Origin of the sequence: Pseudomonas sp. R3-56 (assembly GCF_051132075.1) — a bacterium.
Taxonomy (GTDB): domain Bacteria; phylum Pseudomonadota; class Gammaproteobacteria; order Pseudomonadales; family Pseudomonadaceae; genus Aquipseudomonas.
This window is the reverse complement of the sequence record NZ_CP071657.1, coordinates 1,413,089-1,643,774: the sequence shown is the minus strand read 5'-3', so window position 1 is coordinate 1,643,774 and position 230,686 is coordinate 1,413,089. Positions and strand designations below refer to the sequence as shown.

Sequence of the window (230,686 nt, the reverse complement as noted above, 5' to 3'; positions counted from 1 at the left end):
CACCAAAAGCGTGGCCGATCCCGAAGCGCTCGCAAGCCCCTGCATAGACCTGCCGGCCCTGATTCACGAGGCTCGCGTTGATTTTGATGCGGCGCGCTTGCAACTGAACCTCTCGGTCCCGCAAATTGCCATGCGCCGCAAGGTCAGCGGTTACGTCGATCCGCAACGGTGGGAGCACGGCATCAACGCTGCGTTCGTCAATTACCAGGTCTCGGCGCAGCAAGGCAATAACCGTTATTCGGGACGTAGCGACAGTCAGGATCTGCTGCTGAACGGCGGCGTCAATCTTGGCCCCTGGCGCTTGCGCAGTAATCAAAGTGCCCGCCAGGACAGCGATGGTGGACGCACCTGGACGCGGGCCTACACTTACGCCCAGCGTGACCTGCCCGGCCTGCACGCCAACCTGACCGTGGGCGAAGCCTACAGCGGCGGCGATGTGTTCAAGAGCGTTGCCCTGAAGGGGGTCATGCTCAAATCGGACTCGGGAATGTTGCCCGACGTCATGCAGAATTATTCGCCGATCATCCGCGGCGTGGCGTTCAGCCGGGCACGCCTGGAAATACGCCAGAGCGGCTACCCGATCTATTCCACCTACGTCAGCGCCGGCCCCTTCGAAATCGACGATTTGAACACCGGCGGAGGCAGCGGTGAGTTGGAAATCCTGCTCACCGAGGCCGACGGCCAGGTCAGGCGCTTCACCCATTCCTACGCATCGCTGGGCAACCTGCTCCGCGAGAACACCTGGAAGTACAGTGCTGCCATAGGCCGCTACAACGTCGCCGGAAAGGTTGAAGATCCGATGCTCTGGCAAGGCACTCTTGCCAGCGGGATTGGCTGGGGCATGACCTTTTATGGCGGCCTGCAGACGAGCGAACACTACCGGGCGGCCAACCTCGGCGCGGCGAAGGACTTGGGCACAATGGGCGCTATGGCATTGGACGTCACCCATTCCAGCGCCGCGATCGACCTCCAGGAGGTAAATTCCGTACAGGGCCTGAGCTACGCGATCAAGTACGGCAAGACCTTCGATTCACGTACCAGCCTGCGCTTTGCCGGTTACCGTTACTCCACCGAAGGGTATCGGGACTTTGATGAAGCCGTGCGTCAGCGCAGCCAGAACACCACCTTCAAGGGCAGCCGACGCAGTCGCCTGGAGGCATCGATCCACCAAGGCATCGGCCAGCAGAGTGCCTTGACCTTCACGCTCTCCCAGGAGGATTTCTGGCGCACCGATCAACAGCAGCGCCAGTTCCAGCTCAACTTCTATACCCGCCATCGAGGCGTGAACTACAACCTCTATGCGGGTCAGTCATTGCGTAGCCGCCAGCAGACCAGTGACCGTCAGATGGGCTTGAGTGTCTCGTTCCCGCTGGACATCGGTCACACCAGTTCCATCAGGCTGGAGACGCAAAAAACCGGCACGAGCTGGAGCCAGCGTGCCAGCGTCACCGGCAGCCTGGACCAGAATCGCCTCGGCTACCGCGCTGGTGTTGTCAACGAAAACGACCGGCAGCAGGCAGCCGAGCTGTCGATGAGCTATCAGATGCCCGTCGGCAATTTCGGCGCGGGCCTGAACTACGGTAATGCCTACCGCAACCTGTCGGTCAACGGCGCCGGTGCCATCGTGCTGCACGGCGCAGGTGTCGAATTCGGTCCCTACCTGGGAGAAACCGCGGCGTTGATCGAGGTGCCGGGCATCAAGGATGTCGGTATTGCCAACGCGCCAGGGGTGCGCACCAATGCGCGAGGCTTCGCGCTGATCCCCTACCTTCGGCCCTACCGGATCAACCAGATCGAGCTGGATACCGCGGAGCTGGGGCCGGAAATCGAACTGGAGAACGGCACCACCCAAGTGGTGCCGCGACGGGGAGCGCTGGTCAAGCGTACCTTCGCCGCCCGCGCCGTCCTGCGAGTCGTGGTCAACGCCACGTTCCAGGGTCGTCCGTTGCCGTTTGGTGCCCGGTTCGAATCCGCCGAGGGCGAAGTCGTCGGTGTGGTCGGCCAAGGCGGCCAGGCGCTGCTGAGTACTCATGAGCAACCACAAGTCCTGAACGTTGCCTGGGGTGAGAAACCCGCACAGCAATGCCGCCTGGCCATCGACCCGCAGAGCCTGCCGTTGTCCGAGGGCTACCGCTTGCAAACGGCGATTTGCCGATGAACCGGTTTTTTCCAGGCGATACCGTCGTTTCGACGCGACGCCGCCTCCCAGCAGGATATCGATGATGAAATTATCAGCGCGACACCTCGCCAGCCTGATCGGCGTATTCGCTGGCTGCCAGTTGGCCCTGCCCGTCCTGGCCAATACCTGCCGGTGGGATTCAGCGCCGGGCCCCGTCAGCTACCAAGTCAACCTGGGTACCGTCTATGTGCCTCGGGATGCGAGTATTAACAGCATCATCGGCGTTGCCGACCAATTTGTTACCAGCAACCGCCCGGGCCCGACCATCATCTGTACTAACGACGGCAGCGTGACGCTGGACTTCAACGCCATCAACATAGCGCCGTTCGATCATCATCGGGGCACCTTTGGCAATGGCGGCGTCGACGATAGGATTTTCGCCACCAACATACCGGGAATCGGTGCGCGCGTTACTTTGGAAGCCGGATTCGACGGACAGTCCGGCAACTCCTTCGTCCCCATCGGCGGCAGCCCCGTGGTGCCCTTCGACGCACAACTCAGCCGGCGCATGGTGACGCCGTTCACTCTCTCCAGGCTGCGCAGTTTGGTCACGCTGGTCAAGACCGGCCCTATCGCCCCCGGTCCGCACATGGTGAACCGGCATATGTTCGACGGTTATTTCTCCAACATCGGCAAAGGCTTTGGCTACAACCTGAACGCAACGGTCATTCAGTCCCAATGTGCAGTGGGCGCCAACCCGGTGAGTGTCGACCCGGTACCGCTGGGTACCTGGCAGGTCGGCGACTTCAATTCTCCCGACTATGCCACCACGCCGGTGCCGTTCACGATCACCCTGACCCGCTGCGAGGCCGACCCGACCAACGCCAACCAGGCCAACGCCTACATCCGCCTCGACGGCGCCAACGGGTCCTTGCCCGAGGGCGACGGCCGTAACGGTGTATTCAGTCTGGGTAATGGCTCGGGCGCCCGGGGTGTCGGCATCCAGATATTGCGAGGCGATGGGATCACCCCCGTGCCATTGGGCACGGACGTGTTCTTCGGTTCCATTGAAAACGCCCGCGACAAGACGCTCGGCTTCACCGCGAGGTTCTACAAGACCGGCAGCGTAGTGAGCCCAGGCAGCGCCAATGGCGCGCTGAGCTTTACCCTCTCCTTCCAGTAGAGGCTTCGGTCAATCCCTCAGCATCGGTCGCAAGGTATCGAAAACCAGCCATTTCCCACCGTCATCGAAGCTGACCCGGGTTTCCACGATAAACGGATTACCGATTGGCAGGGACAGCATGAAATCCCGGGGCAGTTTCACTTTCACCCCATTGTTGACCTCTGCTGCTACAACTCGATGTTTGTCCAGGACAGTCAGACTTTTGCCCACGCCCGACACCTTGACGGTCACCAGGCAGGCCTCGCTGATAAACAGCCATTTTTTTTGATGCACAGGCAACCCGCCGTCCGGAATTGCGGCCTTGGATACCGGAGTGGTGAAGGGAAGTTCCAACTGGGGGGGCGGGAATTGGTTGAACGCTTCGACCTGTACCGTCAGTGTCTCCGAGTCCTTGACGGTGCCGTCCGCGAGTTTCACACCGTAGTACATCGGCACATCCTTGTTGAACATCGCCGCGATATTTGCCGCAGGAATTTTTACTGCCTTCTGGCCCCACGGCACTGGAACGGAAACCGCCCCCGTCGTGCCAGGTTCGCCAAACTGCATGGAGACGACATCATCGTGGTAATAGACGGCATCCTCGGGAATCTGTGCAGTCGCTCCGTTCAATGCCTTCCGTGGCTCCAGTTGGGCACATTGTGATGGACTGCCTTCGGCTTCGGCGATCCATGGGTAAGGAACATAATGCGGCGCCCGCAAGACCGCCACCAGGAACGAGACCGGATCGGACTCAGGCGATTCGTTGCCGGCCCGATCGAAGACCCGATAGGAGATCGAACGCGGCCCGTCGCCCATGTCGCGAATGAGCGCTTCGTCGAACTCCAGCTGAAACTGCGTCTCTTCGTAGTCATCTTCGGTAAGCGTCCTGGATACTTCCCGTTGCTGGCCGTTACCCTCGTTCTTCCAGGCCGCGACGATACGGTCACCGGGGGCCGGTTCGGGGTAAGTGGGAACGTTCACGGCCACGATTCCGTGGTTGTCGATGAGGTATTGTTCAGAGAGCCCATCTTCGACAATGATCGGGTCGATTATTGGTGGGTTGATGAACGCAAGCTCCGGCGCAGACGTATCGAGCGTCATCGTCAACGGAGCGGACTCATCGGATTCACCATTTAAAGCAATAGTCACCTTGTAATGCAGCTGATGGCGCCCGTCGTTGCCCCGCAACTGCGTGCCCGGGAGCATTACCCACCGGTCAGACACCTCGATAGGCGCACCGCTCCAATGGCGAGAATTTACCGGGTCGCCGTCAAGGAACAGTTCAACCGACTCCTCTCCCAGCCTTGGATCAGAATTCTCCCATAGTTCAAAGCAGACCTTCAGGTCGGCGTGTGTGCTGGCTTCCGGTAGCAGATTGATTTGGCCGCCGGGAATGTCTTCAAGCAGCTCCTCCACTCGAGGCGCCAGTAATTGCATGGGGCTATTGGACGCGTTTGCTGACTCGCTCATGACAAGACTCCCTGAAGAAGCGCAAGGACAATGGCCGTTGCCGTTATCCTCGCTTCGTGTAAAGAAAGTTGAATGCACCGCGTAGCGTCAGCCCGCTGAAATCACCAGCTATAGCGCACGCCTACGTTCGCTCCCCACGGCTGCTCGATCTTGTTGCCGTTGCTGTAATCGAAATCCGCGTGGACCGAGACTTTATCGGTCAGCGTCATGGCCACACCCGCGCCCATTTCGCCACGGGAACCGGAAAGATCATTGTTGAACCTGTTGTCGTTGACCTTCACTTCGTTGTTATTGGCGAATTCGTGTACGTAGGCCGCACGCAGATACGGCTGCAATACCTTGCCTTCGCCCAGCTCGAAGTTACGCCCGACCGTCGCCCCAACCTTGCCCAACAATGACTTCGTACGCCCACCTTCAGCGGCCAGGCCGTTATCCAGGTCGTAGTTTTTCCCCTGGATAACGACTCCCGACAAGTGGGTGAAGGGCTCGACAAAATAATCGTCATCCAACCTGATGTGGCGACCGAACTCCACGGACGCGCCGACGCCATGGCTGTCATAGCTGCCCTTGGTTTTTTTGCCATCGCTGAGCTGGACACTGGATTCGTTCTGGAATCGGTTGAACTTGAGCACACCGTCGAAGTAGTAGCCGCTCTCGTCATCCAGCCAGGTGGTGTAGCCACCGAGGTAGTAACTGTCGACCTCGCCTGTGGTTCCACGACTCAGGTCCAGATCGGACTTGCTGTAACCACCCAGCAACCCGACCAGCCACTGACCGTCACCCATTGGCAACGGCGCATCGGCACCGAATGACAAGCCCTGTTGGGTTTGCTTGTAAGCCACACCGGAACTGGCGCTGACGTCAAACTTGTTGCCGTAGGCGCGCATCCAGCCCCCGGCCTTTCCCTGGTCCCTGCGGACTTCGCCCATGCGGCTGCGCAAGGTGCTGAGTTCGCCGTACCAGACGGTCGGCGCGGCATTGAACAGCGCCATCACCGTTCGCGTACCCGGACTGATGACTTTCGACGTGGTGTCCAGGTACCAGTCGGTGTCGCCGCGCTTGATCAGGTTGTAGGAATAGGCGCCCAGGTTCACCTCCCCACCCAACAGGGAAAACCGGGCATCACCGCCACCGATATGGACGACTGGCGTGGAAGCCGCGGCCCCCGGTTCCGAGCCACTGCTGTCGAGCGACACCAGATGACTGCCCGTGGCCGTCCCGGTCACATTCAACGTGTCGACCTGGCCCGTGGCGAAGTTGGTGTGCATGAAAAAAGTACCGTTGCCCGACAGCTCGCCCACCGTCAACTTGTAGAATTCGCCCGGATTGCCGAACTGGATGCCTCCCCCGCTCATTAAAAGCTTGTCGACCTCGCCGTCACCAACCATTACCCAGCGAGCTTCGTTGTCGACGGCCAGGCTTTGTACGTTTTCAAGGCGGCCGGTGAGTGTTGCGCCATGGTCAAGGGCAACATCGGCGCTACTCCCGGTTTCGACGACGATGTCGCCGATCAGGTCGCTGTCGTCGGCCTTGAAATCGAGGCGGGAATCGTTGACCACTTCCACCAGCGTCCCGTTGCCGCCCACCAGGGTGGAGCGGTTGTTGACCTCGATGTTCACGCGTTCGGCGTTGGCCCGGGCCAGACCGTCAACGATGATCGCCGAGCCGCTCACGCCTTCGACGCGGGAGTTGTTCAGGATCAGCGCGTTGCCGCCGGACAGGTCGAGGGAGGCGAAGAGGCTCACCCCGTTGAGTCCGCCGATGATCGTACTGTCGGTGGCGGATACCTTGCCGCCAAAGCTTTCCACCCCGATGCCATCCGCATCGCTTCCAATGACGGTGGAACCCGCCTGAAGCGTCAACTGGCTTTGGGCACTGAGGCTTGCCCCCACCGTGCCGCCGATGATCTCGCTGTCACTGACCAGGGCCGTGGACCCACCGTTGACGGTTTGTGCCAGACGCAGCCCGGTGCGGCTGCTGACGACCCTGCTCTTGTTGGTAATGGTCGCATCACTGGCGGACAGATCCACGCCATTGGTCGTGCCTTGAGCGGCAACCTGGGTTCCATCAAGGGCAATCGTCGAACCTATGGCGGCACGGATCTGGCGAGTCGTGGCGCCGTTGGCGTTCAGGGTACTTGCATTCTCTACCAGGTAATCGTCAACCGCGGTGTTGGCATTGATGGTCTTCGTGGCGCCATTGTCGACCAATGTCTGGGCCAATCCGCTCGGGCTGATCAACAAGAACGGTGCGAGCGTCGCAAGTTTGCGTAAACGCGTAAGCGGCGTTACGAAAGATGGATGGCTGACGGGCATGGGTAACTCCTGATGAACAAGCGTCTCTGGTAACCGTCATGCCTGGGTGCCTGACGATCAAAGGCGGCAATCCTAGGCACTCCCCCCGTAAAGATATGTAGGATTTATCTCTATGCTCGTAAGACTTGTCTCATAGTCACTCGGGTTGCTGAACCGCGGCGAGTCCGTGCCAGCCTGCGCGCATGGGCGACAAGCGCCCATGCTTCGGCTCGTTATCGAGACTCAGGGTGTTGTGATTGGACAAGGAGCGCTTGGCCCATAAAATGCGGTCATTCTGGTCAAGGATTGCGAGCCAATTTCTTCCGTCCCGTCGTGGAAAAAATACTCGATCTTCACGCGTCCCAGGCGATCCGCATTTTCGTGATAAAGAGGCAAGATATGGTCATCGTAGGGTTCCACCATGATCGTGAAGCCCGTGGCGGGCCACTCAGTGCCAAGTGTGTAGTCCTTATTGAATATCGCCTCTTCAATGGGATCTTCATCCGACCCGAGAACCGATCCCCTCATGGGAGTGAACCTGAACTTGATCGTATTGCCGTCCTTCAACAACCCGGAGAGGTCGGGTATGTCGACTTTTAGTGCGCCATCGGGCTCAAGGGTACGGCAGCCCAGATAATCGTCCGGACCAGGATTGGAGGGGAAGTTAGCGGCCGGCAGGTCAATGGCAATGGCATTGACCAAGACTGGTGTTGTTGCGGACTTCAGATCATTTTTCCCGTCAGTCACGCTCAGTTGGTAATGCACAGGCACCGTCGGGCCATTGCCGCCGCCCTTGATGTAATTCCAGGGGATGATGACAGTTTGCTCCTGGCCAGGTACATGATCCGGATTTGTAGCATCGAAAGTTATCCGGGCCTCAGGGACAGCCGTGCCGTTCCAGAAAAAATCGATGATGTGGCCGTTGACCGCCTTGGCGTACCAGGTGAAGGCAAATGTTGCGTCCTCGTTCTTGTCTGCCCTCGCCAATTCATTGGTTCGGGAGTCGTCGTGATTCCTCACTTCACCAGCCACCAGGCTTGGATGCACCGGGTCAGGCCAATCCAGGGGCGGCCAGGGGATCCAAGGGATAGGGACCTCAAAGTCAACCTGGATCTCTTTGCTTTGAGGTCCAAATGGCCGGCCTTTGCGAATGACTTGATAACTGATCTCGGTTGGCTTGTTTCCGGTGGTACCTTCTCCATATTCCTGGAGCATGAGGAGTGCAGGGCTCACCGGGATCTCGATTTTTTCCGGCGGGTTGTTGCCGACCGGAAATTTACCGAGGTCAGTATTTCCCCAGCTCAATTGAATCTCGTCATCACGCTTGTGATTGTCATATCGGGGAATCCAGACACTCACCCCCGCCAGGGCGTGTTCGGCTACCAGCGGGCCTGGATCAGCCTGAGGGATTTCCGGCGCCAGCAGATCATCTGGCAGCGGCCCGAAGGTGAGAGTCATTTTCTCGTAGTCGGAGATGGCGCTGAAGTTGGTCGCCTCGTCTTGCAGGACGTACATAAACACGCACTCTGCATCTCCGAAATCTCGAACGTCGTTACCATTGATCTGCACGCTGGCGTCGCCGCTGCCTGGATCTGGAACAGGTCCGAAAAAAATCGGCGTAAGCCCTGTCGGATCTTCAGGAATAGCGGCCGCATCAACGAGGAAAATGTAAATCTTGTCGGTGGCTTGCCAATCCGGATAACCAGGAATCGTCGCGGTCAGGTTGCTGCCGGCCGGCAGGTTGCTGTCATCAAGGTTTGTAGTTACAAACTTCAATGCTTTCGGCAGCTCCCGGTTGTAAGGCGGTACCTGATCGCAAATAACCGGGGTGATTGGCGACTCGGTTTCGTTGTTCTCCCAGTTGTAATGGACATAGCAAATACGGCAATCAGCACTTTGCGGAAGGCGATCGTTACCAATCACCATCTCGTAGGGAAAGGGGCCCGAAAGATCTTCAAATACCTGCTCCGCCACAACATCGAACCGGCCGCTGCCAATAGCGAACTTGACTTCGATCCTATCCGACTTCCCCGGAAGCGGCGGGTTAGCCCACTTGGGGATCTTGACTATCAACCCGTTCTGCAGAACGGGTCCCTTAAGCAGGCCTTTCGCCTCATCGGCATAATTGCCGGAATCAATGATTATTTTCTCGAGGTCCACCCTCGACCGATGTTCGCTACGCATCCTGAGGTAAGCGCTGTGCGCCTCTTGTCGCTTCATTCGGGTATCTGCGTTGGCCATGCTATCGCTCCCATTCACTATGATGACGCCAATGGCCACTCAGCGCGTGGTGACAGTCGATAACATCGGACGCGACAAACCGCGCCCATCGTCCTGCGTGGCGGCTAAGGCCTTGGATGAATTAGGCGCGATTATCTTTGGCGGCGATACTGTCAGAGTTGACAGGTACCCTGACCTGTTCGGTTTCGCCCTCATGTCACCCAAGCAAAGGTCGGCCGGCTTCACCCCACCCACTTAGGGCGCCGCCCCCAGACGCCCTCCGCCTGCCCACCAGGGCCCGACCAGTTCCTCGGTAGCCTGCATGGCGACACCCTCGGCCTCGCTGGCCTTCACCGCACGAAATATCGCCCATGCCCGCCGATACTGGTCTTCGTTGAGCTGGACGGCGGCGTTGCCCCAGACCACGTCCGATGCCGCTTCCAGCGCTGGGCCAGGTAGCGCTCGGGGAGGAGCAAGCAGATAGTCGCGCAGCACCTGCGGCCAGTTGGACGTGTCGACCGGCGTGCTGGAAGCCTCGGTCAAGGTTTCGCCGAGCTCATCCCACTGTGTCTGGAAGTCGGCCCAACGCGCCGACATTTCCCTAAGGTAAGGGAACCAGTAAAGGTCACCGTACTGCGGGTTTTCCCATGTCGAGAATGCCCCCTGGGTTTCGAGCAGGCGCTGGACGAAGCGCTCTTGAGTAGCGTCATTGGCGATACGCACGCCATCCCATCTTTGCACAACACTCAGGTATTGCTGCCAGGCACCGAAGAGATCATGAATGAACGAGGCGAAGGGTGGCTGTTGGGGCTGAGCCATTGCGCGGCACCAGCTCAGGAAGATCGCGAGGTGCGTTTCCAGCTCGTCCAGGATCGGCGGCGTCGCCTCATCCAGGATGGACAGGGGCAGATGCTGCAAACGCTGGCAAATGCGCTTTCGAAACGCATCAAAACGTTCATCGAAATCGGGAACAAGCCCTGCCAGCTGCGCCGTCTCTGCGTCCAGCTGGAAAAAGCACCCGGCAATGGCCAGGGCGCGATCCCTCCCGCTATCGAGATCGGGACCGAAATCGTATCCCTCACTCTGCTTCACCGCATCGCTGAGCCAATCCAGGAATCGTCCATCGGCAGGATTCTGGCGCAGGGCTTCAAACCGGCGCTGCACCGTTTCATTACCCATCCAGATGTCCCGGCTATAGGCGAAGCTTTGCCCGGTGCTGCGCAGACGCTCGATCTGTTCTGTCGACAGAGGATTGTCATCCAAGGCCACAACCATCCTCTCGCCCTCCCCAAGCGGGCGCGCCAGCGTCGGCAACAGGGCTTCGACGCTGGTAATGCGATTGCCCGACAGGTCCACGGCGAGCAGCCCCAAGGGATCGCGTCGCAGCAGCGCGATGACCGCCAGGGGAACGCTCTCGATCCGTGCCAAGGAAAGATCCAGGTCGGTCAGCTGGGATAATCCTGTCAGGTCCGGCAGTTCGCTGATGATATTTGCGCCCAGGTTCAGGCGCCGCAGATTGGCCAACTGGGCCACAAAAGCAGCACTTTGAGCGTCCAGGCGCAATCGGCAATTCGTCAGGTCGAGCAACTGCAATCGAATCAAGCGCCCGATGGCCTGGAGTTGCGCTGGCGCGAACCCGTCATTATCCGACCACACCAACTCCTCCAGCCTGGGTAACCGGCCCAGCGCCTCAATGGCAGAGACGCCGCCGGGCCCCTCGGCATCCATCGAGGTATCGATTCCTGACAAATCCATATGTTGGAGTTCAGAGCCCGCCCCCGCCGCGAGCAGTGGGGTAAACGTCTGGTCATCAAATACGATCGGGTTGCGGCCCAGGTGCAACAGTCGCAACCGCGGCATCTGCGCAATTGCCGGCGGGCAACGGGTCAGACGATTTTCACTGAGCCAGAGTGCCGCTACGCGAGGGAACAGACGCAGAAAGCGCGAAGGGTCTGGCGTCAGGCCCATATCACGCAATATCAGCAGCTCGACATGGCTGAAATCAGCGTCGATGCTCGGCAGCACCCCGACCGTATCGCCCTCCACCGCCAAGGAAAAGACTTCCCGCACCTCACCTTCTTCAACCAAGGTGGAAGTCCTTTCACGCCGCCAACATTTACGCAACTCCTTGCCAAAATGCTGACGTGTTTCCAATCGAACAGCCGGGTTGTCGTGTTCAATTTCATGATGCTTGCCCGCTGCCGTCTCCCAATTGCGCAGGCTCAAGTCGAGCCGGCTCCATTCAATCTCCTTGTCACTTACGAACGATTCGATGGCCCTGCCGGTACTGATGCTACGCGCCTGCAATTCAGCCTTTACGGCGGCGCTGATGTCTTGGTCGGGGTACAAACTCCAGAGGCGTTCGTCCAGCGTGCGGCGCGCCGATACCAGCGCCGAACGGTCGATCATCGGATAGCCGCCCAGTAACCGCAGCTTCGGCGGTGTCAGCGCGAGCATGCCCAGGTGCAGGCGCAACGACGCACGGGAGTTCAATGCGCGCTCGAACAGGCGAGCACGCAGGTCACCTTGCCTTTTATTAGCCAGCTCCATGGGGTTGGGTTGGTTATCGAACAATATGCGCGACAGGGCGATTTCAAGGTTGGTCAGCGCGGTGAGTGCCTTGCCCGTCTCGTCAAATAACTGGTAATGCGCTCCGGTGCGGCGAATAGTCTTGAGCGGTCCCCGCTTGCCCACCCTCAGTGGACCACCGATAAATCCCTTGTCAAGAATGAGCTGGACTTGTACCTCTCCGCCAATCTTATCCAGTTCGGGGCCGAGCAAGGCCATGACCAGCCGGTCGCGGTCATTACTCGCTTCGGAGGCCAGCATGAACTCCAGCGCACGACAGATTCGCAGCTCCCGCAGGGCCTCGACCGTTCGCCTGGCGAGGCTGTTCGACACCCGGCCGGCCAGCAGCCCTTGCAGTTCCTCGCCGGTTACGCTTGCCAACAGCGAATCGAGCATGGGGCCTGGCAGACTCGGGAACAGGCGATGCATCAGTGCTGCGCCGGGACGGGTTTCAAGCTCGGTAAACGCGTCAAGATCGGCGAAGGCGTCAATCAGCAGATAGCTGTGGGTCTTCAGCCTGTCGGCCAGTCGGTCGGCGAGGCGTTGATGGACGAGCGTGGGCTCCTGTGCTGAAGCTCCCTCGCCCAAAAGTGCACGCACCTCGGTTGATCCAAGCTGTGCGAGCAACCGCTGCTGCCAACGCCCGGTTCTGAAATCCGCCACGTCGAGAAGCAGCTCGGCGCCGGTTCCTGGCGAGGCGAAGGAGGTGCCTGCTTCGCCGGTATAACGAAACGCCCGCTGGGCTGGCCAGCCGGGCAGTTCCGTGAGCATTTGCACCATCCCCCGCGGCACACTTGGCAAAGCCTCGCCGGCGCGTAAACGGACCTCGGCCTCCAGCAACTGCTCGCGTGCTTCGAAGCGCCGGGCCATGTAAAGCAACTGCCCCGGCAATGGCGTGTCGTTCAGCGCCGCATAACGCAGTTGCTCATCAGTGATGCCTGTCGACCACTGGGCGCGTTGCAGGCTTATATCGCGCAATAATCGAAACCCGGGAACGACTTCGCGCAGCAGGCGAAAGCCCGTCATGCACAAGGGGCTCTGATAAGCCCAGCGCCACCCTCTGGCTCGGCTCCACTCAAGCGCCGGCTCCATTCCACGATAATTCGCCGGCAACTTGAGGCGCAGCGAACGCTCATCGCCAACGACCTCATAGAAGTGTTCACCGACCTTGACCCAGGCTCTGCCGGCGGCACGCCAGATGCCAAATTCGTCAGGCGCCAAGCCGGCCGGGGGTGAGCGTTTGGCGATGAAGCCCGCGGTGAGACCGTGCCACAGCCGTAGACTGTCATTGACCAAGGGGACGGGAAACATCTCGCTCACCAGGGTGTTGGCCGCGACATCGCCCGCGGCCTCCATGCCGGCGTCCAGCGCGGCATCGAACAGATGCCCAATCGCCTGGCGCAGGTGGCCCTCGCTCAATTGCTGGATGCCCTCATAAACATCCTGGACGAGTTGCCCGATGCCGAGGACCGCCGCCGCGGATTCCACCACCTCGGCGCCAGCCACACAGATAAGGACCAAGGCAATGACTTCAATCTCAAGGTTCAGCCACCAGTGGGCGTTCTTTGGCAATGCGTTGCGCTCGATAAGAGCCACCGGTCTCGCGACCTCCGATGCACGTGTCATCACGCTGCTGCGCCAATTCTGATAAAGGCCGTGATAATAACCGTCAGGCACTCCGCCCGCGTTGAAGTCCCATTGCTCATCTTTCGCCCTATGCTGCACAGCCTTGTCGAACCAGCCCCGGTCGCGCAATGGCATAAGGCTGCGCAGGAATGCGGCATCGTCCGTGCGGGTCAGGCGGGCGAACAGGTCCTTGGAGAAATCGAGCGAACTGGAATATTGCTTGAGCGGTGCGACAGGGTCGCCGGGAATATGTACCACCAACGGTATCGTCTCTACTGCGGTGCCAGGGTGCCGGGCCCAAAACACCCGTACGCCACGCAAAACCGCCGGGCGATTCGCGCCCTCCGTATGCTTTAACTCAAGACCGCTGATGTACACCGTCGTCAAGGCTTCCACAGGACGGGCGGCATCGAGTTGGATACGGACGTAAGCCAGGATGCGCTCGCCTTCGGTGTCCAGCAGGCCTTGCATTCGGGCCCGTTGCGCATCGTGCTGAAGCAGTGCCTGATAATAGTCGAGGTATTTTATTGCAAGACGCGGCACATCAACCGTTTTGCTCGGCCATGCAGGCATCTGACCCTGCAACTCCGTTTGATAAGCACCGCCGATGTCGAGCTCGCGGCACAGTCTCGCGAATTCACCAGGTTTTGTACGCGAGGCCCAGCCACTATCGGGACGAAGCTCAAAGTGGCTCCCCCTGGCAAATGCTGTCGCCTGGGTATCGGCTCGGGTGAAGTTGTACAGCGCCCAATCAAACAGCGAGTGTCTTTCGCGCTCATTGGGCTTGACCAGAAACGATGACTCCAAGTCAATCGACGCGCCAAACAACCGATCCATCGCCGGTTGCAGGCGCGGTAACGCAAAATCGCGTATCGAGGGAACAGTCTTTATTGCATCGTTCAACCGATACCCGGCCGTGGCCAGGCTGAGGGCAGCCTCGCGCATTTTGGCCTGTTCGGCAGGACGTGCCTCAAGCAGCCAGGCGGGAAGCCGGCTGCGGATAAAAGAGCGGTGGGCCAAGGTTGGCATCTGAAACCTCCATGATTGTGGAGGCCTCAGTTTGTGCAGGCGCCCGGCGGCCTTGGCGGTACATATATATAGGGCGGCTCACTCAGGCGGATGGAGTGCGTTGCCCTCCTCGGCGGTCAGCTCGCTGATCAGCCGTTGCTGGTTCGCCTCGTGCCCGCTAACCATCTCCTGCAGGTGGGCAGCGCGCTGCTCAGGGTTGTCAGCCGGATACACATCATCAATGTCCAATACCCGTTGCCGATACTCGGTTTCGAGGCGAGCGAAACGAGCGGCGTAACGTTCGCGCAGGTACTGGGTCCAGAATGGCTGGAGCTGGCCGTAGTTGAGCAGGCCTCCCAAGCGCTCCTCCTCCAGAACAATCTGTACCACCCTGGACAGCTCGCCGTGCCTGATCCGGGCAGCGCCGGCAAATGCCATGCTTCCAGGCGCGACAAGAAGGCCGAGGGGCTCGCGCGTGCCGATCAGGTAAGCCATGCGTACCTCGGCAACATCACGTCCCCCTGCCTGCCGGTTGGCAATGACCTCGACCGCATCGGCCCGATACTTGGCCCGTAGCCGCTGGTAGAACCAGGCCCCTCGTTGCTCTTCCGGCATGCCGGCCGGCAGCGCCTGATGAACCATGGCCTCGGTTTCGATCCGGGCGAATTCGACACGCAAGCCATCCACACAGGTTTCCCCCTGCGCGCGCATCCGCGCGCCCTCCTCGGCCATATCATTCAATCGGCGCCGCAACACCGCGTCGTTGCCAGCTTGTTCAAGGACCGTCCAGACCGAGCCGATCAGTTCAGGTCGGCGGGCAGCGTGGAAAAAATCGTTGGTTTGCCGCAGTTGATTGATCATGGTCATGAGGTTCGAAGCGCCTGCCCGCCCGATGTCTTGCCATAGTTGCCGGCGACGTGCCGCTTCGAGTTCATCGAGTCCTTCGAGCCATGGGTCGACACTGGGCGTAGGGACCGGTCCCGGTTGAGCGAAATGATCAAGCTGCAAGTCATCCAGTTCGAAGGTAAAGCGAGGGATACCCGGCTGCACCGCGGCCATCGAGTCGAGCAATCGCTGGGAAAGCTCGGGATCGAGCGGGTTGCCTGCCAGCACTACTTCGGTGGATGCCTGGTGATTGCCTTCGTTGCTGAATACATCTTCCGGAATGTGGGTGAGGAGATTTTCGGACAGGTCGAGTTCTTCCAGGCTCGATAGCAAGTGTGCGTCTATCCAGCGGGGAAACTGTTCAATATGCATACGGCTGAGATAGAGGCCCGCGTTGGCACCGAAGCGATTGGCCAGGGCCGTTGTGTTGTCGATCGCTCCCAGGCGGTTACCGCCCAGGTTGAGGTGCATGAGGTGGGCGACCGAGGCGAACAGCTCGATGGCCGGCTGGTCGATCTCGATGCCCAGGTTCGTCAATTCCAGCCACATGAGTTCGGGGAGCGAGCTAATGGTTTCGGGTAGCCTGGCTATCGGGCTCGTCGGGCTGCTGATGATCAGGCTGCGCACGGCCTGGAAACGTTTGATGAGCTGCCCGAGCTCATGGTGACCAAGACCAGGCCGCCGTATCTCCAGGTCGTGCACCGCCTGGTAGGCCTGCGCTGGAAGATTGTCCGGCGGCAGTTCCGTCAGCAACTCCAGTGCCAATGTCGCGCCCTGGCCGCTGCTGCGGTAGCGTTGATGGGCCTCGAACATCCGCGCACCGAGCCGTTCTCGCGCCACGCGAACGGTATCGGGCACGGGCGTGGTGGAGCTGCTCGCCTGCGCCCACTCGGTGAAGACCTGACGAATTCGTAGCGACTCCTCCTGCCATGTCTGCACCTGCCGGCGCAACTCGCCAGGTAACGGCCTGTCGTCAACGAAAAACCGGTAGCGACGGTTCTCCCCGTTGGCGAAGAGGACCCTGGCCCGGACCTGTTGCGGCAGGGGGTTGCCCTCCAGTCTCACCTCGATGTGACGGGCGGCACTGCTCGGGTTGGCCAGCAATCCCGCAGGTATGGCGTCGATCCGGTTATTGACCAGGGACAACTGCTCGGTCGCGCTGAAATCGACGATCGGGAAAACCTGAAGCCTGCAGCCATCCAGAATGATCGAGCGCAGCCCGAAGTCGCTCAGGTCGAGAATCGCATTGTCCGGCGGCGTCAGTCCCCTCGCGCCGGTCAGGTCAAGGATCTGCAACGTGGTAATCCGTCGAATCGCATTCAGATGACGGGCGGCGTCGTGCATGTTGAGCAGGCTCAGATGCAACAATTGCGGGACGTGCTGGGGAGGTGGGACAAAAAAACCCATGAGGTCGGAGCAGTCGATTTCCAGGCGGGAAAGGTTATTGAACCTGCTCAGAGGTTCCCGGTTAAGCCAGCGTACCCCCGGCCCCAAGCGCAAGCCGTGGACGCTCGAATAAAAACAGGGCGGCAGGTCGACAAGCGACTCGACAGGCACGTTGCCGAGTTGCAAAACCGCCGGGGGCAGATTCAGCTCAGTTGCCCAGGCATCAGCCTGCCAGTGCGCCATCAGCGCTGCGTGCAGGTCCCGGTGCTCCTCAATGCGCGCGGGAGAGGTGACAGACAGCATCCTTTGCCTTCGTTCGAGTGCTTCGTTCATGCGCGCACGCTGGAACCCCATTGTCGATAAGGTCTGGGCAATTGCCTCGGCGCTGCGGCCTTGTGCGCGCAGAGTGGCCAGTGCGGCCAGTGCTGCATCGGAACCGGAATCGCCAGGAACATGGAGCGCCCGCATGTGCTCCAGCAATCTAGCCTCCGGGAGCGGCTCTTCGAACCGGGACAAGGCTTGCCGCCAGTTCGGCACCCGGGTCGGCTGGATCGGATGCAGCGTAGCAAACGGAAAGTGCCGCATGGCCGCTTCGAAAGCCGATCGCTCGTATGCCGGGTCGTATATTCCAAACGAATCCGCCAGGCCCATCTGTGGCAGCAGCGGGTACGCCGGTGTTTGCGCGAGCACATCATTGAACAATCCGGTGCCAGTCAGCCTGGAATGCTCACGGTAGAAGTCCTGCAAGTGCTGGCGGGTGTCCCTGGGTGCGATGCTGTCGTAATGGGCCCGTCCGGCTTGATAGCGTTGCGTCATTTCCAGTGAAATCGCCTGCAGGATCCGGTTGTCCGGGCGACTGGCAAAATGGCTCGGTTCATAACCGGAGCCCAACGCGCTACGGACCCAGTTGCCCAGCAACAGCCCGTCGTCAGTGGCGACGAGCTGACCCGGTGGGATGGAGATCAGGATGGCGCTGTCGACATCCAGATAGATACCGCCATAGGCATTCAGCAATGGATAGCGCAGCACGTGCGAGGCGGCGGGATAATAAGGAAGCGCGGCACCGGTGATATGACGGTATTGCTCGCCCAGAGGGGTGCCGCTCAGGTTCTGGAAAAATAGTTCGTCGTTCAGGTTCCTGATTACCAGGCCAGGCATCAGCTCGCCCGCCTCGGTGACCAGTTGCTGCAGTGCAGCGGGCTCCAGATCCACATGCAAGATACTTTGGAAGCCCGGAGCCTGGCGGGCGTTGAAGGCCATATTGACCAGGGCATCGCGCCCGAGCGGGTCCCGCCCTAACCAGAGATAGTGGACAACGGCCGGAACCGGTTCGAGCTGCATCGGCATCGCCGGCAGTGCAGGCAACTCGACGGTCCGCAGGTTGCCTGGGGGCGCCAGCAGCGCCGGCCGGTTGCGGAATTCGATGAGCGTACCGCGTTGCCATTCGCCTGCGGCGTTGCGCCAGAGCATGGCGCCGAGCTGACCGCCGCGCCTTTCTCGCCATCCGCCTTCCGCGGCGTCATAAATGACCTGAACCGCGATGCGCACTTGAAAATCGGGGGCCGCACCTTCCACCCCATCCATGGGCAAGGTGACTTGACGCGGGATTGGAGGCTGCGCTGCGCCCGCCGGAAGCATCCCGCCAGCCAGCCCGCCCTGAGCCAGGCGCCATTGCTGCTCGGCCTTGGCATATTCCACCAGCGGACCGCTGTGCTCGCCACGGCTGATGCGCAGTTGCGCATTGGCGCTGCGGTGCACCTGATACAGGTTGCCCTGCATGGAAATGTATTCGGCGTCGCCCAGGCGATACAGGTGGTCCTGCAAAACCGCGCCGCTGATATCCACATCCCGCGCATGCAGGTCGATCTGCTGGGCGATACTCAGCTTGCGATTGCCCCAGCTGAAATCCGCACGAAAATTCACCGCTACCGTGTCGACGGGTCCACGGGTAATCGCCGGCAACCTGCGCAGGCTGTGTGGGGCCAGGAGCCCGCGCGTTCTCCAGATATGCCGGGTATGTCCGTATGCCAGGGCAAAAGTGTCTTCCATCAGCCAGTGAAGTTGGCGCAAACGCCAGAGCGTTTCGTTCAACACTCTGACGCCCTTCCACCCAGCCCTGCCGACCAGCGCAAACAGGCCCCACGGCATGGGATTAAGGGCTTCAAGCGTTCCGATCAGCAGCACTTTGCTGAAGGCGGCGCTCGCCACGCCAGTCTTGGCCAGCCGCAAGGCGACTTTCGACACCACCAGGCTGGTAGTGCGGGCGACCACCCGCCCCAACGTTACCGATGCCGTGTAACCGCTCCTGAACGCGCCATTAAACGGCAGCAGGAACGTGATGACTTCCAACGCCGCGAACAGCACCGTGGCGGTGCCGACCTGGTTGTGCTTGATGTCCAGATAAAGCGAGTAGAAAGGCACGATGAAGCTCAGCGGCACGTCAAGCTCCCGGTGCCATCGTTGGTACTGGATTTCCAGAGGCGTGCGCCGCCGGTAGTAGGGGCGCAACTGGCGGACCACCTGGCCAAAATGATGCTCCTGCATCAACTTGCAGAGTCCCTCGACAGCCTGCCGCTCCGGTATTACCTGTTGGTGGCGGCGAGGCCGATAAGGATTGTCGAACAGATACGTCAGCTTGCCGCCTTGTTCCCTGGAAAGGCCCTCGCGACCTTCGATATAGGCCGTCGCATCCAGCGCGGGGAGTCCGCTGAAGTCGTAGACCTCCAATACCTTGCCGGGGTAATAAACCGTGGAGCCGTAATATCGGTGGACTCGAGCGTCCGCACCGATTTCCAGGACAACCTTGCGAACCGTGCCGGAGGGGCAGAACAGTTCGTAGGCATAGCCGTCTCCCAGCGCAAGCACGCCGAAATGGCCCAGCCTGTTTGGCTTGCCTTCGGAATCCTTGAAGCTTACCGACACCAATCGATCGGCAGCCATCAGCTCCCGGCGCTGATGCGCGGGAAGATCAAGGATGGCGTCGATCATCTTCTCGCGCTGAGCGGCGTCGCTGGCCTGTTCAAAACGGTCATAGGCCTTCTCGAATCGAGCGGACAATGCCGGACCACCGAGCTCCCTGCTCTGAAAGCCGAGTTCCTCGTCGTTCAGGCCATAGCCCTCCACATTGGTCATGTAGCGCTCGACATCGGACATATAAGGTCCATCCCACTCCTTGGAGATCCAGCTGCCGATCCACTTGCTCAACGTAATCAGGATACTGTCGAACCGGCGTTTCTCCTCCAGGCTCGTCAACCGCTGCTTGTCCTGATCGACGCCGGGCGCATCGATTTTGATCTGCGCCCGCGCCATTTCTTTCCGGTCCGGCGGCGGCTCAAGCAACGCGTTGAGGTTTTTCTCCCGCCGCTCGCTATCAGCATGGGTAAATTTAATGGCCTTTTGCGCATCGTCATCGGCGACTTCGTCGAGGCCACCGGCACTCAGATGGCCTCGGCACATCGCGAAATAGATCGAGGCATCGTTGCGCAGCGCCGCACAGGCGGCTTGCTGAGCTTGCGTCAAGGTTTCCGTCAGGACATTCGCCCACAAGGCTTCAAGATCAGTGAAACGCTTGCGCCAGGCGAGCCCGGGAACCGTTGCCTGGGCCAGTGCCACGGCGTGACGGAAATCCACGGCCGTCTGTGTATGGCCATACAACAGGGTAGGAGGCAGCCCTCGGACAAGAAACGCCGGAGCATAGCGGCGCAGCAACATGACCGCCGCCAGGCTGCCAGCCCACTCTGAATGCCGGGTGAAATGATTGCGCAGATGCCCCCACAGCGCGTCCAGCACCTGCTGCCAGGTACGGTCCCCCAGGGCTGGGTCGTAGAGATTGAAGCCGCACAGATAACCGGCGCGGTGTGTCTCGGGTGGGTACAGGTAATCGGTGAGGGCCGAGAGCGCAAGCGCCTGGCACCGCTCGGGGTCGGTATTGGCCGGCCATCCCGCCGGCTTGAGCAGCGCCTGTTGCAAGCGCTCGAAGGCCGGCGAATCGATAAGCGCGTCCAGCAGCGGATTGATCTCTTCGGCCAGCTTGTGGGGCGAAGCGCGGCTGTAGTCAAAAGCCCGGGGCGCCTCCAGCACGGTGCAAAGCGCCTCGACATCCGGCATGGCGGTGCCGCCGCCGATGTGCCGGTGCACCACAGTGCGGCGCCAATTCTGCGTGACGAGTTGGGCGTCGATCCAGTCGGCGCAGGAGAAGCAACTGTCAGCCGGCGCGCCAGAGGGCAACAGCGTATTGGCAATCGCCAGCGTTTCGTGAGGCGTTGCTGGCCTGGCCGCGTCAAGCAACCCGGCCTGGAAATGGAAGACTTTGTGGCGCCCGCCCTGGTCAGGCCAAGCCAGTTCGGCCGGAGTCGCCTGCGCAGCCCAGAGCCGGCGGGCCAGGCATCTGGCCAGGCTTGGCGCTGTGGCGGCGCTCGTGGGGAAATGATCAGGCAAGGCCTCGAAAAGGCGGGCGGTTATTTTTGCGATCTCAGCCGTACCGAAATAAGCGGCGAGCCTGGCGGCATGAACATTGTCAGTGATGGGTTCAGCCTGGTGGTCGGCGACCTGTCCTGGGAAAACCTGCATCAGCGATACGGGCTCAGGTTGACCTTGCAGTGGCAATGCTACATCTGGGTGGACTTGCAGATGGCAGGCCTGAAGCAGCGGTTCAAGATCAAGCGTTTCGGCGGCACGCAACGTCCGTAACGCCAATGCCTCGGTTGACCAGGTGGTTTCGCTGGTCAATAACCGGTCGATACGTTGGCCCAACTCATCCAGGGAGCCGGTCTCAGGGACGTGTCGATAGGCCTGCTCCAGGTCACTGCGCAACCGCTGGAAATTGCTTTGCGCCAGGTGCTCGAATACATCGTCGCTCAGTTGGCGATAACGACACAGCTTCGTCGCGCCAGGATCATGGAACCCCACCTGCGCCCGCTCCCGGGCCTGGATGTAACCCAGCCAGGGCCGGAAGAGACCAGGGTCATTGAAGCGCCGCTCCAGCTCGACCCGCAGCGCCTTCAGATGGGCAAACGGCTCGATGCCCAGATGAGGGGCAACCAGCATGACGGAGCTTTCCCTTCGCGTGCCGATTACCAGCACGCCATGCAGTTGCTGGCGGCTGCCATCAGGCATCTCGATGTACAAGGCCGTTACATGGATTCGCCCCTCGGCCTCGACTGTCAGGTCCTCTCCATGGAGGACCGTGGCGCCGCGAATCTGCGACACCTCGCGCAAGGTCTGGAAATCTCCAGTCCCCACCACGGCATCGGCGCAGGCCAGGCGCGCCTGTAGCACAAAGCGTTGGCGGTAGGCTTCGGCCAGCGTCGCGAAATCAGCCTCAAGTACTTGCCCGTCGCCGAAGGCCTGGATGCGAGCGGCAAATGCGTTGAGCTGCGACCCTTTGACGGTCAACCGAAACGCCAGCTGTCCAGGCCGCTTGTCGGTGAGCTCGTAGGCGTCGTCGGTATTGAAGACCCGGGCCTTGGCGAAACTGGCGTAGATGATTGACGCCAGAGTGTGCGGCTGCGCGTCAGCGGCAATGTGCTCCGTCACTGCCACTTGCTCGAAGTCTTCCAGGCTGTCGAGCCTGGCGAGCGGCGTAAAGGCCTGAGATATTTCCTCCTGGAGCAGGGCCAGCAACCCCGTCGCGGAGGTCAGTTGCTGGATTGGCGAAGGCCGTTTGCCCAATGTCCGGACCCAGGCCTGTTGCTGATTACGCAACGAAAGGTCATCGGCGAGGTTGGCCAGCAGAACCCAGGCGTGTTCGCTCAACGGTCGTCGGCTGTGTGCTTTCAACTGCTCGATCAGCGCCTGCCTGAATTCGGCGCGTGCCGGGGGATGGGGTGTTTCGACAGGGTATGCCAGTTCAGGTGCCAAGCCTTCCCAGGCCGCGAGACTCAATTGGCCAAGGACTTTGCGCACGGTAAAAGGATCGACGCCGTCCACCGCGACAGCTTGCAGCCGGGCAACCTCCTGTCGCACCGCGGCCTGGGTGCCGAGAACGGTAATGAAGTGGCGGTCGGCCCAGCGCTCCGGGGCCACGTTGAAGGGAGCGAGCAATTCCACCAGTCGAGCCAGGAGGATCAGCGCTTGCTCTGCCATGGGCGGAAACTCGGCACGGGTAACGTTCGGCAAATGTCGCGCATAAAGATCGGCAACGATCTGGTCAAGGTGGACCTTGGATTGGGTGGTCGTCATGGGTATTCCAATTCGTGAATTCGAACCGATACCCTAAGCAGCGCCCGATCAGGCGAGGTGGTACTTATTTATAGGTTGATTGCAATCTTGTATCGGCAAAACACCGGGTAGACCTGGTTTTGGGGCCGCTTCGCGACCCAGCGGGAGCAAGCTCCCTCCCCACAGGTCCGCCGTTTCCCTCAAGTAAAGAGCATCAGGGGTAGGCCTTGGTTTCCCGGGCTGTCACCCATGGCCGCGGAAAGGTCCTACAGGAATCCGGGAAGGATCCTATATGCATTGGGAAACAACTTGTCTTAACTGCGTGCGGTTCTTGAACGACAGCGACCCGCTTTCCGTAAGACTCAACCGCGTCCCCAGACAAGCACAGGAGCACCGCAATGTCCCTTTCCGGTAAAACCTTGTTCATCACTGGCGCCAGCCGTGGCATCGGCCGCGAGATCGCCCTGCGCGCCGCCCTTGATGGCGCCAATGTCGTCATCGCCTCCAAGAGTGCCGAGGCCCATCCAAAACTCCCCGGAACCATTTTCAGTGTGGCCGAGGAAGTCGAAGCCGCCGGCGGCAGGGCCTTGCCCCTGCAACTGGACGTGCGCGACGAGACGGCGGTAGGCGCGGCCATGGACAGGGCCGCCGAACACTTCGGCGGTATCGATGCCCTGGTCAACAACGCGGGAGCGATTCGGCTCATGGGCGTCGAACATCTTGTGCCCAAACGCTTCGACCTGATGTATCAGATCAACACGCGTGCAGTGATGGTCTGCAGCCAGGCGGCCCTGCCCTACCTCAAGCGCAGCGGCGGCGGCCACATCCTCAACCTCTCGCCACCGCTGAGCCTGTCGTCCCGCTGGTTCGCCCAGCACGCACCCTACACCGTCACCAAGTACGGCATGAGCATGCTCACCCTCGGCATGAGCGATGAGTTCGAGAAATACGGCATCAGCGTCAACTCGCTATGGCCGAAGACCATCATCGCCACCGCCGCCATCGAGTTCGAACTCGGCGGACGCCAGGCCTTCAAGCGCGCCCGAACCCCCGCGATCATGGCCGATGCCGCCCATGCCATTCTCTCCAGCAGCAATCGCCACGTCACCGGCCGCCTGCTGATTGATGAAGAGCTGCTGGCGGAACAAGGCCAGACCGAGTTCGGACAGTACCGCTACGACCCGCAAGGCGGCCCGCTGACACCCGACCTGTTTGTCGATTGATCTCGGCGCCGTCCTGTAATCAGCTCAATGCCCAGGCCACCAGAACCGCCATCTCCAGCAGTTCCAGCAAGGCCCCCGCCGTGTCTCCGGTGCACCCGCCCAAGCGGCGCAGCATTATCCGGCGCAAGCCGATAAAGCCCAGCGCCGCGACCAGCAACGCCACCAGGCCGGCCCAGCCCGCCACCAGCCCGGAGGCCAGCGCAACGGCGCACAGCACCTGCCAACCGACGCGGCGTGGCAGGTGGTCGGCGAGCGCCTGGCCCAAGCCACCGGCACGTACATAGGGCGTGGTGAGGAACAGCGCCAGCAACGCGCCACGCCCGAGTACCGGCACGATGAGCAGCGCCAAGGTCTGCTGCTGTTCGATCAGCGCCAGCAACGCGCTGAACTTGAGCAACAGCACCAGCACCAGGGTGATCACCGCGATCGGTCCGCTGCGCGGATCCTTCATGATCAGCAGCGTGCGTTCGCGATCACCGAAACCACCGAGCCAGGCGTCCGCGCTGTCCGCCAGGCCATCGAGGTGCAGGCCGCCGCTGAGCAACACCCAGGCCGTCAGCAGCAGCGCCGCATGCAGCAGCAACGGTGCGCCTGACAGCAAGGTATCAAGCCCGCAAAGCAACCCGCCGAACAGCAACCCCACCAGCGGATAGAACAGCAGCGAACGACCCAATTGCGCAGGTTCGGGCATGCCCGGCAAGCGCACCGGCAGGCTGCTGAGAAATTGCAGGGCGATCCAGAAAGGCAACATCTTCAGACCGCCTCTTCGAGGACGGGACCGGACGCCAGCGAGAGGGAAAACAGCGCGCCGTGGGCGACTTCGACATTGAGCAATTGCTCGCGCGGCAGACCGCGGGCGCGAGCCAGCAGCAGCCGCATCACGCCGCCATGGCTGACCAGCAGGATGCGCTGCCCGGCGTAGGCTTGATGCAAGCGTTCGAGCGCCGCCAGCACTCGCGCCGAGAATTCGAGCACCGGCTCGCCTTCCGGCGGCTTGAAGCCGTAGGGATCGGCCCAGAACCGCCCCAGCGCCTCGGCGTCAGTCTCCATCAATGCCGCCGCGCTGCGGCCTTCCCAGGCGCCGAAATGCAATTCCTGCAGGTCCTTGTCCAAGTGCACCGGCACGCCGAGTCGCGCACCCAGCTGTTCGGCGAAACGTGCGCAGCGCTGCAAGGGCGAACTCACCAGCCGATCCCACGGCCCGCCCGCTGCGACTGCCGCGTGCATCTGTTCCCAGCCTCGTGGCGTCAGGGCGTCGTCGAGACTGCCGCGCAGCCCGCCGCCCAGTTCGGTCTCGCCATGGCGCAACAGGTCCAGACGCAAGGTCATGCCGGGCGATCCGCCACGGCCGCTTCGGCGAAGGTCGCCATCTGCCCGTGGAGGTCACAGGCCAGGCGCAACAACGGCACCGCCAGCGCCGCCCCGCTGCCCTCGCCCAGGCGCAAGCCCAGGTCCAGCAGCGGTTCGGCAGCGAGGGTTTCCAGCACGTGGCGGTGTCCCGGTTCGGCGCCACGGTGGGCGAACAACAACCAGGGCCGGCACGCCGGATTGAGCCGCACCGCCACCAGGGCCGCGACGCTGCAGATAAAGCCATCCACCAGCACGGCGATGCCCTGCTGCGCACAGGCCAGATAGGCGCCGACCAACGCGGCGATTTCAAACCCGCCAAGGTTGCACAGCGTTTGCAGCGGGTCGCCGTTCGACCCACCGTGCACGGCCAGGGCGCGCTCGATGACCTGGACCTTGCGGCTGATACCCGCCGCATCCAGCCCGGTGCCCGGCCCGACCAGATGCGCCACCGGACAATCGAGCAAGGCACAGGCCAGCGCGCTGGCCGCCGTGGTATTGCCGATGCCCATCTCGCCACCGATGAACAGTTGCGTGCCGCTGGCAGCGGCGCGCATGGCACTGTCGCGTCCGGCTTGCAGGGCCTGTTCGCCCTGGGCCAGGGTCATGGCCGGGCCCAGGAGGAAATTGGCGGTGCCCGGGCCGACCCGCAAATGCCGCACGCCGGGCAAGTCCAGCGAAGGCGTCACGGTGCCCAGGTCGACGACCTCCAGGCAAGCGCCCAACCGCCGCGCGAGCACGCTGATAGCCGCGCCGCCGCTGACAAAGTTGAGCAGCATCTGCCCGGTCACTTCCTGGGGATAGGCCGAGACGCCTTCGGCCACCACACCGTGATCGCCGGCAAAAATCGCGATCCACAATTGTTCAAGGCTCGGCTTGACCTGCCCTTGCAGGCCCGCCAGCTGCACCGCCACCGACTCCAGGCGCCCGAGGGAGCCGGCCGGTTTGGTCAGTTGTTGTTGCCGCGCCATCGCTTGCTCCAGCACTTGGCTATCAACAGGCTTGCACGGGTCCAGCCACCAGCGGTGATTCATAACGCAGTACCTTTGAGAGTCAGGGGCAGGCCGGCGACGGTCAGCACGACGCGCTGGCAACGTTCGGCCAGGGCTTGATGCAGCCAACCGGCTTCATCGACGTAACGGCGAGTCAGCTCGCCCAGCGGCACGACACCCAGGCCGGTCTCGTTGCTGACAAAAATGATTTCACCGGGCAGCGCGCCGATGCAGTCCAGCAGGGCTTCGCGCTCGGCAGCCAGTCGGTCGGCATCGTCGAGCATCAACAGGTTAGTCAGCCAGAGGGTCAGGCAATCCACCAGCAGGCAGCGCTCGCTCGCGGCGGTTTCGCGCAATACCTGCGCCAGCGCCAGTGGCTCCTCCACCAGCGCCCAATCGGCCGGGCGCCGGGCGCGATGCTGGGCGACACGCTGGTTCATCTCGCCGTCCAGGGGTTGGCTGGTGGCGATGTAGGTCACCGCCAAGCCGGTGCCTGCCGCGAGTTTTTCAGCCAGGCGACTCTTGCCGGAGCGGGCGCCGCCGAGGATCAGTTGCAGCATGGGTCATTACCTTCTATCTGCCGGTGTGGCGACTGGCGCCATCGCGAGCAAGCTCGCTCCCACATTGGTCTTGCGGTGCACAGAATCTTTGTAGGAGTGAGCCTGCTCCCAAATAGATCTTGTGGTGCCCATAACCCCTGTGGGAGCGAGCTTGCTCGCGATGAGGTCAGCCCGGCCACCTCAAATCCCAAAGAGTTCACGCAACACCCCGGTATCCAGATGCCGCTCCACCAGGTCCGCCAACCGCTCGATATCGCGCTCGCGCAACCCGTGGTAATCCACCGCCTGCACGTCCTGCACGCCCGCCCAGCGCAGCAACGCGCTGCTCGCCGCTGGCGTTTCAAATAGCCCATGCAGATAGGTGCCGAAAATCTGTCCGTCGAGGCTTCGGGCGCCGTCGCAACGGCCGCCGCCCAACGTCACCGCAGGGTTTTCCAGGGCCGGGCCGGTGGTCACACCCGCATGAATCTCGTAGCCGCTGACCTCGGCATCCTCCAGGGCCAACCGCCCGCGTACGTTGCGCAACTGCTTCTCGCGCGCAAGCGTCGTCTCGAAGTCCAGCAGGCCCAGCCCGGCACTCGAACCGGCCGCGCCTTCCAGCCCGAGCGGATCATGGACCTGGCGGCCAAGCATCTGCAAACCACCGCAGATGCCCAGCAGCTTGCCGCCGTAGCGCAGGTGCCGATTGATTGCTGTCTTCCAGCCGTTGGCGCGCAGGTAGGCCAGGTCGCTTCGCACGCTTTTCGAACCGGGCAGGATGATCAGGTCGGCCGGCGGGATGGTCTGGCCGGGGCCGATGAATTGCAGGTCGACCTGCGGGTGCAGGCGCAGCGGATCGAAATCGGTATGGTTGCTGATGCGCGGCAGCACCGGCACCACCACCTTGAGTACCTGTTCGGCCTTGTCGGCCTGACGCTGATCGAGACCGTCCTCGGCTTCCAGGTGCAGGTCCATTACATAGGGCAATACGCCGATAACCGGTTTGCCGGTGCGCGCTTCGAGCCAATCCAGGCCAGGTTGCAGCAACGCCAGGTCGCCACGAAAACGGTTGATGATGAAACCTTTTACCCGGGCCTGTTCGCTGGGCGAAAGCAACTCAAGGGTGCCAACCAGGTGGGCGAATACGCCGCCGCGATTGATGTCGGCGATCAGCAGCACCGGGCAATCGACGGCCTCGGCAAAACCCATGTTGGCGATGTCGCCGGCACGCAGGTTGATCTCCGCCGGCGACCCCGCGCCCTCGACCATGACCACCGGATACGCCGCACGCAAGCGCTCATGGGAAGCCAGCACCGCTTGCATCGCGATGGCCTTGTAATCGTGATACGCCACGGCGTTCATGCTGGTCACGGCGCGGCCATGGATGATGACCTGGGCACCGGTGTCGCTGTTGGGCTTGAGCAGCACCGGGTTCATGTCGGTATGCGGTTCGAGGCCACAAGCCTGGGCCTGGACCGCCTGGGCCCGGCCGATTTCGCCGCCATCGGCGGTCACCGCGCTATTGAGCGCCATGTTCTGCGGTTTGAACGGCACCACGCTCACGCCCTGGCGCCTGACCCAGCGGCACAGCGCCGTGACCAGCGTGCTTTTGCCGGCATCGGAGGTGGTGCCCTGCACCATCAAGGTGGTCATTGAATGTCCTTGGCGTAGGCCTCGAAAGCCTGTTCGAGGCGCAGGAATTCTGCGTCATTGGCCGGCAGCCCGAAGCGCAGACTGCTGGTGTTGGTGAACAGCCGCAGGAGAATGCCGCGATGGGCCATGAATTCATAAAGGGCCCGGGCGTGCTCGGTAACCAGCCACTGGAACAACCCGCAACCGCCATCAGGCTTGAAACCGTAATGCTCGAGCAGCAGCGCCAGGCGCTCGCTGGTTTCTTCGCAACGCTGGCGCTGGCGAGTATGTGCCTCGGTATCCAACAGGCACGCCTGGCCCAATATCCGCGTCGGCCCGCTGACGGCCCACGGCCCGACCTGTTCGGCGAGCAGCTTGAGCAAGCGTCGCTCGGCCAGGACGAACCCGAGGCGAACTCCGGCCAGGCCGAAAAACTTGCCGAACGAGCGCAGCACGATCAATCCGACCTGATGGGCGTAGGCGGCAAGGCTCAGGTGCGGCGTGATATCCATGAACGCTTCGTCCACCACCAGCCAGCCACCCCGCTGGGCCAGCCGCGCATGCCAATCCAGCAGGCGTTCGGGGTCCAGGCTCAGGCCCGTGGGATTGTTCGGGTTGACCACCACTAGCACGTCGAGGCTGTCGAGGAAGAAATCCACTTCCGCTTCCAGCACTTCGCGCACGATGTAGCCGCTGCGGCGCCAGGCTTCGGCGTGCTCGGCGTAACAGGGCGACAAGACCCCGACCTTGCCCGCTCGGCGCAGGCGCGGCAGCAGTTGGATGGCCATTTGCGAACCGGCCACCGGCAGCACATGCGTCGCTTCGTAATAGTCGCAAGCGGCCTGTTCCAGACCATCGTCGGTCTCGGGCAGGCGCGCCCAGGCGCGCATTGGAATCGCCGGGATCTCGAACGGCCAGGGCGCGAGGCCACTGGACAGGTCGAGCCAGTCGGCCTCGGCAATCCCGTATTGCCGGGCGGCGTTGCGCAGTCGTCCACCATGCTCAAGCATAAAACTCGGCTCCGAGGCAGAGAATCAGCAGCCATAACCATACGCCGCGCTGGACTAATTGCCAGCCTCGGTCAATCGAATCGGCACTCGCCGGCACGCCCTCGCCCAATGGCGGGCGTTGATGCAGTTCGCCGTGATACACCGCCGCGCCCCCCAGCTCCACACCCAGCGCGCCGGCACCGGCGGCCATCACCGGCCCGGCATTCGGGCTGTCCCAGGTCGGCCCCTGGCTGCGCCAGCATTTGAGTGCCAGGCGGGTCTTGCCGAGCGCAGCGTAGGTCAACGCCACCAGGCGCGCGGGAATGTAGTTGAGCAGGTCGTCGATTTTCGCCGCCGCCCAGCCGAAACGCTCGAAGCGCTCGTTGCGATAGCCCCACATGGCGTCGAGGGTATTGCTCAATCGATACAACACCACGCCGGGCGCGCCGGCTACGGCGAACCAGAACAGCGCGGCGAACACCGCGTCGCTGCCGTTTTCCAGGACCGACTCGGTGGCGGCGCGGGCAACGGCGGTTTCGTCCAGCTCGGCGGTTTCGCGGCTGACCAGGTAACCGACGCGTCGGCGCGCCTCGTCCAGCTCACCGCTGCGCAGCGCCCGGGCCACCGGCTCGACATGCTCGCCGAGACTGCGCAGGCCGAGGGCGCAGTACAGCGCCAGAATCTCCACCAGCCAGCCAATCATCGGTGCCCAGGACAGGGCCGTGGCGAGCAAGGTCAGCGGCACCACGGCGATCACCCACGCCGTCACTCCATGGCTGCGCCAGCCACGCCCGCCGGAGTTGAAACGCTGTTCGATGCGATCGGCAAAGCCGCCGAACGCCACCAGCGGATGCCAACGCCGGGGCTCACCCAGCAGCGCATCCAGCGCCACCGCGGCGGCACTGAGCAACGCTACGCTCATGGGCGCACTCCCCAGTGGTTTTCATACAGCAGTTCAGTGAGCGGACGCGGTTGCGCCCAGCCTTCCAGGGCCAGCATCGGCGCCGGGTAGAAGCCTTCGACCGGCCCCAGGCACAGGACCGCCAACGGCTTGGCCCCGGCGGGCAGGCCCAGCAGGTCAGCCAGGGCCTGGGGCTCGAACAGCGACACCCAGCCCATCCCCAGCCCTTCGACGCGGGCCGCCAGCCACAGGTTCTGGATGGCGCAGGACAGCGAGGCCAGGTCCATTTCCGGCAGAGTCCGGCGACCGAATATGTGCCGCTCGCGGTCGTCCATCAATGCCGCCACCAGTAGCTCGGCGCAGTCATTGATACCTTCGACCTTGAGCTGCATGAATTCATCGCTGCGCTCGCCCAGGGCTTCGGCGGTGCGGATGCGTTCCTCTTCCACCAGTCGCTGGATCTGCCCACGCAAGGCGCGGTCACTGATTCGGATGAAGCGCCACGGTTGCATCAGCCCGACGCTGGGCGCCTGGTGCGCGGCTTCCAGCAGACGGCGCAGCAACGCCGGCTCGACGGCGCCACCGCTGAAATGGCGCATGTCGCGGCGTTCGGCGATGGCGCGGTAGACGGCTTCGCGTTCGGCCTGGGTAAAGGCGTTGTCAGTCATGGCCTCATCGCGAGCAAGCTCGCTCCCACATTTGAATCGCGGTCCCCTGTGGGAGCGAGCCTGCTCGCGAAGACGGCCGCAGGGTCGGGCGCAAACAACGCAGCAATCGCCCCGGGATTGGACGGAAAGTAAAAATGCACATAGGAAGCCGTCATCCGCCCCAGGCGGAAAACCGCCTCAGCCCCTCGCCCACCGTTCGGGCTGTGCCCACGGGCGATCGGCTCAAGTTGAGTGCTGGTCAAGGAGTGATGATAGGTATGCCCGCGCAGGGTGCCTTCCGGCAGCTCGACTGATTGCAACGCCAAGGCCGCAAGGCGCTTTTGCATCTGCGCTTCACCGCTCAACAGGCCGAGCAGCTCGGCGCGAGTGCCCTCGACGTCGGTCAATGAATCGAGCAGGTAGAGCATGCCACCGCATTCGGCGAGCAGCGGTTTGCCGGCTGCGTGGTGGGCACGGATCGCCGTCAGCATCGGCACGTTCCGCGCCAGTGCAACGTGGTGCAGCTCCGGGTAACCGCCAGGCAGATACAGGCTGTCCGCCTCAGGCAGTTCGGTGTCATGAATAGGGGAAAAGAAGGCCAGTTGCGCGCCCATGGCCCGCAGCAGGTCGAGGCTGGCGCCATAGGTGAAGGCAAACGCTTCGTCACGGGCGACGGCGATGCGCACACCGTCGAGCCACGGCTCGACGGTTGTCAGTTCGGGCGCGGCGAACTCGACCTGGGGCGGCAGCGCCACTTCACAACTGCCGGCCAATGCTTCGGCCGCTGCGTCGAGGCGAACGTCCAGGTCATTCAGTTCGCTGGCCTGGACCAGCCCCAGGTGGCGGCTCGGCAACTCGATGCCGGTTTCCCGCGAAAGCGCGCCGTACCAGCGCAGGCCTTCGGTCAGGCTGCCTTCGAGCAATTGCGCGTGGCGCAGGGTGCCGACCCGGTTGGCCAGTACGCCAGCGAACGGCAAGTCCGGCTGATAACGGGCCAGGCCCAGGGCCAGGGCGCCGAACGTCTGGGCCATGGCGGTGCCGTCGATCACGGCCAGCACCGGCACGCCGAAGTGGCGCGCCAGGTCGGCGCTGGACGGGGTGCCGTCGAACAGCCCCATCACGCCTTCGATCAGGATCAGGTCCGCTTCGGCGGCGGCTTCCCACAACAGTCGGCGACTTTCCTGCTCGCCGACCATCCACATGTCCAGTTGATAGACCGGTGCGCCACTGGCGCGCTCAAGGATCATCGGATCAAGGAAATCAGGTCCGCATTTGAACACACGCACCTTGCGCCCCTGGTTGCGATGCAAGCGTGCCAGCGCCGCAGTGACGGTGGTCTTGCCCTGGCCGGAAGCCGGCGCGGCAATCAACACCGCCGGACAGTGGCGGCTGGTCATCGAGGTTTCGCTCACAGTTCGACGCCTTTCTGCGCCTTGATGCCGGCCTGGAAGGCATGCTTGATCATGCCCATTTCGGTCACGGTGTCGGCCAGCTCGATCATTTCCGGCTTGGCACCCCGGCCAGTGACCACCACATGTTGCATGGGCGGGCGGGCCTGCAAGTCGCTCAGAACCTGATCGAGATCGAGATAACCGTGCTTGAGAGCGATGTTCAGCTCATCAAGCACCACCAGGCCAATCGACGGATCGCCCAGCAGTTGCCGCGATACCGCCCAGGCGGCTTCGGCGGCGGCAATGTCGCGCTGACGATCCTGGGTTTCCCAGGTGAAGCCTTCGCCCATGACGTGAAAGCGCACCTGCTCCGGGAAGCGTCGGAAAAAGAGTTCCTCGCCGGTGCTGTTGCGCCCTTTGATGAACTGCACCACGCCGCACTGCATGCCGTGGCCCATGGCACGGGCGAGCATGCCGAACGCCGAACTGCTCTTGCCCTTGCCGTTGCCGGTCAGCACCAGCAGCAGGCCACATTCGTTCGGTGAATTGGCGATGCGCTCGTCAATCACGGCTTTCTTGCGCAGCATGCGCGCCAGGTGGCGTTCGTCGCGATCGGGCGTATCGGTCATGAGGGGAGCTCTCCGTTGGGACTGGATAACGGCGGGCGGGCAGAAAAAAGGACGGCAGCGAGCCTGGCATCGCCCACCGTGATGCCGTTGGATGAATCAGGCCGGTCTCCGGGCTCATGAGCGGCGTAATGCCTGGCTGCGCGCCTTCCCATGTCTTGCGACACAGTGGCCTAGGCACAGCGTTGACTCATTTACCGTTGCGGGGGCAGCGCCGGGTTCGCGTTCGCTCACCGGCTTCCCTGTTTCACTCTGTCGGCCGCGACCGCGCCACAGAGCACCTGAAACAAGCCGCGAAGGTTAGAGGGTTGGGGATGGAGCGTCAATTAAAGCCGCCACCTGTATCCGCTCGTTGACTGGCCCTGATCAATAAACTGACAGCGATCTTGTGCGAAGTTGCGGCAAGTGATATCAAATAGACACTACGACCCGATATCACAAGAACAAGAGGGCAAACGCATGCAAGGCATGATCATCAGCAATCCGAAGCTGGAGTTTCTGCGCCCGGTGCTGGAACGCTGGTTCGACTGTATCGATCGCTACAACGCCGTGCGCGGCGATAACGACACCCCCTACTGGCATGATGAAAAAGCCAACCTCGGGTTGCTGTCTGCCGCTGCCTGGATGGCTGAGATGGTCACGCTGCAGAACGCAGCGACTCGCAAGCAGAACGAAGAAGGCGAACGCAACGTCAGCGCCGACCTGTTCATTGCCAGCGCCGATGAGCGCGCCTTTATCCAGGCCACCCAGCGCTGGCCGAAGGTCAACAACCTGAACCTGACCCAACCCTTGCTCGAAGCCGCCAGCGACGCCAAGCGCATCAGCTACGCCAGCGACCTGAAACTGGGCTGCCTGTTCGTTGCCCCGCAAAAAGCCCAGCAAAGCGCCACGCCAGAAGAGTTGCAGGACATGATCGACGACCTGCAGAAGGAGAACACCTGCGCCGTGGCCTGGTACTTCCCCTACGCCTATCGTAAATTGCGCAACGAGGCAGGCCAGTATCATCCGGGTATTGCGCTGCTGCTGAAACAGGCGCACGGCTGACTTCTTAAGGGTCTGCGGGGACCCTGTGGGAGCGAGCTCGCTCGCGATGGCGGTGCAACAGTCGACATCGATTTTGCCGGATAGACCGCTATCGCGAGCAAGCTCGCTTGTATGGTAGGACTTGAAGGGAGGAGGAGGGACTAGGCTCGATTCTGACTGTTAGCCGCAGTACAGACCGTGGGAGATTTCGCCCCTCCTCCTTTCACCCAAGCGCCGATAAAGAATGCATCTGGCCTAGACCGACGATAGGAACAAGCCTGCGCCTCTGGGTGAACCCTTCAAGTGTTCAAACCTTAGCCCGGAGGATTTTCAATGGCAATGCCCGTCGCCACCGCCCAGCCGATCGTAGGTGTGGATGTCGCCAAAGATGAGTTGGTGATTTATCACGCCCAATCCGATCGACTCGAAACGATCCCCAACACCAAAGCTGATATCAAAAAGTGGCTCAAGGCATTACCTGCGCCAGTGGATGTCGCCATCGAAGCCACCAATATCTATCACCAGGACTTCGCCGATCTGGCTTATGCGCATGGCTGTGTGATTTATATGATCGGCGGTTACGAACTCAGTCATTACCGCAAAGGGGTGAAAGTGCGCGCTAAAACCGATGCGCTGGATGCTCGGTTGTTGGCTCGCTACTTGAACAACGAAGGCCACCAGTTGCACCCTTGGTCCCCGCCATCGCCCCTGTATTGCAGGCTTATAAGCCTTTTCCGGCGACGCGCAGCCTTGGTTCAGGCGCGTGTCAGCCTCAAGCAAAGCTGGTCGAACGAACCGTTGCTCAAAACGGCCTTTGAGAACCAGATAAAGGCCATGCAAAGACTCGAAATTTTGCTTGAGAAAACAATCCAGACGCAGTTGGATGCAGCCGGTTTGGGCAGTCAGCTCAAGCGCTGCATGAAAGTCGAAGGCATCGGTCTGTTAAGCGGTGCCCGTTTGCTCACGTCGTTCCAGCGTGGAGATTTCAGAAATGCCGATGCCTTCATCGCTTTTCTGGGGCTGGACCTGCGCATATCGGACTCGGGAAAAAAGAAGGGACGCCGCTGCCTGTCTAAGCGAGGTGATCCGGAGGCACGCCGATTGATGCACAACGCCGCGATGTCGGCGAGTCGCACAGCGGCGTGGAAGGGGTTTTACGAGGGTTTGAGGTCCCGAGGGCTCAGCACAACCGAGGCATTGGTAGCGCTGGCCCGCAAGCTTGCACGAGTGGTATTCGCTCTGTTGAAGAACCAGAGCGAATACTTACCAAAAGGCATTTAGGGGCTAGTCCTGCACCATAGAATCTCCCACAGGGAAACTCGTCTGTCTGGAGGGGCATTATCCTCACCGTTGAACCATCCCACGTCTACGCTCCTCTATGAGTAACCACATGCACTCATAGGGAAGCCCGCATGCTCAAGCCACCTCATCTGTTAATCATTGCCCTGGCTACGGGGCTTGTCGCGTGTGGCGAGTCTTCCACATTGCAGGTTTCCGACGGCACCGGCCCGTCGCCGAAACTGCCCGAACCGAACAAGACCCTGATTCCCACCGTGAACATCGCCGAAGCGGTCGGCTGGCCGGACGGCGCCAAGCCAACCCCGGCCCAAGGCCTGCAGGTAGTCGCGTTTGCCGAAGGGCTGGATCATCCGCGCTGGCTTTACATGCTGCCCAATGGCGATGTGCTGGTGGCCGAAACCAACGCCCCACCCAAGCCCGACGATACCCAGGGCATTCGTGGCTGGGTCATGAAAAAAGTCATGGGCCGGGCCGGTGCCGGCGTGCCCAGCCCCAACCGCATCACCCTGCTGCGAGACGCCAATCACGATGGCATCGCCGAGACCCGGACGATTTTCCTGGAGAACCTCAATTCGCCGTTCGGCATGACCCTGGTCGGCAATGACCTGTACGTGGCCGACACCGACCGCCTGATCCGCTTCCCGTACAAGGAAGGCGACACACAAATCAAGGCACAGCCAACCAAGGTGGTCGACTTGCCGGGCGGCACGTTGAACCACCACTGGACCAAAAATGTGATTGCCAGCCGGGACGGCAGCAAGCTGTACGTGACCACTGGTTCGAACAGCAACGTCGGCGAGAACGGCATGGAAGCGGAAGAAGGCCGGGCGGCGATCTGGGAAGTCGACCGGGCCACAGGCACTCACCGCATCTTCGCCGCAGGCCTGCGCAATCCCAATGGCCTGGCGTGGGAGCCACGCAGCGGCGCGTTGTGGACGGCGGTCAACGAACGGGACGAGATCGGCAGCGACCTGGTACCGGACTACATCACGTCGGTCAAGGACGGCGGCTTCTATGGCTGGCCTTACAGTTATTACGGGCAAAACATCGATGTCCGGGTCGAGCCGCAAAACCCCGAGCTGGTGGCCAAGGCCATCGCCCCCGACTATGCGGTGGGCCCGCACACCGCCTCCCTGGGGCTGAGCTTCGCCGAGGGCAGCCAATTGCCCGCGCCGTTCACCGAAGGGGCTTTCATCGGGCAACACGGTTCCTGGAACCGCAAGCCCCACAGTGGCTACAAAGTGATTTTTGTTCCGTTCAGCGGCGGCAAACCGGTCGGGCAACCAGTGGATGTGTTGACCGGTTTCCTCAATGCAGACGAAAAAGCCCAGGGCCGGCCGGTGGGCGTGGTGATCGACAAGCAGGGCGGGTTGTTGGTGGCGGATGATGTCGGGAACAAAATCTGGCGGGTGTCAAAAAACTAAAGCTGAAACCCGTGGCGAGGGAGCTTGCTCCCGCTGGGTTGCGCAGCAGCCCCCAGCTTTTCTAGCGGTCGCTCCGCAACCGAGCGGGAGCAAGCTCCCTCGCCACAAGAGCCTATCCAGCAGAAATCAGGGATTACGCGCCAGGTGCTCCGGCTGTAGCACTCGCTTGGCGCCCAGGTAGGCTTTCTGCCAATAGGCCTTGGACAGACTGTCGAGCTTGACCGTCCCGCCCGTGGCCGGCGCATGGACGAAACGCCCCTCCCCGACATAGATTCCGGCATGGCTGACCTGGGAGCCGCCATTGGTGGCGAAGAACACCAGATCGCCGCTCTGCAACGCATCCTTGCCGACTTCCGGCGCGCGCATGCTGATCATTTCGCGCGTGGAGCGTGGCAGCGAGATACCGGCGGCGTCACGGTACACATAGCCGATCAAGCCACTGCAATCAAAACCTGAATCCGGCGTGTTGCCGCCCCAGCGATAAGGCGTGCCCACCAGGCCCAACGCCCGGAACAGCACGTCTTCGGCGGCGGGAGAAAAAGTCTGGGAAGGTGCGAACACCACCGGAGCCCGCACTGGCGCGGGCGGCGGGGTGCGACTGGCGCACGCGCTGAGCAGTGCGGCAAGAAACATGAGAGCGAGGCGGGCCGACGTCGACATAGGCACAACAATCCTGATCTGGATGCGGCTATTTCTGCCGTGGAGATGGAAACAAGTCCGCCCGCGTAGTACGCAGGCGGATTGCCATCAATCAATGATCATGGATTCTAGCGGCTATGGGCCAAACTTCAAGTAAGACTTTAACTTTGCCCTACAAACTGTGCGTTTACTTGCGAGCCGTCACTACGGTCGGTGCCATGGCGAGGGCACGCTTGGCTTCGATGAAGGTCTTGCTCCAGTAACTGTCGCCCAGGCTGTCGATTCGCACCCCACCGCTACGGCGGCTGCTGGAGTGGATGAACTGGTTGTCGCCCAGGTAGATACCGGCGTGGCTGACGCGACCGCGACGACCGTTGGTGCTGAAGAACAGCAGGTCACCGGGTTCGAGCTGGTTGCGAGCGACCAGCGGGGCCTTCACGTTGATCATTTCACGCGTGGAACGCGGCAGAGTCATGCCCGCTTCTTCGCGAAACAGGTAGCCGATGAAGCCGCTGCAGTCGAAGCCGGCTTCGGAGGTCCCGCCAAAACGATAACGCGTGCCGATCAGCGACATGCCGCGCTCCAGGATGCTGTCCGCCAGCACTGGAAGCTGATAAGGCTTGCTGCCGGCGAAGTCTGCCAGCTCTTTGTCGGAGGCCATTTCTTCCTGGAACGCAACGGCGGAAGACTGGGCGGTAACGGTGTTATTCACCTGTGGTTGGGGCGCTTGCTGGGTCACTGGGGAGTGGGCAGCGCAACCGAACAACAGGGTAACGAGTGCGAGAGGCACGAGGGGTGCGAAGCGATTTAGCATGGGCACGACCGTGGCTGAGGTAGTAAAGATGGCGAGACTATGCCTTCTATCAACCTCATTTGCAAATTCAATCGATGCAAATGTGACTTCTTGATTTCTCGTTTACATCTAAGCGCTTAAGCCCGTATTGAGCGGCTTGCAGGCCTCCAGCCCAGTAAAACCGCGGGCTTCGTCGGGTTAAGAAGAGGCTTTAAGCCATCATCTCGCGACCGTTTTACCAGCCTAAAGTTTCTTTCAAAAAAGGAATGGTCAGCTTGCGCTGGGCCTGGAGTGAGGCCTGGTCGAGACGTTCGAGCAGTTCGAACAGCGCGCTCATGCTGCGGGTGCCACGGGTGAGGATGAAATGCCCGACCTCGTCGGTCAGGTGCAGGCCGCGTCGAGATGCACGCAATTGCAACGCGCGAAGCTTGTCTTCGTCGGAAAGCGGGCGCATCTGGAAGATCAGCGCCAGGGTCAGGCGGGATTTCAAGTCGGCCAGCTTCACTGGCAACTCCCGTGGCGAGGTCGATGCGGCAATCAACAGGCGCCGGCCACTGTCGCGCAACCGGTTGAACAGATGGAACAACGCCTCTTCCCAATCGGCCTTGCCGGCCACTGCCTGGAGATCATCCAGACAGACCAGTTCGTACTGCTCCAGGTTGTCGAGGATTTCCACGCCGCGATCCAGCAGCTCGGCCAGTGGCAGGTACACGGCAGGCTCACCCAACTGCTCGAAGCGCAAGCACGCCGCCTGTAACAGATGCGTGCGCCCTACCCCGTCCTTGCCCCACAGATAGATCAGGCTCTCGGTCCAGCCGGCGTCGGCTTCGCAAAGCCGCTCGACATAGCCGAGTGCAGCGGCATTGGCGCCTGGGTAGTAATTGATGAAGGTGGCGTCGTCACGCAGACGCACACCAAGGGGCAGCTGAATCGGTTTCATGCTGACTGAACGGTTCCAAGGGAACCATTAGTGGCCTCTGTGTAAAGTTTGCAAAGTTTATACCCGTGGCGCGGACCGCACAATGCGCCGGACCACGAGCAAAATCAAAGGTTTGCAGCAGCAAGGGCACGGAGCGTCAGTTTCCCTGACGCCGCGCCTGCCATTTCCCCTAGAGGTCGGGGTCCTCTGCGCCGCTATATATGTCGGAATCCTTGTACAGATCGTGCATATGACGCACCAGCACCATGATCACCGCCGCCACCGGCAGCGCCAGCAGGATCCCGGTGAAGCCGAACAACTCGCCACCCGCCAGGATCGCGAAGATCACCGCCACCGGGTGCAAGCCGATACGATCTCCCACCAGCAACGGCGTCAGCACCATGCCCTCCAGCGCCTGCCCGACCATGAATACCGCGACGATGCCGACCATGGGATACAGGTCGCCGCCAAACTGGAACAGCCCGGCGATCAACGCCGCGCCAATCCCGATGACAAACCCCATGTAAGGCACGATGGCCGCCAACCCGGCAATCAGGCCGATCAACAGGCCCAGCTCCAACCCTACCAGCATCAGCCCCGCCGCGTAGATGAAACCCAACGCGACCATGACCAGCAACTGCCCCCTGACAAACGCCCCCAGCACCTCGTGGCATTCGCCAGTCAGCGTCATGATGCGTTCTTCGCGATGACGCGGCAGCAGGCTGCGGATCTTCGCCATCATCAGGTCCCAATCGCGCAGCAGATAAAAGGCCACCACGGGAATCAGCACCAGGTTCGCCAGCCAGCCGATCAGCGCCAGGCTCGAAGCCGTGGCCTGGCTCAATACCACGCCGACGATATCGGTGGTCTGCCCCATGTGCTCACTGATGGCGGCCTTGACCTTGTCGAACTTCCAGAAGCCGTCCGACAGGCCCAGCTTCGATTGCACCCACGGCACTGCGGTGTGCTGCAGCCAATCGAGCATTTGCGGTGCCAGCTCGTACAAGCGCACCAGTTGCTTGGCCAGCATGGGTATCAGCACCAGCAGCAGAGCGCTGACGATCAAGGTAAACAACGCGAACACCGCCACCACGCCCCAGGTCCGGGACAGTCCGAGTTTTTCCAGGCGATCCACCACCGGATCGAACAGATAGGCCAGTAACAGCGCAACCAGGAACGGCGTGAGGATCGGGTGAAGCAAGTAGATAAATGCAATCAGCAGGGCGACCCCACCCAACCAGAACCAACGCCGCGTATCGCCCATGAACCACTCCTGCCCCTATAAAAGAAAGAAAACTACCAGCGGAATCGCAAGTTAGCCGCCGGCGACGGTGTCGGTGTCGCGACCGGAACCGTTCCGTCGGCGGCCGGCTGCGCCGCAGGCGCTTGCGCGACGGCTTCACCCGGCGGCAATTCCTGCAGTTTGGCCAGGGCCAGTTGTGCCTTCAATTGCTCGGCGCTGCCGTTGACCTTGTAGACGATCATGTCGCCCTCGACCCGCTGCACCTGGCCAGCGAACGGTTCGAGCAGACGCCCCAGCGCTGCATAACGTTCCAGATTCATGCCCTGGACTTCCAGCAACTGCTCGGTCGCCACGCCCGGCTTGGCCACGAAACGCGGCGCCAGGCGCTGGCTCACCGCCAACATCACGGCATCGGCCAGCGCAGCGGGATCGGCGCCCTGGGCGCTGCCCTGTTCGCGCTGGTCGCCCAGCCACAGGCGCCAGGTGGCCTGCCACTGGCCTCCCTCCTCCTTGGCATGGACCGCCAGCAAGGCATCCGAGCCATACCGGTCCGACGCTTCACGCAACGGCGCCGGGTCGTTGCCTTGCAACGTCGGCGCGGTGGCGACAATCTGCTCGCTCAAGTCCGCCAACGGCAAGTGCAACGGCAAGCCCCGGTGCTGGGCCGCGCGGCGCAGGGGCGTGGCGCTGGCCTGGCCATCGCCGACCAGGCTGGAGCCTTCTGCCGAGTCATTCAGCCACCAGCCTAGAATCGATGGACGATTCGCGCCCCAGAGCGGCAGCCCCGCCGAACGCAATGCCCGGTCGGTGCTGGCGGGATCGAAGTCCACCTGCAGGCTTTCCGGAGGACCGGCCTCGTAGCCGTACTGCAGAATGATCTGCTGCGGGTCCTTGCGGATCGCCGCCAGGCCGGGATTCTGCGCGGCCTTGGCGTCGCCGGTCAGGCGCAGCACCAGGGTGTCCATCGCTCGCAACGTTGCCTGGTTACGCTCATCCGGCGCCTGGCTGCTGACCGGCTCACGCACCTGATAAAGGTTATTGAGGGTTTCGGCATGGCTCGCCAGGCTGATCAGCGACAGGCAGCCCATGGACAAGAATTTGAGAAGACGCATGGAAGATTCCCGGACATAACGGCTGGCACCGGCCGTGTGGAGAAGATTGAGCATGGCTGTGACCACGACACCGGGGAAAACATTCACCACCCGGCGCAGTTTTCTACTGTCATAACCATAGCCGCTTACCGCTACACCTTATACAGACGCGTCGCCCAGTACCAATACAAGAAATAACGGTTTTTTTTGGCGGATATGTCCCTGCCCGTCGGCGCGAGGATGGCCGCTGGTCCACAAGCCTGATAAAATCGCGCGCCTTCGCAGACCGGCAATGGCTGGGCTCCCAGAATAATTCGTACAACGGTTATTCAATGGCCCCGGCGATCGGTCGTTACCCAGAAATCCCCCCTTTAAAGGCCTGGATCATGAGCAAGCAACCCTCCCTGAGCTACAAGGACGCCGGTGTAGACATCGACGCCGGTGAAGCATTGGTCGAACGCATCAAGAGCGTCGCCAAGCGCACCGCGCGCCCGGAAGTCATGGGCGGCCTGGGCGGTTTCGGCGCCCTCTGCGAGATCCCGGCCGGCTACAAGCAACCGGTCCTGGTCTCGGGTACCGACGGCGTCGGCACCAAGTTGCGCCTGGCCTTGAACCTGAACAAGCACGACAGCATCGGCATCGACCTGGTGGCCATGTGTGTGAATGACCTGGTGGTCTGCGGCGCCGAACCACTGTTCTTCCTCGACTACTACGCCACCGGCAAACTCAACGTCGACACCGCCGCCCAGGTCGTGACCGGCATCGGCGCCGGCTGTGAATTGTCCGGCTGCTCCCTGGTCGGCGGCGAAACCGCTGAAATGCCAGGCATGTACGAAGGCGAAGACTACGACCTGGCCGGTTTCTGCGTCGGCGTCGTGGAAAAGGCCGAGATCATCGACGGCTCGAAAGTCGCCGCCGGCGACGCCCTGCTCGCCCTGCCATCTTCCGGCCCGCACTCCAACGGCTACTCGCTGATCCGCAAGATCATCGAAGTCTCGGGCGCCGATATCGAGAACACCCAGCTCGACGGCCAGCCACTCGCCGACCTGCTGATGGCCCCGACGCGCATCTACGTCAAGCCCCTGCTCAAGCTGATCAAGGACACCGGCGCCGTCAAGGCCATGGCCCACATCACTGGCGGCGGTCTGCTGGACAACATCCCGCGCGTGCTGCCAAAAGGCGCCCAGGCCGTGGTCGACGTGGCGAGCTGGACCCGCCCGGCGGTGTTCGACTGGCTGCAGGAAAAAGGCAACGTCGATGAAACCGAAATGCACCGCGTGCTGAACTGCGGCGTGGGCATGGTCATCTGCGTGGCCCAGGAGCACGTCGAAACCGCGCTGAACGTCCTGCGCGACGCGGGCGAGCAGCCTTGGGTCATCGGCCAGATCGCCACCGCGGCCGAAGGCGCCGCACAGGTCGAGCTGAAAAACCTCAAGGCACACTGATGTCCGCAACCTGTGACGTCGTGGTGCTGTTGTCCGGCACCGGCAGTAACCTGCAGGCCCTGATCGACAGTACACGGACCGGCGACAACCCGGTCCGGATCCGCGCGGTGATTTCCAACCGCGCCGATGCCTACGGCCTGCAACGTGCCAAGGAGGCGGGTATCGATACCCGCGTCCTCGATCACCAGGCGTTCGACGGTCGCGAGGCCTTCGATGCCGCGCTGATCGAACAGATCGACGCCTTCAATCCGCAACTGGTGGTCCTGGCCGGTTTCATGCGCATCCTCAGCGCCGGTTTTGTGCGTCACTACCAAGGCCGCCTGTTCAATATCCATCCGTCGCTGTTGCCCAAATACAAAGGGTTACACACTCACCAGCGTGCGCTGGAGGCCGGTGACACGGAGCATGGCTGCTCGGTTCACTTTGTCACCGAGGAACTCGATGGCGGACCACTGGTCGTACAGGCAGTAATACCGGTAGAGTTGCACGACACGCCGCAAAGCCTGGCGCAACGGGTCCACGCCCGCGAACACCAGATCTACCCGATGGCCGTGCGTTGGTTTGCCGAAGGCCGGCTGACGCTCGACGATCGCGGAGCCTCACTGGACGGCCAGTTGCTCGCCGCCAGCGGCCATTTGATTCGATACTAGGAGATTTTATGCGTCGCGCCCTGCTCTTCGCTTGCGCTCTGCTTGCCCTGCCCATGGCACAGGCTGCAGACCTTCAACCGTTCTCCGCCAGCTATACCGCCGACTGGAAACAGCTGCCCATGAGCGGCACCGCCGAGCGCAGCCTGACCAAGGAGGCCAACGGCACCTGGAAGCTGAGCTTCAAGGCATCGATGATGATCGCCAGCCTGACCGAAGAAAGCACCCTGACCCTGGATAAGGACACCCTGCTGCCGCAGTCCTATCACTTCGAGCGCGGCGGCCTGGGTAAAGCCAAGAAAGCGGACCTGGATTTCGACTGGAACGCCAAGATGGTCACCGGCACCGATCGCGGTGACGCGGTCAAGCTGCCATTGAACCGCGGCATGGTCGACAAATCCACGTATCAACTGGCCCTGCAGCACGACGTGGCGGCCGGTAAGAAAAGCATGAGTTATCAGGTCGTCGATGACGGTGAAATCGATACCTATGACTTCCGCGTGCTTGGTTCGGAAAAAGTCGACACCAAGGCCGGCCAGATCGACGCCATCAAGGTCGAGCGCGTGCGCGACCCGACACAAAGCAAGCGCATCACCGTGCTCTGGTTCGCCAAGGATTGGGATTACCTGCTGGTACGCCTGCAGCAAGTCGAGACCGACGGCAAGGAGTACAACATCATGCTCCAGGACGGTACGGTCAACGGCAAGGCTGTGAAAGGCAGCTGATCAGTGCCGAATGTTAAAAAGCCCCGCAAATGCGGGGCTTTTTAATGCGCGGATTTCAGGTTCACTGTGGGTTAGGCGTCCGCTTGACGACATGAAATTTTCTTCATGAACCCCACCTGCGACCAAACGCCGCGCCCTGCCTGGTCTGCACGAGGGCCGCGCGCTTCATGAAAACTTCTTAATCGCCCAGGCCATTTACTTAGCTCGCTATCCAAATCTATAACAAAACCCTGCACACGCCTTGCTGCAGATAACAGAGATTGGAGCTTGCAAGATGACTGTGAAAGTAACTGAACGCGACGACGCCCACATGTCCCACGAAGGTATTGCCGCCGGTATCCAGATCTGGGATGTGCATCAACAGGATCTGCTGGTGGGCATGTTCCATTCCGAGACGGACGCTCATAACTACAAGGCCGAGCTGGAGCGTGAGGAGCGGCAGCGTTTGCGTGAGACCGCTGAATCCTGAACCACACAAAACACCTGTGGGAGCGGGCTTGCTCGCGAAGGCGGAGTGTCAGGTAACGATTATGTCGACTGATCCACCGCTTTCGCGAGCAAGCCCGCTCCCACACTAGGTTTTGCGTTTAGCTTGCTGCCCCGCTTACCACATCAAATCATCAGGAATCTGATACGCCGCGTACGGATCATCGGCATCCACTTCTTCGGTCTGGGTGTTGAGCTGGACGATGCGCTTGGGGTCGCGTTCCTGGATCTTCAGCGCCGCTTCGCGCGGGATCACTTCATAGCTCCCGGCATGATGGACGATCGCCAGGGAACCGCTGCTCAGCTTGTTACGCATCAGCGCATTGACCGAGATGCGCTTGACCTTCTTGTCGTCGACGAAGTTGTAGTAGTCATCGGTGGTCAGCTTCGGCAGGCGCGACACCTCGATCAATTGCTTGATCTGCGCGGCACGGGCCTTCTGCTCGGCCTTTTCCTGCTGCTGGCGGTTGAGCTCCTGGTCGCGCTTGACCTTCTCGGCCATGGCTTCCTGGGCCGCACGCTGCTGGGAGTCGTCCAGTTCGACCTGGCCTTTGTGGGCCAGGCGTTGCTGCTTCTGTTTCTCTTTGCCGACCTGCTTGGCCTGCTTTTGGTTGACCAGCCCTGCTTTGAGCAACTGGTCGCGAAGGGAAAGGCTCATGGTGCTTACTCACTTAGGCAACGGCCTCAGCCACAGCTGGGCAAATTCTTTTCCTGACGTTTGGCTTCGCCCCACAAGGCGTCCAACTCTTCGAGGGTGCAATCTTCCATGGGACGGTGGGTCTCGCGCAATGCCTGTTCGATAAATCGGAAACGTCTTTCAAACTTTGCATTGGCGCCACGCAGGGCCGTTTCGGGGTCGACTTTCAAGTGTCGAGCCAGGTTCACCACGCTGAACAGCAGGTCACCCACTTCGTCGCTGATGGCCGCGGTGTCATTGTCCGCCATGGCTTCGAGCACTTCGTCGAGCTCTTCACGGACCTTATCGAGCACCGGCAGCGGTCCCGGCCAATCGAAACCGACCTGACCGGCGCGCTTCTGCAACTTCGCCGACCGCGACAAGGCCGGCAATGCCGCCGGTACATCGTCAAGCAATGACAACTGCTCGGGCACCGAGGCCTTCTCAGCGCGCTCCTCTGCCTTGATTTCCTCCCAACGCTGCTTGACCTGCTCTTCGCTCAGGCGCGGGGTATCCACGGCTGCGTAAAGGTCACCGGTGGGAAACACATGGGGATGGCGGCGAATCAGCTTGCGGGTGATGCTATCGACCACGCCGGCGAATTCGAAACGGTTTTCTTCCCGGGCCAGCTGGCTGTAATACACCACCTGGAACAGTAAATCGCCCAATTCACCTTGAAGGTGATCGAAGTCGCCGCGCTCGATGGCGTCGGCCACTTCGTAGGCTTCCTCCAGGGTGTGAGGGACGATGGTTGCGTAGGTTTGCCTGATGTCCCACGGGCAGCCGTATAGCGGGTCGCGCAGGCGGTTCATCAGGTGGAGCAGGTCTTCGAGGCTGTACATCAATCATCCCACCACAAAAAATCCCTGTGGGAGCGAGCCTGCTCGCGAAAGCGGTACATCAGTCAAAACATACCAGCTGACACACCGCCTTCGCGAGCAGGCTCGCTCCCACATTTCCGGACTGTGCCTGACCTTTAGCCCGGCGTCCGATTACGCCGGGTCTCGATGATGTTCGGCAACTGGGAAATCCGCCCCAGCAACCGCCCCAGTGCATCCAGCCCCGGAATCTCGATGGTCAGGGACATCAGCGCGGTGTTGTCCTCCTTGTTCGAGCGGGTGTTGACCGCCAGCACGTTGATCCGCTCGTTGAGCAGCACCTGGGACACGTCACGCAGCAGGCCGGAACGGTCGTAGGCGCGGATGATGATGTCCACCGGGTAGGTGAGCACCGGCACCGGGCCCCAGCTGACCTGGATGATCCGCTCCGGTTCGCGACCGGCCAGTTGCAGCACCGAGGCGCAATCCTGGCGGTGAATGCTCACGCCACGGCCCTGGGTGATGTAGCCGACGATCGCATCCCCCGGCAGCGGCTGGCAGCAGCCCGCCATCTGGGTCATCAGGTTGCCCACGCCCTGGATCTGGATGTCGCCGCGCTTGCCGGGCTTGTAGCCGGTGGCCTTGCGCGGGATCAGTTCCAGTTGCTCGTTGCCGCGTTCCGGCTCAACCAGTTGCTGGGCGAGGTTGACCAGTTGCGCCAGGCGCAGGTCGCCGGCGCCAAGGGCGGCGAACATGTCCTCGGCGGTCTTCATGTTGGCTTTTTCAGCCAGCTTGTCGAAATCCACCTGCGGCAGGCCCAGGCGACTCAGCTCGCGCTCGAGCAGGGTCTTGCCGGCGGCGACGTTCTGGTCGCGGGCCTGCAACTTGAACCAGTGGACGATTTTCGCCCGCGCTCGCGAAGTGGTGATGTAGCCCAGGTTCGGGTTCAGCCAGTCGCGGCTCGGCGTGCCGTGCTTGCTGGTGATGATTTCGACCTGCTCGCCGGTCTGCAGGCTGTAGTTGAGCGGCACGATCCGCCCGTTGATCTTGGCGCCACGGCAGTTGTGACCGATCTCGGTGTGCACCCGGTAGGCGAAGTCCAGCGGCGTCGAGCCCTTGGGCAAGTCGATGGCGTGGCCGTCGGGCGTGAAGATGTAGACCCGGTCCGGCTCGATGTCGACCCGCAGCTGTTCCGCCAGGCCGCCGATGTCACCCAGTTCCTCGTGCCATTCCAGCACCTGGCGCAGCCAGGAGATTTTCTCTTCGTAATGGTTGGACCCGGACTTGACGTCGGTGCCCTTGTATTTCCAGTGGGCACAAACCCCCAGCTCGGCTTCTTCGTGCATGGCATGGGTGCGGATCTGCACCTCCAGCACCTTGCCTTCCGGGCCGATGACCGCAGTGTGCAGCGAGCGGTAGCCGTTTTCCTTCGGGTTGGCGATGTAGTCGTCGAATTCCTTGGGAATGTGCCGCCACAAGGTATGGACGATCCCCAGCGCGGTGTAGCAATCGCGCATTTCCGGAACCAGCACGCGCACGGCGCGAACGTCGTAGATCTGGCTGAATTCGAGGCCTTTGCGCTGCATTTTGCGCCAGATCGAATAGATGTGCTTGGCCCGGCCACTGATATCGGCTTCTACGCCGGTGGCCTGCAATTCCTCACGCAACTGAGTCATGACATCGGTGATGAAGCGCTCGCGATCCAGCCGTCGTTCATGCAACAGCTTGGCGATCTGCTTGTACTGGTCAGGCTCCAGGTAGCGGAAGGACAAGTCCTCCAGCTCCCACTTGATGTGACCGATACCGAGACGGTGGGCCAGCGGCGCGTAGATGTCGAACACCTCACGGGCGACACGGTTGCGTTTTTCGTCGTCGGCGGATTTCACGGCGCGGATCGCGCAGGTGCGCTCGGCCAGCTTGATCAGCGCGACACGCACGTCGTCGACCATGGCCACGAGCATCTTGCGCAGGTTTTCTACCTGGCCCTGGGTGCCCAGGACCATGGACTGGCGCGGGCTGAGGCTGGCGCTGATGGCCGCCATGCGCAACACGCCGTCGATCAGCTTGGCGACCACGGTGCCGAAACGCTGGTTGATCATCGGCAGCTGGATCTGCCCTTCACGCACGCCGCGGTACAGCACCGCGGCGACCAGCGAGTCCTGGTCGAGCTTGAGGTCGGCGAGGATTTCGGCGATCTCAAGGCCCGTCTGGAAACTCGAGGTGCCTTCGGACCACAGGTTCTTCGCCGCGTTGTGTTGCTGTTCTGCCTCGCGAGCGAACTCGCAGGCTTGCTTCAAGGCTTCGCGATCCAGTGCCGGATCGATACTGACCGCGTGATCGAGCCAAGCCTCGAGATTGATACTGCCGTCGGTGTTGATCGGCTGGTGTGCTCTCACCTGTACCATCTTTACTTACCTTCCCTATGACGCAGATTCAATGCGTCCACATCGCTGACCTTCGTTGCCCGTGTTTCCGCCCAGGGCTGTGGCGGGTCGGCACGAACGGGTCAGTCGGACAAGCCATCCTGGCTCGCTTCAAATAACGCCATGGCCTCGACATGCGCCGTCTGAGGAAACATATCGAGAATCCCGGCACGTTTTAACCGGTAGCCCTGCTTGATCAATTCGACCGTGTCCCGGGCCAAAGTTGCCGGGTTGCACGACACATAAACCAGCCGCCTGGCACCCAGCGAGGCCAGCTTGCGCACCACCTCGAAAGCACCATCACGGGGTGGGTCCAAGAGTACCGCAGAAAAGCCTTCGCCGATCCACTCGGCACCCGCCAAAGGCTGGGATAAATCGGCCTGAAAAAAAGCAGTGTTATGCAAATTGTTGCTGAGGGCGTTCGCCGCCGCGCGCTCGACCATGGTCTGCACGCCCTCCACCGCCACCACCTCGCGCACTTGCCTGGCCAGCGGCAAGGCAAAGTTGCCCAGGCCACAGAACAGGTCCAGCACTCGCTCATCGGGTCGAGGCGCCAGCCATTGCAGCGCCTGGGCGACCATCGCCTCGTTGACGGCGGCGTTCACCTGAATGAAATCCCCCGGCCGGTAAGCCAGTTCCAGGTCCCAGCTTCCCAGGCGATAACCCAGGGCCTGGCCCGGATCGACCGGTTGCGGCTCGCCTTCGCCATGCAGCCACAACTGGGCTTCATGGAACGCGCAGAAATCCTTGAGGATCGTCAGGTCGGCTTCCGACAACGGCGCCATATGCCGCAGCAATAAAGCCAGGGACGAGCCGGCGAACAACTCGACATGACCGAGCGCCTGGGGTTTGCCCAAGCGACGGAGCATTTCCGGCAGGCGACTCATGATCGGCTGCAAGGGCTGTACCAGCACCGGACATTCACCGATGGCTACGATGTCCTGGCTGCCGACGGCACGGAAACCCACTTCAAGATTTTTTGCTTTCTGATCCCAACGCACCGCCACCCGGGCGCGACGTCGGTAGCCGAACTCCGGCCCGCTCAACGGCGCGGCCCACTCATCCGGCTCGACACCGGCCACCCGCGACAGTTGCTCGGCGAGCATGCGCTGTTTCAGGGCAAGCTGTTCGCCATGGGGCAAATGCTGGACGCTGCAACCGCCGCAGCGACCGGCATGCACGCAGGGCGCTGCACGACGCAGTTCGCTGGAGGAAAACACCCGTTCGGTGCGGGCCTCGACCACTTTGCCGTGGGCACCGAGCACCCGCGCCTCGACCTCTTCACCAGCCAGGGCGCCGATGACAAACCAGGTCCGCCCGTCGACAAACGCAATGCCCCGGCCATCGTTGGCCAGGCGTTCAATGGTCAGGCGCTGCTTCTTGCCGGTGGGCACTTGCGGGGCCCGGCTTCCGCCGCTGGGCTGGAAGCGCAAGCCTCTTTCTTGTTTGGCCATCAGTTGGGCGCGTCGAAGATGCCGGTCGACAGGTAACGGTCGCCACGGTCGCAGATGATCGCGACGATCACTGCATTTTCCACTTCCTTCGACAAACGCAGCATGCCCGCCACGGCACCGCCCGAAGACACGCCGCAGAAAATACCTTCTTCACGGGCCAGGCGACGGGTCACGTCTTCGGCTTCGCTCTGGGCCATGTCGATGATGCGATCCACGCGATCGGCCTGGTAGATCTTCGGCAGATATTCCTCGGGCCAGCGGCGAATGCCGGGGATGGCCGAGCCTTCCATCGGTTGCAGGCCGATGATCTGCACGTTCGGGTTCTGTTCTTTCAGGTAGCGAGAAGTACCCATGATGGTGCCGGTGGTGCCCATCGAGCTGACGAAATGGCTGATCGTGCCATCGGTCTGGCGCCAGATCTCCGGGCCGGTGGTGGTGTAGTGGGCTTCTGGATTGTCGCCGTTGGCGAACTGATCCAGCACCTTGCCCCGGCCCTCGGCCTGCATGCGCTCGGCCAGGTCACGGGCGCCTTCCATGCCCTCTTCCTGGGTCACCAGGATCAGCTCGGCGCCATAGGCCGTCATCGCCGCCTTGCGCTCGGCGCTGGAGTTGTCGGGCATGATCAGGATCATCTTGTAGCCCTTGATCGCCGCCGCCATCGCCAGGGCGATGCCGGTGTTCCCGGAGGTCGCCTCGATCAGCGTGTCGCCCGGGCGGATCTGGCCGCGCAATTCGCCACGGGTGATCATCGACAGCGCCGGCCGGTCCTTGACCGAACCCGCCGGGTTGTTGCCTTCGAGCTTGAGCAAAAGCGTATTGCTGGTCGCGCCAGGCAGGCGCTGCAAGCGAACCAGCGGAGTGTTGCCGACGCAATCGGCGATGGTTGGGTACTGCAAAGTCATGGCGTATTCGCAATCCGGGCTGCGGGGGCGCCTATCATACCGGCAAACCCGGCGAGGCCATATCACGCAAAGTGTGGTGGTTATGGCTTATGGGAATAAGCAGCTCCAGCCCAAACGCATTCACGTGGCGAGGGAGCTTGCTCCCGCTGGGTGACGAACTCGCACCAATTCGGGTTTGGTGGTGTCAGGCAGGTTGCAGGGGGCCGCTGCGCGCCCCAGCGGGAGCAAGCTCCCTCGCCACGGGGGCGGTGGCTGCTTGAGTGGCGACCAGACGCAGGTTCAACCGCAAGCCCTTCCTGCCGTTCTGCGCCCACAGCCGCCCACCCTGGCGCGCCAGCGCATTACGGGCGATGCTCAGCCCCAGCCCGAAACCGCCGTCTCCCGGGCGAGAGCCATCGAGACGGGTGAACGGATCGAAGATACGCTCAAGATCCTGCTCGGCCACGCCACCGCCTTCGTCTTCAAGCCACAGCAGCCAGAAACCGCCCTCACGTCGACCGTCCAGCCGCACCACGCCGCCGGGCGGCGAGTGCCGGATGGCGTTGCGCAGGATGTTTTCCAAAGCCTGCGCCAGGGTGTTGAGGTTGCCCTGGACCCAGCAATCGGCATCGACCGCGCATTGCAGTTGAGCGCTGGGCCAGCCGCTTTCGTAACAGGCGTTTTCGGTGAGCATTTCCCACAAGGCCTGGACCTGGATCGTCTCGACCGCCAATGGCGCGCGTTCGGTGTCGAGCCAGGCCAGTTGCAGGGTGTCCTCGACCAGTCGCTGCATGCCCTCGACTTCCCGGGCGACGCGCTCGCGCAACTGGTCCAGGTCCTGCTCGCTGTCGCTGGCGACTTGCAGGCGACTCAGCGGTGTGCGCAGCTCATGGGACAGGTCGCGGAGCAGTTGCTGTTGCAGCGCGACGGTCGATTGCAACCGCTCGGACATGTGATCGAACGCCCGACCCAGCTCACCCAGTTCGTCGGCACGCTCGGTGGTGCGGCTGGACAGGCGCACGCCCAACTGATCGGCCCGCCAGGCATTGGCCTGTTCGCGCAGTTGATTGAGCGGCACCACCAGCAGGCGATACAGCCCGACACAGAGCAACAGGGTGAACAGTCCGGGGATCACGCCGTTGGTCATCACACGCCAGAACAACTGGTACTGCCCCGGCAGGAAACGCTCGGGCAGTTCGATCACCAGGCTGCCAACGGACGGGTCGCCGGGGAACGGCACCCGCAGCCACGGTCGGCCCTTCTTGTGGATCGGCCAATCCAGACCACGGAGGAAGGTCAGCCGCTCGACCTCTTTCTCGGTCAACGACTGCCCGCTCAACGATTGCAGGTCGGGGCCGATCACCCCCACCCAGCTTGCCTCGCGCGGCTGCATGCCTTGCAACCAGCGGTCCACCCCCGCCTGTCGGCCGGAACGCCAGGCGTGCTCGGCCTCGGCGGCGTAACGCGTGAGGGTGCCGCGGGCCTGGTCCGAGAGAAACTGGTTGCGCTCCTCCATATAACGGCCCCAGGACCAGCTCAGCCAGATCATCAGCAGACAGAACGCCACCAGCAGGCATGCCAGTTTCCAGAACAACGAGTGCCGCCCAGGCAGATCAGACCACTTCATCGACGGCACTCAACACGTAGCCCTTGCCCCACACCGTGCGCAGCTCCCGCGCGGTGTAGCCGATAGACTTGAGCTTGCGGCGGATCTGGCTGACATGCATGTCCAGGCTGCGATCATGTGGTGCATAGCCGCGCTGCAACACATGCTGATAGAGGAAGGCTTTGCTCAGGACTTCACTGTCACTGCGGTGCAGGACGTCGAGCAAACGGTATTCGCTGCGCGTCAGCCCTGCCCATTGGCCCTGGACCTGTACATCACTGCGCTGCTCATCAAAGTCCAGGTCCTGCGCCTGGGGCAGAGTCGTCATTTGAGCCGGGCGCCGATCCAGCGCCACTCGGCGCAGGATGGCCTCGATGCGCACACGCAACTCCGCCATGCTGAACGGTTTGGGCAGGTAATCGTCGGCGCCGAGGCGAAAGCCGCTGATGCGATCCGCTTCCGCGCCCAGGGCAGACATCAGCAACACCGGGGTCGAATGGCTCCTGCGCAAACGGGTCAGCACCGCGAGGCCATCCAGCCCGGGCAGCAGGATGTCCATCAACACCACGTCGAAAGCCTGCCGGCAGGCGATATCCAGGCCATCCTGGCCGTTCTGGCACCAGGTTACTTCGAAGCCGCTGCGGGCCAGATGCTCATGAACATAAGCACCCAGCACGGGGTCGTCTTCGATGGCAAGGATGCGCGGCGGCACAGCGGGGATGGGATTCATCAGTATCTGCAAACAATTCTCAGTTGAACGATTATTCAAGATCGGCTCCCGACAGGCAACCGCCGTGTATCGCCACGGCAAATGGCCAACCGGTCGGGATGCGCGAGGACATGAATTTTACGAAGAAGGCTCGCCTGCAAATCGCTACACTGCGCAGATGTTGCGCGCCGGATGCGCGCAAAGCTCAATCGGACCGCTGGATGCAGGAGACAAGTGTGCTCAAGAAACTGGGAATCAAAGGCCGTGTGCTGCTGCTCACCCTGCTGCCGACCACCTTGATGGCGCTGGTCCTGGGCGGTTATTTCACCTGGATGCAGCAATCGGACCTGCACGCTCAGTTGCTACAACGCGGTGAAATGATCGCCGAACAACTGGCCCCGCTGGTCGCTCCGGCCATGAGCCGCCAGGACATCGAGCTGCTGGAACGCGTCGCCACCCAGTCCCTCGAGCAAGCCGACGTTCGCGCGGTGACCTTCCTCGCACCCGACCGCACACCGCTCGCCCATGCCGGCCCGACCATGCTCAACCGGGCGCCGGAGGGCAACAGCAGCCAACTGCTGCAACGCACCGGCAACGACGCCACACGCTATCTGCTGCCGGTGTTCGGCAAGCATCGCAACCTGGCTGGCGAACTGATTCCCGAAGAAGCCGATCGCCTGCTGGGCTGGGTCGAGCTGGAGCTGTCCCACAGCGGCATGTTGCTGCGCGGTTACCGCAGCCTGTTCGCCAGCCTGTTGCTGATCGCCGCCGGCCTGGGTTGCACCGCGCTGCTGGCCCTGCGCATGGGCCGCACCATCAATCGACCGCTGAGCCAGATCAAGCAGGCCGTGGCGCAGCTCAAGGACGGGCATCTGGAAACCCGCCTGCCACCGTTGGGCAGCCAGGAGCTGGATGAGCTGGCGTCGGGTATCAATCGCATGGCCGGCACCTTGCAGAATGCCCAGGAAGAATTGCAGCACAGCATCGACCAGGCCACCGAAGACGTGCGCCAGAACCTGGAAACCATCGAGATCCAGAACATCGAACTGGACCTGGCCCGCAAGGAAGCGCTCGAAGCGAGCCGGATCAAGTCCGAATTCCTCGCGAACATGAGCCATGAAATCCGCACGCCGCTCAACGGCATCCTCGGTTTCACCCATTTATTGCAGAAAAGCGAGCTGACCCCGCGCCAGCTCGACTATCTGGGCACGATTGAAAAATCCGCCGACAGCCTGCTCGGCATCATCAACGAGATTCTCGACTTCTCGAAGATCGAGGCCGGCAAGCTGGTGCTCGACAGCATCCCCTTCAATTTGCGGGACCTGCTGCAGGACACCCTGACCATCCTCGCCCCCGCCGCCCACGCCAAACAGTTGGAGCTGGTGAGCCTGGTCTACCGCGACACGCCGTTGTCGCTGGTGGGTGACCCGCTGCGGCTCAAGCAGATCCTCACCAACCTGGTGAGCAACGCCATCAAGTTCACCCGTGAAGGCACCATCGTCGCCCGCGCCATGCTCGAAGATGAGCACGAAGACAGCGTGCAGTTGCGCATCAGCATCCAGGACACCGGCATCGGCCTGTCCAGCCAGGACGTGCGGGCGCTGTTCCAGGCCTTCAGCCAGGCCGACAACTCCTTGTCCCGGCAGCCCGGCGGGACCGGTCTGGGCCTGGTGATTTCCAAGCGACTGGTGGAACAGATGGGCGGTGAGATCGGCGTCGACAGCACGCCGGGCGAAGGCTCGGAGTTCTGGATCAGCCTGCGCCTGCCCAAGACCCGCGACGACGCCGAAGACCTGCCCGGCCCGCCGCTGCTGGGGCGCCGCGTGGCGGTTCTGGAAAATCACGAGCTGGCCCGCCAAGCCTTGCAGCACCAGCTGGAGGACTGCGGTTTGCAGGTAACGCCGTTCAATACCCTGGAAAACCTGACCAACGGCGTCACCGTCGCCCACCAGACGGACCAGGCGATTGACCTGGCCGTACTCGGCATCACCAGCAACGACATGCCGCCGGAGCGTCTCAACCAGCACATCTGGGACCTCGAACACCTGGGCTGCAAGGTGCTGGTGCTGTGCCCCACCACCGAACAGACGCTGTTCCATCTCTCGGTGCCCAACCCTCACAGTCAATTGCAGGCCAAGCCGGCCTGCACCCGCAAGCTGCGCCGGTCGCTTTCCGACCTGGTCAACCCGCGCCCGACCCGCAACGAACCCAATGAACCGGTGGCCAGCCGCGCGCCAAAAGTGTTGTGCGTGGACGACAACCCGGCCAACCTGCTGCTGGTGCAGACCCTACTCGAAGACATGGGCGCCCGGGTGCTGGCGGTGGAAAGTGGTTACGCGGCGGTCAAGGCCGTGCAGAAGGAAACCTTCGACCTGGTCCTGATGGACGTACAAATGCCCGGCATGGATGGCCGCCAGAGCACCGAAGCGATCCGCCAATGGGAAAGCGAGCGGCATTGCACGCCACTGCCGATCGTCGCCCTCACCGCCCACGCCATGGCCAACGAGAAGCGCGCCCTGTTGCAAAGCGGCATGGACGACTACCTGACCAAGCCCATCAGCGAGCGGCAATTGGCTCAGGTCGTACTCAAGTGGACCGGCCTGGCGCTGCGCAACCAGACCCCGGATCGGGGTGCTGATGCCCAAGGCAGCAGCGAGCTGCTGGTGCTCGACCATGAGGAAGGCCTCCGCCTGGCCGCCGGCAAGGCCGACCTGGCGGCGGACATGCTGGCGATGTTGCTCGCCTCCCTTGAAGCCGACCGCGAAGCGATCCGCCAGGCCAGCGAGGCCAATGACCACAACGCCCTGATCGAACGGGTCCACCGCCTGCACGGGGCCACGCGCTATTGCGGCGTACCGCAACTGCGCGCGGCCTGCCAGCGCAGCGAAACCTTGCTCAAGCAGCAAGATCCGCGGGCTGCCGCGGCCCTGGAAGACCTGGACCGTGCCATCCACAGGCTGGCCAGCGAGGCGCGCATCAGCGCCTGACCCAGCGCAATGGTCACCGGCACAATGGCTGTTAAGCTCGGTTCATCCCAGCGCCAGGAGGCCGCCATGCGTGCAATTCTGTTCAGCAGCCAGACCTACGATCATGACAGTTTCAGCAAGGCCGCCGTACCCGCCGGCCTTGAATTGCAATTCCAGCCGGCACGCCTGAGCCTGGACACCGTGGCCCTGGCCGAACGGTGCGAGGTGGTGTGCGCCTTCATCAACGACGACCTGAGCGCGCCGGTGCTGGAACGACTCGCGGCCGGCGGCACCCGGCTGATTGCCCTGCGCTCGGCCGGCTTCAACCATGTCGACCTGCCCGCCGCCAAGCGTCTGGGGCTGAGCATCGCCCGGGTGCCGACCTACTCGCCCCATGCGGTGGCTGAACATGCGGTGGCATTGATCATGGCCTTGAACCGCTGCCTGCACCGCGCCTGCAACCGCACCCGGGACGGCAATTTCAGCCTGAATGGGTTGACTGGCTTCGACCTGGTGGGCAAGACCGTGGGCGTGGTCGGCACAGGACAGATCGGCGCGACCTTCGCCCGGATCATGGCCGGTTTCGGTTGCCAGTTGCTGGCCTACGACCCGTTCCCCAACCCTCAGGTCGAAGCCTTGGGGGCCCGCTACCTGCCTTTGGCCGATCTGCTGGCGCAGGCGCAGATCATCAGCCTGCACTGCCCGCTCAACGACCAGAGCCGACACCTGATCAATGCTCATTCCCTGGCAACCCTGCAACGCGGCGCCATGCTGATCAACACCGGACGCGGCGGCCTGGTGGATACGCCGGCACTGATCGAAGCCCTGAAAAGCGGCCAGCTGGGTTACCTGGGGCTGGATGTCTACGAGGAAGAGGCCGAATTGTTCTTCGAGGACCGCTCCGACCTGCCGTTGCAGGACGATGTGCTCGCGCGGCTGCTGACCTTCCCCAATGTCGTGGTGACCGCACACCAGGCGTTCCTGACTCGCGAAGCACTGGCCGCGATTGCCACCACCACCCTCGACAACATCGCCGCCTGGGCGGCTGGCGCTCCGCAGAATCTGGTGGATGGCTGACCCCAGCAACAAGACTTGTGGGAGCGAGCTTGCTCGCGATGGCAATGGATCAACCTGCCTTGATGTCGACTGACACACCGCCATCGCGAGCAAGCTCGCTCCCACAGGGATGGAGTTTCGTCGGCTTGACCTTCATCAGGCCCGCCATCTGGATCATCCCAAGCCAGCCCCCGTGCTAGCATATCGCGCCTATCTGGAGGACCCATGGCCGAACACGATTTTCGCTACACCCTGATGAACCCGCAGCACACCTTGACCGAGGTCCGCGCCCTGGCGCCGGGCCGTTACCAGGTCACCGGCAATGGCGGCTCGATCCAGGCCAACGATGTATTGCTCGTCACCCTCAAGGGCAGCAAGGACCTTTCCATGCGCCTGACCGTCGACACCGTTCGCCATCTGCTCAAGCCGATCGGCCAATGGACCGCCATGACCACCGGTCCGGTGTTCGGTGAACTGGCGATCCACACCTGGCAGGTCAAGTGCGACCAATGCGCCAAGGAACTGAGCTTCGAGTTCGCCGTCGATGCCAAGCTCGGCACCAAGGCCCAGAAACCGGCCGCCAGCGCACGCATTGCCGAGCTGGGCTGGACGACCGACGGGGAGAAACACCGGTGCCCGAAATGCCAGGAAGCCGCCTGATGAAACATCTGGTCCTGGCCACGCTGATGGGCGCTGGCCTGATGGGCTGCGCCGCCGATCCGGTGCAACTGCAACACAACCGCAGCTACATCCTCGAATGGATCGGCGAGCGGCCGTTGATGGATTACAGCCACCTGACCATCACCCTCGACGATGACGGTCGTGCCTACGGCAATGCCGGCTGCAACCACTGGTTTGCGCCCTACACCCTGGAAGGCGACCGCTTGAGTTTCGGCAAGATCGGCAGCACCCGAAAACTCTGCGCCCCGGCGTTGATGGAGCAAGAGACGCGTTTCTTGCAGGCGCTGGAGAAGGTCGAACGCTGGGACGTGTCGCCCATCGGCCAGACCCGTTTCTGGCCGGCCCAGGGCAAGCCGCTGCGGTGGTGGTTGGAAGAGGGTTGAACCTGGGCTGACCGATGCACCGGTCCGGACCAGAGAAAAGGTTGGCTCCTGTGGCCTGGTCACCCCCCCCTGTGGCGAGGGAGCTTGCTCCCGCTGGGCTGCGAAGCGGCCCCAAAATGGATCTGCCACTGCGCTGTGTCAGATAGAAAGCAGGGGCCTGCTGCGCAGTCCAGCGGGAGCAAGCTCCCTCGCCACAAAAAGCCTGCCTCGCCATGGAGTGCTATTTCAGCGCCTGCAACGCCTCCAGCCTGGCCATTACCGCCGCCGCCGTCTGCTCTCCCAGCAGTTGCTCACGCACCTTGCCCTGGGTGTCGATGATGTACGTCACCGGTAGGCCTTCACTGCGCGGGACATCAAAGAACTCGGCCGGATCCCGGGCCAGTACGGTGAAGCGGATGCTCAGCTTCTCGCTGGCACTCTTGAGTTCTTCGCCTTGCACCTGATCGAAGTTGACCCCGAAGACACCTACGTTGCGTCCCTTGAGCTGTTCGGCCAAGGCATTAAGTTCGGGGATTTCAGTGCGACACGGCGCGCACCACTCGGCCCAGTAGTTGAGCACCAGCCATTGTTTGTCCAGCCGCTGCGCGGCAATCGGCTGACCGTTCTGGTCCACGCCGTAATCGTTGCCGCAGCCGCCGAGCAATAAAAAGCCGAAGAATGTCAGTGCCGCCGCCAATCGCCTTGCCATGTGCCGATCCTTGTCTGAATGTGGACAGCTGCGCGACCCATCAGGTGCTAGGGGCCTCGCAGCACAGTAGAATAGCCGCCACCTTACGCAAGATGCGACCCGCTCATGACTGATCTGACGCTTTATCACAACCCGCGCTGCTCGAAATCCCGCGGTGCGCTGGAACTGTTGCAAGCCCGTGGCCTGGCGCCAACCGTGGTCCGCTACCTCGAAACCCCGCTGGACGCTGCGCAGCTGGAGCGGCTGCTGGGCAAGCTCGGCATCGATGCACGCCGGTTGTTGCGCACCGGCGAAGATGAATACAAGACCCTGGACCTGGCTGACGAAAGCCTGAGCCAGGCGCAGTTGATCGCCGCCATCGCCGCCCACCCGAAACTGATGGAACGGCCGATTCTCGAAGCCGGCGACAAAGCGGTGATCGGCCGCCCACCGGAGAAAATCCTGGAGATCCTGCCGTGAGCACGCCCTATATCCTGGTGCTGTATTACAGCCGCAGTGGCTCTACCAACGAAATGGCCCGCCAGATCGCCCGCGGCGTCGAGCAGGCCGGGCTTGAAGCCAGGTTGCGCACGGTGCCGGCGATCTCCACCGAGTGCGAGGCGGTGGCGCCGGATATTCCCGAACAGGGCCCGCTCTACGCCAGCCTCGATGATCTGAAGAACTGCGCCGGCCTGGCCCTGGGCAGTCCGACCCGCTTCGGCAACATGGCCGCGCCGCTCAAATACTTCCTCGACGGCACCAGCAACCTCTGGCTGACCGGCGCCCTGGTGGGCAAGCCGGCCGGGGTGTTCACCTCCACCGCGAGCCTGCATGGCGGCCAGGAAACCACGTTGTTGTCGATGATGCTGCCACTGCTGCACCACGGCATGCTGATCACCGGCCTGCCCTACAGCGAGTCGGCCCTGATCGACACCCAGGGCGGCGGCACACCCTACGGCCCGAGCCACCACGCCGGCGCCGACGGTAAAAGCGGCTTGAATGAACACGAAGTCGCCCTGTGCCGCGCCTTGGGCCTGCGCCTGGCAAAAACCGCTTTGTTGCTGGAGAACGGCCGTGGCTAAGAAGCCGAAGATCCTGCCGCCGATCGAGTGGCTGGAGCCGCGTGTGCACATCGCTCGTAACCTCAGCCTGCTGTGCTTTTTCGGCCTGGTGGGGCTGCTCAGCGGGTATTACCTGCTGATCGCCGATCTGCACGGCGCGCGTCCCTGGGTGATTCTGCTGATCGAACTGGTGCCACTGCTGCTACTCGCGCCGGGCATGCTCAGCGGCAGCGCGCGCGGGCATTCGTGGATGTGCTTCGTGGTGAACCTGTATTTCGTCAAGGGCGCGCTGGCGGCCTACGATCCGAACCGGCAATTATTCGGCCTGCTGGAGATGGCGGCGAGCGTGGCGCTGTTCTGCTCGGCATTGCTGTATGTGCGCTGGCGGTTCCAGTTGAACCGGCGGTTGGCTGGCGAGGGCGATATCTCCGTCGCCTGATAGACCGCCATCGCGAGCAAGCTCGCTCCCACACTGGATCTGCGGCGCTCAGAAATCCCCTGTGGGAGCGAGCTTGCTCGCGATGGCCGCAACTCGGTTTCAATGATTCACGGTATAAGCCAGCATCATCGAGATCTGGCTCAGCGGCCGCCCGCCACTCTGTTCATGCCACTGGTTGAACGCATTCTGCACCGTCGCCAGGTCCCGCAGGCTGGTCGGGACTTTATCGATGAGGTCCTGGGCATTGAGCGCCGCCACGACGTCATAGCTGGGCACGAACGTATCCTTGCCCATCATCCGCAGGAAACGCGGCGCCGACAGGCCGCCCAACTGATGGCCGTGTTTTTTCAGGTAGGTCCACAAGCCGACGATATCGGTCACCGGCCAATCGGCGATCATCGCACCGAAGCTGCCCTTTTCATGGGCCACATCCAGCACCAGCTGCGCGTTGCGCGGCACGCTCTTGAGCTTGCCCAGGTGGCGGATGATCCGTGCATCCTGCATCAGTCGCTCCAGGTGCTCGGCACTCATCAGCACGACCTTTTCCGGGTCGAACCTGAAAAACACTTCTTCGAACGCCGGCCATTTCGCATCGACCAGGCTGTGCTTGAGCCCGGCGCGAAACACCCGCAGCGCCATGGTCGAGAGGTAGCGATCATCGCTGATCTTGCGCAGTTGCGCCGGGGTCTTGGGTACAGGCAGGTGGGCTTCCAATTCAGCCGCCGAACCGAAGCGGTTCAGACAATACTCGTGCAGCCACTTGTAATCGCGCATGCCCTCTCCTGGGATTGAAATGAAAACGGCGCTTGCAAGCGCCGTGAATGCAAGCTATCGGTAGCGTCAGAGATTCACCACATTGACGAACCGCGGCGTGGCGCTTTCGTCGATGCGCAGGTTGGCGAAGTCGAACAGGTTGCGGTCCGCCAGTTGCGACGGAATGACGTTTTGCAGGCCCCGGAAAATGCTCTCGGTACGGCCCGGGGTCTTGCGCTCCCATTCCAGGAGCATCTCCTTGACCACCTGGCGTTGCAGGTTTTCCTGGGAACCGCACAGGTTGCAGGGAATGATCGGGAACTGCTTGAAATCCGAATAGGCCTGGATGTCCTTCTCGCTGCAATAGGCCAGCGGACGGATCACCACGTTGCGCCCATCGTCGGCGCGCAGCTTGGGCGGCATGGCCTTGAGCGAGCCGTTGTAGAACATGTTGAGGAAGAAGGTCTCGACGATATCGTCGCGGTGGTGACCCAGGGCCATCTTGGTCGCGCCGATCTGGTCAGCGAAGGTATAGAGCGTTCCACGGCGCAGGCGCGAGCACAGCGAACAGGTGGTCTTGCCTTCGGGGATCAGTTCCTTGACCACCGAATAGGTGTCTTTCTCGACGATGTGATATTCAACGCCCAACGATTCGAGGTAGGCCGGCAGCACGTGCTCGGGAAAGCCCGGCTGCTTCTGGTCCATGTTCACGGCAACGATGTCGAACTTGATCGGCGCAACCTTCTGCAAATGCATCAGCACGTCGAGCAAGGTGTAACTGTCCTTGCCGCCGGACAGGCAGACCATGACCTTGTCGCCATCCTCGATCATGTTGAAATCGGCGACGGCCTCACCGGCCAGGCGGCGCAGGCGCTTTTGCAGTTTGTTCTGGTTGACCGTGAGAGTGCCCATGACGCGAAATCCGTGAGGTGTGACGAAAGGCCGGCATTTTACGCAAAAAATCCGCCGTCGGCGAAGACTGATGACGGACGCTATTGTGGCGAGGGGATTTATCCCCGCTGGGGTGCGAAGCGCCCCCTAATCCGCCTGTACACCGTACTGTGCCAGACCTGACAAAAGGGGCTGCTGCGCAGCCCAGCGGGGATAAATCCCCTCGCCACAAGTAAATCCCTGTCAGCCAGACGCAAGGGTCACAGACCCATCGGCGATTAGCACCACGGCCTACAGCGCGATTTGCTCTAAGCCGCCCATCCCCTTGGCGGTCACTCCTTTCTATACTGCGGCATAAGGTCGCACACACTTACAGACCTTTACTTACCCGGCCCTTTGGCCCGTAGGCGCTCCGTTGGGGGGCGATGGCAATAACAAAGGAGTGACTGACTATGATCCATCATGTCGTGGGGCTCTTTACCCACCCTGATCAAGAATGGAAGGAAATCCGTGGCGATCAGGAGGAAAGCATCAGCCACATGTACCTCACCCACACGCTGATCCTCGCGGCTATCCCGGCGGTGTCGGCGTTCATCGGCACCACGCAGGTGGGATGGGTCATCGGCAATCGCCCACCGGTCATGCTCACCCTGGAAAGCGCGCTGTGGATGACCATCATGTCGTACCTCGCGATGTTGGGCGGCGTGGCGGTGATGGGCGCGTTCATCCACTGGATGGCTCGCACCTATGACGCCAACCCGAGCCTGGCCCGTTGTGTCGCGTTCGCCACCTACACCGCGACGCCGTTGTTCATTGGCGGGCTGGCAGCGCTCTACCCGCACATGTGGCTGGGGATGATCGTCGGCACCGCGGCGATCTGCTACACGGTCTACCTGCTGTACGTGGGTTTGCCGACGTTCATGAACATCCCGCAGGACGAAGGCTTCCTGTTTTCCAGCTCGGTGCTGGCCGTCGGCCTGGTCGTGCTGGTCGCCATCATGGCGTTCACGGTCATTGTCTGGGGATTGGGCGTGGGTCCGGTCTATACCAACTGAAGGCTTGCACTAGCCCTCCGAGAAAAAAGACGATCTGCCAACACAGGCCGCCGCAAGGCGGCCTTCCTGTGCCTGGGGCCGGCGAAACGACCGCTGGGCAGCTGGGCGATTCGCAACGGCCAGCGCTTGCGGCATACTCGGCTTTCTGGAGACCCGTAAAGCATGCTCGAGCAACTCAATACCCGCGTCGAAGAGTGTTACCAACAAGCCGAATCCTTTTTCAAACGTCCTTTCAAACGCCCGGTGGTCAGCCTCAAGTTGCGCGGCCAGAAGGCCGGTGTCGCGCACCTTCATGAAAACCTGCTGCGTTTCAATCCCCAGCTGTACCGGGAAAACGCCGACGACTTCCTCAAGCAGACCGTTGCCCACGAAGTCGCGCACCTGATCGCCCATCAGTTGTTTGGCGACCGCATCCAGGCCCATGGCGAGGAATGGCAACTGATCATGCGCGGGGTCTACGAACTGCCGCCCAACCGTTGCCACACCTACGAGATAAAACGCCGCACCGCCACCCGCTACATCTACAAGTGCCCGTGCGACGGCAGCGACTTCCCGTTTACCGCACAGCGCCACAGCCTGGTCCGCCAGGGGCGGCGGTACTTGTGCCGAAGTTGTCGCAATACGTTGGTGTTCAGCGGGGAGACGCGGGTCGAGTAGCTGTTTTTTGTAGTGTATGGGTTGGCCCCTTCGCGAGCAGGCTCGCTCCCACACGGGATCTGCAGTGTTCACAAATCCCCTGTGGGAGCGAGCCTGCTCGCGAAAGGGCCCGAGAGAGCACTACACAACCACCCCGTCATCCCGCAGCCGGGCAATCCGCTCATCACTGAACCCCAACTCCCGCAACACCTGCTCCGTATGCGCCCCCAGCCTCGCGCCTATATGCCGAGGCTCGGGCAAGCCTTCGGAAAACTTCAACGGGCACGCCATCTGCGCCTGGCTCGACCCGTCGCCACGGGGCACCCGGGTGACCAGATGCCTGGCCTTCAACTGCGGATGCTCAAGCGCTTCGTCCAGCTCCAGCACTGGTTCGACGCAGGCATCCACCTCGGCGAATAGCGCGCAAAGGTCAGCAAAATCGCGCTTCTCGAATTCGGAGCGCAATTGTTCTTTGAGCCGCTGCTGTTGCTCGGGCGCCAGGCCTTGGGCGGCGAGCTCCGGCCGCCCCAGGGCCGCGCACAATGCCTGCATGAACCCTGGCTCGAGGCTGCCCACCGACATCCAGCGACCATCTCGCGTGCGGTAGTAATCATAAAAACTGCCACCGTTCAGCGCATGGTTTTCCCAACCCGGTTTCACACCGCAGGCCAGGTAACCGGCGCCGGCCAGTGCGTTCAGGCTGAAGACGCAGTCGGTCATGCTCACGTCCAGGTGCTGGCCCTGCCCGCTCTGCTGGCGGGCAATGACCGCCGCCAGCAGGCCGATCACCCCGTGCAGCGAACCGCCGGCGATGTCCGCCGCCTGGATGCCCAGCGGCAGCGGCCCGCTGTCGGCCCGACCGGTGTGGCTCGCCAGCCCGGCCAGGGCCAGGTAGTTGATGTCATGGCCGGCGCGATCCTTGAACGGGCCGGTCTGGCCATAACCGGTGATCGACACGTAGATCAGCCGGGGATTGATCGCCTTCAAGGCTTCGTAACCCAGGCCCAGCCGCTCCATCACGCCGGGGCGGAACTGCTCCAGCAGAATGTCATGGTCGTCCAGCAACCGTTTGATGATCTCCAGTGCCGCCGGTTGCTTGAGGTCCAGGGCCAGGCTGCGCTTGTTGCGGTTGAGGTAGGCATGGCTGGCCGAGGTGTCCTGGTCGTGGGGCGGCAGTATCCGTAGCAGGTCAGGACGCTCCGGCGACTCGATGCGCAGCACCTCGGCGCCCATGTCCGCCAGCAACAACGAGGCGAACGGGCCGGGCAGCAGGGTGGAAAAATCCAGAACCTTGAGCGATGCCAGTGGGCCTTGCATGGGCGATCTCCGCTTGAATGGTGCGTTCAAGACTAGGCAGGGCCTGGCGATGGGGCAATTACCGGGGGTGTCGTTCGGGCTGACAAATCCGCTCAGCGCGAGGGCTGTTGTGGCGAGGGAGCTTGCTCCCGCTGGGTTGCGAAGCAGCCCCAGGATCTATCTGCCACCGCATAGCTTCAGGTCATACGCAGGGGACTGCTGCGCAGTCCAGCGGGAGCAAGCTCCCTCGCCACAAAAGCGCCTCACCTGGAAAATGCGGCGCAACAAAAAACCCGCCGAAGCGGGTTTTTCGTTGCAGCCTGAAGCTTACTTCACAGCGCCTGGAGCAGCGGATTCAGCCGCGACAATCTGCGCTTGAGCGATCTGCTCGTCATCTTCACGCACGTCGGAGATACCGCGACCACCGGAAGCCAGTTCGGTCTGCAACTGGTCTTCGTCCAGTTCCTTGACCCACTTGGCAACCACGATGGTAGCAACGGCGTTACCGACCAGGTTGGTCAGCGCACGAGCTTCGGACATGAAGCGGTCGATGCCGAGGATCAACGCCAGGCCGGCAACCGGCAGGTGGCCCACGGCCGACAGGGTCGCCGCCAGCACGATGAAGCCGCTACCGGTTACGCCGGCAGCACCTTTGGAAGACAACAGCAGCACCAGCAACAGGGTGATCTGATGCGTGATGTCCATCGGGGTGTCGGTGGCCTGAGCGATGAACACCGCAGCCATGGTCAGGTAGATCGAAGTACCGTCGAGGTTGAACGAGTAGCCAGTCGGGATCACCAGGCCCACCACGGACTTCTTGGCACCCAGGCGCTCCATCTTGATCAGCATGCGTGGCAGGGCCGATTCCGACGAGGAGGTGCCCAGCACGATCAGCAGTTCTTCACGGATGTAGCGGATCAGCTTGATCACGCTGAAGCCGTGGGCGCGGCAGATGGCGCCAAGCACCACCAGCACGAACACCACGCAGGTGATATAGAAGCAGATCATCAACTGGCCCAGTTGCACCAGCGAACCGACACCGTAGGCACCGATGGTGAAGGCCATGGCACCGAACGCACCGATCGGCGCGAGCTTCATGATCATGTTGATGATGATGAACATGACGTGAGCGAAGCGGTCGATGAAGTCCAGCACCGGCTTGCCGTAGGCACCCAGGCGATGCAGGGCGAAACCGAAGAGCACCGAGAACATCAGCACTTGCAGGATGTCGCCGTTGGCGAAGGCGCCGACGATGGTGTTCGGAATCACGTTGAGGATGAAGGCAACGATGCTCTGGTCTTTACCGGCATTGATGAAGCCGGCGATCTTGCTGGTGTCCAGGGTCGACACGTCGATGTGCATGCCGTTGCCCGGCTGCACGACGTTGACCACGACCAGGCCGATCAGCAGGGCAATGGTGGAAACGATTTCGAAATAGAGCAGTGCATAGCCGCCGGTCTTGCCGACCGATTTCATGTTCTGCATGCCGCCGATGCCGCTGACGACGGTACAGAAAATGATCGGTGCGATGACCATCTTGATCAGTTTGATGAACCCGTCACCGAACGGCTTGAGGGCAACGCCGGTCTGCGGGTAGAAGTGGCCGAGCAGAATGCCGATGGCAATGGCTACGATCACCTGGAAATACAGGGATTTGTACAGTGGCTGACGAGTCGTCATGGCAAACCTTCCTCAAGAGTCCCGTGTGACAACATCCACCTGTTGTCCACGACACCTCAATTGCGAACCCTCCTGCACTGGAGGGATTTGTTTTTTGTCGGCTGCACGCGGCAGACCTGTGTATGGCATCGCAAGGCCCGTGCCATTTTTACGAAACGTCCTACAAGTGCCGGGGCAGACGGCGTTTGCTTCTTACCTGGAAATTAAACGCACGCCCAAACTTGGCGGTTTTCCGCCAACCTCCCGCGTCACGTTCCTGGATTTGGCGGATATCCGCCTTGTCGAGCCCCGACGCCCTGTTACCATTCGTCCGCTCAACGGACGGATTTGTGCCATGCGCCAACGCACCATCGCCAGCCACTTCGCCCGCGCCGCCCTGGGTGGCGCGCGTCGCCAGGGGTTCGACTACGTTCCCCTGCTGCAGCAACTGGGGATCAGCCCGGAGCTGCTGGACGAGCCGCGCGCGCGAATCGCCCCCGAGCAATTCGCCCGCCTGTTGCAGGCATTGTGGGTCGCATTGGCGGACGAATACCTGGGATTTGGCCGGGCACCGAGTAAACCCGGGACGTTCGCCATGATGTGCCACACGTTGATCCACTGTCGGACGCTGGGCAAGGCGCTGCAGCGCGGCCTGTTGTTCTACAGCCTGTTCCCCGACGCCCCGAGCCTGACCCTCGAAGCTGAAGGCGAACGGGTAAGACTGAGCCTGGACGAGTCGACACTGTGTGATCCCGACCATTTCCTGGCCGAAAGCCTGCTGGTCATCTGGCATCGCCTCGGCAGTTGGCTGATCGGCCAGCGGATCGGCCTGGAACAAGCGACGTTCAGCTATGCCAGGCCAAGCCACGGCGCGGAGTACGACTTGCTGTTCCCCTGCCCCTTGGTCTTCGAGGCGCGAAGCAGCAGCCTGTTATTCCATGCCCGCTACCTGGAAATGCCGTTGCTCCAGGACGAGCGAACCCTCAAGCACTTTCTCGAACGCTCCCCCGCCGACCTGCTCTCGCGCCCGGACGATGGCCACAGCCTCACCAGCCAATTGCGGCGCCTGCTCAGCCGCGACACGGCGCGCTGGCCGGACCTGGACACGGTCGCGGCGCATCTGCATATCAGCTCGCAGACCCTGCGCCGGCATCTGCGCGAGGAAGGCACCAGCTTCCAGGAGCTCAAGGATCAGTTGCGGCGGGATATCGCCATCTACCACTTGGGCCGCGCAGACCTGTCGTTGCAGCAGATCGCCGAACAGCTGGGGTTCTCCGAACCGTCGGCGTTTCATCGGGCGTTCAAGAAGTGGACGGGGGTGACGCCGGGGGCTTATCGGGAGCAGGAGAACTGAGTGGTGACATCGAACTTCTGTGTATCTACTGGCTCCTGTGGCGAGGGAGCTTGCTCCCGCTGGGCTGCGAAGCGGCCCTAAAAACTTGCGAGCGCTGCGCACTCGAGCGGGAGCAAGCTCCCTCGCCACAGGGCCAGTGCAAACACCAGGGATCCCAGTCAAACCACCGAAAAATGAATCCGGAACGCCGCCCCGCCCAGCTCTGAATCTCCCAGCGTCAACCGGGCGCCATAGCTCTCGATGATGTCTTTTACCACCGCCAGGCCGATCCCCTGCCCCGGATGCTGGCGATCCAGCCGTTCACCCCGCTGCAGGATCCGCGCACGCTGGTCCGGTGGCACGCCCGGGCCGTCGTCCTCGATGCTCAACTCCGTCCCGCCGAGCGTCTGGTGCACGCTCACCCGCACGTGCCCCAGGCACAGCCGATAGGCGTTTTCCAGCAGGTTGCCAAGCATCTCCAGCAAGGCGCCCTGCTCGATCGGCACCTGGCAATCCTCCGGCAGGTCGAATTCGACCTGCACGCGCTTGTCGCGATAGACCTTGTCGAGGGTGTCACAGAGGCTTTGCAACACCGGGCGCAAGGGCACCTGATGGCGCACCAGGCCGCTTTTGCGCAGGCTGGCGCGCTGCAATTGGTAGCCGATCTGCTGACTCATGCGCTCGATCTGGGTTTGCAGCACCCAGGCCTGCCCACGGTCCTCGGGACGCCGGGCCATGTCCTCGCTGACGCCTTGCAGCACTGCCAGCGGAGTCTTGAGGCTGTGCGCCAGGTCATCGAGGGAGTCCCGATAACGGCTGCGCTGCTCACGCTCGCTGTGCAGCAGACGGTTGAGCGAGCCGGTCAGGCGCAACAGCTCGCGGGGATGCGCGGTGCTGAGGCTTTCGCGGGTGCCGGTTTCGATCTCATCCAGCTCCTGGCTCAGACGGCGCAACGCCCGCAAGCCCCAGGTCAGGCCGATCCACAACAGCGCCAGCAGCACCGCCAGCGCGGCGCCGAACCCCAGGTAAAGGTTTTCTCGCAGGCCTTGCAGCGTCATTTCGTAATCGTGCACCGGCTGCAGGGTGACGATACTGAACGCCGCGCTCTGGCCCCCGAGCAGCTTGACCTCGACGTCGTAGACAAAAAACTCCTGGCCGTTGTCCTCGCGGATGCGCGCAAACTGGTTGCCCAGCCCGTCGTAGCGCGGCGCGTAGTTGATGTGTTCTTCCTGGGTCGCCTTCGAACGCCAGACCAGCCGCCCCTCGCGATCATAGATGTAGCCCAGCAGGCGGGCATCGGCGAGGTTGAAGCGCTCATCGGGCAATTGCACCGGCATCTTCAGGCGATTGTTTTCGACCCGGGCGGCGGAGATCAGCGTGGTCACGTCCGAAGCCAGGCGCTGCTCGATGGATTCCTGCAAGGCCAGGCTGAAGGCGCCCTGCATCGCCGGCAGCAGCGCCAGCATGAACAGCACCGCCAGGGTCATGGCGGCCAGCATCAACCGCAATCGCAGCGAACGAATCACTGGCAGCGCTCGTTGAACAGGTAACCCAGGCCACGCACGGTATCGATCGGCTTGAACCCGGCCGGGGCTTCCAGTTTGCGGCGCAGGCGCCCGACCAGCACTTCGATCACATTGGGATCGCGCTCGTCGTCATCGGGATAAAGCTGCTCCATCAGGCGATCCTTGGCGACCACCTGCTGGTGATGGCGCATCAGGTACTCGAGGATGCGGTATTCGTAGGCGGTCAAGGCCAGCGGCTCGTCACCGAGGGACGCCTGCTTGCGGTTGAGGTCGAGCAACAATGGACCGGCCACGATGGTCGATTGGGTGAAACCGCTGGAGCGACGCAGCAGGGCATTCAGCCGGGCTTCGAGCTCTTCGAACTGAAACGGCTTCACGACGTAGTCATCGGCCCCGGCAGCCAGGCCTTCGACCTTGTCCTGCCAGTTGCCGCGGGCGGTCAGGATCAGGATCGGAAAGGTCTTGTCCTGCGAGCGCAACCGGCGAATCAGTTCCAGGCCGCTGATACCCGGCAGGCCCAGGTCGATCACCGCCAGGTCGTGATTGAATTCGCCGACCTGGTACAAGGCCTCCTCGGCATTGGCCACGGCCTGGACCACATGGCCGCTGTCGGTGAGACGGGTTTGCAAATGGTGGCGCAACAACGCTTCGTCTTCGACAACCAATAGTTTCATGGGCCTCTCCCAGGCGAATCAAACAACCAATTTCCAACCAAAGGCGCCGGATCGTACGCGCCGATCCGGCTGCATTCCATCATTGCCTTGCCGCCTAGAACGTATAGTTGGCGGACAGGTAGGTCTGGGCGCTGCTGGTCAGGTCCAGCGATCCCACCTTGGCGCCATCGCGCGGGCTCATCTCGGTGCTGGCATTGCTGCGCAGGTAACGGTAACCCAGTTCCACCGAGGTGTTTTGCGAAATCTGCTGCAGCACGCCGCCTTGCAGGCCAACGGCATAGCCGATATCGCTGTCGCGGCTGAAGCCTGGGGAATCCTGGGTCAACTTGGTCAGCCCTGCCGTGCCACCTCCGAACAATTTGGTGCTGGCGGTCACCGGATAGAACAGATCGTAGCTGCCCAGCAGGTTCTCCTGGCGCAGCTTGATTCCGTTGTGGGTGCCCGATACGTTGTCGTAGGTGGCGTAGTAGCGGCCCTGGTCATTCTGCCGACCCAGGCGCAGGCCGTAGGTGGTGTCCTTGCCGATGATACCGTCGGCGTTCGGGTTGTTCAGCGCGCTGTCCAGGGCACTGGATTTCTTGACCTTGTCGCTGGTCTGGCCGAGGGTCAGGCCAGTGAAGTTGTCATCGGCATGGGCCAGGGCGCTGGCGCCCAGCACGGTGAAGGCCAGCAGCAGCTTTTTCATAGAAGTCATGGTCAGGTTCCTTGTGATGCGGTGGTTGTGTGAAGTCGCAGCCACGATATCCAGGGGTCCCTGAACCCCTCTTGAACGTTCTCTGAACCTGGGCTGAATGAATCGGCTAGTCTGTTCCAACAAACTTTTAAGGAGATCGATCATGCGCAGGTTGCTTGCTGTTGTACTTCTGGCCTTGAGCGGCGCGAGCCACGCCGCCATCCAGACCCAGGAGATCCCCTACACCAGTGCCGACGGCACGAAGCTGATCGGCTACTACGCCTATGACGACGCGGTCAAAGGCCCGCGCCCCGGCGTGGTCGTCGTGCATGAATGGTGGGGGCTGAACGACTATGCCAAGCGCCGCGCCCGTGACCTCGCCGGCCTGGGCTACAGCGCCCTGGCCATCGACATGTACGGCGACGGCAAGAACACCGAGCATCCGAAGGACGCCCTGGCCTTCATGCAGGCCGCGCTCAAGGATGGCAAGGCGGCCAGCGCGCGCTTCCAGGCCGGCCTCGACCTGTTGAAGAAACAACCGCAGACCGACCCGGACAAACTCGCCGCCATCGGCTACTGCTTCGGCGGCAAGGTGGTGCTGGACGCGGCGCGCCAAGGCGTTCCACTGGCCGGCGTGGTGAGTTTCCACGGCGCGCTGGTCACCAACACGCCGGCCACCCCCGGCAGCGTCAAGGCCAGGATCCTGGTGGAGCACGGCGCGCTGGACAGCATGGTCACCGAGGACAACGTCACCGCGTTCAAGAGCGAGATGGACAAGGCCGGCGCCGACTACAAGTTTGTCAGCCTGGAAGGCGCCAAGCACGGCTTCAGCAACCCCGACGCCGACCGCCTGAGCCATGGCGAACATGGAGGGCCGGACATCGCCTACAACAAGGAAGCTGACGAGAAGTCGTGGGCGGATATGCAGAAGTTCTTCAAGAAGATTTTCTGACACATACCGCGCCTGTGGCGAGGGAGATTGCTCCCTCGCCACAAAAGCCATCCCGCTCAAGCCGCTCCCACTACCCAGGCGCAAGCCAACCCGGCAAAATGCCTGGCATGAACCCACTCCCTGCCCTGCCCGCCTGCTGTTCGCCCCTGGATGACCAATGGCTGCTGCCTGACGCCCTGCCCGATACGGTGCTGCTCAGTACTCGCTTCGATCCGCTGTTGCTTGTCGCTGACGATTTTCCCAACAGCGCCATCGAGCCTCCGGCGAGCATCCGGCGTTCGGTAGCCAAGCGTCAGGCGGAGTTTCTCGCCGGGCGGATCTGTGCCCGGGCGGCACTGCTGCGGCTCGACGGCCAGGCCGACGTGCCGGCCATCGGCGAAGACCGCGCCCCGGTGTGGTCGGCCCATGTCAGCGGCTCGATCACCCACAGCACCGGCCGGGCCGCGGCAATCGTCGCGCAAAAACGGGATTGGCAGGGGCTGGGCATGGATCTGGAAAACCTCCTCGACCCCGAACGCGCCGAGCGCCTGGCCGGTGAAATCCTCACCCCGGCGGAACTGCTGCGCATGGCCACCGCGCCGCAGGATGACCGCGCATTGCTGGTCACCCTGACTTTTTCGATGAAAGAAAGCCTGTTCAAGGCGCTGTACCCCATCGTCGGGCAGCGTTTCTACTTCGAGCATGCCGAAATAGTCGAGTGGTCCCACTCCGGGCAAGCGCGGCTGCGGTTATTGACCGATCTGTCGACCGAGTGGCGCCATGGCAGTGAGCTGCAGGGGCAGTTTGGCGTGAAGGATGGGCAGTTGTTGAGCCTGGTGGGCGTCAAAGCCTGAGATTTGTATTGGCCAGAATGCCGCCTTCGCGAGCAGGCTCGCTCCCACAGCTGAATGCATTTCAAAATGTGGGAGGATGGGCAGTTGTTGAGCCTGGTGGGCGTCAAGGCCTGAGAGTTGTATTGGCCGCAATGCCGCCTCTCTCAAGACCGATCCTGATGCCTCGGCCAGCTCAAGCTGAAACACGCCCCGCCCAAGCGCTTGCTCTTGCCGATCAGCGCCCGGCCGTCGTGCCAATGAATGATCCGCCGCACAATCGACAGCCCCAGCCCATGGCCGCCCGACGCGCGTGCGCGGCTGTCGTCCAGGCGCAGGAATGGCTTGAACACCCGCTCCCAGGCCGCCTCCGGTACGCCCGGGCCATCATCTTCGACGTCGACCCGACAGCGCAACTGGCCGACCTGGTAACTGACGGTCACCTGGGATCTGGCGTGGCGCATGGCATTGCCTACCAGGTTCTGCAACGCCCGATGCAAAAAGCGTGGCTCGGCCTCGACCCAGGCGCCGTCGCAATCGGCGGCGGACAGGCACAGACCGCGTTCCACGGTAACCCCGGCGCGCAACGGGCCCAGTTCTTCAATGACCTGGTTGACCAACGCATCCAGGTCGACCCGTTGGAAATTCAACGCCGGCGACCCTTGCTCCAGCCGCGCATACGTCAGCATTTCATCCACCAGCCGATCCAGGTCTTCGATGTCGTGATCCATGCCGGCCAGGTACTTGTCCCGGGCCTCGGGCGTGCTGGCGCTGCCGAGCATTTCCAGGCCGAAGCGCAGGCGCGCCACCGGTGTACGCAGTTCATGGGACACCGCGCGCACCAACTCGCGCTGGATCGCCAGCAGTTGCTGCAAGTGCTCGGCCATGCCGTTGAACGCTGCTGCCAGGCGCCCGACCGAGTCAGCGCCCCGAGCGGGTACGCGGGTCTCCAGGCTACCCTGGGCGATCTGGGTTGCGGCCGACTCCAGGCCACGCAGACGCCGCTCCAGCTGGCGCACCAGTAGATAGACAATCAGGCCGATCAGGCTCAATCCGAGCGCGGCGATCAGCACCAGCCACTCGGGCGGGTACGGATTCATCTGGTACAGCGGGCCGATTTCCAGCACCCACGGCGTCCCCACCATGCCGGCGAACACCCGGATCGAGTCGGCCCCCTTGCCCAGGGCCATCACCGTGTCGCCCTCGGCCACTCGCCGGCGCTGGTCGTCGTCCATGTCCGCCTGCTCGACAGTCATCAGGCGCAGGTCGAAACCGAAGCCTTTTTCCTGCTTGAGTTGCGCCAGCCGCTCGGGTTGCTCGGCCACCGGATAGCGCACCAGTTCGTCGGCCAGCAGGTAAATGGTCGCCCGGGCCAGTTGCTCGCTGATCTGGCGAACCTCCCCGACCAGGGTCAACTGCTCGCCATCGCTGACCAGCCGATAAACCTTCGCCGCATGCGGCCCGATCTGCTCCACCAGGACCTGCCCGCGCAACACCCGGGTGCGCTGGCCCAGGTCGAGGTCGGTCTGGCTGAACGTCTGCAACGCCAGCGGAATGCCCAGCAGGCGCTCCCACACCGCCAGGGCCCGGCGTCGTTCGGTGTCGTTCATCGGCCGCAGGTTGTCGGCCATCAAGGAAAACGTGCCATGGGCCAGGCGCTCGCGGTATTGCTCGCCGCGCGTCTGGTTGAGCAGGTGCAGCGCCAGCACGCCAAGCACCGCTACCAGAACCAGTGCCGCGCACATGCCGCCATAGATGCGCAGGAAGATGGAGTTCACGGGGTCGCGTCTACGCAGGCTTCAGGGACGAACAGGTAGCCTTTGCTGCGGATGGTCTTGATCAATCGAGGATGGTCCGGGTCGTCGCCGATCTTCGGACGGATGCGCGAGATGCGCACGTCGATCGAGCGATCCTGGCCGTCATAGCCGATACCGCGCAGGGCGGTGAAGATTTCCTCGCGGGACAGGATGCGCCCGGCGTTGGACACCAGCAGCCAGAGCAGGTCGAATTCGGCGCTGGTCAGCTCGATACCGTTGCCCTGCAACCAGGCTTCGCGCAAGGCGTTGTCCACCACCAACGGGCCGAACTCCAGGCGCCGCTGCTTCGGCGCCGCGGACGGCTCCGGCTCGCTGCGTCGCAGCAGGGCCTGGATGCGGGCCAACAGGACGCGCGGGCGCACCGGCTTGCAGACATAGTCGTCGGCGCCCAGGTCCAGGCCCTGGATCTGGTCGGTGTCGTCAGCCCGCGCGGTGAGCATCAGGATCGGCCCGTCGTAGTGCTCGCGCGCCTTGCGGCAGATGCTCAAGCCATCTTCGCCGGGCAGCATCAGGTCGAGAATGACCAGGTCCGGCTGCTCGTCGATGATCCGCTGGGCCGCCACCGCGCCATTGCCCTCGATGGCGACGCGCAGGCCGTTGCTTTCCAGGTATTCGCGGGTCAGCTCGGCCAGGCGCTGGTCATCCTCGACAATCAATATCTGCCAGGCTTCTTGTTCCACGGAGGGGCCTCGTCTTGTTGTAGCTATAAAAAGAAGGGTAAGCACAACCCTGCGGCGAGGGGATTTATCCCCGCTGGGTCGCGAAGCGGCCCCCTGCATACCATCTGAAACACTACAGTCCTTTTGGGGCCACTGCGTAGCCCAGCGGGGATAAATCCCCTCGCCACAACCACCCGCTTGATACGGACCCTCCATCTTTTTGTCATATCAAAGGAGGATCATCGCGCTCATGCACCGGCCGATTGTATAAACGGCGGCTGCATGGAAAACAAGCGGACAAATGCGTTCGGTCGAGCCGGATGTGTGTGGTAACGTGCGCGCCCGCAAAAACACCAAGCTGTTTTCGGCCGGTCGAAATCGTTGAAAAAAGGCTCGCTCCAGCAAGGTCGCGGCCTACAGAGCAGTTCCACGTTTCGCACACAAATTACGCACAGGCTTATCCACAGGTAGCACGTTGATTCATCCCCCAAAACGCATTATCTTGTAGCCCGCCGCGCAAAAAACCCTACATGTAGGGTTTCAGGCCAAAAACCAAACACAAGTCGGATAGAGAATTCAAGCGCTTTTCTTGCCTCTGTCTTGCTGCAACAGCGCATTTTTCCAAACCAGACCGCCCCTGCGGATGGCAACTGTTTCCAAGGTCGAAAACGACCGGAACGGTACGGGTGTTGCAGTCCTTTGCTGCCCACCTTGGCAAACCCGGTTTCGAGCCCAGGCTCGCGACCCGAGAACTTCGGATGGAAGCGGCGCCACCGGCCCGCTTCCTACTGTCCCGAAGTTGTTATACCCGGCGCCAGCCGGTTGTAGTGCTTCAGGACGGAACGGTGGGCACCGTGATGGTGCCCAAATAAACATAGAGAACGTGGAGACACCCATGCACACCGACACAACTCGCGAGAACCCGCAGGGCACCGCGCCGCTGGCCGCTGATTCGAGCCCGGATCTGTCCGCCACCGCGCCTGGCCAGCTGCGCGTGATCAAGCGTAACGGGACTGTCGTTCCTTACACCGATGACAAGATCACCGTCGCCATCACCAAAGCGTTCCTCGCAGTTGAGGGCGGCACCGCTGCCGCCTCGTCGCGAATCCACGACACCGTGGCCCGCCTGACCGAACAGGTCACCGCGACCTTCAAGCGTCGCATGCCGTCGGGCGGCACCATTCACATCGAAGAAATCCAGGACCAGGTCGAACTGGCCCTGATGCGTGCCGGCGAGCAGAAAGTCGCCCGCGACTACGTGATCTACCGTGACTCCCGGGCCAAGGAACGCGCCATCCGCACGCCGGCCGACGCACCGGTCCAGGCTCACCCTTCGATCCGCATCGCCCGCGCCGACGGCAGCCTGGCGCCACTGGACATGGGCCGCCTGAACACCATCGTCACCGAAGCCTGCGAAGGCCTGGAAGAAGTCGACGGCGACCTGATCCAGCGCGAAACCCTGAAGAACCTCTATGACGGCGTCGCCCTCAAGGACGTCAACACCGCGCTGGTGATGACCGCCCGGACCCTGGTGGAGCGCGAGCCGAACTACTCGTTCGTGACCGCCCGCCTGCTGATGGACACCCTGCGCGCCGAAGGCCTGAGCTTCCTGGAAGTTGCCGAGAGCGCGACCCACCACGAAATGGCCGACCTGTACGCCAAGGCCCTGCCGGCCTATGTCGCCAAGGGTATCGAGTACGAATTGCTGAACCCTGTCCTGGCCGAATTCGACCTGGAAAAACTCGGCAAGGCGATCAACCACGAGCGCGACCAGCAGTTCACCTACCTGGGCCTGCAAACCCTTTACGACCGTTACTTCATCCACAAGGATGGCGTGCGTTTCGAACTGCCGCAGGTGTTCTTCATGCGTGTGGCCATGGGCCTGGCGATCGAAGAGAAGCAGCGTGAAGACCGTGCCATCGAGTTCTACAACCTGTTGTCGTCCTTCGACTACATGGCGTCGACCCCGACTCTGTTCAACGCCGGCACCCTGCGTCCACAACTGTCGAGCTGCTACCTGACCACCGTGCCGGACGACCTGTCGGGCATCTACGGCGCCATCCACGACAACGCCATGTTGTCGAAATTCGCCGGTGGCCTGGGCAACGACTGGACCCCGGTTCGCGCATTGGGCTCCTACATCAAGGGCACCAACGGCAAATCCCAGGGCGTCGTGCCGTTCCTCAAAGTGGTCAACGACACCGCCGTTGCGGTCAACCAGGGCGGCAAGCGCAAGGGCGCGGTCTGCGCCTACCTGGAAACCTGGCACATGGACATCGAAGAGTTCATCGAGCTGCGCAAGAACACCGGTGATGACCGTCGTCGTACCCACGACATGAACACCGCCAACTGGATCCCGGACCTGTTCATGAAGCGCGTCTTCGATGACGGCAAGTGGACCCTGTTCTCGCCATCCGAAGTGCCAGACCTGCATGACCTGACCGGCAAGGCCTTCGAAGAACGCTACGAGTACTACGAAGCCCTGACCGAGTACAACAAGATCAAGTTGTTCAAAGTCGTCCAGGCCAAAGACCTGTGGCGCAAAATGCTCTCGATGCTGTTCGAGACCGGCCACCCATGGCTGACCTTCAAGGACCCGTGCAACCTGCGCAGCCCGCAGCAGCACGTGGGCGTGGTCCACAGCTCGAACCTGTGCACCGAGATCACCCTGAACACCAACAAGGATGAGATCGCGGTCTGCAACCTGGGCTCGATCAACCTGCCGAACCACATCGTCGACGGCAAGCTGGACACCGCCAAGCTGCAACGCACCGTGAACACCGCCGTGCGCATGCTCGACAACGTGATCGACATCAACTACTACTCGGTGCCGCAAGCGAAGAACTCCAACTTCAAGCACCGTCCGGTCGGCCTGGGCATCATGGGCTTCCAGGACGCGCTGTACCTGCAGCACATCCCGTACGGTTCGGACGCTGCGGTCGAGTTCGCCGACAAGTCCATGGAAGCGGTCAGCTACTACGCGATCCAGGCTTCCTGCGACCTGGCCGACGAGCGCGGTTCGTACGAGACGTTCCAGGGTTCGCTGTGGTCCCAGGGCATCCTGCCGCTGGACTCGCAACAGATCCTGATCGCCCAGCGTGGCCAGAAGTACATCGATGTCGACCTGAACGAATCCCTGGACTGGGCTCCGGTTCGCGCCCGTGTGCAGAAAGGCATTCGTAACTCCAACATCATGGCCATCGCACCGACCGCGACCATCGCCAACATCACCGGCGTGTCGCAGTCGATCGAACCGACCTATCAGAACCTGTATGTGAAATCGAACCTGTCGGGCGAATTCACCGTGATCAACCCGTACCTGGTTCGCGACCTCAAGGCTCGCGGCCTGTGGGACTCGGTCATGATCAACGACCTGAAGTACTACGACGGTTCGGTACAGCAGATCGAGCGCATCCCGCAAGAACTCAAAGAGCTCTATGCCACCGCGTTCGAAGTGGACACCAAATGGATCGTCGACGCCGCCAGCCGTCGTCAGAAGTGGATCGACCAGGCTCAGTCGCTGAACCTGTACATCGCCGGCGCTTCGGGCAAGAAGCTCGACGTGACCTACCGCATGGCCTGGTACCGTGGCCTGAAAACCACCTACTACCTCCGTGCCCTGGCCGCCACCAGCACCGAGAAGTCGACCATCAACACCGGTAAGCTGAACGCGGTTTCCGCTGGCGGCAACCACGGTGACGATTCGGTCCTGGCTGCTCCAGCCGGCCCTGCGCCAGTGCCAAAAGCCTGCGCCATCGACGAGCCGGATTGCGAAGCTTGCCAATAAGCTGAGCGGGTGGGCGCTGAAAGGCGCCTGCTGAGGAAAGCCCCCGATAGACCAACTGGTTTATCGGGGGTTTTCTTTTGTCTGGAATAAAGTGCTGACTGACCCAGCGCTTTCGCGAGCAGGCTCGCTCCCACATTGGAATGTGTCCTCTCTGTGGGAGCGAGCCTGCTCGCGAAGAGGCCGGCACAAACAATACAAAACCATCACCCATGAAAAAGCCCCTCTTGCGAGGGGCTCCTTGTGCAGCTTTCAACTAACCCTCGCCACAACTGCCTAGACTCAATGACAGCCGCGGTTCTCGCCAGACTTAGACGGGAATAGTGAATACATCTCCATTAGCAGTCTGAAAGGATTCAATGGTATTGGAGCCCGCGTACCAGTCAGCAAGAATGACCGCATTGTTCTGATTACCAGCGTTCCACTCAACTGCATTAAAAATGAATGCGTTGGTACCATCCGTCTTGATCAGCACATCACCATAGGACTGGATGTTCGAGAGTTCCACTACATCACCGCTGGAAGTACCTTGATCCTTGATCATCACGCTAGTGGACGATTGCACCTTGTATGTGTCGCTGCCTTCTCCGCCATAGGCGTACCCGCCGCCAACCATGATCAGAGTGTCTGACCCCGCGCCGCCATACAACTGATATTCAGGCCCCATACCCACCAACGAGTCACTGCCGTCGTCACCGTAAGCGATCCCGGCATAAACCGTGATAGCGTCGTTCCCGGCATCCCCGCGCAATACGCTGCCGGTATCATTGTTGGCACCGAACATACTGTCGTTGCCATTACCGCCGTGAAGTTCATCCGCCTCGGCAGGGCCACTGCGATCGGGACCATTAAAGGCATAGGGCTCGTACCTACCACCATAGATGTAGTCATTGCCGTCGCCGCCATAGACCAGATCATTGCCCTCGCCGCCATATAACTCGTTTTGGACAGCGTTACCGGTCAGGATATCGCCGAACTCCGAGCCATGCAGGCCCTCGATATTAACCAGCACATCACCGGTTGCATCGCCTCCGGTGAAGGTGCCCGCCTGCAGGTTCACCTGCACCGCTGACGAACTGCCGATGTACCAGGCTGCGTCGGAAGCGCCGGCTCCGCCGTCGATGAAGTCAGCGCCTTTTCCACCGATAAATGTCTCGGTGCCAGTTCCGCCAATCAACGTATCGTTGAATGCCGTCCCTTCCCAGTTCTCGATGTTGGTGTAGGTGTCCCCTGCCGCAGCGCCAGCCAAAGGCTGGGTGAGGTCCAGCGTGATGGCCGAGGTTTCATAGGCAAAACTGACCGTATCTCTACCGAAAGAGCCGTCGAAATTATTGGCCAGCTCGTTACCCATGAAGGTATCGTCCCGACCCGACCCGACAAACTTCTCGATGCTGTCGAACGTATCGCCCTTGGCAATAGCCGTATGCTCACCAGTCTTGAGGTTAAGCGTCACGCCGACCGGCCCGACATCGTTGTAGCTGACGGTATCGATGCCATCCCCACCGAAAAAGGTATCTCCGCCATCGCCGCCCATCAGAATATCGTCACCCACTCCTCCAGTTATGACGTTATCTAGGGCATTGCCCCTGGCCTGAAACATACCGGCGCCCGTGTAAGTTACATTTTCGATCTCAGCGTTGAGCAGGTAGTAACCCTGGTTAGTGCGCACTTCATCAATGCCACCACCCGCCAATTCGACAATAGCTCCGTAGTTGGCGCTATTGAGAATGTAGATATCATCGCCCGCACCACCTTGCACAGTGAATCCGGTCGAGTTGGTATTAGCGATAAACACGTCGTTGTAGGCCGAGCCGATAATTTTTTCGATACCCGAGAAACTGTCACCCTCGGCATCGCCCCCTGTCCCAATGCCGGAACCAACTCCAGAGGCGCCCAATGTCAGAGAGACTCCCTGAGCGGATTGAGAGTAATCCGCCACATCGATACCCGTGCCCCCATCAAACTTATCTACGGTCGCACCGCCCAAGAACGTATCGGCGTACTGTGAACCGCGGATAACTTCAATATCGGTATAGGTATCCCCGGCGGCAATGCCGCTGTGCACGCCGGTTTTGAAGTTGAGCGTCACACCAACGGTACTGTCGTCATACGCGGCTGTGTCCGTACCGCTGCCGCCAATGAAACTGTCGGCGCCTCCGCCGCCAAGCAAGGTGTCATTACCGGCCCCACCGGTGATGATGTTGTCGGAGGTATTGCCACGACCGGTGAAGTTACCGGTACCGGTATAGGTCAGGCGTTCGACGTTGTTGTGCAACCCCATGCTGGCGATGTTGGTTCGCACTTCGTCATCACCGCCACCAACGGCCTCGGTGATTACTGCCGTAGCATTGCCGTTGACGATGTAGAGATCGTTGCCTGCTCCACCCTGCAGATTGAAGCCGCCCGCTGTGGCAGAGTTGAACACATCGTCGTAGGCCGAGCCGATGACCTTCTCGATGCCTGAGAAACTGTCGCCCTCGGCATCGCCACCGGTACCGGTACCGGCCCCGGAACCCAGGGTCAGGTTGATGGGCCCAGAGGAAAGCGAGTAGTCGACAACGTCGATATTATCCGCAGTGACGGTGCCGCCCTCGAACTTGTCGACGCTTGCACCGGCAACAAAGGTATCGCTGTACTTGGAACCACGAATGACTTCGATGCCGTCAAAGGTATCGCCGGCGGCAATGCCCGTGTGGACACCGGTTTTGATATTAACGGTGACCCCAGTACTGGCATCGTCATAGCTGACGATGTCAGTCCCTGCGCCACCGATGAAGGTATCCGCACCACCTCCGCCCATGAGAAGGTCATTACCGCCGCCAGAGCGAATGGTGTTATTGCTGGCATTGCCTATCCCAGTGAAGTTGCCGGTACCGGTGTAGGTCAGGCGCTCAACCTCGGCACTCATCCCCATGGTGGTCAGGCTGGTGCGGATCTCGTCATCCCCCCCGCCTGCCAACTCACCGATTCCTACTGAACTATTGATGATGTAAACGTCATCACCGGCGCCGCCGTAAAAAGACGCAGTGCCAGAGTTCAGGGTGAACACATCATTAAAAGCCGAGCCGTTAATAACCTCGATGTTGCTGAACGTATCGCCTTGAGCATCGCCGCCCGAACCAGTGCCTGTGGTGCCCGTCACGGTGATATTTACCGCCTGGGCGGAACTGGCGTAGCCCACGGCATCCTGGCCATTGCCACCATCAAAGGTGTCGACGCTTGTGCCGCCAATAAAATTGTCGCCGTAAGCTGAACCGCGAATCACTTCGATGCCATTGAAAGTATCCCCAGCGGCAATGCCCGTGTGGACACCCGTTTTCAGGTCGATAGTGACACCTATTCCTGAGACGATATCTTCATAGCTGGCAATATCCACCCCAGCTCCACCGATCAGCTGATCGGCACCCGCGCCACCGATAAGCAGATCATTGCCGGCACCGCCGGTGATGATGTTGTCGCCGGCGTTGCCGCGACCCGTGAAGTTAGCGGTACCGGTGTAAGTCAGGCGCTCAACGTCGGCGTTCATCCCCATGGTGGTCAGGCTGGTGCGGATCTCGTCATCGCCTCCGCCTGCCAGTTCGCCCACCCCCATCGAGCCACCGTTGATGGTGTAGACGTCGTTACCCGCACCGCCATAAAAGCTCACACTGCCGGAATTCACAGTAAAGACATCATTGTAGGCAGTGCCGGTGATGACTTCGATGTTGCTGAAGGCATCGCCCTGGGCATCGCCGCCCGATCCATTGCCAGCGGTGCCCGTCACCGTGATATTGACTGCCTGTGAAGAGCTGGCGTAGCTCAAAGTATCGTAGCCACCGGCGCCATCAACGGTATCGGCGGAAGTGCCGCCAGTAAAATTGTCGGTGTAAGCGGAACCGCGAATCACTTCGATGCCATTGAAAGTATCCCCAGCGGCAATGCCTGTGTGGACACCGGTTTTCAGGTCAATGGTGACACCTACTCCTGAGACGATATCTTCATAGCTGGCGATATCCACCCCAGCTCCACCGATCAGCTGATCGGCACCCGCGCCACCGATAAGCAGATCATTGCCGGCACCGCCAGTGATGATGTTATCGCCGGCGTTGCCGCGACCCGTGAAGTTAGCGGTACCGGTGTAGGTCAGGCGCTCAACCTCGGCACTCATCCCCATGGTGGTCAGGCTGGTGCGGATCTCGTCATCGCCTCCGCCTGCCAGTTCACCCACCCCCATCGAGCCACCGTTGATGGTGTAGACGTCGTTACCCGCACCGCCATAAAAGCTCACACTGCCGGAATTCACAGTAAAGGCATCATTGTAGGCAGTGCCGGTGATGACCTCGATGTTGCTGAAGGCATCGCCCTGGGCATCGCCGCCCGATCCATTGCCAGCGGTGCCCGTCACCGTGATATTGACTGCCTGTGAAGAGCTGGCGTAGCTCAAAGTATCGTAGCCACCGGCGCCATCAAAGGTATCGGCGGAAGTGCCGCCAATAAAATTGTCGGTGTAAGCGGAACCGCGAATCACTTCGATACCATTGAAAGTATCCCCAGCGGCAACGCCTGTGTGGACACCCGTTTTCAGGTCGATAGTGACACCTACTCCTGAGACGATATCTTCATAGCTGGCGATATCGATACCGGCCCCACCTATCATTTGGTCGGCACCCGCACCGCCAATAAGAAGGTCGTTGCCATCCCCGCCAATCAAAACATCGTCGCCCGCCAAACCGCGTATCTGATCGTCGCCTGCAGTACCTACCAGCGTATCTGCGCCGTTGGTCCCGTTGATTGCTGCCATTACATTCTTCCTTGTGTGTGTTGGAAACTGTGCTGAAAACATCAGGTACGTAAGAAGATTTACCCTTCTTTAAACGCTCGCTGGGCATGGTCGCTGATAGGTTTGAGCAGATAGGACATGACGTTCCTGTCACCTGTTTTGATTAGCGACTCCACAGGCATTCCCGGAACCAGCGCCAGCCCTTGCAACTTTGCCAATTCGCTTTGAGGAATCTTGATGCCCGCTAGATAAAAGCCCACCCCGGTGCGCTGGTCCTCTATCAGATCCGCCGACAGCCGCACCACGGTGCCAGTCAATTCCGGAGTAGTGCTGCGGTTGAACGCGCTCAAGCGCAAGGTCGCGGATTGCCCGACAGTTAATTGATCAATGTCCTGCGCACTGATCTTCGCCTCCACCAACAATTCATCGTCTGCCGGCACGATCTGCATGAGCCCTTCGGCCGGTGAGATGACGCCCCCGATGGTATGTACCGCCAATTGCTGCACGCGCCCGGCGATAGGCGCGGTGATGTCGATGCGTTTGAGCTGGTCGCTGGCAGTGATTTCCCGCTCGATCAGTTCGCCCTGGCGGGCCAGCAGGTCGCGCAGTTCCTGGGACACCTCACTGCGGAAGGTCTGGTCGACCTGGAGTCGTTGCAACTCGGTTTCGGCGATCTTGCCCCGTGCCTCGGCGATGGAGGCCATCAATTGACCGCGTTCGCCGCGCAGCCGGGCAATCCCCCGGGCCAGGGCATTGACCCGGTCGAGGGTCATCATGCCTTTGTCGAACAGCGTCTTGACCGCCTGATATTCCGAGTCGATAAGCTCGATTTCTTCCAGCTTGGTTTTCTGCTGGATGTCATGGCCGGCAATGGTTTCGTTGAGTTGCTGAACGCGCTCGCGAAGCTGTTTTTTCTGGCCTTCACGGGACGCTCGACGATCGAAGAACAATTGCTGCTCGATAGCCATGACCGACTTGGCCTCTTCCAGGCTCATGCGAGTCAACAACTCTTTGGGTATTGCGACTTCGCCGGCATTGTCGCGCTCGGCCTCCAGGCGAGCCAGCCGAGCCCAGGCCTGGTTCAATGATTTACTGACGATGGCCTGGCTGGCGGCGGGCAGTGTGGCATCGAGGCGCAACAGTACGTCCCCGGCGGCAACGGCCTGTCCCTCCTTGACCAGCAATTCGGCGACGATGCCACCGGTAGGATGCTGGACGGTCTTGACGCTGCCCTCCACCGCTACCACACCGGTGGCGATGACGGCGCCGGACAGATTGGTGAATACCGCCCAGGTCAGCCCTCCGCCGAGCAGCACCAGCAACGAGATAGCGCCCCAACGCAGATGACGGGACAAGGAATCGGTCAGAGTGACTTCTTGATCGGTATGCATCAGTTCGACGCTCCCAGTTCCACAACATTGCTGGAGGGCCGGGGAGGCGCTGCGGGAGAGCGTTTAAGGACGACATCCCTCGGACCGTAAGCGGCCTGTACGCCCTGTTCGAGGATCAGCACCTGATCGATCACCGACAGGATATTGGTGCGGTGGGCAATCACTATCACGATTGCACCACGGGCCTTGAGCGCCAGGATGGCCTTGGCCAGCGCCTGCTCGCCTTCGGCATCGAGGTTTGAATTCGGCTCGTCCAACACCACCAGGAACGGATCACCAAACAGCGCCCTGGCCAGCGCCACCCGTTGCCGTTGGCCGGCCGAGAGGTTGACCCCGCCCTCGCCTACCTGGGTTTCATAGCCCTGGGGCAATTGCAGGATCAGCTCATGCACGCCGGCCAATTGCGCTGCGCTGACAATTGCGCTGTCCTGTGCAGCAGGGTCCAACCGGGCGATGTTCTGGGCGACGGTTCCAGTGAACAGACCGACGCTTTGAGGCAGGTAGCCGATCAACTTGCCTCGCGCCTGTTCGGTCAGCAGATCGAGCGGCGCACCATCGAGCCGCACATGCCCGCGGGCCGGCGTCCAGGCGTTGACCAGCACGCGCGCCAGTGATGACTTGCCCGATGCACTCGGCCCTACCACGCCTACGGCAGTACCCGCGGCGACCATGAAATTGATATTTTGCAAGGTCAGGTGCTGCGCGCCGGGCGGCGCCGCAAAAACGTTTTCGACCTGCAAATTGCGATGAGCAGCGGGTAGCTCGGTCTTGCTCTGGGCATGAGGGAACAGGGCGAACACTTCCACCAGCTTCTTCCAGGCTATCTGGGCACCCAGCAGACTTCGCCACGTGGCAATCACCTGCTCAGCCGGTGCCAGGGTCCGCGCCACGATGATCGACGCCGCGATCATCGTGCCACCGCTCAAGTCACCTTTGATCACCAGCCAAGCCCCAAGGGCCAGGGCGGCCGACTGCACGACCTGGCGCAAGGTCTTGGAGATGCCACCGTAAAAACCGCCGATGTCGATCGAACGTCGCTGCAGGGTGATGAACGTGCCGTGGTTCTTCTGCCAGATATTCGACGTGTTAGCCAACATGCCCATGGCCATCAGCGCTTCGGCGTTCTGGTGAGCTTGCTGACCGAGGTGGTTGCGCTTGTTCAACGCATCGGCCGAAGCCTGCATCAGCTTGCGGGTCTGGCGGTCGGTGATCAGGGTCAGGCCGATAAGGATGACCATCAGGCCGACGGTCAAAAGGCCAAACAGCGGATGGATATAAAAGCAGACGGCGAGGTAGACCGGCATCCAGGGCAAATCGAAAAAAGCCACCAGGCCCGGTCCGCCAATAAAACCGCGAATCTGGTCCAGCTCCTGGGCCGGTTTCAAGGCGTCGCCGGCAATGGGTGTCTTCAGTGACGCACCGGCGATGACTTTGAAGACCTTGGATGACAGTGCCAGGTCCAGCGAGGAGGCAATTCGCACCATGACCCGTGAACGAATGATATCCAGCAGCCCCGAAAGCGCATAAACCCCTAGCGCCAGCAGCCCCAGGGCGACCAGGGTCGGGACGCTCTGGCTGGGAATGACGCGGTCGTAGACTTCCAGCATGAACACCGGGCCGATCAGTGCCAGAATATTGATCACCCCGGAGAACAGCGCAGCGCCAATCAGCCCGCGGCGCAACAGCGATTTTAATGAAGGCGCAACAACAGGCGCACTGACAGCGTTGTCGGTTTTCAACTGTATCCATCCCTTGGTTTCAGAACATCCGTGTCGTCAGTCAATACTGACTTGATGACAGAATTCGTATGGAAACTTGACGCTCCATAAGCGATTGGATCCGAACTGCAAATTCCGCACCAGCCAACCAACAAGCAGCAAGCAGCAAGCAGCAAGCAATTCGCGCATCATGAATTTCAGGCATAAAAAAACCGACGTCTCACGACGTCGGTTCTCTTCACGCCACTGCCATCAAGTCATCTGAATAATGGTCTGCATGATGGTGCTCTGGGTGGAGATGGTCTTGGCGTTCGCCTGGTAGTTGCTCTGGGCCTTGATCAGCTCGACCAGTTCGTTGGTCAGGTTGACGTTGGACTCTTCCAGGGAGTTGGAGACGATCGAACCCAGGGTGCCGGTTTCTGGAGAGTCGTAGCCCGGGATGCCCGACGCGAAGGTTTCTTTCCAACTGGTGCCGCCTACCGGCTGCAGGCCTTGCTCGTTGGTGAAGCTGGCCAGGGAGAGCTGGCCGATCGGCTTGGTCTGGTTGTTGCTGAAGTTCGCCAGCAACACGCCGCTGCCGTCGATGGTCAGGTTGGTGATCTGGCCAGTGGCGTAGCCATTCTGAGTAGGAATCGTCCGCGAGGTGTCAGCATTGAACTGCGTGGTCTTGGCCAGGGAAAGTGTGATGGTATCAGCGCCATCGGCACCGTTGGCGCTCCAAACGCCATCTTTCACGGTGCCTGGAATCCAGCCTGTGAGCAGCAGATCGCTACTCTCGCGCGGCGCGCCCGACGGCATTGGCGTACTAACCTTAAGCAACTCGCCGCTCTCGCCAAAAGTCATGGTCGAAGGGACCGCAAGGGTGGTTGCGTCGGTCGGCGAATTACCGTCCAGGTTACGACCATCGATCAGGGTGTAGACGTCCCAGGTGTTGGCGCCAGTCTTGACCATGTACTGGTCCATGGAGTGCTGGTTACCCTGGGCATCGTAGACCGGGGTGGTGAACTGCTTGGTGAAGGTGGCGGTATTGGTCGGATCGAACTTGTAGGTCGCCGTCTTCGGAATCGCGTCTGCCGTCGAGTTCAGGTTGATGGTCGACGAAATCAGGTCGGTGGGCTTGGGCGGCAGGTTGGACGTGTCGATGCGCAGGTCGGTCAGGATGCCGTTCTGGATCTTGCCGTTGGCATCCACGCCATAACCCTGCAGGCGCGCGGTGCCTTCGCTGTTGGTGATGAAGCCTTCCTTGTCGGTCTTGAAGGTACCGGCACGGGTGTAGCTCAGCGAACCGTTGTTGCTCAGGACAAAAAAGCCCTGGCCCTGGATACCCATGTCCAACACGTTGCCGGTGTTGTTCACGTCACCCTGGCCGAACTGCTGGGAAACATTGGCCAGGCGCACGCCGTTGCCGACGGTCTTGGAGCCCGAGCCCAGCTTGGTGGCCGAGTAGACGTCGGCGAATTCCGCGCGGGACGACTTGAAACCGGTGGTCGCCACGTTGGCGATGTTGTTACCCGTCACGTCCAGCTGTTTGTTGGCTGCATAGAGACCGCTAAGGCCGATATTGAAAGACATATTGCACTCCTTTTTGCCGGGTTAGTCGGCTCTTACATACCAATAGTTTGTACGCGAGACAGCGGGATGCTGCCCAGGCCGGCGAGGTTGAGCATCAGCTCGCCGCCGGTCTGGCTGATCGTGACGCTGCTGACCGTGGCCGGCAGGTTGGTGACCAGCGAAGTCGCCTTGCCATCGATGGTGGTCGAGGCGGCGAAGGTATAGGTGCCCGACTCGAGCGGGGTGCCGTCTTCGCCCTTGCCGTCCCAGATGAAATCGGCCTTGCCGGCGTTCTGGCTGCCCAGCTCGATGGTGCGCACCGTCTTGCCGTCCTTGTCGTTGATCTTGATCGAGAGGGAAGACACCGATGTCGGTACCACCACCGTGCCGTTGAGGCTCTTGGAGGTGTCGACCACCGCCTTGTCGCCCGGGGCAATGACCGAACGGCCCACCAGCGAAGAAGCCTGCAGGGCCTGTGACGAGTTGTAGTTGCTGGCAATACCCCTGACGGTGTCGTTGAGGGTGGTGATGCCTTCCAGGCTGCTGAACTGCGCCAACTGGGCAACGAACTCGCCGTTGTCCTGTGGCTCCAGCGGGTTCTGGTTATTCAGCTGAGTGACGAGCAACTGCAGGAACGCATCCTTGCCCAGCTCTTTCTTGCCAGTCGCCGCAGCCGACGCCGCGCCCAGGCCATCGGTCGTGGTGTTGGTCTTGACCGAGGAGTTGGCCAGCACTTCGTTGAGGCTCAAACCGGTGGTATTGGTGACGCTCATGTGACTCGCCCCTTATCACTGACCGAGGGTCAGGACCTTCTGCATCATGGCTTTGGCGGTGTTCATCATTTCGGCGTTGGTCTGGAACGAACGACTGGCGGAAATCATGTCGGCCATTTCTTCAACGACGTTGACGTTCGGGTAGTAGACGTAACCCTTGGCGTCGGCGGCCGGATGATTCGGCTCGTAACGGGCGTCGAGGTTGCTCTGGTCCTCAACCACGCCGAGTACCTGTACACCCTGCCCGGCCGCGTCCTGGTTCTGGAACAGCGAGTCGCTGCCGCCGGACTGGCCGCCCTGGAACATGGTGGCGAATACCGGGTGGCGGGCGCGGTAGGTCTGGTCGATGCTCGACGAGACGGTCTCGGCGTTGGCGATGTTACTGGCGACGGTGTTCAGGCGAGTGGTCTGGGCACTCATGGCACTGCCGGCGATGTTGAATACGCTCGCGATCGACATGAATTACTCTCCACGCAGGGCTGATACCAGCCCTTTGAATTTACTGTTGAGCAGGGTGAAGCTGGCCTGGAAGTTCACGGAGTTTTCCGCGTAGTTGGACTGTTCCAGTTGAGCATCCACGGTGTTCTGGTCGATCGACGGCTGCATCGGCGTGCGATACATCAGCGATCCGTCGCCACTGCCAACGCCCTCGGCTTCGATATGACGGTTGTTGGTCATGTTCAAGGCGAAGTGGCCGTTCTTGGTTTTTTCGTTCTGCTCGGCGAGCACCTTGGAAAAGTCCAGGTCACGGGCCTTGTAGTTCGGGGTGTCGGCGTTGGCAATATTGTTGGCCAGGACTTCGGCACGCTGGGCGCGGAAGCTCAGGGCCTGTTCGTGGATACCGAGCGCTTTATCGAAGCTGATGCTCATGGCGGAAACCTTTGGGTGACCAGAATGTTCGTACGATGGCTTTAGCAATCACCGTGCCACTTTCCAAAAGCCCGTAAACCGGGGCTTTGCGGGGATCGGCAAAGCGGCAATGCCAGAAAAGCGGCAATCGGTTTCCGCTGGCTGCCGCTTTTCTGCCGCTTTCACCCAGACAATGGGGGACAAATGTGGGAGCGAGCTTGCTCGCGATAACGATCTGTCTGATACATGGATTTTGGATGTGCCGCCGCTATCGCGAGCAAGCTCGCTCCCACAGGAGATGTGTTGGATTGGAGAAACTGGAGGGCAAAAAAAACGGGAACCCCGTAGGGCTCCCGTTTTCTATAACCCAGGCCAATCACTTCGCCTGATAAATGATCCCCGGACTGCACTGGACCATCTGGTAATGATCCGGCAAGCCGTTCAACGCCTCGGACGCGCCAAGGAACAGGTAGCCGCCCGGCTTCAGGGTGCTGTGGATACGCAGCAGGATGTCTTTCTTCACCTCGGCGGAGAAGTAGATCAGCACGTTGCGGCAGAACACGATGTCGAACTTGCCCAAGCTGGCATAGCTGTCCAGCAGGTTGAACGAGCGGAACTCCACGCGGCTCTTGATCGGCGCCTTGACCACCCACTTGCCCGGCCCTTTCGGATCGAAATAGCGTTGCAGGCGATCAGGCGACAGGCCACGGCCGATCGCCAGGCTGTCGTACTCACCGGTCTTGCAGTTGTTGAGCATGGTCCCGGACAGGTCGGTGGCGACAATTTGCACGCCCATCTTCAGCTGGCCAAGGTTGGAGCGTTCGAACTCATCGATGGACATCGACAGCGAATACGGTTCCTGTCCCGACGAGCAGGCCGCCGACCAGATGCGCAGGCGTTGCCCCGGACTGGCCTTGATGGCCGCCGGCAACACCCGGTTCTTCAATACCTCGAAGGGATAGGTATCGCGAAACCACAGGGTTTCGTTGGTGGTCATCGCATCCACCACCATCTCGCGCAAACCGCTGCGTGGCTGGGTCTGGATGCGCTGCACCAGTTCGCCCAGCGACTTGAGACCCTGTTGTTCCATCAATTTGTTGAGACGGCTCGACACCAGGTACTGCTTGTTTTCACCAAGCAAGATGCCACAGGCTTTTTCCAGGAAGACCCGGAACTGTTCGAAATCCAAATTACCCGTAGACAAGATACCGCCTCTTTTCACTGTGTTGACTTGCCGGGCGCACAACGCGCCCGACCTTTATTCTGCTGCCTTGATTCGCTCGACCACCCGCGACGCCAGGTCATCGGGCCGGAACTTGGCCAGAAAATCATCGGCGCCGACTTTCTTGACCATCGCCTGGTTGAAAACCCCGGACAACGAAGTATGCAAGATGATGTGCAGCTTCTGCATGCGCGGGTCGCTGCGAATCTCCGACGTCAGCGTGTAGCCATCCATCTCCGGCATCTCGATGTCGGAAATCATCATCAGGAACTCTTCTTCCGGCTTCTTGCCCTCATCGACCATCTGACGCAGGTAATCCAGCGCTTGCCGTCCGTCGTTGAGGGCGACCACTTCGACGCCGACCGTTTGTAGACAACGCGTGACCTGCTTGCGTGCCACCGAAGAATCGTCGACGGTCAGGACTCGCAGCGAAATCGCCTTGTGCTGGGTCTCGGCATCCACCACGCCGACGGAAATCGTCTCCGGGGTCGGCGCCACTTCGGCGAGGATCTTCTCCACGTCGATGATTTCAACCAACTGGTTGTCGACCCGGGTCACTGCCGTCAGGTAGTGATCGCGGCCGGTGCCCTTGGGTGGCGGATGAATCTCTTCCCAGTTCATGTTGACGATGCGCTCCACCGACCGCACCAGGAACCCTTGGGTCTTGGTGTTGTACTCGGTGATGATCACAAACGGATTGCTCTGATCCAGCAGCCGACCGGAACCGGTCGCCATTGCCAGGTCGAGAATCGGGATGGTCGCACCCCGGATATTCGCCACACCGCACACGACGGGACTGGACTTCGGCATCAGGGTCAGCTTAGGGCATTGCAGCACTTCGCGAACCTTGAACACGTTGATCCCATACAGTTGTTGGCCATCGAGACGGAACAACAACAGCTCCAGGCGATTCTGACCGACCAGCTGTGTGCGCTGGTTTACCGAATCCATCACTCCCGCCATGCCCTGACTCCTACCTAACGCTAATGTGTCCGACGCGCATTCATCACTAAACGGCACGGGGCTTGCTATTGAACCGGCATGAACGCACAAACGACATTTTCTCGACGCCTGACCACTCACTGCCGCCACTGGCTCGGTGCACTGTTGGCTGTCTGCCTGTTCGCAGTTGGCGGACGTGCCGTCGCTGATGTGCCGGTTACCTTGCCTGATCTCCTTATCGGCGTCACGCAGGGCTTTCTTGAATTCACCGTAGAAGACTACCTGGCAACCAGTCAAACCGAAGGTCGCTACGAGATTGAAGTCAACCAGCTCGATCCGCGCCTGCGCATGCCGATGTGCGACAAGGAATTGACTGCCTCGCTGGAAAGCCCAGCCAGGCCCCTGGGCCGGGTCACGGTGAAGGTACGTTGCGACAGCGCCGCGCCCTGGACGGTTTTTGTGCCCGCTCAGGTGCGGCTGTTCCGCGAGATCGTCACGACCACCCGTCCGCTCAAGCGCGCCGGGATTGTCGAGCCCCACGACGTGGTGCTGCGTGAACGCGACATCAGCCAGATCAGCCAGGGTTTCCTGACGTCCGTCGATCAGGCCATCGGGCAGAAACTTGTCCGACCAATGGTCGCCGATCAGGTCGTCACCCTCGTGCACCTGGAACAGGCCGAAGTGATCCGCAAGGGCGACCAGGTCGTCATTACCGCCCGCAGCGGCACCCTGGCCGTACGGATGCCCGGCGAGGCGCTGGCCAATGGCGGTGTACGCGAGCAGATCCGGGTAAAGAACCTCAATTCGAAACGGGTGATCAAGGCGCAGGTGATAGCGCCCGGCCACGTGGAAGTGGCCATGTAACGGGGTAGACAGGCTGGCGCTTGACCTCGGTGTTCCCTAGACTGTGCCTTACGCAAAGGCAAGCGCAGACGTGCGCACGTTCATTTGATAAATGAGCCTAAAGTTATTTTGGGAATGGCCGAAAACATGGCAAGCGTCCAAATACCCAGAGGTTTTTTACCATGGTCATTGATTTCAATCGTTTAAACAGCTCCTCGCCGCTGACAGGCACAACGCGCACTGGCGCCAGCAAGGAAACCGTCGAAACCGACAAGTCCAAGCCGGCTGACAAGGCCGCCACTGTCAACAACGGGGAGTCGGTACACCTCAGCAATGAGGCTCAGCAGTTGCAGAAGGTCACTGACAAGCTGCGCGATCAACCTGTCGTCGACGATGCCCGCGTGGCCCAGTTGAAAGCAGCAATCGCCGATGGCAGCTATAAAGTCGACAGCAACCGTGTAGCCAGCAAACTGCTCAACTTCGAAGCCCAGCGCTAGGCTGATGCCAGCGCCAGGCTTTTGGACGCTTAAGACCCAAGGCCAGCCATGCACGATACTAATTTATTGCAATTGATCATCGACGACTTTGCCCCGGCGCAACAACTGCTGGAGCTGTTGCAGACCGAAGCCCTGGCATTGCACGGGCGGGATATGCCTCTGCTGGAAAATCTTCTGGCACAGAAACAGGCATTGATCATTTTGCTCGATCAGCATGGCCGCAAGCGCAGCGAGATTCTCGCCAGCCTCAACCTGCCCGCTGACAACAACGGCCTCGCGCAACTGGCCAGCCAGTCGTCGGTTGGCGATCAGCTGTTGGCGCAAAGCGCGGTGCTCAATGACCTGCTCAGCCAGTGTCAGGCCGCCAACGCCCGCAACGGTCAATCCATCCAGATGCAGCAAGTCGCTACCGCCAACCAGTTGCGCATCCTCAATGGCGGCGAAATCCCTACGCTCTACGACGCTCGCGGCTCGACCGCTAAAATGGTCAAGCACCGTCCGCTCAGCCAGGCGTGAAACGAACGATGCCTGCGCACTATCAACGCGCGATACATGCTGGCAAAATGCTGGCTCTTTGTAGTCGTATTTTGCCTGGAGATTGACTCACCGTGTTCAATGCCACAAACGCGGATGATGCTCCGCAGCCGCCCATGGTCCTCACCACCCCCTTGGAAATCTCCGGCAACCTGCGGATGCTGCAAGAGAGCCACGACCCCCTGATCATTACCTTTCATGAGCGCACCCAGCGTTTCCAGAGCTACCTGGTAGATGTCGATCGCGACACCAACACCATCGCCCTGGACGAAATGATCCCACGGGACGGCGAGCGTTTCCTGCTGGCAGGCGAGCCGTTTCGGGTCGAGGGTTTTCATGACGGCGTGCGCATTGCGTGGGAAGGCAACGGTCCGCTGACCATCCAGGACTCGAAGGACGGCCGCTGCTACCGCGGCGCCCTGCCTGAAGAAGTGGTTTACCACCAGCGCCGCAACGCCTTCCGGGCCGCACTGAAACTGGCGCAACTGGTGAATGTTGAACTGGGTGGCGACAAGCTGAAGTCGCCGGTGAACGGCAAACTGCTGGATATCTCCGCAACCGGCTGCAAGCTGCGCTTCGATGGCGACATTACCGCACGCCTGCAACTGGGCCAGGTCTACGAGCGCTTTGTCGCCGCCCTGCCCTTCGGCAACATGACCGCGCCGGTCGAACTGCGCTACCTGCATTTTGAAGAGCGGATCAATACCACCTTCGCCGGTGTGCGCTTTCACAACATCAGCGGCCTGGTGCAGCGCCAGGTCGAGCGCTTCGTGTATCAATTGCAGCGTGAAGCCCGGCGGTTCGACAAAGACGATTTCTGATTTTTCGCGGGCGATAAAAAACGGGCAATCCCTTGCAAGGGTTGCCCGTTTTTTTATCGCCGCTTCAAGGCCTGGCCTGGGTGAAATCGGAGGCTGGCGGTTCGTCTTCCGCGCCTTCGGTGACCGGCTCCAATTCCGGCTCAGGCTCAGGCTCCACGTCGGGGTTGGGCGAGGTCTGCATCTGATCCTGGACGACCTGCTCGTCTACCCGAGGGTCGAGGCACGCCACCAAGGGTGAGCTGGTCATGTTGTCCGGCATGGCCACGTGGTGCAGCGGCGCATCATCGACCTGATGCAGGTTGGTGACCGCTTTCGGCCGGATCCGCCACACCAGCACCAAAGCGAACAAGGCGAAAAACCCGTACAACATCTGGCTACCGAACAGCTTCATCAGCACCCCGGCCGCCAACGGACCGATACTGGCGCCCACGCCGTAGGTCACCAACAACATGGCCGTAAGCGACACTCGGCGATCGCCTTCGACGTGGTCGTTGGAAAACGCCACCGCCAACGGATACAAACAGAACTGCACCAGCGAACAGCAGAATCCCGCGATAAACAGGACCTCCACCGGCACCTTCGACAGGATCGCCAGTGGTAACGCGCACACCACCAGGATCAGCGCGAAGCAGCGGATCAGCAGCGCACGATCGTAACGATCCGACAGCCAACCCAGCGGCCACTGCACCAGCAGGCCAGCAAAGATGCAGCTACCCATGAACAGACCGACCTGCTCGGTAGTAAGCCCCTGCTGGGAAGCGTACAGCGGCGCCAGGCCGTAGAAGGAACCGACGATCAGCCCCGAGCCAAGCACCGTGGTCAACGATTGCGGCACGCGTTTGATAAAGAAGCGCGGCTCCATCGGTGCCGGATGCAGCGGCGCCGGGTGAATCCGCCGAGTCAGCGCCACGGGCACCAGGCACAGGGCGAAACACAACGCCACCAGCATCAGCAGCTCCAGGCCCAGGGCCGGGTGCATGACCAGGATCAGCTGGCCCAGCACCAGCCCCAGGTACGAGGCGATCATGTAGCCGCTGAACACCACCCCGCGCTGCTTGGCCTCCGCCTGCTCGTTGAGCCAGCTCTCGATGACCATGTACTGGCACATCATCCCGAGGCCGACAATCATCCGCAGCACGATCCAGGCCGGCAGCCAGTTCACCAGGCCGTGGCCCAATACCGCCGCGCCGACGATCCCGGCGCACGCCGAATAGGCCCGAATATGCCCGACGCGGGCGATCAGCCGATGACCGATCTTGCCGCCCAGTACCAGGCCGAAATAGTTGGCGGCCATCAGCGCACCGACCCACAGGCTGTCGACGTTGTCGGCAGCCAGACGCAAGGCCAGGTACGTACTCAGGAGGCCTGAGCCGATGAGCATCATCAGCGAGGCGAAATAAAGCGCTCGAAAAGGTTTCCAGATTTGGCGCATCGGCGTTCCGAGCGGCTCCTTGAGGTGAGTGAGGGCTATCTTCTGAAGATAGCCCGAATGCGACGGTTGGTTATGCCTGGGCCGCCAGGACGCGCCGCTCCCAAGGCGTGATCTCGTCAAAGAAACTGGTCAGTTCCAGGCTCTTTGAAGCGATGTAACCTTCGATGAACTCGCTGCCGAACAGTTCCTTCGCCAAGTGGCTACGCTTGAGACGCTCAAGGGCCGCATGCAAGGTACATGGCAGGGAGAGATTCTCCGGCACTTCGAATTCGCCCTGGATTGCGGCGCTTGGCTCTAGCCGGTTTTCGATGCCATACAGCCCGGCCGCCAGGCTCGCCGCGATCGCCAGGTACGGGTTGGCGTCAGCCCCCGGCAAGCGGTTCTCGACCCGTCGGGCCGCCGGCGAACTGGCCGGAATGCGCAACCCGGCCGAACGATTGTCATGGGACCAACAGGCGTTGTTTGGCGAAGCAAACGGGTGGCACAAGCGGTGGTAGGAATTCACGTTCGGCGCGAACAGTGCGGTGAAATCCGCCATGCCGGCCTGCTGCCCTCCAATGAAGTGACGGAAAACAGCCGTTGGCTCGCCGGCCTCGTCGCTGAATACATTCCGCCCACTGTCCAGCTCGACGACGCTCTGGTGAATGTGCATCGAACTGCCTGGCGTCTGCGCCAGGGGCTTGGCCATGCAGACCACCGTCAGGCCGTGCTTGAGCGCCACTTCCTTGAGCAAGTGCTTGAACAGGAACGTCTGGTCTGCCAGCAACAGGGGATCGCCATGCAGCAGATTGATTTCGAACTGGCTCACGCCCATTTCATGCATGAACGTATCGCGCGGCAAACCCAACGCCGCCATGCATTCGTAGACTTCAGTGAAGAACGGGCGCAAGCCATTGTTGGAGCTGACGCTAAACGCCGACTGGCCGTCTTCGCGGCGTCCGTCCAGGCCCACCGGCGGTCGGAACGGCTGGGTCGGATCCGGATTGGCTGCGAAGACAAAAAACTCCAGTTCCGTCGCGACGACCGGCGCCAGCCCAAGCGCTGCATAGCGCGCTATCACAGCCTTGAGCTGACCACGGGTCGACAGCGGCGAGCTCTCCCCGCTGAGCTCGTCGGCGTCGCAAATCGCCAGGGCACGGGGCGGATGACTCCATGGCAAGCGATGGATCTGTTTCGGATCGGCCACCAGCGCCAGGTCGCCATCATCGCTGCCATAAAAACGCGACGGCGGGTAACCGCCCATGATGCATTGCAGCAGCACGCCCCGCGCCATCTGCAACCGCCGGCCTTCGAGGAAGCCCTCGGCGGTCATCACCTTGCCTCGCGGCACGCCATTCAAATCCGGCGTGACACATTCAATCTCATCAATGCCCGTCAGTCGCTGTGCGAGTGAACGCTGGCCATCGGTCGTCATGACGCAATCCTTGTTATGTGCGAGCCGCGAACGGCAACCCGTACAAAATAGGCTCCGGCTGTTCGGAATATCAAGCATTCAGAGACAATAACATCATCTGCCGAAATGCATTGTGGGAGCGAGCTTGCTCGCGATAGCGGTGTATCAGCCGGCACTGATGCGACTGATCCGACGTTATCGCGAGCAAGCTCGCTCCCACAGGGGGAATTGTGTTGCGTCAGGTTTTGTTCAGGGCAGATAAAGCCTGAACACCCCGCCGCCCAGCACGCCGCCATTGGCAATCTCGGTACGCCCGCTCAAGCCACCCCGCTGATGCAGACCGGCGATCCTCGCGGCGAAGTACAGGCCCAGGCCGGTGCTGCCGGTGCTGTGGTTGATGCCCTGCACATACTCGGCCTGACGCTCGATCATCGCAGCTGGATAGCCTTCGCCGTCGTCATTGATGGTCAATACCAACTGCCCGGCCTCGTCGCTCACACTGATCAAGAGCGTCTGCCGAGCATGGCGAATCGCGTTGTTGATCATGTTGTCGAGCACCGAGGCAATCAACTCACGATCAAAAAAGCCCAGCGGACTCAGCGGGTCGACTTCGTAGGTGGCCATGATTCCGCGGCTGCGGAACACGTCCTGATGGCCGGCCAGCTGCGCTTCGATGAAGTCATCCAGCTCATGATAGGCCGGATGCAACGGCAACTGGTTGACCCCCAGCTTGTACAGCCCCAGCAGTTGCACCAGCAGGCCGTTGAGGTGGGCGAACTCGAAGTCCATCACGCCCTGCTCCGAAGTCTGTCGCTCGGACTCCGGCAAACGCTCGAGCCATTGCGTATGAGCCTGCATGAGCAAGGTCAGGGAGTTCTTCATATCGTGCACGGTAGATGCAATCACCGTGGAAAAATCGAGAGCCTGTTCGCTGTCATTCATCGCCAAATGCCTTGCTTCGCAGTTTCTGATAGCGCGCAAAACGCGCATCGGTATCGGGCATCATGCCCACCAGTTTCAGGCAGGCGCGACATTCCTGGAGCAGCTCCGATTCGACGCTGGTATCGGTGCCGTGCAGCAGGGATTGCGCCATGTTCAGGGCAATACTGATGTTTTTTGGTTGCAGCTTCAGGGCGCGCCGGAACAGCTCTCGCGCCTCGGGCAAGGCGCCGGTCTTGTAGACGCGCACACCCTCACGGTTCAGCTCGGCGGCGGCGTTGCCCTGATTGAGAATGTTGGGGTCATCGGTGAGCTTGGCGATGCCTTGCATCACCGTCGGGTCATCGCCGTAGATTTCCGCGCAGTTCTTCAGCATCGACTCGCCGGCGCTGGTCTGCCCAAGCATCTGCAACTGCTTGGCCACCAGCAAGGCGGCTTCGGCGCTCATGAATTGCTCCATGCCGTCGAGGCGCTGCAACGCCTGCTCGGTGAGCTTCTCGGCGGTTTCGGCATCGTTGAGCAGCAGGCTCGTGGCCTTCATCAGCCGCGCCCGGACTTGCAGCCCCGGATCGCTGGGGTTTTCCTTGGCCACGGCGCTGAGCGTCGTGTTGATTTCCAGGCGAGTGCGGGTATCCAGGCCTTTCTCGCTGCCCTTGCTGATCAGCGCATGGGCTAGGCCGAGGTTGGTTTCCGGGTCCTTGAAGCGCGACTGCGCGCCCTGCCCCACCGCCTGGCGGTAGGCTCTCGACGCGGTGTCGTAATCTTCATTGGTCATTGCCAGCTTGCCCAGCAGCGCTTGCCGGCGCACCGCCAGGGGCGACAGGCGCACCGCCTCTTCCAGCACGTTTTGCGCCTGCTTCGTATCACCTTCGGCCACCAGCACATCGGCCATGCCGTCGTACAGGGCGGGCATCATCGGAAAAGCTTTCAAGGCTTTTTCATAGACAGCCTTGGCCTCGCCCACCTGCCCGCGCTTGAACAACAACTTCCCCAGCCCCGCGTACGCCCAAGGCAACGGACGATCCGCGATGATGGAGTTGTACAACCGCTCAAGGGCCTCGTTCTGATTCAGGTCGCGTAACGCATCGGCGCGATAACGCAGGCACAGCGGCCCGTAGCGAGGGTCCTGCTTGCAAAGGGCGATACAGGCATTGAGCACCTCCATCGGCTTGCCACGGTCAAGGGCTTGCAGGATCGGCTTGAGCAAGGTCTTGCGCTGCTCGAGCCGCTCCAACCGCTGGGCCAGGCCGGAGCGATTGAATGGCTTGGTCAGGTACGCATCCGGCTCATGTTCCAGGGCACTGAGCACCATCGCCTGGCTGGTCTCGGCGGTCACCATGAGGAACACGCTTTCATGGCTGATCAGCTTCTCGACCATCAGGTCTTCCAGCACCTGCTGGCCATTCTTGCGCCCGTCGCCCAGGTGATAATCCTGCAGGATAAAGTCATAGCGCTTCTGCGAGCACATGCGCAGGGCCACTTCACCGGTATCGGCGGTATCCACGTCCTTGACGCCCAGCTCCCGCAACATGGACCGGACGGAACTGCGGAAATCCGAGAAATCATCGACGATCAGAAAACTTTTTTGGTGGTACGCCAGCATCGAGGATGTCCAGGCAAATAAGAAAAAATGAACTCAATGGCGAAACAAACGAAACACCGCTCCACAACGCCGGGACGTCAGGAAAGGAGACTCATCGGGTTATCGGCAGCAGATGGCGTTCCGTTAAGGGAGAGTAGATCGGCGTTGGGGGGCTGGTGCGAAAAATGGTGTCCCAGGGCAGGTTCGAACTGCCAACCTTCCCCTTAGGAGGGGGATGCTCTATCCAATTGAGCTACTGAGACACGGGTCGACCGCGAGAAACGCGGTGCGTTGGACGGCGTGCATGTTAACGGCCGCTCTCGCGTTTGTCATGTCGTCGTTGCCTGATAAGTGTAGGCAAATGGTGCGGCTGGGCCGCTGCGCAGAGCACAGACCTGGCGAATTCAGCCACCATTCATCCATCCCCGGCTCGTCGGCCTAGTAAATCGGCATTTTGCCACTATCCTATACAAAGCAAGGACAGTCGCCATTGTGCTCCGTAGCGGTTATCCGCCAAACGGTATGGCACAACGACACGATGCAGTGGTCACAAATGCGGAACCTGTATGTTTTTTCAAACCAGTCCGCATTTTTTGACGAAGGGTGCTGGCATAACGCCTTTACCCGGATCAGAATTTGTCACAGAATTGGCGCCAATGATCTGGCAATTTTGAGGCATCATGCGGGCCTCTTAACAATTCAGGTTGAACATTTGGCTGCGGACCTTGTCCTATCGACATCCTGCGGCCAATCCCGAGAACCGCTCCCCTGAACTAACCGGTTAAATAAATATGCGCCCAATGAAACAGGCAATTTATTCCAGCCGTACGGCTGACAAGTTCGTCGTGCGTCTGCCAGACGGAATGCGGGAACGCATTGCCGAGGTGGCTCGTAATCATCACCGCAGCATGAACTCCGAAATCATCGCGCGCCTTGAGCAAAGCCTGATTCAGGAAGGGGCACTGGGTGAAGAGTTGAGCATGCGCCTGGACAGCCCTGAGCTGTCGTTGCACGAGCGCGAGTTGCTTCAACGCTTCCGACAACTTTCCCATCGTCAGCAGAACGCCCTCGTTTCGCTGATTGCCCACGACGCAGAAATGGCCGCAGACGCGTCCTGATCACCACCCAATTATTAAAGCCAGCCTTGTGCTGGCTTTTTTTTGCCTGGAATCCGGCCGCTGGCAAAAACCATCGCGCACAAAAAAGCCCGCCAAACAGGCGGGCTTCTTGAGGAGCCATTCAGAGCAGGAAAATCGTCGCCAGGCCCAGGAAGATGAAAAACCCTCCGCTGTCCGTCATGGCGGTAATCATCACGCTGGCGCCCATTGCCGGGTCGCGCCCCAGGCGGGCCAGGGTCATCGGGATCAATACTCCCATCAACGCCGCCAGCAGCAGATTGAGCGTCATCGCCGCGGTCATCACCACACCCAGCGACCAACTGCCGTATAGCAGGTACGCCACCACGCCGATCACGCCGCCCCAGATCACGCCGTTGATCAACGCCACCGCCAGCTCCTTGCGCATCAATCGCGACGTATTGCCGGTGCTGACCTGGTCCAGCGCCATGGCGCGAACGATCATGGTGATGGTCTGGTTGCCAGAGTTGCCGCCGATGCCGGCTACGATAGGCATCAACGCCGCCAGCGCTACCAGTTTCTCGATGGAGCCTTCGAACAGGCCGATGACGCGAGAAGCGACAAACGCCGTAACCAGATTGACCGCCAGCCAGGCCCAACGGTTACGCAGGGATCTCCAGACCGAAGCGAAGATGTCTTCCTCTTCTCGCAGACCGGCCATGCTGAGGACTTCGCTTTCGCTTTCCTCACGAATCAGGTCAACCATTTCGTCGATGGTGAGACGGCCGATCAGCTTGCCGTTCTTGTCCACCACCGGCGCGGAAATCAGGTCATAACGCTCGAATGCCTGGGCCGCGTCGTAGGCATTTTCGTCGGGATGGAAACTCACAGTGTCGCTGGCCATGACCTCGGCAACCTGCTTCTCCGGGTCATTGACGAGCAGCCGCTTGATCGGCAGCACGCCCTTGAGCACGCCGTCATAATCAACCACGAAGAGTTTGTCGGTATGCCCCGGCAGCTCCTTGAGGCGACGCAGGTAACGCAAGACCACTTCAAGGCTGACGTCCTCGCGGATCGTCACCATCTCGAAGTCCATCAGCGCACCGACCTGCTCCTCGTCGTAGGACAACGCCGAGCGCACACGCTCGCGCTGTTGCCCATCAAGCGCTTCCATCAGCTCATGGACAACGTCGCGCGGCAGTTCGGGGGCGAGGTCGGCGAGCTCGTCGGCGTCCATCTCCTTGGCCGCCGCCAACAGCTCGTGATCATCCATGTCGGCGATCAGGGTTTCACGAACCGAGTCGGACACTTCCAGCAGGATGTCACCGTCGCGATCGGCCTGGACCAGTTGCCAGACCGTCAGACGTTCTTCCAGTGGCAAGGCTTCGAGGATGTAGGCGACGTCGGCCGAGTGCAGGTCATCGAGCTTGCGCTGCAACTCGACGAGATTCTGCCGGTGGACCAGGTTCCCGACCCGGTCGGAATGAGGGCCTTCCTGGCGATGCGTCAGGTCTTCCACGACCCGCTGACGATGCAGCAGCTCAACGACTTGAGCGAGGCGATCCTGAAGGCTTTCCTGCGTTTTTTTTACTTCTACTTCGGTCATAGGCGAACTCCACTCCCAGCAGTGGAGCACGCCGGAAGGATCAATCAGTCAATTCATGATTGGTAAAACGCGATATTGAGTAACTACTGGGTAAGTCCATGAAGATATTCCAAAGCCCCGGCGGGGCTGACGGCCGCAATCATACACCGCTTGACGCTCTAGAACGTTAAAAAATCGTGGCAAGAACAAGCGCTTGCGAGACAAACCTGAACACAGGCTGAACCTCTGCATTTACGACGACTTATTCTGAAAAGAAAACACACGCTGCGGCGCAAATGTAGCGGCTACCCTTCTTTACCAACGGTCAAGGAGGAAGCCCGGATGCCCGCAAACCGCTGTCTGTTTCCACTCGCCGCCTTAGCCTGCCTGCCCCTCTGGAGCGCCGCACAAACCGTGCATCGCTGCGAAAACGGCGCCGGGCAGGTGACGTTCACGAGCCTGAGCTGCCCATCCGGGGAGATCCTGTCCGTGCAGCAGATAAACTCATTCAACCCGGGCCACGTCGCACCGCTGCTGCCGGAAGCGCAGCCGCTTAAAACATCCGGCAACACAAACAGACGCAAGGCACCGACCATCGTTGGCCAGTTGGAGGACGACTGCGGGAATCTGATCGACGCCAGCCAGCGCCGGGAGGCAATCATGGATCGGCGGGTAATCGCTGGCATGAGCCAGCAAGACGTGGAGAGCGCACTTGGCCGGCCCGACACGATCAAGGTGCGGAATTCGAACACGCGCTATACCTACAAAAAGAGGAATGGCCGCAGCACCGAGGTCGCGTTCGATGAAAAAGGCTGCGTGAAACGTTAAATCCCAGACAGCAAAAAGCCCGCGTTAAACGCAGGCTTTTTGGTGTTTGGTGCACTCGACAGGATTCGAACCTGTGACCGCTCGGTTCGTAGCCGAGTACTCTATCCAGCTGAGCTACGAGTGCAAGTTGTGGTTTTATACCAGATCACAACTGGTTGTAGCCAAGTTATTTGCATCGCTGCAAGCAACTCTTAAATGGTGCACTCGACAGGATTCGAACCTGTGACCGCTCGGTTCGTAGCCGAGTACTCTATCCAGCTGAGCTACGAGTGCATTTGTTGCCGCGCATTATAGGTCGCCGAATCTTTTTGTAAAGCGCTTTTTTCAGTAATTTCAAACAGTTACCGATCAAGCCAGAGACAGCGCACTAAACGAATAATGGCGGAGAACGGGGGATTCGAACCCCCGACACCCTTTTGAGGTGTACTCCCTTAGCAGGGGAGCGCCTTCGGCCACTCGGCCAGCTCTCCGCAACACGGGGCGTATATTAACCACCTTCATCCCCGTTTGCAAACATAAAAATCGATAAAAATTAATGGCTTGGTTCGTCGTCCTTCTCTTTCTTGATACGCAGGTAAATTTCCTCCCGGTGCACAGCGACCTCTTTCGGCGCGTTGACGCCGATACGCACTTGGTTTCCTTTGACGCCGAGCACGGTCACGGTGATTTCGCCATCGCCAATAATCAGGCTCTCTGCGCACCGACGGGTCAGAATCAGCATACCTTTCTCCTCACGCGATTCAGTTCAGGAACAACAGTCTGCAAAAAAAGGGCATGACACCTACAACCGAAACGGTCGCAGCCCACAGGCCTAGTATTGACCAGCGGGCGCAAAAGAACAGTTTTGGGACATGCCATCCGGAAAAACAAAGGGCGCGGTCGAAACCGCGCCCTCAAGGCAACGCCTTACTCGCCCTGTCGGGCCGCAGCGTCGAGCTCAAAAGCCGTGTGCAGGGCGCGCACGGCCAGTTCCAGGTACTTCTCTTCGATCACCACCGACACCTTGATTTCCGAGGTGGAGATCATCTGGATATTGATGCTTTCCTTGGCCAGCGATTCGAACATGCGGCTGGCCACGCCTGCGTGGGAGCGCATGCCGACGCCGACGATCGAGACCTTGGCGATCTTGGTGTCGCCCACCACTTCCCGGGCGCCAATCTCGCCAGCGGTCTTTTTCAGCACGGTTTCAGCGGCCTGGTAATCGTTGCGGTGCACGGTGAAGGTGAAGTCGGTGGTGTTATCGTGCGCGACGTTCTGCACGATCATGTCGACTTCAATGTTGGCCGCGCTGATCGGGCCGAGAATCTTGAACGCCACGCCGGGAGTGTCTGGCACGCCACGGATGGTCAGCTTGGCTTCATCGCGGTTGAAAGCGATGCCGGAAATGATCGGCTGTTCCATGGATTCCTCTTCATCGATAGTAATGAGGGTGCCCGGACCCTCCTTGAAGCTGTGCAGAACGCGCAGCGGAACGTTGTACTTGCCGGCGAACTCCACCGCGCGGATCTGCAACACCTTGGAACCGAGGCTGGCCATTTCCAGCATCTCTTCGAAGGTGATCTTGTCCAGGCGCTGAGCCACGGGCACGACCCGCGGATCGGTGGTGTAGACGCCATCCACATCGGTGTAGATCTGGCACTCGTCAGCCTTGAGGGCTGCCGCCAGGGCCACGCCAGTGGTATCGGAACCGCCACGGCCAAGGGTGGTAATGTTGCCGTGCTCGTCCACGCCCTGGAAACCGGCGACAACCACGACGCGGCCAGCCTTCAGGTCACCGCGAATCTTCTGGTCATCGATCTGCAGGATACGCGCTTTGTTATGCGCACTGTCGGTCAGGATACGCACCTGGTTGCCGGTGTAGGACACCGCCGGTACGCCACGCTTGATCAGCGCCATGGCCAGCAAGGCGATGGTCACCTGCTCGCCAGTGGAAACGATTACGTCCAGCTCACGGGGGACCGGTTGCTGGTCGCCGCTGATTTGCTTGGCCAGATCGATCAGACGGTTGGTCTCGCCGCTCATTGCCGACAGCACGACCACCAGGTCATCGCCAGCGTCACGGAATTTCTTAACCTTGTCGGCGACTTGTTCGATTCTCTCGACGGTGCCGACCGAGGTGCCTCCAAATTTCTGTACGATCAAAGCCATTTCAAAGCCGCCTCTGCCCATGAAGGGCGCCCAAATAATCTCGACAGCGCCCGGGCCCGCCTTGGCGAACCCGGGGCGCTGCCTTAAATGCCCTGCTCTACAAATGCAACGGTCTGGGCCAGTGCCGCGTCCAGGGCGCTGGCGTCGGTACCGCCGCCTTGCGCCATGTCCGGACGACCACCGCCCTTCCCGCCCACTGCCGCAGCGGCCTGCTTCATCAAATCACCGGCTTTGAGTTGGCCAGTCAGGTCTTTGGTCACGCCTGCGACGAGAACGACCTTTTCCTCATGGACACCGCCGAGCAGGATCACTGCGCGGCCGAGTTTGTTTTTCAGTTGATCGACCAGCGCCAGCAGCGCCTTGCCGTCCTGGCCGTCGAGACGCACGGCCAGCACTTTCACACCCTTGACGTCCACCGCCTGGGCCGACAGATCGTCGCCCGCGGCGCTGGCAGCCTTGGCCTGCAACTGTTCAAGCTGCTTTTCCAGCAGGCGGTTGCGTTCCAGCACAGCCGACAGCTTGTCGATCAGGTTGTCACGGCTGCCCTTGATCAGGCTCGCCGCTTCCTTGAGTTGTTCTTCAGCCGCGTTGAGGTAGGCCAGCGCAGCAGCGCCAGTGACCGCCTCGATACGCCGCACACCGGAGGCCACGCCGCCTTCGCTGATGATCTTCAGCAGGCCGATGTCGCCGGTACGATTGGCGTGGATGCCACCGCACAGCTCCACCGAGAAATCGCCCATGCTCAGCACGCGCACGTTATCGCCGTACTTCTCGCCGAACAGCGCCATCGCGCCTTTGCGCTTGGCGGTCTCGATGTCGGTTTCCTCGGTCTCTACCGGGGAGTTCTTGCGGATCTCGGCGTTGACGATGTCTTCCAGCGCCTTGAGTTGCTCAGGCTTGATCGCTTCGAAATGGCTGAAGTCGAAGCGCAGGCGCTGGCTGTCCACCAACGAGCCCTTCTGCTGAACGTGTTCGCCCAGCACCTGGCGCAACGCTGCGTGCAGCAAGTGTGTCGCGGAGTGGTTCAACGCAGTCGCGTGACGGACCTCGGCGTCGACATGGGCGGCCACGGGCGCTGCGACCATCAGGCTGCCGGAGGCCAGCACGCCGTGGTGCAGGAACGCGCCGCCGGTCTTGGTGGTGTCACGCACATCGAAGCGCGAGTTGCCGGCCTGCAAGTAGCCGCTGTCGCCGATCTGGCCGCCGGACTCGGCGTAGAAAGGTGTCGTGTCCAGCACGATCACGCCTTCCTGGCCTTCGCTCAGGATGTCGACCGATTGCCCGTCCTTGTAGATCGCCACGATCTTGGCCGAGCCGGTGGTCGCGGCGTAACCGGTAAATTCGGTGGCCACGTCAACCTTGACCAGGCTGTTGTAGTCCATGCCGAAGGAGCTGGCGGAGCGCGCACGCACGCGCTGGGCTTCCATCTCGCGCTCGAAACCTTCCTCATCGAGGGTCAGGTTGCGTTCGCGGGCGATGTCGCCGGTCAGGTCCATCGGGAAGCCATAGGTGTCGTACAGCTTGAACACCACGTCACCTGGAACCACGTTGCCCTTGAGCTCGGCCAGATCCTGCTCGAGAATCTTCAGGCCCTGCTCCAGGGTCTTGGCGAACTGCTCTTCTTCACCCTTGAGGACACGTTCGATGTGCGCCTGCTGAGCCTTGAGCTCCGGAAAGGCCTCGCCCATCTCGGCCACGAGCGCCGCGACGATCTGATAGAAGAAGCTGCCCTTGGCGCCCAGCTTGTTGCCGTGACGGCAGGCGCGACGAATGATCCGGCGCAGCACATAGCCGCGACCTTCGTTGGAAGGCAGTACGCCGTCGGCGATCAAGAAGCCGCAGGAACGGATATGGTCGGCCACCACTTTCAGCGAGGCCTGGTTATCGTTGGTGCAACCGATGGCCTTGGCCGAAGCGGCCAGCAGGCTCTGGAACAGGTCGATCTCGTAGTTGGAGTGGACGTGCTGCAACACCGCACTGATCCGCTCCAGGCCCATGCCGGTGTCTACCGACGGCGCCGGCAGCGGATGCAACACGCCGTCGGCGGTGCGGTTGAACTGCATGAACACGTTGTTCCAGATCTCGATGTAACGGTCGCCGTCTTCTTCCGGCGAGCCGGGTGGGCCGCCCCAGATGTCGGCGCCGTGATCGTAGAAGATTTCGGTGCAAGGGCCGCACGGGCCGGTATCGCCCATGGTCCAGAAGTTGTCGGAAGCGTAAGGCGCGCCTTTGTTGTCGCCGATGCGCACCATGCGTTCAGCCGGGACACCGACCTCTTTGGTCCAGATGTCGTAGGCTTCGTCGTCGGTGGCGTAGACCGTGACCCAGAGCTTTTCCTTCGGCAGGTTCAGCCACTTTTCGGAGGTCAGGAAGGTCCAGGCGAAGGTGATGGCGTCGCGCTTGAAATAGTCACCGAAGCTGAAGTTACCCAGCATTTCGAAAAAGGTGTGGTGACGAGCGGTATAACCGACGTTTTCCAGGTCGTTGTGCTTGCCACCGGCACGCACGCATTTCTGGCTGCTCACCGCGCGGGTGTAGGCACGTTTTTCCTGGCCCAGGAAGCAGTCCTTGAACTGGTTCATCCCCGCGTTGGTGAACAGCAGGGTCGGGTCGTTGCCCGGAATCAAAGAGCTGGAGGCTACTCGGGTGTGGCCTTGCTCTTCGAAGAAGCGAAGGAAGGCTTCACGGATTTCTGCGCTTTTCATTAGGTTCTTCCACGGAGGCTGCGGCCAAAGGCCTGTGCAAAACGTCAACAGACGAAGCAACGGCAAAGGGCCGCATTATATCGGCCCTTTGCGTGGGGTACAGTGTGTTATGCGATAGAAACCGTCAATCGGACCGCTGAAAGGATCAGTTGCGGGAAAATTCGACGAAAGTGTCGATCACCTGGTCGATTTGCCCGGCACCGACATCCATGTGGGTGACCATGCGCAGACGGGGCGCGGCACTGAGCTGGATGCCTCGCTCGGCGGCATAGGCCTTGATCGCCTCGGCCCGCTCGCCGATCTGCACGTAGACCATGTTGGTCTGCACCGGCTCGACGGCATAACCGACTGCACGCAAGCCTTCGGCAAGCCGCTGGGCATTGGCGTGATCATCGGCCAGGCGCCGGACGTTATGTTCCAGGGCATACAGCCCCGCCGCCGCGAGGATCCCGGCCTGGCGCATGCCGCCACCGACCATCTTGCGCAGCCGACGAGCCTTGCCGATCAACGCGTCAGTGCCGCACAGCACCGAGCCCACCGGAGCACCGAGCCCCTTGGACAGGCACACCGACACCGAATCGAAATGCTGGGTGATCTCCCGGGCGTCCACATTCAGCCTGACGGCGGCGTTGTACAGCCGCGCGCCGTCCAGGTGCAGCGCCAGGCCATGTTGCCGAGTGAAACGCCGGGCTTGCGCCAGGTATTCCAGCGGCAAGACCTTGCCCTGCATGGTGTTTTCCAGGGCCAGCAGGCGGGTGCGGGCAAAATGGAAATCGTCGGGCTTGATTGCGGCAGCCACTTGCGCCAAGTCCAGCGAGCCGTCCGCCTGCACTTCCAGGGGCTGAGGCTGAATCGAACCGAGCACCGCCGCACCGCCACCCTCGTATTTGTAGGTGTGGGCCTGCTGGCCGACGATGTATTCATCGCCGCGTTCACAGTGGGCCATCAACCCCAGCAGGTTGCTCATGGTGCCCGTGGGCACGAACAACGCCGCCGCGAACCCCAGGCGCGCGGCCAGCTCGGCTTCGAGACGATTGACGGTCGGGTCTTCGCCATACACATCGTCGCCGGTCGGCGCGCTGGCCATGGCATCCAGCATGCCGGCGCAAGGTTGGGTCACCGTGTCGCTGCGAAGGTCGATAACGCTCATGAATCTGGCCTCGGTTCTGTATGGGGAAATTCCCTTTTGAAGGGCAATTACTGCGGGCATGGGCAGGAATAATCAAGCCCGGTCGAAGGAAAACACCACCAGAACCTGAATTAATCAAAACACCTGTGGGAGCGAGCTTGCTCGCGATGGCGGTGGGTCAGTCAACATCAATGCTGGCGGATCTCACGCCATCGCGAGCAAGCTCGCTCCCACAAGAGGTTATGTGTTAAAAACTGTCCGCCGCCACAAAACGTGACGGCAAAACGTTCTCAGGGCGGGGTGCAACTCCCCACCGGCGGTAATTGCGCGCAATGCGCATAGCCCGCGAGCGCTTGGTGCTACAGGTCTTTACAGTGCAGCGACAAGGTCAGCAGACCCGGTGTGATTCCGGGGCCGACGGTCATAGTCCGGATGAAGAGAGAACGGGATTGACACCCAAGGGCCGCCTGCGACTGTCTTGTGCGCGGCGTACCCTCGAATCCCCTTCGATTCATGACGCCCTGTTTTTCACACAAACAGGAACCAGAACATGCAACCCACCGCAATCGACAGCAAGACCAAAACCCATCCGGGCGAGCGCGTCGCGTTCATCCAGGCCTGCTGGCACAAGGAAATCGTCGACCAGAGCCGTAAAGGCTTCGTCACTGAGATGATCAGCCAGGGTTATCAGGAAAGTGACATCGACTTCTTCGAAGTCGGCGGCGCCTTCGAAATCCCGCTGCACGCCAAGCTGCTGGCCAAGTCAGGTCGTTACGCCGGCATCGTCGCCGCCGGCCTGGTGGTGGACGGTGGCATCTATCGCCACGAGTTCGTCGCCCAATCGGTGATTAGCGGTTTGATGCAGGTTCAGCTGGAAACCGAAGTGCCGGTATTTTCGGTCGTGCTGACGCCGCATCACTTCCACGCTGGCGAAGAACATCAGAAATTCTTCTTCGAGCACTTCGTGTACAAGGGCCAGGAAGCGGCGAAGACCTGTGCCGATACGCTGCACAAGACGCGGGCGTTGCGCCGCAGTGAGCAGCGGTCGGTCGCGGTCTAAAGAAACACTGAGACCCTGTGGGAGCGAGCTTGCTCGCGATAGCGGACTGTCAGTCACCTTCAACATTGACTGAAGCACCGCAATCGCGAGCAAGCTCGCTCCCACATTGGTTCTGCGTTGGCTTTAGGCCAGGTTCTCGTCAGTCGCTGGCACGATCAGGATGCCCGCGCGCAAGCCATTCTTGACCTTGGGATTGGGGAAGATGATCCGGGCGCCCTCTTCTTCGATCACCCAGCGGGTCTGGGCGATGTCCTCGGCCAGGACGTAACCTTTTTCAAGTTCCGAGAAGTTCTCGATGTCTGCCGGCAGGTTCAGGCGGAAGCTGTCGCTGTGCTTGATGATTTCCCGCGCCACGCTGAACAGTTGCAGACCATCCAGGCTGTCTTCCAGCTCCGGCTCGTTGCCTTCGATGATCTGGTGCAGGCGGGTTTCCAGCTGGTTGACGTTGACGCCACCGTTCTGCCCGAACGGCCGGGCCTTGCCCAGTTCCAGGGTGAAGGACTCGGCGCCCAGCTGATCGTAGGTGTACGCGCTGAAGACAATGGACGGTTTGTTCTGCAGCAACACCGCTTCCATGCCCGCCGCGCGCAGGCGCGCCAGCTCGCGACGTGAGTGTTGGCGACCTTCCTTCCAGGGGTACAGGGCGAACTGCTCGATCTTCGAACCGCGAATGGCGGTGTGCAAGTCGTAGTGCAGACGGCTGCGGTCCGGCACGCTGAAGAAACTCGCGGCCAGCCGTTCCAGCTCACAGGCGCGCAACGCCTCGGGGCCGCCGCTCAGTTCGTGGCGGCCGTTGAACAGCCGGTTGACGTCCTGCTCGACAAAACGCTCGCCGCGACGAATCGCCTCGGGGTTGCCGAACAGAAAAAGAATGCGTGCCCGCGGCTTCAGGTCGCCGCGGGCAATGTCGTGCAGCAGGCGATCGAGCAACTCGATCGGCGCGGTTTCATTGCCATGAATACCGGCCGACAGCAGCAGGTCCAGGCCGTTGTCCCGGGCTTCGGGCGGCTTGACCTCCAGCGCGCCCTCGCTCAACCAGCGCATCCGTACGCCTTCGACAGTCAGTTGAGTCTTCTCCGCCGGTTCGCGGCCGGCGAGGGTCAGTTCAAGCAGTTTGCCGAGGGCGAGCATAGCGCGGTTTCCTTAGTGGTCGTGGCCGCAGTCAGGGCCATGGACGTGGTCGTCATCGCCGATGTCGGCCGGTTCCATTTCCAGTTGCAGGCTGACCAGGTTGGTCGCCAATGGACGCAGCAAGAGGTTGGCGTATTCCGCGTCCCCTTCCTCGACGTCGACGCCGATCAACAGCTGGCCGCGGCCGTCCTGCTGGATCCACAGCTCCTTGCCCTGCCACATCACCGCGACGCGGGTGCAGGAGGTTTCCAGTTGCGTGCCGTCGGTGTCTTCCAGGATAAGCTGCAGGGTATCGCTCATGTCTTTACATTCTCGTCGGGGGATAAGGCAACGCGCCCTGCTTTGACTGTAGTCAGGACGCGCGCGCTTTCAATTGATCTGGAAAGGATAAACCGCGCCAAGTTTAAGGATTTGTGTCAGTTCATCCAGTGCCGACCGGCATTCAAGCAGCAATTGCGGGTCCGCCAGGTCGTTTTCGGTCATGCGGTCGCGGTAATGGCGCTCGACCCATTGGGTCAACGACTCATACAGCGGCGCGGTCATGATAACCCCTGGGTTGACGGCCGCCAGTTCGGTTTCGTTAAGCGCCACGCGCAACCTCAGGCAAGCGGGGCCGCCGCCGTTCTGCATGCTTTGCTTGAGATCGAAGACCTTCACTTCGCGAATCACCCCGCCAGACCCCGTCAGGCCTTGCAGGTAGTTCCAGACGCGTTCGTTGCCACGGCATTCTTCCGGCACGATCAACAGCATCGAGCCGTCGGCACGCGACAGCAACTGGCTATTGAACAGGTAGGAACGTACCGCATCATCCACGGTGACCGCCGAACGCGGTACGCACACTGGCTGAAATTTCCCACCGACCTTGGCGATTTTATTGCTCAGCTCGGCCAGCATCCGGTCCGTGTCGAGGAACGCGTCCTCGTGATAGAACAATACTTCGCCGTTACCGACCGCGATCACGTCGTTGTGGAAGACGCCCTGGTCGATCACCGCCGGGTTCTGTTGGGCGTACACCACGCCCTCCTCGCTCAGGCCGTGCAGGCGGGCAACGGCGCGGGACGCTTCGAGGGTCTGGCGCGCCGGGTATTTCTGTGGCGACGGGTAGCGGCTGTCGAAGGCGCTGCGGCCGAAGACAAAAAACTCGACGCCGGCCTCGCCATAGGCACGGCAGAATCGCGTGTGGTTGGCCGCGCCTTCATCGCCGAATTGCGCCACCGCGGGCAACGCGGCGTGATGGGCGAAGTGCTGCTGGTCGGCGAACATCGCGCCCAACACGCGGCTGGTGGTCGGGTGCTCGATGCTGCGGTGGTATTTGCAATTGAGGTTGGCGGCGGTGAAATGCACGCGGCCGTCAGCGGTGTCGGCGCTCGGGCTGACGGTGGCGGCGTTCGCCACCCACATGCTCGAGGCCGAGCAACTGGCAACCAGCAGCGGCATCGCTTCTTTCGCGGCGCGCTGGATGACCTGCGCATCGCTGCCGGCAAAGCCCAGCCGACGCAAGGCCGCCACGTCCGGACGCTCCTGCGGCGCCAGCACGCCCTGCTGGAAGCCCATGTCCATCAGCGCCTTCATTTTCGCCAGGCCTTGCAGCGCCGCTTCCTTGGGGTTGGAGGATTGCTGGCTGTTGCTCTGGGACGCGACGTTGCCGTACGAGAGCCCGCCGTAGTTATGGGTCGGCCCCACTAGACCGTCAAAGTTGACTTCATAGGATTTCATCAGCGAGGCTCCACGAGAATCTGTTTTTTATAGGCATTCAATAACGACTGCGGCGCGCCGATCGCGAGCAAGCTCGCTCCCACAGGGTCTTGCACTGTCCTTGTGGGAGCGAGCTTGCTCGCGATTGGGGCTCACACCATTGTCACGCCGGGAGTGAGGGCAGCCGGCATGACCAGGCTCGGTGTCTCCAACGACGCAACCGGGTACGCGCAGTAATCCGCCGCGTAATAAGCACTGGCGCGGTGGTTGCCCGAGGCGCCGATGCCGCCGAACGGCGCGCTGCTGGCGGCGCCGGTCAGCTGTTTGTTCCAGTTGACGATGCCGGCGCGGCTTTGCAGCCAGAACTGGTCGTAACGTTCTTGCGAGTCCGAGAGCAAACCGGCGGCCAAGCCATATTGGGTATTGTTGGCCTCGCTGATCGCGGCGGCGAAATCCTGGTAGCGGATCACCTGCAGCAGCGGCCCGAACAACTCTTCGTCCGGGCGCTCGGTCACGGCGGTCACGTCGAGGATCCCCGGGGTCAGCAATGCGGCCTGGGGCTGTGGCTGGGTCATGGCGAGCAGCGGCACGGCGCCCTTGCCCAGCAAATGATTCTGCGCGTCCATCAGCGCCTTCGCCGCGCCTAAGGAAACCACCGAGCCCATGAACGGCGCCGGTTGCTGGTCAAAGGCGCCGACTTCGAGAGTCGAGCTGACCTGCACCAGGCGCGCCAGCAAGGCATCGCCCCAGGCACCTTCCGGCACCAACAGGCGGCGTGCGCAGGTGCAACGCTGGCCGGCGGAAATGAACGCCGACTGGATGATCGTGTAGACCGCCGCATCGACGTCGGCCACTTCATCCACCACCAGTGGGTTGTTGCCGCCCATTTCCAACGCGAGGATCTTGTCCGGACGACCGGAAAATTGCTGATGCAGCAAGTTGCCGGTGCGGCTGGAACCGGTGAAGAACAGCCCGTCGATGCCCGGATCCGCCGCCAGGGCGATACCGGTTTCCCGCGCGCCCTGCAGCAGGTTCAGCACGCCCGCCGGCAAGCCGGCCTCGACCCAGCACTGGACCGTCAGCTCGGCGACTTTCGGGGTCAGCTCGCTCGGTTTGAACAACACGCAGTTACCCGCCAGCAGCGCCGGCACGATGTGCCCGTTGGGCAGATGGCCGGGGAAGTTGTAAGGGCCGAATACCGCCACCACACCGTGGGGCTTGTGCCGCAGCACGGCGGTGGCGTCGCCCAGGGGGCAGCTCTTTTCGCCGGTGCGCTCGCGGTAGCTCTGTACCGAAATCGCCACCTTGTTGATCATGCTGGTGACTTCGGTGGCGGCTTCCCACAGCGGCTTGCCGGTTTCCTCACCGATGCAACGGGCCAATTCGTCAGCCTGCGTCTTCAAGGTGCCGGCGAAGGCTTCGAGCACCTGGATGCGTTCATCCAGCGAGCGCCGCGCCCACTCCGGGAACGCCTGGCGCGCCGCCTGCACGGCCGACTCGACCTGCGCCGCCGTGGCGCCCTTGCCCGTCCACAACACTTGCTGGGTGACCGGGTTCAACGACTCAAAGACGTCGCCCTGGCCTTCCAGCCAGCTTCCCGCGATGTACAACGATTTCATTATTTGGTCTCCCGAGCGGCGGACAACGCCACGGCACGCACCTGGTCGCCGGCGTTGAGTTGAAGACGTTTGGCGGTCAGCGGATCGACCACCAGGGTGCCCGCGGCGAAGCGCGCAGGCGCCGCGGTGATGCGGCAGTCCTGGCACTTGCGGTTATGGATGAGGAACGGCGTGGCGTCATCGCCCGGCGTGCCGATGGCGAGTACCAGCGCCTGGCTGTCGCGAATCGCGCGGATCTTGCCGGTTTCGCATTCAACGGCGGGACCAGCGTCGAAGATGTCGACATAGCCCTGATAACTGAAGCCTTCGCTCTTGAGCATCGACAGCGCCGGTTCGGTGTCGGGATGGACCTGGCCGATCACGGCCCGGGCATCCTCGGACAGGAAGCAGGTGTACAGCGGGAACTTGGGCATCAATTCGGCAATGAAAGCCTTGTTGCCCACGCCGGTCAGGTAATCGGCCTGGCTGAATTCCATCTTGAAGAAGTGCCGGCCGAGGCTTTCCCAGAACGGCGAACGGCCGTTTTCGTCGGACATGCCGCGCATCTCGGCGATGATCTTGTTGCCGAACAGCTGGGAGAATTCGGCGATAAACAGCAGCCGCGCCTTGGCCAGCATGCGACCGTTCAGGCCGTTGCGGTAGTCGGCGTGCAGGAACAGCGAGCACAGCTCGGAGTTGCCGGTCAGGTCGTTGGCCAGGAACAGCGTCGGGATTTCCCGGTAGATGTTCAACTCCTGGGAAGCGCTGACCGTCAGGCCGACGCGGAAGTTGTACCAAGGCTCGCGCAGCCCCACGGCACCGGCAATGGCGGAAATGCCCACCACGCGACCATCGTCGTCTTCGAGCACGAACAGATAGTCCGCGTCACCACGCCCGGCTTCGCCGCGAAAGGTCTTCTCGGCCCAGCCGACCCGATGCGCCAGGCGCTCTTCGTTGGCCGGCAAGGTGGTCAGGCCGGTGCCGGTGCTGCGGGCCAGGGCGATCAGCGCGGGTAAATCGCTGCTGCGTACGGGACGAACGATCATGCTATCTCCTCAAACGGGCCGCTAAAGCCACCCGCGAAAAACTCGTCTGTAAAGCGTTATACGGCTACCAGGCGCACGCTGGCACCCTCGCCGACGCCAAGGGCTTCGGCCGCTTCCATATCCAGTGTCACGGGCTTGCCCGGCGCGTAATCGAGTTCGAGCAGCACGGCGCGGTAATCCTGCAGTTGGGCATTGGCCACCAGGTACTGGCGGCCCACGCCCTTCACCGTTTCACCGATCTTGACCGGCACCACGCGGCTCTGGGCGATGGAGCGGATCCCCGAGACACGCGCATGCAAGGTCGGACCGCCGTCGAAGATGTCGATGTAGTGATCGGTCTCGAAACCTTCCCGCATCAGGATGTCGAAGGTGATCTGTGCACGCGGGTGGACCTGGCCCATGGCTTCCTGTGCGGCGTCCGGCAACAGCGGCACGTAGATCGGGTAATGCGGCATCAGCTCGGCGAGGAAGGTCCGGCTTTTCAGCCCGCACAGGCGCTCGGCGGCGGCGTAATTGAGGTCGAAGAAGTTGCGACCGATGGCGTCCCAGAACGGTGAATCGCCATTCTCATCGCTGTAGCCGACGATCTCGGTCACCACCGAATCGGCGAAGCGCTCCGGATGGCTGGCCACGAACAGCAGGCGCCCACGGGAATTGAGCTCCGCCCAAGGCGACCCGACCAGTTCCGGGACCACGTAGAAACTGGTCAACAGACTGTTACCGGTCAGGTCGTGGCACTGGGACAGGACGTGAATCTTGTTGTGGATCTTCAGCTCGCGGGAGGCATGGACGAACGTCTCGTTGCGAAAGCTGTAGAACGGCTCGGAATAGCCCGCCGACGCGACGATGGCCGAACAGCCCACCAGCTTGCCGGTGGTGGTGTCTTCGAGGACGAAGAAATAGCTTTCCTCACCGTTGAAACTGACTTCGGCGGCGAACGAGGCTTCGCTTGCAGCGATCTTGTCGCTCAGGCGTTCCACGTCGTCCGGCAAGGAAGTGACACCGATCGGACTGTCCGCAGCCAGCCGCTGTACCTCGCCCAGGTCAGCCATTTGCGCGGGGCGCATCACCAGCATGGTGTCACTCCTTAACTTGAAATAAACGGTTCGACCGTAAGGCCGATACACAGAGAATAAAAACCGGACATCAACTCGGGCACGCAAGCGGACTTCCTGTGGGAGCGAGCCTGCTCGCGAAGCGGACTCCCCGATCTGCCTGGCAGACCGAGGCGATTCCATTCGCGAGCAGGCTCGCTCCCACAAAAGCCCGACCCCCACCAGGGCCGGTCAAGTCTGGATCAGGCTTGCGTCAGCTTCGCCGCAGCCCGCTCGAAGCGGTCCAGGCCGGCGTCGATGTCGGCGTCTTCCACCACCAGGCTCGGGGCGAAACGAATCACGTCCGGGCCGGCTTGCAGAATCATCAGGCCTTCCTGCTCGGCGGCGTTGAAGATGTCCTTGGCCTTGCCCTTCCAGGCGTCGTTCAGCACGCAGCCGATCAACAGGCCCAGACCGCGCACCTGGGTAAACAGGCCGTATTTCTCGCCGATCTGCTCCAGGCGCGCCTTGAATTTCAGATGCTTGGCTTTGACGCCACCGAGCACTTCAGGCGTGTTGACCACGTCGATCACCGCTTCGGCCACCGCGCAGGCCAGCGGGTTACCGCCATAGGTGGTGCCGTGGGTGCCGACCACCAGGTGCTTGGCCAGCGCTTCGGTGGTGAGCATCGCCGCGATCGGGAAACCGCCGCCCAGGCTCTTGGCGCTGGTGAGGATGTCCGGGACCACGCCGTAGTGCATGTAGGCGAACAATTCGCCACTGCGGCCCATGCCGGTCTGCACTTCGTCGAATACCAGCAGCGTATTGTGTGCATCGCACAGCTCGCGGGCGCCTTGCAGATAAGCCAGATCGCCCGGCAGCACGCCGCCCTCGCCCTGGATCGGCTCCAGCACCACGGCGCAGGTTTTGTCCGAGACTGCTGCTTGCAAAGCCGCAAGGTCGTTATAAGGAACGTGGGTGATGCCGGTGATTTTAGGACCGAAACCGTCGGAGTACTTCGACTGCCCGCCAACGTTGACGGTGAACAGGGTGCGCCCGTGGAAGCTGTTGAGCGCGGCGATGATCTCGTATTTCTCGCTGCCAAACCGATCAAAGCCGACGCGACGGGCCAGCTTGAAGGCGGCCTCGTTGGCTTCGGCGCCGGAGTTGCAGAAGAACGCGCGCTCGGCAAAGGTCGCGTCGACCAGCTTGTGGGCCAGGCGCAAGGCCGGCTCGTTGGTGAATACGTTCGACACATGCCACAGCTTGTTGGCCTGCTCGGTCAGGGCTCCGACCAGCGCCGGATGGGCATGGCCCAATACGTTGACTGCGATACCGCCAGCAAAGTCGATCAATTCGCGACCGGACTGGTCCCACACGCGGGAACCGGCACCACGCACAGGGATAAAGGCAGCAGGTGCATAGTTGGGAACCATTACCTGGTCGAAATCGGCGCGTTGGACCGCGGCTTGCTCAACGGACATCGGAGTCTCCTGAAGAGGAACACCCGCCTGGAACTGGCGAGCTTGGTGAGGATTGTAAGGACAGTTTTCAGCCCGGCCTTGCCGCCAAGCGACAACTTCTTATAGCGCCAACCCACGATTTTCGCGGGTTTACGCCAATGCGACAAATAGCATCGCAAAGGCGCAGTTTAAACGTTGGCGCAGGATTTGCGGCGACAGCGTCGAGATTTGCTTCAAGCATCGGCCGGCATCGCCCATGCCATACATATGTAGTGCCTTTGCGTTGCGCAAATCAGGTTTGCTGGCGTGCCGATCCCGCGGGGATCGGCCTACATCAACCTATTCGGAATCAACCATGAATACGCCCATCACCGTCGTGCTTCCCAGGCGCAAAATCGCCCATCACAAGCTCATTGAAAAAGCCCTGCCTGAGTGGATCGCCAAGACCCCGCTCAAGCAACTCGAGCATTTGAAAACCATCCGTCCCGAACTTCCCGATTGGTTCAAGCAGGCCACGCCGGCACAACACAAGGAACTGAGAGGTACACACACAGACAGCTGGACAAAACGTAACGAGGTCGAAAAGGAGCTGGAGCGATTACTGGATGTGCATTCGTTTGCCGAGCCGCTGCTCAAGAAACACATCAAGCAACGCTTCAACATCGATCTGGATGTCAGGGAAACATTCATAAACCTCTATATTCCGACCAGACTTCCAATCATTGACCTGCCCACGGACGGCTCGAAGCAATGGCGTGTGTCGGTACTCGATGCAGCCTTGCATAACTTCGAGGCCTTCGAGGGAGAAGCGGATGCACACCTTCCCGAGTCCGGCTTCATCACCCGCCCTGACGCACATGGCCGGTTCAGGATACTCGACGAGGTCACCGGCAAGCTTCCGGTCGATCAGTTCGTCAGATTCTGCCGGGAGCTGGATATCGGTCGGCGCTACGACATCCATTTGAGGGAGGAGCTGGGCCTGGATGACCATGGCAAACAACTGCGCCTCAAAACCCGGATCATCGCCAGCCAACTAGCGGACCTGAAAGCCGCCCTGCACCACGCAAGCCTGACTCTCGCCATTCAGAAAAGCAGCCTGCAGTCGCTGCTGGCCTTTATCGCGGGCCGGGATAACACCTGGCAGACCTATGAGCTGACCTTGCTCTCGACGCCATTGACCGGCCCCATGATCTTCTCCCCCGGTAGCGAGTGGTCAGCCTCCGCCCCCGTTGTCGTCTACATCCCCCACGACCCGAAGGTCCCCCTCAAGGAATACCCGTCGATGGCTGCGTTCATGACCCACCTCACCGAGCAACTACGCGGCGACAGCTACAAAAAGTTTTTCAGCCGCTTTATCCAGCATGACCAACTGGGCAGTTTCCACGGGGCCCTCAAGCGCAAATTTTTTCACGTCATCGAGGATCGCCCTAACGCTCCCGACTTCGGGATGCCGGAGCATGGATTTGTCGAAGATCTGAAACCAATTCCAGACCCAAGCCTGGACTACTCGGCCTCGAAAATATCCGGGGACGTCCTGGAAGAGCTCTACAACAAACAACTGAGCAAGATTTTCAAGGACGCGAAAGTCATTGCTGTGTCTACCGACAGTGAAGACCGCAAGACCCGCCATGATCGCTGGGAGCGAATAAAGAGTGTCGGCCTTGCGCTGTTCAACGCCGCGCTATTTGTCATCGCGCCCTTTGTGCCGGTCGTCGGCGAGTTGATGTTGCTGCAGATGGCCTATCAACTGCTCGAAGACGCTTACGAAGGTGTACGCGACTGGGTGGCGGGCAAATCGATCGAAGCCTTTGAACATTTGTTCAGCATTGTCGAAACCGTACTCCAAGCGGCCGGGTTTGCCGTAGGGGGGAGCATTGTCGGGGATTTGCTCGCCAAACCATCATCGTTCGTCAAAAACCTCAAGCCGGTGATTTCCACCGATGGCAAAACGCGGCTGTGGAACCCTGACCCGGCACCCTATGCACACCCGATCGAAGTACCGCCCACCTCGAAACCCGACACGCTTGGCCTGCACGAACATGACAGCCGCATCTTGCTGAAGCTGGCAGCGGATGACGATTCACAGCACATCCTGGCCCTGAGCAAAACCGCCGAAACAGAACGCTATACCCTGACTCACCCGACCCGGCCCGACGCCTACAGCCCGCGAATGGAACATAACGGCCAGGGCGCCTGGTTGATGGAGGGTGAACAACCGCAAGCCTGGAAAAGCCAGACACTGATGCGGCGCCTGGGCCACGCGACGGATGGCTTCAGCGATGCCAAACTGCAACAGCTGCGCATCATCAGTGGCACCGACGAAGGCGTTCTGCGCAGGGTTCATCTGCAAAACGAAGCCATGCCGCCCTTGCTGGACGATACCTTGGCGCGCTTCAGAACCCACCGGACTGTCAACCAGAATATCGGCCGTATCCGCGCGGGCGAAGCGCTGGACACCCAGGGCGGCTGGTTTGAACCCCTGGTAACCGAACTGGATGGCTGGCCCAGCGACAAAGCCCTGGAGGTATTTGCCGACTTCACGTTAACCGGCACACCTCATCACTACGGGGCATCCGTCCCGTCCGCCGACACCTTCAAGATCTCCCTGGGGGAGCTGAACGGCGGAAAACTTGCTCCGCTTATTGTCGAGGGTCTCGATGAGCAACAACTCAGCGACTTGGTCGGATCGCAAACCCCGAAAGAACAGGCGCCACAGCGCCTGAATGAAAAACTGGCCGACCGCGCCGCGAGCCGCAAGGTGGAAATTTTCGAGCAGGAATACCACGGACAAGAACCCAGGCAGGCGCCAGAAGCTGCACTGATCGAAAACACGATTGCGGACCTGCCTGCGCCAGTAACCCGGGTATTGCTCGACACGGCAACGCCTGCGGAAAACACCGCTATGACCGACCAGAACCGCGTTCCCCTGCGACTCAGGAACCTGGCCGAGGAGATGCACGTACAAACCCGGATAACCCGCGCCCAGGAAGGTCTTCTTGAAGACGACCTGCTCACCCCAGAAGGAGAAACGCTGACGCTCAACACCCTCAAGGCTTTTTCCGACGCGATCAGCGATGTCCACATTGAAGTCCGCGACAAAGTAATTGACGGCACGCTGCGCGCAAACCATCAACCGCAGCGCGCTACGCTCAAACGCGTGCTGGTGCGCACAGAGCCAGGCAAATATGAAGTGCGTGACACGGATGACCAATTGCTGCATCCGGCCAAACGTTTCCACAACGCCTTGCTCAATGCCCTGCCGCCGAAAAATCTCGGCAAATTGACCTCGCGCTTCAAGCCAGGCGAAAAATTCAAGCACTGGCTTATCGACCAGTACCAGAACACCCGCCAGATCCGCACCGCAATGGATTTCCCAGCCGTCGGCGCCTCCACAGCGCGCGAAACCGAAACCTTGCTGCGTGGGCCGATTTATAGTCGTTTACGGCCTGCGGCCGAAGCCTTGCCCGCCGAAGTCGACCCATTGGCTGAACGGCTGAAAGAAATCTACCCGACTCGGGATGAAGAGCAGATCGCCAACATGGTCAGCAGACTCGACTCCGATGAGCAGATGCAAAAGCTCGCCGAGCTGGAGGACGAGAAGGCACAGCTTTTCGATGAGCTGGATAAGTGGGCGTCCACCCTGCCCCGCCATATCAATGCTCGCAGGATCCTCGCCGCACGACGCGAGATCACCCGTCGAATCAAGGACTCCTGGCTGCGTGGCGAAAAAGAGCAGATCCGCACCAACGGTGAGATATCTCGCGAGGACGTCACACTGAAGCTGGACCAGATATCGTTTGAGGGGGTGAAAATCGAAGATCTCGCGTTGAGCAAAAAGCTGCCCCATGTAATAAAACTGAGCCTGATTCAGTGCAATTTGTCTTCACTCAGCACAGATTTCCTCTCCAACTTCCCTGAGGTTCAGGTGTTGACCGCCGTCGGCAACAACTTGCAAAGCCTGCCTGAGGCCTTGAACGACCTGCCCACATTGCGCGTTATCAATCTTTCGCAAAACAAGATCGTGATTGATCCTGCCTCCGCAGCCAGTCTGCAAAAACCCGCGCTGCTATCTCTGAACCTCAACCAAAACCCCTTGGGTTTCGCTCCCGACGTCAGTCAACTGCCCGCTCTCAAAGCGCTCATGCTGAACAGGACGCAGATCACCGACTGGCCTCAAGGGCTGTTTTCACTCCCAAGACCCGAGCACTTCGACCTACAAATGCAGGGCAACCAGATAACCACCGTGCCCGACTGCGAAGCCGGATCCCCCGAGGCCTGGATTGTCGCCCGCACGCGCCTGGACCGGCAGAAACTCGATCTGCAAAACGATGAAAAGCTCGCCAATTACCGTCGCTCGGTGGGCCTCGATCCTCATCGTACCTATCCGCCACGGGGCGATAAAGGCAGTGCTTTCTGGTTGAAGGATTATCGCGGCAGGAGTCTGGAGGCGAGGAAATTCACTTGGGATGTTCTGGAAAACGAAGTCGGCTCCCAAGGTTTTTTCGAAGTCATCGCCAAGTTGGAAATAACCGACGATACCCTCTTCGAGACCGACGAGGATCAAGAAGCCTATGAAGAAAACCGCTCTGCACTCACTGACCAGGTCTGGCGAGTGATAGAGGCAGCCAGTGACGACATCGAGCTACGCGAGAAGCTGTTCACAATGGCCGACGCCCCCACCAACTGTGCAGATGCCGGGGCGCAGATTTTCAATGCCATGGGGATCGAGACCATGCTCTCTGAGATCTCTCACGCTGGCAGCGATGCCCCGACGCTGGAAAAAAACCTGATCGGCCTGGCCAGGGGCAAAGCACGACTCAACAAGCTCTACGAAATCGCCCGCGCCGACGTGGCGCAGCGTGTATTGCCTGTGGAAGATGGCGGCCTGGGCCTGCGGTTCACCAGCGAGGTAATCAACGGTGAACCCGGCACGGTGGACGAGGTCGAGGTGCACACGGCCTATCAGGCCCGTTTCGTCAACAGCCTGGAGCTACCGTGGGTATCGGAACACATGGTTTATCGAAACACGGCGAACGTCACCGAACCGCAAATACAGAACGCCATGCGCCTGGTGCGAGAGGGTGAGCGTAACGGTGGCCTGGTCAATCAGATCCTTGATGTCGAGTTCTGGGACACTTACCTGAGCGACGCCTACGCCGATAGACTCCAGGCCAACGATGAACTCTACGAAGCCCAGGCCGAGCAGCTAGAAGAACTGCGGGACCTGCAACACGAGTGGGTCGAATTCAATACCCGCCTGGAAGACAGGGATCCGGCAAAAAAACAGAGGCTGAGCGAACTCGCCAGCCAGTTGAGCGTGCCTGAAGCTGACGTGCTGACCGCAGGTAAAATGCCGGACAGCACCTATAACCGAGCCTACAGCGCCATCGCCGACCGGCGGAAAAAACTCAGGCGTGTCCTGACCAGTGAAGCGCTCACCCGGGCCCGCCTGGTTTAACACTCGTCTGCACCTGGCAGCGATGACGGCTCGACGAGCCACCCTTCGCGAGCAGGCTCGCTCCCACAAGGGTTCAGGGCTGCCGCAGGTTCCGTATCCACAACAAAAAACCCGTGGGAGCGAGCCTGCTCGCGAAGCTCTTGAAACTGTGTACACCGCATCCACGCCGCGCCGCAGATTACGCAACACCGCGCGGCGTGCCATGCATTTCAGGCGCTATACATATGTAGTGCCTTTGGCTCGGGAAATTTTGTTCTGCTGGCGCCTTCACTTACTTTTGAAGGCCACGTTATGCCCCCACTCAACCTCTCAGTGGACACCGCCATCGCGGTTAAATCCCACTACCAGCACATGCTTGATGCCATCCCGTCCTGGGTGGGCAAGGCCCCCGCACAACAACAGACTGAGCTCAGGCAGGCCAAGCCGCTATTCGCCCCCTGGCTGCTCGGCGCACCCGCCTCGCGGCACGCGCAGATGAAGCGCTTGAACGCCGCCCACTGGCGCGCACGCAATGGGCTAAAGGAGCGCCTGCAAGCGCTGCAGGACATCAATGCCTTTGCCAGGCCGCTGCTTGAAGCCGCTATTAGCACTCAGTTCGGCTTGACGCTGGACGTCGAGAAAACCCAGTTATGGCTGTACGTACCACTGAATATTCCATGGCTGCCGATCCCCTCCGGTGGCGCGCGGACGTGGAAGGTCTCCTTGCTGGATGCTGCTTTGCACAACTTTGAACCGGACGAGGCAAAACCCGATGCCTACGAACCAGACTCGACCTATGTCGCCGAGATCACGAAGAGCTCGGAGGAAGGCGAGACGGGACGTTTCAAACCGCTGATGTCGATCGGGCAGCAGATGCCGATTCCGGCATTTATCCAGCTGTGTCGGGTATTGGATATCGGCGGCCAGTACCAGCGTCACCTTCAGCAGCAACTGGGCATCGGCGACACCGTTGCAACCCGCGCACTGCAGCGCCAGGTCAGCGAAAGCCAGGAAGCGGCACTCAAGGCCGCCCTGCACCTGGCGCTGATGAAAAAAGACATCAGCGCGCAAAGCCACTCGCAGGTCCTCGGCCTGCTGGACGGTTTGCCAGGCATGCAGCTCGACGGCCAGCCACTGTGCAGCCATGACTTGAAGATCATGGACGTTGCGCTGACCGGCATAGTGCTGTTCGCCCCGGACTTCGAACAGGCGCAGCACACCGTGTCATTGGTCGCCTATATTCCCGACGATCCCCAAGGCGCGATCCAGGAATACGCCTCTTCAACGCTGTTCAGCTCGGCGTTGACTCAAAGGCTACGAGAAAAAAACTACCAGCAATTCTTCAGTCGCTTTGTCGGACACCAGGAACGCCCGTTGTTTTTCTTCGAGCTGAACCAGCGGCTGGCTTCCATCCAATGGCACCGACCGGCTCCCGGTGACTCCCGCCCACCATGGCGAAAAACCCCGACCGATAAGCCCAACCTGCTGTTCAGCGCACAGCTGACCCCAAGCGACCTGATGCGGCACCTCCATCAGGGCAAGCTGAACAAAATCCTCAATGACGCGCGAACCATTGCCGTTTCCACTGCCAGCGCCGACCGCAACGCCCGCTGGAAACGCTGGGACGCCCTGTCCAGGATTGCCAGCGAACTGGTCAGTATCGCCGCGTTCATCGCCACGCCTTTTTTCCCGCCGCTGGGCGCCTTGATGCTCGGCTATGCCGCTTACCAACTGCTGGACGATACGTTCGAAGGAATCGTCGATTGGGCCGAAGGATTAAAACTGCAGGCTTTCGAGCACCTGATGAGCGTGATGGAAACCCTGGTCCAGCTCGGCGGCTTCGCGATAGGCGTACCGATAGCCGAGGGCATGCTGCGCCAGGCACTGCCAAAGCAATTATGGACGTTCATCGACAACCTGATGCCGGTCACCCGCCCTGATGGCCAGCAACGCTTGTGGTACCCGGACCTGACACCCTATCACCAGGATATCGAACCGGTCAGCAGCGCCGGCCCCGATCAGCTTGGCCTGCATGAGCACCTCGGCCGAAAAATCCTGAAACTGGACACGCAGCGCTTTGTCGTCAGGCAAGATGCCGGCGAAGGCATTTATCAGATCGAGCACCCGGCACGCGTGGATGCCTATGCTCCACAGCTCAGCCACAATGGCGCCGGCGCCTGGCGAACGGAGCTGGACCGCCCGTTGACCTGGGACGACACCATGCTCGTCCGCCGTCTAGGCCAGCAGACCGACGCATTCTCGGACGAGCAACTCCAGCAGATGCTCACCGTCAGCGGCACTCACCCCGATGCGCTGCGCAAATTGCACATCAACAACGAACCGCCACCGCCGCTGCTGGCCGATACGTTGGAGCGCTTCAAGGTCGCCCAGGATCTTCAACGCTTCGTTGACCTGATGGGCAGTGACGATCCGTTGCTCTATCGCCGCGCCGACGTGCAAACCCAAATACAGCTGTTGACCAGTTATGGGCTGCTGCCATCGACCCGGGGGCTGCGCTTTCTCGATGGCGCCGGAAAAGTCGCATGGAGTTTTCCGCCCGCCTCGCGCCTGCCCATGATCGACATCCCCGAAGCGCAGATGAACAATGGGGCGATGCTCGATACGATCATGCAGGGCTTGAGCGAACCGGAGATCAAGACGCTGCTGGACGAAGAACCCGGCCTCCCGCCCACCAGCCTCGGCGCCCGAACGGCCCGGTTGCGCCAGCAGATGGCAAAACTGGCCGATGACAAATGGGCCTCGTTATTCGAAACGCGCTACAGCGCGAAACAGGCCCCCCCTGATCCCGCGGCTCGAAACCTGATGGACCGTTATCAGGGTCTGCCTCGCAGCGTCGCCGAAGAGCTGCTGCGCACCGCCACGGTCGAGGAATACAAGGGCATCGGCGCCAACCGTTTTTCGCCGCGCATCGATGAACTGGCGCGCTGGACCCTGCTGGAAACCCGCACCGTTCGCGCCTACGAAGGCCTGTATATCGACAACCTTGGCGGGGCCGACACTGATCGGCTGGTCCTGCATTCGTTGGATCGATTGCCCAACTGGTCCGCGGAGGTACGCTTGGACATGCGCGCTTATTCCTTCAGGGGCACGATGCAAGACAGCGTCGGAGCCCTCCAGGCAAAAATCGTCAGGACCCTGGTTCGCGGCGACGACAGACGCTATACCCCCTTTGATGATGCCGGTCTCGAACTGCATGGCCCGACGGATATCTATCAAGGCGTGCTGCAGGCTTTGCCCGATGCGCAACGCAACGCGCTGGGCATCCACATCGGCCAAGGCGAGCGCCTGCGCCAGGCCATCGGCCGCTCCCCGCTGGACCGCGACAGCGTGCGAGTACTGCTGGCCAGCGACCCGGTCCGCAAGCCCCACTACGACAGCAGGATCATGCGCCTGCCCGGCGGCATGGATGGCTATCGGCCCGGCGCGCCGGCGAGTGGACCGAGCGCTTCACCAACGCCGGAGGAACGCGCGCAAGACCTGTTTCCGACGTTCAATGCCGAGCAGATCCGCAACCTGGTCAGGTCTCTGGAAAGCCGCCCTGCAGGTGCCAACTCGACCTTGGTGGCATTACAACAATCCTACTCGGCACTGGAGGTGGACCTTTCCCGCTGGGTGAGCGATACGCCGCAACCCGCCGCCGGGACGGGAGTCATCGTGAGCGCCAGCGACTACCAGGCAGCCAGACTCAACCGTCAGCGCTGGGCTGAAGAGATCAAGCGATGCCTGCGGCGGGAAACGGAGCTGGATGAGTTTCAAGGCAGCCATACCAGACCCAGTCACGTATTGGAACTGGAAGAACCGATGCCAGGTCCGTTGCCGCCCCTGAGGATGCCCTTCACGCATGTGACCTATCTGCAATTGGCTGGCGACAGCACAACCGAGGGCCTCGTCGAATTCCTGCAGGCCTTTCCCGGCCTCCGGCATCTGGACGTCGATGGGATACCGATCCGAACGCTACCGGAGCAGATCACCAGCCTGCCGGATCTGGGCGTACTGACGCTGAACAATTGCCGGATCACTCTGGATGCCAACACCCATGCCGCGCTTTCATCCATGACCCGGTTGCGTGTGCTGGACCTGTCCGATAATCCACTCGGGGGGGCCCCCGATGTAAGCAGGATGGCAGAGCTGCGGCAGTTGAAGCTCAGGAACACAGGTATCGATCAGGTGCCAACAGGGCTTGAAACTCGTCCGCAACTGACCGCCGCCAGGCTCGAACGCAACCGCATCACCGACCTGCCCCCAGCGCTGTTCGAGTTGCCGGGCGAGGTCAGCAAGAAGATCGACCTCACCGGCAATCCACTCTCCCGGGCAACACTCGACCGAGTGAAAGCCTACGCCTTGGAAAACGCCGAGCACATGAGTGTCGATGCCCCGCATGAATTGAGCCGACGGGTACAGGCGCTCTACCCGTCACTTAGCCGCAGGGACGCCAATCGATTCATTTTCAGCCTGCCGGGTACGCTCGACGAGGTCCCCGGAGGGCTGTCACGCCTGGAAAGCGAATTGGCCCAGCTCACAGCCGACCTCGAACGATGGCGGCAAGACGTGTTCCTGCCGGATCCGATCGCCCTGACACAAGAGCAGCTCAGGCGCAGTGCGCTCAAGGAGAAGCTTGTCGATTGCTGGCAACGCGACTTTTATCAAGACCCCGATGAGCTGCCCGACAGGTTCGCGTTCGCCGGGAACATCCATGGCGCGATGCCCAGGCTCGATGCGCGATTCGAGCACATTACGACAGTCGACCTGCAAGGCGGCGTTGCCACGACCGGAGTGGATGGCCTGCTCCAGTGCTTTCCCAATCTTCAGACCGTGAACCTGGCCGATTTCAACCTGGGACAGCTGCCCGAATCGATATTCAACATGCCCCAGCTGACCGACCTCACCCTGCAAAACTGCAGGATTCGGCTGACACCTGCCGACGCAGGGCGTCTCGCCGGATTGACCGGGCTGGAAGATCTGGATTTGAGCGGCAACCCGCTGGGTACTACCCCAGAGGTCTGGCGCATGACCCGGTTGAAAACCTTATTGCTACCCGACTCGCAACTGACGCGGGTGCCAGAAGACGTTTTCAACATGTCCACGCTGCTGACCCTCGACCTCAGCAATAATCTGATCACCGACCTGCCCGTCGATATCCTCGAAATGAGCGCCGAGACTGGTGAGGACTTCGAACTGGACGGCAACCCGTTCTCGGAACAGGGCCTGGGGCTTCTACGAATCCGCTATCAGCAAACCGGTAACGACATGGGCGTGGCCGCGGCCAGGCTGGATGCGCAAGGGAACCCGTTGCAGACACACCGCTAGCAAATCTCAGCCGCGCTCCGACGGCACCGACGACAATTCGAACGGGCTGCTGCTGCGCCGCTGGTTACGATCTTCCCGCGGCGTGGCGCCGAAGAAGTTGCGGTAGGCGCTGGAGAAATGCGGCCCGGAGGAGAAACCGCAGGACAGGCCGATCTGGATGATCGATTTGCTGGTCTGCATCAGCATCTGCCGCGCCTTGTTCAGGCGCAGCTCCAGGTAGTACTGGCTGGGCACGCGGTTGAGGTATTGCTTGAAGATCCGCTCCAGCTGCCGACGGGACACGCACACATGCTGGGCGATTTCGTCGGTGGTCAGCGGCTCTTCGATGTTGGCCTCCATCAGCAACACCGCCTGGGTGAGCTTCGGATGACTGGAGCCGAGGCGGTTCTGCAACGGGATGCGCTGGCGCTCGCCGCCTTCGCGAATGCGCTCGACCACCAGCTCCTCCGAGACCGCGCCGGCCAGCTCGGCGCCGTGATCGCGCGCCAGCACCGCCAGCAACAGGTCGAGCACCGACATGCCGCCGCAGGCGCTCAGGCGATCGCGGTCCCAGTCGAACAAATGGCTGGTGGCGATAACCTTTGGAAAACGCTCGGAGAAATCGTCCTGCCAGCGCCAGTGTACGGCGGCCCGGTAACCATCAAGCAAACCCAACTGCGCCAGCGGATAGACACCGGCGGACAAGCCGCCAATGACGCATCCGGCGCGCACCAGTTGCTTGAGCGCGCTGCTCAGCGGCGAAGCCAGCGACGTCGGCGGCTCGTCGGCTAGCAGGAACAGTTTCTGCAGGCCTTCGAGCTTGCCGGCCCAAGGTTCGCCCGGCAGTTGCCAGGCACCCTCGGCCGGCGGCTCGGCGTGCAAAAACGACAGCTCGTAGACCACGTCCGGATGCACTCGCTGCGCAACACGCAAGGCCTCCTCGGCCAGCGCCAGCGTCAACGCTTTAGTGCTGGGCCAAATCAGGAAACCTATTCGATGGGCAGTCATGGCGAGCGATCCGAAGCGAAAACAGTGTTAAAGCCAAAAGCGGCTGCAACCAAATTAGACCATCTGGCGCGCGGTGCGCAGCATGACCCAAATCAGGTGCGTACGGGAGCGATTACTTCAGGCTGCCCGACAGGAATTGTTGCAAGCGCTCCGATTGCGGATTGACCAGCACTTCGCGCGGGTTGCCGCTTTCTTCGACGATGCCTTTGTGCAGGAATACCAGTTGGTTCGACACCTCGCGGGCGAAGCCCATCTCGTGAGTCACCACCACCATGGTCCGGCCTTCCAGGGCCAGGGCCTGCATCACCTTGAGCACGTCGCCGACCAGCTCCGGGTCCAGCGCCGAGGTTGGCTCGTCGAACAGCATCACTTCAGGCTCCATCGCCAGCGCCCGGGCAATCGCCACGCGCTGTTGTTCACCGCCGGACATGTGGCCCGGGTAGGCGTCCTTGCGATGCGCCACGCCGACCTTGTTCAGGTAATGCTCGGCCTTCTCCCGCGCCTCGGCCTTGGCCACGCCCAGTACGTGCACGGGCGCTTCGATGATGTTTTCCAGTGCGGTCATGTGCGACCACAGGTTGAAATGCTGGAACACCATCGACAACCGCGAACGCATACGCTGCAATTGCTTGGGATCCGAGGCCTTCATGGCGCCGTCCTTGCCTGCCACCAGCCTCAGCTCTTCGTTGTTGAGCAAAATCTTGCCGGCGTGGGGTTGCTCAAGCAGGTTGATGCAACGCAGGAAGGTGCTCTTGCCGGAGCCGCTGGAGCCGATGATGCTGATCACATCACCGGCGGCGGCTTTCAGGGACACGCCCTTGAGCACTTCATGACTGCCATAGCGTTTATGCAGGTCTTGGACTTCAAGCTTGTACATGCGGTCGGTTCTCACAAAACGTCAGTCGTTGAGCAGTCGATCGGATCGATGCGTTATCAGTGCTTGCGCGGGGCCAGGTAACCCAGCCAGCGGCGCTCGGCCAGTTTGAACAGGCGCACCAGGATGAAGGTCAGGCACAGGTAGAAAACGCCGGCCGTGATGTAGGCCTCGAACGGCAGGTAATACTGCGCGTTCACCGTGCGCGCGGCGCCGGTGATGTCAATCAGGGTGACGATGGACGCCAGGCTGGTGGTCTGCAGCATCATGATCACTTCGTTGCTGTATTGCGGCAGTGCCCGGCGCAACGCCGACGGCAGCAGGATCCGGCGGTACAGCTTGTAGCGCGACATGCCCATGGCCTTGGCCGCCTCGATCTCGCCGTTAGGCGTGGCCCGCAGGCTGCCGGCGATGATTTCGGCGGTGTAGGCGCTGGTGTTGATGGCGAACGCCAGGCACGCACAGAACGTCGCGCTGGACAGCCACGGCCAGAGGAAGCTCTCGCGCACCACCTGGAACTGCGCCAGCCCGTAGTAGATCAGAAACAGCTGCACCAGCATCGGCGTGCCGCGGATCACGTAGGTGTAGAGCCAGGCCGTCATGTTGACGATCGGCTGCTTGGACACGCGCATCAGCCCCAGGGGCAACGCCGCCAGCAGGCCGAAGAACAGCGACAGGGCCAGCAGCTTCAGGGTGGTCAGCAGGCCACTGAAGTACAGCGGCAAGGCTTCATAGATGACGTTGTAGTCGAAGATCATAGATCAGCCGCCCTTACGCCTACCGAGTAGCGCTTCTCAAGGTGACGCAATGCCAGCAACGAGACACTGGTGATCACCAGGTACATCGCCGCCACCGCGAGGAAGAAGGTGAAAGGCTCGCGGGTGGCATCCGCCGCCTGCTTGGCCTTGAACATCATGTCTTGCAGGCCCACGACCGAAATCAGCGCGGTGGCCTTGGTCAGTACCAGCCAGTTGTTGGTGAAGCCCGGGATCGCCAGGCGGATCATCTGCGGCACCATCACCCGGAAAAACACCTGGAAGCCGTTCATGCCATATGCCATGCCCGCCTCGGCCTGCCCCTTGGGGATTGCCATGAACGCGCCGCGAAAGGTCTCGGACAGGTACGCACCGAAGATGAAACCCAGGGTGCCGATACCGGCCGCCAGCGGGTTCAGGTCGATGTAGTCGTCATAGCCGAGCATCGGCGCGACGCGGTTGAGCAAGTCCTGGCCGCCGTAGAAAATCAGCAGGATCAGCACCAGGTCGGGAATGCCGCGGATGACCGTGGAATACAGGTCGCCCAGCCACGCCAGCCAACGCACCGGCGAGAGGCGCAACGCGACACCGATCAGCCCCAGGACGATGGCCAGGGCCATGGACGACAAGGCGAGCTGAAGCGTCAACCATGCGCCATCGAGGATGACAGCCCCGTAGCCTTTCAACATGATTCAGGTCCTCGAAAGTGGGATGAAAAAATGGCGCAAACCGCAGAGATCCTGTTGCTTGCGCCATTTCGCCGCAGTGGCGGGACGTGGTTACTTGCCGTAGATATCGAAGGCGAAGTATTTGTCCTGGATTTGCTTGTACTTGCCGTTCTCGCGAATGGCGGTGATCGCGCTGTTGATCTTGTCTTTCAGCGCATCGCCCTTGCGAACCGCGATACCGATGCCGTCGCCGAAGTATTTCTCGTCGGTGAAGGCCGGGCCGACGAAGGCAAAGCCCTTGCCCGCGTCAGTCTTCAGGAAGCCGTCATCCAGCAGCGTGGCGTCGGCCACGGTGCCATCGAGACGACCGGCGGAAACATCCAGGTAGATTTCGTTCTGCGAACCGTACGGCTTGATCTCGGCACCCAGCGGGGCCAGGACTTCACGGGCGAAACGCTCGTGGATCGAGCCGCGCTGCACACCGATGTTCTTGCCCTTGAGCTCGGCCAGGCCGTCGCTCACCTGGGTACCGGCCTTCATCACCAGGCGGGCCGGGGTGTTGTAGTACTTGTTGGTGAAGTCGACGGACTTCTTGCGATCTTCAGTGATCGACATGGACGACAGGATCGCATCGATCTTGCGCACTTTGAGCGCAGGGATCAGGCCGTCGAACTCTTGCTCGACCCACACGCACTTGACCTTCATCTCTTCGCACAGCGCATTGCCGATGTCGTAGTCGAAGCCGACGATGCTGCCATCCGGGGCTTTCGAGGCGAACGGAGGGTAAGCCGCTTCGATACCGATCTTCAGGGGTTTCTCATCGGCGAATGTCGGCAGGGACAGCACGGACAGTGCCAGGGCGCCAAGCAGCACAAGTTTCTTCATCTTGGAACTCCATCGGTAAAGGGCGAAAACGGCAGAGTGAGCAACAGCCCAATATGCGAATGGGTGGAACGAACTTGCGTCCTAGGAAGCTCACGATTTATTCAACGCGAGCCACGACGAGCGAGTGATCGGCATTCTAACGACAGGCCCGAAGCCGATATTTCTTCAATGCGACAACTAATTACAGAAGCACCGAGAAAGCTGTTCGAGCACATTGACAGCTCCGCAAATTCATGCAAGAGCAAAAGACAGGGAACCGATCCATGCTGCAAATAGCGGGCCCATTATTCGCAAACCCTTCTAATCCGGCAAGCACAGCGTGTCGGCTTGTTTTTCCATCGGTCCGAAACGGCCCTGAAACGGGGCTTTGCGTTTCACTTCGCCCCGTCGTGGCGCCTTCGGTTACACATTTCGAAACACCGGTAACGTTCAGACACCTCCTACTTTGAAGCCCGATATTTATTCAAACCCCTCCCGTGGCGAGGGAGCTTGCTCCCGCTGGGCTGCGCAGCGGCCTCACTACGGTTGTCCGGACACCCAACCTGTGGCGAGGGGATTTATCCCCGTGGGGCTGCGAAGCGGCCCTAAAGCCAGGCAACTCGGTGTATCAGAAAGAATGAGTTGGGTGACTTGGGGCTGCTGCGCAGCCCAGCGGGGATAAATCCCCTCGCCACAAATGTCATCAGGCGCGCATAAAAAAGCCCCACCCGGCAAACGCCAGGCGGGGCTTTTTGTGTGTTGCAATGAGCGTCAGGCGACGTTCATGGTCTTGTGCGTCTCGATCAGGTGCGCTACCACACCTGGGTCGGCCAGAGTGGAGATATCGCCCAAACCGTCGTATTCCGCCGTGGCGATCTTGCGCAGGATGCGGCGCATGATCTTGCCCGAACGGGTTTTCGGCAGCCCCGGCGCCCACTGGATCACGTCCGGCGAAGCAATCGGGCCGATCTCCTTGCGCACCCAGTTCTTCAATTCCAAGCGCAGGGCTTCGCTGGTTTCTTCGCCGGCATTCAAGGTGACGTAGACGTAGATGCCCTGCCCCTTGATGTCGTGCGGCACCCCCACCACCGCCGCCTCGGCAACTTTCGGGTGAGCAACCATGGCGCTCTCGATCTCGGCGGTGCCCATGCGGTGACCGGAGACGTTGAGCACGTCGTCCACCCGACCGGTGATCCAGTAGTAGCCGTCCTCGTCGCGACGAGCGCCGTCACCGGTGAAATACATGCCGCTGAAAGTCTTGAAGTAAGTATCGACAAAACGGTCATGGTCGCCGTACAGCGTACGAGCCTGGCCCGGCCACGAATCGAGGATCACCAGGTTGCCTTCGGCGGCGCCTTCGATCAGGTTGCCAAGGTTATCCACCAGCGCCGGCACCACGCCAAAGAACGGACGCGTGGCCGAACCCGGCTTCAACGCTGTGGCGCCTGGTAGCGGGCTGATCAGCACGCCGCCGGTTTCGGTCTGCCACCAGGTGTCGACGATCGGGCAACGCTCCTTGCCGACGTTCTTGTAGTACCAGTCCCAGGCTTCCGGGTTGATCGGCTCGCCCACCGAACCCAACAGGCGCAGGCTGCTGCCATCGGCACCTTCGACAGCGGCGGTGCCCGAGGCCATCATCGCGCGGATCGCGGTCGGCGCGGTGTAGAGAATATTGACCTTGTGCTTGTCGATGACCTTGGCCACCCGGGTGACGTCCGGGTAGTTCGGCACGCCTTCGAACAGCAGCGTGGTCGCGCCATTGGCCAACGGGCCGTAGACGATGTAGCTGTGGCCGGTAACCCAGCCCACGTCAGCGGTGCACCAGTAGATGTCACCGGGCTTGTAGTCGAATACACGTTCATGGGTCAGCGCCGCGTACAGCAAGTAACCGGCGGTGGTGTGCTGCACGCCCTTGGGCTTGCCGGTGGAACCGGAGGTGTAGAGGATGAACAGCGCTTCCTCGGCGCCCATCTCCTTCGGCGCGCAAACGGTGCCAGCCACTTTCATCAGGTCTTCGTACCAGATGTCACGATGCTGGTTCCACTTGATGTTGCCCGACGTGCGCTTGCACACGATGACTTTCTGGATGCTGCTGGTTTCCGGGTTGGTCAGCGCGTCATCGACGTTGGCCTTGAGCGGGATCTTCTTGCCGGCACGGATGCCTTCGTCGGCGGTGATCACCACTTTCGATTTGCAGTCGATGATGCGGCCGGCCAGGGCTTCCGGCGAGAAGCCGCCGAACACCACCGAGTGGATTGCACCGATCCGGGTGCAGGCCAGCATGGCGACCACAGCCTCGGGAATCATCGGCATGTAGATCGTCACCACGTCGCCGCGGTGCACGTCCTGGCCGCGCAGGGCGTTGGCGAACTTGCAGACTTCTTCATGCAGTTCACGATAAGTGATGTTGCGGCTCTCGGACGGGTCGTCGCCCTCCCAGATGATCGCAACCTGATCCCCGCGCTCTTCCAGATGACGGTCGAGGCAGTTGTAGGAAACGTTCAAGGTGCCATCGGCGAACCACTTGATGTCGACATGGTGATCATCGAACGAGGTCTGTTTCACCGTGGTGAAAGGCTTGATCCAGTCGAGGCGCTTGGCCTGCTCGCGCCAGAAGCCATCGGGGTTGACGACCGACTGCTGGTACATGGCCTTATAGGTCGCCTCGTCAGTCAGCGTACTGGCCGCAACCTCGGGACGAACGGGATACACAGAAGCCGCACTCATCTTTCTTACCTCGGTGACAATAGTTGTTTTTGTATGGTTCCGTTGTAGCTTGGGGCAGGCCTATAGAACCATTCGACGATGGTAGTAACAAGTCCCTACAAAATGTCGGTACTAACCTGCAAATCCACCTGAAGATATCTTCATGTGGGAGCGAGCCTGCTCGCGAAGGCGTCCTGTGACGCCAACCAATCCAACGGGTAATCAGCCGATTATTACCAGATCAACCAACAGTGTTTATCAAAACCAAGTCTGTTTACCCCTCCCCTCGCCTCCTAAAATCAACCACGCCAACCGGCAAACCCGATTGACGCAACACAGCCCCCACGAAGGCCGTTGATCCAACTTCCAACACTTGCTCCACACGCAGCCCCAAAAAGGCTGCGTGACCCCACTCGACCTCAAGAAAGGTGAAATACAGATGAAAGCTTTATGGGTTCTGGTCCTTGGCAGCCTTTGCGCCACCGCCATGGCGGATGAGGCCCCGACCGATGTCGCACAGCAAAAACCGGCGATCGAGGAGTACACCTACTCCACCCACCTGGACATCGCCAAAGTCATTTCCATGAGCACCATCCCGAATGTCTGCGAAGTGGTCCCGGCAAAAATGGAATATGAAGATTCCAAGGGCCAGCGCCACATCATGCGCTACAGCGTCATGGGCACCGGCTGCTCCAACGGTTGATCACAACTGGCAGTTTCCATGGCCCGATTTCGATCGGGCCTGGTTGTGTCTGGAGCCACCAAAAACCGCAAGCAAACACAACATGTAGTGCAAAACGGCAAAAATCGATCACTTTCTGATCAAAAAAGCCCGCCATCCGATCCATGCAAAAAAAATCTTCAACGGCCAAAGCCTTGTAAACCCTCGCTCCCATGCGGGTATGCCCCCCGCGACCTCTTCTGTGAGCTATTTCGCCGCACCACGTAGGCAAAAAAGTCCTTATAATGCCGCCTTAAACGGGCCTGCAATATCCCCTTACAGGGATCAAAGCCAACCTGAAGCCTGCGTAACGGCCGACCATGCCGATACGTGCAAGCCGCTTCAGTACAACCCGTACATTTTTCTGTTTATTGCCTGCGTCAGCTGCTGCAACAAACGACTTTCCAAGATCCACCGCGGCCAGTAGGCCTTTCAATGGGCATCTGGCCCTCACGCAGGAGACGACACGTCATGCTGAGCTGGGACGAATTCGACAAAGAAGACGACGGCGAAGTCGCGGTAAAAGGCGCCAACGCCGGCCACGCTTCTGAAGCCAACATGGACCGCCTCGACAGCGCCGGCGGTGCCGCCGCGCTCGAAGCCCGCGCCGTGACGGCCAGCGACTCGGCCGCGATCATTCGCGCCAAGGCCGCCCTCGACAAACTCGACGTCGCCGAAGGCCTCGCCGAACTCGAAGGCGCCTCCGCCCGTGTCGCCGTCGATGAAAAGCGCATGATCAACTGCCGCGCCGACCTCAACCAGCTCGTGCCATTCAAATACGACTGGGCCTGGCAGAAGTACCTGGACGGCTGCGCGAACCACTGGATGCCGCAAGAAGTCAACATGACCGCCGACATCGCCCTCTGGAAAAACCCGGAAGGCCTGACCGACGACGAACGCCGCATCGTCATGCGCAACCTGGGCTTCTTCTCCACCGCCGACTCCCTGGTTGCCAACAACCTGGTCCTGGCCGTGTACCGCCTGATCACCAACCCGGAGTGCCGCCAGTACATCCTGCGCCAGGCCTTCGAAGAGGCGATCCACACCCACGCCTACCAGTACTGCATCGAATCGCTGGCCATGGATGAAGGCGAAATCTTCAACATGTACCACGAGATCCCGTCGGTCGCGAAAAAAGCCGCCTGGGGCCTGAAATACACCCGTTCGATCTCCGATCCGAAGTTCGAAACCGGCACCCCGGAAACCGACAAAGAGTTGCTGCGCAACCTGATCGCCTACTACTGCGTTCTGGAAGGCATTTTCTTCTACTGCGGCTTCACCCAGATCCTCTCCATGGGCCGCCGCAACAAAATGACCGGCGTCGCCGAGCAGTTCCAGTACATCCTGCGCGACGAATCCATGCACCTGAACTTCGGCATCGACGTGATCAACCAGATCAAGATCGAAAACCCACACCTGTGGGATGCGGAAATGAAGGAAGAAGCAACCCAGATGATCCTGCAAGGGACCCAACTGGAAATCGAATACGCCCGCGACACCATGCCTCGCGGCGTACTGGGCATGAACGCGGCGATGATGGAGGACTACCTCAAGTTCATCGCCAACCGTCGCCTGTCGCAGATTGGTTTGAAGGAAGAGTACCCAGGGACGACCAACCCGTTCCCTTGGATGAGCGAGATCATGGACTTGAAGAAAGAGAAGAATTTCTTTGAGACGCGGGTGATTGAGTATCAGACGGGTGGGGCTTTGAGCTGGGATTGATTTCTAGTCCTCGTTGCACCATCAGCATTTAATTAAAAGCCCCGTGAAAACGGGGTTTTTAGTTTTCTATGGGAGCAAAACTACGTTTAGCTCTGAGACTGTAACGCTGTCTTTGCCCTACGCAAAACTCAGAATCGTTCCGTATTGACGCCGTATCGCCTCGTTACCTATCTTAGTCGCAGGTGCCTAAGAAACGCCCAACGTAGTAGCTAATCGCCAAGCATAGAACCGCGCACTGTCTAAGGACATTTGCAATTCTGTGTGGAGAAGAAGCTAGTTGGGATTTCTTACATCCTCTACGTCGGGCTCGCGCCGCTAACCTTCTAACGTAGAGGTCGTCATGCCCACAAAAACGCAGCTCTGTTCTCCGTGCACCTCGGAGACCCATCATGCCTGATGCTTACACTCCGGCGGTTTTCACCCGTCATAGCCTCAATCTTCATGCCCTTCTAGTTGAAAACCAGGCCTGGTTCAGCGCATCCGATTTGGGTCGTTTGATGGGCAAGCACCTCGATGAACGCATGACCCGCAAGCTTGATCCTGACCAGCGCCGGATGATGTTCATGCATGTCCATGGTTTGACCGAAGAGCGACTGATGCTGAGCGAGTCGGGCGTCTATGCCTTGCTGGTTTATCACTACTGTCCTGAATATCGGTTGCTGCGTGAATGGATCACGCATCAGGTAGTGCCAACTCTGCGAGATGAGCGCTATTCGCATAAGGTGGAGCGGCCGATGTTGAGCGTGCTGGATTGGCCGAAGATGTCGCTCTGCATGCTGCACTGGCAGGATGAGCCATGGATTCGCTTGCGGGATATGCCTGCGGTGTTGGTGGATGATCCGTTTAGCCAGCATGAATCCTGGTGGCGGAAAGCTTCTCGGATTTTGCGAGGGTTTTGAGTATTCAAGCAGAAGCCGTCGTCCGTGTTCGGGCGACGGCTTCTTGTTTGGGATTGAAGTTGGGGCTGCTGCGCAGCCCAGCGGGAGCAAGCTCCCTCGCCACAGGTTTGGCGCTGAGGCTAGGTTGCTGCTCACCCCCACAAGTTTTGCGATGTGTTGAAACAATATCAGAGCCCCGCTCCCCTCACGGCCGTGTCCCTGGTGCTCATACTAGATGGCGCTATCTGCAAGATTCCGGCTTTTGACACCTATACCACTGAGTGGTAGCTTTACACATCAAAGGGAAAGCTAATGCCAATGAGGGTATTCAAAACGAAAACCTTTGCTGCTGCAGCAAAGAAGGCAACGATCACCGATGCTGATCTTTGGAAGACGGTGCAGGAAGTCGTCAACGGACAGGCCGATGATTTGGGTGGAGGTGTTTGGAAAAAACGCCTCAATGAAAATCGTCACCGCTCGATCATCCTTGCCAAGGGTCGTAGCTATTGGGTTTATCAGTTTCTGTTTGCTAAGAAAGACCAAGGCAACATCACTGAAAAAGAGCTGGCCGCGTTTAAGAAGCTTGCTGAAGCCTATAAAGGTTTGAGCAAGGATCAAGTCCAGCTTCTGCTGGACGAAAAAGATCTTTTGGAGATATGCAATGGCGAAAAAATTCAAAAGTGAGGCTTTCGAGTCGATTCATAGCTCGGCTGAGGCGCTGCTGAAAATCGGCGCTATCGACAAGGCCACCATGCGAGAATTCGATGAAACCTGCATTGCCGAGGTGCCTGCTGAGATCCCGCCTGCTCAGATCAAGAAGATTCGCCTGCGCAGTCATGTCAGCCAGCCGGTTTTCGCCCGCTATCTGAACACAAGCGCATCGACAGTTAAGCAGTGGGAAGCCGGCGACAAACGTCCCGGAGGAATGGCCCTCAAGCTGCTCAGTATCGTGGAAAAACACGGTATCGAAATACTGGCCTAGCAAGCGCGGAGCCAGACACGAACTGACGACCGAAGGTGTACGGGCAACAATCAAAAACCACCGCAAGACCAGACTGAGCCCCTGAAAGGGGCTTTTTCATGAATGAACCTGCCCACCAGCTTCGAGACAGGCCATACCTTAATCGGTCACATCCATGTCACCTGCGCTGTCCTTCACCGTAGCTCGTGAAGCGGCAACTATACCGAGCTATAGCGCGACTCACGTTGAGGGTTGGCGCCGCGAATGGGCAAACTGGAGTCCGTTTTCCGCTGCTCAGGGGGCGGTGCGTAAAGATTTTTTGGCAGCCTTCGTCAGCCCCAGCCGCAGCCCGAACTTTCTCAGAATAGATTCGAGCTTGTTGATGGTCGGGCTCCCCGTGTCCTTCTGGATCTGGTACAGGGCCGTGAACCAAATCTTGCACATGACAGCAAAAGTATCCTGATTTCACCCCGGTCACCTCGAGCCGTTGTCTCCAAGATTTTGACCTAAAAACGGGGCTGCTTCGCAGCCCAGCGGGGATAAATCCCCTCGCCACGGGTTGCTGTCAGGGCACAAGTACAGGGCAGGCTTGATGGTCGGATTGGGGATTGGGCATCGCGAGCAGGCTCGCTTGTATGGTAGGACTTGAAGGGAGGAGGAGGGACTAGGCTCGATTCTGACTGTTAGCCGCAGTACAGACCGTGGGAGATTTCACCCCTCCTCCTTTCACCCAAGCGCCGATAAAGAATGCATCTGGCCTAGACCGACGATAGGAACAAGCCTGCGCCTCTGGGTGAACCCTTCAAGTGTTCAAACCTTAGCCCGGAGGATTTTCAATGGCAATGCCCGTCGCCACCGCCCAGCCGATCGTAGGTGTGGATGTCGCCAAAGATGAGTTGGTGATTTATCACGCCCAATCCGATCGACTCGAAACGATCCCCAACACCAAAGCTGATATCAAAAAGTGGCTCAAGGCATTACCTGCGCCAGTGGATGTCGCCATCGAAGCCACTAATATCTATCACCAGGACTTCGCCGATCTGGCTTATGCGCATGGCTGTGTGATTTATATGATCGGCGGTTACGAACTCAGTCATTACCGCAAAGGTGTGAAAGTGCGCGCTAAAACCGATGCGCTGGATGCTCGGTTGTTGGCTCGCTACTTGAACAACGAAGGCCACCAGTTGCACCCTTGGTCCCCGCCATCGCCCCTGTATTGCAGGCTTATAAGCCTTTTCCGGCGACGGGCAGCCTTGGTTCAGGCGCGTGTCAGCCTCAAGCAAAGCTGGTCAAACGAACCGTTGCTCAAAACGGCCTTTGAGAACCAGATAAAGGCAATGCAAAGACTCGAGATTTTGCTTGAGAAAACAATCCAGACGCAGTTGGATGCAGCCGGTTTGGGAAGTCAGCTCAAGCGCTGCATGAAAGTCGAAGGCATCGGTCTGTTAAGCGGTGCCCGTTTGCTCACGTCGTTTCAACGTGGAGATTTCAGAAATGCCGATGCCTTCATCGCTTTTCTGGGTCTGGACCTGCGCATATCGGACTCGGGAAAAAAGAAGGGACGCCGCTGCCTGTCTAAGCGAGGTGATCCGGAGGCACGCCGATTGATGCACAACGCCGCGATGTCGGCGAGTCGCACAGCGGCGTGGAAGGGATTTTACGAGGGTTTGAGGTCCCGAGGGCTCAGCACAACCGAGGCATTGGTAGCGCTGGCCCGCAAGCTTGCCCGAGTGGTATTCGCTCTGTTGAAGAACCAGAGCGAATACTTACCAAAAGGCATTTAGGGGCTAGTCCTGCACCATAGAATCTCCCACAGAGTTTTGTGATGTGTTGAAACTTTGGGTGCAGCCCGCCGCGTCCTTCGGTATTAATACACCTCCTGTCACGGACCGAGCCTCGATGAAATTCGACACTGCCTACTGCCTCAGCCTCGATGCCAAGCTTTCGATCTATGACGTTCGGGATCTTAATTTCGACGAGACCATGGCATTCGACTCGTCCAAGGAGCGCTTTCAGTGCCCCAACGATGCGTGTCGGGCGGCGTTTGATGAGGAGAATCGGCTGACGACGTTCAACGCCAAGAACGTCAATTACATCCGCACGCCACATTTCAAGAATCAGCCAACTACCCGGCATATCGAGGGTTGCCCGTATGTCAGTCCGAAGACGCCGGGGCTGGGTCTGGAGAATGGCGAGACAGAACCGGATGACGGCCGTGAAGAGCATTTCCCGTCGGAGCTGTTGCTGACTCGGCGTGAGTACATTCGCAAGCCGTCGGATCAGCCGAAGGATGTTGATGCGACTCGGCCCACGTCGAACCTCCCATCGTCCCACGGCGACAACGCCCATTTCGCTCAGGACTCAACGCCCGACAAGACCAGCGTCTTCGCCCACCCGGTGGAGTGTTTCGTCTCGAATTTCGACAACAAGGGTCTGCTCAAGCGCATGCCGCTGAAGATTGGCGAGCACACCGCGCCCTACAGTTCCTTTTTCAAGAAGATCGACTTTTTGCTGGATAACAAGGGACTGATCTACTGGGGCAAGATCAAGGAGATCAAGGATTACACCCAAAGCTTTCGCATCGATTTCGAAGCGAAGGTCTGGTTCAAGCAGCCGGACGAGGCAAAAAAGAAGCCTTATTCGGTCAACGTCTACCTGAGCAAGAAGCTGATCGATAACTACCGCAAGCGCAAGGCGTTCCTGGAAGAGATCAAGCACGCCATCGACAGTGATGCGCCGTTGTATTGTTTCTTTTATGGCGTCACGCCGGAGTTGCAGCAGGTGCCGAGCAAGAAGAACCCCGAGCAAACGTTCGGGGTGTTCAGCGCCAATATCGAGAACCTGGATCACTTCCTTATTCGGGAGGCGCCCGGACTGACTGAGTCACTTTAAAAAAGCCAGGGCCTTGATTCGGGCAGCAAATTTCCGGCCTTCAGTTTCATTGCGTATCCCGGGCAAGTTCGCGTTCGTACGCCCAGATCTCCTGTTTCACTTCAATGTGCCGCTCATGTGCTGCCTGGGCCGCTGATTCATCCAGGCCGCCATAACGTCGCAACCAGTGAACAATCATCTCTTCATCCGGGTACTGATAGCCCTTGTATTCCTTACTGCCTCTGGGGACGTCGTTCATGCTGCCATCAAAGCGGCCTGCAGAGACCTCATTAGAGGGTAACGTGCCCCATTCAGCGGCGCAGTCCTCGAACGTCCAGGAAATCTCGTTGATGTGCTTTTGCGCACCGCGATGACCGCGCCTGTAAAAAACGTATTCGCGACAGCTCTCCTGGAAACGCTCCATCATCAGTTCGTCGTCAACCCAGTCAAGAAGATCGTGCAGCCCCGCCTGACGCATCAGGCCATCTATCCATCGTTCGGAAAACCGCCGGATAAAACCTTCGATGTCAGCCTTTTTAGCATCGGCGAAAATCATGCAGTAGCGGGTTCGTACGTGGATGACGAACAACACGTGTTTGCGCTGCACAGTGATCGCATGAACGAGCCATTGTTCGGCAAACTCACCCCCCTCATCGTCGTCGATAACAGGCGATGATGGTTTTTCCACTGGGGTGATTTTCTTGCCTTTGCTCACGCGGCTGAAAAAGTTGCTGGCTGCTTCGGTGCAGTTGAAGATCAACATTTTGGCTCTCGGAAAATATTAGGCGTCTTCGGCCCATTCAATCTCGAAGGGTTGGCGAATAGCGTCAGAAATCCTCTCACGTAGCTCCTCGTTCAGAACCGCCAGTTCCTGATCGCTCAGCAGATCATATGCAACCAGCAATCTCAAAGAGTTTCGTCGGGTACTAGGCCACGCACCGAGCACCTGGCAGGAAACGACCGCTGGTCATTGATCAAGAAAATGAGATTGAAGCGGGATCAAAACAACTGTACAAAAACACAGTATTTTTGAATCCACAGCTTTGGAGCACCCCCATGGCCTCTCTCGCAATCAAAACCACCCTGGAACGCATCGCCGTCTATCAATTCACCCCTGCCCACAGCGCACAGGCCCGAGCCATGCTGGGGTGGAGTGTCGAGGAGCTGTCCCGTGAATCCGGCGTCTCGGTCCAGGCCATCCGACGTTTCGAGGCGGGCGGCGAGTTGCTCGATGTCACTCGGCTGGCCCTGGCGTTTCGATTCGAGGCCGAAGGCCTGGTGTTTTTCCCCGGCTTCACTCCTGGGCGCGGCATGAATATCAAGGGCGCGACGCCCAACCCGATGGAGCGGGCGGATTACGCCATGATCGAGTAGCGGCCTGCTCTCACGCCACGCCGGTCTGGTTCTGATAAACCGAGGGCTCCACGTCCAGCCACCAGGCGCGACCCCGTTGCGGTTGCGCCAGGTTGAAGGCCTCGCCCATTTGCGGCGTGGTGATGCTGACGTTGCGCTCCCAGGCCAGGGCCAGGATGCGATCGAAGGGTTCATACCAGGCGTGCATCGCCAGGTCGAACGTGCCGTTGTGGATCGGCAGCAGCCAGCGGCCCTTCAGGTCGATATGTGCTTGCAGGGTCTGCTCCGGCTGCATGTGGACGTGGGGCCAGTCGACGTTATAGGCGCCGGTTTCCATCAGCGTCAGGTCAAAGGGGCCGTATTGCTCGCCGATGCGTTTGAAACCGTCGAAGTAACCGGTGTCGCCACTGAAGAAGATTCGCGTGGCGCCGTCGATCATGACCCAGGACGACCATAAGGTGCTGTTGCTGTCGAACAGGCCACGTCCGGAAAAGTGCTGGGATGGCGTAGCGATGAACTCGATATCGTCCACCTCGGTGCCTTGCCACCAATCCAGCTGACGCACCTTGCTGGCATCGACGCCCCATTTGATCAGGGTGTCGCCGACGCCAAGAGGCGCCAGGAAGTGGCTAGTCTTGGCCGCCAGCTTGAGGATGGCCTGATAATCGAGGTGGTCGTAATGATCGTGGGACAGGATCACCGCTTCGATCGGCGGCAATTCTTCCAGGCTGATGGGCGGCTGATGAAAACGCTTCGGACCGGCCCACTGCACGGGTGAGGCACGCTCGGCGAACACCGGATCGGTCAGCCAGAACTTGTCTCGCAGCTTGAGCAGCACCGTGGAATGGCCGAGGCGGAAGACGCTGTGGTTCGGTGCGGCCAGCAGAGCGTCCTGGGTCAGCGGCTTGACCTCGATGGTGCCTGCGGGCCGTGTGGTTCGCGGCTTGTGAAAAATCATGTTCCAGATGACGCGCAGGGTCGTACCGAATCCTTCGCGCGGAGTGAAGGCATGATTGCGAAACTTGCCTTGCTCATGCCGTGATGAGGGGTTGTCGGTGCGAAACGAGGGAGTGGTCATGGTGCGATAACTCCAAGGGCATCAGCGCTGATGCGCTTCGCCGTCGTGGGACGCTGGATGGCCGTTGCATGCGCGCTCAGCCGCTTGGCAAAAATTACACCGCACGGTGTAGTTTCTAGATTGCATGAATCCCGGGAGCAAGTAAACTGCCGAGTGTAAGTTCTCCCTTTCCAGCCGACGAGTGCCCATGACCGTACCGCAACGCCTTACCGAGCGAAAACGCGAAGCTATTCTCCAGGCCGCGATTGCCGAATTCCGCAGCAGCGGCTTCGAGATCACCAGCATGGACAAGATCGCGGCGACCGCGGGGGTGTCCAAGCGCACGGTGTATAACCACTTCCCGAGCAAGGAAGAGCTGTTCGCCGAGATTCTCAATCGGTTGTGGAACAGCATCACGGCGGAACAGCTCACGCCCTACAATTCGCAAACACCACTGCGCGATCAGCTGCGAACGCTGCTCCAAGCCAAACTGCAGATGCTGGCCGACGAGAATTTCCTCGACCTGGCGCGCATCGCCATCGCCGCCACGATTCATTCCCCCGAGCGAGCCCAGGACATGGTTGCGCGCATGGGCGAGCGTGAAGAAGGCCTGACCGTCTGGGTTCGCATGGCCCAGGCCGATGGCCGGTTGAAACCCGTCGACCCGGCATTCGCGGCCCAGCAGATGCATGGGCTGATCAAGACGTTCGCTTTCTGGCCGCAGATTTCCATGGGCCAACCAAGCCTGGCGCCCCATGAGCAGACGCAGGTGATCGAATCGGCACTGGATATGTTCCTCGCCTGCTACCAGCTCTAAACCTCAGTTCAGCCGCAGGTTGCGCCCCAGCTCGTCGAACAGCGTCACCACCGAGCGCAACGCGCGGCAATCCGGCCGGGTCAGCAACCAGAGCGCCGTGTCATACCCGGCCAAAGGCTCGCCAATGGGCGTCAGGCCCTGGTTGCCATCGATCAGGAAATCCGGCAGCGCCGCAACGCCCAGACCGGCCCGCACCAGTTCAGTTACCGAGAGCATGCTGTTGCAGCGATAGGCAGGCACCACGCCAGGCAAGTGCTGGCGGCGCCAGGCCACGGTGGGGTGATCCGGCAGGAAATCGTCCGGCGCGATCCAAGTCATGGCGGCTAGGTCATCAGCATTGGCCGAGGGCAAATACGTGGCGCCGGCACATACCCGGTAAACCACGGGGCCCAGGTTTCGGCCCACCAGATGCTCCGGCGGCGTGCGGGTCAGCCGCAAGGCAATATCCGCATCGCGACGGCTCAGGTTGGCGAAGTCGTTCGTGGTGCTCAGTTCCAGGGTCAACGCCGGATAGGCGGGCATGAACCGCGCCAACGCGGGCAGGAGCAATGCCTGCAGCACCGAGTCGGTACAGGTCAGGCGTACCGTGCCGCTGACCACGTTGCCGCCCTGCTCCACCCCGACACGCGCGGCTTCCAGCGCCTGCTCAGCGCGCTCGGCCTGCTCGGCCAGTGCTTGCGCGAGGCTCGTGGGCAAATATCCGGCACGGCTTTTCTCGAACAAGGGCTGGCCCAGAGCCGCTTCCAAACGGCGCACCGAGCGGAAAACCGTCGACACATCCACTTCCAGCAGCCGCCCGGCCCGGGCCAGCGAGCCGCCACGGACCAGCGCCAGGATTAAGGATAAGTCGTGATAAACGAGGCGATATTGCGTCGATGCATTGAGCACTTGGATAAACGCCAATATTGATTGCGTGAACGCCAATTTATAGTGGCGACCAGGAATCAACAAGCGGCGAGACTCTCATGGAAAAACAGCGTCCCATCCATATCGCCCTGATCGGCGATCATGACCCGCAAATCACCGCCCACCGGGCGATCCCCCTCGCACTTGAGCTGGCTGGCGAGCGAACCGGCTGTGACATCGGTTTCCAATGGCTGGCCACCGATCTCATCGTCGACAACACGCTGCTTGATAACTTCGATGGCATCTGGTGCGTGCCCGGCAGTCCTTACCGGAACGAAAGCGGGGCCTTGCAAGCCATCCGTTTTGCCCGCAAACAGCGGCGCCCGTTCCTCGGCACCTGCGGTGGTTTTCAGCATGCCGTACTGGAATATGCCCGCAATGTGTTGGGTTGGACCAACGCCGCCCATGGCGAAACCTCTCCAGAGGCGGAACGGGCGCTGCTGACGCCGCTGAGCTGCGCCTTGATCGAAACCATCGACAGCCTTCAGCTCGAAGTGGATTCGCTGATCGCCAACGCTTATGGCTGCGCGACAGCGTTCGAGGGTTACCGTTGCCGCTTCGGGGTCAATCCGCATTTTGAACAGGACTTGCTGAATGAGCACATGCACGCCGTAGCCCGAGATTCGGCCGGCGACCTGCGAGCGGTGGAGCTGCGCGATCATCCGTTTTTTGTCGCAACGCTGTTCCAGCCTGAACGTGCCGCGTTGGAAGGCCGGGTGCCGCCGCTGGTCAAAGCGTTTGTCGAAGCCTGCGCGAGGAAAATGCCATGAACGGCCATTATTACGCAGTGATCTTCACCTCCCTGCGTACCGAAGGGGACCAAGGCTACGCCGAAGCCGCCGAACGCATGCTGGCCCTTGCCCGGGAGCAGCCCGGATTTCTGTGCGTCGAATCGGCCCGTGGCGATGATGGTCTGGGAATCACCGTGTCCTACTGGCGCGATGAAGCAGCGATCCTGGCCTGGAAGCAGCATCCGGAACACAGCGCGATCCGTCAGCGCGGTCGCTCCACCTGGTATAGCCAATGCCATACGCGGGTGTGCAAGGTCGAACGGGACTATGCCTTCCAACGCCAAACCTGAGGCAGAACTCAAACCTTTGTGGGAACGAGCAGGCTCGCTCCCACATTTTTCCCTGGCGTCTGCAGATTCATTGTCCAGCACAAACCTTGTGGGAGCGGGCTTGCTCGCGAAGACGGTGTATCAGCTTGCATCGACGCTGAATGTTACGCCGCTATCGCGAGCAAGCCCGCTCCCACAAGGACATCGTGGCGAGGTTCAACCTCCCACCATCTGCCGCACCGCTACGATTTCCGGCAAGTCTTGGCGGGCCATGTACACCCGCAGCGGTTCGGTAAGGTTGATCCGGTCGTCGATGTTCTGGTCAAGCAGCAGTTGGATTCGCTCGCGCCTGAGCGCCATGGCGCCGCCAGCCGCAGGGGCCCAGACGAATTCGCAGGTGGGGATGATGCCGTCGGCGGCCACGTCCATGCCAAAGGAGTCTTCGCTGAAACGCACGATGTAATGGCCGGTCTTGCGATTCAGGCCAACGAAGCCCCTGAGCTGGTCCGCGGCCTGGCAGATGAGTGTCGAAGTGGTGCGCATGGTAAACCTCATGGATGCGTCCCGAGAGACGTCTGATCGATGGTTTACACGCAAGGCAGGCGATCAATGAGGTTTCCCTCTACCGGGGAAACTGGTGACCAAGGGTACTTCAAAGCGGCTCGAAAATGCGTGGGAAAATTCCTCTTGCATAGGTCAATGTCGGTATGGCGATAGCGTCCGCAGCGTTCAATTGTTAAAAGAGAGGTTTTACAGCCCCCACGAAAGGAACTCGAGCATGCCCGTCACCTTTACCCGTAGCGCGTTGATGTTGAGCCTGATGCTCGGTTTCGGCCCGGCACACGCCGCCGAAGTGCCAAGTCCCAAGGCCCTGGCAACCCAGCAGGGCATCCCCCATCCCGCGGTCATCGCCCATCGCGGCGCCTCGTTCGATGCGCCGGAGTCCACCGCCGCGGCCTACAAGCTGGCCCGTGACCTGGGCGCTGATTATCTTGAGCTCGACCTGCAACGCAGCAAGGATGGCGTGCTGTTCGTCCTGCACGACGATAGCCTGCTGCGCACCACCGATGTCGCCACCAAGTTCCCCGAGCGCAAGGACAGCACCGCCAACCAATTCACCATGGCCGAACTCAAGACGCTGGACGCCGGCAGCTGGTTCAACGCGGCCTACCCGGAGCGTGCGCGTCCTGCGTTTGTCGGCCTGAAGATCCTGACCCTGGATGAGGTCATCAATATCGCCGAGGGCAACCCCCAACAGAAGCCGGGGCTTTACATCGAAACCAAGGAACCGAAGCTGTTCCCGGGCATCGAGCGCGACCTCAAGGACAAGCTCCAGGACCGCGGCTGGCTGAGCCCGTCCGGTTCCAAGCTGGCCAAGCGCGCCCTCGGTGTGGGCCAGGGCAAAGGCAAGGTGGTATTGCAGACCTTCGAAAAGAGCAGCCTGGAACTGCTGCACAAGGAAATGCCCAAGGTGCCGAAAATCCTGTTGCTGTGGATCGGCGAAGGCAATATCGAGCCCCAGTCCAAGGTGCCGTTTGCCGAGTCCGGCGAGACCGACAAGGCGGTCTACTACGCGAAACAGGAGCCCAAGGACAAGGCCGAATTCGAAAAATGGGTCCAGTACGCCAAGGCCCAGGGCGCCATCGGCACCGGCCCTTCGGCAGCATTGACCCACGGCGGCAGCCAGAGTTATGCGGATCTGGTGAAACCCTGGATGAACCAGTACACCCACGATCAGGGTTTGCTGGTACATGTCTATACGGTGGATGAGCCGGTGGACTTCAAGAAAGTCATGGATGCCGGTGTGGACGGCATTTTCACCAACCGGGCCAGCGAATTGCTCAAGTACTTCAAACGTCCTGAAACAGGCAGCGTGACGCAACTTCTGCAGAAGAACGGTTACTGATGGACAGCAGCGGATCGGCGCATTCGCTGCAAGTTTTCCGAATTAAGGGTGAATTAAGTTGCCAGAGATAATCTGAACCCACTTAAACGAATCAACCTTTAACGACACCAAGGAAAGACAATATGAAAACTTTGACTGCCCTGTTCACCGCTGCCGCCCTGACCCTCACCGCCGGCCTGGCCCAGGCTGATGTACGAATCGACCAGGTTCCTCAGTTGGTCAAGGACGGCAAGATCAAGTCCTTGGAATCGATGAATGCCGAAGCCCTGAAGTTGCACCCAGGCGCTACCATCACCGATACCGACCTGGACAATCACTTCAACGGCTACGAATATGAAGTGGAACTGAAAACCGCCGATGGCAAAGAGTTCGACGTTGACTTCGATGCAACCACCGGCAAAGTCCTGAGCGACAAGCAAGATACTTGATCCCTCGATAAACTCGATAAAGAAGCCGCGCAACTTCCAGGTTGCGCGGCTTCTTTGCATCCGCCGAAAGTAAACCGCTGCTGACCCGCCAACCCAGCCCAACCGTCACAAAACCTTCAAACAACCCTGCAATGATGCCGCTAAGTGAACCTGTCATCGCCACGACAGGCACTCCCGCCAGCGAGCCCGCATGAATCACAGCATCGATCAAAGCCACCGCGATCCGGACCTGTTCGGCCTGCTCTACGGGTTTCGCTTCCGTCCTGGCGAACGCGGGCGAGAGATCGATTCGGCCCAGGCCCTGCGAAGCCTGCAACAACCGGAGGATGCCGACGAATTCCTCTGGCTGCATCTGAACCTGGCTCATGCCGCTTGTGAGCGCTGGATGAAAAACAATCTGGCCTTGCCCGAGGAGTTTTTCGAAGCCCTGCACGAAGGCTCGCGCTCGACCCGCATCGAGCACGTCGACTCGGCCTTGCTGGCCGTGGTCAACGATGTGGTATTCAACCTCAGCAACCTGGTGTCGTCGGACGTGTCCACGTTGTGGGTTTGCGTTCACAGTCGGCTGATAATCAGCGCACGCCTGCAGCCATTGCACTCGGTGGACAAGCTGCGTTCGTCGGTCAAGGCTGGCGAGTGCTTCCGTTCGCCGCTGGAACTGCTCGTGCATCTGCTGCGCGACCAGGGCGAAGTGCTGACCCAGATCGTGCGCAAGACCAGCCTCAGCGTTGACCAGATAGAAGACCAGTTGCTGTCCTCGCGGGTGTCCAACAACCGCGCCGAACTGGGTAGCCAACGGCGGATATTGGTGCGCCTGCAACGCCTGCTGGCATTGGAGCCGGGTTCGTTGCTGCGTCTGCTCAATCGCCCGCCACAGTGGTTGCAGAAAGAAGACGTCAAGGAGCTGCGCAAATCCACCGAGGAATTCGCCCTGATCATCAACGACCTCACCGCGTTGGGCGAGCGGATCAAATTGCTGCAGGAAGAAATCGCCGCCAACCTCAATGAACAGAGCAACCGCACGCTGTTCACCCTGACCGTGGTCACGGTGCTGGCCTTGCCCATCAACATTATTGCCGGTTTTTTTGGCATGAATGTCGGCGGCGTGCCGCTGGCCGATGATGCCCACGGTTTCTGGATTCTCGTCGCACTGGTGGCGACGTTCACGCTGATCGCCGGACGCTGGGCGTTCCGCAAGCGCCGTGATTATTGAATCGATCCCTGTTTGCCGCTCGTATGAGCTTTTGTGGCGAGGGAGCTTGCTCCCGCTCGGCTGCGCAGCAGTCGTAAGTTTTTCCTGATGCACCGCATTGAATGGCTAAGGGGCTGCTACGCAGCCCAGCGGGAGCAAGCTCCCTCGCCACAGGTGTCAATGATGTCCCCAGACCAGACAGTGTTCATCAACGCCTATTCCCATCAGGTCAACGCACTCAAGCACTCAACCGCGCCGTCACTTCATTCAACTGCCCGGACAACCCGTGCAGATCCCGACTCGCCGCTTCGGTGCGCTGCACGTTGTCCAGGTTGGTGCTGGCGATGCAGGTGATTTCCGTCAGGTTGCGCGAGATGTCCTCGGCCACCGAGGTCTGCTCTTCCGCCGCCGTGGCGATCTGGCGGTTCATGTCGCGAATCGCTTCGACTGCCTGGGTGATGCGTTCGAGCATCTCGCCGGCCTGGGTCACCTGCTCGACACTTTCCTCACTGCGCGACTGCCCGCTTTCGATGGCCTGGGCCGCGTCCACCGCCCCGGTCTGGACGGTCTGGATGATCTGATTGATCTCGATGATCGACGAGGCCGTGCGCTGGGCCAGGCTGCGTACTTCATCGGCGACCACCGCAAAACCACGCCCCGCCTCACCGGCCCGAGCGGCTTCGATGGCGGCGTTTAGGGCCAGCAGGTTGGTCTGTTCGGCGATCCCGCGGATCACTTCCAATACCTTGCCGATGCGCCCGCTATCAGCTTCCAGACGACGAATCACCGTGGCCGTGTTGGCAATTTCGCCACGCATCTGCGTGATGGTGTGGATAGTGCCTTGCATCACTTTCTCGCCCTGCTGCGCCGAATGATCGGCGTCATCGGCAGCGCGCGCCGCATCAGCGGCATGGCGGGCAACTTCCTGGGCGGTGGCGGACATCTCGTTCATCGCCGTCGCCACCTGATCGGTACGCTCGAATTGCTCGCTGGTGCCCTGGCTCATCAGGCTGGCAATGGCGTTCAACTCGCCGCTGGCACTGTCCAGCTCGGTGGCGCTGCGTTGCAGGCGGGTGAAGGTTTCGGCAAGGAAATCGCGCAGCGTGTTGGCCGCCAGGGCCAGGTCGCCCAGCTCATCCTGGCGCGTGCTGGTGACACGCTCCGCGAAACGCCCGCGGCTCAGTTGAGTCACGTACTCGATCAGCTTACGGATCGGCTGCACCAGGTTGCGGTTGACCAGCCACAGACTCAGCAACCCGATCAGCACTCCCGAGACGAGCATGATCACCGTCCCCAGCAGGATCGTGCGATCGGCACCGGCACTGATCAGCGCCGACTGCTCATCACCCAGTTTGTGCAGCTCGACCACCAGCTCGCTCATCTGCTCGCTGGTCGCACGGTCCACGCCCTTGACCGCGGCATCACCTGCCGCCGCGTCGGCGCCCGCCGCAACATAGGCATCACGGCCCTTTTGATAGGCCGCGCCCAGTTGGGCATGTTCGCCTCGCAGGCGTTCGATGCGCGTCTTGATCTGCGCCGGAACACCCTCGTGTTTGATCAGGTCGCCAAGGATGCCCTGGACATCGCGTTGACGGTCTTCGAATTGCTTCCAGTATTTCTCCAGATCCGCCGGCTGCTTGCCACGCAGCAGCACGTTTTTCCATTCCTGGACCTGGACCTTGAATTGCAAGTTGGCCTCGTCGATCAGTTGCGACGCACGCAACGGGCCATCGATCAGGTTGCGATAATTCTGGATACCATCGGACAGAAAATGAAAGGACGCCAGGGCGATCAGCAGCATTGCCAGCAAGCTGCCGCTCAGCAACGCCAGAATCTGCGCTTTTAGGGATTTTTGTAAAAACATGAAGTCGATCTCTCGGCAAAAAGGACCGTCCATGTCCAGGGTCCACTGTCGCAACTGAACGTGCGGGATATAGCATGCCATCGGCACGTATACCCTGTTCTTGAGCCTTGGCGACCACCGGTAATGGCGTCGTTTTCCGCGAGTGAACATGACCTGTCCGGACAACTCCTTTTGTCGCTCCGCCTGGATTAAAAAGTCTTTTTGTCATTTCTTCTGGGGTATCCTGCCCACGCTTTGTACAAGCGCGGATCTACCCGATCGATCAACAGACTTTGCGAGGAGCGCGAAATGCACGAGATTCCGAATCTCCCCTTCCCAAGCCTGCACGAACCTGAGCAGACGCCCACGCTACAAGCCGGGGGGCAACCCGACGCCCAGCAACCCGAGCCGCCGCAAGCCACTGAACGCCGCCAGGCCGACAGCGAAGACTGATACACCCGCACCAACAGACTGTGTGGAAAGCGCTAAGATGCGCTTTCCACACCGCCTGAATCCGAGCCCTGCACCATGACCGACGACATCTCCTCCTTCAGCCCGGCCCAGGCCAGCGTACTGATCGACACCACCGAGAAAATGGTCGACATCTGGACCCGCCTCTCCCCCGAGAAACAAGCCGCCCTGCTGGCCCGCTTCGGCACGGAAGAAAATGCCCTGGCAGCTCTCGTCACCACGCATCTGGTCGCTGGCAAAACCCCTGGCGAGACGCCGTCCGGCAAATAGTTTTACTTTTCCACGCCCTGCCCGCACGGTCGCCGTTATCATAAAGCAGCCTATCTATCCAGCTGCCCCGTGGACCTTTCACCCATGCCAGATTCCCAGCGCCCCTTGGCGGTCACGCTGCAAGTCGTCTCCATCGTCCTGTTCACCTTCATCGGTTATCTGAACATCGGTATTCCCTTGGCCGTACTGCCCGGCTTCGTTCATGGCGAGCTGGGCTTCGGCGCGGTGATCGCCGGGCTGGTCATCAGCGTGCAGTATCTGGCCACCCTCCTCAGCCGGCCTTATGCGGGACGCATCATCGACAACCTGGGCAGCAAACGGGCGGTCATGTTCGGCCTGGCCGGATGTGGCCTGAGCGGCGTGTTCATGCTGGTCTCGGCCTGGACCGCGGGCATGCCCGCCCTGAGCCTGAGCAGCCTGTTGATCGGACGCCTGGTGCTGGGCAGCGCGGAAAGCCTGGTGGGTTCAGGCTCGATTGGCTGGGGCATCGGCCGGGTCGGCGCGGCCAATACCGCCAAGGTGATTTCCTGGAACGGTATCGCCAGCTACGGCGCATTGGCGATCGGCGCGCCGCTGGGGGTCTGGCTGGTCAAGTCCCTGGGGCTGTGGAGCATGGGCGTCAGTATCATCCTGCTGGCGGTGCTCGGGCTGGCACTGGCCTGGCCGAAAACCGCAGCGCCGATCGTCACCGGCGAGCGCCTGCCATTCATGCATGTGCTCGGGCGCGTACTGCCCCATGGTTGCGGCTTGGCCCTGGGCTCCATCGGTTTCGGCACCATCGCCACCTTCATCACTCTGTATTACGCCACCCGGCATTGGGATAACGCCGTGCTCTGCCTGAGCCTGTTCGGTGCGAGTTTCATCGGTGCGCGCTTGCTGTTCGGCAACCTGATCAACCGTCTCGGTGGCTTCCGGGTGGCGATCGCCTGCCTCTCGGTGGAAACCCTGGGCCTGCTGCTGTTGTGGCTGGCGCCGGATGCGCAGTGGGCCCTGGCAGGGGCGGCGTTGAGTGGTTTCGGGTTCTCGCTGGTGTTCCCGGCGCTGGGGGTGGAAGCGGTCAACCTGGTACCGGCCTCCAGCCGTGGGGCGGCGGTGGGCGCGTATTCACTGTTTATCGATTTGTCGCTGGGCATCACCGGTCCGTTGGCCGGCGCGATTGCCGCGGGTTTCGGCTTTGCCTCGATCTTTCTGTTCGCCGCGCTGGCAGCCCTCGGTGGGCTGGCATTGAGTGTCTACCTGTATCGCCAGGCCCCTCGGTATCGCGAGGAGCGCGACAGGCACTAGAAGTCCACCTTGCCGCGCCCGGCCTTGATCGAGCCGCGCTTGGTCTTGGATTCGAGACGGCGTTTTTTCGAGCCCAGGGTCGGCTTGGTTGGGCGGCGCTTTTTTTCGACCTTGGTGGCGCTGAGGATCAACTCGACCAGGCGCTCCAGCGCATCGGCCCGGTTCTGTTCCTGCGTGCGGTATTGCTGGGCCTTGATGATCAATACGCCGTCGCTGGTGATGCGACTGTCGCGCAGGGCCAGCAGCCGCTCCTTGTAGAACTCGGGCAACGACGAAGCCGGGATATCGAAGCGCAAGTGCACGGCGCTGGAAACCTTGTTGACGTTCTGCCCGCCGGCGCCCTGGGCGCGGATGGCCGTCAGCTCGATCTCGGCGTCCGGGATGTGCACGGTGTTGGAAATGACCAGCATGGAAAGCGTCCGGTGTCAGGCTCCACAGGATACCGCGAATTCTCAAAACCGCACCTGCTCCCCATGGGAGTGATGGTGACCACACACTCTGTGAACACTGAAGATCAATGTGGGAGCGAGCTTGCTCGCGATGGCGGTGGATCAGCAGCATAGATGTGACTGACACGCCGCTATCGCGAGCAAGCTCGCTCCCACAGGGATTTCCCACAGAAGGTGTGTGTGCCCTTGGAACAACAAACCCGGCACTTGGCCGGGTTTGTTTTACTGGCGAAAAACTTACTTGGCGGCAGCCGCCACGCCCAGTTCATGCCGGGCACTGCGCTTGTTCTTGATCACGTAGCACACCCACATGAACACCACCCACACCGGAATCGCATACACCGAAACCTGGATGCCCGGGATCAGCAGCATCACGCCGAGGATGAACACCACGAACGCCAGGCAGACGTAGTTGCCGTACGGGTACCACAACGCCTTGAACAGCGGCGTCTGGCGAGTCTGGTTCATGTGCTGGCGGAACTTGAAGTGCGAGTAGCTGATCATCGCCCAGTTGATCACCAGGGTGGCAACCACCAACGACATCAGCAACTCCAGCGCATGCTGGGGGATCAGGTAGTTCAGCAGCACCGCCACCAGAGTGATCGCCGCCGAAGCGAGGATCGACCGCACCGGCACGCCACGCTTGTCGATTTTCGCCAGCGCCTTGGGCGCATCGCCCTGCTCGGCCATGCCCAGCAACATGCGGCTGTTGCAGTAGGTGCCGCTGTTGTACACCGACAACGCGGCGGTCAGCACCACGAAGTTGAGGATGTGCGCCGCGGTGTTGCTGCCGAGCATCGAAAACACCTGCACGAACGGGCTGCCGCTATAGGCATCGCCAGAGGCGTTGAGGGTGGTCAACAGGCTGTCCCACGGAGTCAGCGAAAGCAGCACCACCAGCGCACCGATGTAGAAAATCAGGATCCGGTAGATCACCTGGTTGATGGCCTTGGGGATCACGGTTTTCGGCTTGTCGGCTTCGGCAGCAGTGAAACCGAGCATCTCCAGGCCGCCGAAGGAGAACATGATGATCGCCATGGCCATCACCAGGCCGCTGACGCCGTTGGGGAAGAACCCACCGTGGGACCACAGGTTGGTGACCGAAGCCTGCGGGCCGCCGTGACCGCTGACCAGCAGGTAACTGCCCAGGGCGATCATGCCGACGATCGCTACCACCTTGATGATCGCGAACCAGAACTCAGCCTCGCCAAACACTTTGACGTTGGCCAGGTTGATCGCATTGATGAGGATGAAAAACGCTGCCGCCGAGGCCCAGGTCGGGATGTCCGGCGCCCAGTAATGGATGTATTTGCCGACGGCGGTCAGCTCGGACATGCCCACCAGGATATAGAGGATCCAGCAGTTCCAGCCCGACAGGAACCCGGCGAAACCGCCCCAGTATTTGTGCGCAAAATGACTGAAGGAACCGGCCACCGGCTCTTCGACAATCATTTCGCCCAACTGGCGCATGATCATGAAGGCGATGAAGCCGCAGATTGCGTAGCCGAGGATCATCGACGGACCGGCTGACTTCAGCACCCCCGCCGAGCCGAGGAACAGGCCGGTACCGATTGCGCCACCGAGGGCGATCAGTTGGATGTGGCGATTTTTCAGGCCGCGCTTCAGCTCGCCTGAATGCGTATTTTCTACAACGGTCATGCGTCACCTATTTGTTTTTATCTGTGACGAAATCGGACCCGACACGCTTGTGGCGTGGCGGAGTGAACAAGGCGGATAACCTTGAAAGTGCGTGGGTACGCGAAGGGTCACAGTAAAACGCGGCGCATTGTACACTGCACTACCCTCGCTGCCAGACACCAGCAGACCAGCGTCTCACCCCGCACTTGAGGTCTGGCGCGCATCTGACCCTTCCCGCGGGCTTGAAACAAGCGCTGCGAAGTATCAAAAAACGCGTCAAGCCGAGCCACTCGGCAGCTTTTTCTTACAACCCTCCCAAATGCCGATACCGGTTCGCTCGACCGGTCAAAGCCGTCAGCATTCCTTTACAAGCCGTAACGTAAAATTTCCATGCAGGAATTTTCCGTAGGCTGACTGCAAATTGACGGTAGCTAGCTACCTATCAAAAAAAGCACCTCAGCCAGCTGTTTTTCAACGGGTAAATTCGCTCAAAAAAATAGAACAAAAAGTTCAAATGAAAAAAATAAAATATTTTTTTGCATTCCAAAAAACCCTCGACTAGGTTTTCAGCCACTTGCCCAGGCATCGTGCCGGCGAGTTTTTGCGGTGCCGATTCAGTTGGGTTCTGCCCGCCGGATCGGCCCGCGTTTTCCGCAAAAGTCATCTAGGAGATTCACTATGCAAGCACTGGACAAAGACTTGGAAACCGAACTGCAACTGGATGAATGGTTCGAAGCACCGACCCATGAAGCCGCCGTTGAAATGATGCAAGCCGACGCCGTTGTGCCGTTCGGCACGGCGATGTGGCCTCTGTAAGCGCTACCCGGCGGAGCTGATCCGGCCGGTCGGCTCTGCCATTTACCGCGAGGGACGCCACATCAATCGCCAAGGAAGAATAAGCATGGACACCCAACGAGCCATCTCCCATTTCCTTTACTACCTCGAACATCATCCCGCCCTGGCCGGCATCCAGCCCGCCAAGGTATTGCTCGGCCACACGGCCGACTACGAAGCCCTGACCGGCGCGATTGCCGAACAGGCCGGCAGCGGCTCACCGTTCAGGTTCAGCGCCATGCGCTTGGATCTTGAACCCTCGGAGCGCCTGTCCCAGGCAATTGCCGACAGCGACCTGTACATTTTTTTCTATGACTCTTCGACCCTGCCCAATCCCCGCCCCGACGGTCCGGACTTTGTCCGTGCGCTGCAAGGCGTGATGGCGGAAAACTGGAAGAAATCGCTGCTGTTCAAGGATTACGGCGAATATTTCTACGACACCTTCAGCGTCATTCCGCAACGCATCGCCGGGCTCAACAGCCACCTCATCCGCCGCGTGTCCCAGGCTACGACGTTGAGCTTCGAGGATGAGCACGGCTCGTATTTCGACACGGCGCTGGACAGCGTCAAGAAGTGGACCGATATCAATGGCGTCGGCAACTACGATCTGGCCCCAGGCGAAATCGCCACTCACAGCGACACCATCAATGGCCGGGTGAAATTTGTCGGCACGTTTCTCAGTACGATTCCCTTCGCGCGCAAGTACGGCGTGTTGCAATCGCCGCTGGAGCTGTGGATCGAAGACTCCACGATCCAGAAAATCGCCACCGACGTACCGGGCCTGGAGCACGACTTCAACAAGTACCTGGACGCCAACCCGTCCAACCGCCGCATCGAGGAACTGGGCATCGGCACCAACGAAGGGGTCAAGGGCCTGTACGCTCGCAATGCCGGTTTCGAAGAGCGCCATTGCGGCTTGCACCTGGGGCTCGGTGGCGGGGCCAAGGGCAGCCATCACCTGGATCTGATTTTCCAAGGGGGTGTGCTGGCGCTGGACAAGGAGCCGGTGTTTGAGGGGCGGTTTGTGCTTTAGGCTGGATCTTCTGTGAAGCTGATGGCGCCATCGCGAGCAAGCTCGCTCCCACAGTTTGGACTGCGGTGAATAACCGGTTGTATTCGACGCGATTCCTGTGGGAGCGAGCTTGCTCGCGATGGCGGACTCGACTGCACCGCATCACTAAAGCCAGACCAAAAAAAACGCCAACCCAACGGTTGGCGTTTTTTCTTGCAGCTAGAAGCTTGTAGCTCGCAGCTGTATTACTCCGGCTTACGACGCCCAAACCCCGGACGCTGCCCCGAACCTGCCGGCGCGCCACGGCGCTTGCCCGACGGTGCATCACGGTCAGCCAGGATGATACCCGGGCGTTTTTTTGGCGCCGGCTTGGCCGGACGCTTGGTGTCGGCCGGACGATCAGCGACCGGCGTGCCACGACCCGCCGGAGCACCGCGACCTTCGCCGCGCTCGGTACGACCGTTGGCCGGACGTGGTGTACGCGGGCCGCGCTCGCCGTCCTGACGTGGCGCAGGCTTGCGGGCCGGACGCTCGCCTTCGATCTGCGGTTCACGGGAAGGACGCGGGCCAGTCGTTGCGCCATCGGCCGCCGGACGCAGCGTACGCACGCGCTCGGTCTTGCCCATCGGACGCGAGGACTTGCGCTGCATCCGCTCCAGCTTGTCCTTGCTCTTGGCGGTCATCTGCGGCATGGAGACAGGCTTGAGGCCCACTTCGGCTGCGAGGATGTCGACTTCCTGCTGGGTCATTTCACGCCAGCGGCCCATCGGCAGGTCGGAGTTGAGGAACACCGGGCCGAAACGCACGCGCTTCAGGCGGCTGACCACCAGGCCCTGGGATTCCCACAAGCGTCGCACTTCACGGTTACGGCCTTCCATCACCACGCAGTGGTACCAGTGGTTGAAACCTTCGCCACCCGGTGCTTGCTTGATGTCGGTGAAACGAGCCGGGCCGTCTTCCAGCACGACGCCGGCCTTGAGGCGCTCGATCATCTCGTCATCGACTTCGCCACGCACGCGCACGGCGTATTCGCGGTCCATCTCGTAGGACGGGTGCATCAGGCGGTTGGCCAACTCACCGTCAGTGGTGAACATCAGCAAACCGGTGGTGTTGATGTCCAGGCGACCGATGTTGATCCAGCGGCCTTCTTTCGGACGCGGCATCTTGTCGAACACCGTCGGACGGCCTTCCGGGTCGTCACGGGTGCAGATTTCGCCGTCAGGCTTGTTGTACATGATCACGCGGCGCACCGTTTCGGCGGCCTCTTCGCGCTTGATCACCTTGCCATCGATGGTAATGGCGTCGTGCATGTCGACACGCAGGCCCAAGGTGGCGTCTTTGCCGTTGACCTTGATGCGGCCCTGGGTGATCCAGGCTTCCACGTCACGGCGCGAACCGACGCCGATACGAGCGAGTACTTTTTGCAGTTTCTCGCCTGCTGGGCCGATTTCCTGGCTGTCGTTCTGGTCTAGGTCTTTCATTTCTGGGCACCTCCCGGTGTGGTCGAGTCAGGCTTGGCCTGACGCTTTGAAAACGGGTCTTTCGGCGAAGGGATCGCCAAAGGGTCGCGAATCATACGCTCGTTGAAGGATTCGCGCATCAGAGACTAGCTGATGGAAACGCGCTCAGCGCTTTTTCCGCCGACCGGTGGCACCCAGCTTGATCAGGCGTAGCGCCGCTTCGGCCAGCACGGCGCGCTTGTCGTCCTTGTCGAGTTCTTTCCAGGCCTTGATCTCGCGCTTGCTGCGCCCGCAACCGATGCAAATATCTTCGTCGAACTTGCAGAGGCTGATGCAGGGGTCTTTGGTGGAACTCATGATTCACCCGGGATTTGTGTGGGAGCGAGCCTGCTCGCGAAGGCGGCGTATCAGTCAAAATCATGTTGACTGAGCGGACGCTTTCGCGAGCAGGCTCGCTCCCACAAGGGACGGCGGTGTGTCAGTCGTCGAGCTGGCGCCGTTCGTTTTCGATCGCTTCGGCCAAGGCGCGGGCTTCGGCTTCTTCGTCGCTCAGCTCGGGTTCTGGCGGCTCAAGGGCGGCGACGGCGGCCAGCAGTTTCTCCCGGGCTTGGGCAACGCCGAGGATGTCTTCTTCAGGTTCCGGTTCCCATTCCGCTTCGGGCTCGGGCTCCACCGCGCTATCGGGCTCCGCCAGCTCATCCGACTCACCCTCAGGGCCAGGAGCGTCACGCAGCAGGTCATCGAAGTCGGTCTTCAAGCCCTCCTCCATGGTGTCCAGCTCCAGCAGCAACGAGTGGAAACTGGTCTCTTCCTTCGGCTCTTCGGGCTCGGCGCTGGCGTCGGCCAATTCCTGCAAGGCCTGGGGCACCGGGGCGTCGTCGAATTCGAGCATCGGCTCGGGCTCCAGTTCCCGCAGTTCGGCCAGCGGCGGCAGGTCGTCGAGGTTCTTCAGGTTGAAGTGATCGAGAAACGCCTTGGTGGTGGCGAACATCGCTGGCTTGCCCGGCACATCGCGATAGCCGACGACGCGGATCCACTCACGTTCCAGCAAGGTCTTGACGATGTGGCTGTTGACCGCCACGCCACGCACGTCCTCGATCTCGCCCCGGGTGATCGGTTGGCGATAGGCGATCAGCGCCATGGTTTCGAGCATCGCACGGGAATAACGCTGCGGCCGCTCCTCCCACAGGCGCCCGACCCAGGGGGCGAATTTTTCGCGGATCTGCAAGCGGTAACCGGACGCTACCTCCTTGAGTTCGAAAGCCCGGCCTTCGCAGGATTTACCCAGCAGCGTCAGGGCTTTCTTGAACACGGCAGGCTCAGGCCGCTCGCCTTCTTCGAAGAGTTCGAACAGGCGCTCCATCGACTGTGGCTTTCCAGAGGCCAGCAGGAAAGCTTCAAGCAAGGGCGCCAGTTCACGGGGTTCGGTCAGATTCATCGGTTTGCTCGTTATTCGGCTCGGGCCCGCACATGGATCGCTGCGAACGGCTCATTCTGCACCAGCTCGACCAAGGATTCCTTGACCAATTCCAGGACCGCCATAAACGTCACCACCACGCCCAGCCGCCCTTCCTCGGCGGTGAACAGCTCGACAAAGGGCACAAAACTGCCGCCCTTGAGCCGTTCCAGCACATCGCTCATGCGCTCGCGAGTGGACAATGCCTCACGGCTGACCTGGTGACTTTCAAACATGTCGCCCCGGCGCAGGACCTCGGCCATGGACATCAGCAGCTCTTCCAGGCTCACGTCCGGCAGTAACTTGCGCGCCCGCGCCTCGGGGGCGTCGAGCTTGGGCACCAGCACATCGCGCCCGACCCGACTCAAGCCGTCGATGCCTTCGGCCGCAGCCTTGAAGCGCTCGTACTCTTGCAGGCGCCGGATCAGCTCGGCCCGAGGATCGTCCTCTTCCGCCTCGACCTCGGCCGAGCGCGGCAGCAGCATGCGCGATTTGATCTCGGCCAGCATGGCCGCCATTACCAGGTATTCCGCCGCCAGCTCCAGGCGCACCGACTGCATCAGCTCGACGTAGCCCATGTACTGGCGGGTGATTTCCGCCACCGGGATGTCGAGGATGTTGATGTTCTGTTTGCGGATCAGGTACAGCAACAGGTCGAGCGGCCCTTCGAAGGCTTCGAGGAAAACTTCCAGCGCATCCGGCGGGATGTACAGGTCCAGGGGCATTTCCATGACCGCCTGGCCATAGACCATGGCGAAAGGCAGCTCCTGTTGCGCACCGGCCTGGCTGTCGACGTTTTCGACCGCGGTTTCCACAACCGACATTCAGGCCTCGACCATGAACGGCGTCGGATCGCCGCAGCCGACGCGTACCACTTGCGGTTCGCCGTCGGCCAGGTTGATCACCGTGGACGCCTTCATGCCGCCGTAACCGCCGTCGATGATCAGGTCGACCTGATGCTCCAGCAGTTGGCGCATTTCATAGGGGTCGGTCAGCGGATCGGTCTCGCCGGGCATGATCAGCGTCACGCTCATCAACGGCTCACCGAGTTCCGCCAGCAGCGCCAGGGCAATGGGATGGCTCGGCACCCGCAGCCCGATGGTGCGCTTCTTCGGGTGCAGCAACAGCCGCGGGACTTCCCGGGTGGCATTCAGGATAAAGGTATAAGGGCCCGGCAGATGGGCCTTGAGCAGGCGGAAAGTGCCGGTGTCGATCTTGGCGAACAAGCCCAACTGCGAGAGGTCGCTGCAAATGAGCGCGAAGTTGTGCTTGTCGTCCAGCTGACGCAGGCGTCTTACCCGCTCGACCGCATTTTTATCGCCGATCTGGCAGCCAATGGCATACGACGAGTCGGTGGGATAGACCACAACACCACCGCCACGGATGATTTCCACAGCCTGTTTGATCAGGCGCGCTTGCGGGTTTTCCGGATGAATCTGGAAAAATTGACTCACGTGTTCTACCTGTTCAGACGGCGGCGATAACGGGATCATGTTTGAATCTACACCATAGTGGTGGCAGATCTTCCGGCAACGGGCGGTATTCGCCAATCTCGGACCAGCCTCCCGGGCCGTGGAAATCACTCCCGGCGGTCACCAGCAGGCCAAACTCCCGGGCGAGGATCGCCAGGCTGCCGACCTGCTCGGCCGGCTGATGGCCATTGACCACTTCGATGGCATGGCCCCCCGCTTGAATATAGTCGGCTATCAGGCGGCGGCGCTTGCTGCGGGTGAATTCATAATGCCAGGGATGCGCCAGGCTGACCCACGCCCCGGCGGCCCGCAGAGTCTCGACCGTTTCTTGCAGGGTGGGCCAGTGCTGCTTGACGTCCCCCAGCTTGCCGGCCCCCAGCCATTTTCGGAAGGCTTCGGCGCGGTCCTTGACGAAGCCCTCGCGCACCATCCAGTCGGCAAAATGTGGCCGGGCCGGGGCGTTGCCGCTGTCGCCCAGTTCCTGCTGGACCTGTCGGGCGCCTTCCAGCGCGCCGGGCATGCCCTTGAGGGCCAGTTTGCGGCTGATCTCCTCGGAGCGCAGCCAGCGACCGTCACGCAACTCGGCAATGGCCTGGACCAGTGACGGTGCATTCACATCGAAGCCATAGCCCAGCACGTGGATGGTCGCCCCGCCCCAGGTGCAGGACAGTTCGACGCCGTTGACCAGTTGCATGCCCAGCGCGGTGGCGGCGCTACGCGCTTCGTCGAGGCCTTCGAGGGTGTCGTGATCGGTCAGGGCCAGGACTCGCACGCCGTGCTCGAACGCCCGCGCCACCAGAACCGCAGGCGCCAGGGCGCCATCGGAGGCCGTGCTATGGCAGTGCAAATCAACATTCACGAGACTTTGTTACCTCAAATCAGCTGGCCCTATCGCGGCCAAGGATGTTTGTTATTATGCCGCCACATCCTGCTTCTGGCTGCCACTGTGAAACAATTCATCGATTTCATCCCGCTCCTGCTGTTTTTCATCGTCTACAAACTTGATCCACGGACCGTCGACGTCGCCGGCCACTCCTTGACTGTAGGCGGTATCTACAGCGCCACGGCGGTGCTGATCATCAGCTCCCTGGTGGTCTACGGCGCGCTGTTCGTGTCCCAGCGCAAGCTGGAGAAGAGCCAGTGGCTGACGCTGATCGCCTGCCTTGTATTCGGCAGCCTGACCCTGGCCTTCCACAGCGAGACCTTCCTCAAATGGAAAGCCCCGGTGGTCAACTGGCTGTTCGCCCTGGCCTTCATCGGCAGCCACTTCGTCGGTGATCGCCTGCTGATCAAGCGCATCATGGGCCACGCGCTGAGCCTGCCGGACGCGATCTGGACCCGATTGAACATCGCCTGGATCGCCTTCTTCCTGTTCTGCGGCGCCGCCAACCTGTTCGTTGCGTTCACGTTCCAGCAATACTGGGTCGACTTCAAGGTCTTCGGCAGCCTGGGCATGACCTTGCTGTTCCTGATCGGCCAGGGCATCTACCTGTCCCGTCACCTGCACGATGCCGAACCCACCACGCCAAAAACCGAGGACTGACATGCTCTACGCAATCATTGCCACCGACGTCGCCGACTCCCTGGAAAAACGCCTGGCCGCGCGCCCGGAGCATCTTGAGCGCCTGCAAAAGCTCAAGGCTGAAGGTCGCATCGTGCTGGCCGGGCCGCACCCTGCGGTGGACAGCAACGACCCAGGCGCCGCCGGTTTCACTGGCAGCCTGATCGTGGCCGAGTTTGAATCCCTGGCTGCCGCACAGGCGTGGGCCAAGGCCGACCCGTTCGTGGCGGCCGGCGTCTACGCCGAGGTCGTGGTCAAGCCGTTCAAGCAAGTCCTGCCATAACCCCCCGGGCGCGATGAGTCTTCCTGGCTCATTGCGCTCAATTGCTCATTGTTCTCGTCAGCCTGCCGACAACCTGTCTAATCTGCTCAATCTCGATTGGAATTCAGGAGTTGCAATGCGCAAAGGTCGGTTGTGCCTGTTGTTGGTCTCGTTGGCAATTGGAGCCCCCGCCCACGGCGAGGAAAGCACCGAGGCTGCTCATTCGGCGCCCTTGTCCCTGAGCGCGGGCGGCCAGATCGCCGAATTGCAGCAGCGCCTGAAAGACAGCGAGCGCATGCGTGAAGCACTCACCCAGCAACTGCAGAACACCAACGGCGAACGCGAGAGCGCGCTGGTGGGACGGCTGCGCCAGGAGAACCAGCGCCTGAAGTTGCAACTCAAGGAAGCCCAGTCCAGCCCGCTGCCGCGCCTGCTGACCGAACAGCAACAGTGGTTCGTCGTCGGCGCCGGGGTAGCGCTATTGGCCCTGCTCTGCGGTATCTTTGCCAGCGGTGGACGTAGACAACGTCGGCAATGGCTAAATTGAGTGAGTCATGAGCGAGCTGTTACTGATTGATGATGACCAGGAGCTGTGTGAGCTCCTCGGCAGTTGGCTGGGCCAGGAAGGTTTCCAGGTCCGCGCTTGCCACGATGGCCAGAGCGCCCGCAAGGCCCTGGCCGAAACCGCCCCGGCGGCGGTGGTGCTGGATGTGATGCTGCCCGACGGCAGCGGCCTGGAACTGCTCAAGCAGTTGCGCAACGATCACCCGGAATTGCCGGTGCTGATGCTCTCGGCCCGCGGCGAACCGCTGGATCGCATCCTTGGCCTGGAGCTGGGGGCTGACGATTACCTGGCCAAGCCTTGCGACCCGCGAGAGCTGACCGCCCGCCTGCGCGCCGTGCTGCGCCGCAGCCATCCCGCCGCGGTTTCCAGCCAGATCGAACTGGGTGACCTGACCTTCAGCCCGGTGCGTGGCGTGGTCAGCATCGATGAACAGGAACAGACCCTCACCGTCTCCGAAAGCCGCCTGCTCGAAGCACTGCTCAAGCAGCCGGGTGAGCCGCTGGACAAGCAGGAACTGGCGCAGATTGCCTTGGGCCGCAAGCTGACCTTGTACGATCGCAGCCTAGACATGCACGTCAGCAACCTGCGCAAGAAGATCGGTCCCCACCCCGACGGCCGCCCGCGCATCGTCGCCCTGCGTAGCCGGGGCTACTACTACAGCCTCTGAAGAGTGCGGCTTCTCTCAGCCTATAGAGGCTTTTGTGGCGAGGGAGCTTGCTCCCGCTGGGTTACGAAGTAGCCCCAAGATTCTGCGGTTGCTGCGCAACCGAGCGGGAGCAAGCTCCCTCGCCACAAAGGCGCCCTCGCCACAGCAAGTACCCCCATCACAGGGCTTCGTGTTCGGGCCTGCAGATTTGTCAGGTCCTCGCCAAACCGTCTTTACCCAAGCTTTACCCACCCCTGACCGCCGCTGACCTTGATCTTTGTAATCTGCACACATCCGGAACTGACCGGGAACGAGACAAGGAGAGACACCATGCGCAAGACCCTTACCGCTCTGATGTTCGCCGCCGCCCTGCCGACCGTGGCCATGGCCATGCCCGAAGGCCCGGGGCCGATGGGCCCGATGGACGGTCCGCGTCACGGTGGCCAGATGCACGATAAAGGCCCCTACAGCCAACTGGACCTGACCCGCGAACAACGCGAGCAAATTCGCCGGATCATGGGCGAACAGCGCCATGAGCGACGCGAACTGGTCGACAAGTACCTGGCCAAGCTGTCGCCAGCCGACCAGAAAGCCATGCAGGACGAAATGGAAGCCCGGCACCAGAAAGTCGATGCCCAGATCCGTGGCTTGCTGAAGCCCGAGCAGCAGAAAGAATTTGACGCCATCCAGAAAAAACGCGCCGAACGTCGGGCCGAGTGGGCCGAATTCAAAGCCTGGAAAGCGCAACAACCGCAAAAAGCGCAATAATGCGCTGAAGCCCCCCAGCCCAACGGCATGCCGCCGTTGGGCTTTCCTGGTTTTCGAGGATAATCCGTGCGTTCACTGTTCTGGCGCATCCTGGCCAGTTTCTGGCTGGCCATCGCCCTGGTCGCGGGGCTTTCGATCCTCATGGGCCACATGCTGAACCAGGACGCCTGGATCCTCAGCCGCCATCCTGGGCTCAACACCCTGGCCGAAGAATGGACACAAACCTACGAAAGCCAGGGCGAAGAGGCCGCGCAAGACATCCTGCAACAGCGCAAGCGCAAGTATCACATCGACGTCCAGGTGCTCAACGAGAGCGGCGACCCGGTCGTGCGCGGCACCTTTCCCCATCGCGCCGCGGCTTTCGAGGCACGCCAGAACAACGACGACCGACGCCTCCCCTGGCGGCGCTTGACTGACGAGTTCACCAGCGCCAAGACCGGTGACACTTACCTCTTCATCTACCGCATCCCCCATCCCGAACTGGACGCCTGGCACCGCGACAGCCTGCTCTGGCCCCTCAGCGCCCTGGCCATTGCGCTGGTGGTACTGACCTTGTTCAGCCTGTTGGTGACCCTCTCCATCACCCGCCCGCTGAGCCGCCTGCGCGGCGCGGTGCATGACCTCGGCCAAGCCACGTACCAGCAGAACAGCCTCGCCAAACTGGCCAACCGCCGGGACGAATTCGGCGTACTGGCCACTGACTTCAATCGCATGGGTGCGCGCCTGCAAAGCCTGATCGCCAGCCAGCGCCAATTGCTGCGCGATGTTTCCCATGAACTGCGTTCGCCACTGGCCCGGCTGCGCATCGCGCTGGCGCTGGCGGAGCGGGCGAGCCCCGCCGAGCGTGAAAAACTCTGGCCGCGCCTGACACGCGAATGTGACCGCCTGGAAGCATTGATCAGCGAAATCCTGGTGTTGGCCCGGGTCGACGCCGACAATGCCAGCGCCGAGGAAGTCGACCTCAACGGTTTGCTGGAGAACCTGCAAAAAGACGCCCAGCTGGCTTCACCGGAGCAACACGTGCGCCTGGAAACCGAGCCGCAACTGACGCTCAAGGGCTGGCCCACCATGATCGAGCGGGCGCTGGACAATCTCCTGCGCAACGCCCAGCGCTTCAACCCTGCCGGGCAGCCCATCGAAATGCGTGCCGCGCGCCAAGGAGAAAGGATAGTGATCAGCGTGCGCGACCACGGCCCCGGCGTAGAGGCGGAACACCTGGGCCAGTTGAGCGAGCCGTTTTATCGCGCCCCCGGCCAGACCGCCCCCGGGCATGGTCTCGGCCTGGCCATCGCGCGCCGTGCGGCGGAACGGCATGGCGGAACCCTGGGGTTGGCGAACCACCCCGACGGCGGATTCATCGCCACCCTGGAATTACCGCTGGTGCCGGGCGCGGTGCTGCAACCTTGAGCACCAAATGAAGGCTTGACCTTTCGAGTAGATGATAAGCATTATCATCTACTCGAACCGGACCGAGCCCTACCGTGAGCCAATCACGCTTCCATCAGGTTTTCCTCGCCCAGCGCATGCCGCTGCTGCGCACCCTCGAACGCATGGTCAACAACCCCAGCACCGCCGAAGACCTGCTCCAGGAAACCTACCTGCGTGTCACCCGCGCCCTGAACGAGCGCACGGTCGAGCATCTCGAACCCTTCGTCTTCCAGACCGCCCGCAACCTGGCGCTCGACCATTTGCGCGCACGACGCATCCAGTCACGCACGCTGCTGGACGACGTGCCGATGGAAGTCGTGAACAACGTCATCGCCCCGCAAAGCAGCGCCGAGGATGCCGCCCATGCCGGCCGGTTACTCGAACAACTCAACCTCAGCCTGCAGTCGCTGAGCCCGCGCCAACAGCAGATTTTCATCCTCAACCGCCTGCATGGCCACAGTTACCAGGACATCGCCGAACGCTTGGGCGTGTCGCTGAGCACCGTGCAGAAAGAACTGAAACTGATCATGGCGATTTGCGTGGGCGTAGCCGAACGCCTGGACGCCGATTGAGTCTGCAGGACACTGGCGGCCAACGACCACGCCGATTGCGTTGGCCGACGAGCCTGCTAGTCTTGGTCGCCTGATTACAAGCAGCCGTGCACAGACACTGCCGAGGAACCACCGTGACGGACAACCATCGCTCCCCTGAAGCCGCTGCGGCACAGGACACCGCCCACGCCATGGACCAGGCGCTGGATTGGCTGGTCCTGCTCGACAGCCCCAGCGATGAACAGACCCGACAGTTCCAGGCCTGGCTGGCGGCAGATCCGCGTCATGGCGAAGCGTTCTCCAGAGCCCAGGCGATCTGGAACGGCCCGCAGATCATCGAAAGCGCCCGGCAGCTCCAGGCCCGCCCCAAGGTCACCGCGCTGTCGCGTCTTCGAGCCCATTGGAAACCCCTGGCCACCGCCGCCGTGCTGTTGCTCGGATTGTTCAATTTCAGCGACCTGCCCCTGCAATTGCAGGCCGATCACCTGACCGTGGTCGGTGAGCGCCAGCGGCTGCAACTGGAAGATGGTTCCAAGGTCCTGCTGAATACCGACTCGGCGTTTTCCAGTTCCTTTGACGAACAGCGGCACGTGGCCCGCCTCTACAAGGGCGAGGCTTTTTTCGAGGTGCCGGCCAGTCGCAATGTGCCGTTGGAGATCGACGCAGGGCCGGTCACCGCCAGTGTCAGCGACACCACGTTTGCGGTGCGTTACCTGGACGGCGTCGCTCAGGTCCAGGTGCAGCGCGGCGATGTCGACCTGCGTGCGACCCGCTACGATGCCCATGTCCGCTTGTCGGCAGGAGAAAGCATCCGCATTGGTCCCAACGGCTTCGACCGCCCGGCACGCCTCGATGTCGGCACGGACCTGGCGTGGGTCCAGGGTCGGCTGGTGTTCGAGAATCGGCCGCTGGGCCAGGTACTGGCGGAGTTGCGACGCTACTACCCGGGCTGGATCATTAACAACAACCAGCAGTTGGCCGGCGTGGCCGTGACGGGTAACTATCGCCTCGACCAGCCGCTGGACGTGGTGCGTTCCCTGGCCCATATCACCTCTGCCCGCCTCCAGGAATTCCCGGCGCTGGTAATCCTGAACTGAATGAGAATTATTTTTACTCGATAGCTTTCGCTGGTTCGTCTCGTTATAGCCAATGCAATTGATTCGCATCTCGCGATGCGATCTGCACCTATAACAGATGCGACACGGAGCGCTATCGATGTCCTCTCGCCTTACTTGCCGGTTTCTTGCCCCCTCTTGCACGCTGTCACTGCTGACCGCCGCCATCCTGATGGCCGGTACCGCGCCGGCGGCCCTGGCTGCCACCGCCGAGCAACCGCCAGCGCGCAACATGGGCGACTACACCTTCAGCATCGCCCGGCAACCACTGGTTTCCGCCCTGAACGCATTTACCGCCGTCACCGGCTGGCAGGTGGGGCTGCCGGCAGAGCTGGCCGAAGGCGTCGCCTCGCCGGGGGTGAACGGCTCGCTGCCGCCGGAAAAAGCCTTGGAGCGCCTGTTGGTGGGGACCAACCTGAGCTATCGCAAACTGGGCAATAACAACATCGTCCTGGAAAAGCGCAGCGCCGGCAGCGCGCTGGAGTTGCAACAGGTGACCATCAGCGCCACCCGCCAGGAACAAGACATCGCCAGCGTACCGAGCACCGTTTCGATCCATGATCGCCAGGAGCTGGACCGCAACAACGTCAACACCATCAAGGACCTGGTGCGCTATGAGCCCGGCGTGTCGGTGGGCGGCGCGGGCCAGCGCGGCGGCATCAGCGGTTACAACATCCGCGGCGTCGACGGCAACCGGATCCTGACCCAGGTCGACGGCGTGGAAATCCCCGGCGGTTTCTTCAACGGCCCGTACGCCAAGACCCAACGCAACTACGTCGACCCGGAAATCATCAAGCGCGTGGAGATTCTGCGCGGCCCGGCCTCGGTGCTGTACGGCAGCAACGCGATCGGTGGTGTCGTCAGTTATTTCACACTCGATCCGGACGACATCATCAAGCCCGGCAAGGACGTCGGCGCGCGTCTCAAGACCGGCTACAGCTCCGTCGATGAGAGCTGGCTCAAATCCGCCACCGTCGCCGGCCGCAGCGGGCCGTTCGACGGGTTGTTGCATTACAGCCAGCGCGACGGCCACGAGACCGAGTCCTACGGCAGCAACAACGGCACCGGCCTGGACCGCACCGCCGCCAACCCGGAAGACGTGCGCGCCAACAACGTGCTGGCCAAACTCGGCTGGGACTACAGCGATGACGCACGCCTGAGCCTGGTGTACGAGAAGTACAAGGACGATCGCGACGTCGACCTGAAAAGCGCCTACGGCGGGCCCTATGCCAACGGCCAACCAGCCATTCCCGGCTCCATCCTGCCCGGCGGCATGTACCAGTGGCGCACCGGTAACGATACGATCACCCGCGAGCGTTTCGGCCTGGAGCACAGCTTCGCCCTCTACAGCCTGCTGGCCGACAACATCAAGTGGAGCCTCAACCACCAGATCGCCAAGACCGACCAGCGCACCGCCGAGTTCTATTTCCCGATCACCCGCCGGGTGTTGCGCACCCGTGAAACGCTCTATGAAGAAAAACAGTGGGTCTTCGACGCGCAGGCGGACAAGTCATTCAGCTTGGCCGATACCGATCACACACTGACCTACGGCACCACGCTCAAGCATCAGAAAGTCACCGGCTCACGCAGCGGTAACGGCGTGTGCCTGGCGGTCGGCGTGGGCTGCCCCGCCGTCGGCGCCATCAGCACCCGGGACGTATTGGCAAAAGCCAGCGACTTCCCCGACCCGACCATCAACACCTACAGCGTTTTCGCCCAGGACCAGATCAGCTGGGACAAATGGACCTTCACGCCGGCGCTGCGCTACGACTACACCCGGCTCAAGCCACGCCTGACCGAGGAGTTTCTGCGCACCGTGGACCCCACCAACGGCGGTATGGTGAGTGGCGAGGACAAGAACTGGCATCGCGTCTCGCCGAAGTTCAGCCTGACCTATGCCCTGACCGACCAGTACACCTGGTACGGCCAGTACGCCGAAGGGTTCCGCACCCCGACCGCCAAGGCCTTGTACGGACGTTTCGATAACGCCGGCGTGGGCTACAGCGTGGAACCCAATCCCGACCTGGAACCGGAAAAGAGCAAAAGCTACGAAACCGGCCTGCGCGGTCGTTTCGACTCCGGATCGTTCGACGTGGCGGTGTTCTACAACAAGTACCGCGACTTCATCAACGAAGACGCCATCACCCCCGGCGCCGACCAGTTGACCTTCCAGAGCAACAACATCAAGCACGCCACCATCAAGGGCATCGAAGCCAAGGGACGCCTGGACCTGGACGTGTTCGGTGCGCCAAAAGGCCTCTACACCCAAGGCTCGGTGGCCTACCTGTATGGCCGCAACAACGACACGGGCGAGCCGCTCAACAGCGTCAACCCGCTTACCGGCGTGTTCGGCCTGGGCTACGACCAAGAGCAGTTCGGCACCTTGCTCAGCTGGACCCTGGTCCAGAAGAAAAACCGCGTCGACGACAGCAACTTCAATTCGCCCGACGGCGTCAGCGGCCAGTTCAAGACGCCGGGCTTCGGCATTCTCGACCTGAGCGGCTACTACAAGGTGACTAACGACGTCACCGTCAGCGGCGGCCTCTACAACCTCACCGACAAGAAGTACTGGCTGTGGGATGACGTACGCGGCTACGACAGCGTCGGCGAAGCGGCGGTGCTGAGCCCGGCCAACCTCGATCGCCTGACGGCGCCGGGGCGCAACTTCGCGGTCAACCTGATCTGGGATATCTGATCCGGTTCCAGGCAAAAAGCCTTCTGTGGCGAGGGAGCTTGCTCCCGCTGGGGTGCGAAGCGCCCCCAAGATCTAACGGTCGCTGCGCACTGGAGCGCCAGCCCGGCCGAGCGGGAGCAAGCTCCCTCGCCACGGTGTATTTCACTCCAAGGAATTTTTCATGACCACCCCACGCCCCACTCTACGTTCCCAGCGCCTGAACCAGATCACCCACGAGCCCCACGGCAAGCTCGACGCCCTGGTCAAGGCCCACGCCCCATTCGAAACCCAGGCCAGCTACGCCCGCTTCGTCGTCGCCCAGTACCTGTTCCAGTCAGAACTGGTGGCGCTGTACAACGACGGGCAACTGGCTGCCCTGATACCCGACCTGCCGGCCCGCTGCCGCGCCGAAGCGGCCAAGGCGGACCTCGCGGACCTGGACACCGAAGTGCCCGCGCCGGTGGCCGGAGCGGTAAAAAACCCGAGCCAGGCCGAAGCGCTGGGCTGGCTGTTCGTTTCCGAGGGCTCGAAGCTCGGCGCCGCGTTCCTGATCAAGCGTGCCGTGGCCCTGGGAATGAACGAAACCTTCGGCGCCCGGCATCTGGCAGAGCCGGCGGGCGGACGTGCCGAAGGCTGGAAAACCTTCACCCGTACCCTCGACGGCCTGGCCTTCACCGAACAGCAGGAAGCCGAGGCGGACAAAGGCGCGCTGGAGGCCTTCAACCGATTTACCGTGCTGCTGGAACACGCCTATGCGGCCGAGTTGGCCTGACGGTCACCCACGCCCTTGTGGGAGCGAGCTTGCTCGCGATGGCGGTGCATCAGGCAGCATCTATGGCGACTGGCAGTCCGTCATCGCGAGCAAGCTCGCTCCCACAAGGTAAAGCGCATGTTGGATAAAAATACATGAGCCGCATACCCTCAAAACCCAGCCAACTGCTCTTCGCCCTGCTCGCCTACACCAGCCTGGCCATCGGCCTCATCGCCTTGGTCGTGCCCGGCCTGCCGACCACCGAGTTCATCCTGCTCGCCGCCTGGGCCGCGACCCGCAGTTCGCCGCGTCTGAGCGCCTGGCTGGAGCACCATCGGTTGTTCGGGCCGATGCTGCACAACTGGCGCAACGGCAAGGTCATCCCGCGCCGGGCCAAGGTCGGCGCCACGATCAGCATGCTCGGTTGTGCCGCAATGATGTGGCTGATGCTTGCCCACGGCTGGCCGATGTACCTGGCCATGGCCGGCATGGGCCTGGGCAACCTGTGGATCTGGTCACGCCCGGAAACTCGTGGCGAGGGAACTTGCTCCCGCTGGGGCGCGAAGCGGCCCCCTACGCAATTTTGAACTATGATCGCTCTCTCGCCTGGAGGGCTTTCGATGTCAGATCTGCTCACATCCATGCAAACCGCCCTCGGTTTGCCCACGACTCCGATCCCCTTCACTGGCGAAGGCGCTCTACCCTCTGCCTTCGGGGTTACCGAGTTGGCCTGCGCCAGCATTGCCACGGCCGGTCAAGCGGCCGCCGAACTCATCCATCAGCAAACCGGCCGCCTGCCGACGCTTGGAGTCGACCGGCGCCTGGCCTCGTTCTGGTTCGCCACGTCCCTGCGGCCCGTCGGCTGGAGCGTACCGCCCCTGTGGGACCCGGTGGCTGGCGACTACGCCACCGCCGACGGCTGGATCCGCCTGCATACCAACGCACCGCATCATCGTCTTGCTGCGGAAAAAGTCCTCGGTACATGCACCGACCGCGCCGACATGGCGAGCAAAGTTGTCCGTTGGAACAAGGCCGAACTGGAACAGGCCGTGGTCGACGCCGGTGGTTGCGCTGCACAGATGCGTTCCTGGCAGGCGTGGCAGGCCCATCCGCAAGGTTTGGCGGTGAACGCCGAACCGCTTGTTCACTTCGATGACATGAGTGCAGGTCCGCTTGAACCCTGGCTCGGCTCCGTCGCCCAGCCGCTGGCGGGCTTGAAGGTGCTTGACCTGACCCGCGTGCTGGCCGGCCCGATTGCCAGCCGCTTTCTGGCCGGGCTGGGCGCCGATGTGCTGCGTATCGACCCGCCGACCTGGAACGAACCCGGCGCGGTTCCGGAAGTTACCCTCGGCAAACGCTGCGCCCGCCTCGATCTGCATCAGCCCGCCGACCGCGCGACGTTCGAAGCATTGCTCAAGGATGCTGACATCCTCCTGCACGGCTATCGCGCCGACGCGCTCGAACGCCTGGGCTACGGCGCCGCACAACGCCGCCAACTGGCGCCAGGGCTGATCGACGTCAGCCTCAATGCCTACGGCTGGAGCGGCCCCTGGCAACACCGACGCGGCTTCGACAGCCTGGTGCAGATGAGCAGCGGCATCGCCGAGGCCGGCATGGCCTGGAAACAGGCAGACAAACCGACGCCGCTGCCCGTTCAAGCGCTGGACCACGGCACCGGCTACCTGATGGCGGCCAGCGCGATCGTACTGCTGGCTAGGCGCTTGGCCGATGGCCGTGGCGGTTCGGCACGCTTGTCACTGGCCCGCACGGCGAAACTGTTGATCGAGGGTGGCGCCGGCGATGGGGCTGCGTTGCGCCCCGAAGACGAGGCCGACCAGGGACTGCTGGTGGAACAAACGCCCTGGGGCCCGGCGCACCGCTTGCAGGTGCCGCTGAAAATCACCGGCACGCCGTTGCAGTGGGCCCTGCCGGCCACCGAACTGGGCGCACATCGCCCTCAGTGGTGATCGTTCGATCGCCTTCGCGAGCAGGCTCGCTCCCACATGGGATTTTCGACAAACGCAGATCCCACGGCCTACAAAAATTCGCTGTGGGAGCGAGCCTGCTCGCGAAGAGGCCGGCACATCCAACATCTCCATCGACTGACACTTAGCCATCGCGAGCAAGCTCGCTCCTACATTTTGGGGTCAGTCCACATTGTGGGAGCGAGCCTGCTCGCGAAGAGGCCGGCACATTCAACATCTCCATCGACTGACACTCAGCCTTCGCGAGCAAGCCCGCTCCCACAGGTTTTGCATCCAGCCCTTTCAGCTCATGCTTCGCGGTTGAACTGACCCAGATCAGCTGTCGCCCCCTTGAATCGACTTAGGCTGTTGACTCTCCTTCGTTTGAGAGTCCTGCAATGTCCGATACCCCGGGAAAACTTCGACTGGGCGCGCTGGTTGCGCTGGTAGTGGGTTCGATGATTGGCGGCGGGATCTTTTCCCTGCCGCAGAACATGGCCGCCAGCGCCGATGTCGGCGCCGTATTGATCGGCTGGGCCATCACCGCAGTCGGCATGTTGACCCTAGCATTCGTGTTCCAGACCCTGGCCAATCGCAAACCCGATCTGGACGGCGGGGTGTACGCCTACGCCAAGGCCGGGTTTGGCGACTACATGGGGTTTTCCTCGGCCTGGGGTTACTGGATCAGCGCCTGGCTCGGCAACGTCGGCTACTTCGTCCTGTTGTTCAGCACCCTGGGCTATTTCTTCCCGGTGTTTGGCGAAGGCAACACCGTGGCGGCAGTGATCGGCGCATCGCTGTTGCTGTGGGCCGTGCACTTCCTGGTACTGCGGGGCATCAAGGAAGCGGCGTTCATCAATCTGGTGACCACCGTCGCCAAGGTCGTGCCGCTGCTGCTGTTTGTGCTGATCGCGGTGTTCGCCTTCAAGCTGGATATCTTCACCGCTGACATCTGGGGCTTGAAAAACCCGGACCTGGGCAGCGTGATGGATCAGGTGCGACACATGATGCTGGTCACCGTGTGGGTGTTCATCGGCATCGAAGGCGCGAGCATTTTCTCGGCCCGCGCCGAAAAACGCAGCGACGTCGGCAAGGCCACGGTCATCGGTTTCATCACGGTGCTGTTGTTGCTGGTACTGGTGAACGTGCTCTCCCTGGGGATCATGACCCAACCTGAACTGGCGAAGCTGCAGAACCCGTCCATGGCCGCCGTGCTTGAGCACGTGGTCGGTCACTGGGGCGCGGTGCTGATCAGCGTCGGCCTGGTCATCTCGCTGCTCGGCGCCCTGCTGTCCTGGGTCTTGCTGTGCGCCGAGATCATGTTCGCCGCCGCCAAGGACCACACCATGCCGGCCTTCCTGCGCCGGGAAAATGCCAATCATGTCCCGGCCAACGCGCTGTGGCTGACCAACGCGATGGTCCAGCTGTTCCTGATCGTCACGCTGTTTTCCGCCAGCACCTACCTGTCGCTGATCTACCTCGCCACCTCGATGATCCTGGTGCCGTACCTGTGGTCGGCGGCCTACGCACTGCTGCTGGCGGTGCGCGGCGAAACCTATGAAAACGCCCTGGCCGAACGGCGCAAGGACCTGGCCATCGGTGCCATCGCGCTGATCTACGCGATGTGGCTGCTGTATGCCGGCGGGATCAAGTACCTGCTGCTCTCCGCCCTGCTCTACGCCCCCGGCGCGATCCTGTTCGCCAAGGCCAAGCGCGAACTGGGCAAACCGGTTTTCACCTCGGTCGAGAAGCTGATTTTCGCCGCCGTGATGGTCGGTGCCCTGGTGGCTGCCTACGGCCTTTATGACGGCTTCCTGAGCCTGTAACCGGCTGACTGTTTCATCTGGAGGATTTTTAATGACCACGGAAAAAGTGAAATACGGCGTCCATTCAGAAGCTGGCAAACTGCGCAAAGTCATGGTCTGCTCACCAGGCCTCGCCCACCAGCGGCTGACGCCGAACAACTGCGACGAACTGCTGTTCGATGACGTGCTGTGGGTCAACCAGGCCAAGCGCGATCACTTCGATTTCGTCACCAAGATGCGTGAACGCGGTATCGACGTGCTGGAGATGCACAACCTGCTGACCGACATCGTTGCCATCCCCGAAGCGCTTGACTGGATCCTGCATCGCAAGATCACCGCCGACTCCGTGGGCCTGGGCCTGGTGCATGAAGTGGGCGCCTGGTTGCGCAGCCTGGAGCCACGCAAGATCGCCGAATACCTGATCGGCGGCGTCTCGGCCGATGACCTGCCGGACAGCTTCGGCGGCAAGACCATCCAGATGTTCCGCGACTTTCTCGGGCACTCCAGCTTCATCCTGCCGCCGCTGCCCAACACCCAGTTCACCCGCGACACCACCTGCTGGATCTACGGCGGCGTGACGCTGAACCCGATGTATTGGCCGGCGCGCCGCCAGGAAACCTTGCTCACCACCGCCATCTACCGATTTCATCCCGAGTTTACCCAAGCCGATTTCCAGATCTGGTACGGCGACCCGGACCCGGACCTGGACCACGGCAACGCCACCCTCGAAGGCGGCGACGTAATGCCCATCGGCAATGGCGTGGTATTGATCGGCATGGGTGAACGCTCGTCGCGCCAGGCCATCGGCCAATTGGCACTGAACCTGTTCAAGCACAACGCCGTCGAGCGGGTGATTGTCGCGGGGCTGCCACGTTCCCGCGCAGCGATGCACCTGGACACCGTGTTCAGTTTCTGTGACCGCGACCTGGTGACGATTTTTCCCGAAGTCGTCAGCCAGATCGTCGCGTTTTCGCTGCGCCCGGACGAGAGCAAACCCGGCGGCATCGACGTGCGGCGCGAGGAAGGCAGCTTCCTCAGTACCGTCGCCAGCGCCCTCAAGCTGCCCGCGCTGCGGATCGTTGAAACCGGCGGCAACAGCTTCGCCGCCGAACGCGAGCAATGGGACGACGGCAACAACGTGGTCGCCCTCGAGCCAGGCGTGGTCATTGGCTACGACCGCAATACCTACACCAACACCCTGCTGCGCAAGGCCGGGGTGGAAGTCATCACCATCAGCGCCGGCGAACTCGGTCGTGGCCGTGGCGGCGGCCATTGCATGACCTGCCCGATCGTCCGCGACCCGATCGACTACTGACCTCTGAGCCTGGGTCGTTTTATCGAAAACGGCCCAGGGGATAACCGACACCCAAGGAGATCCATCATGGCTTTTAATATGCGCAACCGCAGCCTGCTGAGCTTGATGCACCACACCCACCGCGAGCTGCACTTTTTGCTCGACCTGTCCCGCGACCTAAAGCGCGCCAAGTACACCGGCACCGAGCAACCGCACCTCAAAGGCAAGAACATCGCGCTGATCTTCGAGAAAACCTCGACCCGCACGCGTTGCGCCTTCGAAGTCGCGGCCCATGACCAGGGCGCCCACGTCACCTACATCGACCCGGTTTCGTCACAGATCGGCCACAAGGAAAGCATGAAGGACACCGCCCGCGTGCTGGGGCGGATGTTCGACGCCATCGAATACCGTGGCTTCGAGCAGGAAATCGTCGAGGAGCTGGCCAAATTCGCCGGCGTGCCGGTGTTCAACGGCCTGACCGCAGAATTCCACCCCACGCAAATGATCGCCGACACCCTGACCATGCGCGAGCACAGCGACAAGCCGCTGCATGACATCAGCTACGCCTACCTGGGCGATGCGCGCTACAACATGGGCAACTCGCTGCTGATGATCGGCGCCAAGCTGGGCATGGACGTGCGCATCGGCGCGCCGAAAGCCCTGTGGCCGCATCAGGACTTCATCGACCAGTGCCAGGCCTTCGCCGCCCAAAGCGGTGCACGGATCACCATCACCGAAGACCCGGAAGAAGCGGTCAAGGGCGTGGACTTCATCCATACCGATATCTGGGTCTCCATGGGCGAGCCGGTGGAGGCCTGGGACGAGCGCATCCAGCAACTGCTGCCCTATCAGGTCAACGCGCAAATGATGAAAGCCTCGGGCAATCCGCGGGTGAAATTCATGCACTGCCTGCCGGCCTTTCATAACAGTGAAACCAAGGTCGGCAAGGACATCGCCGCGCGTTATCCGAACCTGGCCAACGGCGTGGAAGTGACCGAGGACGTCTTTGAATCCCCGGCGAACATCGCCTTCGAACAGGCGGAGAACCGCATGCACACCATCAAGGCGATCCTGGTGGCGGCGTTGGCGGATATCTGAATACCGGCCCGATCCCCTGTTGGAATGCTCTTCACTGTGGGAGCGAGCTTGCTCGCGATGGCGGAGTGTCAGCTTGCATTGATGTTGGATGTGCAGCCGTCATCGCGAGCAAGCTCGCTCCCACAAGGGAACTGTTTTGTTCGATCTGACTTGAAAGGACAGCACCATGCGCATCGTCGTTGCCCTGGGCGGTAATGCCCTCCTGCGTCGGGGTGAACCCATGACCGCCGACAATCAACGCAGCAACATCCGCACCGCGACCGAACAGATCGCCAGGATCCATCCCGGCAACGAGTTGGTCATCGCCCACGGCAACGGCCCGCAGGTCGGCCTGTTGTCGTTGCAGGCGGCGGCCTACACCTCGGTCACGCCGTATCCGCTGGACGTGCTGGGCGCCGAAACCGAAGGCATGATCGGCTACATCATCGAACAGGAACTGGGCAACCTGCTGGACTTCGAAGTGCCCTTCGCCACGCTTTTGACCCAAGTCGAAGTGGACGCCAACGACCCGGCTTTCCAGAACCCGACCAAGCCCATCGGACCGGTCTACAGCCGGGAAGAAGCGCAGCAACTGGCGGCCGAGAAAGGCTGGGCGATTGCCGCCGACGGCGACAAGTTCCGCCGGGTGGTCGCCAGCCCACGGCCCCGACGCATCTTTGAAATCCGCCCGATCAAGTGGCTGCTGGAAAAAGGCAGCATCGTGATCTGCGCCGGCGGTGGCGGCATCCCGACGATGTACGACGCCGACGGCAACCTGCAAGGCGTCGAAGCGGTGATCGACAAGGACCTGTGTTCGGCGCTCTTGGCCGAACAGCTGGAAAGCGATCTGCTGGTCATCGCCACGGACGTCAACGCCGCTTTCATCGACTTCGGCAAGCCGACCCAGAAAGCCATCGCCCAGGCCCACCCCGACGAGATGGAAAAACTGGGCTTTGCCGCCGGTTCCATGGGGCCCAAGGTGCAAGCCGCCTGCGAATTCGCCCGCCACACCGGCAACGTCGCGGTGATCGGGTCGCTGTCAGACATCGAGGCTATCGTCCAGGGCACCGCCGGCACGCGCATCAGCACGGCAACGCCGGGGATTGTTTATCGGTAACCACAAAACTTATACGGCAGGCGCGGTGTCTGCCGTTCTCCACGCCTTCGAAGGAGAGACCCTTATGGCCACGTTCCAACCCGGTCACCTGCACATGGAACGCCATGCGCTGAACAAGGACGACTACAGCTACAACCTGTGCATCGATTACGAGGTGACCCAGGATCCCGAGGAAGGAACGGGCATGTCGTTCCGGCTACACGGCACGGTGGAGGACAAGAGCGTGGACGAGACGTTTTTCCTGGCCAAGGACCAGGCCTTCGACTTCGCCCGCCACGCCACGCGCATCGCCCAGCAGTACGGCATGCCGAACACCGCCAGCATCGGCTCGATGCACAAGTATTACGACGAGATGTTCGAAGACGTGCGGCACCAGCTCGACGTCAAGCCGGGTGATCCGATGAAGCCTGAGCATTTGGAATAATCCTGACACCCACTTCGGGCCTACAAAGCACCTGTGGCGAGGGAGCTTGCTCCCGCTCGGTTGCGCAGCGACCGCAAAATCCTCGGGCCGCTGCGCAGCCCAGCGGGAGCAAGCTCCCTCGCCACAATGAATCCCTGCACCTGGCGCTATCAGTGGCCTGAATACTGCGCTACACACAAGCCCCACCCGACTGGCAACTCGCCATGGCTGACCTATGCTGAAAACAGTACCCCCGGGTATTCGTTCAGAGGTCATCGCCATGAACATCAAAACAAGAAGACGCCTCGCCATTTTTGTCACCTGCACGGCCACGCTAGCGCTGTATGGCACCGCGGCTTATCGGGTCGAACAGGCCAGGCAGTTGCCCCGTGAATACGCCAGCTGCAACTTCGAACGCTGCATACCGCACAACGCATCCCTGAACGCTCTGCGCTGAAGCGGTTTCAGTCGTCCTGCTGATCGGTCTTGAGCCGGTCGCGGAAGGCCTTGGGCGAAATGCCGACACGCCGGCGAAACAGCCGGGTGAAGTTGGTCGGGTCGGAAAAGCCGAGCAGTTCGGAGATCTCGTAGATGGTCATGCCGGTGTAGGTCAGCAGCCGCTTGGCCTCCAGCAGCTGACGCTCATGCATGATCTGCAACGCCGGTTGCCCGGCCAGCTCGCGACAGGTGCCGTTGAGGTGCGATACCGAGATGCCCAGGCGATGGGCGAGGTCTTCGACCTTGACGTGCTGGCGATAGGTTTCCTCAACCAACTGGATGAACCCGTTGAGATATTCCCGGGCCCGTTGCGGGCGCTGCGACGAGGTACGCCTGTCCATTAGCTGGCGACTGACCCAGACCATGATCACGCTGACCAGTGCATGCATCAGCATTTCCCGGGCCGGTTCGTGGCCAACATATTCCGCCTGCAAGGCGCTGAAAAGGCTGTTGAGGTAGTCGGCGTTTTCGCCGGCCGGGTAGGCTTCGGCCTGGGCCAGGACATTCACCGAATGCCCGAGCTGCCCTTGCAGATGCGTCACCAGCGGCGCCGCCAGGGTAACCACGTAACCTTGCACATCCTCGGAAAAGCGAAAGCCGTGCACTGACAAGGGCGGCAGGATTTGCACGGCCGGCTCGTCGAGCCGGGTGCGCTGGCCTTCTATTTCCAGCTCGGCCTGGCCCTTGTAGACAAACAGCAACTGACACAGGTCCGCATGCCGATGGGGTTTGATTTCCCACTGGTGTTCGCTGCTGCGCGTGGAAATGGTTTCGCAATGCAGCAGGTCCGGCGTCGGCCAATCCTGGCTCTCGCCGTAGAGCTTGAACACCGGTATCGAAGGCAGCTCGGTTTTCTTCATACGAGGGTTGGCCTCGGGTTACGGGCGGTAATCGCACCGATTGGCAGAAAGTACAGGTTTCAGCGCAGTTTTCCCCTTCAATTGACAGGTTCGCAAGCGAAAAATGCAGGCCAGGATTACTAATAATAAACACCGACCCTGGTCGCGTGCTCTTGCGAGTCATAACAACAATGAAAACCCTCAAGACCCAAGTCGCCATTATCGGCGCCGGCCCCTCTGGACTGCTGCTCGGCCAGTTGTTGCACAACGCCGGCATCGACACGCTGATCCTGGAACGCCAGACACCCGACTACGTCCTCAGCCGCATCCGCGCCGGCGTGCTTGAGCAAGGCATGGTGCAGTTGCTGCGCCAGGCCCGGGTCGGCCAGCGCATGGATGCCGAAGGCCTGCCCCATGATGGCTTCGAGCTGGTCCTCAATGGCCGGCGCGTGCACATAGACCTGAAGGGACTGACCGGCGGCCAGAACGTCATGGTCTACGGCCAGACCGAAGTCACCCGCGACCTGATGGCTGCTCGCCAGGCCTGCGGCGCGCAGACCCTGTACCAGGTCGATAACGCCCAGCCCCACGACCTGCAGACCGACCAGCCCTTCGTGACCTTCGAGCATGCGGGCGAAACCTGGCGCCTGGACTGCGATTACGTGGCCGGCTGCGACGGCTTCCACGGTGTCGCACGGCAATCGATCCCGGCGGAAAAACTCAAGGTCTTCGAGCGCGTCTACCCGTTCGGCTGGCTCGGCATCCTGGCCGACACCCCGCCGGTCCACGAGGAGCTGGTCTACGCCCGCCATGAGCGCGGCTTTGCCCTGTGCAGCATGCGCTCGCGGACCCGCACCCGTTATTACCTGCAAGTGCCCGCCGAGGAACAGATAGCCGACTGGCCGGACGAGCGTTTCTGGAGCGAGCTGAAAAACCGCCTGCCCGCCGACCTGGCCGAAGCGCTGGTGACCGGCCCGTCCATCGAAAAAAGCATCGCGCCGTTGCGCAGTTTTGTCGTCGAACCGATGCAGTACGGGCGGATGTTTTTGGTCGGCGACGCCGCCCACATCGTCCCGCCCACCGGTGCCAAGGGGCTGAACCTGGCCGCCAGCGACGTCAGCACGTTGTTCAACATCTTGCTCAAGGTCTATCGCGACGGTCGCGTGGATCTCCTGGAACGCTATTCGGCCATTTGCCTGCGGCGGGTCTGGAAGGCCGAACGGTTCTCCTGGTGGATGACTTCGATGCTGCATCGCTTCGACGACGATGCGTTCAACCAGCGCATCAGCGAAGCGGAGCTGGAGTATTTCGTCGACTCCGAGGCCGGTCGAAAAACCATTGCGGAAAACTATGTCGGCCTTCCTTACGAGGCTATCGAATAGCCCACTATCGATTTAAACTGCGGGCTCCCGTCCATTCGCCTCCCCGGCGCGATGCCCGCAGGTCCAGCCTTGAATCAGCTCGATACGCCTCAAGTCCCGCAACCCGCCATCCGCAGCGTGCTGGTGGCGCTGATGCTGGCGATTTTCCTCGGTGCGTTGGACCAGACCATCGTCGCCGTCTCGATGCCGGCGATTTCCGCGCAATTCAAGGATGTCAGCCTGCTGGCCTGGGTGATCTCCGGCTACATGGTCGCGATGACTGTGGCGGTGCCGATCTACGGTAAGCTGGGCGACCTGTACGGCAGGCGACCATTGATGCTGTTCGGCATGGGCCTGTTCACGCTCGCCTCGCTGTTCTGCGGCTTGGCGCAGGACATGCAGCAACTGGTACTGGCGCGGATTTTCCAGGGCATCGGCGCCGGCGGGATGATCTCCGTGAGCCAGGCAATCATTGGCGACATTATCCCGCCCAGGGAACGTGGCCGTTATCAGGGCTACTTCAGCAGCATGTATGCAGTGGCCAGCGTCGCCGGGCCGGTGCTGGGCGGCTACATGACCGAATACCTGTCCTGGCGCTGGGTGTTCTGGATCAACCTGCCGCTGGGCCTGGGCGCCTGGCTCGTGGCCCGGCGCACGCTGGTGGGGCTGCCGGTGCCGCAACGCACACCCATCATCGACTACTTGGGCACCGTGTTGCTGATCATCGGCCTGACTGCCTTGCTGCTGGGCATTACCCAGGTGGGCCAGGGCCACGCCTGGCACAGCCGCGAAGTGCTCGGGCTGCTGGGTGGCGCCGTGGTCGTGCTGGGGGTATTCGCCTGGCATGAGCGCCGCGCCCGGGAGCCGTTGCTGCCCATGCACCTGTTCGTCAACCGCAGCGCGGTGTTGTGCTGGTGCACGGTGTTCTTCACCAGTTTCCAGGCGATCTCGCTGACGGTGCTGGTGCCGTTGCGCTTCCAGAGCGTGACCGGCGCCGGGGCCGACAGTGCCGCGCTGCATCTGCTGCCACTGGCGATGGGCCTGCCGATGGGCGCCTATTTCGCCGGACGGCGCACCTCGATCACCGGTCGCTACAAACCGATGATCCTCAGTGGCGCCCTGCTCTTCCCGTTCGCCATCCTCGGCATGGCCTTCACCCCGCCCGCGGCATTCTGGCTCAGCAGCCTGTTCATGCTGCTTGGCGGCATCGCGTCCGGCATGCAATTTCCCACCTCGCTGGTGGGTTCGCAGAATTCGGTGCAGCAACGGGACATCGGCGTGGCCACCAGCACCACCAACCTGTTCCGCTCACTGGGCGGCGCGGTCGGCGTGGCATTGATGTCGGCGCTGCTGCTGGCGCTGTTGCAGGATTCAGGTTTTGCCCAGCTCGCCGGTTCGTCAGCGATCGGCGAAGGGCATTCCGGCAACGTGCTGCTCGACGGCCTGAACGCCGCGCCGGGCGCGGCACGGGATGCCTTGCGCGAGGAACTGCAAGCGACGTTCCGGCATTTGCTGATGATCAGCGCGGCGGTGTCGTTGCTGGGGTTGGCGGCGGCGCTGGCAATGCCCGATTGCCTGTTGCGCGGGCGAGAAGAAAAAACTCGCTAGTGCGGATGGCGCTAACCTCTGTGGCGAGGGGATTTATCCCCTCGCCACAAAAGCTGTTTCGCCAGCAGTTAGTCTCAAGCAGTCGCCGCCACCCCACCCGGCACCACCACCGCGCTCATACCTTCCTTCATCTGCTTGGCATCGCGCACAAAGCAGCGAGAGGCCAGGAACAGGAACACCATGGTCAACAGCAGCGCCACCGGGATCAGGTACATCGCGTCATGCAGGCCGATCGCCTTGAACGCTTCGGTCATCTGCGGGGCGCCTGCGGCCGCCATGGCCGTGCGGGCGAAGTAATCCGACAGGCCGCCGACCACCACCGGCCCCAGGCCACCGCCGAGCAGATACAGCCCGGCAAAATACAACGCCATCGCCGTGGCCCGCAGGCGCGGCTCCACCACGTCCTGGATCGCGGTGTAGACGCAGGTGTAGAAGTTATAGGCAAACAGCCAGCCGACACTGAACACCGCGACGAACACGCCGATCTCGATGCGCCCGGCATGCAACGCCCACGCCGTAGTCACCGTGGAGATGGCCAGGCTGAATGCCGCGAACAGCAGCCGGCCGTTGGGCACGCGCTGGTGGATCTTGTCGGCCACCCAGCCGCCGAGGGTCAGCCCGAACAACCCGGTCACGCCGACCATGATCCCGGTCGCCACGGCCGCCTCGTGCAGCGGCATCCCGAAATAGCGCTGCAGCATCGGCACCAGGAAGGAGTTGCAGGCATACGTGGCGAAGTTGAAGCACAGCCCCGCCAGGATCAGCCAGAGAAAGGTCGGAATCGCCAGCAACCGGCGAATCGGCTTGTCGACCTTTTCCTGGGACACCGCCACGGTTTCCGCCGCGCCGCGCTTGGGTTCCTTGATGAAAAACATGAACACTGCCAGCACCAGGCCCGGCACCGCCGCAATGAAGAACGGCGCGCGCCAGCTGTCGAACGCCTTGACCATCGCGCCAATGGTAAAAAACGCCAGCAGCAGGCCCAGCGGTAGCCCCAGCATGAAAATGCCCATCGCCCGAGCCCGACGGTGCGCCGGGAACAGGTCGCCGATCAACGAGTTGGCCGCCGGCGCATAACTGGCTTCACCGATGCCCACGCCCATGCGCACCACCAGGAACGCCCAGAAACTGCCCACCAGGCCGTTTACCGCCGTCAGCCCACTCCAGGCCGCCAGGCCCCAGCCCATCAGTTTGCTGCGCGAACCGGTATCGGCCATGCGTCCCAATGGCAGGCCCGCGATGGCATAGACGATGGTGAAGGCGGTACCGATGATGCCGATCTGAAAATCGCTGAGGCTCCACTCCATGCGGATCGGCTCGATGATGATCGCTGGGATGGTGCGGTCGAAAAAGTTGAACAGGTTGGCCAGGAACAGCAGGAACAGAATGCGCCAGGCATTCGCCGCTTGGGTCGAGTTCTGCATGGGTCCGTCTCTTCTTATTGTTGGGCGAGGCATCCGAGCCCGGAGTCTGCAATCTAGACAGCAGCGTGCGCGCTGTCTTCAATCATTCGCGCGGCTGATACCCGACCATGGTGAATGGCGCATCCATGACAACGGTCATTTTTCTGTAGGAAATGCCATCATTTTGCCCCTTCATGATTAAAGATCGTCCTACAGATGCCGATCCAGATAATCAGGAAAGATTCTCCCGAGCGAGGCCCAGGCATTGCCTGGACGCTCGGGCCGACCTTCGCGCGATCAAAAGACGCGAGCTCCCATCCGCGATGGTTCGATGACCCAATCGTCGAACCGACCAGTCAGGCATACGGCGCAAAATGACCTCCAAAAAAACAGCCACTGCGGTTTCCGATCTGACCCTGAGCCCGGCCGCCAACGGCGCGGACGCCTCGGCGCTGTCGAGCAGCTCGCGATCCCTGGCGACCCAGCAATATCTGTATTTCACCGAGACCAACACCGACCGCATCCTCGACAACCTCGATGGCCTGCGTGATGCCGTATTCCCCCGCCCGCCGCACCTGGTGGATGACGAGAGCGAACGTGGCCAGCAGGAATTCCCCTCGGTGTGCCTGATCGGCCTCGGGCGCTGCGGCTCCAACATCGCCCTGGACGTAGCGGAGCTGGTCTACAACGCGCGCAAGTTCTATCTCAACGAATTCAACGCCGAAGACAAGCACTACGGTGACAAGGGCTATCGCCCCGCGCAGTGGATGCGCAACCTGCGCCTGGGGACCAGCAAGGCCAGCAAACCGGTGTTCCTGGTGGAACCGCTGGTCATGCTCGGCGACCTGGACAAAGACATCGCCGGGCGTATCCGTTTTTCCCGCAAGGGCGAAAAAAGCGGGTTCTTGCGCGACTACAGCAAAATGAAAATCATGGACCTCTCCGAAGTCCATGCGGGTGGTGCCGGTAACGCGCCGATCCTCGGCCAGTACCTGGCGAAGATCATCCTGAACAAGGACACCCAGCGCTTCTCCAGCCCCGACTGGAAAATGATCCACTCGTACCTGATCGATAGCTGCGGCATCAAGGCCAACCAGTCGCGCCTGTACTTCTCGATCTTCAGCGCCGGCGGCGGTACCGGTTCGGGCATGGCTTCGGAGTTCGGCCTGGCCCAGCAGTACTCGTACATGAACAAGACGTTCGACACCAAGCCGATGGACGAACACGACAGCAAGAGCGGCCACTCCTTCGTCTTCGAACCGATTTTCACCAGCGGCATCTGCGTGCTGCCGAACATTTCCGATCACCGCAGTGAAATGTCCGAGGCGCTGCACATCAACGCTGGACGGCTGCTGTGCAAATACCTCTCGGAAGAATGGGATTTCTCGTACAACTTCGCCAACGAAGACAGCAGCGAAGCCAGCGTCATGGGCCGTATCCGGCCATGGAACGCGATGATGCTGATCTCCAACGACATCATGCGCTACGCCGAAGAAAGCGATGACGGCAACATCCAGAACATTGATGTCAATGCCATGGAAAAACATGCAAACCAGTATATTTCCCAGCAGATCTTCAACATCCTCACGGCCCAGGCCGTGACCACCGACTACGACCAGAACTACTTCCGGCGCGCCGGCATCGACATCGGCGAAACCATTCGCCTGGATGCCAACGACCTGTTCATGAGCCTGGCCGGCCCGGTGGCGATTGCCTACGCTGAATCCGTCGTTCCGGAAACCCCGGCGCCGAGCGGCGACAAGTTCAAGGTGTTCGAAAAGGAGCCGCCGCGCCTGAACATCGATGACCTGTTCTTCCGCTCCATCGACCTGCCGCACTTCAACAAGGTCACCCAGGCCATCGAAGGCATCAGCCTGTTGCCGATCGAGTCCAAGCGTTACCGGGCCTCGCTGGAGCAATACAAGAATTCCGGCTATGACGCCGCCGCCCTGCACGACCTGCACTTCTTCAAGAACTGCTCGTCGGTGGTGTCGATCGTCTCGCTGCCCAAGGACTACAAGCTGTCCTACATGGACCTGAACCGGCTCAAGACCCACCTCAACAGCCTGTTCCCGAACACCACGCTCAAGCGCTATGCGCTGGTGATCGGCGCCTCGGCCAACTTGTCGCTGACTACCCTGATCGCCAAGAGCCCGTGCCTGTCGGATGACTTCCTGACCCTGATCGTGGCGTTCATCAAGCGCTGCTTTGCCCGCACGCCGTATCGCTTCGACGAGACCCTGGACAACTCGATCCTGGACTTCATCATCAATGAAGAGTTCGATGAAGGACGCATCGATGAGTTGCTCAACGAATTCGAGAACCCGGCGAAGATCCTCGACACCAACTGGTACGCGATCAAGCCGATGTACGAGAAGAAGTACCGCGAGCTGATCAGCGACAAGGACAAGTTTGTCTCGATCAATGACATCCGCCTGTCCCGCGACTGCGTGAAGAAGTCCATCAAGTATCTGCGTGAGATCTACCGTCACCGGATTGGCAAGACCAAGGTTATTTCGCTGAATAACCATACGGGCAAGAGTTATTGAGGCTGGCGTGACACCGCGTCGCGCCGCTTCGCGAGCAGGCTCGCTCCCACAGGATTTGTGAACACATATCCCTTGTGGGAGCGAGCCTGCTCGCGAAGGGGCCATGAGCGGCACCACAAAACAACATCCAGAAACAATTAGGCAGCCCACCGGCCGCGCCAAAAACTGTTCCCGTTACGTATACGTCACCCTGCCCTGTGGCGTTTCGCCACGGCAGGCTGTCATCACGCTACTCACCTACACACTTTCCGAGATGCCAAAACACGAACCAACTTGGTGCACCGATCAATTCGACGCCCTTTCCTGGACCATTATCCACGGCGAAACCACCACGGCCCACAGCAGCGGATCACGCTCGAGAAAATCCAGCGCCCGCGTTTCAGACAGCTTGGCGAGCTGCCCGCCGGCCAGCCAGGCGGCGACTTTGGTACCTTCGTCCTCGGCAATGGCCTCGGCGGCGGCGATCAGATCCAGTGCCGGATCGACCCACAATAGGGCACCCTTGGCAAAGAACGGTTCCAGCTCCTTCCAGGTAATGGATGCGGTTTCACCGAGCAATTTGGCATAGAGGGTGCTAGGTTCTTGATTCATGGGAGCTGTCCGGAAAAGAAATCGGCGCGAATGATAACGTCGGTGGTCTGGCAGAAAAACCCGGTTGCAATTGCAGCACCGATTGAAAAGCGCAGGAAAGCCAAGGATTGCCGATTTGACCGGACAAACCCCGCCGCGAATCTGTCTTTTTCTTTCAATAAAGCGACACCCCCAGGCTTTGCCCCCAAGCGCCAGCTTCCCTTGCCAACAATCGGCGCTCTACACTGTACCGGTACAGTTGCCGGGGGCATTTTCCGCGTGGGTATCCAAGATATCTGACCCGGTTCTGCTGCTACGGCGCCAGGACTATAAAAACTACAACAGCATGAGTGGAGCACTATGACTAAGGCTACTAAGCAGATTTCCAAACTGTTTGCCGCTATGGTTCTGGCCGGGGTTGCCAGCCATTCGTTTGCCGCCGACACCATCAAGATCGGCATCGCCGGCCCGAAAACCGGCCCTGTAGCCCAATACGGCGACATGCAGTTCAGTGGCGCGAAAATGGCCATCGAACAGATCAACGCCAAGGGTGGCGTCGACGGCAAGCAACTGGTCGCCGTTGAATACGACGACGCCTGTGATCCGAAGCAAGCGGTCGCGGTTGCGAACAAGGTCGTCAACGACGGCGTCAAGTTCGTGGTTGGCCACCTGTGCTCCAGCTCCACCCAGCCGGCTTCGGACATCTACGAAGACGAAGGCGTGATCATGATCACTCCGGCCGCCACCAGCCCGGACATCACCGCGCGCGGCTACAAGATGATCTTCCGCACCATCGGCCTGGACAGCGCCCAAGGCCCTGCGGCCGGCAACTACATCGCCGACCACGTCAAGCCAAAAATCGTTGCGGTCCTGCACGACAAGCAGCAGTACGGTGAAGGCATCGCCAGCGCCGTGAAGAAAACCCTCGAAGGCAAAGGCGTGAAAGTGGCCGTCTTCGAAGGCGTGAACGCCGGCGACAAAGACTTCTCCTCGATGATCGCCAAGCTCAAGCAAGCCAACGTCGACTTCGTCTACTACGGCGGCTACCACCCGGAGCTGGGCCTGATTCTGCGTCAAGCCCAGGAAAAAGGCCTGAAAGCCAAGTTCATGGGTCCGGAAGGCGTGGGTAACGACTCCATCTCGCAAATCGCCAAGGAATCCTCCGAAGGCCTGCTGGTGACCCTGCCGAAATCCTTCGACCAGGATCCGGCCAACGTCGCCCTGGCTGACGCGTTCAAGGCCAAGAAAGAAGACCCGAGCGGTCCGTTCGTATTCCCGTCCTACTCCGCTGTGACCGTGATCGCCGACGCGATCAAGGCTGCCAAGAGCGAAGACGCGACCAAAGTGGCTGAAGCCATCCACGCCGGCACTTTCAAGACGCCAACCGGTGACTTGAGCTTCGACGACAAGGGCGACCTGAAGGACTTCAAGTTCGTGGTTTACGAGTGGCATTTCGGCAAACCTAAAACCGAAGCTTCGCCTCAGTAAGGCCTGGCCTGACTGACTGCCAATAAAGCCCACGGCGTGCCGTGGGCTTTGTTTTAAATGTATTGGGCCGCGCTGGCGTGATCCGCCAGTCTCCCCACCTGAAAATCTCAAAACCGTCATCAGCGGTTCGCTGGCAAACCTCGTGTTCGAAGTGGATGCAGATCCACGGGGCCCGAGCGGGAAAATGACTCCACCAGTGAAATGCGTATCAGGTTTTTAGGAGCGCTGTAATGCCTGACATCTATCACTTCTTCCAGCAGCTGGTTAACGGCCTGACCGTTGGCAGCACGTATGCCCTGATCGCCATCGGCTATACGATGGTCTACGGCATCATTGGAATGATCAACTTCGCCCACGGCGAGGTGTACATGATCGGCTCCTACGTGGCGTTCATCGCCATCGCCGGGCTGGCCATGATGGGACTCGACAGTGTCCCGCTGTTGATGACCGCAGCTTTCATCGCGAGCATCGTGGTTACCAGTTCTTATGGCTACAGCATCGAACGGATCGCCTACCGCCCGCTGCGCGGCAGCAACCGTCTGATCCCGCTGATTTCCGCCATCGGTATGTCGATCTTCCTGCAGAACACGGTACTGCTTTCGCAAGACTCCAAGGACAAATCCATTCCCAACCTGATTCCGGGCAACTTCGCCATCGGGCCAGGCGGGGCACATGAAGTGCTGATTTCCTACATGCAAATCGTGGTGTTCGTGGTGACCCTGGTCGCCATGCTCGGCCTTACGCTGTTCATCTCCCGTTCCCGCCTGGGCCGCGCCTGCCGTGCCTGCGCCGAGGACATCAAGATGGCCAACCTGCTGGGCATCAACACCAACAACATCATCGCCCTGACCTTCGTCATCGGTGCGGCCCTGGCGGCCATCGCCGCGGTGCTGTTGAGCATGCAATATGGCGTCATCAACCCCAACGCCGGTTTCCTCGTGGGCCTGAAAGCCTTTACCGCCGCGGTGCTCGGCGGCATCGGCAGCATCCCCGGCGCGATGCTCGGCGGATTGGTGCTGGGCGTGGCGGAAGCCTTTGGCGCCGACATCTTCGGCGACCAGTACAAGGACGTCGTGGCGTTCGGCTTGTTGGTTCTGGTTCTGTTATTCCGGCCGACCGGCATCCTGGGCCGTCCGGAGGTTGAGAAAGTATGACTAGGCATCTCAAATCGGCGCTGTTCAGCGCCCTGCTGGTCTGGGCCGTGGCCTATCCGGTACTCGGTCTCAAACTGACCATCGTTGGTATCAACCTGGAAGTGCACGGCACCAGCCCGACCATCCTGGCGACCATCGCCGTATGTTCCGTCCTGATGTTCCTGCGGGTGCTGTTCAGCGCGCAGATCAGTGCGGCGTGGAAAGCGTCGCCCGGCGTGCCGGTGATCCCGGCCAGGGCCAGCAACTTCCTGACCCTGCCGTCGACCCAGCGCTGGATCGTGCTGGGCCTGATCGTCGTGGCCCTGGTATGGCCGTTCTTCGGTTCGCGCGGCGCGGTGGACATCGCCACGCTGATCCTGATCTACGTGATGCTCGGCCTCGGTCTGAACATCGTCGTGGGCCTGGCCGGCCTGCTGGACCTGGGTTATGTCGGCTTCTACGCCGTCGGGGCCTACAGCTACGCGCTGCTGTCGCACTACTTCGGCCTGAGCTTCTGGATCTGCCTGCCGATCGCCGGGATGATGGCCGCCACCTTCGGTTTTCTGCTGGGGTTCCCGGTCCTGCGCTTGCGCGGCGACTACCTGGCGATCGTGACCCTGGGTTTTGGCGAGATCATCCGTCTGTTCCTGCGCAACCTGACCGACATCACCGGCGGCCCGAACGGCATCAGCAACATCGAGAAGCCGACGTTCTTCGGCCTGACCTTCGAACGTAAAGCCGCCGAAGGCCTGCAGACCTTCCACGAGTACTTCGGCCTGCAATACAACTCGATCAACAAGGTGATCTTCCTCTACCTGGTCGCCCTGCTGCTGGCCCTGGCGGCGCTGTTCGTCATCAACCGCCTGCTGCGCATGCCGATCGGCCGTGCGTGGGAAGCCTTGCGCGAAGACGAAATCGCCTGCCGTGCGCTGGGTCTCAACCCGACCGTGATCAAGCTGTCGGCCTTTACCCTGGGTGCTGCGTTCGCCGGTTTCGCCGGTAGCTTCTTCGCCGCTCGCCAAGGCCTGGTGACGCCCGAGTCCTTCACCTTCATCGAGTCGGCGATCATTCTCGCCATCGTCGTGCTGGGCGGGATGGGCTCGCAATTGGGTGTGATCCTGGCGGCGATCGTGATGATCCTGCTGCCCGAAATGATGCGTGAATTCAGCGAATACCGCATGTTGATGTTCGGCGCCTTGATGGTGCTGATGATGATCTGGCGTCCTCAAGGTCTGCTGCCTATGCAACGCCCCGAACTTAAACTAAGAACGGAGCTGCGCAAATGAGCCGCGAGATCCTCAAGGTCGAGAATTTAAGCATGCGCTTCGGCGGACTGCTGGCGGTCAACGGCGTGGCCCTGACCGTTAAAGAGAAACAAGTGGTTGCCTTGATCGGGCCGAACGGCGCGGGCAAGACCACCGTGTTCAACTGCCTGACCGGTTTCTACCAGCCTACCGGCGGCACCATCCTGCTGGACGGCGAACCGATCCAGGGCCTGCCCGGTCATCACATTGCCCGCAAGGGCGTGGTGCGGACCTTCCAGAACGTGCGGCTGTTCAAGGACATGACGGCGGTCGAAAACCTGCTGATCGCCCAGCATCGTCACTTGAACACCAACTTCTTTGCCGGCCTGTTCAAGACCCCGGCGTTCCGCAAGAGCGAACGCGAGGCCATGGAGTACGCCGAGTACTGGCTGGACAAGGTCAACCTCACCGAGTTCGCCAACCGTACCGCCGGGACCCTGGCCTACGGTCAGCAACGGCGCCTGGAAATCGCCCGCTGCATGATGACCCGTCCGCGGATCCTCATGCTCGACGAACCGGCCGCCGGCCTGAACCCGAAGGAAACCGAAGACCTGAAGGCGCTGATCAGCGTGCTGCGCGAGGAGCACAACGTGACCGTGCTGCTGATCGAGCATGACATGAAGCTGGTCATGAGCATTTCCGACCACATCGTCGTGATCAACCAGGGCACGCCCCTGGCCGACGGTACGCCGGAACAGATCCGCGACAATCCTGAAGTGATCAAAGCCTACCTGGGGGAAGCGTAAATGCTGCAGTTCGAAAACGTTTCCACCTTCTACGGCAAGATCCAGGCGCTGCACAGCGTCAACGTCGAGGTCCGCCAGGGCGAAATCGTCACGCTGATCGGTGCCAACGGCGCCGGCAAGTCCACCCTGCTGATGACACTCTGCGGTTCGCCGCAGGCCCACAGCGGCAGCATCCGCTACATGGGTGAGGAACTGGTGGGCCAGGACTCGGCGCAAATCATGCGCAAGAGCATCGCCGTGGTACCTGAGGGCCGTCGGGTATTTGCCCGGCTGACTGTGGAAGAAAACCTCGCCATGGGCGGCTTTTTTACCGACAAGGGCGACTTTCAGGAACAGATGGACAAGGTGCTGCACCTTTTCCCACGCCTGAAAGAGCGTTTTACCCAGCGCGGCGGCACCATGTCCGGCGGCGAACAGCAGATGCTCGCCATCGGTCGTGCACTGATGAGCAAGCCCAAGCTGCTGCTGCTCGACGAGCCGTCCCTGGGCCTGGCGCCGATCATCATCCAGCAGATCTTCGACATCATCGAACAGCTGCGCAAGGATGGGGTGACGGTGTTCCTGGTGGAGCAGAACGCCAACCAGGCGCTGAAGATCGCTGACCGGGCGTACGTGCTGGAGAACGGTCGCGTGGTGATGCAAGGCACCGGTGAAGCACTGCTGACCGACCCGAAAGTGCGCGAGGCGTACCTGGGCGGTTGAGTCTGTCGCGATAGAAAAAACGGCCTTCGGGCCGTTTTTTTTGCTCGGATGTTGGACGTAGATCCCTGTGGCGAGGGAGCTTGCTCCCGCTGGGCTGCGTAGCGGCCCTAAGATTTTTCGGTCGCTGCGCAACCGAGCGGGAGCAAGCTCCCTCGCCACAGGGACCGGCTACAACCGATCCAGCGCCTCCCCGCTGCGCTTGAACCATTCAATCAGATAATCAGCCAGCACCTGCGTACGCTTGGGCAACCCTCCCTGATATGGATGCACCAGGTACATCGGCATGCGACGGGTCTGAAAGTCCCGCAGCAACCAGCGCAGGCGGCCGTCGGCCAGTTCCTGGTCAAGCAGATACGACGGCAGACGGGCGATTCCAGCGCCGGCCAGGGCGGCTTTTTTCAACAGGCTGTAATGGTTGCTGGCAAACGGCCCGGACACCCGCACCCGCAGCAATTCATGTTGCTGGTGGTACAACCACTCCTCACGGCCGCTGTAATGACTGTTGAGCAGGCATTTGTGCTCCGCCAGGGCCTGGGGAACCGCGGGCTCACCGAAGCGTTCCAGATAGGCCGGGCTGGCGCAGGTCAGTTCATGCCAGGCCAGCAGCGGGCGAGCCACGAGCCGCTCGTCGATCGCCGCATCCGAGCGGATCGCCAGATCAAACCCATCGCGCGATAAATCGCGGTAACCGTTATTGAGCTCCAACTCGATCTGCACGTCGGGGTAGGCGAGAGCGAACTCGGTCAGCAGCCCTTCAAAAAAGGTTTCGCCCAACGAAACCGGCACCGTCATCCGCACCGGCCCGGAAATTTCACCCTGCAAGCGGGCCAATGCCTGACGCGCCCTTTCCACTTGCACCAACAAGGCCTGGGCCTGGGGCAACAGCGCCGCACCCGCCGCCGTCAGGCTCAGGCGTCGCGTCGTGCGCTGGAGCAGGATCACTGAAAACCGCTCCTCCAGCAGGCTGATGCGCTTGGACAGCTGCCCCTTGCTGCATCCCAACCGCTGCGCCGCCAGGGTAAAACTACCGGCCTCGACCAGCACGGCAAACGCTGCCAGATCATCGATCTCGCTCATTGGATTGTTTCCAAACGAAAACCAAAGGTTTCCTATTAGCACGCTTATCCCGAGGAAAATCCACTCTAGACTGCAACCTCGTCCACCCCATTTGAGGATCAGTCCATGAAAATCCTGTTGATCGGCGCCAACGGAACCATCGGTTCGGCCATCGCTAACGAGTTGTCGCCCCGTCATGAAATTGTCCGTATCGGCCGCCACAGCGGTGATGTGCAAGTGGATATCAGCGACAGCGCCTCGATCCGCGCCCTTTTCGAAAAAACCGGCCGCTTCGATGCTTTGGTTTGTGCGGCGGGCAACGTCACTTTCGCGCCGCTGGGCGACATGACCGAAGAAAGCTTCGCCCTCGGTTTGAAAGACAAGTTGATGGGTCAGGTCAATCTTGTATTGATCGGCCGCGAATTCGCCAATGACGGCGCATCCTTTACCCTCACCACCGGCGTACTCAGCCACGACCCGATCAAGAGCGGCACCTCGGCGGCCCTGGTGAACGGCGCCCTCGACAGTTTTGTGCGCGCTGCGGCAATCGAGCTGCCCCGGGGCCTCAGGCTCAACTCGGTAAGCCCGAACGTATTGCTGGAAGCGATGGACAAATATGCGCCGTACTTCCGCGGCTACAAGCCGGTTCCTGCGGCTGAAGTGGCATTGGCCTACGCCAAGAGCGTCGAAGGCCTGCAAAACGGGCAGACTTTTCACGTCGGCTAACCCCTTGTGATGAAGGATCAGTCTGAGTAACGTGGCGGCACTTGTCTGGAGACCCAATGATGCGTGCCGCCCGTTCCCTGTTGTGTATTGCCTCGCTTGCGCTTTTCGCCGGCTGCCAGTTGCTCGACGCCCCGCGCCAGAGCGCCTCCCATGCCGGCCAGACGCGCATGCAGGGCGAACTCACGGCGGCCGATGGCAAACTGGTGTTCCAGCCGTGCCAGGAACAGCGCCGCTACATCGTCAACGACACCGGCGGTACCAGCGTGCTGCAACAAGCCGCCACCCTGGCGGATGATCGCGGCAAACTCTTCGCCGATCTGCGCGGGCGTATCGTTTCCAGCGCGGCGGCCGGCACCGACAGCCAGCTGGACGTCGAGCAGCTGTATCGCCTGGAACGCTCCGGGGCCGCTTGCGATGATGTTGACTTCAAACGGGTGATTCTGCGGGCAGCGGGACATGCCCCTGAATGGACACTCAAGGCCAGCGGCAAGGGCCTGGTCCTGGATCGCCAAGGGCAGCCGCCGCTGGCGGTGCCTTACGTCGAGGAGCAGTTGGGCGATGGCCGCTTCAACCTCGGCACCGAGGCCAACGGCCAGAAGGTCGAGTTGTGGGTCACGCCGCAACGCTGCGTCGACAGCACCAGTGGCAGCGTGCAGCACATGAGCGCCGAGTTGCGGGTCAACGGTCAGGTCCAGCGCGGTTGCGCCTACTTTGGTGGCGCGCGCGACGACTGATTCGACGCATGACGGGTTTTAACCTCACGGAAAACCGGGATTGCGGCTTATAATCGCCGGTTTGAAGAACGCCTTGGCGCAGTTGTGCGCCCCGCGAACCGGACCCCGTCATGTTACGAATCACCGAACTCAAGCTGCCGATCGACCATCCCGAAGAAGACTTGCGCCCTGCCATCGTGCAGCGGCTGGGCATCGCCAGTGATGACCTGCTCGACTTCACCCTGTTCAAGCGCAGCTACGACGCCCGCAAGAAATCCTCCGAGCTGTGCTTCATCTACACCATCGACCTGTCGGTGCGCGATGAAGCCGGTGTGCTGCGCAAGTTCGCCGATGACCGTAATGTCAACGAAGCGCCGGACATCAGCTACAAGGTGGTTGGCCAGGCACCGGCGGACTTGAGCGAGCGGCCGATCGTGGTCGGCTTCGGGCCGTGCGGCATCTTCGCCGCCATGCTGCTCGCGCAGATGGGCTTCAAGCCGATCATCCTTGAGCGCGGCCCGGAAGTACGCCAGCGCACCAAGGACACCTGGGGCCTGTGGCGTAAAAGCGTGCTCAACCCCGAGTCCAACGTGCAGTTCGGCGAAGGCGGCGCGGGGACATTCTCCGACGGCAAGCTCTACAGTCAGATCAAGGATCCGAAATTCCTTGGACGCAAGGTCCTGCATGAGTTCGTCAAGGCCGGGGCCCCTGAAGAAATCCTCTATGTCAGCAAGCCGCACATCGGTACGTTCCGTCTGACCGGCGTCGTCGAAAACATGCGTGAGCAGATTCGCGCCCTGGGCGGTGAAGTGCGCTTCGGCGAGCGAGTTACCGACGTTTTGATCGAGGACGGCCAACTGGTTGGCATCGAGCTGGCCAGCGGTGAGCAGATCCGTTCGAAACACGTGATCCTTGCCCTGGGCCATAGCGCCCGGGATACCTTCCGCATGCTCCACAGCCGTGGCGTGTACATGGAAGCCAAGCCGTTCTCGGTGGGTTTTCGTATTGAACATCCGCAATCGCTGATCGACAGCGCACGCCTGGGCAAGTACGCCGGCCACCCGAAACTCGGCGCCGCCGACTACAAACTGGTGCACCACGCAAAGAATGGTCGCTCGGTGTACAGCTTCTGCATGTGCCCGGGCGGCACCGTGGTGGCGGCGACCTCCGAGCCGAACCGCGTCGTGACCAATGGCATGAGCCAATACTCGCGCAACGAGCGCAACGCCAACTCCGGCATCGTCGTCGGCATCACGCCGGAAGTGGATTATCCGGGTGGCCCGCTGGCGGGCATCGAGTTGCAGGAACGCCTGGAGTCCCACGCCTTCGTGCTCGGTGGCAGCAACTATGAAGCCCCCGCGCAACTGGTGGGTGATTTCATCGCCGGCAAGCCGTCCACGGCGCTGGGCAGCGTCGAACCGTCCTACAAACCTGGGGTTGCCCTTGGCGACTTGGCCCTGGCCCTGCCGGATTTCGCCATCGAGGCTATCCGTGAAGCGCTGCCGGCGTTCGAGAAACAGATCCGTGGTTATTCACTGCATGATGCGGTACTCACCGGCATCGAGACCCGGACTTCATCGCCGCTGCGCATCACCCGCAACGAAACGCTGCAGAGCTTGAATGTCAAAGGCCTGTTCCCGGCTGGCGAAGGTGCCGGTTATGCCGGCGGCATCTTGTCGGCGGGCGTGGACGGGATCCGGATCGCCGAAGCGGTGGCGCGGGATATTCTTGGCTTGAAGGACTGACATCCATTCACTGTGAAAATGCTGTTCATCTGGATTGAATGAACAGCAGGCCCCTGTGGGAGCGAGCTTGCTCGCGATGGCGGCTTGGCCTCCAACTCATCCGTTGGCTGATCCACCGCTATCGCGAGCAAGCTCGCTCCCACAGGGGATCCCAGTGATTCAGATATTGGCCCGCAACACGCTCTCTGGCAGCGCTTCTCCGCGCTCCGCACATGCCGCCACCGCATCGATCAATGGGTCCAACTCATACCCCTGGGCCTTCAGCCACGCCGGATCGTAATAAGTCGTGGCATAACGCTCCCCGCCATCACACAGAATCGCCACGATCGACCCCGACTCACCGCCTTGCACCATTCGCTTCGCGGCGATCAGCGCGCCGATCAGGTTGGTGCCGCTGGATCCGCCGACCCGCCGTCCCAGTCGCTGGGCCAGGTAGTGCATGGCCGCGAGGGACAGGGCGTCCGGCACCTTGACCATCGCATCAATCACCTTGGGCAGGAACGAGGCTTCGACCCGTGGCCGACCGATCCCTTCGATCCGCGACCCGCAATCCAGGCGCAGGCTGGCATCGCCGCTGCGGTAGTAGTCGAAAAATACCGAACGCTCGGCGTCGGCACACAGCACACGGGTACTGTGCTGGCGGTAGCGTACGTAGCGCCCCAAGGTGGCCGTTGTACCGCCCGTGCCAGGGCTGGAGACCAGCCAGGTGGGCTCCGGATGCCGCTCGAAGCGCATCTGCTGGAAAATCGACTCGGCAATGTTGTTGTTCGCCCGCCAGTCCGTGGCCCGCTCGGCGTAGGTGAACTGGTCGATGAAGTGCCCGTCATGTTCGCGGGCCAGGCGTTCGGATTCGGCGTAGATCTGCGTAGGGTCATCCACCAGATGGCTCTGGCCACCATAGAAGGCGATCTGGGCGATTTTTTCCCGGGAGGTAGTGGCAGGCATCACCGCGATGAAAGGCAGGCCCAGCAACCGCGCAAAATACGCCTCGGAAATCGCCGTCGAGCCGCTGGAGGCCTCGATCACCGGTGCACCGGGCTTGAGCCAGCCATTGCACAATGCATACAGGAACAGCGAGCGGGCCAGTCGGTGCTTGAGGCTGCCGGTGGGATGGCTGGACTCATCCTTGAAATACAGCTCGATGCCCGGCAGTCCGGCCAGCGGCAATGGGATCAGATGCGTATCGGCACTGCGTTGGAAATCCGCCTCGATGATACGGATGGCTTCACGCGCCCATTGGCGGGGATCGTTCATGGTGTTTTCTCGCAGGGCCGGTAGGACTTTCAGGCAGACCGATGGCCGGGGGCACGATCTACTCAGGAAATACGAGACACCAGCTTAGGAAAAAAACGACATCCCGCACAGGTACAGCTAAGGTCCAATGTGCCCGGCAACTGCCAGAATGCCCGGCGCAGGCGCTGTAACGACATATAACAAAAAAGAATATAACTTTTGTTTTAACAACAAACAGTACGGGTTAGGGTGTGCCATCTTTTTGATTTGATGAATGGAGAGCAACCTTGGCTCTACGTAACTCACTGACGCGGTTTTTCCAGCTGGAAGCTGCCAGCGGCCTGCTCTTGATTGCCGCCGCCGTGCTGGCCCTGGTCATCAACAACTCTCCGCTGTCCTGGCTGTATGGCGGCCTGCTGGACACGCCCGTGGTCGTCCAGGTCGGTGCGTTGAAGATCGCCAAGCCGTTGTTGCTATGGATCAATGACGGCCTGATGGCGCTGTTCTTCCTGCTTATTGGCCTGGAGGTCAAACGCGAGGTGCTCGACGGGCAACTGTCGAAACCGTCGCAAATCGTCCTGCCGGGGGCCGCGGCAATAGGCGGCATGCTGGTGCCGGCGCTGATCTACTGGTTTCTCAATCGCGACAACCCCGCCGCGCTCGCTGGCTGGGCGATTCCTACGGCTACCGATATTGCCTTTGCCCTCGGCGTGCTGGCCTTGCTTGGCAAGCGCGTACCGGTATCGCTCAAGCTGTTCCTGATGACGCTGGCGATCATTGATGACCTGGGCGCCATCGTCATCATCGCGATGTTCTACTCCGGCGAGCTGTCGACCCTGTCGTTGGGGCTGGCCGCGGCCTGCATCGCAGCCCTGGTGGCAATGAATCGGCTGGGCGTGGTCAAGCTCGGACCGTACATGGTGGTCGGCTTGATTCTCTGGGTCTGTGTGCTCAAGAGCGGCGTGCATGCCACGCTGGCGGGGGTGACGCTGGCATTCTGCATCCCACTGCGCACGAGAAACGCTGAAACCTCTCCCCTGCTGACGCTTGAGCATGCGCTGCATCCTTGGGTGGCCTACATTATCTTGCCGCTGTTCGCATTCGCCAACGCTGGCCTTTCGCTGAGCGGCGTCACGGTCGAGAGCTTTACCCATCATGTCCCGATGGGCATCGCAATCGGCCTGTTGCTGGGCAAGACGGTCGGCGTGTTCAGCCTGACCTGGCTGGCGGTGAAAATCGGCATCGCCAGCCTGCCTGCCGGGGCCAATTGGGGGCAGATACTGGGCGTGGCGATTCTTTGTGGCATTGGTTTTACCATGAGCCTGTTCGTCGGCTCCCTGGCGTTCGTGCCGGAGGTCAGTGAGTATGCGGGGATGGATCGGATGGGGATTCTCACCGGGTCGATCCTGGCGGCGTTGATTGGGTATGGGGTGACGGCGATGGCTAGTCGTAAGCCTTCAAAGCTGAGCTCCTGAGTGTTCAGCGGGCTTTGCTTCTTGTCATGAGATGGTGTGTATATCCGTTGCTGCGGTAACGGCGGCTTAGGGTTTCGCCCTTACGGCGAGTCACTTTTGGAAGAGCCCCAAAAGTAACCAAAAACGCTCTGCCCCACCACTCGGCACCTCGCTTGGGCTCGGTGTGCCCTCACTCCGGCATTGCTCCGTGGGCCCGCCGCGAAGGGCCGTCCCTGGCCCAGCGCGGCTATCCCGGCATCCATGCCGGGATGCCCACTGCGCAATGCCTGCGTTCGGCCAGCGTGGTTAATGGGGCGCCGAGATCAAAGTCAAAAGCAGAGCAACAGCAACAGCAACAGCAACAGCAACAGCAACAGCAACAGCAACAGCAACAGCAACAGCAACAGCAACAGCAACAGCGCGACAAGCGCTTAGCATCTCTGTAGCTGAGCCACCGCTATCGCGAGCAAGCTCGCTCCCACATTAGATCTCCGGCAGATACAGATTGCACCGCACACATGGAATCCCTGTGGGAGCGAGCCTGCTCGCGAAGGGGCCAGCCCAACCAATATATTCATTGGCTGACACACCGTCTTCGCAAGCAAGCCCGCCCCTTCTAGGAAAACGCAAACCTATCAAACCAGGTCGGTTTTATATTTTTGCGCTCTTCAAAAATGACCCGCTGTAAGAGTGGAACCTCCAGTAGCCATTACCGCAACAACGATATACATACCGATAGCCTTTAGTGCGATACGCGACTCGTACCATCGACAGTCGAAATCCGCACCCGCTCACCTACACGGAACACTTCGTTCTCCTGAACCTGCTGGACATAGGCACGCATGCTGCCGTCATCCTCACGCACAGTGATCTCTACACCCTGGGTACGGGTCAGGCCTTCTTCAGTGGCGGAGCCGATCAGGCCACCGGCCACGGCGCCGATCACGGCTGCCACGATGCTGCCACGACCACCACCGATAGCGCTGCCGCCAACACCGCCCACCACCGCACCGGCTGCACCGCCGATCGGGGTCTTGGTACCTTCGATCTTGACCGGGCGCAGGGACTCGATGGTGCCCATGCGAATCGTCTGCACGCGACGCGCTTCGTCACGGGAATAGGAGTCACCGGTCAGGCTTGACTGGCAGCCTGTCAGTAACATCGCCATCGTGGAAAAGGAAGCAACCAGCAAAACAGACTTGCGCATAGCATCAAACTCCAAAAGACAGTGATCCATTAAACTCCCCGGCTTGATGCCTGTCACGGCCTTGCCGGGGAAAAATTGTTTTCATTCAGGTGGGATACAGGCGCACCCGAAAAATTCACCCAACAGTAGCGCCAATTTCGAAAGTTCGCGTCATCGACACCGGGATTTTCCATGGATTACTTCATCATAGTCGCCACCACCGTCGCCGGTCTGTACTTTCACGGATGGCTCTACGTACGTATCAAACGCTGGATGGACCACGACCTGGCCTTGTCGTTGGCGGGGCAGAATGGACGGAAGCGAGACTACATGCTGCAACAACTGGCCCTCGCCCGCGAACTAGGGATCAAGCGTCGGGACCTGCCGCACTGGCTCCAGGCCGCTGCGGCAGGTTACTCCGACGTCAGGGCGCCAGACGCTCGCGAATCCAGTCCGCGCCTTGCAGGCGATAGTTGAGGCGATCGTGCAGACGGCTCGGGCGGCCTTGCCAGAATTCGATGCGCTCGGGCAACAGGCGATAGCCGCCCCAATGCTCGGGGCAATGGGGTTGGCTGTCGCTGAAGCGTTGCTCAGTGGCCTTGAGCAAGTCTTCCAGCTCATCCCGCCCGGCGATCACCCGGCTCTGGGGTGAGGCCCAGGCACCGAGACGGCTGCCCAGCGGCCGTACCTGGTAATAAGCGTCCGACTCTTGTGGGGTGACCTTCACGACCTTGCCTTCGATGCGCACCTGGCGCTCCAGCGTCGGCCAGAAAAACGTCATGGCCGCGAACGGACTCGCGGCCAGTTGCTGGCCCTTGGCGCTGTCGTAGTTGGTGAAGAACGTGAAGCCCTCGGCATCGAGCCCCTTGAGCAGCAGGATCCGGCAGTGAGGCCTGCCGTCTGCGTCCACCGTCGCCAGGGTCATGGCGTTGGCTTCCACCGGTGCCTGTTCGGTTTTCACCGCCTCGGCAAACCATTGGTGAAACAAGGCGAACGGCTCGGCCGGGGCTTGCGCCTCGGTCAGGCCATCGCGGGTGTAGTCACGGCGCATATCAGCCAGGGTTTGGGTCATGGCGCGTTCCTTGTGTTCAGCCGATCACTGTTTGGCGGTATCGGCGGCAGCGACTTTCTTGCCGTCGGCAGCGGCCTTGGCCGGCTCGGGCTTCTTCGCGGGCGTAGCCTTCTTGGCCGGGGTCTTCTTCGCGGGTGCCTTCGCCGGAGCCTTCTTGGCCGCTGCTTTCTTGGCAGCCGGAGCGGCAGCCTTTTTCGTCGCCGGGGCTGGGGCCGGCGCGGCGGGTTTCACGTCCTGGGCAGCTACCATGGTTACTGGCGCGGGGGCCGGCATGTTGTACTTGCTCAGCAATGCAACCATGGTGTTCGCTGGCGTAACCAGCAACTCGACGCGACGGTTCAAGGCCCGGCCTTCGACGCTGTCGTTGGCCGCACGCGGAGCCACCGAGCCCATGCCACGCAGCATCAGGCGATCACGCTGCAAACCGCTGAGACGGAAAATCGCCGCCACCGATTGAGCACGCTCCTGGCTGAGCTTCAGGTTGGCCGGCGCCGCGCCCGATGTATCGGCGTGACCAAGGATCAGTACGGCGGTTTTCGGATCGGCTTCAAGAATCTTGGCGACGCGAGTGAACGGACCGAGTGTCACCGGCAGCAGCATGGCCGGACGATCAGGGTTGAACGAACCGTCCGCGGGAGCGGTAACCACCAGCACGTTATCGCGACGTTCGAGTTCGAGCTTGCTGTCCTTGATCGCCGTACGCAGCTTCGGCTCATAGTCGTCGAGCCAGGCCTGGGTGACTTTCGGGTCGGGCATCGGCACCGCCTTGGCGGTCTCCTGTTCCTTGCCGCCGAACGGCCACCACCATTTGCCGTTGCTTTCGGCTTCGGCCTTGGCCACGGCTGGCGCCTTGGCTTCAGGTTTGGCTTCAGGTTTGAGCGGTTCTTTTTTGGCGACATCATCCGCGGCGGATTCATCCGAAGAGAACGGCCACCACCAGTGTGTGGCTCCCTCGGCCTTGGCCTGCGGTGCCTGGGCGGTGGGTTTCAAAGGAGCCGGTGGCGCCGCATCCTTGCTCGCGACCTTGTCGGACGAGCCGAACGGCCACCAGCCACCGCCGCCCTCGGCATCATTTTGTGGGTTTTGTGCGCAACCGGTAATAGCGAAGCACAGCGCCAGAGCGAGGGTTTTATTCGATGACATTGGATATCCACAAAATGATCAGGATGAAAAAACAGAGGCCATGTTCCGGCCGCATAAACAGACGCTTGGAAACCGCAAAGGAGCCGAGGTTCCTGTATGCATTACCGACAACCACTATTTACAGACAAGTGGCAAGCACCCGCGCGAGATTCTGCGCGCGCGGGTCCATCAGGACGTAAGGTCCCAATGTGTTGGTCACGAAACCGAACGCAACGTCGTGCTCGGGATCGGCAAAACCGATGGAGCCCCCTGCCCCAGGGTGACCAAACGCCCGCGGCCCGAGGCCGTAGGTCGCGTTGGGCACGTCCGCCTGGTCGAGCATGCAACCCAGGCCGAAACGGGTCTGGGTCAATAAAGTCTTGTCCTCGCCGAAGCTGTGCTGGCGGGTCAGTTCGTCAAGCATTTCGCCTTCCAGCAGGCTGCCGTCGAGCAGACCGGCGTAGAACCCGGCGATGCTCCGGGCATTGCCGTGGCCGTTGGCGGCCGGTTGCTGCATGCGGCGCCACTCGGGTTTGTTGGTGCTGGTCATGATCGATGGCGGGTTGGTGAAGGCCCGGGTGGTCATGGCCGAAGGTTCACGCATCGTCACCTGCAACAGGCGCTGTGCCGCCGCATCTCCGGCGTTGCCTTTGCCACGGGCGATATGCGCCACGCGATGAAATTCCTGGTCCGCCAGGCCGACATGAAAATCCAGCCCCAGCGGTCTGGCGACCCGAGCCACGATGGACTCACCCGGCCCTCGGCCATCAGCCCTGCGCAGCAACTCGCCGATCAACCAGCCGTAGGTGATCGCGGCATAACCGTGGCCCTCGCCAGGCGTCCACCAAGGTGTTTCAGCCGCCAGGGCATCGGTCATGGCCTGCCAGTCATAAAGTGCTTCAGGCGCCATCAACTCTCTCAGCGCTGGTAGTCCGGCCTGATGGCAGAGCAATTGCCGCAGGGTGACGGACTCCTTGCCGGCGGCCGCGAACTCGGGCCAGTAGCGGGCGACCTGCGCATCGAGCTGCAGCTTGCCCTCGGCTACCAGTTGCAAGGCAGTTACGGCGGCGAATGTCTTGGTGCAGGAAAACAGATTGGCAATGGTGTCGCTGTGCCAGGCTTCATGACCATCCTTGTCGGCGGTGCCGGCCCAGATGTCGACGACGGTGCGGCCGCTCACCTGAATGCATAACGCCGCGCCGCGCTCCTGGGAATTGTCGAACAGCGCCGCAAACGCTTCACGCACGGCCTCGAACTGAAGCTCGTAATGACCTTGAATTTGCACCCGTAACTCCCTTGGAACAAAAGCTTTTTTGTCAATGGCTGGCATTGTTTCAGCGATTGAGGCTTTTGGGAACCGCCGCAAGACGGCTGGTTGAACGCAGCCCCCTGTGGCGAGGGAGCTTGCTCCCGCTGGACTGCGTAGCAGGCCTTGGAAAATTCAACGCGTTTGGCCTGATACACCACCGCGTCAGGTTTTGGGGCTGCTGCGCAACCCAGCGGGAGCAAGCTCCCTCGCCACGCAAGCCCCCTCGCCAGACGTCTAGGAAATCTCCCGCCGAAACGGCGGCAGCGCGTTGAGGATCGCCTTGCCGTAGCGTTGGGTCACCAGCCGGCGATCGAGCAGGGTGATGGTGCCGCGGTCTTCCTCGGTACGCAGCAAGCGGCCACAGGCCTGGACCAGCTTCAGCGAGGCATCCGGCACGGAAATCTCCATGAAGGGGTTGCCGCCACGGGCTTCGATCCATTCGGCCAACGCGGCTTCCACCGGATCGTCCGGCACCGAGAATGGAATCTTGGCGATCACCACGTGTTCGCAATAGGCCCCCGGCAAATCGACGCCTTCGGCAAAGCTCGCCAGGCCGAACAGCACGCTGGAATCGCCACCATCGACCCGGGCCTTGTGCTTGTTCAAGGTTTCCTGCTTCGACAGGTTGCCCTGGATGAACACCTGCTTGCGCCAGTCACGATCGAGGCCGTCAAAGACGTCCTGCATCTGTTTGCGCGAGGAAAACAGCACCAGGGTGCCGCGCGAACCTTCCACCAGCGCAGGCAGCTCGCGAATGATCGCGGCAGTGTGGGCGGCGGCATCGCGCGGATCGGCCTTGAGGTCCGGCACGCGTAGCACGCCGGCGTCGGCATGGTGGAAGGGGCTCGGGACCACGGCGGTCACGGCTTTTTTCGGCAGGCCGGCGCGCATGCGGAAACGGTCGAAAGTGCCCAGGGCCGTCAGCGTGGCGGAGGTTACCAGCGCGCCGTAGGCGACGTTCCACAGGTTGCGCCGCAGCATGTCCGCCGCCAGGATCGGACTGGCATTGACCTCGATGTCGAACAGCGAGCCGCTCTCGGCCAGCGTCAGCCAACGCGCCATCGGCGGATTGTCTTCCGGGTCTTCGGTGGTGAACGCGGTCCACAGCTCCCAGTTACCCTGGGAGCGGGACAGCAAGCTGCCGAACAATGGATACCACTCCTCGGCCTGGTTGCTGCCGATGCCGATATTGACCTCGCCATCCATGCCTTCCTTGAGCAGATCGGTCAGGCGCGTGAACAGGTCGGTCAGGCGCGCGAAGCCCTTCTTGAGTTCGATGCCCATCTCGCGCATATGCTCGGGGATCACCCCGCCGACAAACCGATGGCGTGGCCGCTCGCGGCCCTCGACATCTTCGCCGGGCTTGAAGTCGGCCACCTGCTCGCAGGCGGTGAACATGAACTGCTGGTTCGTCTTGATCTCCCGCGCCAGTTCCGGCACCTGCTCGATGAACTTGCCCAGGTCGCCGGGCAACGGATGCTGGGCGAGCAGTTTGGTGAGATTCTTGGCAGTGGTTTCCAGCCAGTCGGCGGTTGAGCGCAGCCGGGTGTAATGGGCGAAATGGCCGATGGCCTTGTCCGGCAGGTGATGACCTTCGTCGAACACATAGATCGTGTCGCGCGGGTCCGGCAGCACGGCGCCGCCGCCCAGGGCCAGGTCGGCCAGGACCATATCGTGGTTGGTGACGATCACGTCGACCTTGCCCATGCCTTCGCGAGCCTTGTAGAAAGCGCACTGGCCGAAGTTCGGGCAATGGCGATTGGTGCATTGGCTGTGGTCGGTGGTCAGGCGCGACCAGTCAGCGTCTTCCAGAGCCGTGGACCAGCTGTCGCGGTCGCCGTCCCACTTATTGCCGGCGAGCTTTTCGATCATGCTGGTGAACAGCTTCTGGCTGGCCTCGTCGACCTCGATCTTGAAACCTTCCTCCTCGAACAGCTGGGCGGTGGCGGTCTGCGCGTGGCCTTCCTGCAACAGCATGTCGAGTTTGGACAGGCACATGTAGCGCCCACGACCCTTGGCCAGCGCGAAGCTGAAGTTCAGCCCGCTGTTGCGCATCAGGTCGGGCAGGTCCTTGTAGACGATCTGCTCCTGCAGGGCGACGGTGGCCGTGGCGATCACCAGACGCTTGCCGGCGGCCTTGGCGGTGGGGATCGCCGCCAGGCTGTAGGCCACGGTCTTGCCGGTACCGGTGCCGGCCTCCACCGCGACGACGGCAGGCTCGCCGCTGCGCCGGCCTTCGTCGTCGGTGTCGATGTCACCCAGGACTTTTGCCACTTCGGCAATCATCAGGCGCTGGCCATATCGCGGCTTGAGGCTCTTGGCTTCGAGAAAACGCGAATAGGCGCCCTGGATCGTGGTTTTGAGTTCGGTGCTGATCATGAATGGTCGGGCGCAAAAAACGCTGGATAAATTTTCAGTGGTTCGGATCGGCGGCTATCATACCCCGCTAATTAATCCTGCGCAGAACGGAGTGACCCAATGACACCCTTTGCCCTCGTCTACACCCTGCATTTGCTGGCGGCCCTGGTCTGGGTTGGCGGTATGTTTTTCGCCTGGATGATCCTGCGACCCGCCGCAATCACGGCGCTTGAGGGCCCTGCCCGGCTCAAGTTGTGGGTAGAAGTGTTTCAGCGTTTTTTCGTCTGGGTCTGGGTGGCCGTGGTGCTTTTGCCGATCAGCGGCGTGGGCCTGATCCACATGCGCTTCGCCGGTTTCGAAACCGCGCCGCGTTACGTGCAGGTAATGATGGGGTTGTATGTGGTGATGGCGGCTTTGTTCATCCGTATCCAGGGCCTGCAACTGCCAGCATTGCGTAACGCTGTGACGGCGCAGGATTGGCCGACGGGTGCGGCGGTGCTGGGGAAGATTCGCAGGCTGGTGGGGATCAATCTGTTGATCGGGTTGCTGGTGGTGGCGATCGGCGCGGCTCGGCCGATGTTCTGAAACAGTTATCCAACCCTGTGGGAGCGAGCTTGCTCGCGATGGCGTTTTGTCAGTCAGTGGAATATTGACTGATACACCGTCATCGCGAGCAAGCTCGCTCCCACAGGTTCAGGGCAAGTTTTCTTCAGAACCGCTGCACCGTCACCGCACCCGCCGCGCCGGCAGGCCCTGGCTGGCCATCGGCACCGGGACGGCCGCTCTTGCCGCCGTCGGCGGTGTAGACCAGGCAGCCCTTGGCCTTGCCTCCCGTGCCAGGCTTGCCGCCAGGCCCCGCCGCGCCACCAGCGCCGCCATCTACCATCACCTTGATCTGTTCGTCGGGATAAGCGCGGGGCAATTGCAGCCGAACCAGCGCGCCGGCCGCGCCCGGCTGGCCATCCGCGCCGTTGCTGCCGTCAGCGCCGCGACCGGCCGAACCCCAAGTGCAACCCGGTGCCTGGCCGTTGGCGCCGTCAAGGCCCACGTAACCTGGCGCACCGGTACCGCCACGGGCATCCACCGACAGCAGCGGCGCGTTCAACGCCTCGAAGCGCAGATTGAGGTTACGCCCCGGGCGCGCCGCCTTGGTATAGGTTCCCGGCGCGCCACGGGCGGTGATCTGGCTGCCTTCAGCCAGTTCGGCCTGGGCGACTTTCATCTCCAGCGCCTGTTGTGCCGGTACGATCGCGATCCTTGCCTCCCGCCCCAGGTGCAATTGGCCGATCGACAGCTCAGTGACGTTCGAAGGCACCAGCAGCGTGCCGTAGTCGGCCACGTCCAATCGCTCCAGGGCAAGCGTGCTGGTGGTGTTGGGCAAGCGCATCAACGAGTGGCTTTCCACCTGGACCACTTGAGCGCTGGCCCACGGGCATACGAGTAATGCGAGCAGACACAGTTTACGCATGGGAGGCCTCTGGCGCGGTCGGGAGGGTTTGCAGGTGAAAGATGCCGAACAGCAGCACCCTGAGGCGATCACGGCCAGGAGCGGGACGACCACGAAACCGAGCCCTGAACAATAAAAGTTCGAGCAGATGGATCGCCAGTAACGATACCCCGGCCAGATTGACCAGCAGATGCAGCGGATGGACGAACGGCATGACCAGATTGACCAGCACCACCACCCAGAACAGCAGGGTCAGCAAGCGCCCCAGCCACCAAAACACCTTCATACGCCCCCCGTTTCGAGAATTATTCTTTGCGCGCACAGTAACGGCTTGCGCGCAGGATATGCCAGAGGGCCCGGCAAATTTAATCCAGGCCCAGCGGACCGCCTTCCTGGCGATCCGACGGCTCTGGCCCGCTTGGGCGATGATGTTTAACGCTGGATATGCAATTCGACCCGACGGTTCTGGGCCCGCCCCTCATCAGTCTCGTTGTCGGCCACCGGTTGGCTTTCGCCCTTGCCTTCACTCGTGAGTTTTGCCGGGGCCACGCCCTGGGTCAGCAAATACTCCACCACGCTGCCGGCCCGACGTTCCGAGAGGCCCTCGTTATACGCCTCGGTACCGACACTGTCGGTGTGGCCCACCACGCGGATACTGGCGACGTTGGCGTGACTCAGTTTTGCCGTCAGCTCATCGAGCTGGCTTCTGGCCGCGGCGGTGAGGTCGGATTTGTCAAAATCGAACAGCACCTTGCCAGCGTCGTTCAGGGTAATGACTTCGCTGGTGGGCATGTCCGGCTCGGCCGGTGGCGTGCTGGCCGGATATTGCGGCAGCGGGCAGCCGTGATGTTCGACGGGGGTATTGGCCGGTGTATCGGGACAACGGTCGCGACGATCGAATACACCATCGTCGTCTTCGTCGCCGTCCTGGGCGTAACAGATCGAACCACCGCCCAGCAGCCCCAACGCAGCGCCACCGGCGGCCCAGCCACCGCTTTCGATGGCCCCGAGACCACCGCCGACAAGCCCGCCGATCAAGCTGCAGATCGGCCAGGTACGCTGATTGAGCGAGGCACTGCCATCACTGTGAGTGGCGCAACCGGACAGCAGGCTGCTTGCCAGCAGTAGCGGTAAGGCGGCCTTGATTAGAACGTTCATGGTGAATGCTCCTGTGTCACCGGCCCATACCGGTCACACAGGAGTAAAGACCCGCATCCGCGACTGTACAAGCCGCGGAGAACGAGGGGTTCAGCGGTTTATCTTGATTTCGGTGCGACGGTTCATCGCGCGACCATCGGCGGTTTTGTTATCCGCCACCGGCTGGCTTTCCCCGGCGCCGGCCACCGAGACGAAACTGGCGCGAGGCACGCCGCTTTCGACCAGGTATTGAACCACCGAGTTGGCGCGTTTTTCCGACAGTTTCTGGTTATAGGCATCGCTGCCGACGCTGTCGGTGTGCCCGGTCACTCGCAGTTGTGCGGTGGAGGTTTCCTGCTTCAGCCGGGTCGCGATGGTGCTCAGCACTTCTTTGTCCGTCGGCGTGAGGGTGGCCTTGTTGAATTCGAAATGCACGTCGCGGACCACGATCGTTTCTTCCTGGACCATCACGGGCGCTTCAGCCACCGGTGTCGGTGCGGGTGCCGGTGGTGGGCAGCCGTCGGCATCGACCTGCACGCCCTTCGGCGTGCCCGGGCACTTGTCACGACTGTCCGGCACGCCATCGCCGTCCTCGTCGCCATCGCCATGGGCCCAGCACCAGCCTGCCGCCACCGTACCGGCGACCAGTGCGCCCGGGCCGATCCAGGAACTGCTTTCGATGGCGCCCAATCCTGCGCCGACCACACCACCGGTGGCCGCACAGATCGGCCAGTCGGTTTTTTGCAAACCTGCGCAACCAGTCAACACACTGGTTAGCAGAACCAGGGGTAACGCTGTCCGAACTATGCTCATCGGGTTTTCTCCTTGAAGGATCGGCTTCGCGCCGATTCAGGGGAGTAAAGACCCGACTCGGGTTCTGCGCCAGCGTGACGCAACCACAGCTTTGGCCGCCTGTTTACGGCGGATCGCGGCGTTCGAAGACAAACCGCTCTAGGCCCGTGCGTCCACGCGCGCTATCGTGACGGTTCTGACTGAGGAACTTCGATGACCGTTGCCATTTCTTCGCGCACGCCCCAGCAGGCGCTGGCCGCCGTGCTTGACCGCTATGCCCCGCAAAAGCTGCTGCTGATCGGCGCCGGCAGCTTCCCCGCGCTCGAGGCATTCCAGCAGGCGCATCCCGACACCGAGGTGGTCCATGCTGCCCCCGGCCCCTTGCCGGCGGATCTGGCTGCGCGGCGTTTCGACCTGGCCCTGGCGCTCGATTGCCTGGAGCATTTGCCCAAGCGCGACGGTCTGAACCTGTTGGGCGGCATTCGCAACCTCAACGCCAGCCGGATTGCCGTGCTGGCCGACCTCAACGCGTGCGGCTGGCAGGAAACCGACTTCTTCTCCCTGGCCCTGCAGGCCAGCGAACGCTTCCAGCGCGAAGATCAGGTGCTGACCCTGTTTACCTACGATCTGCTTGAATACAAGCAGGTCCCCGACTGGCTCAACTCACGTTTCTGGGCCAACCCGGAAAACTTTGGAAAATATTGGTGGTAGCTGTGGACACTAGCCTGCATACAACCATTTGCCCCTGCGGCAGCGGCAACCCGTTGGACGCCTGCTGCGGCCATTATCACGACGGTCATCCGGCGCCCTGCGCCGAAGCTTTGATGCGCTCGCGCTACAGCGCTTATGTGCTGGGCCTGGTGGATTATCTGGTGAGCACCACCCTGCCCGCCCAGCAGGATGGCCTCGACCGCCAGGCCATCAGCGAATGGAGCGCCGGCAGCACCTGGCTGGGCTTGGAGGTGGAGAGCAGCGAGGTATTCGGCGGCCAGCCGGAACATGCCTTCGTCACTTTCACCGCACGCTGGCACGACGGCCAGGGCGAACACAGCCACCGCGAACAATCTTCGTTTGTGCAGAACGGCGGGCGCTGGTACTTCATTGACCCGACCGTGCCGGTCAAGACGGGACGCAACGACAGCTGCCCGTGCGGTAGCGGGCAGAAATTCAAGAAGTGCTGCGCCAGTTACTTGATTCGTTGATTTTCGGAAACGTCCGACGCTCGTCCACCGACCAAGGGGGCTAGACTGAAACAAACCAGAGGCACGGACATGACCCAGACATCTCGATTGCTGCGCATCACTTGCCTGCTGCTGTTCGTCGGGCTAGGGGGGTGTGCGTCCTGGCGAGGTGAAGAGGCACCCGAACCACAGGTGCATCTGGTCAAGGTGGAGGTGGTGCGGGCCCGGTTGCTGGAGCAGAAGTTCATGTTGCACTTTCGCGTCGACAACCCCGGCGAAGACGACCTCACCGTACGCGGCCTGACCTACCGGATCCACCTGGACGACCTGCTGCTGACCGAAGGAGAACATGAACACTGGTTTACGGTGCGCCCCGGACACAGCGCCTATTTCAAGGTGCCGATCCGCACCAACCTGTGGCCGCAGGTGCGCGAACTGGTGAAAATGCTGAAGAAACCCCGGCAACAGATTCCCTATCGTCTGGAGGGGGAGCTGGAAACCGGTTTATTCATCGCCGACTACGTGCACCTGGAGCACAATGGCGTGATAATCGCCGCCGATCTAATTGCGGAGTAACCCCGATGACCCAACAACCCCACGTCCATGGCCCTGATTGCAACCACGATCATGATCATCACCACGATCATGATCACGGCCATGTCCACGGCCCGAACTGCGGCCACGCCCATCAGGAACCCGTGCGCAACGCCCTGAAAGACGTCGGTCGCAACGACCCTTGCCCGTGCGGCAATGGCAAGAAATTCAAGAAGTGCCACGGGGCTTGATGGAGCAGGCAAAAAAAATTTTCGCCTGCTAGGCCGCCTTCGCGAGCAGGCTCGCTCCCACACTGGTGCTGCGGTGCACCATTTTTCCCTGTGGGAGCGAGCCTGCTCGCGAAGAGGCCAGCACATCCATCTCGGTTTATCAGCCCGCCGCCAGAATCCGCTCCACGCTGATCACCGTCGCATACTCCCCATGCAGATTCCCCAGGGACATCGCATGCACCTCGGCAGCCGAACGGGCATAACCGAAGAAGTCGGGCTTGTCGAAGGTGTAACAGGCATCCTCGGCTACCCACGTATCGAACCCCAGGTTGCCAGCCGTGCGCGCGGTGGACTCCACCGAATTGTTCGTGGCCACGCCGACAATCACCAGTTGCCCGATCCCCGCACTGCGCAAATCCGCTTCCAGGGTCGTGCCGCAAAACGCATCGGGCACCTGCTTCTGGACCAGCCCTTCCCCAGCCATGGGCCTGAACCGGTCCTGAACCTCCACGCCTGATTGTCCAGGCCAGAAGACTGACGCCTCGGACCGGGACAAATGATGGACATGGATGATTGGCCGCGCCGACTCTCGCCAGCATCCGAGCAATTCCAGCATGCGCAGCTCCGCCTCGGGGTTGTTGCGCGGGCCAAGCCTGGGATGGAGGATGCCTTTCTGCTGATCGATAAGGATCAGCGCCGCGTTTTTCTGTAGCTCCATTCCGGATCTCTCGGTCGTCGGTTTTTCCACACTTGAGCACCACCTTCTCTTACAAGCAAGTCTCTGGTGGCCCGGGCTTTCATCGCAAAACATCAAATAACCCCAAAGCCCGCTTGCGCGCCCTTCTCCTGCTCACTAACGTAGCGCCTTTATTGGTGCCACCCCCTCCCGCAGGAGCTTTGCCATGGCCTCGCCAGCCTCGATTTCTTTCTTTCCCAAGCTCGGCGTTGCCGCAGCAGTGGCCAGCGTGCTCGCTTTAAGCGGTTGCCAGGCCTGGAATACCCAGGACACGGTCGCGCCCACCACCGGCGTACAACCGCTCAAGGGGCTGGCGCAGAATGTCTCGGTCCGGCGTAATGCCTTGGGCATGCCGCTGATCGAGAGCAACAGTTTTCATGACGCCCTGTTTGCCCTCGGCTATGTGCATGCCAGCGACCGGATCACGCAGATGGCCACCCTGCGCCTGCTCGCCCAGGGCCGCCTGGCGGAAATGTCCGGCGCCGAACGGCTGGACGTCGACCGCTACATGCGCGCCGTCAACCTGAAGAAAAGCGCAGATGAGCTGTACAAGGCATCTTCGCCACGCCTGAAGCGCTTTTTCGAAGTCTATGCGCGAGGCGTCAACGCCTACCTGTTCCGCTACCGCGACAAGCTGCCGGCGGACCTGGCCACCACCGGCTACAAACCCGAATACTGGAAACCGGAAGATTCGGCGCTGCTGTTCTGCCTGCTTAACTTCACCCAATCGGCGAACCTGCCGGAAGAAGTCGCCGCCCTGGTGCTGGCCCAGAGCGTAACCAACGATAAACTGGCCTGGCTGAGCCCGTCCTACCCGGACGAGCCATTGCCCTTGACCGAAGCCGAAAAGCTGCAGGGCGTCCGGCTCAATGGGCAGATTCCCGGTTTGAACGAAATCAGCAAGGCCAGCGCCGAGTTGGCCAACCTGAACCTGCTGGGCGCAGCGTCTTCGAGCAACTGGGCCATCGGCCCGCAGCGCAGCCGCAACGGCAAGAGCCTGTTGGCCGGCGACAGCCATGGCCCGCTGGGCGTGCCGTCGCTCTGGAGCCCGGTGCAGATTCGCGCGCCCAAATATCAGGCGGCCGGGCTTTCCGTGGCGGGCATCCCGATGATCCTCGCGGGCTTCAACGGTAACGTCGCGTGGAGCATGACCAGTGTTCTCGGCGACAACCAGGACCTGTACCTGGAAAAGATCCGACGCCAGGGCAACGGGCTGTCCTACGAAGCCAACGGCAAGTGGCAGCAGGCGACCGTGCGCAACGAGACCTACTTCATCAAGGGCCAACGGTCGATCAGAGAAGCGGTGTACGAAACCCGCCACGGTCCGTTGCTCAACAGCGCCCAAGGTCCGGCCATGGCCAACGGTCTGGGCCTGGCCCTGCAATTGCCGAGCTTCACCGATGACAAGACCCTGGACGCGCTCTTCGATCTGTCGCGCGCGCAGAACGTCGAGAAAGCCTCCGACGCGAGCCGGGAGATCCGCGCCCTGGCAGTGAACATGGTGTTCGCCGACGCCCGCAATATCGGCTGGCAGGTCACCGGTCGCTACCCGAACCGCCGCGAGGGCGAAGGCCTGTTGCCGTCGCCGGGCTGGGACAGCCGTTACGATTGGGACGGTTACGCCGATCCGATGCTGCACCCCTACGACCAGGATCCGGCGCAGGGTTGGCTCGGCACCGCCAACCAGCGCGTCATTCCCCATGGCTACGGCATGCAACTGTCCAACTCCTGGGCGGCGCCGGAACGTGGCGAGCGGCTGGCCGAACTGGCCGGCGCAGGCAAGCACGACGCGCGCAGCCTGATCGCCATGCAATACGACCAGACCACGACATTCGCCGCCAAGCTGAAAAAGGTCTTCGAAGCCCCGGGCATGGCCCAGCCACTCAAGCAAGCCATCGAAGCCCTGCCGGTGGCGGACCGCGCCAAGGCACGCGAGGCCTATACCCGGCTGATGGCGTTCGATGGCAGGCTCAGTCCGGTTTCTGCCGACGCAGCGATCTATGAGTTGTTCCTGCAAGAAAGCATGAAGCAGACGTTCCTGGATGAACTGGGCCCCGAGGGCAGTCCGGCGTGGAAAGCGCTGGTCGCCAACGGCCAGCTGTCTTATTCGGCCCAGGCCGATCATTTGCTTGGTCGTGAGGACAGTCCGTTCTGGGACGATGTGCGCACGCCGCAAAAAGAAGACAAGGCCGTTATCCTGGCGCGCAGCCTCGCGGCGGCTGTCAGCGCCGGTGACAGTCTGCTGGGCACTGACCACAGCGCCTGGCAGTGGGGCAAGCTGCACCGCCAGGAATGGAAAAACGCCAGCGGCCAGACCGTACGCGGCCCGCTGGCAGCCGGCGGCGATGGCAGCACGCTCAATACCGCCGCGTTCGCCTGGGGCCAGGATTTCAATACGACCCTGGCGCCGGCCACGCGCTTTATCGTTGATTTCAGCCAGCCTGAGCCATTGACGATCCAGGGCGGCGCCGGCCAGTCGGGCAACCCGGCCAGCCCGAACTATCTGAACGGCCTCGATCCGTGGCTCAAGGGTCAATATCAAAGCCTTCCCTTGCAACCGCAGAATTTTGATCGGGCGTATGGCAAGACTCGTTTGACCTTGGTGCCGGGAAAATAGGCCGATCTGCCTCTAATGCTATTCACTTAAGGCAATCGACGATCCCGTGGCGAGGGAGCTTGCTCCCGCTGGGCCGCGAAGCGGCCCCAAAAACCTGCCATGTGCGGAGCATCAGGCACACCGCACCCGCCGGTTCACGACTGCTTCGCAGCCGAGCGGGAGCAAGCTCCCTCGCCACAAGTGCATCCTTTCTTAAATGAACCGAATTAACCTGTGGGAGCGAGCTTGCTCGCGATGGCGTCAGCCCATCCCACCAGGAAAACCGATCGAACTTCTCCCCCCGTCCCCGCCTCTACCGGACAAGCCCATCGCCCCGGTAACCGCATGGATCTGGTCATTGCCCGCCCCGAAGGCCTGTATTGTCCGCAGGGAGATTTCTACATCGACCCATGGCGTCCGGTGGACCGCTCGGTCATCACCCACGCCCACGGCGACCACGCCCGCGGCGGCAACCAGCACTACCTGGCAGCGGCACCCGGCGAAGGCATCCTGCGCTCCCGGCTGGGCCAGGACATCAACCTGCAAACCCTGCCCTACGGTGAACGGCTGGTGCACCATGGCGTGGCCTTGAGCTTTCATCCCGCCGGCCATGTATTGGGTTCTGCCCAGGTGCGGCTGGAATACCAAGGCGAGGTGTGGGTCGCGTCCGGCGATTACAAAGTCGAGCCCGACGGCACCTGCGCACCGTTCGAGCCGGTGAAATGTCATACGTTCATCACCGAATCCACCTTCGGCCTGCCGATCTATCGCTGGCAGCCCCAGGCGCAGGTGTTCGATGAGATCAATCAGTGGTGGCGCGGGAACATCGCCGCCGGCCGGGCCAGCGTGTTGTTCTGCTATTCCTTTGGCAAGGCCCAGCGAATCCTCCACGGCATCGACGCGAGCCTGGGGCCGATACTCGCCCATGGCGCGGTTGAGCCGCTGAACCGGGTCTATCGCGAAGCCGGCGTGCACCTGCCGCCGACGATCTATGCCGGCGATGTGAAAAAGACTGATCCGATCATGAGCCAGGCACTGGTCATCGCCCCGCCCTCCGCCGGTGGCAGCACCTGGATGCGGCGTTTCGGTGATTACAGCGACGCCTTCGCCAGCGGCTGGATGCGCTTGCGCGGCACCCGTCGGCGACGGGGCGTGGATCGGGGCTTCGTGCTTTCCGATCACGCCGACTGGCCCGGCCTGCTCTGGGCCATCGAACAGACCGGCGCCGAACGGGTCATGGTCACCCATGGATCGGTCGCCGTGCTGGTGCGTCATCTCTGCGAACAAGGCCTCGACGCCCAGGGCTTCACCACGGAATACGGCGATGACGAAGAGGACGTCGCCGTGGCGAGCGACAGCGGCGAGGAGGCTTCATGAAAGCTTTTGCCGAGCTGTACGCCGAACTCGACGCCACCACCTCCAGCAACGCCAAGCTCGCGGCCATGCAGGATTACTTCAGCAAGGCGCCACCCGAGGACGCCGCCTGGGCGGTGTATTTCCTCTCGGGCGGGCGTCCCAGGCAGTTGGTACCGGTGAAAATCCTCCGCGAGCTGGCGGTCCAGGTGTCCGGCCTGTCTCTTTGGCTGTTCGAAGAAAGTTACCAGGCAGTGGGCGACCTGGCCGAAACCATTTCGCTGGTACTGCCCGAATCGCCCCACAGTTCCGATGAAGGCCTGGCGGTGTGGATCGAGGAAAAACTCCTGCCGTTGCGCGGTGAGTCGCCAGAGGTACTGGCGCAGCGGCTTCCGGCGCTGTGGGCAGAACTTGACCGATCCAGCCTGATGCTCTGCATCAAGCTCATCACCGGCAGTTTCCGCGTCGGGGTGTCCAAGTTGTTGGTCACCCGGGCGCTGGCTACGATGGCCGGGCTCGACAGCAAACGGGTGGCCCAACGGCTGGTGGGCTACACCGATCTGTCCCATCGCCCGACCGCGGCCAGTTACCTCAAGCTGATCGCCGGCGAATCTGCCGATGAACATGCCCAGCGCGGCGGCCAGCCTTATCCGTTTTTCCTGGCCCATGCCTTGTCACAACCGATTGAGCAATTCGACACCTTGTTGGGGCCGGCCAGCGACTGGCAGGTGGAGTGGAAATGGGACGGAATCCGCGCCCAGGTGATCAAGCGTGACGGCCATTTGTGGGTCTGGTCCCGTGGCGAGGACCTGGTGACCGAGCGCTTTCCTGAATTGCATTCTCTGGCGCAGGCGTTGCCCGACGGCACGGTGATCGATGGCGAGATCGTGGTCTGGAAAGCCCCGCAGGCAGTCACCGAGGATGCCTTTGATCCGGAAGCGCCGCTGCAGCCGGCGGTGCAACCCTTCGCCCTGTTGCAACAGCGCATCGGTCGCAAGACCTTGAGCAAGAAAGTGCTGGAAGACGCCCCCGTGGTGGTGATGGCCTACGACCTGCTGGAATGGCAAGGCGAGGACTGGCGCAGCCGGCCCCAGGCCGAGCGTCGCGAGCAACTGGAGGCCCTGATTGCCCGCTGCCACAGTCCAGTGCTGTTGCCGTCGCCCATCGTCACTGGCCAGGATTGGTTCGACCTTGCCCGCCAGCGCGAAGCGTCCCGCAGCCTCGGCGTCGAAGGCATGATGCTCAAGGCGCGCAACGCGCTGTACGGCGTCGGCCGGACCAAGGACATGGGCGTGTGGTGGAAATGGAAGATCGACCCGTTCAGTGTCGACGCGGTGCTGATCTATGCCCAGCGCGGCCATGGCCGACGCGCCAGCCTCTACAGCGACTATACCTTCGCCGTGTGGGACAACCCGCCCGGCAGCCGAGAACGCACGCTGGTGCCTTTCGCCAAGGCCTATTCAGGGCTGACCGATGCAGAAATGCGCCAGGTCGACAGCATCGTGCGCAAGACCACGGTGGAAAAGTTCGGCCCGGTGAGCAGCGTCACGCCGACCCTGGTTTTCGAGCTGGGCTTCGAAGGCATTGCCTTGTCCAAGCGCCACAAGAGCGGGATCGCGGTACGTTTCCCACGGATGCTGCGCTGGCGCCAGGACAAGACCGTCGAAGAGGCGGACACGCTGGCGACGCTTCAGGATCTTCTCAAGTAAACCCCGCTCTCGTGGCGAGGGAGCTTGCTCCCGCTGGGCGCGAAGCGCCCCCTGATTCTGAAGGACGCACCGCAGAGGGAGGCTGCGCCTCCAGCGGGAGCAAGCTCCCTCGCCACGAAGAGCTAAACCGGACAAACGCACGCTCCATCCCGGTGCGCTTTTTGATGTACGCTCACCCCCGCGCACCATTGCGTTCCGTCTCTTGCCGCCAGTGCTTTTAAAACACTTGTTCGGCACTATGGTTCGGAAATTGCTACCTTTATGCCGTCATACCGTTCAGACCTTCACCGGTAACAATCTTACGCGCCACAAGCGCTCAAATTGGTTTTAGGGACTCAATAATGAAAAAAGCACTGCTGACCCTTTCTGCACTGGCGTTGTGCATGGCCGCCGGCGTCGCCACGGCCAAGGAATACAAGGAACTGCGTTTTGGTGTCGACCCGTCCTACGCTCCGTTCGAATCCAAGGCCGCCGATGGCAGCCTGGTGGGTTTCGACATCGACCTGGGCAATGCGATCTGTGAAGAACTGAAGGTCAAATGCAAATGGGTCGAAAGCGATTTCGACGGAATGATTCCGGGCCTCAAGGCCAATAAATTCGACGGCGTGATCTCCTCCATGACCGTTACCCCGGCCCGTGAAAAGGCTATCGACTTCTCCAGCGAGTTGTTCTCCGGCCCAACGGCCTATGTATTCAAGAAGGGCTCGGGCCTGAGCGCAGACGTTGCCTCGCTCAAGGGCAAGACCGTCGGCTACGAGCAAGGCACCATCCAGGAAGCCTACGCCAAGGCCGTGCTGGACAAGGCCGGCGTCAAGACCCAGGCCTACCAGAACCAGGACCAGGTCTATGCCGACCTGACCTCGGGCCGCCTCGATGCCGCGATCCAGGACATGCTTCAGGCCGAACTGGGCTTCCTGAAATCGCCAAAAGGCGAAGGCTATGAAGTCAGCCAGCCGGTGGACAGCGAACTGCTGCCATCCAAGACCGCCATCGGTATCAAGAAAGGTAACAAAGAGCTGAAGGCGCTTTTGGATAAAGGTATCAAAGCGTTACACGACGACGGCAAATACGCCGAGATCCAGAAAAAACACTTTGGCGATCTGAATCTGTACAGCGGCAAATAATGCGCGGCGCCCACCCTGAACCGGGTGGGCGCTTTTTTCCTGCCAAAGGCAATGTCCATGTTCGAACAATTCCTACAAAGTCTGGGGCTCTCGGCCTTCAGCCTGCAGGGCTTTGGCCCGCTGCTGATGCAAGGCACCTGGATGACCATCAAGCTGTCGGCCCTGTCCTTGCTGCTTAGCGTCCTGCTCGGGTTGCTCGGCGCCAGCGCCAAATTGTCCAGCGTCAAACTGCTGCGTATTCCGGCCCAGCTCTACACCACGCTGATTCGCGGCGTGCCCGACCTGGTGCTGATGCTGCTGATTTTCTACAGCCTGCAAACCTGGCTGACGTCTTTTACCGATTTCATGGAATGGGAATACATCGAGATCAACCCGTTCGGCGCCGGGGTCATCACCCTGGGCTTCATTTACGGTGCGTACTTCACCGAAACCTTTCGCGGCGCGATCCTTGCGGTGCCTCGCGGTCAGGTCGAAGCGGCCACGGCCTACGGTCTCAAGCGTGGCCAACGTTTCCGTTACGTGGTGTTCCCGCAAATGATGCGCTTTGCCCTGCCGGGCATCGGCAACAACTGGATGGTCATGCTCAAGGCCACCGCCCTGGTGTCGATCATCGGCCTGGCCGACCTGGTCAAGGCCGCCCAGGATGCGGGCAAAAGCACCTACCAGCTGTTTTATTTCCTGGTGCTGGCGGCGCTCATCTATCTGCTGATCACCAGTGCATCCAACTTTATCCTGCGCTGGCTTGAACGCCGCTACGCCGCCGGAGCCCGGGAGGCCGTGCGATGATCGAACTCCTGCAGGAATACTGGCGACCTTTCCTTTACAGCGACGGCGTCCACATCACCGGCCTGGCGATGACCCTGTGGCTGCTCAGTGCTTCGTTGCTGATCGGCTTCGTAGTGTCGATTCCGCTGTCCATCGCCCGGGTTTCACCCAGGTTCTACGTCCGCTGGCCCGTGCAGTTCTATACCTACCTGTTCCGTGGCACGCCGCTCTATATCCAATTGCTGATCTGCTACACCGGCATCTACAGCATCGAGGCGGTGCGCGCCCAACCCGTGCTCGACAGTTTCTTTCGCGACGCGATGAACTGCACGATCCTGGCGTTCGCGTTGAACACCTGCGCCTACACCACGGAGATCTTTGCCGGGGCGATTCGCAGCATGAACCACGGCGAAGTCGAAGCGGCCAAGGCTTACGGATTGACCGGCTGGAAGCTCTACACGTACGTGATCATGCCTTCGGCGCTGCGTCGTTCGCTGCCGTACTACAGCAACGAAGTGATATTGATGCTGCATTCGACGACCGTGGCGTTCACCGCTACCGTTCCAGACGTGCTGAAGGTCGCCCGGGACGCCAACTCGGCCACCTTCCTGACGTTCCAGTCGTTCGGGATCGCCGCGTTGATCTATCTGACCGTCACGTTTGCACTGGTGGGTCTCTTCCGTCTCGCCGAACGCCGCTGGCTGGCCTTTCTCGGGCCGACCCACTAAGGCTTCCGTTCCCAGGACATACATGTAAATGCGCCACCAGATTCATGACCTGCTGGCCCCGCTGCCGGGGACCGCACGCAAGATCCACAGCTTTCACTTCGGCCCGGAAAAAGCCGTCGGCAAAATCTATATCCAGTCGTCCCTGCACGCCGATGAACTGCCCGGCATGCTGGTCGCCTGGCACCTCAAGCAGCGCCTGGCCGAACTCGAGGCTTCGGGCCACCTGCGGCACGAAATCGTGCTGGTGCCGGTCGCCAACCCGATCGGCCTCGAACAGGTACTGATGGATGTGCCCCTGGGCCGTTACGAATTGGAGAGCGGGCAGAATTTCAACCGCCGGTTCGTCGACCTGAGCGAAGAGATCGGCAACGAAATCGAAGGCCTGCTGACCGACGACCCGCAGCACAACCTGATGCTGATCCGCACCAGCCTGCGCGACGCCCTCAGTCGGCAGACCGCCAGCACCCAACTGCAATCCCAGCGGCTGGTCCTGCAACGCCTGGCCTGTGATGCCGACATGGTGCTTGACCTGCATTGCGATTTCGAAGCCGTCGCCCATCTCTACACCACGCCCGAGGCCTGGCCGCGGGTCGAGCCGCTGGCGCGCTACATCGGCGCCGAGGCCAGCCTGTTGGCGACCGACTCGGGCGGCCAATCGTTCGACGAATGCTTCACGCTGCTCTGGTGGCAGCTCAAGGAGCGTTTCGGTGAGCGCTTCGAAATTCCCTTGGGCAGCTTTTCGGTAACTGTCGAATTGCGCGGCCAGGGTGACGTCAACCATGGCCTGGCGAGTCTCGACTGCCAGGCCCTGATCGAATACCTGATCCACTTCGGTGCCATCGACGGTGAGCCGGTGCCGGTGCCCGACCTGCCCTACCCGGCCACGCCGCTGGCCGGCGTCGAACCGGTGGCGACACCGGTCGGCGGCCTGCTGGTGTACAGCGCCCTACCCGGTGAGTACCTGGAGGCGGGACAGCTGATCGCCGAAATCATCGACCCGGTCAACGACACCGTCACCCCCGTTCATTGCCGTAATGCCGGGCTGCTGTACGCCCGCTCGCTGCGTCGCATGGCCACCGCCGGCATGGTCATCGCCCATGTCGCCGGGACCGAAGCCTACCGCAGCGGCTACCTACTTTCGCCTTGAGGATGCCTGTTCCATGTACAAACTGACCATCGAAGGCCTGCACAAAAGCTATGGCCACCATGAGGTGCTCAAAGGGGTTTCGCTCAAGGCCAGGACCGGCGACGTGATCAGCCTGATCGGCGCGAGCGGCTCGGGCAAAAGCACCTTCCTGCGCTGCATCAATTTCCTTGAACAACCCAACGACGGCGCCATGAGCCTGGACGGCCAATCGATCCAGATGATCAAGGATCACCATGGCATGCGCGTGGCCGACGCCGACGAGCTGCAACGCATCCGCACGCGCCTGGCCATGGTGTTCCAGCACTTCAACCTGTGGAGCCACATGACCGTGCTGGAAAACATCACCATGGCGCCGCGCCGGGTGCTGGGCGTCAGCAAGCAGGAAGCCGAGGATCGCGCCCGCCGTTATCTCGACAAGGTCGGCCTGCCGGCACGTGTTGCCGAGCAATACCCGGCGTTCCTGTCCGGTGGCCAGCAACAACGCGTGGCGATTGCCCGCGCCTTGGCCATGGAGCCTGAGGTCATGCTGTTTGACGAACCGACCTCCGCCTTGGACCCGGAACTGGTAGGTGAAGTACTAAAAGTGATCCAAGGCCTGGCCGAAGAAGGCCGGACCATGATCATGGTGACCCATGAAATGAGCTTCGCCCGCAAGGTGTCCAATCAGGTGCTGTTCCTGCACCAGGGCCTGGTGGAAGAAGAAGGCGCGCCGGAAGACGTGCTGGGCAGCCCGAAGAGCGAACGGCTCAAGCAGTTCCTCAGTGGCAATCTGAAATAAACCCCCGCCACCCGTGGCGAGGGAGCTTGCTCCCGCTGGGCCGCGAAGCGGCCCCCCTGGCCTTGGCTGACAAGCTGCTGGGGAGGCTGCGCCTCCAGCGGGAGCAAGCTCCCTCGCCACAACAGCGCGCCTGCCACAACCAGGTCATAAAACCTTTCATCTCCTGCCGTGGTCTTTGAAGAAGGACTTTCAGGGCGCACACCGCACGCATGGCGACATCCAGCAACTTCGCGAAACAGTGGTTCGATGCCCGCGGCTGGAAGCCGTTCGCCTTTCAAAAACAGGTATGGGCTGCGGTCAAGCGTGGCGAGTCGGGGCTGTTGCATGCCAATACCGGCGCCGGCAAGACCTACGCCGTCTGGTTTGCCGCCCTCAACCGTTTCGCCCGCAGCGTGCCGCCACCAAACAAGCCTCGTAAACGCAAACCGCCGAGCGAACCGCTGACCGTCTTGTGGATAACGCCAATGCGCGCGCTGGCCGCCGACACCGGCAAGGCTCTCGAAGCGCCCCTCGATCCGCTGCAGATTCCCTGGAGCGTAGGCCTGCGCACCGGTGACACCAGCCCCAGCGAACGCGCCCGGCAAGGCCGGCGCTTGCCCACGGCGCTGATCACCACGCCCGAAAGCCTGACGCTGATGCTCGCCCGCGCTGATGCGCAAACGGCGGTGTCGTCCCTGCGCATGGTCGTGGTAGACGAGTGGCACGAATTGCTCGGCAACAAGCGCGGCGTGCAGTTGCAACTGGCCCTGGCTCGCTTGCGCTACTGGCACCCTGGGCTGATTGTCTGGGGCGTATCCGCGACCCTGGGCAACCAGGCCCACGCCGAGCAGGTATTGATCCCACAAGGCAGCGGAATAAGTGTGCAGGGCGCCGATGCCAAGGCGTTGCAGGTCGATACGCTGTTGCCGCCAACTCTCGAACGGTTTCCATGGGCGGGGCATATCGGCCTGAAAATGTTGCCCCAGGTGGTCACTGAAATCGACACCAGCAGCAGTTGCCTGGTCTTTACCAATACTCGCGCGCAAGCGGAAATCTGGTACCAGGCCATTCTTGAGGCGCGCCCGGATTGGGCCGGGCTCATCGCGTTGCACCATAGTTCTCTGTCCCGCGACACCCGCGACTGGGTGGAACGGGCGTTGAAGGACGGCCAGCTCAAGGCAGTCGTGTGTACGTCCAGCCTCGACCTGGGGGTGGATTTTCTGCCCGTTGAACGCGTGCTACAGATTGGCTCGGCGAAAGGCGTCGCCCGCTTGATGCAACGCGCCGGACGCTCCGGCCATGCGCCGGGGCGGACCTCGCGAATAACCCTGGTGCCAACCCACAGCCTGGAACTGATCGAGGCCGCCGCCGCCCAGGACGCCGTGGCGCAGCGGCGAATCGAGCCGCGTGAATCGCCCCACAAGCCTTTGGATGTACTGGTCCAGCATCTGGTCAGCATGGCCCTGGGTGGCGGTTTTGTTCCAGATGAGCTGTTTGATGAGGTACGCGGCGCCTGGGCCTACCGCGACCTGAACCCGGCCGAGTGGGCCTGGGCGCTGGCTTTCGTACGCCATGGCGGCCTGTCGCTGACCGCCTACCCTGATTATCGGCGGGTCGAACCGGATGAACACGGGGTCTGGCGCGTGCCTGACGCCCGTCTGGCACGGCGCCACCGCATGAGCATCGGCACTATCGTCAGTGACGCCAGCCTGCAGTTGAAATTCTGGAGCAAGGGCGGCGGCGGCAAGACCCTGGGCAGCGTGGAAGAAGGCTTCATCGCACGTTTGCGCCCCGGCGACGGATTCCTCTTTGCCGGGCGGTTGCTGGAGTTGGTCCGGGTCGAGGACATGACCGCTTACGTACGCCGCAGCCAGGCGAAAAAAGCCGCCGTGCCGCGCTGGAATGGCGGACGCATGCCGCTTTCCAGCGAGCTCGCTGCCGCGGTCGTCGCGCGCTTGAGCGAAGCCGCCAAGGGCCGTTTCGACGGACCGGAAATGCAAGCCGTACAGCCGCTGCTGTCAACGCAGCTGCGTTGGTCCGGCCTGCCGACGCAGGGAACGCTGCTGGCCGAAGCGCTCAAATCCCGGGAGGGTTGGCACCTGTTCCTGTATCCGTTCGCCGGGCGTCAGGTACATCTGGGCCTGGCCAGCCTGTTGGCCTGGCGCGTCAGCCAGCGCCAACCGGTGACGTTCTCGATTGCGGTCAATGACTACGGCCTGGAATTGCTCAGCGCCACCGAACTGGATTGGTCAACGCATCTGAACCCGGCGCTGTTGCGCACCGATGGCTTGCTGGCCGACGTTCTTGCCAGCCTGAACGCCGGAGAACTGGCCCTGCGCCGCTTCCGCGAAATCGCCCGGATCGCCGGGCTGGTGTTCGCCGGCTACCCCGGCGCCCCGAAGAGCACCCGCCAAGTGCAAGCCTCCAGCGGGTTGTTCTATCAAGTGTTCAAGCAATATGACGCCGATAACCTGCTGCTGGCCCAGGCCGGCGAGGAAGTTTTGCGCGAAGAATTGGATATACGCCGACTGGAGCAGACCTTGGAACGCCTCGATACCTTGAAACTCGACCTGCACCTGATCAAACGCCCTACTCCGCTGGGCTTCCCCTTGCTGGTAGAGCGATTCCGCGAAAGCATGAGCTCGGAAAAGCTCGCCGATCGCATCCGGCGCATGGTCAGCGAACTGGAAAAAACCGCTGATCGAGGAAGCGCCTGATGCCCGCGCCGTATCCCGTCAACCTCGCGGGCGAAGAGCTCTGGCTGTTGCCGCAAAAAGCCCTGTACTGGCCGGCCCAGGAAACCCTGATGGTGGCCGATGTGCATTTCGGCAAGGCGGCGGCCTACCGTAGCCTCGGCCAACCGGTACCCCACGGCACCACGGCGAACAACATCGCCATGCTTGACGAGTTGCTGGCGAGCCTGCCGTGCCGACTGCTGATATTCCTCGGGGACTTCCTGCATGGGCCCGGCTCTCATGCACCAGGCACTTTGAAGGCCCTTGCCGACTGGCGTGAACGGCATCGCAAACTGGCCATCACGCTGATCCGCGGCAATCACGACAAGCGCGCCGGCGATCCGCCAACGGGACTCAATATCCGCGTCGTCCCCGAGCCATTGCTGTTGGGCCCTTTCGCCGTGCAACACGAGCCTACCCCACATCCAAGTCGACATGTGCTCGCCGGGCACGTGCACCCGGTCTACCACCTGAGCGGTAAAGGCCGGCAACGCCTGCGCCTGCCATGTTTCCGCCTCGGTAGCGAGATCAGCCTGCTGCCGGCCTTCGGCGCCTTCACGGGAGGCTATCGGGTCGATCAGGACAACGACTGCAAGATCTTCGTAGTGGGCGACAACGAAATATGGCCCGTCAGTTGAAGCGATCGGGCTTCAACTGACGGGCCATTGGTTGATCAGGCTACGGGCGCGGGAGGCGGTTCGTCCGGAAGAGTCGGTTCGCCGGGTTCGGTAGGCTGTTCGTTAGGGGTATCGGGGTCGGGCTGGCCAGGGATGCCGCCCGCCGCTTCAGCAGGGTGGGCCAGTAATGACCAAGCCAGGACGCCGATCTGATTGGGCTCAAGCCTTGCCAGTTCGGCACTGATTCGCGGATCGATCTTCAT

At 61.3% G+C, this 230,686-nt stretch carries 194 protein-coding genes, 4 tRNA genes, 1 pseudogene and 2 riboswitches (1 of these 201 only partly in view); of the genes and pseudogenes, 98 read left to right on the top strand and 101 right to left on the bottom strand.

All coding sequences use genetic code 11. The features are described 5' to 3' along the window. Both J3P96_RS07655 and J3P96_RS07650 read left to right on the top strand, forming a co-directional pair. Nucleotides 1-2,158, top strand: the 3' portion of a protein-coding gene (locus tag J3P96_RS07655) for a fimbria/pilus outer membrane usher protein (protein ID WP_434656371.1). It extends 344 nt beyond the left edge of the window; 2,158 of the gene's 2,502 nt are visible here — the last part of the coding sequence; its start codon lies off the left edge, out of view; it ends in the stop codon at nt 2,156-2,158. A gap of 61 nt (nt 2,159-2,219) precedes the next feature. Beyond that, complete coding sequence (locus tag J3P96_RS07650; RefSeq protein ID WP_434656369.1) at nt 2,220-3,302, top strand: fimbrial protein; 1,083 nt, start codon at nt 2,220-2,222, stop codon at nt 3,300-3,302. Between the two features lie 9 nt (nt 3,303-3,311). On the opposite strand, the gene J3P96_RS07645 is transcribed toward J3P96_RS07650, so the two are convergent. The 5 genes from J3P96_RS07645 to J3P96_RS07625 all read right to left on the bottom strand — a co-directional run bounded on the left by J3P96_RS07645 (nt 3,312) and on the right by J3P96_RS07625 (nt 22,918). Continuing rightward, nucleotides 3,312-4,751 carry a hypothetical protein gene (locus tag J3P96_RS07645; RefSeq protein WP_434656368.1) on the bottom strand — a complete coding sequence of 480 codons (1,440 nt, stop codon included), beginning with the start codon at nt 4,749-4,751 and terminating at the stop codon, nt 3,312-3,314. Between the two features lie 101 nt (nt 4,752-4,852). After that, nucleotides 4,853-7,066 carry an autotransporter outer membrane beta-barrel domain-containing protein gene (locus J3P96_RS07640; RefSeq protein WP_434656366.1) on the bottom strand — a complete coding sequence of 738 codons (2,214 nt, stop codon included), beginning with the start codon at nt 7,064-7,066 and terminating at the stop codon, nt 4,853-4,855. A gap of 222 nt (nt 7,067-7,288) precedes the next feature. Further along, nucleotides 7,289-9,286, bottom strand: coding sequence for a hypothetical protein (locus J3P96_RS07635; protein WP_434656365.1), 1,998 nt, complete (start codon nt 9,284-9,286; stop codon nt 7,289-7,291). A gap of 234 nt (nt 9,287-9,520) precedes the next feature. Further along, the gene (locus J3P96_RS07630) at nt 9,521-14,488 is read right to left on the bottom strand and encodes a dermonecrotic toxin domain-containing protein (RefSeq protein ID WP_434656364.1); all 4,968 of its coding nucleotides are present in this window, start codon (nt 14,486-14,488) and stop codon (nt 9,521-9,523) included. 78 nt (nt 14,489-14,566) lie between these two features. Next, nucleotides 14,567-22,918, bottom strand: coding sequence for an NEL-type E3 ubiquitin ligase domain-containing protein (locus J3P96_RS07625; protein ID WP_434656362.1), 8,352 nt, complete (start codon nt 22,916-22,918; stop codon nt 14,567-14,569). 377 nt (nt 22,919-23,295) lie between these two features. Here J3P96_RS07625 and J3P96_RS07620 point away from each other — a divergent pair, with 377 nt between their 5' ends. Further along, entirely contained in the window at nt 23,296-24,120 is an 825-nt protein-coding gene (locus J3P96_RS07620) for an SDR family oxidoreductase (protein WP_434656360.1), read from the top strand. A gap of 19 nt (nt 24,121-24,139) precedes the next feature. Here the strand turns inward: J3P96_RS07620 and J3P96_RS07615 are convergent, their stop codons facing one another. The 10 genes from J3P96_RS07615 to cobO form a co-directional block, all read right to left on the bottom strand. Continuing rightward, nucleotides 24,140-24,871 carry an adenosylcobinamide-GDP ribazoletransferase gene (locus tag J3P96_RS07615; RefSeq protein ID WP_434656359.1) on the bottom strand — a complete coding sequence of 244 codons (732 nt, stop codon included), beginning with the start codon at nt 24,869-24,871 and terminating at the stop codon, nt 24,140-24,142. 2 nt (nt 24,872-24,873) lie between these two features. Continuing rightward, nucleotides 24,874-25,449, bottom strand: a complete 576-nt coding sequence (gene cobC / locus J3P96_RS07610) for an alpha-ribazole phosphatase family protein (protein ID WP_434656358.1) — start codon at nt 25,447-25,449, stop codon at nt 24,874-24,876. Then, entirely contained in the window at nt 25,446-26,501 is a 1,056-nt protein-coding gene (cobT, locus tag J3P96_RS07605) for a nicotinate-nucleotide--dimethylbenzimidazole phosphoribosyltransferase (RefSeq protein WP_434656356.1), read from the bottom strand. The genes cobC and cobT overlap by 4 nt, the downstream gene beginning before the upstream one ends. Further along, on the bottom strand, nt 26,498-27,019 hold the full coding sequence (gene cobU, locus J3P96_RS07600; protein ID WP_434656355.1) for a bifunctional adenosylcobinamide kinase/adenosylcobinamide-phosphate guanylyltransferase: 522 nt from the start codon (nt 27,017-27,019) through the stop codon (nt 26,498-26,500). The genes cobT and cobU overlap by 4 nt, the downstream gene beginning before the upstream one ends. Before the next feature lie 180 nt (nt 27,020-27,199). Next, nucleotides 27,200-28,651: a cobyric acid synthase gene (locus tag J3P96_RS07595; RefSeq protein WP_434656353.1), complete on the bottom strand. Its 1,452-nt coding sequence runs from the start codon at nt 28,649-28,651 to the stop codon at nt 27,200-27,202. Further along, complete coding sequence (gene cobD / locus J3P96_RS07590) at nt 28,648-29,640, bottom strand: threonine-phosphate decarboxylase CobD (RefSeq protein WP_434656352.1); 993 nt, start codon at nt 29,638-29,640, stop codon at nt 28,648-28,650. Before cobD ends, J3P96_RS07595 begins: the two co-directional genes overlap by 4 nt. Beyond that, nucleotides 29,633-30,541 carry an adenosylcobinamide-phosphate synthase CbiB gene (gene cbiB / locus J3P96_RS07585; protein WP_434656351.1) on the bottom strand — a complete coding sequence of 303 codons (909 nt, stop codon included), beginning with the start codon at nt 30,539-30,541 and terminating at the stop codon, nt 29,633-29,635. The genes cobD and cbiB overlap by 8 nt, the downstream gene beginning before the upstream one ends. After that, on the bottom strand, nt 30,538-31,188 hold the full coding sequence (gene bluB / locus J3P96_RS07580; RefSeq protein WP_434656349.1) for a 5,6-dimethylbenzimidazole synthase: 651 nt from the start codon (nt 31,186-31,188) through the stop codon (nt 30,538-30,540). Before bluB ends, cbiB begins: the two co-directional genes overlap by 4 nt. Further along, entirely contained in the window at nt 31,185-32,564 is a 1,380-nt protein-coding gene (locus J3P96_RS07575; RefSeq protein WP_434656347.1) for a cobyrinate a,c-diamide synthase, read from the bottom strand. Before J3P96_RS07575 ends, bluB begins: the two co-directional genes overlap by 4 nt. Nucleotides 32,565-32,575: 11 nt before the next feature. After that, entirely contained in the window at nt 32,576-33,187 is a 612-nt protein-coding gene (gene cobO / locus J3P96_RS07570; RefSeq protein ID WP_305499435.1) for a cob(I)yrinic acid a,c-diamide adenosyltransferase, read from the bottom strand. Between the two features lie 82 nt (nt 33,188-33,269). Continuing rightward, nucleotides 33,270-33,484: riboswitch (cobalamin riboswitch) on the bottom strand. Between the two features lie 159 nt (nt 33,485-33,643). On the opposite strand from cobO, the gene J3P96_RS07565 reads away from it, so the two are divergent. From J3P96_RS07565 to J3P96_RS07555, 3 genes are all read left to right on the top strand, one after another. After that, the gene (locus J3P96_RS07565; protein WP_434656345.1) at nt 33,644-34,228 is read left to right on the top strand and encodes a hypothetical protein; all 585 of its coding nucleotides are present in this window, start codon (nt 33,644-33,646) and stop codon (nt 34,226-34,228) included. Between the two features lie 312 nt (nt 34,229-34,540). After that, entirely contained in the window at nt 34,541-35,488 is a 948-nt protein-coding gene (locus J3P96_RS07560) for an IS110 family transposase (RefSeq protein ID WP_434623735.1), read from the top strand. Between the two features lie 131 nt (nt 35,489-35,619). Beyond that, nucleotides 35,620-36,930: a PQQ-dependent sugar dehydrogenase gene (locus J3P96_RS07555; protein WP_434656343.1), complete on the top strand. Its 1,311-nt coding sequence runs from the start codon at nt 35,620-35,622 to the stop codon at nt 36,928-36,930. Between the two features lie 126 nt (nt 36,931-37,056). Here the strand turns inward: J3P96_RS07555 and J3P96_RS07550 are convergent, their stop codons facing one another. The 5 genes from J3P96_RS07550 to J3P96_RS07530 form a co-directional block, all read right to left on the bottom strand. Then, a complete protein-coding gene (locus tag J3P96_RS07550) occupies nt 37,057-37,590 on the bottom strand; it encodes a C40 family peptidase (RefSeq protein ID WP_434629060.1) in 534 nt (177 codons plus the stop codon). Between the two features lie 166 nt (nt 37,591-37,756). Then, nucleotides 37,757-38,383 (bottom strand): C40 family peptidase, encoded by a 627-nt coding sequence (locus J3P96_RS07545; RefSeq protein WP_434572429.1) that lies wholly within the window; start codon nt 38,381-38,383, stop codon nt 37,757-37,759. Between the two features lie 214 nt (nt 38,384-38,597). Further along, the gene (gene hda / locus J3P96_RS07540) at nt 38,598-39,302 is read right to left on the bottom strand and encodes a DnaA regulatory inactivator Hda (protein ID WP_003178999.1); all 705 of its coding nucleotides are present in this window, start codon (nt 39,300-39,302) and stop codon (nt 38,598-38,600) included. Between the two features lie 169 nt (nt 39,303-39,471). Continuing rightward, nucleotides 39,472-40,545: an AI-2E family transporter gene (locus J3P96_RS07535; RefSeq protein ID WP_305499429.1), complete on the bottom strand. Its 1,074-nt coding sequence runs from the start codon at nt 40,543-40,545 to the stop codon at nt 39,472-39,474. A 32-nt stretch (nt 40,546-40,577) separates the two neighbouring features. Next, entirely contained in the window at nt 40,578-41,636 is a 1,059-nt protein-coding gene (locus J3P96_RS07530; RefSeq protein ID WP_434656341.1) for a DUF2066 domain-containing protein, read from the bottom strand. 365 nt (nt 41,637-42,001) lie between these two features. Between J3P96_RS07530 and purM the strand changes: the two genes are divergently transcribed. The 4 genes from purM (at nt 42,002) to J3P96_RS07510 (ending at nt 44,901) form a co-directional block, all read left to right on the top strand. Next, complete coding sequence (gene purM / locus J3P96_RS07525) at nt 42,002-43,060, top strand: phosphoribosylformylglycinamidine cyclo-ligase (RefSeq protein WP_434572426.1); 1,059 nt, start codon at nt 42,002-42,004, stop codon at nt 43,058-43,060. Then, on the top strand, nt 43,060-43,710 hold the full coding sequence (gene purN / locus J3P96_RS07520) for a phosphoribosylglycinamide formyltransferase (RefSeq protein WP_434656339.1): 651 nt from the start codon (nt 43,060-43,062) through the stop codon (nt 43,708-43,710). The genes purM and purN overlap by 1 nt, the downstream gene beginning before the upstream one ends. An 8-nt stretch (nt 43,711-43,718) precedes the next feature. After that, a complete protein-coding gene (locus J3P96_RS07515) occupies nt 43,719-44,432 on the top strand; it encodes a DUF3108 domain-containing protein (RefSeq protein ID WP_434656338.1) in 714 nt (237 codons plus the stop codon). 274 nt (nt 44,433-44,706) lie between these two features. Then, entirely contained in the window at nt 44,707-44,901 is a 195-nt protein-coding gene (locus J3P96_RS07510) for a hypothetical protein (RefSeq protein WP_434656336.1), read from the top strand. A gap of 135 nt (nt 44,902-45,036) precedes the next feature. On the opposite strand, the gene J3P96_RS07505 is transcribed toward J3P96_RS07510, so the two are convergent. The 7 genes from J3P96_RS07505 to J3P96_RS07475 all read right to left on the bottom strand — a co-directional run bounded on the left by J3P96_RS07505 (nt 45,037) and on the right by J3P96_RS07475 (nt 53,506). Next, nucleotides 45,037-45,576 (bottom strand): DUF2058 domain-containing protein, encoded by a 540-nt coding sequence (locus J3P96_RS07505; RefSeq protein ID WP_305499418.1) that lies wholly within the window; start codon nt 45,574-45,576, stop codon nt 45,037-45,039. 26 nt (nt 45,577-45,602) lie between these two features. Continuing rightward, entirely contained in the window at nt 45,603-46,436 is an 834-nt protein-coding gene (mazG, locus tag J3P96_RS07500) for a nucleoside triphosphate pyrophosphohydrolase (RefSeq protein WP_434656334.1), read from the bottom strand. A 134-nt stretch (nt 46,437-46,570) separates the two neighbouring features. Next, complete coding sequence (gene relA, locus J3P96_RS07495; protein WP_434656332.1) at nt 46,571-48,817, bottom strand: GTP diphosphokinase; 2,247 nt, start codon at nt 48,815-48,817, stop codon at nt 46,571-46,573. 101 nt (nt 48,818-48,918) lie between these two features. Next, nucleotides 48,919-50,289, bottom strand: a complete 1,371-nt coding sequence (gene rlmD, locus J3P96_RS07490) for a 23S rRNA (uracil(1939)-C(5))-methyltransferase RlmD (RefSeq protein ID WP_434656330.1) — start codon at nt 50,287-50,289, stop codon at nt 48,919-48,921. After that, nucleotides 50,289-51,191, bottom strand: a complete 903-nt coding sequence (cysM, locus tag J3P96_RS07485) for a cysteine synthase CysM (RefSeq protein ID WP_305499413.1) — start codon at nt 51,189-51,191, stop codon at nt 50,289-50,291. The genes rlmD and cysM overlap by 1 nt, the downstream gene beginning before the upstream one ends. A gap of 184 nt (nt 51,192-51,375) precedes the next feature. After that, a complete protein-coding gene (locus tag J3P96_RS07480; protein WP_434656329.1) occupies nt 51,376-52,797 on the bottom strand; it encodes a histidine kinase sensor domain-containing protein in 1,422 nt (473 codons plus the stop codon). Further along, the gene (locus J3P96_RS07475; RefSeq protein ID WP_434656327.1) at nt 52,784-53,506 is read right to left on the bottom strand and encodes a response regulator transcription factor; all 723 of its coding nucleotides are present in this window, start codon (nt 53,504-53,506) and stop codon (nt 52,784-52,786) included. The genes J3P96_RS07480 and J3P96_RS07475 overlap by 14 nt, the downstream gene beginning before the upstream one ends. Nucleotides 53,507-53,721: 215 nt before the next feature. On the opposite strand from J3P96_RS07475, the gene J3P96_RS07470 reads away from it, so the two are divergent. The 4 genes from J3P96_RS07470 to J3P96_RS07455 all read left to right on the top strand — a co-directional run bounded on the left by J3P96_RS07470 (nt 53,722) and on the right by J3P96_RS07455 (nt 58,571). Beyond that, entirely contained in the window at nt 53,722-56,472 is a 2,751-nt protein-coding gene (locus J3P96_RS07470) for a response regulator (RefSeq protein ID WP_434629043.1), read from the top strand. Between the two features lie 66 nt (nt 56,473-56,538). Beyond that, on the top strand, nt 56,539-57,528 hold the full coding sequence (locus tag J3P96_RS07465) for a 2-hydroxyacid dehydrogenase (protein WP_434656326.1): 990 nt from the start codon (nt 56,539-56,541) through the stop codon (nt 57,526-57,528). Between the two features lie 204 nt (nt 57,529-57,732). Further along, entirely contained in the window at nt 57,733-58,167 is a 435-nt protein-coding gene (locus tag J3P96_RS07460) for a hypothetical protein (RefSeq protein ID WP_434572413.1), read from the top strand. Next, nucleotides 58,167-58,571, top strand: a complete 405-nt coding sequence (locus J3P96_RS07455) for an META domain-containing protein (RefSeq protein WP_434656324.1) — start codon at nt 58,167-58,169, stop codon at nt 58,569-58,571. The genes J3P96_RS07460 and J3P96_RS07455 overlap by 1 nt, the downstream gene beginning before the upstream one ends. Before the next feature lie 220 nt (nt 58,572-58,791). Here J3P96_RS07455 and J3P96_RS07450 read toward each other — a convergent pair whose 3' ends face one another. Beyond that, nucleotides 58,792-59,259: a TlpA family protein disulfide reductase gene (locus J3P96_RS07450; protein ID WP_434656323.1), complete on the bottom strand. Its 468-nt coding sequence runs from the start codon at nt 59,257-59,259 to the stop codon at nt 58,792-58,794. Between the two features lie 105 nt (nt 59,260-59,364). Here J3P96_RS07450 and arsC point away from each other — a divergent pair, with 105 nt between their 5' ends. From arsC to J3P96_RS07435, 3 genes are read left to right on the top strand one after another with little or no spacing between them, the layout of a single operon-like run. Continuing rightward, nucleotides 59,365-59,718 carry an arsenate reductase (glutaredoxin) gene (arsC, locus tag J3P96_RS07445; protein ID WP_434656322.1) on the top strand — a complete coding sequence of 118 codons (354 nt, stop codon included), beginning with the start codon at nt 59,365-59,367 and terminating at the stop codon, nt 59,716-59,718. Next, on the top strand, nt 59,715-60,320 hold the full coding sequence (gene wrbA, locus J3P96_RS07440) for an NAD(P)H:quinone oxidoreductase (protein ID WP_434572410.1): 606 nt from the start codon (nt 59,715-59,717) through the stop codon (nt 60,318-60,320). The genes arsC and wrbA overlap by 4 nt, the downstream gene beginning before the upstream one ends. Further along, entirely contained in the window at nt 60,313-60,738 is a 426-nt protein-coding gene (locus J3P96_RS07435) for a DUF2069 domain-containing protein (protein WP_434656321.1), read from the top strand. The genes wrbA and J3P96_RS07435 overlap by 8 nt, the downstream gene beginning before the upstream one ends. 99 nt (nt 60,739-60,837) lie before the next feature. Here J3P96_RS07435 and J3P96_RS07430 read toward each other — a convergent pair whose 3' ends face one another. Next, nucleotides 60,838-61,512, bottom strand: a complete 675-nt coding sequence (locus J3P96_RS07430; protein ID WP_434656319.1) for a DNA-3-methyladenine glycosylase I — start codon at nt 61,510-61,512, stop codon at nt 60,838-60,840. Nucleotides 61,513-61,578: 66 nt separating this feature from the next. Continuing rightward, entirely contained in the window at nt 61,579-62,403 is an 825-nt protein-coding gene (gene ttcA / locus J3P96_RS07425; protein WP_434656317.1) for a tRNA 2-thiocytidine(32) synthetase TtcA, read from the bottom strand. 431 nt (nt 62,404-62,834) lie between these two features. On the opposite strand from ttcA, the gene J3P96_RS07420 reads away from it, so the two are divergent. Together J3P96_RS07420 and J3P96_RS07415 are read left to right on the top strand one after the other, a co-directional pair. After that, entirely contained in the window at nt 62,835-63,437 is a 603-nt protein-coding gene (locus tag J3P96_RS07420) for a Yip1 family protein (protein ID WP_305499396.1), read from the top strand. 162 nt (nt 63,438-63,599) lie between these two features. Continuing rightward, nucleotides 63,600-64,094, top strand: a complete 495-nt coding sequence (locus tag J3P96_RS07415; protein WP_434656316.1) for a SprT family zinc-dependent metalloprotease — start codon at nt 63,600-63,602, stop codon at nt 64,092-64,094. Between the two features lie 120 nt (nt 64,095-64,214). On the opposite strand, the gene J3P96_RS07410 is transcribed toward J3P96_RS07415, so the two are convergent. Together J3P96_RS07410 and J3P96_RS07405 are read right to left on the bottom strand one after the other, a co-directional pair. After that, the gene (locus J3P96_RS07410) at nt 64,215-65,390 is read right to left on the bottom strand and encodes a CaiB/BaiF CoA transferase family protein (protein WP_434656314.1); all 1,176 of its coding nucleotides are present in this window, start codon (nt 65,388-65,390) and stop codon (nt 64,215-64,217) included. Nucleotides 65,391-65,696: 306 nt separating this feature from the next. Beyond that, the gene (locus J3P96_RS07405; protein ID WP_305499392.1) at nt 65,697-67,049 is read right to left on the bottom strand and encodes a dicarboxylate/amino acid:cation symporter; all 1,353 of its coding nucleotides are present in this window, start codon (nt 67,047-67,049) and stop codon (nt 65,697-65,699) included. 334 nt (nt 67,050-67,383) lie between these two features. On the opposite strand from J3P96_RS07405, the gene J3P96_RS07400 reads away from it, so the two are divergent. Beyond that, nucleotides 67,384-68,382: an AraC family transcriptional regulator gene (locus J3P96_RS07400; protein ID WP_434656312.1), complete on the top strand. Its 999-nt coding sequence runs from the start codon at nt 67,384-67,386 to the stop codon at nt 68,380-68,382. Nucleotides 68,383-68,540: 158 nt separating this feature from the next. On the opposite strand, the gene J3P96_RS07395 is transcribed toward J3P96_RS07400, so the two are convergent. The 3 genes from J3P96_RS07395 to J3P96_RS07385 all read right to left on the bottom strand — a co-directional run bounded on the left by J3P96_RS07395 (nt 68,541) and on the right by J3P96_RS07385 (nt 71,255). Continuing rightward, nucleotides 68,541-69,887 (bottom strand): ATP-binding protein, encoded by a 1,347-nt coding sequence (locus J3P96_RS07395; protein ID WP_434656311.1) that lies wholly within the window; start codon nt 69,885-69,887, stop codon nt 68,541-68,543. Further along, a complete protein-coding gene (locus J3P96_RS07390) occupies nt 69,884-70,561 on the bottom strand; it encodes a response regulator (protein WP_434572398.1) in 678 nt (225 codons plus the stop codon). Before J3P96_RS07390 ends, J3P96_RS07395 begins: the two co-directional genes overlap by 4 nt. Before the next feature lie 94 nt (nt 70,562-70,655). Further along, on the bottom strand, nt 70,656-71,255 hold the full coding sequence (locus J3P96_RS07385) for a hypothetical protein (RefSeq protein ID WP_434656309.1): 600 nt from the start codon (nt 71,253-71,255) through the stop codon (nt 70,656-70,658). A 142-nt stretch (nt 71,256-71,397) separates the two neighbouring features. Here J3P96_RS07385 and J3P96_RS07380 point away from each other — a divergent pair, with 142 nt between their 5' ends. Both J3P96_RS07380 and J3P96_RS07375 read left to right on the top strand, forming a co-directional pair. Further along, on the top strand, nt 71,398-72,186 hold the full coding sequence (locus tag J3P96_RS07380) for a dienelactone hydrolase family protein (protein WP_434656307.1): 789 nt from the start codon (nt 71,398-71,400) through the stop codon (nt 72,184-72,186). Nucleotides 72,187-72,293: 107 nt separating this feature from the next. Then, a complete protein-coding gene (locus J3P96_RS07375) occupies nt 72,294-73,019 on the top strand; it encodes a 4'-phosphopantetheinyl transferase family protein (protein WP_434656305.1) in 726 nt (241 codons plus the stop codon). A 143-nt stretch (nt 73,020-73,162) separates the two neighbouring features. Here J3P96_RS07375 and J3P96_RS07370 read toward each other — a convergent pair whose 3' ends face one another. After that, a complete protein-coding gene (locus J3P96_RS07370; RefSeq protein ID WP_434629008.1) occupies nt 73,163-74,773 on the bottom strand; it encodes an ATP-binding protein in 1,611 nt (536 codons plus the stop codon). After that, a complete protein-coding gene (locus J3P96_RS07365) occupies nt 74,770-75,492 on the bottom strand; it encodes a response regulator (protein ID WP_434601592.1) in 723 nt (240 codons plus the stop codon). Before J3P96_RS07365 ends, J3P96_RS07370 begins: the two co-directional genes overlap by 4 nt. Before the next feature lie 874 nt (nt 75,493-76,366). Between J3P96_RS07365 and J3P96_RS07360 the strand changes: the two genes are divergently transcribed. Continuing rightward, on the top strand, nt 76,367-79,258 hold the full coding sequence (locus J3P96_RS07360; RefSeq protein ID WP_305499377.1) for a ribonucleoside-diphosphate reductase subunit alpha: 2,892 nt from the start codon (nt 76,367-76,369) through the stop codon (nt 79,256-79,258). Between the two features lie 307 nt (nt 79,259-79,565). On the opposite strand, the gene J3P96_RS07355 is transcribed toward J3P96_RS07360, so the two are convergent. From J3P96_RS07355 to J3P96_RS07315, 9 genes are all read right to left on the bottom strand, one after another. Further along, nucleotides 79,566-84,035 (bottom strand): beta strand repeat-containing protein, encoded by a 4,470-nt coding sequence (locus tag J3P96_RS07355; RefSeq protein WP_434656304.1) that lies wholly within the window; start codon nt 84,033-84,035, stop codon nt 79,566-79,568. A gap of 59 nt (nt 84,036-84,094) precedes the next feature. After that, nucleotides 84,095-85,405 (bottom strand): HlyD family type I secretion periplasmic adaptor subunit, encoded by a 1,311-nt coding sequence (locus J3P96_RS07350; RefSeq protein ID WP_434656303.1) that lies wholly within the window; start codon nt 85,403-85,405, stop codon nt 84,095-84,097. Next, on the bottom strand, nt 85,405-87,144 hold the full coding sequence (locus J3P96_RS07345) for a type I secretion system permease/ATPase (RefSeq protein ID WP_434656302.1): 1,740 nt from the start codon (nt 87,142-87,144) through the stop codon (nt 85,405-85,407). The genes J3P96_RS07350 and J3P96_RS07345 overlap by 1 nt, the downstream gene beginning before the upstream one ends. A gap of 231 nt (nt 87,145-87,375) precedes the next feature. Further along, complete coding sequence (gene flgE, locus J3P96_RS07340; protein WP_434656300.1) at nt 87,376-88,695, bottom strand: flagellar hook protein FlgE; 1,320 nt, start codon at nt 88,693-88,695, stop codon at nt 87,376-87,378. A 32-nt stretch (nt 88,696-88,727) separates the two neighbouring features. Beyond that, nucleotides 88,728-89,447, bottom strand: coding sequence for a flagellar hook assembly protein FlgD (flgD, locus tag J3P96_RS07335; protein ID WP_305499375.1), 720 nt, complete (start codon nt 89,445-89,447; stop codon nt 88,728-88,730). 15 nt (nt 89,448-89,462) lie between these two features. Next, nucleotides 89,463-89,906 carry a flagellar basal body rod protein FlgC gene (gene flgC / locus J3P96_RS07330; RefSeq protein ID WP_434572380.1) on the bottom strand — a complete coding sequence of 148 codons (444 nt, stop codon included), beginning with the start codon at nt 89,904-89,906 and terminating at the stop codon, nt 89,463-89,465. A 3-nt stretch (nt 89,907-89,909) separates the two neighbouring features. Then, nucleotides 89,910-90,317 (bottom strand): flagellar basal body rod protein FlgB, encoded by a 408-nt coding sequence (flgB, locus tag J3P96_RS07325; RefSeq protein ID WP_434572378.1) that lies wholly within the window; start codon nt 90,315-90,317, stop codon nt 89,910-89,912. Nucleotides 90,318-90,672: 355 nt separating this feature from the next. Next, entirely contained in the window at nt 90,673-91,500 is an 828-nt protein-coding gene (gene cheR / locus J3P96_RS07320; protein WP_305499372.1) for a protein-glutamate O-methyltransferase CheR, read from the bottom strand. A gap of 54 nt (nt 91,501-91,554) precedes the next feature. Then, the gene (locus J3P96_RS07315; RefSeq protein ID WP_305499370.1) at nt 91,555-92,481 is read right to left on the bottom strand and encodes a chemotaxis protein CheV; all 927 of its coding nucleotides are present in this window, start codon (nt 92,479-92,481) and stop codon (nt 91,555-91,557) included. A gap of 78 nt (nt 92,482-92,559) precedes the next feature. On the opposite strand from J3P96_RS07315, the gene flgA reads away from it, so the two are divergent. From flgA to J3P96_RS07295, 4 genes are all read left to right on the top strand, one after another. After that, nucleotides 92,560-93,324 (top strand): flagellar basal body P-ring formation chaperone FlgA, encoded by a 765-nt coding sequence (gene flgA / locus J3P96_RS07310; protein WP_434656297.1) that lies wholly within the window; start codon nt 92,560-92,562, stop codon nt 93,322-93,324. 161 nt (nt 93,325-93,485) lie between these two features. Continuing rightward, entirely contained in the window at nt 93,486-93,800 is a 315-nt protein-coding gene (gene flgM / locus J3P96_RS07305) for a flagellar biosynthesis anti-sigma factor FlgM (RefSeq protein ID WP_305499366.1), read from the top strand. Nucleotides 93,801-93,848: 48 nt separating this feature from the next. Further along, complete coding sequence (locus J3P96_RS07300; RefSeq protein ID WP_305499365.1) at nt 93,849-94,316, top strand: flagella synthesis protein FlgN; 468 nt, start codon at nt 93,849-93,851, stop codon at nt 94,314-94,316. Nucleotides 94,317-94,408: 92 nt separating this feature from the next. Further along, complete coding sequence (locus J3P96_RS07295; protein ID WP_305499364.1) at nt 94,409-95,155, top strand: flagellar brake protein; 747 nt, start codon at nt 94,409-94,411, stop codon at nt 95,153-95,155. A gap of 64 nt (nt 95,156-95,219) precedes the next feature. On the opposite strand, the gene J3P96_RS07290 is transcribed toward J3P96_RS07295, so the two are convergent. The 5 genes from J3P96_RS07290 to J3P96_RS07270 all read right to left on the bottom strand — a co-directional run bounded on the left by J3P96_RS07290 (nt 95,220) and on the right by J3P96_RS07270 (nt 100,764). Next, nucleotides 95,220-96,587, bottom strand: coding sequence for an MFS transporter (locus tag J3P96_RS07290; RefSeq protein WP_434656295.1), 1,368 nt, complete (start codon nt 96,585-96,587; stop codon nt 95,220-95,222). A gap of 70 nt (nt 96,588-96,657) precedes the next feature. Then, nucleotides 96,658-97,899, bottom strand: a complete 1,242-nt coding sequence (locus J3P96_RS07285) for a glutamine synthetase family protein (RefSeq protein WP_434605194.1) — start codon at nt 97,897-97,899, stop codon at nt 96,658-96,660. 330 nt (nt 97,900-98,229) lie between these two features. After that, nucleotides 98,230-98,922 carry a sensor histidine kinase gene (locus tag J3P96_RS07280; RefSeq protein ID WP_434572366.1) on the bottom strand — a complete coding sequence of 231 codons (693 nt, stop codon included), beginning with the start codon at nt 98,920-98,922 and terminating at the stop codon, nt 98,230-98,232. Next, nucleotides 98,915-100,522 (bottom strand): response regulator, encoded by a 1,608-nt coding sequence (locus tag J3P96_RS07275; RefSeq protein ID WP_434656293.1) that lies wholly within the window; start codon nt 100,520-100,522, stop codon nt 98,915-98,917. Before J3P96_RS07275 ends, J3P96_RS07280 begins: the two co-directional genes overlap by 8 nt. A 165-nt stretch (nt 100,523-100,687) precedes the next feature. Then, nucleotides 100,688-100,764 (bottom strand) — tRNA-Arg (locus tag J3P96_RS07270). Between the two features lie 528 nt (nt 100,765-101,292). On the opposite strand from J3P96_RS07270, the gene J3P96_RS07265 reads away from it, so the two are divergent. Further along, nucleotides 101,293-101,619 (top strand): Arc family DNA-binding protein, encoded by a 327-nt coding sequence (locus tag J3P96_RS07265; protein ID WP_010226671.1) that lies wholly within the window; start codon nt 101,293-101,295, stop codon nt 101,617-101,619. 121 nt (nt 101,620-101,740) lie between these two features. On the opposite strand, the gene mgtE is transcribed toward J3P96_RS07265, so the two are convergent. Then, nucleotides 101,741-103,183, bottom strand: coding sequence for a magnesium transporter (gene mgtE, locus J3P96_RS07260; protein ID WP_434572363.1), 1,443 nt, complete (start codon nt 103,181-103,183; stop codon nt 101,741-101,743). 321 nt (nt 103,184-103,504) lie between these two features. Between mgtE and J3P96_RS07255 the strand changes: the two are divergent. Further along, a pseudogene (locus tag J3P96_RS07255) lies at nt 103,505-104,018 on the top strand (cell envelope protein SmpA). Nucleotides 104,019-104,037: 19 nt separating this feature from the next. Here J3P96_RS07255 and J3P96_RS07250 read toward each other — a convergent pair. The 7 genes from J3P96_RS07250 to ltaE form a co-directional block, all read right to left on the bottom strand. Beyond that, nucleotides 104,038-104,114, bottom strand: a tRNA-Arg gene (locus J3P96_RS07250). Nucleotides 104,115-104,186: 72 nt separating this feature from the next. Next, a tRNA-Arg gene (locus tag J3P96_RS07245) sits at nt 104,187-104,263 on the bottom strand. 106 nt (nt 104,264-104,369) lie between these two features. Next, nucleotides 104,370-104,460, bottom strand: a tRNA-Ser gene (locus J3P96_RS07240). A gap of 62 nt (nt 104,461-104,522) precedes the next feature. Continuing rightward, the gene (gene csrA, locus J3P96_RS07235; RefSeq protein WP_003178872.1) at nt 104,523-104,711 is read right to left on the bottom strand and encodes a carbon storage regulator CsrA; all 189 of its coding nucleotides are present in this window, start codon (nt 104,709-104,711) and stop codon (nt 104,523-104,525) included. Nucleotides 104,712-104,896: 185 nt separating this feature from the next. Further along, nucleotides 104,897-106,138 (bottom strand): aspartate kinase, encoded by a 1,242-nt coding sequence (locus J3P96_RS07230; protein WP_305499355.1) that lies wholly within the window; start codon nt 106,136-106,138, stop codon nt 104,897-104,899. A gap of 83 nt (nt 106,139-106,221) precedes the next feature. Further along, entirely contained in the window at nt 106,222-108,843 is a 2,622-nt protein-coding gene (alaS, locus tag J3P96_RS07225) for an alanine--tRNA ligase (RefSeq protein WP_434656291.1), read from the bottom strand. 145 nt (nt 108,844-108,988) lie between these two features. Then, nucleotides 108,989-109,993, bottom strand: coding sequence for a low-specificity L-threonine aldolase (gene ltaE, locus J3P96_RS07220; RefSeq protein ID WP_434656289.1), 1,005 nt, complete (start codon nt 109,991-109,993; stop codon nt 108,989-108,991). 261 nt (nt 109,994-110,254) lie between these two features. Then, nucleotides 110,255-110,421, top strand: a riboswitch (FMN riboswitch). Nucleotides 110,422-110,522: 101 nt separating this feature from the next. Here ltaE and J3P96_RS07215 point away from each other — a divergent pair. Next, nucleotides 110,523-111,032: a 6,7-dimethyl-8-ribityllumazine synthase gene (locus tag J3P96_RS07215; RefSeq protein ID WP_434656287.1), complete on the top strand. Its 510-nt coding sequence runs from the start codon at nt 110,523-110,525 to the stop codon at nt 111,030-111,032. 123 nt (nt 111,033-111,155) lie between these two features. On the opposite strand, the gene astE is transcribed toward J3P96_RS07215, so the two are convergent. From astE to J3P96_RS07180, 7 genes are all read right to left on the bottom strand, one after another. Then, complete coding sequence (gene astE / locus J3P96_RS07210) at nt 111,156-112,163, bottom strand: succinylglutamate desuccinylase (protein ID WP_434656285.1); 1,008 nt, start codon at nt 112,161-112,163, stop codon at nt 111,156-111,158. Nucleotides 112,164-112,175: 12 nt separating this feature from the next. Next, nucleotides 112,176-112,463: a topoisomerase II gene (locus J3P96_RS07205; protein ID WP_305499345.1), complete on the bottom strand. Its 288-nt coding sequence runs from the start codon at nt 112,461-112,463 to the stop codon at nt 112,176-112,178. Between the two features lie 69 nt (nt 112,464-112,532). After that, entirely contained in the window at nt 112,533-113,879 is a 1,347-nt protein-coding gene (gene astB, locus J3P96_RS07200; RefSeq protein ID WP_434656284.1) for an N-succinylarginine dihydrolase, read from the bottom strand. Nucleotides 113,880-114,010: 131 nt separating this feature from the next. Continuing rightward, nucleotides 114,011-115,480, bottom strand: coding sequence for a succinylglutamate-semialdehyde dehydrogenase (gene astD / locus J3P96_RS07195; protein WP_434658114.1), 1,470 nt, complete (start codon nt 115,478-115,480; stop codon nt 114,011-114,013). Further along, nucleotides 115,477-116,502: an arginine N-succinyltransferase gene (astA, locus tag J3P96_RS07190; protein WP_434628955.1), complete on the bottom strand. Its 1,026-nt coding sequence runs from the start codon at nt 116,500-116,502 to the stop codon at nt 115,477-115,479. Before astA ends, astD begins: the two co-directional genes overlap by 4 nt. Before the next feature lie 56 nt (nt 116,503-116,558). Then, nucleotides 116,559-117,578 carry an arginine/ornithine succinyltransferase subunit alpha gene (aruF, locus tag J3P96_RS07185; protein WP_434572348.1) on the bottom strand — a complete coding sequence of 340 codons (1,020 nt, stop codon included), beginning with the start codon at nt 117,576-117,578 and terminating at the stop codon, nt 116,559-116,561. Between the two features lie 221 nt (nt 117,579-117,799). After that, entirely contained in the window at nt 117,800-119,020 is a 1,221-nt protein-coding gene (locus J3P96_RS07180; protein ID WP_434656282.1) for an aspartate aminotransferase family protein, read from the bottom strand. 334 nt (nt 119,021-119,354) lie between these two features. Here J3P96_RS07180 and J3P96_RS07175 point away from each other — a divergent pair, with 334 nt between their 5' ends. Beyond that, a complete protein-coding gene (locus J3P96_RS07175; protein ID WP_434656280.1) occupies nt 119,355-124,457 on the top strand; it encodes an NEL-type E3 ubiquitin ligase domain-containing protein in 5,103 nt (1,700 codons plus the stop codon). Nucleotides 124,458-124,748: 291 nt separating this feature from the next. Continuing rightward, nucleotides 124,749-129,764 (top strand): dermonecrotic toxin domain-containing protein, encoded by a 5,016-nt coding sequence (locus J3P96_RS07170; RefSeq protein ID WP_434656279.1) that lies wholly within the window; start codon nt 124,749-124,751, stop codon nt 129,762-129,764. 6 nt (nt 129,765-129,770) lie between these two features. Here the strand turns inward: J3P96_RS07170 and J3P96_RS07165 are convergent, their stop codons facing one another. The 6 genes from J3P96_RS07165 to acs all read right to left on the bottom strand — a co-directional run bounded on the left by J3P96_RS07165 (nt 129,771) and on the right by acs (nt 136,639). Next, nucleotides 129,771-130,751: a GlxA family transcriptional regulator gene (locus J3P96_RS07165; protein ID WP_305499333.1), complete on the bottom strand. Its 981-nt coding sequence runs from the start codon at nt 130,749-130,751 to the stop codon at nt 129,771-129,773. A gap of 112 nt (nt 130,752-130,863) precedes the next feature. Next, entirely contained in the window at nt 130,864-131,628 is a 765-nt protein-coding gene (locus tag J3P96_RS07160; protein WP_434656278.1) for an ABC transporter ATP-binding protein, read from the bottom strand. Nucleotides 131,629-131,684: 56 nt separating this feature from the next. Beyond that, the gene (locus J3P96_RS07155) at nt 131,685-132,383 is read right to left on the bottom strand and encodes an ABC transporter permease (RefSeq protein WP_434572342.1); all 699 of its coding nucleotides are present in this window, start codon (nt 132,381-132,383) and stop codon (nt 131,685-131,687) included. Continuing rightward, on the bottom strand, nt 132,380-133,069 hold the full coding sequence (locus J3P96_RS07150) for an ABC transporter permease (protein WP_215008046.1): 690 nt from the start codon (nt 133,067-133,069) through the stop codon (nt 132,380-132,382). Before J3P96_RS07150 ends, J3P96_RS07155 begins: the two co-directional genes overlap by 4 nt. 90 nt (nt 133,070-133,159) lie before the next feature. Beyond that, nucleotides 133,160-133,933, bottom strand: coding sequence for an ABC transporter substrate-binding protein (locus J3P96_RS07145; protein ID WP_305499327.1), 774 nt, complete (start codon nt 133,931-133,933; stop codon nt 133,160-133,162). A 750-nt stretch (nt 133,934-134,683) separates the two neighbouring features. Then, nucleotides 134,684-136,639: an acetate--CoA ligase gene (gene acs / locus J3P96_RS07140; RefSeq protein WP_434601607.1), complete on the bottom strand. Its 1,956-nt coding sequence runs from the start codon at nt 136,637-136,639 to the stop codon at nt 134,684-134,686. A gap of 418 nt (nt 136,640-137,057) precedes the next feature. Here acs and J3P96_RS07135 point away from each other — a divergent pair, with 418 nt between their 5' ends. The 7 genes from J3P96_RS07135 (at nt 137,058) to J3P96_RS07105 (ending at nt 143,792) form a co-directional block, all read left to right on the top strand. Beyond that, nucleotides 137,058-137,321 (top strand): DUF2790 domain-containing protein, encoded by a 264-nt coding sequence (locus J3P96_RS07135; protein ID WP_305499325.1) that lies wholly within the window; start codon nt 137,058-137,060, stop codon nt 137,319-137,321. Between the two features lie 489 nt (nt 137,322-137,810). Continuing rightward, nucleotides 137,811-139,061, top strand: a complete 1,251-nt coding sequence (locus J3P96_RS07130) for a ribonucleotide-diphosphate reductase subunit beta (protein ID WP_305499322.1) — start codon at nt 137,811-137,813, stop codon at nt 139,059-139,061. Nucleotides 139,062-139,450: 389 nt separating this feature from the next. Continuing rightward, on the top strand, nt 139,451-139,960 hold the full coding sequence (locus J3P96_RS07125; RefSeq protein WP_434656276.1) for a BRO-N domain-containing protein: 510 nt from the start codon (nt 139,451-139,453) through the stop codon (nt 139,958-139,960). A gap of 291 nt (nt 139,961-140,251) precedes the next feature. Continuing rightward, on the top strand, nt 140,252-140,623 hold the full coding sequence (locus J3P96_RS07120) for a type II toxin-antitoxin system RelE/ParE family toxin (protein WP_434656275.1): 372 nt from the start codon (nt 140,252-140,254) through the stop codon (nt 140,621-140,623). After that, nucleotides 140,601-140,921, top strand: coding sequence for a helix-turn-helix domain-containing protein (locus J3P96_RS07115; protein ID WP_046062559.1), 321 nt, complete (start codon nt 140,601-140,603; stop codon nt 140,919-140,921). The genes J3P96_RS07120 and J3P96_RS07115 overlap by 23 nt, the downstream gene beginning before the upstream one ends. Nucleotides 140,922-141,736: 815 nt before the next feature. Beyond that, on the top strand, nt 141,737-142,684 hold the full coding sequence (locus J3P96_RS07110; RefSeq protein WP_434623735.1) for an IS110 family transposase: 948 nt from the start codon (nt 141,737-141,739) through the stop codon (nt 142,682-142,684). 115 nt (nt 142,685-142,799) lie between these two features. Beyond that, entirely contained in the window at nt 142,800-143,792 is a 993-nt protein-coding gene (locus J3P96_RS07105; RefSeq protein WP_434656274.1) for a hypothetical protein, read from the top strand. A gap of 46 nt (nt 143,793-143,838) precedes the next feature. Here J3P96_RS07105 and J3P96_RS07100 read toward each other — a convergent pair whose 3' ends face one another. Beyond that, nucleotides 143,839-144,534, bottom strand: coding sequence for a DUF6933 domain-containing protein (locus tag J3P96_RS07100; RefSeq protein ID WP_434628931.1), 696 nt, complete (start codon nt 144,532-144,534; stop codon nt 143,839-143,841). Between the two features lie 293 nt (nt 144,535-144,827). Here J3P96_RS07100 and J3P96_RS07095 point away from each other — a divergent pair, with 293 nt between their 5' ends. Then, entirely contained in the window at nt 144,828-145,145 is a 318-nt protein-coding gene (locus J3P96_RS07095; protein WP_305499305.1) for a helix-turn-helix domain-containing protein, read from the top strand. A 10-nt stretch (nt 145,146-145,155) separates the two neighbouring features. On the opposite strand, the gene J3P96_RS07090 is transcribed toward J3P96_RS07095, so the two are convergent. Beyond that, entirely contained in the window at nt 145,156-146,202 is a 1,047-nt protein-coding gene (locus J3P96_RS07090; protein WP_434656272.1) for an MBL fold metallo-hydrolase, read from the bottom strand. A gap of 187 nt (nt 146,203-146,389) precedes the next feature. On the opposite strand from J3P96_RS07090, the gene J3P96_RS07085 reads away from it, so the two are divergent. Further along, nucleotides 146,390-146,998, top strand: coding sequence for a TetR/AcrR family transcriptional regulator (locus J3P96_RS07085; RefSeq protein WP_434656270.1), 609 nt, complete (start codon nt 146,390-146,392; stop codon nt 146,996-146,998). Between the two features lie 3 nt (nt 146,999-147,001). Here J3P96_RS07085 and J3P96_RS07080 read toward each other — a convergent pair whose 3' ends face one another. Continuing rightward, the gene (locus J3P96_RS07080; RefSeq protein ID WP_434656269.1) at nt 147,002-147,949 is read right to left on the bottom strand and encodes a LysR family transcriptional regulator; all 948 of its coding nucleotides are present in this window, start codon (nt 147,947-147,949) and stop codon (nt 147,002-147,004) included. 14 nt (nt 147,950-147,963) lie between these two features. On the opposite strand from J3P96_RS07080, the gene J3P96_RS07075 reads away from it, so the two are divergent. Beyond that, nucleotides 147,964-148,674, top strand: a complete 711-nt coding sequence (locus tag J3P96_RS07075) for a CTP synthase C-terminal region-related (seleno)protein (RefSeq protein ID WP_434656268.1) — start codon at nt 147,964-147,966, stop codon at nt 148,672-148,674. Beyond that, the gene (locus J3P96_RS07070) at nt 148,671-148,985 is read left to right on the top strand and encodes an antibiotic biosynthesis monooxygenase family protein (RefSeq protein ID WP_434656267.1); all 315 of its coding nucleotides are present in this window, start codon (nt 148,671-148,673) and stop codon (nt 148,983-148,985) included. Before J3P96_RS07075 ends, J3P96_RS07070 begins: the two co-directional genes overlap by 4 nt. Nucleotides 148,986-149,180: 195 nt before the next feature. Here the strand turns inward: J3P96_RS07070 and J3P96_RS07065 are convergent, their stop codons facing one another. After that, nucleotides 149,181-149,507: a DUF2025 family protein gene (locus J3P96_RS07065; RefSeq protein WP_434656264.1), complete on the bottom strand. Its 327-nt coding sequence runs from the start codon at nt 149,505-149,507 to the stop codon at nt 149,181-149,183. 235 nt (nt 149,508-149,742) lie between these two features. Between J3P96_RS07065 and J3P96_RS07060 the strand changes: the two genes are divergently transcribed. The 3 genes from J3P96_RS07060 to J3P96_RS07050 all read left to right on the top strand — a co-directional run bounded on the left by J3P96_RS07060 (nt 149,743) and on the right by J3P96_RS07050 (nt 152,511). Continuing rightward, on the top strand, nt 149,743-150,870 hold the full coding sequence (locus J3P96_RS07060; RefSeq protein ID WP_434628917.1) for a glycerophosphodiester phosphodiesterase: 1,128 nt from the start codon (nt 149,743-149,745) through the stop codon (nt 150,868-150,870). A gap of 122 nt (nt 150,871-150,992) precedes the next feature. Beyond that, nucleotides 150,993-151,298, top strand: a complete 306-nt coding sequence (locus J3P96_RS07055) for a PepSY domain-containing protein (protein ID WP_434656262.1) — start codon at nt 150,993-150,995, stop codon at nt 151,296-151,298. Between the two features lie 190 nt (nt 151,299-151,488). Then, nucleotides 151,489-152,511, top strand: a complete 1,023-nt coding sequence (locus J3P96_RS07050) for a transporter (RefSeq protein ID WP_434656261.1) — start codon at nt 151,489-151,491, stop codon at nt 152,509-152,511. 217 nt (nt 152,512-152,728) lie between these two features. On the opposite strand, the gene J3P96_RS07045 is transcribed toward J3P96_RS07050, so the two are convergent. After that, a complete protein-coding gene (locus tag J3P96_RS07045) occupies nt 152,729-154,354 on the bottom strand; it encodes a methyl-accepting chemotaxis protein (RefSeq protein ID WP_434628913.1) in 1,626 nt (541 codons plus the stop codon). A gap of 288 nt (nt 154,355-154,642) precedes the next feature. On the opposite strand from J3P96_RS07045, the gene J3P96_RS07040 reads away from it, so the two are divergent. The 3 genes from J3P96_RS07040 to J3P96_RS07030 all read left to right on the top strand — a co-directional run bounded on the left by J3P96_RS07040 (nt 154,643) and on the right by J3P96_RS07030 (nt 156,358). Next, nucleotides 154,643-154,786 carry a hypothetical protein gene (locus J3P96_RS07040; RefSeq protein ID WP_305499286.1) on the top strand — a complete coding sequence of 48 codons (144 nt, stop codon included), beginning with the start codon at nt 154,643-154,645 and terminating at the stop codon, nt 154,784-154,786. A 75-nt stretch (nt 154,787-154,861) separates the two neighbouring features. Further along, the gene (locus tag J3P96_RS07035) at nt 154,862-155,074 is read left to right on the top strand and encodes a hypothetical protein (protein ID WP_434656259.1); all 213 of its coding nucleotides are present in this window, start codon (nt 154,862-154,864) and stop codon (nt 155,072-155,074) included. A gap of 84 nt (nt 155,075-155,158) precedes the next feature. Further along, nucleotides 155,159-156,358 carry an MFS transporter gene (locus J3P96_RS07030; protein WP_434601628.1) on the top strand — a complete coding sequence of 400 codons (1,200 nt, stop codon included), beginning with the start codon at nt 155,159-155,161 and terminating at the stop codon, nt 156,356-156,358. Here the strand turns inward: J3P96_RS07030 and arfB are convergent. Together arfB and J3P96_RS07020 are read right to left on the bottom strand one after the other, a co-directional pair. Continuing rightward, entirely contained in the window at nt 156,355-156,768 is a 414-nt protein-coding gene (gene arfB / locus J3P96_RS07025) for an alternative ribosome rescue aminoacyl-tRNA hydrolase ArfB (protein WP_045156713.1), read from the bottom strand. The genes J3P96_RS07030 and arfB overlap by 4 nt on opposite strands. A gap of 276 nt (nt 156,769-157,044) precedes the next feature. Continuing rightward, nucleotides 157,045-158,466, bottom strand: coding sequence for an amino acid permease (locus tag J3P96_RS07020; RefSeq protein ID WP_434656257.1), 1,422 nt, complete (start codon nt 158,464-158,466; stop codon nt 157,045-157,047). 657 nt (nt 158,467-159,123) lie between these two features. Between J3P96_RS07020 and J3P96_RS07015 the strand changes: the two genes are divergently transcribed. Both J3P96_RS07015 and J3P96_RS07010 read left to right on the top strand, forming a co-directional pair. After that, nucleotides 159,124-159,261: a hypothetical protein gene (locus J3P96_RS07015; protein ID WP_003178782.1), complete on the top strand. Its 138-nt coding sequence runs from the start codon at nt 159,124-159,126 to the stop codon at nt 159,259-159,261. Between the two features lie 85 nt (nt 159,262-159,346). Continuing rightward, on the top strand, nt 159,347-160,312 hold the full coding sequence (locus J3P96_RS07010; RefSeq protein ID WP_434656254.1) for a leucyl aminopeptidase: 966 nt from the start codon (nt 159,347-159,349) through the stop codon (nt 160,310-160,312). Between the two features lie 224 nt (nt 160,313-160,536). On the opposite strand, the gene rluB is transcribed toward J3P96_RS07010, so the two are convergent. The 6 genes from rluB to J3P96_RS06980 all read right to left on the bottom strand — a co-directional run bounded on the left by rluB (nt 160,537) and on the right by J3P96_RS06980 (nt 165,538). Continuing rightward, the gene (gene rluB / locus J3P96_RS07005) at nt 160,537-161,772 is read right to left on the bottom strand and encodes a 23S rRNA pseudouridine(2605) synthase RluB (protein WP_434656251.1); all 1,236 of its coding nucleotides are present in this window, start codon (nt 161,770-161,772) and stop codon (nt 160,537-160,539) included. Between the two features lie 144 nt (nt 161,773-161,916). Further along, complete coding sequence (locus J3P96_RS07000; protein ID WP_434656248.1) at nt 161,917-162,108, bottom strand: DUF1289 domain-containing protein; 192 nt, start codon at nt 162,106-162,108, stop codon at nt 161,917-161,919. A gap of 121 nt (nt 162,109-162,229) precedes the next feature. After that, nucleotides 162,230-163,189: an SMC-Scp complex subunit ScpB gene (scpB, locus tag J3P96_RS06995; RefSeq protein ID WP_434656245.1), complete on the bottom strand. Its 960-nt coding sequence runs from the start codon at nt 163,187-163,189 to the stop codon at nt 162,230-162,232. Between the two features lie 11 nt (nt 163,190-163,200). Beyond that, nucleotides 163,201-163,899: a segregation and condensation protein A gene (locus tag J3P96_RS06990; RefSeq protein WP_434658112.1), complete on the bottom strand. Its 699-nt coding sequence runs from the start codon at nt 163,897-163,899 to the stop codon at nt 163,201-163,203. A gap of 132 nt (nt 163,900-164,031) precedes the next feature. Continuing rightward, entirely contained in the window at nt 164,032-164,661 is a 630-nt protein-coding gene (locus tag J3P96_RS06985) for an L-threonylcarbamoyladenylate synthase (RefSeq protein WP_305499273.1), read from the bottom strand. A gap of 13 nt (nt 164,662-164,674) precedes the next feature. Beyond that, nucleotides 164,675-165,538 carry a PHP domain-containing protein gene (locus J3P96_RS06980; protein WP_434628899.1) on the bottom strand — a complete coding sequence of 288 codons (864 nt, stop codon included), beginning with the start codon at nt 165,536-165,538 and terminating at the stop codon, nt 164,675-164,677. Between the two features lie 87 nt (nt 165,539-165,625). On the opposite strand from J3P96_RS06980, the gene J3P96_RS06975 reads away from it, so the two are divergent. From J3P96_RS06975 to J3P96_RS06890, 18 genes are all read left to right on the top strand, one after another. Further along, the gene (locus J3P96_RS06975; protein ID WP_434628897.1) at nt 165,626-166,222 is read left to right on the top strand and encodes a septation protein A; all 597 of its coding nucleotides are present in this window, start codon (nt 165,626-165,628) and stop codon (nt 166,220-166,222) included. A 1-nt stretch (nt 166,223) separates the two neighbouring features. Next, complete coding sequence (locus J3P96_RS06970; protein ID WP_434656241.1) at nt 166,224-166,523, top strand: YciI family protein; 300 nt, start codon at nt 166,224-166,226, stop codon at nt 166,521-166,523. Nucleotides 166,524-166,638: 115 nt separating this feature from the next. After that, nucleotides 166,639-167,049, top strand: a complete 411-nt coding sequence (locus tag J3P96_RS06965) for a translation initiation factor 2 (RefSeq protein WP_434572302.1) — start codon at nt 166,639-166,641, stop codon at nt 167,047-167,049. A 7-nt stretch (nt 167,050-167,056) separates the two neighbouring features. Next, nucleotides 167,057-167,734 carry a response regulator transcription factor gene (locus J3P96_RS06960; protein ID WP_025215146.1) on the top strand — a complete coding sequence of 226 codons (678 nt, stop codon included), beginning with the start codon at nt 167,057-167,059 and terminating at the stop codon, nt 167,732-167,734. A 309-nt stretch (nt 167,735-168,043) separates the two neighbouring features. Next, nucleotides 168,044-168,481 (top strand): Spy/CpxP family protein refolding chaperone, encoded by a 438-nt coding sequence (locus J3P96_RS06955; RefSeq protein WP_434656238.1) that lies wholly within the window; start codon nt 168,044-168,046, stop codon nt 168,479-168,481. A gap of 66 nt (nt 168,482-168,547) precedes the next feature. After that, entirely contained in the window at nt 168,548-169,888 is a 1,341-nt protein-coding gene (locus J3P96_RS06950) for an ATP-binding protein (RefSeq protein ID WP_434656236.1), read from the top strand. 74 nt (nt 169,889-169,962) lie between these two features. Then, the gene (locus J3P96_RS06945; protein ID WP_434656233.1) at nt 169,963-170,481 is read left to right on the top strand and encodes an RNA polymerase sigma factor; all 519 of its coding nucleotides are present in this window, start codon (nt 169,963-169,965) and stop codon (nt 170,479-170,481) included. A gap of 113 nt (nt 170,482-170,594) precedes the next feature. Beyond that, on the top strand, nt 170,595-171,557 hold the full coding sequence (locus J3P96_RS06940; protein ID WP_434656230.1) for a FecR family protein: 963 nt from the start codon (nt 170,595-170,597) through the stop codon (nt 171,555-171,557). A gap of 118 nt (nt 171,558-171,675) precedes the next feature. Continuing rightward, nucleotides 171,676-174,270: a TonB-dependent receptor gene (locus tag J3P96_RS06935; protein WP_434656227.1), complete on the top strand. Its 2,595-nt coding sequence runs from the start codon at nt 171,676-171,678 to the stop codon at nt 174,268-174,270. 160 nt (nt 174,271-174,430) lie between these two features. After that, on the top strand, nt 174,431-175,021 hold the full coding sequence (locus tag J3P96_RS06930; RefSeq protein ID WP_434656224.1) for a biliverdin-producing heme oxygenase: 591 nt from the start codon (nt 174,431-174,433) through the stop codon (nt 175,019-175,021). A 134-nt stretch (nt 175,022-175,155) separates the two neighbouring features. Beyond that, on the top strand, nt 175,156-175,587 hold the full coding sequence (locus J3P96_RS06925; protein ID WP_434656222.1) for a YbaN family protein: 432 nt from the start codon (nt 175,156-175,158) through the stop codon (nt 175,585-175,587). Between the two features lie 33 nt (nt 175,588-175,620). Further along, nucleotides 175,621-176,967: a CoA transferase gene (locus tag J3P96_RS06920; protein WP_434656219.1), complete on the top strand. Its 1,347-nt coding sequence runs from the start codon at nt 175,621-175,623 to the stop codon at nt 176,965-176,967. A gap of 395 nt (nt 176,968-177,362) precedes the next feature. After that, nucleotides 177,363-178,790 carry an arginine-ornithine antiporter gene (gene arcD, locus J3P96_RS06915; RefSeq protein ID WP_434656216.1) on the top strand — a complete coding sequence of 476 codons (1,428 nt, stop codon included), beginning with the start codon at nt 177,363-177,365 and terminating at the stop codon, nt 178,788-178,790. Between the two features lie 31 nt (nt 178,791-178,821). Next, a complete protein-coding gene (gene arcA, locus J3P96_RS06910; RefSeq protein ID WP_434656214.1) occupies nt 178,822-180,084 on the top strand; it encodes an arginine deiminase in 1,263 nt (420 codons plus the stop codon). 66 nt (nt 180,085-180,150) lie between these two features. After that, nucleotides 180,151-181,161 (top strand): ornithine carbamoyltransferase, encoded by a 1,011-nt coding sequence (locus J3P96_RS06905; protein WP_434572282.1) that lies wholly within the window; start codon nt 180,151-180,153, stop codon nt 181,159-181,161. Nucleotides 181,162-181,327: 166 nt separating this feature from the next. Then, complete coding sequence (arcC, locus tag J3P96_RS06900) at nt 181,328-182,257, top strand: carbamate kinase (protein WP_434656211.1); 930 nt, start codon at nt 181,328-181,330, stop codon at nt 182,255-182,257. 64 nt (nt 182,258-182,321) lie between these two features. Next, nucleotides 182,322-182,681: a DUF5064 family protein gene (locus J3P96_RS06895; protein ID WP_434656210.1), complete on the top strand. Its 360-nt coding sequence runs from the start codon at nt 182,322-182,324 to the stop codon at nt 182,679-182,681. Nucleotides 182,682-182,940: 259 nt separating this feature from the next. Then, nucleotides 182,941-183,117, top strand: a complete 177-nt coding sequence (locus J3P96_RS06890; protein WP_305499247.1) for a hypothetical protein — start codon at nt 182,941-182,943, stop codon at nt 183,115-183,117. A 7-nt stretch (nt 183,118-183,124) separates the two neighbouring features. Here J3P96_RS06890 and J3P96_RS06885 read toward each other — a convergent pair whose 3' ends face one another. Next, a complete protein-coding gene (locus J3P96_RS06885) occupies nt 183,125-184,018 on the bottom strand; it encodes a helix-turn-helix domain-containing protein (protein WP_434656207.1) in 894 nt (297 codons plus the stop codon). Between the two features lie 170 nt (nt 184,019-184,188). Between J3P96_RS06885 and pobA the strand changes: the two genes are divergently transcribed. Both pobA and J3P96_RS06875 read left to right on the top strand, forming a co-directional pair. Then, on the top strand, nt 184,189-185,379 hold the full coding sequence (gene pobA / locus J3P96_RS06880; protein ID WP_434656204.1) for a 4-hydroxybenzoate 3-monooxygenase: 1,191 nt from the start codon (nt 184,189-184,191) through the stop codon (nt 185,377-185,379). A 51-nt stretch (nt 185,380-185,430) separates the two neighbouring features. Then, nucleotides 185,431-186,966, top strand: coding sequence for an MDR family MFS transporter (locus tag J3P96_RS06875; protein ID WP_434656202.1), 1,536 nt, complete (start codon nt 185,431-185,433; stop codon nt 186,964-186,966). 74 nt (nt 186,967-187,040) lie between these two features. On the opposite strand, the gene J3P96_RS06870 is transcribed toward J3P96_RS06875, so the two are convergent. Further along, nucleotides 187,041-188,390, bottom strand: coding sequence for a spinster family MFS transporter (locus J3P96_RS06870; RefSeq protein ID WP_434656199.1), 1,350 nt, complete (start codon nt 188,388-188,390; stop codon nt 187,041-187,043). Between the two features lie 353 nt (nt 188,391-188,743). Between J3P96_RS06870 and J3P96_RS06865 the strand changes: the two genes are divergently transcribed. Further along, nucleotides 188,744-190,918, top strand: coding sequence for a hypothetical protein (locus J3P96_RS06865; protein WP_434628860.1), 2,175 nt, complete (start codon nt 188,744-188,746; stop codon nt 190,916-190,918). A gap of 285 nt (nt 190,919-191,203) precedes the next feature. Here J3P96_RS06865 and J3P96_RS06860 read toward each other — a convergent pair whose 3' ends face one another. Continuing rightward, nucleotides 191,204-191,509, bottom strand: a complete 306-nt coding sequence (locus tag J3P96_RS06860; protein ID WP_434628858.1) for a DUF2288 domain-containing protein — start codon at nt 191,507-191,509, stop codon at nt 191,204-191,206. Nucleotides 191,510-191,539: 30 nt separating this feature from the next. Between J3P96_RS06860 and J3P96_RS06855 the strand changes: the two genes are divergently transcribed. The 6 genes from J3P96_RS06855 (at nt 191,540) to J3P96_RS06830 (ending at nt 196,861) form a co-directional block, all read left to right on the top strand. Further along, nucleotides 191,540-191,788, top strand: a complete 249-nt coding sequence (locus tag J3P96_RS06855; RefSeq protein ID WP_434572263.1) for a hypothetical protein — start codon at nt 191,540-191,542, stop codon at nt 191,786-191,788. 60 nt (nt 191,789-191,848) lie between these two features. Next, nucleotides 191,849-192,976: a branched-chain amino acid ABC transporter substrate-binding protein gene (locus J3P96_RS06850; protein ID WP_434601653.1), complete on the top strand. Its 1,128-nt coding sequence runs from the start codon at nt 191,849-191,851 to the stop codon at nt 192,974-192,976. A 230-nt stretch (nt 192,977-193,206) separates the two neighbouring features. After that, a complete protein-coding gene (livH, locus tag J3P96_RS06845) occupies nt 193,207-194,130 on the top strand; it encodes a high-affinity branched-chain amino acid ABC transporter permease LivH (protein WP_014336891.1) in 924 nt (307 codons plus the stop codon). Beyond that, nucleotides 194,127-195,395, top strand: coding sequence for a high-affinity branched-chain amino acid ABC transporter permease LivM (locus J3P96_RS06840; RefSeq protein WP_434656195.1), 1,269 nt, complete (start codon nt 194,127-194,129; stop codon nt 195,393-195,395). The genes livH and J3P96_RS06840 overlap by 4 nt, the downstream gene beginning before the upstream one ends. Further along, on the top strand, nt 195,392-196,159 hold the full coding sequence (gene livG / locus J3P96_RS06835; RefSeq protein ID WP_186613628.1) for a high-affinity branched-chain amino acid ABC transporter ATP-binding protein LivG: 768 nt from the start codon (nt 195,392-195,394) through the stop codon (nt 196,157-196,159). The genes J3P96_RS06840 and livG overlap by 4 nt, the downstream gene beginning before the upstream one ends. Further along, nucleotides 196,160-196,861: an ABC transporter ATP-binding protein gene (locus tag J3P96_RS06830; RefSeq protein ID WP_186613630.1), complete on the top strand. Its 702-nt coding sequence runs from the start codon at nt 196,160-196,162 to the stop codon at nt 196,859-196,861. A 168-nt stretch (nt 196,862-197,029) separates the two neighbouring features. Here the strand turns inward: J3P96_RS06830 and J3P96_RS06825 are convergent, their stop codons facing one another. Beyond that, nucleotides 197,030-197,938: a LysR family transcriptional regulator gene (locus tag J3P96_RS06825; protein WP_434656192.1), complete on the bottom strand. Its 909-nt coding sequence runs from the start codon at nt 197,936-197,938 to the stop codon at nt 197,030-197,032. A gap of 105 nt (nt 197,939-198,043) precedes the next feature. On the opposite strand from J3P96_RS06825, the gene J3P96_RS06820 reads away from it, so the two are divergent. The 3 genes from J3P96_RS06820 to J3P96_RS06810 all read left to right on the top strand — a co-directional run bounded on the left by J3P96_RS06820 (nt 198,044) and on the right by J3P96_RS06810 (nt 201,101). Continuing rightward, nucleotides 198,044-198,643, top strand: coding sequence for a short chain dehydrogenase (locus J3P96_RS06820; RefSeq protein ID WP_434656190.1), 600 nt, complete (start codon nt 198,044-198,046; stop codon nt 198,641-198,643). 59 nt (nt 198,644-198,702) lie between these two features. Continuing rightward, on the top strand, nt 198,703-199,377 hold the full coding sequence (locus tag J3P96_RS06815; RefSeq protein WP_434658111.1) for a COG3650 family protein: 675 nt from the start codon (nt 198,703-198,705) through the stop codon (nt 199,375-199,377). Nucleotides 199,378-199,487: 110 nt separating this feature from the next. After that, nucleotides 199,488-201,101, top strand: a complete 1,614-nt coding sequence (locus J3P96_RS06810) for an NAD(P)/FAD-dependent oxidoreductase (RefSeq protein ID WP_434656188.1) — start codon at nt 199,488-199,490, stop codon at nt 201,099-201,101. 159 nt (nt 201,102-201,260) lie between these two features. Here the strand turns inward: J3P96_RS06810 and J3P96_RS06805 are convergent, their stop codons facing one another. Next, nucleotides 201,261-202,355: a PLP-dependent cysteine synthase family protein gene (locus tag J3P96_RS06805; RefSeq protein ID WP_434656186.1), complete on the bottom strand. Its 1,095-nt coding sequence runs from the start codon at nt 202,353-202,355 to the stop codon at nt 201,261-201,263. A 266-nt stretch (nt 202,356-202,621) separates the two neighbouring features. Between J3P96_RS06805 and nhaA the strand changes: the two genes are divergently transcribed. Continuing rightward, nucleotides 202,622-203,809, top strand: coding sequence for a Na+/H+ antiporter NhaA (nhaA, locus tag J3P96_RS06800; protein WP_434656183.1), 1,188 nt, complete (start codon nt 202,622-202,624; stop codon nt 203,807-203,809). A gap of 721 nt (nt 203,810-204,530) precedes the next feature. On the opposite strand, the gene J3P96_RS06795 is transcribed toward nhaA, so the two are convergent. Further along, nucleotides 204,531-204,995 (bottom strand): glycine zipper 2TM domain-containing protein, encoded by a 465-nt coding sequence (locus J3P96_RS06795; RefSeq protein ID WP_003184697.1) that lies wholly within the window; start codon nt 204,993-204,995, stop codon nt 204,531-204,533. Between the two features lie 171 nt (nt 204,996-205,166). Here J3P96_RS06795 and J3P96_RS06790 point away from each other — a divergent pair, with 171 nt between their 5' ends. Beyond that, nucleotides 205,167-205,451 (top strand): hypothetical protein, encoded by a 285-nt coding sequence (locus J3P96_RS06790; RefSeq protein ID WP_434656181.1) that lies wholly within the window; start codon nt 205,167-205,169, stop codon nt 205,449-205,451. On the opposite strand, the gene pdxH is transcribed toward J3P96_RS06790, so the two are convergent. The 4 genes from pdxH to dinG all read right to left on the bottom strand — a co-directional run bounded on the left by pdxH (nt 205,399) and on the right by dinG (nt 210,856). Beyond that, nucleotides 205,399-206,046 (bottom strand): pyridoxamine 5'-phosphate oxidase, encoded by a 648-nt coding sequence (gene pdxH, locus J3P96_RS06785; RefSeq protein WP_434656178.1) that lies wholly within the window; start codon nt 206,044-206,046, stop codon nt 205,399-205,401. The two genes, J3P96_RS06790 and pdxH, sit on opposite strands and share 53 nt — an antisense overlap. 24 nt (nt 206,047-206,070) lie before the next feature. Continuing rightward, nucleotides 206,071-207,189: an OmpA family protein gene (locus J3P96_RS06780; protein ID WP_434656176.1), complete on the bottom strand. Its 1,119-nt coding sequence runs from the start codon at nt 207,187-207,189 to the stop codon at nt 206,071-206,073. Between the two features lie 118 nt (nt 207,190-207,307). Beyond that, entirely contained in the window at nt 207,308-208,453 is a 1,146-nt protein-coding gene (locus tag J3P96_RS06775; RefSeq protein ID WP_434656174.1) for a serine hydrolase domain-containing protein, read from the bottom strand. Between the two features lie 258 nt (nt 208,454-208,711). Continuing rightward, the gene (dinG, locus tag J3P96_RS06770; RefSeq protein WP_434656171.1) at nt 208,712-210,856 is read right to left on the bottom strand and encodes an ATP-dependent DNA helicase DinG; all 2,145 of its coding nucleotides are present in this window, start codon (nt 210,854-210,856) and stop codon (nt 208,712-208,714) included. Nucleotides 210,857-210,955: 99 nt separating this feature from the next. Here dinG and J3P96_RS06765 point away from each other — a divergent pair, with 99 nt between their 5' ends. After that, nucleotides 210,956-211,420, top strand: a complete 465-nt coding sequence (locus tag J3P96_RS06765) for a CopD family protein (RefSeq protein WP_305499219.1) — start codon at nt 210,956-210,958, stop codon at nt 211,418-211,420. Nucleotides 211,421-211,544: 124 nt separating this feature from the next. On the opposite strand, the gene J3P96_RS06760 is transcribed toward J3P96_RS06765, so the two are convergent. The 4 genes from J3P96_RS06760 to J3P96_RS06745 form a co-directional block, all read right to left on the bottom strand. Next, a complete protein-coding gene (locus tag J3P96_RS06760) occupies nt 211,545-212,303 on the bottom strand; it encodes a collagen-like protein (protein WP_434656169.1) in 759 nt (252 codons plus the stop codon). Then, nucleotides 212,296-212,568 (bottom strand): DUF1145 domain-containing protein, encoded by a 273-nt coding sequence (locus J3P96_RS06755; protein WP_434572233.1) that lies wholly within the window; start codon nt 212,566-212,568, stop codon nt 212,296-212,298. The genes J3P96_RS06760 and J3P96_RS06755 overlap by 8 nt, the downstream gene beginning before the upstream one ends. Nucleotides 212,569-212,714: 146 nt before the next feature. Continuing rightward, entirely contained in the window at nt 212,715-213,440 is a 726-nt protein-coding gene (locus tag J3P96_RS06750) for an OmpA family protein (RefSeq protein ID WP_434656166.1), read from the bottom strand. Between the two features lie 90 nt (nt 213,441-213,530). Then, the gene (locus J3P96_RS06745) at nt 213,531-214,232 is read right to left on the bottom strand and encodes an OmpA family protein (protein ID WP_305499213.1); all 702 of its coding nucleotides are present in this window, start codon (nt 214,230-214,232) and stop codon (nt 213,531-213,533) included. Nucleotides 214,233-214,424: 192 nt separating this feature from the next. On the opposite strand from J3P96_RS06745, the gene J3P96_RS06740 reads away from it, so the two are divergent. The 4 genes from J3P96_RS06740 (at nt 214,425) to J3P96_RS06725 (ending at nt 216,177) form a co-directional block, all read left to right on the top strand. Continuing rightward, entirely contained in the window at nt 214,425-214,922 is a 498-nt protein-coding gene (locus tag J3P96_RS06740) for a DUF6231 family protein (protein WP_434601665.1), read from the top strand. 14 nt (nt 214,923-214,936) lie between these two features. Continuing rightward, nucleotides 214,937-215,413 (top strand): YchJ family protein, encoded by a 477-nt coding sequence (locus tag J3P96_RS06735; protein ID WP_434658108.1) that lies wholly within the window; start codon nt 214,937-214,939, stop codon nt 215,411-215,413. Nucleotides 215,414-215,482: 69 nt separating this feature from the next. Then, a complete protein-coding gene (locus J3P96_RS06730; protein WP_434656164.1) occupies nt 215,483-215,968 on the top strand; it encodes an LEA type 2 family protein in 486 nt (161 codons plus the stop codon). A 5-nt stretch (nt 215,969-215,973) separates the two neighbouring features. Then, the gene (locus tag J3P96_RS06725) at nt 215,974-216,177 is read left to right on the top strand and encodes an SEC-C metal-binding domain-containing protein (RefSeq protein ID WP_003198420.1); all 204 of its coding nucleotides are present in this window, start codon (nt 215,974-215,976) and stop codon (nt 216,175-216,177) included. 139 nt (nt 216,178-216,316) lie between these two features. On the opposite strand, the gene J3P96_RS06720 is transcribed toward J3P96_RS06725, so the two are convergent. Continuing rightward, nucleotides 216,317-216,874: a cysteine hydrolase family protein gene (locus J3P96_RS06720; protein ID WP_434656161.1), complete on the bottom strand. Its 558-nt coding sequence runs from the start codon at nt 216,872-216,874 to the stop codon at nt 216,317-216,319. A gap of 184 nt (nt 216,875-217,058) precedes the next feature. Between J3P96_RS06720 and J3P96_RS06715 the strand changes: the two genes are divergently transcribed. The 10 genes from J3P96_RS06715 (at nt 217,059) to pdeM (ending at nt 230,444) form a co-directional block, all read left to right on the top strand. After that, the gene (locus J3P96_RS06715) at nt 217,059-219,509 is read left to right on the top strand and encodes a penicillin acylase family protein (RefSeq protein ID WP_434656159.1); all 2,451 of its coding nucleotides are present in this window, start codon (nt 217,059-217,061) and stop codon (nt 219,507-219,509) included. A 324-nt stretch (nt 219,510-219,833) separates the two neighbouring features. Further along, entirely contained in the window at nt 219,834-220,865 is a 1,032-nt protein-coding gene (locus J3P96_RS06710; protein ID WP_434656157.1) for a ligase-associated DNA damage response exonuclease, read from the top strand. Beyond that, entirely contained in the window at nt 220,862-222,550 is a 1,689-nt protein-coding gene (locus tag J3P96_RS06705; protein ID WP_434656155.1) for an ATP-dependent DNA ligase, read from the top strand. The genes J3P96_RS06710 and J3P96_RS06705 overlap by 4 nt, the downstream gene beginning before the upstream one ends. A gap of 341 nt (nt 222,551-222,891) precedes the next feature. Next, complete coding sequence (locus J3P96_RS06700; protein ID WP_305499201.1) at nt 222,892-223,674, top strand: transporter substrate-binding domain-containing protein; 783 nt, start codon at nt 222,892-222,894, stop codon at nt 223,672-223,674. A 57-nt stretch (nt 223,675-223,731) separates the two neighbouring features. After that, nucleotides 223,732-224,460 carry an ABC transporter permease gene (locus J3P96_RS06695; protein WP_434572215.1) on the top strand — a complete coding sequence of 243 codons (729 nt, stop codon included), beginning with the start codon at nt 223,732-223,734 and terminating at the stop codon, nt 224,458-224,460. Then, nucleotides 224,457-225,167, top strand: a complete 711-nt coding sequence (locus J3P96_RS06690) for an ABC transporter permease (protein WP_305499199.1) — start codon at nt 224,457-224,459, stop codon at nt 225,165-225,167. The genes J3P96_RS06695 and J3P96_RS06690 overlap by 4 nt, the downstream gene beginning before the upstream one ends. A gap of 28 nt (nt 225,168-225,195) precedes the next feature. After that, nucleotides 225,196-226,314: a succinylglutamate desuccinylase/aspartoacylase family protein gene (locus tag J3P96_RS06685; RefSeq protein WP_434628819.1), complete on the top strand. Its 1,119-nt coding sequence runs from the start codon at nt 225,196-225,198 to the stop codon at nt 226,312-226,314. A gap of 13 nt (nt 226,315-226,327) precedes the next feature. After that, nucleotides 226,328-227,092: an ABC transporter ATP-binding protein gene (locus J3P96_RS06680; RefSeq protein ID WP_434572213.1), complete on the top strand. Its 765-nt coding sequence runs from the start codon at nt 226,328-226,330 to the stop codon at nt 227,090-227,092. A gap of 209 nt (nt 227,093-227,301) precedes the next feature. Beyond that, nucleotides 227,302-229,788, top strand: a complete 2,487-nt coding sequence (locus tag J3P96_RS06675) for a ligase-associated DNA damage response DEXH box helicase (protein ID WP_434656152.1) — start codon at nt 227,302-227,304, stop codon at nt 229,786-229,788. Beyond that, nucleotides 229,788-230,444, top strand: coding sequence for a ligase-associated DNA damage response endonuclease PdeM (gene pdeM, locus J3P96_RS06670; RefSeq protein WP_434656150.1), 657 nt, complete (start codon nt 229,788-229,790; stop codon nt 230,442-230,444). The genes J3P96_RS06675 and pdeM overlap by 1 nt, the downstream gene beginning before the upstream one ends. Nucleotides 230,445-230,479: 35 nt before the next feature. On the opposite strand, the gene J3P96_RS06665 is transcribed toward pdeM, so the two are convergent. Next, the gene (locus J3P96_RS06665; RefSeq protein WP_305499193.1) at nt 230,480-230,686 is read right to left on the bottom strand and encodes a hypothetical protein; all 207 of its coding nucleotides are present in this window, start codon (nt 230,684-230,686) and stop codon (nt 230,480-230,482) included.

What these genes read in the sequence shown, in the direction of transcription:
- J3P96_RS06960 (WP_025215146.1), top strand. Translation starts at nt 167,057, where the DNA reads ATGAGCGAGCTGTTACTGATTGATGATGACCAGGAGCTGTGTGAGCTC.
- J3P96_RS07050 (WP_434656261.1), top strand. Translation starts at nt 151,489, where the DNA reads ATGAATCACAGCATCGATCAAAGCCACCGCGATCCGGACCTGTTCGGC.
- J3P96_RS07120 (WP_434656275.1), top strand. Translation starts at nt 140,252, where the DNA reads ATGCCAATGAGGGTATTCAAAACGAAAACCTTTGCTGCTGCAGCAAAG.
- J3P96_RS07530 (WP_434656341.1), bottom strand. Translation starts at nt 41,636, where the DNA reads ATGCGTCTTCTCAAATTCTTGTCCATGGGCTGCCTGTCGCTGATCAGC.
- J3P96_RS07145 (WP_305499327.1), bottom strand. Translation starts at nt 133,933, where the DNA reads ATGAAGAAACTTGTGCTGCTTGGCGCCCTGGCACTGTCCGTGCTGTCC.
- cobT (WP_434656356.1), bottom strand. Translation starts at nt 26,501, where the DNA reads ATGAATCACCGCTGGTGGCTGGACCCGTGCAAGCCTGTTGATAGCCAA.
- J3P96_RS06725 (WP_003198420.1), top strand. Translation starts at nt 215,974, where the DNA reads ATGACCCAACAACCCCACGTCCATGGCCCTGATTGCAACCACGATCAT.
- J3P96_RS06675 (WP_434656152.1), top strand. Translation starts at nt 227,302, where the DNA reads ATGGCGACATCCAGCAACTTCGCGAAACAGTGGTTCGATGCCCGCGGC.
- flgB (WP_434572378.1), bottom strand. Translation starts at nt 90,317, where the DNA reads ATGAGCATCAGCTTCGATAAAGCGCTCGGTATCCACGAACAGGCCCTG.
- J3P96_RS06795 (WP_003184697.1), bottom strand. Translation starts at nt 204,995, where the DNA reads ATGCGCAAGTCTGTTTTGCTGGTTGCTTCCTTTTCCACGATGGCGATG.
- J3P96_RS07165 (WP_305499333.1), bottom strand. Translation starts at nt 130,751, where the DNA reads ATGACTGCCCATCGAATAGGTTTCCTGATTTGGCCCAGCACTAAAGCG.
- J3P96_RS06885 (WP_434656207.1), bottom strand. Translation starts at nt 184,018, where the DNA reads ATGAAGAAAACCGAGCTGCCTTCGATACCGGTGTTCAAGCTCTACGGC.
- J3P96_RS07015 (WP_003178782.1), top strand. Translation starts at nt 159,124, where the DNA reads ATGCAAGCACTGGACAAAGACTTGGAAACCGAACTGCAACTGGATGAA.
- J3P96_RS07230 (WP_305499355.1), bottom strand. Translation starts at nt 106,138, where the DNA reads ATGGCTTTGATCGTACAGAAATTTGGAGGCACCTCGGTCGGCACCGTC.
- J3P96_RS06820 (WP_434656190.1), top strand. Translation starts at nt 198,044, where the DNA reads ATGAAAATCCTGTTGATCGGCGCCAACGGAACCATCGGTTCGGCCATC.
- J3P96_RS07110 (WP_434623735.1), top strand. Translation starts at nt 141,737, where the DNA reads ATGGCAATGCCCGTCGCCACCGCCCAGCCGATCGTAGGTGTGGATGTC.
- astB (WP_434656284.1), bottom strand. Translation starts at nt 113,879, where the DNA reads ATGAAATCCTATGAAGTCAACTTTGACGGTCTAGTGGGGCCGACCCAT.
- J3P96_RS06825 (WP_434656192.1), bottom strand. Translation starts at nt 197,938, where the DNA reads ATGAGCGAGATCGATGATCTGGCAGCGTTTGCCGTGCTGGTCGAGGCC.
- J3P96_RS07515 (WP_434656338.1), top strand. Translation starts at nt 43,719, where the DNA reads ATGCGTCGCGCCCTGCTCTTCGCTTGCGCTCTGCTTGCCCTGCCCATG.
- J3P96_RS07035 (WP_434656259.1), top strand. Translation starts at nt 154,862, where the DNA reads ATGACCGACGACATCTCCTCCTTCAGCCCGGCCCAGGCCAGCGTACTG.
- astE (WP_434656285.1), bottom strand. Translation starts at nt 112,163, where the DNA reads ATGCTCGCCCTCGGCAAACTGCTTGAACTGACCCTCGCCGGCCGCGAA.
- cobC (WP_434656358.1), bottom strand. Translation starts at nt 25,449, where the DNA reads ATGACCTTGCGTCTGGACCTGTTGCGCCATGGCGAGACCGAACTGGGC.
- J3P96_RS07375 (WP_434656305.1), top strand. Translation starts at nt 72,294, where the DNA reads ATGAACCCACTCCCTGCCCTGCCCGCCTGCTGTTCGCCCCTGGATGAC.
- flgM (WP_305499366.1), top strand. Translation starts at nt 93,486, where the DNA reads ATGGTCATTGATTTCAATCGTTTAAACAGCTCCTCGCCGCTGACAGGC.
- pdeM (WP_434656150.1), top strand. Translation starts at nt 229,788, where the DNA reads ATGCCCGCGCCGTATCCCGTCAACCTCGCGGGCGAAGAGCTCTGGCTG.
- J3P96_RS06810 (WP_434656188.1), top strand. Translation starts at nt 199,488, where the DNA reads ATGTTACGAATCACCGAACTCAAGCTGCCGATCGACCATCCCGAAGAA.
- cobO (WP_305499435.1), bottom strand. Translation starts at nt 33,187, where the DNA reads ATGACCGATACGCCCGATCGCGACGAACGCCACCTGGCGCGCATGCTG.
- J3P96_RS06680 (WP_434572213.1), top strand. Translation starts at nt 226,328, where the DNA reads ATGTACAAACTGACCATCGAAGGCCTGCACAAAAGCTATGGCCACCAT.
- J3P96_RS07410 (WP_434656314.1), bottom strand. Translation starts at nt 65,390, where the DNA reads ATGCAAGGCCCACTGGCATCGCTCAAGGTTCTGGATTTTTCCACCCTG.
- cbiB (WP_434656351.1), bottom strand. Translation starts at nt 30,541, where the DNA reads ATGAGCGTAGCGTTGCTCAGTGCCGCCGCGGTGGCGCTGGATGCGCTG.
- J3P96_RS07280 (WP_434572366.1), bottom strand. Translation starts at nt 98,922, where the DNA reads ATGAATGACAGCGAACAGGCTCTCGATTTTTCCACGGTGATTGCATCT.
- J3P96_RS07385 (WP_434656309.1), bottom strand. Translation starts at nt 71,255, where the DNA reads ATGACTTCTATGAAAAAGCTGCTGCTGGCCTTCACCGTGCTGGGCGCC.
- J3P96_RS07100 (WP_434628931.1), bottom strand. Translation starts at nt 144,534, where the DNA reads ATGTTGATCTTCAACTGCACCGAAGCAGCCAGCAACTTTTTCAGCCGC.
- J3P96_RS06930 (WP_434656224.1), top strand. Translation starts at nt 174,431, where the DNA reads ATGACCACCCCACGCCCCACTCTACGTTCCCAGCGCCTGAACCAGATC.
- J3P96_RS07115 (WP_046062559.1), top strand. Translation starts at nt 140,601, where the DNA reads ATGGCGAAAAAATTCAAAAGTGAGGCTTTCGAGTCGATTCATAGCTCG.
- purN (WP_434656339.1), top strand. Translation starts at nt 43,060, where the DNA reads ATGTCCGCAACCTGTGACGTCGTGGTGCTGTTGTCCGGCACCGGCAGT.
- J3P96_RS07510 (WP_434656336.1), top strand. Translation starts at nt 44,707, where the DNA reads ATGACTGTGAAAGTAACTGAACGCGACGACGCCCACATGTCCCACGAA.
- arcA (WP_434656214.1), top strand. Translation starts at nt 178,822, where the DNA reads ATGACCACGGAAAAAGTGAAATACGGCGTCCATTCAGAAGCTGGCAAA.
- J3P96_RS07065 (WP_434656264.1), bottom strand. Translation starts at nt 149,507, where the DNA reads ATGCGCACCACTTCGACACTCATCTGCCAGGCCGCGGACCAGCTCAGG.
- J3P96_RS07620 (WP_434656360.1), top strand. Translation starts at nt 23,296, where the DNA reads ATGTCCCTTTCCGGTAAAACCTTGTTCATCACTGGCGCCAGCCGTGGC.
- J3P96_RS06720 (WP_434656161.1), bottom strand. Translation starts at nt 216,874, where the DNA reads ATGGAGCTACAGAAAAACGCGGCGCTGATCCTTATCGATCAGCAGAAA.
- J3P96_RS07215 (WP_434656287.1), top strand. Translation starts at nt 110,523, where the DNA reads ATGCAACCCACCGCAATCGACAGCAAGACCAAAACCCATCCGGGCGAG.
- J3P96_RS07045 (WP_434628913.1), bottom strand. Translation starts at nt 154,354, where the DNA reads ATGTTTTTACAAAAATCCCTAAAAGCGCAGATTCTGGCGTTGCTGAGC.
- J3P96_RS07460 (WP_434572413.1), top strand. Translation starts at nt 57,733, where the DNA reads ATGGCCGAACACGATTTTCGCTACACCCTGATGAACCCGCAGCACACC.
- J3P96_RS07125 (WP_434656276.1), top strand. Translation starts at nt 139,451, where the DNA reads ATGCCTGATGCTTACACTCCGGCGGTTTTCACCCGTCATAGCCTCAAT.
- J3P96_RS07030 (WP_434601628.1), top strand. Translation starts at nt 155,159, where the DNA reads ATGCCAGATTCCCAGCGCCCCTTGGCGGTCACGCTGCAAGTCGTCTCC.
- cobU (WP_434656355.1), bottom strand. Translation starts at nt 27,019, where the DNA reads ATGCTGCAACTGATCCTCGGCGGCGCCCGCTCCGGCAAGAGTCGCCTG.
- J3P96_RS06715 (WP_434656159.1), top strand. Translation starts at nt 217,059, where the DNA reads ATGGCCTCGCCAGCCTCGATTTCTTTCTTTCCCAAGCTCGGCGTTGCC.
- J3P96_RS06895 (WP_434656210.1), top strand. Translation starts at nt 182,322, where the DNA reads ATGGCCACGTTCCAACCCGGTCACCTGCACATGGAACGCCATGCGCTG.
- J3P96_RS07480 (WP_434656329.1), bottom strand. Translation starts at nt 52,797, where the DNA reads ATGAAGTGGTCTGATCTGCCTGGGCGGCACTCGTTGTTCTGGAAACTG.
- J3P96_RS07420 (WP_305499396.1), top strand. Translation starts at nt 62,835, where the DNA reads ATGATCCATCATGTCGTGGGGCTCTTTACCCACCCTGATCAAGAATGG.
- ltaE (WP_434656289.1), bottom strand. Translation starts at nt 109,993, where the DNA reads ATGAGCGTTATCGACCTTCGCAGCGACACGGTGACCCAACCTTGCGCC.
- J3P96_RS06920 (WP_434656219.1), top strand. Translation starts at nt 175,621, where the DNA reads ATGTCAGATCTGCTCACATCCATGCAAACCGCCCTCGGTTTGCCCACG.
- J3P96_RS06860 (WP_434628858.1), bottom strand. Translation starts at nt 191,509, where the DNA reads ATGAATCAAGAACCTAGCACCCTCTATGCCAAATTGCTCGGTGAAACC.
- J3P96_RS07160 (WP_434656278.1), bottom strand. Translation starts at nt 131,628, where the DNA reads ATGTACAAGCTTGAAGTCCAAGACCTGCATAAACGCTATGGCAGTCAT.
- J3P96_RS06875 (WP_434656202.1), top strand. Translation starts at nt 185,431, where the DNA reads ATGCCCGCAGGTCCAGCCTTGAATCAGCTCGATACGCCTCAAGTCCCG.
- arcD (WP_434656216.1), top strand. Translation starts at nt 177,363, where the DNA reads ATGTCCGATACCCCGGGAAAACTTCGACTGGGCGCGCTGGTTGCGCTG.
- J3P96_RS07550 (WP_434629060.1), bottom strand. Translation starts at nt 37,590, where the DNA reads ATGTCGACGTCGGCCCGCCTCGCTCTCATGTTTCTTGCCGCACTGCTC.
- cobD (WP_434656352.1), bottom strand. Translation starts at nt 29,640, where the DNA reads ATGCTTGAGCATGGTGGACGACTGCGCAACGCCGCCCGGCAATACGGG.
- hda (WP_003178999.1), bottom strand. Translation starts at nt 39,302, where the DNA reads ATGAAACCGATTCAGCTGCCCCTTGGTGTGCGTCTGCGTGACGACGCC.
- arsC (WP_434656322.1), top strand. Translation starts at nt 59,365, where the DNA reads ATGACTGATCTGACGCTTTATCACAACCCGCGCTGCTCGAAATCCCGC.
- J3P96_RS07615 (WP_434656359.1), bottom strand. Translation starts at nt 24,871, where the DNA reads ATGTTGCCTTTCTGGATCGCCCTGCAATTTCTCAGCAGCCTGCCGGTG.
- J3P96_RS07085 (WP_434656270.1), top strand. Translation starts at nt 146,390, where the DNA reads ATGACCGTACCGCAACGCCTTACCGAGCGAAAACGCGAAGCTATTCTC.
- J3P96_RS06790 (WP_434656181.1), top strand. Translation starts at nt 205,167, where the DNA reads ATGGATTACTTCATCATAGTCGCCACCACCGTCGCCGGTCTGTACTTT.
- J3P96_RS06755 (WP_434572233.1), bottom strand. Translation starts at nt 212,568, where the DNA reads ATGAAGGTGTTTTGGTGGCTGGGGCGCTTGCTGACCCTGCTGTTCTGG.
- pdxH (WP_434656178.1), bottom strand. Translation starts at nt 206,046, where the DNA reads ATGACCCAAACCCTGGCTGATATGCGCCGTGACTACACCCGCGATGGC.
- J3P96_RS06965 (WP_434572302.1), top strand. Translation starts at nt 166,639, where the DNA reads ATGCGCAAAGGTCGGTTGTGCCTGTTGTTGGTCTCGTTGGCAATTGGA.
- J3P96_RS07645 (WP_434656368.1), bottom strand. Translation starts at nt 4,751, where the DNA reads ATGAGCGAGTCAGCAAACGCGTCCAATAGCCCCATGCAATTACTGGCG.
- arfB (WP_045156713.1), bottom strand. Translation starts at nt 156,768, where the DNA reads ATGCTGGTCATTTCCAACACCGTGCACATCCCGGACGCCGAGATCGAG.
- J3P96_RS07055 (WP_434656262.1), top strand. Translation starts at nt 150,993, where the DNA reads ATGAAAACTTTGACTGCCCTGTTCACCGCTGCCGCCCTGACCCTCACC.
- J3P96_RS06760 (WP_434656169.1), bottom strand. Translation starts at nt 212,303, where the DNA reads ATGCGTAAACTGTGTCTGCTCGCATTACTCGTATGCCCGTGGGCCAGC.
- J3P96_RS06905 (WP_434572282.1), top strand. Translation starts at nt 180,151, where the DNA reads ATGGCTTTTAATATGCGCAACCGCAGCCTGCTGAGCTTGATGCACCAC.
- J3P96_RS07430 (WP_434656319.1), bottom strand. Translation starts at nt 61,512, where the DNA reads ATGCGCGATTACAAGTGGCTGCACGAGTATTGTCTGAACCGCTTCGGT.
- aruF (WP_434572348.1), bottom strand. Translation starts at nt 117,578, where the DNA reads ATGCTGGTGATGCGCCCCGCGCAAATGGCTGACCTGGGCGAGGTACAG.
- J3P96_RS06870 (WP_434656199.1), bottom strand. Translation starts at nt 188,390, where the DNA reads ATGCAGAACTCGACCCAAGCGGCGAATGCCTGGCGCATTCTGTTCCTG.
- J3P96_RS07390 (WP_434572398.1), bottom strand. Translation starts at nt 70,561, where the DNA reads ATGAAACTATTGGTTGTCGAAGACGAAGCGTTGTTGCGCCACCATTTG.
- J3P96_RS06865 (WP_434628860.1), top strand. Translation starts at nt 188,744, where the DNA reads ATGACCTCCAAAAAAACAGCCACTGCGGTTTCCGATCTGACCCTGAGC.
- J3P96_RS07150 (WP_215008046.1), bottom strand. Translation starts at nt 133,069, where the DNA reads ATGTTGAAAGGCTACGGGGCTGTCATCCTCGATGGCGCATGGTTGACG.
- J3P96_RS06850 (WP_434601653.1), top strand. Translation starts at nt 191,849, where the DNA reads ATGACTAAGGCTACTAAGCAGATTTCCAAACTGTTTGCCGCTATGGTT.
- J3P96_RS07275 (WP_434656293.1), bottom strand. Translation starts at nt 100,522, where the DNA reads ATGCTGGCGTACCACCAAAAAAGTTTTCTGATCGTCGATGATTTCTCG.
- J3P96_RS06700 (WP_305499201.1), top strand. Translation starts at nt 222,892, where the DNA reads ATGAAAAAAGCACTGCTGACCCTTTCTGCACTGGCGTTGTGCATGGCC.
- J3P96_RS07650 (WP_434656369.1), top strand. Translation starts at nt 2,220, where the DNA reads ATGATGAAATTATCAGCGCGACACCTCGCCAGCCTGATCGGCGTATTC.
- csrA (WP_003178872.1), bottom strand. Translation starts at nt 104,711, where the DNA reads ATGCTGATTCTGACCCGTCGGTGCGCAGAGAGCCTGATTATTGGCGAT.
- scpB (WP_434656245.1), bottom strand. Translation starts at nt 163,189, where the DNA reads ATGAATCTGACCGAACCCCGTGAACTGGCGCCCTTGCTTGAAGCTTTC.
- J3P96_RS07290 (WP_434656295.1), bottom strand. Translation starts at nt 96,587, where the DNA reads ATGCGCCAAATCTGGAAACCTTTTCGAGCGCTTTATTTCGCCTCGCTG.
- J3P96_RS07405 (WP_305499392.1), bottom strand. Translation starts at nt 67,049, where the DNA reads ATGACGACTCGTCAGCCACTGTACAAATCCCTGTATTTCCAGGTGATC.
- J3P96_RS07415 (WP_434656316.1), top strand. Translation starts at nt 63,600, where the DNA reads ATGCTCGAGCAACTCAATACCCGCGTCGAAGAGTGTTACCAACAAGCC.
- J3P96_RS07450 (WP_434656323.1), bottom strand. Translation starts at nt 59,259, where the DNA reads ATGGCAAGGCGATTGGCGGCGGCACTGACATTCTTCGGCTTTTTATTG.
- J3P96_RS07300 (WP_305499365.1), top strand. Translation starts at nt 93,849, where the DNA reads ATGCACGATACTAATTTATTGCAATTGATCATCGACGACTTTGCCCCG.
- J3P96_RS06665 (WP_305499193.1), bottom strand. Translation starts at nt 230,686, where the DNA reads ATGAAGATCGATCCGCGAATCAGTGCCGAACTGGCAAGGCTTGAGCCC.
- rluB (WP_434656251.1), bottom strand. Translation starts at nt 161,772, where the DNA reads ATGAAAGACCTAGACCAGAACGACAGCCAGGAAATCGGCCCAGCAGGC.
- J3P96_RS07130 (WP_305499322.1), top strand. Translation starts at nt 137,811, where the DNA reads ATGCTGAGCTGGGACGAATTCGACAAAGAAGACGACGGCGAAGTCGCG.
- J3P96_RS07465 (WP_434656326.1), top strand. Translation starts at nt 56,539, where the DNA reads ATGCGTGCAATTCTGTTCAGCAGCCAGACCTACGATCATGACAGTTTC.
- J3P96_RS07350 (WP_434656303.1), bottom strand. Translation starts at nt 85,405, where the DNA reads ATGCATACCGATCAAGAAGTCACTCTGACCGATTCCTTGTCCCGTCAT.
- mgtE (WP_434572363.1), bottom strand. Translation starts at nt 103,183, where the DNA reads ATGACCGAAGTAGAAGTAAAAAAAACGCAGGAAAGCCTTCAGGATCGC.
- J3P96_RS07455 (WP_434656324.1), top strand. Translation starts at nt 58,167, where the DNA reads ATGAAACATCTGGTCCTGGCCACGCTGATGGGCGCTGGCCTGATGGGC.
- J3P96_RS07020 (WP_434656257.1), bottom strand. Translation starts at nt 158,466, where the DNA reads ATGACCGTTGTAGAAAATACGCATTCAGGCGAGCTGAAGCGCGGCCTG.
- J3P96_RS07630 (WP_434656364.1), bottom strand. Translation starts at nt 14,488, where the DNA reads ATGCCAACCTTGGCCCACCGCTCTTTTATCCGCAGCCGGCTTCCCGCC.
- flgC (WP_434572380.1), bottom strand. Translation starts at nt 89,906, where the DNA reads ATGTCGATCGCGAGCGTATTCAACATCGCCGGCAGTGCCATGAGTGCC.
- J3P96_RS07095 (WP_305499305.1), top strand. Translation starts at nt 144,828, where the DNA reads ATGGCCTCTCTCGCAATCAAAACCACCCTGGAACGCATCGCCGTCTAT.
- J3P96_RS07000 (WP_434656248.1), bottom strand. Translation starts at nt 162,108, where the DNA reads ATGAGTTCCACCAAAGACCCCTGCATCAGCCTCTGCAAGTTCGACGAA.
- dinG (WP_434656171.1), bottom strand. Translation starts at nt 210,856, where the DNA reads ATGATCAGCACCGAACTCAAAACCACGATCCAGGGCGCCTATTCGCGT.
- J3P96_RS07535 (WP_305499429.1), bottom strand. Translation starts at nt 40,545, where the DNA reads ATGGGCGATACGCGGCGTTGGTTCTGGTTGGGTGGGGTCGCCCTGCTG.
- J3P96_RS07090 (WP_434656272.1), bottom strand. Translation starts at nt 146,202, where the DNA reads ATGACCACTCCCTCGTTTCGCACCGACAACCCCTCATCACGGCATGAG.
- J3P96_RS06730 (WP_434656164.1), top strand. Translation starts at nt 215,483, where the DNA reads ATGACCCAGACATCTCGATTGCTGCGCATCACTTGCCTGCTGCTGTTC.
- J3P96_RS07060 (WP_434628917.1), top strand. Translation starts at nt 149,743, where the DNA reads ATGCCCGTCACCTTTACCCGTAGCGCGTTGATGTTGAGCCTGATGCTC.
- J3P96_RS07635 (WP_434656365.1), bottom strand. Translation starts at nt 9,286, where the DNA reads ATGGCCAACGCAGATACCCGAATGAAGCGACAAGAGGCGCACAGCGCT.
- J3P96_RS07205 (WP_305499345.1), bottom strand. Translation starts at nt 112,463, where the DNA reads ATGAGCGATACCCTGCAGCTTATCCTGGAAGACACCGACGGCACGCAA.
- rlmD (WP_434656330.1), bottom strand. Translation starts at nt 50,289, where the DNA reads ATGGCCAAACAAGAAAGAGGCTTGCGCTTCCAGCCCAGCGGCGGAAGC.
- J3P96_RS06765 (WP_305499219.1), top strand. Translation starts at nt 210,956, where the DNA reads ATGACACCCTTTGCCCTCGTCTACACCCTGCATTTGCTGGCGGCCCTG.
- J3P96_RS07040 (WP_305499286.1), top strand. Translation starts at nt 154,643, where the DNA reads ATGCACGAGATTCCGAATCTCCCCTTCCCAAGCCTGCACGAACCTGAG.
- J3P96_RS06815 (WP_434658111.1), top strand. Translation starts at nt 198,703, where the DNA reads ATGCGTGCCGCCCGTTCCCTGTTGTGTATTGCCTCGCTTGCGCTTTTC.
- flgE (WP_434656300.1), bottom strand. Translation starts at nt 88,695, where the DNA reads ATGTCTTTCAATATCGGCCTTAGCGGTCTCTATGCAGCCAACAAACAG.
- J3P96_RS07400 (WP_434656312.1), top strand. Translation starts at nt 67,384, where the DNA reads ATGCGCCAACGCACCATCGCCAGCCACTTCGCCCGCGCCGCCCTGGGT.
- J3P96_RS06935 (WP_434656227.1), top strand. Translation starts at nt 171,676, where the DNA reads ATGTCCTCTCGCCTTACTTGCCGGTTTCTTGCCCCCTCTTGCACGCTG.
- J3P96_RS07315 (WP_305499370.1), bottom strand. Translation starts at nt 92,481, where the DNA reads ATGGCGGGAGTGATGGATTCGGTAAACCAGCGCACACAGCTGGTCGGT.
- J3P96_RS07175 (WP_434656280.1), top strand. Translation starts at nt 119,355, where the DNA reads ATGAATACGCCCATCACCGTCGTGCTTCCCAGGCGCAAAATCGCCCAT.
- J3P96_RS06840 (WP_434656195.1), top strand. Translation starts at nt 194,127, where the DNA reads ATGACTAGGCATCTCAAATCGGCGCTGTTCAGCGCCCTGCTGGTCTGG.
- J3P96_RS06780 (WP_434656176.1), bottom strand. Translation starts at nt 207,189, where the DNA reads ATGTCATCGAATAAAACCCTCGCTCTGGCGCTGTGCTTCGCTATTACC.
- J3P96_RS06695 (WP_434572215.1), top strand. Translation starts at nt 223,732, where the DNA reads ATGTTCGAACAATTCCTACAAAGTCTGGGGCTCTCGGCCTTCAGCCTG.
- flgA (WP_434656297.1), top strand. Translation starts at nt 92,560, where the DNA reads ATGAACGCACAAACGACATTTTCTCGACGCCTGACCACTCACTGCCGC.
- J3P96_RS07135 (WP_305499325.1), top strand. Translation starts at nt 137,058, where the DNA reads ATGAAAGCTTTATGGGTTCTGGTCCTTGGCAGCCTTTGCGCCACCGCC.
- J3P96_RS07360 (WP_305499377.1), top strand. Translation starts at nt 76,367, where the DNA reads ATGCACACCGACACAACTCGCGAGAACCCGCAGGGCACCGCGCCGCTG.
- J3P96_RS07555 (WP_434656343.1), top strand. Translation starts at nt 35,620, where the DNA reads ATGCTCAAGCCACCTCATCTGTTAATCATTGCCCTGGCTACGGGGCTT.
- pobA (WP_434656204.1), top strand. Translation starts at nt 184,189, where the DNA reads ATGAAAACCCTCAAGACCCAAGTCGCCATTATCGGCGCCGGCCCCTCT.
- J3P96_RS07265 (WP_010226671.1), top strand. Translation starts at nt 101,293, where the DNA reads ATGCGCCCAATGAAACAGGCAATTTATTCCAGCCGTACGGCTGACAAG.
- J3P96_RS06690 (WP_305499199.1), top strand. Translation starts at nt 224,457, where the DNA reads ATGATCGAACTCCTGCAGGAATACTGGCGACCTTTCCTTTACAGCGAC.
- J3P96_RS07560 (WP_434623735.1), top strand. Translation starts at nt 34,541, where the DNA reads ATGGCAATGCCCGTCGCCACCGCCCAGCCGATCGTAGGTGTGGATGTC.
- alaS (WP_434656291.1), bottom strand. Translation starts at nt 108,843, where the DNA reads ATGAAAAGCGCAGAAATCCGTGAAGCCTTCCTTCGCTTCTTCGAAGAG.
- J3P96_RS07575 (WP_434656347.1), bottom strand. Translation starts at nt 32,564, where the DNA reads ATGACCAGCCGCCACTGTCCGGCGGTGTTGATTGCCGCGCCGGCTTCC.
- J3P96_RS07180 (WP_434656282.1), bottom strand. Translation starts at nt 119,020, where the DNA reads ATGTCCGTTGAGCAAGCCGCGGTCCAACGCGCCGATTTCGACCAGGTA.
- J3P96_RS06970 (WP_434656241.1), top strand. Translation starts at nt 166,224, where the DNA reads ATGCTCTACGCAATCATTGCCACCGACGTCGCCGACTCCCTGGAAAAA.
- livH (WP_014336891.1), top strand. Translation starts at nt 193,207, where the DNA reads ATGCCTGACATCTATCACTTCTTCCAGCAGCTGGTTAACGGCCTGACC.
- J3P96_RS07355 (WP_434656304.1), bottom strand. Translation starts at nt 84,035, where the DNA reads ATGGCAGCAATCAACGGGACCAACGGCGCAGATACGCTGGTAGGTACT.
- mazG (WP_434656334.1), bottom strand. Translation starts at nt 46,436, where the DNA reads ATGTACAGCCTCGAAGACCTGCTCCACCTGATGAACCGCCTGCGCGAC.
- J3P96_RS07625 (WP_434656362.1), bottom strand. Translation starts at nt 22,918, where the DNA reads ATGACGACCACCCAATCCAAGGTCCACCTTGACCAGATCGTTGCCGAT.
- J3P96_RS06705 (WP_434656155.1), top strand. Translation starts at nt 220,862, where the DNA reads ATGAAAGCTTTTGCCGAGCTGTACGCCGAACTCGACGCCACCACCTCC.
- astA (WP_434628955.1), bottom strand. Translation starts at nt 116,502, where the DNA reads ATGATCGTTCGTCCCGTACGCAGCAGCGATTTACCCGCGCTGATCGCC.
- J3P96_RS06890 (WP_305499247.1), top strand. Translation starts at nt 182,941, where the DNA reads ATGAACATCAAAACAAGAAGACGCCTCGCCATTTTTGTCACCTGCACG.
- J3P96_RS06740 (WP_434601665.1), top strand. Translation starts at nt 214,425, where the DNA reads ATGACCGTTGCCATTTCTTCGCGCACGCCCCAGCAGGCGCTGGCCGCC.
- bluB (WP_434656349.1), bottom strand. Translation starts at nt 31,188, where the DNA reads ATGACTGACAACGCCTTTACCCAGGCCGAACGCGAAGCCGTCTACCGC.
- J3P96_RS06955 (WP_434656238.1), top strand. Translation starts at nt 168,044, where the DNA reads ATGCGCAAGACCCTTACCGCTCTGATGTTCGCCGCCGCCCTGCCGACC.
- J3P96_RS06855 (WP_434572263.1), top strand. Translation starts at nt 191,540, where the DNA reads ATGATAACGTCGGTGGTCTGGCAGAAAAACCCGGTTGCAATTGCAGCA.
- J3P96_RS07155 (WP_434572342.1), bottom strand. Translation starts at nt 132,383, where the DNA reads ATGATCTTCGACTACAACGTCATCTATGAAGCCTTGCCGCTGTACTTC.
- acs (WP_434601607.1), bottom strand. Translation starts at nt 136,639, where the DNA reads ATGAGTGCGGCTTCTGTGTATCCCGTTCGTCCCGAGGTTGCGGCCAGT.
- J3P96_RS07595 (WP_434656353.1), bottom strand. Translation starts at nt 28,651, where the DNA reads ATGACCACCTTGATGGTGCAGGGCACCACCTCCGATGCCGGCAAAAGC.
- J3P96_RS06750 (WP_434656166.1), bottom strand. Translation starts at nt 213,440, where the DNA reads ATGAACGTTCTAATCAAGGCCGCCTTACCGCTACTGCTGGCAAGCAGC.
- flgD (WP_305499375.1), bottom strand. Translation starts at nt 89,447, where the DNA reads ATGAGCGTCACCAATACCACCGGTTTGAGCCTCAACGAAGTGCTGGCC.
- J3P96_RS06710 (WP_434656157.1), top strand. Translation starts at nt 219,834, where the DNA reads ATGGATCTGGTCATTGCCCGCCCCGAAGGCCTGTATTGTCCGCAGGGA.
- purM (WP_434572426.1), top strand. Translation starts at nt 42,002, where the DNA reads ATGAGCAAGCAACCCTCCCTGAGCTACAAGGACGCCGGTGTAGACATC.
- J3P96_RS06745 (WP_305499213.1), bottom strand. Translation starts at nt 214,232, where the DNA reads ATGAGCATAGTTCGGACAGCGTTACCCCTGGTTCTGCTAACCAGTGTG.
- cysM (WP_305499413.1), bottom strand. Translation starts at nt 51,191, where the DNA reads ATGACTTTGCAGTACCCAACCATCGCCGATTGCGTCGGCAACACTCCG.
- J3P96_RS07170 (WP_434656279.1), top strand. Translation starts at nt 124,749, where the DNA reads ATGCCCCCACTCAACCTCTCAGTGGACACCGCCATCGCGGTTAAATCC.
- J3P96_RS07380 (WP_434656307.1), top strand. Translation starts at nt 71,398, where the DNA reads ATGCGCAGGTTGCTTGCTGTTGTACTTCTGGCCTTGAGCGGCGCGAGC.
- J3P96_RS07545 (WP_434572429.1), bottom strand. Translation starts at nt 38,383, where the DNA reads ATGCTAAATCGCTTCGCACCCCTCGTGCCTCTCGCACTCGTTACCCTG.
- relA (WP_434656332.1), bottom strand. Translation starts at nt 48,817, where the DNA reads ATGGTACAGGTGAGAGCACACCAGCCGATCAACACCGACGGCAGTATC.
- J3P96_RS07075 (WP_434656268.1), top strand. Translation starts at nt 147,964, where the DNA reads ATGGAAAAACAGCGTCCCATCCATATCGCCCTGATCGGCGATCATGAC.
- J3P96_RS07475 (WP_434656327.1), bottom strand. Translation starts at nt 53,506, where the DNA reads ATGAATCCCATCCCCGCTGTGCCGCCGCGCATCCTTGCCATCGAAGAC.
- J3P96_RS06805 (WP_434656186.1), bottom strand. Translation starts at nt 202,355, where the DNA reads ATGAACGATCCCCGCCAATGGGCGCGTGAAGCCATCCGTATCATCGAG.
- J3P96_RS07010 (WP_434656254.1), top strand. Translation starts at nt 159,347, where the DNA reads ATGGACACCCAACGAGCCATCTCCCATTTCCTTTACTACCTCGAACAT.
- J3P96_RS07640 (WP_434656366.1), bottom strand. Translation starts at nt 7,066, where the DNA reads ATGCCCGTCAGCCATCCATCTTTCGTAACGCCGCTTACGCGTTTACGC.
- J3P96_RS06685 (WP_434628819.1), top strand. Translation starts at nt 225,196, where the DNA reads ATGCGCCACCAGATTCATGACCTGCTGGCCCCGCTGCCGGGGACCGCA.
- J3P96_RS07285 (WP_434605194.1), bottom strand. Translation starts at nt 97,899, where the DNA reads ATGACCGCCGAGGGCTTCCTCGAAGGCCGGCGGTTGCAGATGGCGCGG.
- J3P96_RS07070 (WP_434656267.1), top strand. Translation starts at nt 148,671, where the DNA reads ATGAACGGCCATTATTACGCAGTGATCTTCACCTCCCTGCGTACCGAA.
- J3P96_RS07105 (WP_434656274.1), top strand. Translation starts at nt 142,800, where the DNA reads ATGAAATTCGACACTGCCTACTGCCTCAGCCTCGATGCCAAGCTTTCG.
- J3P96_RS07505 (WP_305499418.1), bottom strand. Translation starts at nt 45,576, where the DNA reads ATGAGCCTTTCCCTTCGCGACCAGTTGCTCAAAGCAGGGCTGGTCAAC.
- J3P96_RS07565 (WP_434656345.1), top strand. Translation starts at nt 33,644, where the DNA reads ATGCAAGGCATGATCATCAGCAATCCGAAGCTGGAGTTTCTGCGCCCG.
- J3P96_RS06925 (WP_434656222.1), top strand. Translation starts at nt 175,156, where the DNA reads ATGAGCCGCATACCCTCAAAACCCAGCCAACTGCTCTTCGCCCTGCTC.
- livG (WP_186613628.1), top strand. Translation starts at nt 195,392, where the DNA reads ATGAGCCGCGAGATCCTCAAGGTCGAGAATTTAAGCATGCGCTTCGGC.
- J3P96_RS06830 (WP_186613630.1), top strand. Translation starts at nt 196,160, where the DNA reads ATGCTGCAGTTCGAAAACGTTTCCACCTTCTACGGCAAGATCCAGGCG.
- ttcA (WP_434656317.1), bottom strand. Translation starts at nt 62,403, where the DNA reads ATGGGCACTCTCACGGTCAACCAGAACAAACTGCAAAAGCGCCTGCGC.
- arcC (WP_434656211.1), top strand. Translation starts at nt 181,328, where the DNA reads ATGCGCATCGTCGTTGCCCTGGGCGGTAATGCCCTCCTGCGTCGGGGT.